The 225056-nt window shown below is 72.5% G+C and carries 216 protein-coding genes, 1 tRNA gene, 1 other RNA gene, 1 pseudogene and 1 riboswitch (2 of these 220 cut by a window edge); of the genes and pseudogenes, 135 read left to right on the forward strand and 84 right to left on the reverse strand.

What is annotated here, in order from left to right:
- From FGD68_RS08470 to FGD68_RS08490, 5 genes are all read right to left on the reverse strand, one after another.
- On the reverse strand, positions 1 to 383 hold the 5' portion of the coding sequence (locus tag FGD68_RS08470; RefSeq protein WP_237609354.1) for an alpha-mannosidase. It extends 2644 nt beyond the left edge of the window; only the first 383 of its 3027 coding nucleotides appear in the window; the start codon lies at positions 381 to 383; the stop codon falls past the left edge of the window.
- A gap of 116 nt (positions 384 to 499) precedes the next feature.
- Positions 500 to 1408, reverse strand: a complete 909-nt coding sequence (locus FGD68_RS08475) for a carbohydrate ABC transporter permease (RefSeq protein ID WP_104235504.1) — start codon at positions 1406 to 1408, stop codon at positions 500 to 502.
- A gap of 2 nt (positions 1409 to 1410) precedes the next feature.
- A complete protein-coding gene (locus FGD68_RS08480; RefSeq protein WP_237609356.1) occupies positions 1411 to 2415 on the reverse strand; it encodes a carbohydrate ABC transporter permease in 1005 nt (334 codons plus the stop codon).
- Between the two features lie 2 nt (positions 2416 to 2417).
- Positions 2418 to 3809 (reverse strand): extracellular solute-binding protein, encoded by a 1392-nt coding sequence (locus FGD68_RS08485; protein WP_237609357.1) that lies wholly within the window; start codon positions 3807 to 3809, stop codon positions 2418 to 2420.
- Positions 3810 to 4020: 211 nt separating this feature from the next.
- Positions 4021 to 5286, reverse strand: coding sequence for an ROK family protein (locus FGD68_RS08490; RefSeq protein WP_104235501.1), 1266 nt, complete (start codon positions 5284 to 5286; stop codon positions 4021 to 4023).
- 172 nt (positions 5287 to 5458) lie between these two features.
- Between FGD68_RS08490 and FGD68_RS08495 the strand changes: the two genes are divergently transcribed.
- Positions 5459 to 6601 (forward strand): iron-containing redox enzyme family protein, encoded by a 1143-nt coding sequence (locus FGD68_RS08495; protein ID WP_119373289.1) that lies wholly within the window; start codon positions 5459 to 5461, stop codon positions 6599 to 6601.
- Positions 6598 to 6873 (forward strand): CDGSH iron-sulfur domain-containing protein, encoded by a 276-nt coding sequence (locus FGD68_RS08500; protein WP_119373288.1) that lies wholly within the window; start codon positions 6598 to 6600, stop codon positions 6871 to 6873. Before FGD68_RS08495 ends, FGD68_RS08500 begins: the two co-directional genes overlap by 4 nt.
- Before the next feature lie 25 nt (positions 6874 to 6898).
- Here the strand turns inward: FGD68_RS08500 and ypfJ are convergent, their stop codons facing one another.
- The 10 genes from ypfJ to FGD68_RS08550 form a co-directional block, all read right to left on the reverse strand.
- Positions 6899 to 7810 carry a KPN_02809 family neutral zinc metallopeptidase gene (gene ypfJ / locus FGD68_RS08505; RefSeq protein ID WP_119373287.1) on the reverse strand — a complete coding sequence of 304 codons (912 nt, stop codon included), beginning with the start codon at positions 7808 to 7810 and terminating at the stop codon, positions 6899 to 6901.
- A gap of 31 nt (positions 7811 to 7841) precedes the next feature.
- Positions 7842 to 8471, reverse strand: coding sequence for a DNA alkylation repair protein (locus FGD68_RS08510; protein WP_237609358.1), 630 nt, complete (start codon positions 8469 to 8471; stop codon positions 7842 to 7844).
- Positions 8468 to 9481, reverse strand: a complete 1014-nt coding sequence (locus FGD68_RS08515) for an NAD-dependent epimerase/dehydratase family protein (protein ID WP_119373856.1) — start codon at positions 9479 to 9481, stop codon at positions 8468 to 8470. The genes FGD68_RS08510 and FGD68_RS08515 overlap by 4 nt, the downstream gene beginning before the upstream one ends.
- Positions 9482 to 9595: 114 nt before the next feature.
- Entirely contained in the window at positions 9596 to 10111 is a 516-nt protein-coding gene (locus FGD68_RS08520) for a DUF2017 family protein (protein WP_237609359.1), read from the reverse strand.
- A complete protein-coding gene (gene clpS, locus FGD68_RS08525; RefSeq protein WP_043587445.1) occupies positions 10108 to 10482 on the reverse strand; it encodes an ATP-dependent Clp protease adapter ClpS in 375 nt (124 codons plus the stop codon). Before clpS ends, FGD68_RS08520 begins: the two co-directional genes overlap by 4 nt.
- 89 nt (positions 10483 to 10571) lie before the next feature.
- A complete protein-coding gene (locus FGD68_RS08530) occupies positions 10572 to 11270 on the reverse strand; it encodes a response regulator transcription factor (RefSeq protein ID WP_104235493.1) in 699 nt (232 codons plus the stop codon).
- Entirely contained in the window at positions 11267 to 12508 is a 1242-nt protein-coding gene (locus tag FGD68_RS08535) for a sensor histidine kinase (protein WP_119372465.1), read from the reverse strand. Before FGD68_RS08535 ends, FGD68_RS08530 begins: the two co-directional genes overlap by 4 nt.
- 95 nt (positions 12509 to 12603) lie before the next feature.
- Positions 12604 to 13443 carry an ABC transporter permease subunit gene (locus FGD68_RS08540; protein ID WP_119372464.1) on the reverse strand — a complete coding sequence of 280 codons (840 nt, stop codon included), beginning with the start codon at positions 13441 to 13443 and terminating at the stop codon, positions 12604 to 12606.
- Entirely contained in the window at positions 13440 to 14375 is a 936-nt protein-coding gene (locus tag FGD68_RS08545) for an ABC transporter ATP-binding protein (RefSeq protein WP_119372463.1), read from the reverse strand. The genes FGD68_RS08540 and FGD68_RS08545 overlap by 4 nt, the downstream gene beginning before the upstream one ends.
- A 130-nt stretch (positions 14376 to 14505) precedes the next feature.
- Positions 14506 to 15711: an aminotransferase class I/II-fold pyridoxal phosphate-dependent enzyme gene (locus FGD68_RS08550; RefSeq protein WP_119372462.1), complete on the reverse strand. Its 1206-nt coding sequence runs from the start codon at positions 15709 to 15711 to the stop codon at positions 14506 to 14508.
- A gap of 176 nt (positions 15712 to 15887) precedes the next feature.
- Between FGD68_RS08550 and FGD68_RS08555 the strand changes: the two genes are divergently transcribed.
- The 7 genes from FGD68_RS08555 (at position 15888) to FGD68_RS08585 (ending at position 23427) form a co-directional block, all read left to right on the forward strand.
- Positions 15888 to 16445, forward strand: a complete 558-nt coding sequence (locus FGD68_RS08555) for a hypothetical protein (protein ID WP_119372461.1) — start codon at positions 15888 to 15890, stop codon at positions 16443 to 16445.
- An 11-nt stretch (positions 16446 to 16456) separates the two neighbouring features.
- The gene (locus FGD68_RS08560) at positions 16457 to 17341 is read left to right on the forward strand and encodes a hypothetical protein (RefSeq protein WP_237609360.1); all 885 of its coding nucleotides are present in this window, start codon (positions 16457 to 16459) and stop codon (positions 17339 to 17341) included.
- Positions 17342 to 17565: 224 nt separating this feature from the next.
- Positions 17566 to 19128, forward strand: a complete 1563-nt coding sequence (locus FGD68_RS08565; protein WP_119372459.1) for a S1C family serine protease — start codon at positions 17566 to 17568, stop codon at positions 19126 to 19128.
- Between the two features lie 151 nt (positions 19129 to 19279).
- Complete coding sequence (locus tag FGD68_RS08570; RefSeq protein ID WP_119372458.1) at positions 19280 to 20353, forward strand: glycosyltransferase family 2 protein; 1074 nt, start codon at positions 19280 to 19282, stop codon at positions 20351 to 20353.
- A complete protein-coding gene (locus FGD68_RS08575) occupies positions 20350 to 21171 on the forward strand; it encodes a CDP-alcohol phosphatidyltransferase family protein (RefSeq protein ID WP_119372457.1) in 822 nt (273 codons plus the stop codon). Before FGD68_RS08570 ends, FGD68_RS08575 begins: the two co-directional genes overlap by 4 nt.
- On the forward strand, positions 21168 to 22043 hold the full coding sequence (locus FGD68_RS08580; protein ID WP_119372456.1) for a glycosyltransferase family 2 protein: 876 nt from the start codon (positions 21168 to 21170) through the stop codon (positions 22041 to 22043). Before FGD68_RS08575 ends, FGD68_RS08580 begins: the two co-directional genes overlap by 4 nt.
- Positions 22044 to 22140: 97 nt before the next feature.
- Complete coding sequence (locus FGD68_RS08585; RefSeq protein ID WP_119372455.1) at positions 22141 to 23427, forward strand: hypothetical protein; 1287 nt, start codon at positions 22141 to 22143, stop codon at positions 23425 to 23427.
- A gap of 46 nt (positions 23428 to 23473) precedes the next feature.
- Here the strand turns inward: FGD68_RS08585 and FGD68_RS08590 are convergent, their stop codons facing one another.
- On the reverse strand, positions 23474 to 24223 hold the full coding sequence (locus FGD68_RS08590; RefSeq protein WP_119372454.1) for a hypothetical protein: 750 nt from the start codon (positions 24221 to 24223) through the stop codon (positions 23474 to 23476).
- A gap of 154 nt (positions 24224 to 24377) precedes the next feature.
- Here FGD68_RS08590 and FGD68_RS08595 point away from each other — a divergent pair, with 154 nt between their 5' ends.
- Positions 24378 to 24701 (forward strand): helix-turn-helix domain-containing protein, encoded by a 324-nt coding sequence (locus FGD68_RS08595; RefSeq protein ID WP_012299425.1) that lies wholly within the window; start codon positions 24378 to 24380, stop codon positions 24699 to 24701.
- On the opposite strand, the gene FGD68_RS08600 is transcribed toward FGD68_RS08595, so the two are convergent.
- The 4 genes from FGD68_RS08600 to FGD68_RS08615 all read right to left on the reverse strand — a co-directional run bounded on the left by FGD68_RS08600 (position 24691) and on the right by FGD68_RS08615 (position 27395).
- Complete coding sequence (locus tag FGD68_RS08600) at positions 24691 to 25002, reverse strand: hypothetical protein (RefSeq protein WP_104235480.1); 312 nt, start codon at positions 25000 to 25002, stop codon at positions 24691 to 24693. The two genes, FGD68_RS08595 and FGD68_RS08600, sit on opposite strands and share 11 nt — an antisense overlap.
- A gap of 84 nt (positions 25003 to 25086) precedes the next feature.
- Entirely contained in the window at positions 25087 to 25866 is a 780-nt protein-coding gene (locus FGD68_RS08605; RefSeq protein ID WP_104235479.1) for an ABC transporter ATP-binding protein, read from the reverse strand.
- Positions 25866 to 26666 carry an ABC transporter permease gene (locus tag FGD68_RS08610; protein ID WP_219818149.1) on the reverse strand — a complete coding sequence of 267 codons (801 nt, stop codon included), beginning with the start codon at positions 26664 to 26666 and terminating at the stop codon, positions 25866 to 25868. Before FGD68_RS08610 ends, FGD68_RS08605 begins: the two co-directional genes overlap by 1 nt.
- A 36-nt stretch (positions 26667 to 26702) precedes the next feature.
- Entirely contained in the window at positions 26703 to 27395 is a 693-nt protein-coding gene (locus FGD68_RS08615) for a phosphocholine cytidylyltransferase family protein (RefSeq protein ID WP_012037974.1), read from the reverse strand.
- A gap of 292 nt (positions 27396 to 27687) precedes the next feature.
- Between FGD68_RS08615 and FGD68_RS08620 the strand changes: the two genes are divergently transcribed.
- From FGD68_RS08620 to FGD68_RS08630, 3 genes are read left to right on the forward strand one after another with little or no spacing between them, the layout of a single operon-like run.
- Entirely contained in the window at positions 27688 to 29565 is a 1878-nt protein-coding gene (locus FGD68_RS08620; RefSeq protein ID WP_237609361.1) for an ATP-binding cassette domain-containing protein, read from the forward strand.
- On the forward strand, positions 29541 to 31112 hold the full coding sequence (locus FGD68_RS08625; protein ID WP_104235477.1) for an ABC transporter permease: 1572 nt from the start codon (positions 29541 to 29543) through the stop codon (positions 31110 to 31112). Before FGD68_RS08620 ends, FGD68_RS08625 begins: the two co-directional genes overlap by 25 nt.
- A 48-nt stretch (positions 31113 to 31160) precedes the next feature.
- Positions 31161 to 31448 (forward strand): DUF3039 domain-containing protein, encoded by a 288-nt coding sequence (locus FGD68_RS08630; protein ID WP_119373878.1) that lies wholly within the window; start codon positions 31161 to 31163, stop codon positions 31446 to 31448.
- A 24-nt stretch (positions 31449 to 31472) separates the two neighbouring features.
- Here FGD68_RS08630 and FGD68_RS08635 read toward each other — a convergent pair whose 3' ends face one another.
- A complete protein-coding gene (locus FGD68_RS08635) occupies positions 31473 to 32789 on the reverse strand; it encodes a nicotinate phosphoribosyltransferase (protein WP_237609362.1) in 1317 nt (438 codons plus the stop codon).
- 80 nt (positions 32790 to 32869) lie between these two features.
- On the opposite strand from FGD68_RS08635, the gene FGD68_RS08640 reads away from it, so the two are divergent.
- The 5 genes from FGD68_RS08640 to FGD68_RS08660 all read left to right on the forward strand — a co-directional run bounded on the left by FGD68_RS08640 (position 32870) and on the right by FGD68_RS08660 (position 37647).
- Positions 32870 to 34333 (forward strand): cryptochrome/photolyase family protein, encoded by a 1464-nt coding sequence (locus FGD68_RS08640; protein ID WP_119372201.1) that lies wholly within the window; start codon positions 32870 to 32872, stop codon positions 34331 to 34333.
- A gap of 58 nt (positions 34334 to 34391) precedes the next feature.
- Positions 34392 to 35276 carry a glutamate racemase gene (murI, locus tag FGD68_RS08645; protein ID WP_104235474.1) on the forward strand — a complete coding sequence of 295 codons (885 nt, stop codon included), beginning with the start codon at positions 34392 to 34394 and terminating at the stop codon, positions 35274 to 35276.
- Positions 35277 to 35284: 8 nt separating this feature from the next.
- Positions 35285 to 36022 (forward strand): ribonuclease PH, encoded by a 738-nt coding sequence (gene rph / locus FGD68_RS08650; protein WP_104235473.1) that lies wholly within the window; start codon positions 35285 to 35287, stop codon positions 36020 to 36022.
- Between the two features lie 11 nt (positions 36023 to 36033).
- A complete protein-coding gene (rdgB, locus tag FGD68_RS08655; RefSeq protein WP_119372202.1) occupies positions 36034 to 36642 on the forward strand; it encodes an RdgB/HAM1 family non-canonical purine NTP pyrophosphatase in 609 nt (202 codons plus the stop codon).
- Between the two features lie 87 nt (positions 36643 to 36729).
- Positions 36730 to 37647: a cation diffusion facilitator family transporter gene (locus tag FGD68_RS08660; RefSeq protein ID WP_119372203.1), complete on the forward strand. Its 918-nt coding sequence runs from the start codon at positions 36730 to 36732 to the stop codon at positions 37645 to 37647.
- Positions 37648 to 37701: 54 nt separating this feature from the next.
- Here FGD68_RS08660 and FGD68_RS08665 read toward each other — a convergent pair whose 3' ends face one another.
- Complete coding sequence (locus tag FGD68_RS08665; RefSeq protein ID WP_119372204.1) at positions 37702 to 38430, reverse strand: DedA family protein; 729 nt, start codon at positions 38428 to 38430, stop codon at positions 37702 to 37704.
- Between the two features lie 145 nt (positions 38431 to 38575).
- On the opposite strand from FGD68_RS08665, the gene FGD68_RS08670 reads away from it, so the two are divergent.
- On the forward strand, positions 38576 to 39055 hold the full coding sequence (locus FGD68_RS08670) for a hypothetical protein (protein ID WP_182480864.1): 480 nt from the start codon (positions 38576 to 38578) through the stop codon (positions 39053 to 39055).
- On the opposite strand, the gene FGD68_RS08675 is transcribed toward FGD68_RS08670, so the two are convergent.
- Positions 39034 to 39118 (reverse strand) — tRNA-Leu (locus FGD68_RS08675). The genes FGD68_RS08670 and FGD68_RS08675 overlap by 22 nt on opposite strands.
- Positions 39119 to 39150: 32 nt before the next feature.
- On the opposite strand from FGD68_RS08675, the gene xylB reads away from it, so the two are divergent.
- Positions 39151 to 40584 (forward strand): xylulokinase, encoded by a 1434-nt coding sequence (gene xylB, locus FGD68_RS08680; RefSeq protein WP_119372205.1) that lies wholly within the window; start codon positions 39151 to 39153, stop codon positions 40582 to 40584.
- 77 nt (positions 40585 to 40661) lie between these two features.
- A complete protein-coding gene (locus tag FGD68_RS08685) occupies positions 40662 to 41000 on the forward strand; it encodes a hypothetical protein (RefSeq protein ID WP_237609363.1) in 339 nt (112 codons plus the stop codon).
- On the opposite strand, the gene FGD68_RS08690 is transcribed toward FGD68_RS08685, so the two are convergent.
- Positions 40943 to 42052 (reverse strand): tyrosine-type recombinase/integrase, encoded by a 1110-nt coding sequence (locus tag FGD68_RS08690; RefSeq protein ID WP_119372206.1) that lies wholly within the window; start codon positions 42050 to 42052, stop codon positions 40943 to 40945. The genes FGD68_RS08685 and FGD68_RS08690 overlap by 58 nt on opposite strands.
- Positions 42045 to 42566, reverse strand: coding sequence for a helix-turn-helix domain-containing protein (locus FGD68_RS08695; protein WP_119372207.1), 522 nt, complete (start codon positions 42564 to 42566; stop codon positions 42045 to 42047). Before FGD68_RS08695 ends, FGD68_RS08690 begins: the two co-directional genes overlap by 8 nt.
- Before the next feature lie 95 nt (positions 42567 to 42661).
- On the opposite strand from FGD68_RS08695, the gene FGD68_RS08700 reads away from it, so the two are divergent.
- The 11 genes from FGD68_RS08700 to FGD68_RS08750 all read left to right on the forward strand — a co-directional run bounded on the left by FGD68_RS08700 (position 42662) and on the right by FGD68_RS08750 (position 51556).
- The gene (locus FGD68_RS08700) at positions 42662 to 42841 is read left to right on the forward strand and encodes a helix-turn-helix transcriptional regulator (RefSeq protein WP_220452694.1); all 180 of its coding nucleotides are present in this window, start codon (positions 42662 to 42664) and stop codon (positions 42839 to 42841) included.
- Entirely contained in the window at positions 42841 to 43023 is a 183-nt protein-coding gene (locus tag FGD68_RS08705) for a hypothetical protein (RefSeq protein ID WP_119372208.1), read from the forward strand. The genes FGD68_RS08700 and FGD68_RS08705 overlap by 1 nt, the downstream gene beginning before the upstream one ends.
- A 77-nt stretch (positions 43024 to 43100) precedes the next feature.
- Positions 43101 to 43757 (forward strand): hypothetical protein, encoded by a 657-nt coding sequence (locus tag FGD68_RS08710; RefSeq protein ID WP_119372209.1) that lies wholly within the window; start codon positions 43101 to 43103, stop codon positions 43755 to 43757.
- Entirely contained in the window at positions 43754 to 44047 is a 294-nt protein-coding gene (locus tag FGD68_RS08715) for a hypothetical protein (protein WP_119372210.1), read from the forward strand. Before FGD68_RS08710 ends, FGD68_RS08715 begins: the two co-directional genes overlap by 4 nt.
- Positions 44044 to 44493 carry a helix-turn-helix domain-containing protein gene (locus tag FGD68_RS08720; protein ID WP_119372211.1) on the forward strand — a complete coding sequence of 150 codons (450 nt, stop codon included), beginning with the start codon at positions 44044 to 44046 and terminating at the stop codon, positions 44491 to 44493. The genes FGD68_RS08715 and FGD68_RS08720 overlap by 4 nt, the downstream gene beginning before the upstream one ends.
- A gap of 385 nt (positions 44494 to 44878) precedes the next feature.
- Entirely contained in the window at positions 44879 to 45277 is a 399-nt protein-coding gene (locus tag FGD68_RS08725; protein ID WP_119372212.1) for a helix-turn-helix domain-containing protein, read from the forward strand.
- A 14-nt stretch (positions 45278 to 45291) separates the two neighbouring features.
- On the forward strand, positions 45292 to 46026 hold the full coding sequence (locus tag FGD68_RS08730; RefSeq protein WP_119372213.1) for a hypothetical protein: 735 nt from the start codon (positions 45292 to 45294) through the stop codon (positions 46024 to 46026).
- A 244-nt stretch (positions 46027 to 46270) separates the two neighbouring features.
- On the forward strand, positions 46271 to 46603 hold the full coding sequence (locus FGD68_RS08735) for a hypothetical protein (protein ID WP_119372214.1): 333 nt from the start codon (positions 46271 to 46273) through the stop codon (positions 46601 to 46603).
- Between the two features lie 284 nt (positions 46604 to 46887).
- The gene (locus tag FGD68_RS08740; RefSeq protein ID WP_119372215.1) at positions 46888 to 48366 is read left to right on the forward strand and encodes a right-handed parallel beta-helix repeat-containing protein; all 1479 of its coding nucleotides are present in this window, start codon (positions 46888 to 46890) and stop codon (positions 48364 to 48366) included.
- 80 nt (positions 48367 to 48446) lie between these two features.
- Positions 48447 to 51212 carry a phage tail tape measure protein gene (locus FGD68_RS08745; RefSeq protein WP_119372216.1) on the forward strand — a complete coding sequence of 922 codons (2766 nt, stop codon included), beginning with the start codon at positions 48447 to 48449 and terminating at the stop codon, positions 51210 to 51212.
- Positions 51213 to 51232: 20 nt separating this feature from the next.
- Entirely contained in the window at positions 51233 to 51556 is a 324-nt protein-coding gene (locus FGD68_RS08750; RefSeq protein WP_119372217.1) for a hypothetical protein, read from the forward strand.
- Positions 51557 to 51840: 284 nt separating this feature from the next.
- Here FGD68_RS08750 and FGD68_RS08755 read toward each other — a convergent pair whose 3' ends face one another.
- The 5 genes from FGD68_RS08755 to FGD68_RS08775 all read right to left on the reverse strand — a co-directional run bounded on the left by FGD68_RS08755 (position 51841) and on the right by FGD68_RS08775 (position 54450).
- Positions 51841 to 52236: a hypothetical protein gene (locus FGD68_RS08755; protein WP_119372218.1), complete on the reverse strand. Its 396-nt coding sequence runs from the start codon at positions 52234 to 52236 to the stop codon at positions 51841 to 51843.
- 43 nt (positions 52237 to 52279) lie between these two features.
- Positions 52280 to 52837, reverse strand: a complete 558-nt coding sequence (locus tag FGD68_RS08760) for a hypothetical protein (RefSeq protein WP_119372219.1) — start codon at positions 52835 to 52837, stop codon at positions 52280 to 52282.
- Between the two features lie 70 nt (positions 52838 to 52907).
- Positions 52908 to 53189 carry an HIRAN domain-containing protein gene (locus FGD68_RS08765; protein WP_237609364.1) on the reverse strand — a complete coding sequence of 94 codons (282 nt, stop codon included), beginning with the start codon at positions 53187 to 53189 and terminating at the stop codon, positions 52908 to 52910.
- Between the two features lie 299 nt (positions 53190 to 53488).
- The gene (locus FGD68_RS08770; RefSeq protein ID WP_119372221.1) at positions 53489 to 54085 is read right to left on the reverse strand and encodes a hypothetical protein; all 597 of its coding nucleotides are present in this window, start codon (positions 54083 to 54085) and stop codon (positions 53489 to 53491) included.
- A 32-nt stretch (positions 54086 to 54117) separates the two neighbouring features.
- Positions 54118 to 54450, reverse strand: coding sequence for a hypothetical protein (locus FGD68_RS08775; RefSeq protein WP_147361590.1), 333 nt, complete (start codon positions 54448 to 54450; stop codon positions 54118 to 54120).
- A gap of 90 nt (positions 54451 to 54540) precedes the next feature.
- Here FGD68_RS08775 and FGD68_RS08780 point away from each other — a divergent pair, with 90 nt between their 5' ends.
- From FGD68_RS08780 to FGD68_RS08815, 8 genes and pseudogenes are all read left to right on the forward strand, one after another.
- Positions 54541 to 54897: a helix-turn-helix domain-containing protein gene (locus FGD68_RS08780; protein ID WP_119372223.1), complete on the forward strand. Its 357-nt coding sequence runs from the start codon at positions 54541 to 54543 to the stop codon at positions 54895 to 54897.
- Between the two features lie 49 nt (positions 54898 to 54946).
- A complete protein-coding gene (locus tag FGD68_RS08785; RefSeq protein WP_119372224.1) occupies positions 54947 to 55189 on the forward strand; it encodes a MerR family transcriptional regulator in 243 nt (80 codons plus the stop codon).
- A 26-nt stretch (positions 55190 to 55215) separates the two neighbouring features.
- The gene (locus tag FGD68_RS08790) at positions 55216 to 55854 is read left to right on the forward strand and encodes a hypothetical protein (RefSeq protein WP_147361591.1); all 639 of its coding nucleotides are present in this window, start codon (positions 55216 to 55218) and stop codon (positions 55852 to 55854) included.
- Positions 55855 to 56004: 150 nt separating this feature from the next.
- Positions 56005 to 56985: pseudogene (locus FGD68_RS08795) on the forward strand (CpaF family protein); the annotation flags it as partial.
- Positions 56982 to 57845 (forward strand): type II secretion system F family protein, encoded by an 864-nt coding sequence (locus tag FGD68_RS08800; RefSeq protein ID WP_119372226.1) that lies wholly within the window; start codon positions 56982 to 56984, stop codon positions 57843 to 57845. The pseudogene FGD68_RS08795 and the gene FGD68_RS08800, both read left to right, overlap by 4 nt.
- Complete coding sequence (locus FGD68_RS08805) at positions 57842 to 58873, forward strand: type II secretion system F family protein (RefSeq protein WP_237609365.1); 1032 nt, start codon at positions 57842 to 57844, stop codon at positions 58871 to 58873. Before FGD68_RS08800 ends, FGD68_RS08805 begins: the two co-directional genes overlap by 4 nt.
- A gap of 548 nt (positions 58874 to 59421) precedes the next feature.
- Positions 59422 to 59940 carry a hypothetical protein gene (locus FGD68_RS08810; RefSeq protein WP_147361621.1) on the forward strand — a complete coding sequence of 173 codons (519 nt, stop codon included), beginning with the start codon at positions 59422 to 59424 and terminating at the stop codon, positions 59938 to 59940.
- The gene (locus tag FGD68_RS08815; RefSeq protein WP_147361620.1) at positions 59937 to 60851 is read left to right on the forward strand and encodes a VIT1/CCC1 transporter family protein; all 915 of its coding nucleotides are present in this window, start codon (positions 59937 to 59939) and stop codon (positions 60849 to 60851) included. The genes FGD68_RS08810 and FGD68_RS08815 overlap by 4 nt, the downstream gene beginning before the upstream one ends.
- A 115-nt stretch (positions 60852 to 60966) precedes the next feature.
- Here FGD68_RS08815 and FGD68_RS08820 read toward each other — a convergent pair whose 3' ends face one another.
- A complete protein-coding gene (locus FGD68_RS08820) occupies positions 60967 to 61683 on the reverse strand; it encodes an HNH endonuclease (RefSeq protein WP_220452706.1) in 717 nt (238 codons plus the stop codon).
- A 284-nt stretch (positions 61684 to 61967) separates the two neighbouring features.
- Here FGD68_RS08820 and FGD68_RS08825 point away from each other — a divergent pair, with 284 nt between their 5' ends.
- Positions 61968 to 63218 (forward strand): DNA cytosine methyltransferase, encoded by a 1251-nt coding sequence (locus tag FGD68_RS08825; RefSeq protein WP_119372652.1) that lies wholly within the window; start codon positions 61968 to 61970, stop codon positions 63216 to 63218.
- Positions 63218 to 63940 carry a hypothetical protein gene (locus tag FGD68_RS08830; RefSeq protein ID WP_147361619.1) on the forward strand — a complete coding sequence of 241 codons (723 nt, stop codon included), beginning with the start codon at positions 63218 to 63220 and terminating at the stop codon, positions 63938 to 63940. The genes FGD68_RS08825 and FGD68_RS08830 overlap by 1 nt, the downstream gene beginning before the upstream one ends.
- 5 nt (positions 63941 to 63945) lie before the next feature.
- On the opposite strand, the gene FGD68_RS08835 is transcribed toward FGD68_RS08830, so the two are convergent.
- The 10 genes from FGD68_RS08835 to FGD68_RS08880 all read right to left on the reverse strand — a co-directional run bounded on the left by FGD68_RS08835 (position 63946) and on the right by FGD68_RS08880 (position 70921).
- Entirely contained in the window at positions 63946 to 64593 is a 648-nt protein-coding gene (locus FGD68_RS08835) for a recombinase family protein (protein ID WP_119372650.1), read from the reverse strand.
- Positions 64590 to 64850 carry a DUF4314 domain-containing protein gene (locus FGD68_RS08840; protein ID WP_119372649.1) on the reverse strand — a complete coding sequence of 87 codons (261 nt, stop codon included), beginning with the start codon at positions 64848 to 64850 and terminating at the stop codon, positions 64590 to 64592. Before FGD68_RS08840 ends, FGD68_RS08835 begins: the two co-directional genes overlap by 4 nt.
- A 242-nt stretch (positions 64851 to 65092) precedes the next feature.
- The gene (locus FGD68_RS08845; RefSeq protein WP_119372648.1) at positions 65093 to 65662 is read right to left on the reverse strand and encodes a hypothetical protein; all 570 of its coding nucleotides are present in this window, start codon (positions 65660 to 65662) and stop codon (positions 65093 to 65095) included.
- 68 nt (positions 65663 to 65730) lie between these two features.
- A complete protein-coding gene (locus FGD68_RS08850) occupies positions 65731 to 65967 on the reverse strand; it encodes a WhiB family transcriptional regulator (RefSeq protein ID WP_182480893.1) in 237 nt (78 codons plus the stop codon).
- A 55-nt stretch (positions 65968 to 66022) separates the two neighbouring features.
- The gene (locus tag FGD68_RS08855) at positions 66023 to 66310 is read right to left on the reverse strand and encodes a hypothetical protein (protein WP_119372646.1); all 288 of its coding nucleotides are present in this window, start codon (positions 66308 to 66310) and stop codon (positions 66023 to 66025) included.
- Between the two features lie 146 nt (positions 66311 to 66456).
- Positions 66457 to 67599, reverse strand: coding sequence for an AAA family ATPase (locus FGD68_RS08860; protein ID WP_119372645.1), 1143 nt, complete (start codon positions 67597 to 67599; stop codon positions 66457 to 66459).
- A complete protein-coding gene (locus FGD68_RS08865) occupies positions 67596 to 68324 on the reverse strand; it encodes a bifunctional DNA primase/polymerase (RefSeq protein ID WP_182480892.1) in 729 nt (242 codons plus the stop codon). Before FGD68_RS08865 ends, FGD68_RS08860 begins: the two co-directional genes overlap by 4 nt.
- A complete protein-coding gene (locus FGD68_RS08870; RefSeq protein ID WP_147361618.1) occupies positions 68321 to 68755 on the reverse strand; it encodes a hypothetical protein in 435 nt (144 codons plus the stop codon). Before FGD68_RS08870 ends, FGD68_RS08865 begins: the two co-directional genes overlap by 4 nt.
- Before the next feature lie 44 nt (positions 68756 to 68799).
- Positions 68800 to 69003, reverse strand: coding sequence for a hypothetical protein (locus tag FGD68_RS08875; RefSeq protein ID WP_119372642.1), 204 nt, complete (start codon positions 69001 to 69003; stop codon positions 68800 to 68802).
- Between the two features lie 541 nt (positions 69004 to 69544).
- Positions 69545 to 70921: a recombinase family protein gene (locus FGD68_RS08880; RefSeq protein ID WP_119372641.1), complete on the reverse strand. Its 1377-nt coding sequence runs from the start codon at positions 70919 to 70921 to the stop codon at positions 69545 to 69547.
- A 175-nt stretch (positions 70922 to 71096) separates the two neighbouring features.
- Here FGD68_RS08880 and FGD68_RS08885 point away from each other — a divergent pair, with 175 nt between their 5' ends.
- From FGD68_RS08885 to FGD68_RS08900, 4 genes are read left to right on the forward strand one after another with little or no spacing between them, the layout of a single operon-like run.
- Positions 71097 to 71291: a hypothetical protein gene (locus tag FGD68_RS08885; protein ID WP_119372640.1), complete on the forward strand. Its 195-nt coding sequence runs from the start codon at positions 71097 to 71099 to the stop codon at positions 71289 to 71291.
- Positions 71291 to 71668 carry a TadE/TadG family type IV pilus assembly protein gene (locus FGD68_RS08890; RefSeq protein ID WP_043587392.1) on the forward strand — a complete coding sequence of 126 codons (378 nt, stop codon included), beginning with the start codon at positions 71291 to 71293 and terminating at the stop codon, positions 71666 to 71668. The genes FGD68_RS08885 and FGD68_RS08890 overlap by 1 nt, the downstream gene beginning before the upstream one ends.
- A complete protein-coding gene (locus FGD68_RS08895; protein WP_119373916.1) occupies positions 71643 to 72098 on the forward strand; it encodes a hypothetical protein in 456 nt (151 codons plus the stop codon). The genes FGD68_RS08890 and FGD68_RS08895 overlap by 26 nt, the downstream gene beginning before the upstream one ends.
- On the forward strand, positions 72095 to 72640 hold the full coding sequence (locus tag FGD68_RS08900) for a pilus assembly protein TadG-related protein (RefSeq protein ID WP_237609366.1): 546 nt from the start codon (positions 72095 to 72097) through the stop codon (positions 72638 to 72640). Before FGD68_RS08895 ends, FGD68_RS08900 begins: the two co-directional genes overlap by 4 nt.
- Before the next feature lie 8 nt (positions 72641 to 72648).
- Here the strand turns inward: FGD68_RS08900 and FGD68_RS08905 are convergent, their stop codons facing one another.
- A complete protein-coding gene (locus FGD68_RS08905) occupies positions 72649 to 73956 on the reverse strand; it encodes an MFS transporter (RefSeq protein ID WP_237609367.1) in 1308 nt (435 codons plus the stop codon).
- Between the two features lie 75 nt (positions 73957 to 74031).
- On the opposite strand from FGD68_RS08905, the gene prfB reads away from it, so the two are divergent.
- The 5 genes from prfB (at position 74032) to ssrA (ending at position 78878) form a co-directional block, all read left to right on the forward strand.
- Entirely contained in the window at positions 74032 to 75135 is a 1104-nt protein-coding gene (gene prfB, locus FGD68_RS08910) for a peptide chain release factor 2 (RefSeq protein ID WP_104235460.1), read from the forward strand.
- Positions 75136 to 75211: 76 nt separating this feature from the next.
- A complete protein-coding gene (gene ftsE / locus FGD68_RS15595; RefSeq protein WP_394803860.1) occupies positions 75212 to 76903 on the forward strand; it encodes a cell division ATP-binding protein FtsE in 1692 nt (563 codons plus the stop codon).
- Positions 76900 to 77817, forward strand: a complete 918-nt coding sequence (gene ftsX / locus FGD68_RS08920; RefSeq protein WP_012037996.1) for a permease-like cell division protein FtsX — start codon at positions 76900 to 76902, stop codon at positions 77815 to 77817. The genes ftsE and ftsX overlap by 4 nt, the downstream gene beginning before the upstream one ends.
- Before the next feature lie 66 nt (positions 77818 to 77883).
- Complete coding sequence (smpB, locus tag FGD68_RS08925) at positions 77884 to 78360, forward strand: SsrA-binding protein SmpB (protein WP_012037997.1); 477 nt, start codon at positions 77884 to 77886, stop codon at positions 78358 to 78360.
- Positions 78361 to 78502: 142 nt separating this feature from the next.
- Positions 78503 to 78878, forward strand: a transfer-messenger RNA (tmRNA) gene (gene ssrA / locus FGD68_RS08930).
- 100 nt (positions 78879 to 78978) lie between these two features.
- On the opposite strand, the gene FGD68_RS08935 is transcribed toward ssrA, so the two are convergent.
- The 3 genes from FGD68_RS08935 to FGD68_RS08945 are packed head-to-tail and all read right to left on the reverse strand — an operon-like array spanning position 78979 to position 82903.
- Positions 78979 to 80790 carry an ABC transporter permease gene (locus tag FGD68_RS08935; RefSeq protein WP_119373029.1) on the reverse strand — a complete coding sequence of 604 codons (1812 nt, stop codon included), beginning with the start codon at positions 80788 to 80790 and terminating at the stop codon, positions 78979 to 78981.
- A gap of 2 nt (positions 80791 to 80792) precedes the next feature.
- Positions 80793 to 81821 carry an ABC transporter ATP-binding protein gene (locus FGD68_RS08940; RefSeq protein ID WP_119373028.1) on the reverse strand — a complete coding sequence of 343 codons (1029 nt, stop codon included), beginning with the start codon at positions 81819 to 81821 and terminating at the stop codon, positions 80793 to 80795.
- Positions 81821 to 82903: an extracellular solute-binding protein gene (locus tag FGD68_RS08945; protein ID WP_119373027.1), complete on the reverse strand. Its 1083-nt coding sequence runs from the start codon at positions 82901 to 82903 to the stop codon at positions 81821 to 81823. The genes FGD68_RS08940 and FGD68_RS08945 overlap by 1 nt, the downstream gene beginning before the upstream one ends.
- A 239-nt stretch (positions 82904 to 83142) precedes the next feature.
- Between FGD68_RS08945 and FGD68_RS08950 the strand changes: the two genes are divergently transcribed.
- Positions 83143 to 84639 (forward strand): MFS transporter, encoded by a 1497-nt coding sequence (locus FGD68_RS08950; RefSeq protein WP_104235455.1) that lies wholly within the window; start codon positions 83143 to 83145, stop codon positions 84637 to 84639.
- Between the two features lie 24 nt (positions 84640 to 84663).
- Here FGD68_RS08950 and FGD68_RS08955 read toward each other — a convergent pair whose 3' ends face one another.
- Genes FGD68_RS08955 through aroA form a run of 3 tightly spaced genes read right to left on the reverse strand, consistent with a single transcriptional unit; the run spans position 84664 to position 88026 of the window.
- Positions 84664 to 85476 carry an inositol monophosphatase family protein gene (locus FGD68_RS08955; protein ID WP_119372993.1) on the reverse strand — a complete coding sequence of 271 codons (813 nt, stop codon included), beginning with the start codon at positions 85474 to 85476 and terminating at the stop codon, positions 84664 to 84666.
- A gap of 10 nt (positions 85477 to 85486) precedes the next feature.
- Positions 85487 to 86563: a ribosome small subunit-dependent GTPase A gene (rsgA, locus tag FGD68_RS08960; protein WP_119372992.1), complete on the reverse strand. Its 1077-nt coding sequence runs from the start codon at positions 86561 to 86563 to the stop codon at positions 85487 to 85489.
- Positions 86560 to 88026 carry a 3-phosphoshikimate 1-carboxyvinyltransferase gene (gene aroA / locus FGD68_RS08965; RefSeq protein ID WP_119372991.1) on the reverse strand — a complete coding sequence of 489 codons (1467 nt, stop codon included), beginning with the start codon at positions 88024 to 88026 and terminating at the stop codon, positions 86560 to 86562. Before aroA ends, rsgA begins: the two co-directional genes overlap by 4 nt.
- 130 nt (positions 88027 to 88156) lie before the next feature.
- Here aroA and FGD68_RS08970 point away from each other — a divergent pair, with 130 nt between their 5' ends.
- Genes FGD68_RS08970 through FGD68_RS08980 form a run of 3 tightly spaced genes read left to right on the forward strand, consistent with a single transcriptional unit; the run spans position 88157 to position 89630 of the window.
- A complete protein-coding gene (locus FGD68_RS08970) occupies positions 88157 to 88915 on the forward strand; it encodes a sigma-70 family RNA polymerase sigma factor (protein ID WP_390610965.1) in 759 nt (252 codons plus the stop codon).
- Complete coding sequence (rsrA, locus tag FGD68_RS08975; RefSeq protein ID WP_104235451.1) at positions 88912 to 89154, forward strand: mycothiol system anti-sigma-R factor; 243 nt, start codon at positions 88912 to 88914, stop codon at positions 89152 to 89154. Before FGD68_RS08970 ends, rsrA begins: the two co-directional genes overlap by 4 nt.
- 35 nt (positions 89155 to 89189) lie before the next feature.
- Positions 89190 to 89630, forward strand: a complete 441-nt coding sequence (locus tag FGD68_RS08980) for a GNAT family N-acetyltransferase (protein ID WP_104235450.1) — start codon at positions 89190 to 89192, stop codon at positions 89628 to 89630.
- Between the two features lie 103 nt (positions 89631 to 89733).
- Here FGD68_RS08980 and FGD68_RS08985 read toward each other — a convergent pair whose 3' ends face one another.
- Positions 89734 to 93552 carry a multifunctional oxoglutarate decarboxylase/oxoglutarate dehydrogenase thiamine pyrophosphate-binding subunit/dihydrolipoyllysine-residue succinyltransferase subunit gene (locus FGD68_RS08985; protein ID WP_237609368.1) on the reverse strand — a complete coding sequence of 1273 codons (3819 nt, stop codon included), beginning with the start codon at positions 93550 to 93552 and terminating at the stop codon, positions 89734 to 89736.
- Positions 93553 to 93732: 180 nt separating this feature from the next.
- Here FGD68_RS08985 and guaB1 point away from each other — a divergent pair, with 180 nt between their 5' ends.
- The 3 genes from guaB1 to FGD68_RS09000 all read left to right on the forward strand — a co-directional run bounded on the left by guaB1 (position 93733) and on the right by FGD68_RS09000 (position 97752).
- Positions 93733 to 95172 (forward strand): GMP reductase, encoded by a 1440-nt coding sequence (guaB1, locus tag FGD68_RS08990; protein ID WP_237609369.1) that lies wholly within the window; start codon positions 93733 to 93735, stop codon positions 95170 to 95172.
- A 113-nt stretch (positions 95173 to 95285) separates the two neighbouring features.
- Positions 95286 to 96716 carry a hemolysin family protein gene (locus FGD68_RS08995; RefSeq protein ID WP_119373337.1) on the forward strand — a complete coding sequence of 477 codons (1431 nt, stop codon included), beginning with the start codon at positions 95286 to 95288 and terminating at the stop codon, positions 96714 to 96716.
- Positions 96709 to 97752, forward strand: a complete 1044-nt coding sequence (locus FGD68_RS09000) for a hemolysin family protein (protein ID WP_104235446.1) — start codon at positions 96709 to 96711, stop codon at positions 97750 to 97752. The genes FGD68_RS08995 and FGD68_RS09000 overlap by 8 nt, the downstream gene beginning before the upstream one ends.
- 69 nt (positions 97753 to 97821) lie before the next feature.
- On the opposite strand, the gene FGD68_RS09005 is transcribed toward FGD68_RS09000, so the two are convergent.
- Positions 97822 to 98901, reverse strand: a complete 1080-nt coding sequence (locus FGD68_RS09005; RefSeq protein WP_119373338.1) for an NADH:flavin oxidoreductase/NADH oxidase — start codon at positions 98899 to 98901, stop codon at positions 97822 to 97824.
- A gap of 137 nt (positions 98902 to 99038) precedes the next feature.
- On the opposite strand from FGD68_RS09005, the gene FGD68_RS09010 reads away from it, so the two are divergent.
- A complete protein-coding gene (locus FGD68_RS09010; RefSeq protein ID WP_394803861.1) occupies positions 99039 to 99917 on the forward strand; it encodes an ADP-dependent NAD(P)H-hydrate dehydratase in 879 nt (292 codons plus the stop codon).
- On the opposite strand, the gene FGD68_RS09015 is transcribed toward FGD68_RS09010, so the two are convergent.
- Entirely contained in the window at positions 99914 to 100594 is a 681-nt protein-coding gene (locus FGD68_RS09015) for a YceI family protein (protein ID WP_119373689.1), read from the reverse strand. The two genes, FGD68_RS09010 and FGD68_RS09015, sit on opposite strands and share 4 nt — an antisense overlap.
- A gap of 206 nt (positions 100595 to 100800) precedes the next feature.
- Here FGD68_RS09015 and FGD68_RS09020 point away from each other — a divergent pair, with 206 nt between their 5' ends.
- Both FGD68_RS09020 and FGD68_RS09025 read left to right on the forward strand, forming a co-directional pair.
- Positions 100801 to 101118, forward strand: a complete 318-nt coding sequence (locus tag FGD68_RS09020) for a thiamine-binding protein (protein ID WP_104235442.1) — start codon at positions 100801 to 100803, stop codon at positions 101116 to 101118.
- 61 nt (positions 101119 to 101179) lie between these two features.
- Entirely contained in the window at positions 101180 to 102460 is a 1281-nt protein-coding gene (locus FGD68_RS09025; protein WP_237609371.1) for an MFS transporter, read from the forward strand.
- Positions 102461 to 102499: 39 nt separating this feature from the next.
- Here the strand turns inward: FGD68_RS09025 and FGD68_RS09030 are convergent, their stop codons facing one another.
- The 6 genes from FGD68_RS09030 to FGD68_RS09055 all read right to left on the reverse strand — a co-directional run bounded on the left by FGD68_RS09030 (position 102500) and on the right by FGD68_RS09055 (position 109165).
- The gene (locus FGD68_RS09030; protein WP_104235440.1) at positions 102500 to 103156 is read right to left on the reverse strand and encodes a response regulator transcription factor; all 657 of its coding nucleotides are present in this window, start codon (positions 103154 to 103156) and stop codon (positions 102500 to 102502) included.
- A gap of 27 nt (positions 103157 to 103183) precedes the next feature.
- Positions 103184 to 104416, reverse strand: a complete 1233-nt coding sequence (locus FGD68_RS09035) for a hypothetical protein (RefSeq protein ID WP_104235439.1) — start codon at positions 104414 to 104416, stop codon at positions 103184 to 103186.
- Positions 104413 to 105567, reverse strand: a complete 1155-nt coding sequence (locus tag FGD68_RS09040) for a sensor histidine kinase (protein ID WP_119372424.1) — start codon at positions 105565 to 105567, stop codon at positions 104413 to 104415. The genes FGD68_RS09035 and FGD68_RS09040 overlap by 4 nt, the downstream gene beginning before the upstream one ends.
- 174 nt (positions 105568 to 105741) lie before the next feature.
- Positions 105742 to 106422: a response regulator transcription factor gene (locus FGD68_RS09045; RefSeq protein ID WP_104235437.1), complete on the reverse strand. Its 681-nt coding sequence runs from the start codon at positions 106420 to 106422 to the stop codon at positions 105742 to 105744.
- 119 nt (positions 106423 to 106541) lie between these two features.
- A complete protein-coding gene (gene metX / locus FGD68_RS09050) occupies positions 106542 to 107753 on the reverse strand; it encodes a homoserine O-acetyltransferase MetX (protein ID WP_119372425.1) in 1212 nt (403 codons plus the stop codon).
- A 41-nt stretch (positions 107754 to 107794) separates the two neighbouring features.
- A complete protein-coding gene (locus tag FGD68_RS09055; protein WP_119372426.1) occupies positions 107795 to 109165 on the reverse strand; it encodes a bifunctional o-acetylhomoserine/o-acetylserine sulfhydrylase in 1371 nt (456 codons plus the stop codon).
- A 135-nt stretch (positions 109166 to 109300) separates the two neighbouring features.
- Here FGD68_RS09055 and FGD68_RS09060 point away from each other — a divergent pair, with 135 nt between their 5' ends.
- Positions 109301 to 110098, forward strand: a complete 798-nt coding sequence (locus tag FGD68_RS09060; protein WP_119372427.1) for an SDR family NAD(P)-dependent oxidoreductase — start codon at positions 109301 to 109303, stop codon at positions 110096 to 110098.
- Positions 110099 to 110132: 34 nt separating this feature from the next.
- On the opposite strand, the gene FGD68_RS09065 is transcribed toward FGD68_RS09060, so the two are convergent.
- A complete protein-coding gene (locus tag FGD68_RS09065; protein ID WP_119372428.1) occupies positions 110133 to 110807 on the reverse strand; it encodes a TetR/AcrR family transcriptional regulator in 675 nt (224 codons plus the stop codon).
- A 150-nt stretch (positions 110808 to 110957) separates the two neighbouring features.
- Between FGD68_RS09065 and FGD68_RS09070 the strand changes: the two genes are divergently transcribed.
- The 9 genes from FGD68_RS09070 to FGD68_RS09110 all read left to right on the forward strand — a co-directional run bounded on the left by FGD68_RS09070 (position 110958) and on the right by FGD68_RS09110 (position 120381).
- The gene (locus tag FGD68_RS09070) at positions 110958 to 111998 is read left to right on the forward strand and encodes a TerC family protein (protein ID WP_104235432.1); all 1041 of its coding nucleotides are present in this window, start codon (positions 110958 to 110960) and stop codon (positions 111996 to 111998) included.
- Positions 111995 to 112816, forward strand: a complete 822-nt coding sequence (locus FGD68_RS09075; RefSeq protein WP_119372429.1) for a PP2C family protein-serine/threonine phosphatase — start codon at positions 111995 to 111997, stop codon at positions 112814 to 112816. The genes FGD68_RS09070 and FGD68_RS09075 overlap by 4 nt, the downstream gene beginning before the upstream one ends.
- Positions 112817 to 112881: 65 nt before the next feature.
- Positions 112882 to 114363 (forward strand): 3-isopropylmalate dehydratase large subunit, encoded by a 1482-nt coding sequence (gene leuC / locus FGD68_RS09080; protein ID WP_104235430.1) that lies wholly within the window; start codon positions 112882 to 112884, stop codon positions 114361 to 114363.
- Between the two features lie 2 nt (positions 114364 to 114365).
- The gene (gene leuD, locus FGD68_RS09085) at positions 114366 to 114980 is read left to right on the forward strand and encodes a 3-isopropylmalate dehydratase small subunit (protein ID WP_119372430.1); all 615 of its coding nucleotides are present in this window, start codon (positions 114366 to 114368) and stop codon (positions 114978 to 114980) included.
- Positions 114981 to 116351 (forward strand): UDP-N-acetylglucosamine 1-carboxyvinyltransferase, encoded by a 1371-nt coding sequence (gene murA, locus FGD68_RS09090; RefSeq protein ID WP_045527471.1) that lies wholly within the window; start codon positions 114981 to 114983, stop codon positions 116349 to 116351.
- A gap of 124 nt (positions 116352 to 116475) precedes the next feature.
- The gene (locus FGD68_RS09095) at positions 116476 to 117213 is read left to right on the forward strand and encodes a lysophospholipid acyltransferase family protein (protein ID WP_104235428.1); all 738 of its coding nucleotides are present in this window, start codon (positions 116476 to 116478) and stop codon (positions 117211 to 117213) included.
- Positions 117206 to 118279: an NAD(P)H-dependent glycerol-3-phosphate dehydrogenase gene (locus tag FGD68_RS09100; RefSeq protein ID WP_181036653.1), complete on the forward strand. Its 1074-nt coding sequence runs from the start codon at positions 117206 to 117208 to the stop codon at positions 118277 to 118279. Before FGD68_RS09095 ends, FGD68_RS09100 begins: the two co-directional genes overlap by 8 nt.
- Before the next feature lie 2 nt (positions 118280 to 118281).
- Positions 118282 to 119391, forward strand: coding sequence for a D-alanine--D-alanine ligase family protein (locus FGD68_RS09105; RefSeq protein ID WP_119372431.1), 1110 nt, complete (start codon positions 118282 to 118284; stop codon positions 119389 to 119391).
- Between the two features lie 39 nt (positions 119392 to 119430).
- Positions 119431 to 120381 carry a glycosyltransferase family A protein gene (locus FGD68_RS09110; protein ID WP_237609372.1) on the forward strand — a complete coding sequence of 317 codons (951 nt, stop codon included), beginning with the start codon at positions 119431 to 119433 and terminating at the stop codon, positions 120379 to 120381.
- On the opposite strand, the gene FGD68_RS09115 is transcribed toward FGD68_RS09110, so the two are convergent.
- The gene (locus FGD68_RS09115) at positions 120338 to 120850 is read right to left on the reverse strand and encodes a DUF3515 domain-containing protein (RefSeq protein WP_237609373.1); all 513 of its coding nucleotides are present in this window, start codon (positions 120848 to 120850) and stop codon (positions 120338 to 120340) included. The genes FGD68_RS09110 and FGD68_RS09115 overlap by 44 nt on opposite strands.
- Positions 120851 to 120874: 24 nt before the next feature.
- On the opposite strand from FGD68_RS09115, the gene FGD68_RS09120 reads away from it, so the two are divergent.
- Positions 120875 to 121984 (forward strand): thiamine-phosphate kinase, encoded by a 1110-nt coding sequence (locus FGD68_RS09120; protein ID WP_237609374.1) that lies wholly within the window; start codon positions 120875 to 120877, stop codon positions 121982 to 121984.
- Here the strand turns inward: FGD68_RS09120 and rsmD are convergent.
- On the reverse strand, positions 121981 to 122592 hold the full coding sequence (gene rsmD / locus FGD68_RS09125) for a 16S rRNA (guanine(966)-N(2))-methyltransferase RsmD (RefSeq protein ID WP_237609375.1): 612 nt from the start codon (positions 122590 to 122592) through the stop codon (positions 121981 to 121983). The genes FGD68_RS09120 and rsmD overlap by 4 nt on opposite strands.
- Before the next feature lie 254 nt (positions 122593 to 122846).
- On the opposite strand from rsmD, the gene FGD68_RS09130 reads away from it, so the two are divergent.
- Genes FGD68_RS09130 through mutM form a run of 9 tightly spaced genes read left to right on the forward strand, consistent with a single transcriptional unit; the run spans position 122847 to position 132848 of the window.
- Entirely contained in the window at positions 122847 to 123821 is a 975-nt protein-coding gene (locus tag FGD68_RS09130) for an AAA family ATPase (protein ID WP_104235524.1), read from the forward strand.
- Positions 123822 to 123825: 4 nt separating this feature from the next.
- Positions 123826 to 125154, forward strand: a complete 1329-nt coding sequence (locus FGD68_RS09135) for a DUF58 domain-containing protein (protein ID WP_237609376.1) — start codon at positions 123826 to 123828, stop codon at positions 125152 to 125154.
- Positions 125151 to 127667, forward strand: a complete 2517-nt coding sequence (locus tag FGD68_RS09140) for a transglutaminase TgpA family protein (protein ID WP_237609377.1) — start codon at positions 125151 to 125153, stop codon at positions 127665 to 127667. Before FGD68_RS09135 ends, FGD68_RS09140 begins: the two co-directional genes overlap by 4 nt.
- Positions 127664 to 129847: an ATP-dependent DNA helicase RecG gene (locus tag FGD68_RS09145; RefSeq protein WP_119373067.1), complete on the forward strand. Its 2184-nt coding sequence runs from the start codon at positions 127664 to 127666 to the stop codon at positions 129845 to 129847. The genes FGD68_RS09140 and FGD68_RS09145 overlap by 4 nt, the downstream gene beginning before the upstream one ends.
- A gap of 26 nt (positions 129848 to 129873) precedes the next feature.
- Positions 129874 to 130365: a pantetheine-phosphate adenylyltransferase gene (coaD, locus tag FGD68_RS09150; RefSeq protein WP_119373066.1), complete on the forward strand. Its 492-nt coding sequence runs from the start codon at positions 129874 to 129876 to the stop codon at positions 130363 to 130365.
- Between the two features lie 19 nt (positions 130366 to 130384).
- Positions 130385 to 130957: a YceD family protein gene (locus FGD68_RS09155; protein ID WP_086505522.1), complete on the forward strand. Its 573-nt coding sequence runs from the start codon at positions 130385 to 130387 to the stop codon at positions 130955 to 130957.
- Between the two features lie 3 nt (positions 130958 to 130960).
- Complete coding sequence (gene rpmF / locus FGD68_RS09160) at positions 130961 to 131164, forward strand: 50S ribosomal protein L32 (RefSeq protein WP_012038043.1); 204 nt, start codon at positions 130961 to 130963, stop codon at positions 131162 to 131164.
- Positions 131165 to 131189: 25 nt separating this feature from the next.
- Positions 131190 to 131906, forward strand: coding sequence for a ribonuclease III (gene rnc / locus FGD68_RS09165; RefSeq protein WP_104235420.1), 717 nt, complete (start codon positions 131190 to 131192; stop codon positions 131904 to 131906).
- Between the two features lie 6 nt (positions 131907 to 131912).
- Positions 131913 to 132848: a bifunctional DNA-formamidopyrimidine glycosylase/DNA-(apurinic or apyrimidinic site) lyase gene (gene mutM, locus FGD68_RS09170; RefSeq protein ID WP_119373065.1), complete on the forward strand. Its 936-nt coding sequence runs from the start codon at positions 131913 to 131915 to the stop codon at positions 132846 to 132848.
- Positions 132849 to 132857: 9 nt separating this feature from the next.
- Here the strand turns inward: mutM and FGD68_RS09175 are convergent, their stop codons facing one another.
- A complete protein-coding gene (locus FGD68_RS09175; RefSeq protein WP_119373064.1) occupies positions 132858 to 133976 on the reverse strand; it encodes a GNAT family N-acetyltransferase in 1119 nt (372 codons plus the stop codon).
- A gap of 156 nt (positions 133977 to 134132) precedes the next feature.
- Here FGD68_RS09175 and FGD68_RS09180 point away from each other — a divergent pair, with 156 nt between their 5' ends.
- The 4 genes from FGD68_RS09180 (at position 134133) to FGD68_RS09195 (ending at position 141069) form a co-directional block, all read left to right on the forward strand.
- Positions 134133 to 137891: an AAA family ATPase gene (locus FGD68_RS09180; protein ID WP_237609378.1), complete on the forward strand. Its 3759-nt coding sequence runs from the start codon at positions 134133 to 134135 to the stop codon at positions 137889 to 137891.
- A 20-nt stretch (positions 137892 to 137911) separates the two neighbouring features.
- A complete protein-coding gene (gene ftsY, locus FGD68_RS09185) occupies positions 137912 to 138787 on the forward strand; it encodes a signal recognition particle-docking protein FtsY (protein ID WP_012038048.1) in 876 nt (291 codons plus the stop codon).
- Between the two features lie 186 nt (positions 138788 to 138973).
- Positions 138974 to 140545, forward strand: a complete 1572-nt coding sequence (gene ffh / locus FGD68_RS09190) for a signal recognition particle protein (protein ID WP_104235415.1) — start codon at positions 138974 to 138976, stop codon at positions 140543 to 140545.
- 146 nt (positions 140546 to 140691) lie between these two features.
- Positions 140692 to 141069, forward strand: coding sequence for a VOC family protein (locus FGD68_RS09195; RefSeq protein WP_119372518.1), 378 nt, complete (start codon positions 140692 to 140694; stop codon positions 141067 to 141069).
- Between the two features lie 8 nt (positions 141070 to 141077).
- Here FGD68_RS09195 and FGD68_RS09200 read toward each other — a convergent pair whose 3' ends face one another.
- Complete coding sequence (locus tag FGD68_RS09200; RefSeq protein WP_237609379.1) at positions 141078 to 142271, reverse strand: MarP family serine protease; 1194 nt, start codon at positions 142269 to 142271, stop codon at positions 141078 to 141080.
- A gap of 19 nt (positions 142272 to 142290) precedes the next feature.
- Entirely contained in the window at positions 142291 to 143424 is a 1134-nt protein-coding gene (locus FGD68_RS09205) for a glutamate--cysteine ligase (protein ID WP_182480886.1), read from the reverse strand.
- Positions 143425 to 143697: 273 nt separating this feature from the next.
- Between FGD68_RS09205 and rpsP the strand changes: the two genes are divergently transcribed.
- From rpsP to trmD, 4 genes are read left to right on the forward strand one after another with little or no spacing between them, the layout of a single operon-like run.
- Positions 143698 to 144111 carry a 30S ribosomal protein S16 gene (rpsP, locus tag FGD68_RS09210; RefSeq protein ID WP_015490055.1) on the forward strand — a complete coding sequence of 138 codons (414 nt, stop codon included), beginning with the start codon at positions 143698 to 143700 and terminating at the stop codon, positions 144109 to 144111.
- 3 nt (positions 144112 to 144114) lie between these two features.
- The gene (locus tag FGD68_RS09215; RefSeq protein WP_012038054.1) at positions 144115 to 144351 is read left to right on the forward strand and encodes an RNA-binding protein; all 237 of its coding nucleotides are present in this window, start codon (positions 144115 to 144117) and stop codon (positions 144349 to 144351) included.
- The gene (rimM, locus tag FGD68_RS09220; protein ID WP_104235411.1) at positions 144329 to 144964 is read left to right on the forward strand and encodes a ribosome maturation factor RimM; all 636 of its coding nucleotides are present in this window, start codon (positions 144329 to 144331) and stop codon (positions 144962 to 144964) included. The genes FGD68_RS09215 and rimM overlap by 23 nt, the downstream gene beginning before the upstream one ends.
- Position 144965: 1 nt before the next feature.
- Entirely contained in the window at positions 144966 to 145652 is a 687-nt protein-coding gene (gene trmD / locus FGD68_RS09225; protein ID WP_119372521.1) for a tRNA (guanosine(37)-N1)-methyltransferase TrmD, read from the forward strand.
- An 18-nt stretch (positions 145653 to 145670) separates the two neighbouring features.
- Here trmD and map read toward each other — a convergent pair whose 3' ends face one another.
- A complete protein-coding gene (gene map / locus FGD68_RS09230; RefSeq protein ID WP_119372522.1) occupies positions 145671 to 146438 on the reverse strand; it encodes a type I methionyl aminopeptidase in 768 nt (255 codons plus the stop codon).
- Between the two features lie 70 nt (positions 146439 to 146508).
- On the opposite strand from map, the gene FGD68_RS09235 reads away from it, so the two are divergent.
- The 9 genes from FGD68_RS09235 to FGD68_RS09275 all read left to right on the forward strand — a co-directional run bounded on the left by FGD68_RS09235 (position 146509) and on the right by FGD68_RS09275 (position 153976).
- Complete coding sequence (locus FGD68_RS09235) at positions 146509 to 147000, forward strand: hypothetical protein (protein WP_119372523.1); 492 nt, start codon at positions 146509 to 146511, stop codon at positions 146998 to 147000.
- A gap of 171 nt (positions 147001 to 147171) precedes the next feature.
- Positions 147172 to 147516, forward strand: a complete 345-nt coding sequence (rplS, locus tag FGD68_RS09240; protein WP_012298189.1) for a 50S ribosomal protein L19 — start codon at positions 147172 to 147174, stop codon at positions 147514 to 147516.
- 66 nt (positions 147517 to 147582) lie between these two features.
- The gene (gene lepB / locus FGD68_RS09245; protein WP_104235407.1) at positions 147583 to 148335 is read left to right on the forward strand and encodes a signal peptidase I; all 753 of its coding nucleotides are present in this window, start codon (positions 147583 to 147585) and stop codon (positions 148333 to 148335) included.
- On the forward strand, positions 148335 to 148994 hold the full coding sequence (locus FGD68_RS09250) for a ribonuclease HII (RefSeq protein WP_119372524.1): 660 nt from the start codon (positions 148335 to 148337) through the stop codon (positions 148992 to 148994). Before lepB ends, FGD68_RS09250 begins: the two co-directional genes overlap by 1 nt.
- A 74-nt stretch (positions 148995 to 149068) precedes the next feature.
- Positions 149069 to 149392, forward strand: a complete 324-nt coding sequence (locus FGD68_RS09255) for a DUF2469 family protein (protein ID WP_012298192.1) — start codon at positions 149069 to 149071, stop codon at positions 149390 to 149392.
- 111 nt (positions 149393 to 149503) lie between these two features.
- Entirely contained in the window at positions 149504 to 149860 is a 357-nt protein-coding gene (locus tag FGD68_RS09260) for a YraN family protein (RefSeq protein ID WP_104235405.1), read from the forward strand.
- Positions 149860 to 151416, forward strand: coding sequence for a YifB family Mg chelatase-like AAA ATPase (locus FGD68_RS09265; protein ID WP_119372525.1), 1557 nt, complete (start codon positions 149860 to 149862; stop codon positions 151414 to 151416). The genes FGD68_RS09260 and FGD68_RS09265 overlap by 1 nt, the downstream gene beginning before the upstream one ends.
- A gap of 194 nt (positions 151417 to 151610) precedes the next feature.
- Positions 151611 to 152906: a DNA-processing protein DprA gene (dprA, locus tag FGD68_RS09270; protein ID WP_119372526.1), complete on the forward strand. Its 1296-nt coding sequence runs from the start codon at positions 151611 to 151613 to the stop codon at positions 152904 to 152906.
- Positions 152907 to 153067: 161 nt separating this feature from the next.
- The gene (locus tag FGD68_RS09275; RefSeq protein WP_237609381.1) at positions 153068 to 153976 is read left to right on the forward strand and encodes a tyrosine recombinase XerC; all 909 of its coding nucleotides are present in this window, start codon (positions 153068 to 153070) and stop codon (positions 153974 to 153976) included.
- Between the two features lie 70 nt (positions 153977 to 154046).
- On the opposite strand, the gene FGD68_RS09280 is transcribed toward FGD68_RS09275, so the two are convergent.
- Positions 154047 to 154598, reverse strand: coding sequence for a murein hydrolase activator EnvC family protein (locus tag FGD68_RS09280; RefSeq protein WP_119373165.1), 552 nt, complete (start codon positions 154596 to 154598; stop codon positions 154047 to 154049).
- Between the two features lie 118 nt (positions 154599 to 154716).
- Between FGD68_RS09280 and FGD68_RS09285 the strand changes: the two genes are divergently transcribed.
- The 11 genes from FGD68_RS09285 (at position 154717) to FGD68_RS09335 (ending at position 165129) form a co-directional block, all read left to right on the forward strand.
- The gene (locus tag FGD68_RS09285; protein WP_119373164.1) at positions 154717 to 156174 is read left to right on the forward strand and encodes a sugar porter family MFS transporter; all 1458 of its coding nucleotides are present in this window, start codon (positions 154717 to 154719) and stop codon (positions 156172 to 156174) included.
- Between the two features lie 238 nt (positions 156175 to 156412).
- Positions 156413 to 157375 (forward strand): 30S ribosomal protein S2, encoded by a 963-nt coding sequence (gene rpsB, locus FGD68_RS09290; protein WP_119373163.1) that lies wholly within the window; start codon positions 156413 to 156415, stop codon positions 157373 to 157375.
- Between the two features lie 110 nt (positions 157376 to 157485).
- Positions 157486 to 158313: a translation elongation factor Ts gene (tsf, locus tag FGD68_RS09295; protein WP_012038070.1), complete on the forward strand. Its 828-nt coding sequence runs from the start codon at positions 157486 to 157488 to the stop codon at positions 158311 to 158313.
- A gap of 155 nt (positions 158314 to 158468) precedes the next feature.
- Positions 158469 to 159185 carry a UMP kinase gene (gene pyrH, locus FGD68_RS09300; RefSeq protein ID WP_043587277.1) on the forward strand — a complete coding sequence of 239 codons (717 nt, stop codon included), beginning with the start codon at positions 158469 to 158471 and terminating at the stop codon, positions 159183 to 159185.
- Between the two features lie 152 nt (positions 159186 to 159337).
- Positions 159338 to 159856: a ribosome recycling factor gene (frr, locus tag FGD68_RS09305; protein ID WP_219818150.1), complete on the forward strand. Its 519-nt coding sequence runs from the start codon at positions 159338 to 159340 to the stop codon at positions 159854 to 159856.
- The gene (locus FGD68_RS09310; protein ID WP_237609382.1) at positions 159857 to 160897 is read left to right on the forward strand and encodes a phosphatidate cytidylyltransferase; all 1041 of its coding nucleotides are present in this window, start codon (positions 159857 to 159859) and stop codon (positions 160895 to 160897) included.
- 10 nt (positions 160898 to 160907) lie between these two features.
- On the forward strand, positions 160908 to 161453 hold the full coding sequence (locus FGD68_RS09315) for a DivIVA domain-containing protein (RefSeq protein ID WP_104235399.1): 546 nt from the start codon (positions 160908 to 160910) through the stop codon (positions 161451 to 161453).
- A 193-nt stretch (positions 161454 to 161646) separates the two neighbouring features.
- On the forward strand, positions 161647 to 162270 hold the full coding sequence (locus tag FGD68_RS09320) for a lytic transglycosylase domain-containing protein (protein WP_237609383.1): 624 nt from the start codon (positions 161647 to 161649) through the stop codon (positions 162268 to 162270).
- Between the two features lie 65 nt (positions 162271 to 162335).
- Positions 162336 to 164066 carry a cation:proton antiporter gene (locus tag FGD68_RS09325; RefSeq protein WP_237609384.1) on the forward strand — a complete coding sequence of 577 codons (1731 nt, stop codon included), beginning with the start codon at positions 162336 to 162338 and terminating at the stop codon, positions 164064 to 164066.
- Positions 164067 to 164101: 35 nt separating this feature from the next.
- Positions 164102 to 164398, forward strand: a complete 297-nt coding sequence (locus tag FGD68_RS09330) for a hypothetical protein (RefSeq protein WP_043587267.1) — start codon at positions 164102 to 164104, stop codon at positions 164396 to 164398.
- Positions 164395 to 165129 carry an alpha/beta hydrolase gene (locus FGD68_RS09335; RefSeq protein WP_119373542.1) on the forward strand — a complete coding sequence of 245 codons (735 nt, stop codon included), beginning with the start codon at positions 164395 to 164397 and terminating at the stop codon, positions 165127 to 165129. Before FGD68_RS09330 ends, FGD68_RS09335 begins: the two co-directional genes overlap by 4 nt.
- Positions 165130 to 165157: 28 nt before the next feature.
- Here FGD68_RS09335 and FGD68_RS09340 read toward each other — a convergent pair whose 3' ends face one another.
- Positions 165158 to 166216 carry an AI-2E family transporter gene (locus FGD68_RS09340; protein ID WP_104235395.1) on the reverse strand — a complete coding sequence of 353 codons (1059 nt, stop codon included), beginning with the start codon at positions 166214 to 166216 and terminating at the stop codon, positions 165158 to 165160.
- Positions 166217 to 166245: 29 nt separating this feature from the next.
- A complete protein-coding gene (locus tag FGD68_RS09345; RefSeq protein WP_237609385.1) occupies positions 166246 to 168021 on the reverse strand; it encodes a coiled-coil domain-containing protein in 1776 nt (591 codons plus the stop codon).
- Positions 168022 to 168304: 283 nt separating this feature from the next.
- Between FGD68_RS09345 and FGD68_RS09350 the strand changes: the two genes are divergently transcribed.
- Together FGD68_RS09350 and FGD68_RS09355 are read left to right on the forward strand one after the other, a co-directional pair.
- Positions 168305 to 170164, forward strand: a complete 1860-nt coding sequence (locus FGD68_RS09350; RefSeq protein WP_237609386.1) for a hypothetical protein — start codon at positions 168305 to 168307, stop codon at positions 170162 to 170164.
- Positions 170161 to 171165 carry a tetratricopeptide repeat protein gene (locus FGD68_RS09355; protein ID WP_237609387.1) on the forward strand — a complete coding sequence of 335 codons (1005 nt, stop codon included), beginning with the start codon at positions 170161 to 170163 and terminating at the stop codon, positions 171163 to 171165. Before FGD68_RS09350 ends, FGD68_RS09355 begins: the two co-directional genes overlap by 4 nt.
- Positions 171166 to 171255: 90 nt before the next feature.
- On the opposite strand, the gene glgB is transcribed toward FGD68_RS09355, so the two are convergent.
- Positions 171256 to 173844: a 1,4-alpha-glucan branching protein GlgB gene (gene glgB / locus FGD68_RS09360; protein WP_119373322.1), complete on the reverse strand. Its 2589-nt coding sequence runs from the start codon at positions 173842 to 173844 to the stop codon at positions 171256 to 171258.
- Positions 173841 to 176417, reverse strand: a complete 2577-nt coding sequence (locus FGD68_RS09365) for a maltotransferase domain-containing protein (protein WP_394803862.1) — start codon at positions 176415 to 176417, stop codon at positions 173841 to 173843. The genes glgB and FGD68_RS09365 overlap by 4 nt, the downstream gene beginning before the upstream one ends.
- A gap of 217 nt (positions 176418 to 176634) precedes the next feature.
- On the opposite strand from FGD68_RS09365, the gene glgP reads away from it, so the two are divergent.
- Positions 176635 to 179190, forward strand: a complete 2556-nt coding sequence (glgP, locus tag FGD68_RS09370; protein ID WP_104235390.1) for an alpha-glucan family phosphorylase — start codon at positions 176635 to 176637, stop codon at positions 179188 to 179190.
- A 55-nt stretch (positions 179191 to 179245) separates the two neighbouring features.
- On the opposite strand, the gene FGD68_RS09375 is transcribed toward glgP, so the two are convergent.
- Positions 179246 to 180580, reverse strand: a complete 1335-nt coding sequence (locus FGD68_RS09375; protein WP_237609388.1) for an SGNH/GDSL hydrolase family protein — start codon at positions 180578 to 180580, stop codon at positions 179246 to 179248.
- Positions 180581 to 180736: 156 nt separating this feature from the next.
- Positions 180737 to 182794 carry a glycogen debranching protein gene (locus FGD68_RS09380; protein WP_237609389.1) on the reverse strand — a complete coding sequence of 686 codons (2058 nt, stop codon included), beginning with the start codon at positions 182792 to 182794 and terminating at the stop codon, positions 180737 to 180739.
- A gap of 19 nt (positions 182795 to 182813) precedes the next feature.
- Here FGD68_RS09380 and FGD68_RS09385 point away from each other — a divergent pair, with 19 nt between their 5' ends.
- From FGD68_RS09385 to FGD68_RS09400, 4 genes are all read left to right on the forward strand, one after another.
- A complete protein-coding gene (locus FGD68_RS09385) occupies positions 182814 to 184019 on the forward strand; it encodes a cysteine desulfurase family protein (protein ID WP_237609390.1) in 1206 nt (401 codons plus the stop codon).
- On the forward strand, positions 184016 to 185194 hold the full coding sequence (gene mnmA / locus FGD68_RS09390; protein ID WP_237609391.1) for a tRNA 2-thiouridine(34) synthase MnmA: 1179 nt from the start codon (positions 184016 to 184018) through the stop codon (positions 185192 to 185194). Before FGD68_RS09385 ends, mnmA begins: the two co-directional genes overlap by 4 nt.
- A 7-nt stretch (positions 185195 to 185201) precedes the next feature.
- Positions 185202 to 187778 (forward strand): NAD-dependent DNA ligase LigA, encoded by a 2577-nt coding sequence (gene ligA, locus FGD68_RS09395; protein WP_119372742.1) that lies wholly within the window; start codon positions 185202 to 185204, stop codon positions 187776 to 187778.
- Positions 187779 to 187890: 112 nt separating this feature from the next.
- A complete protein-coding gene (locus tag FGD68_RS09400) occupies positions 187891 to 189273 on the forward strand; it encodes an alpha/beta hydrolase (protein ID WP_119372741.1) in 1383 nt (460 codons plus the stop codon).
- A gap of 70 nt (positions 189274 to 189343) precedes the next feature.
- On the opposite strand, the gene FGD68_RS09405 is transcribed toward FGD68_RS09400, so the two are convergent.
- A complete protein-coding gene (locus FGD68_RS09405) occupies positions 189344 to 189790 on the reverse strand; it encodes an META domain-containing protein (RefSeq protein ID WP_237609392.1) in 447 nt (148 codons plus the stop codon).
- A 56-nt stretch (positions 189791 to 189846) separates the two neighbouring features.
- Between FGD68_RS09405 and gatC the strand changes: the two genes are divergently transcribed.
- The 4 genes from gatC to FGD68_RS09425 are packed head-to-tail and all read left to right on the forward strand — an operon-like array spanning position 189847 to position 194921.
- Positions 189847 to 190230, forward strand: a complete 384-nt coding sequence (gene gatC, locus FGD68_RS09410) for an Asp-tRNA(Asn)/Glu-tRNA(Gln) amidotransferase subunit GatC (RefSeq protein WP_104235384.1) — start codon at positions 189847 to 189849, stop codon at positions 190228 to 190230.
- Between the two features lie 7 nt (positions 190231 to 190237).
- A complete protein-coding gene (gatA, locus tag FGD68_RS09415) occupies positions 190238 to 191785 on the forward strand; it encodes an Asp-tRNA(Asn)/Glu-tRNA(Gln) amidotransferase subunit GatA (RefSeq protein WP_104235383.1) in 1548 nt (515 codons plus the stop codon).
- A complete protein-coding gene (gatB, locus tag FGD68_RS09420; RefSeq protein ID WP_119372740.1) occupies positions 191785 to 193287 on the forward strand; it encodes an Asp-tRNA(Asn)/Glu-tRNA(Gln) amidotransferase subunit GatB in 1503 nt (500 codons plus the stop codon). Before gatA ends, gatB begins: the two co-directional genes overlap by 1 nt.
- The gene (locus FGD68_RS09425) at positions 193284 to 194921 is read left to right on the forward strand and encodes an ABC-F family ATP-binding cassette domain-containing protein (RefSeq protein ID WP_119372739.1); all 1638 of its coding nucleotides are present in this window, start codon (positions 193284 to 193286) and stop codon (positions 194919 to 194921) included. Before gatB ends, FGD68_RS09425 begins: the two co-directional genes overlap by 4 nt.
- Before the next feature lie 24 nt (positions 194922 to 194945).
- On the opposite strand, the gene FGD68_RS09430 is transcribed toward FGD68_RS09425, so the two are convergent.
- Positions 194946 to 196595 carry a hypothetical protein gene (locus FGD68_RS09430; protein ID WP_237609393.1) on the reverse strand — a complete coding sequence of 550 codons (1650 nt, stop codon included), beginning with the start codon at positions 196593 to 196595 and terminating at the stop codon, positions 194946 to 194948.
- 157 nt (positions 196596 to 196752) lie between these two features.
- On the opposite strand from FGD68_RS09430, the gene FGD68_RS09435 reads away from it, so the two are divergent.
- Both FGD68_RS09435 and FGD68_RS09440 read left to right on the forward strand, forming a co-directional pair.
- Positions 196753 to 197469, forward strand: a complete 717-nt coding sequence (locus tag FGD68_RS09435; protein WP_119372516.1) for a DedA family protein — start codon at positions 196753 to 196755, stop codon at positions 197467 to 197469.
- Between the two features lie 126 nt (positions 197470 to 197595).
- A complete protein-coding gene (locus tag FGD68_RS09440; RefSeq protein ID WP_119372515.1) occupies positions 197596 to 198225 on the forward strand; it encodes a hypothetical protein in 630 nt (209 codons plus the stop codon).
- Between the two features lie 64 nt (positions 198226 to 198289).
- Here FGD68_RS09440 and FGD68_RS09445 read toward each other — a convergent pair whose 3' ends face one another.
- The 6 genes from FGD68_RS09445 to FGD68_RS09470 all read right to left on the reverse strand — a co-directional run bounded on the left by FGD68_RS09445 (position 198290) and on the right by FGD68_RS09470 (position 205846).
- Positions 198290 to 199978 (reverse strand): long-chain-fatty-acid--CoA ligase, encoded by a 1689-nt coding sequence (locus FGD68_RS09445; RefSeq protein ID WP_119372514.1) that lies wholly within the window; start codon positions 199976 to 199978, stop codon positions 198290 to 198292.
- A gap of 112 nt (positions 199979 to 200090) precedes the next feature.
- Positions 200091 to 200537, reverse strand: a complete 447-nt coding sequence (locus FGD68_RS09450) for an SRPBCC family protein (RefSeq protein ID WP_104236426.1) — start codon at positions 200535 to 200537, stop codon at positions 200091 to 200093.
- Between the two features lie 72 nt (positions 200538 to 200609).
- Positions 200610 to 202058: a phytoene desaturase family protein gene (locus FGD68_RS09455; RefSeq protein WP_119372513.1), complete on the reverse strand. Its 1449-nt coding sequence runs from the start codon at positions 202056 to 202058 to the stop codon at positions 200610 to 200612.
- Between the two features lie 9 nt (positions 202059 to 202067).
- Positions 202068 to 203066, reverse strand: a complete 999-nt coding sequence (locus FGD68_RS09460; protein ID WP_119372512.1) for an SDR family oxidoreductase — start codon at positions 203064 to 203066, stop codon at positions 202068 to 202070.
- Between the two features lie 98 nt (positions 203067 to 203164).
- Complete coding sequence (locus tag FGD68_RS09465) at positions 203165 to 204853, reverse strand: long-chain-fatty-acid--CoA ligase (protein ID WP_119372511.1); 1689 nt, start codon at positions 204851 to 204853, stop codon at positions 203165 to 203167.
- A 63-nt stretch (positions 204854 to 204916) separates the two neighbouring features.
- Positions 204917 to 205846 carry an oxidoreductase gene (locus tag FGD68_RS09470; protein ID WP_119372510.1) on the reverse strand — a complete coding sequence of 310 codons (930 nt, stop codon included), beginning with the start codon at positions 205844 to 205846 and terminating at the stop codon, positions 204917 to 204919.
- Between the two features lie 120 nt (positions 205847 to 205966).
- Here FGD68_RS09470 and FGD68_RS09475 point away from each other — a divergent pair, with 120 nt between their 5' ends.
- Together FGD68_RS09475 and FGD68_RS09480 are read left to right on the forward strand one after the other, a co-directional pair.
- Entirely contained in the window at positions 205967 to 206320 is a 354-nt protein-coding gene (locus FGD68_RS09475; protein ID WP_104236431.1) for a hypothetical protein, read from the forward strand.
- Positions 206317 to 207555: a M20/M25/M40 family metallo-hydrolase gene (locus tag FGD68_RS09480; RefSeq protein ID WP_119372509.1), complete on the forward strand. Its 1239-nt coding sequence runs from the start codon at positions 206317 to 206319 to the stop codon at positions 207553 to 207555. Before FGD68_RS09475 ends, FGD68_RS09480 begins: the two co-directional genes overlap by 4 nt.
- On the opposite strand, the gene FGD68_RS09485 is transcribed toward FGD68_RS09480, so the two are convergent.
- Complete coding sequence (locus FGD68_RS09485) at positions 207552 to 208058, reverse strand: metallophosphoesterase family protein (RefSeq protein WP_119372508.1); 507 nt, start codon at positions 208056 to 208058, stop codon at positions 207552 to 207554. The two genes, FGD68_RS09480 and FGD68_RS09485, sit on opposite strands and share 4 nt — an antisense overlap.
- Positions 208059 to 208134: 76 nt before the next feature.
- On the opposite strand from FGD68_RS09485, the gene FGD68_RS09490 reads away from it, so the two are divergent.
- The 6 genes from FGD68_RS09490 (at position 208135) to FGD68_RS09515 (ending at position 213100) form a co-directional block, all read left to right on the forward strand.
- Positions 208135 to 208749: a sulfite oxidase-like oxidoreductase gene (locus tag FGD68_RS09490; RefSeq protein ID WP_012038109.1), complete on the forward strand. Its 615-nt coding sequence runs from the start codon at positions 208135 to 208137 to the stop codon at positions 208747 to 208749.
- Positions 208750 to 208793: 44 nt separating this feature from the next.
- A complete protein-coding gene (locus FGD68_RS09495) occupies positions 208794 to 209504 on the forward strand; it encodes an FAD-binding oxidoreductase (protein WP_237609394.1) in 711 nt (236 codons plus the stop codon).
- 64 nt (positions 209505 to 209568) lie between these two features.
- Positions 209569 to 210102 (forward strand): DUF1697 domain-containing protein, encoded by a 534-nt coding sequence (locus tag FGD68_RS09500; RefSeq protein WP_119372507.1) that lies wholly within the window; start codon positions 209569 to 209571, stop codon positions 210100 to 210102.
- Positions 210103 to 210223: 121 nt separating this feature from the next.
- The gene (locus FGD68_RS09505; RefSeq protein WP_119372506.1) at positions 210224 to 211201 is read left to right on the forward strand and encodes an oxygenase MpaB family protein; all 978 of its coding nucleotides are present in this window, start codon (positions 210224 to 210226) and stop codon (positions 211199 to 211201) included.
- A gap of 82 nt (positions 211202 to 211283) precedes the next feature.
- Positions 211284 to 212576 (forward strand): DNA polymerase IV, encoded by a 1293-nt coding sequence (locus FGD68_RS09510; RefSeq protein WP_237609395.1) that lies wholly within the window; start codon positions 211284 to 211286, stop codon positions 212574 to 212576.
- An 11-nt stretch (positions 212577 to 212587) separates the two neighbouring features.
- A complete protein-coding gene (locus tag FGD68_RS09515) occupies positions 212588 to 213100 on the forward strand; it encodes a DUF4190 domain-containing protein (RefSeq protein WP_119372851.1) in 513 nt (170 codons plus the stop codon).
- A gap of 48 nt (positions 213101 to 213148) precedes the next feature.
- Here the strand turns inward: FGD68_RS09515 and FGD68_RS09520 are convergent, their stop codons facing one another.
- The 4 genes from FGD68_RS09520 to glgX all read right to left on the reverse strand — a co-directional run bounded on the left by FGD68_RS09520 (position 213149) and on the right by glgX (position 220983).
- Positions 213149 to 214462 (reverse strand): UDP-glucose dehydrogenase family protein, encoded by a 1314-nt coding sequence (locus tag FGD68_RS09520; protein WP_119372850.1) that lies wholly within the window; start codon positions 214460 to 214462, stop codon positions 213149 to 213151.
- A gap of 169 nt (positions 214463 to 214631) precedes the next feature.
- Positions 214632 to 216434: a malto-oligosyltrehalose trehalohydrolase gene (gene treZ, locus FGD68_RS09525; RefSeq protein ID WP_119372849.1), complete on the reverse strand. Its 1803-nt coding sequence runs from the start codon at positions 216432 to 216434 to the stop codon at positions 214632 to 214634.
- Positions 216431 to 218782 carry a malto-oligosyltrehalose synthase gene (gene treY, locus FGD68_RS09530; protein WP_119372848.1) on the reverse strand — a complete coding sequence of 784 codons (2352 nt, stop codon included), beginning with the start codon at positions 218780 to 218782 and terminating at the stop codon, positions 216431 to 216433. The genes treZ and treY overlap by 4 nt, the downstream gene beginning before the upstream one ends.
- The gene (gene glgX / locus FGD68_RS09535) at positions 218779 to 220983 is read right to left on the reverse strand and encodes a glycogen debranching protein GlgX (RefSeq protein WP_119372847.1); all 2205 of its coding nucleotides are present in this window, start codon (positions 220981 to 220983) and stop codon (positions 218779 to 218781) included. Before glgX ends, treY begins: the two co-directional genes overlap by 4 nt.
- A gap of 206 nt (positions 220984 to 221189) precedes the next feature.
- On the opposite strand from glgX, the gene FGD68_RS09540 reads away from it, so the two are divergent.
- From FGD68_RS09540 to FGD68_RS09560, 5 genes are all read left to right on the forward strand, one after another.
- A complete protein-coding gene (locus tag FGD68_RS09540) occupies positions 221190 to 221522 on the forward strand; it encodes a hypothetical protein (RefSeq protein WP_012038119.1) in 333 nt (110 codons plus the stop codon).
- Between the two features lie 126 nt (positions 221523 to 221648).
- Positions 221649 to 221749, forward strand: a riboswitch (TPP riboswitch).
- A gap of 35 nt (positions 221750 to 221784) precedes the next feature.
- Positions 221785 to 222438, forward strand: coding sequence for an ECF transporter S component (locus tag FGD68_RS09545; RefSeq protein ID WP_237609396.1), 654 nt, complete (start codon positions 221785 to 221787; stop codon positions 222436 to 222438).
- 2 nt (positions 222439 to 222440) lie between these two features.
- A complete protein-coding gene (locus FGD68_RS09550) occupies positions 222441 to 224003 on the forward strand; it encodes an ABC transporter ATP-binding protein (RefSeq protein ID WP_237609397.1) in 1563 nt (520 codons plus the stop codon).
- Complete coding sequence (locus FGD68_RS09555; RefSeq protein WP_119372357.1) at positions 224000 to 224794, forward strand: energy-coupling factor transporter transmembrane component T family protein; 795 nt, start codon at positions 224000 to 224002, stop codon at positions 224792 to 224794. The genes FGD68_RS09550 and FGD68_RS09555 overlap by 4 nt, the downstream gene beginning before the upstream one ends.
- Positions 224784 to 225056: the start of a nucleoside/nucleotide kinase family protein gene (locus FGD68_RS09560; protein ID WP_119372356.1), read on the forward strand. The gene runs 276 nt beyond the window's last position; the window shows 273 of its 549 coding nt (coding positions 1-273); it begins with the start codon at positions 224784 to 224786; the stop codon falls past the right edge of the window. Before FGD68_RS09555 ends, FGD68_RS09560 begins: the two co-directional genes overlap by 11 nt.

A 225056-nucleotide genomic window follows, 5' to 3' on the forward strand; every position in this document is an offset into this window, starting at 1 on the left:
GGCACGTAGCCGTTGTACGGCTCGATGGCCTTCACGACGCTGCCGTCGGGCCGGTGGACGAGGCCCTCGGCCTGGAAACCGGGCTGCCGGTCGCTGAAGCCGAGGTCGACGATCACCTCGAGCGCGGTGCCGTCCGCGGCCCCGTCGTCCGGCACGGTGCCGGTGATGTGGAACCACGTCGTGCCCCATGCCCTGCTCCACGGCGTGCCGACGGCGAACGGCCGGTAGTCCTGCCGCACCGCCTCGGCGAACGGCACGGGTTCGCCCGGCGCGTCCCACGCCTCGATCGCGAGCGGCATCCGTCGGCGGTGGACGTTCGGCACGAGGCGGTCGCGGACGAACCGCTCGACGCGGGCCTCGGCGAGCGCGGTGGTGGGGGGCATGGTCGTCTCCAGTCGATGGCGCGGCGGACCGCGGGCGGGTGTCTCCAGCGTGCGCCGCGCGGGCGTCGGCGTCCGGCGGCGGGTGGTGCGGTGGTGCGGATGGATGCGCCGGCCGGTCAGCCCTTCACGGCGCCGGCCAGCGCGTTGGATCCGCCGAGCGTGCGCGAGACGAGCACGTACAGCGCGATGACGGGCACGGAGTAGACGAGCGAGAACGCCGCGAGCTGGCCGTACGCGACGGAGCCGTACTGCCCGAAGAAGTTGAAGATGCTCACGGCGGCCGGCTGCTTGTCCGGGCTCAGCAGCAGGATGAAGGGCACGAAGAAGTTCCCCCACGCCTGGATGAACACGAAGATGAACACCACCGCGATCCCCGGCCGCATGAGCGGCACGACGATGTGGGTGAGCGTGCGCATCATCGACGCGCCGTCGGTCCACGCGGCCTCCTCGAGGGAGATCGGCACGGAGTCCATGAAGTTCTTCGCCATCCAGATCGCCATCGGCAGGCTCGTGGCGGCGAGGAAGAAGACCGTGCCGCCGATCGAGTCGATGAGGTCGAGCGTGACGAAGAGGCTGTAGACGGGCACCATCATGGCGGTGATGGGAAGGCATGTGCCGAACAGGATCCCGTAGAGGAACGGCTTGTTGATCCGCATCCGGTACCGCGACAGCGGGTAGGCCGCGAGGATCGCGACCACCACCGTCACGATGGCGCAGCCGCCCGAGAGCACGAGGCTGTTCATCAGCGGGATGAAGGAGATCTCGGGCGTGAGCACGGCCCGGAAGTTGTCCAGCGTGAACTCGCTCGGCACCTTCGCCGACAGCGTCGCGGACGGATCGAAGGCCGCGAGCAGGAGCCACACGAGCGGCACCGCGAAGCACAGCGCGACGAGCACCAGCACGCCGTTCGCGACAGCCCGCATCACACGTCCGCTCGGTGAGGTCATGCGGGAGCCGGGCGGTCGGGCCGCCCGCCTCGCTCGCGCCGGCCGGGTGGCGGGCGGGGTCATCGTGGTCACGGCCATGGTCAGTCCACCTCCGGGCGCAGAGCCCTGATGTAGATCACGCTGAACACCGCTCCGACGAGCAGCATGATCGTGGCGATCGCGGTGCCGAAGCCCAGCTGCGAGAACTGGAACGCCTCCTGGTAGGCGAGGATCGGCAGGGTCGAGCTGGAAGTGCCGGGGCCGCCGCCCGTCATCACGAAGATGAGGGTGAAGACCGACAGCGTCTGCAGCGTGGTGAGCATCAGGTTCGTCGAGATGCTGCGGCGGATCACCGGCAGCGTGATGAAGACGAGCCGCTGCCAGCCGGTCGCGCCGTCCACCTCGGCCGACTCGGTGATCTCCGGCGGCACCTCCTGCACGGCCGCCGCGTAGACGAGCATGGAGAAGGCGGATCCGCGCCATACGTTCGCGAGGATCACCGAGAGCAGCGGCAGTCCGTAGAGCCAGTTCGCGCCCTGGATCCCGAACCAGCCGAGGATCGTGTTGAGCGTGCCCGAGTCGTTGAAGAACGCGTACGCGGCGAATGCGGCCACGATCTCCGGCAGCACCCACGCCGCGATGACGAAGGTGCCGACGATCGCGCGGACGGCCCGGTTCCCCTGCCGCATCAGCAGAGCCAGCCCGAGGCCCACGACGTTCTGCCCGACGACCGCCGAGAAGAAGACGAACGCGAGCGTGAGGAGCACCGACTTCGGGAAGTCGGGATCCGCGAAGAGCGCCGTGTAGTTGTCGAACCCGATGAACTGCGCGCCGCCGGCTGCGTACCCGGTGAGGGACGCGTCGGTGAAGGAGCCGTAGAGGCTCGAGATCACGGGGCCGAGGAGGAACAGGGCGAGCAGGACCATGGAGGGGATCAGCGGGATGGTGCGCGCGCCGGTGCGGAGCGCGCGGGCGCGGGCCCGGCCGGGGCGGGCCGGGGGCGGCCCGCCCGCGCCCGGAGCGCCGCCGGACCCCGCCGCGCCCCGCCGGTCGGCGCTCCGCGCAGCGGCGTCGCGGCCGACCGGGACGGGGGCGATGGTGGCCACCGTCAGCCCTTCGCCTTCTGCGTCCCGTCCTCGCCGACGATGCCGACGAGGGCCTGGTCGTACGCGGCCGCGGCCTCCTCGGGCGACTGCTGGCCGGTCATCACCGACTCCATCGCCACGGTGATCGCGTTGGAGATGCGGCTGTAGTCGGTGGTCGCGGGGCGGAAGTGGGTCTTGTCGACGATCGAGGAGAAGAACTCGAACGTCGGGTTCGACGCCACGTACTCCGGGTCCTCGGCCACGTCGCTGCGGACCGCGATCTGGCTCGCCGCGATGTCGTACGACTGCGACCCGTCCTTGTCGAGCGCGTCGGCGATGAACTCGAAAGCCTTGTCGGGGGCCTTCGTCTTGGCGCCGACCGCCAGGGTCCAGCCGCCCGACATGCTGACGGCGCCTGGCGCCTGGCCGTCCTGCGTGGGCATGGGGGCCTGGCCCATCACGTCGCTCCACTCGGGCCACGGGTTCGTGCCCGTGTCGAGCCAGGTGCCGCTCAGCCACGAGCCGTCGAGGTCGATGGCGAGCTTGCCCTGGGGGATCCACTGGCCGGCGACGATGGTGCCGATGTTGGTGTCGAGCGCCTCCTCGGGCTTCGGGCCGATGCCGCCCTGGTAGACGTCGCGGATGAAGCCGAGCGAGTCCTCGAAGCCCTGCGAGCCCGTGATCCACTTGCTCGTCGAGTCGTCGTAGAGGGTGCCGGTGGGGGTTCCGTAGTGCAGCATCTCGAAGCCCTGCATCGTCGCGCCCTCGCCCTGCGGCTTGCCCGAGTAGACGTTGAGGGGGATCACGTCCGGCATCTTCTGCTTGATGGTCTTCGCCGCGTCGAGGACATCGTCCCAGGTCTTGGGCTCCCACGGGACCGGGAGGCCGGCCTTCTGGAAGAGGTCCTTGTTGTACCAGAGGGCGCGCGTGTCGGTGCCCATCGGGATCCCGTACACCTTGCCGTCCTCGCCGACGCCCGCCTGCTTGGCGGAGTCGTAGAACTTGGACCAGTCGTCCCACTTCGCGACCTGGTCGTCGAGGGGGAGGAGGTAGCCGGCGGCCGCGTCGGACTTCACCTTGAAGGTGTCCTCGTACATGACGTCCGGGGCGGTCGAGGCCGAGCGGTTCATCAGCGCGAGCTTGGTGAAGTAGTCGTCGTTCTGCGCGGCGATGGGGACGAACTCGACCTTCATGCCGGGGTTGGCGGCCTCGAAGGTCTTCGCGGTCTCCTTCATGTGGGCGTCCATCTGGGTGAAGGTGCCGAACTTCTGGTACGCGACCTTGATGGTCTTCCCGTCGTCCCCGCCGCCCGCGCCGCCCGAGCAGCCGGTGGCGAGGAGGAGGGCGGCGACGGACGCCGCCGTGATCTGGAGGATGCGGGCCCGCGTCCTGCGGCGAGGCGTTCGATTCGTCATGGTGCTCCCTTGCTCCACTGGCTCGGACGGTCGGCGTCTTCGCGGACCGTCGAGGGTTAGCCAAACGTATGGACTAATCCATGTCAAGACATCATGGTGTCGATCCGGTCACGGGCGCGGCGGGAGGACGCTCCGGCGGGAGGACGCTCCGGCGGGAGGACGGTCCGGCGGGAGGACGGTCCGGCGGCAGCGCGCGGCGGAGCGCGGGCGGCTATCCGCGGATGAGCATCGCCGACGGGCGCGGCGAGAACGCGTTGTCCAGCACGAGGCACGCGGCGCCCACTGCCGCGACGTCCTCGCCGACCGCCGACTCGACCACCCGCACGGGGTGCTTGGCGATGAGCGCGGGGGACCGCCGCACCTCCTCGGGCAGCGTCTCCAGCACCAGGCGCGCGATCGGGTGCCAGAAGGGGCCGCCGCAGACGACCTCGTCGACGTCGAGCAGGTTCACCTGGATCACGATGGCGCGCGCGAGGTGCCGGGCCGCGGCCTCCACGATCCGGCGGGCGGGCCCGTCCTCCGCGTCCGCGCGGGCCGCGAGTGCGTGGAAGGCCTCGCCGATCAGCCGCATGTCGACCGCGTCGCCGCTCGCCGCGGACTCCGCGAGCGCCGCGTCCGACACATCCCCGGCCCCGAGCACGCCGCCCTCGACGGCCTGGCGCACGAGCGCGTGCGGGGTGATCAGCTCGCCCACGCACCCGACGCGCCCGCACGTGCACCGCCTGCCGCGCGAGGCCACCATGATGTGGCCGGCGTCCCCGGCGTTGGAGCTGGCTCCCCGCACGGGCTCGCCGCCGAGCACGAGCCCGGTGCCGAAGCCCGTGCCGTAGTACACGAACGCGAGGTGGCGACGATCCCCGGGGCCGAACCAGAGCTCGGCGACGGCCGCCGCGGTCACGTCCTTCTCGAGCAGCACCGGCAGGCCGGTCGCGGTGCTGAGGGCCGAGCGCAGCGGCACGTGGCGCCAGCGGGGGAGCATCGGCGGATCCAGCACGAGGCCCGCGCCGACGTCGATGGGACCCGGCGCGGCGAGACCCACCCCGAGCACGGACTGCCGGTCGACCCCCGCGTCGGCGATGAGCCCGTCCACCAGCCGTGCCACGAGCGCCACCACCTCGTCGGGTCGGGACGCGGAGGGCGTGGGGCTGCTGACGTGCCGGAGCACCGTGCCCTCGAGGTCGAGCAGCACGGAGGTGATGACCGCGGGATCCACGTGCACGCCCACCGCGAAGCGCCCGTCGGCCACGAGGTGCAGGAGGGTGCGCGGCTTGCCCGGGCCGCGGATCACGGTGCCGCCCTCGCGCACGAGCCCCTCGTCGATCAGGCGGCGGGTCACGTTGGTGACGGTCTGCGCGCTGAGGCCCGTGCGCTCGGCGATCTCGGAGCGGCTCGCGCCCTCGGCCGCGCGGCGCACCGCATCGAGGACGACGGTGCGGTTGTAGCCGCCGATGGCGGGCAGGTTGGTGCCGCGTCGCATGGGCACCTCCTCGTGTGGGCCTGGCCCGCCGGGTGCGGACCACTCCGCAGTATCCCGGATGCGCGCGCGGCAGCAGCATCGTCCTCGGCGCCCTCGCCAGGCCGTACCACTGCCCGGGGGAGGGCGGCGACACGCCCGGCCGCGCGGACCGGAGACGGAGGAGGGTGGATGCATGACCGATCTGCTCGCGACCGCCCACGAAGCGGTTCGCACTCCTCCTTCGCCCCTGCCCGCCGCGCGCGGCCCGCTCAGCGCCGCGCTCCTCGCCGACCTCGCCGGGGGATCCTCCGCGCTGTCCCCGGCCGGATCCGACGCCGCCGTCGGCACCGCAGCCGACGCGCGCGCCATCGCCTCCGCCCCCGACCTCGCGGCGCTCGCCGCGGAGGCGCTCGCCGCGACGGACGACGTGGTCCGCGACGACGACGTCCAGCTGGCTCTGTTCTGCCTCTACGAGCTGCACCACGCCGGCCTCGAGGGGGTGGACGACGACCGCGAGTGGGACCCGCGCCTCATCGCCGTCCGAGGGATCCTCGAGCATGCCTTCGAGGCCGCCCTGCGCGACCGCGTGCCCGTCCCCGACCGCCCCGAACCCACGTCAGCCGGCGTCGCGGCCGCGCTCTTCGCGCTCACCTCGGCCGACTCCGGCCCGTCCCTCTCGCGGTTCGTCGCGCGGAAGGCGAGCCTCGAGCAGCTCCGCGAGTTCCTGGTGCAGCGCTCGATCTACACGCTCGGCGAGGCCGACCCGCACTCCTGGGCGATCCCGCGACTCCGCGGTCGCGCCAAGGCGGCGCTCGTGGAGATCCAGGCCGACGAGTACGGCGGCGGCCGGCCCGAGCGCGTCCACGCGACGATCTTCGGCGCGACCCTCCGCGGCGTCGGCCTCGACGACCGCTACGGCGCGTACCTCGACGACGTGCCCGCGATCACGTTCGCGTCGTCGAACGCCATGTCGCTGTTCGGCCTGCACCGGCGCCTCCGCGGCGCGATCGTCGGGCACCTGGCCGCGTTCGAGATGACGTCGAGCGTGCCCAGCCGCCTCTACGCGAGCGGGATCCGCCGCCTCGGCTTCGGCGACGACGTCGCCTGGTACTACGACGAGCACGTCGAGGCCGACGCCGTGCACGAGCAGATCGCGGCGCACGACCTCGCGGGCGGGCTCGTGGAGTCGGAGCCCGAGCTCCTCGACGACGTGCTGTTCGGCGCCGCCGCGTGCCTCGAGGTCGAGGGCTGGGTCGGGGCGCACGTGCTGGCGAGCTGGCAGGCCGGGCGGTCGTCGCTGCGCGAGGGGTCGACGGCCGCCGTGGTCGCCGCGTGAGCGCGACGTCCGCGGACGACGCGCCCGCGTCGGGCCGGGCGCCCGCACGATCGACCGCTCCCGAGGCCGCGCGCATCATCGCGTATCCCGACGGCCCGCTGCTCGTCCGCGGCGACTTCGAGATCGTGGACCCCGAGGGCCGCCCGATCCCGCGGACGCGCAGCACGGTCGCGCTCTGCCGCTGCGGCGTCTCGTCGATCAAGCCCTACTGCGACGGCACGCATCGACTGGTCGGCTTCCGCACGGATCCGCCCGCGCCCGCCGCGGAGTGACGGCGGCCGGTCCTGGGCGCGCGGCCTAGAGCGCGCTGCCCGGGACCGAGAACGTGTCGCACGCCGTGGGGCCGCCGGCGCGACCGGCCTCGAACCAGCGCTGACGCTGCTCGGCCGACCCGTGCGTCCAGGTGTCCGGATCCACCCCTCCGCCCGCCTTCGCCTGGATGCGGTCGTCGCCCACGGCGGCCGCGGCGTCGAGCGCGTCCGCCACCTCGGTCGCGGACACGGGCTCGAGGAACGCGGTCCCCGTGTCGTCCCGCACCTCGGCGGCCGCGCCTACCCATGCGCCCGCGTAGCAGTCGGCCTGCACCTCGAGCCGCACCGAGTCGGAGTCCGGTCCCGTCCCGCTCCGGTCGGCGCGGTCGAACGCGCCCGAGAGCTGCTGGATGTGGTGGCCCCACTCGTGCCCGACGACGTACATCTGCGCGAGCGGCCCGCCCGAGGCGCCGAAGCGCGTGCGCAGCTCGTCGAAGAAGGTGACGTCGACGAAGAGGCGCCGATCCGGCGGGCAGTAGAACGGGCCGGTGGCGCTCGTCGCCTCGCCGCATCCGGTGCTCGTCGCGGCGTCGAACAGGGAGAAGCCCGGGCTGGCGTAGGAGGCGACGCCGACCTCGGATGCCGCGGTCGTCCAGTAGGTGTCGAGCGAGTCGGCCGCGCCCGCCATCCGGCACTCGACGCTCGCGTTCGCCTCCGCGCCGGTCGTGCAGCCCTCGATCGCCTCGTCCTGCCCCTGCGACGAGTCCGCGCCGCCCGCGCCGCCGGTCCCGTCGACGAGCTGCGACAGGTCGACGCCCGTGAGCTGCTGCACGAGTATCACCGCGACCACCACCAGGAGCCCGCCGCCGCCGGCCGCGATGCCAGTCGTGCGTCCCCTGCCGCCGCGACGCCGCGTGACCTTGCTGCTGTCGATGCGGGCGTCGTCGTCGAAGGTCATGTGCCGAACCTACCCGCGGTCAGCGGGGGCGTCAGGCGAGATCAGGTCGTGTCTCGGCGACGATGTCCCGCACGCGCTCGACCGCCTCGCGCACCACGTCGTGCCCACCGCGAGGGGCCGCCTGCGCGGTGCGGGCGCGACGGAGGAACCCGTCCCAGTCGCCGCCGCCGGCCCGGAGCGGACGCGTCGACGAGAGCAGGGCCGCCCGGCGGAGCCACACGTCCGCCTCGCCCGCCCAGCGGTCGAGCGCCTGGTCGGCCCGGGCGCGCGCGGCACCGGCCAGCCGCTCGACGAGCGGGCCGATGACGTCGAGGGCGAGCGGATCCACGAGCGCGCGCAGCCGCGCGTCCCGCACGAAGCCCTCGATGCGCGTCAGGTCGCCGTTGTCGAGCGCGTCGACGTGCTCCTGGAGCAGCACGACGGCCGCGAGCCTCCGCTCGTAGACGCGCGACCGCCACAGCTCGGACGCGAGGGCGGCGGCCTCGTCCCGGGTCATGCCCGGCCGCCGCCGGCCCAGGTCGCGCACCGTCCCGCGCACGGCGCCGACGGACGCGCCCACGAACTCCAGGTCGGAGCGCAGCCGCTCCCGCTCCGCCTCGGCGCGGTACCACGCGCCCTCCCGCTCGAGGGCCGCCGCGACGAACTCGGCATCCTCGGTCATCCGGCGAGCGGCGCCGAGCCCTCGCGCCCGGTGCGGTGCACGAAGGCGCGGCCGAACTCGACCAGGACCTCCTCCGCCGTGTGCGTCGGCACCCAGCCCAGCACCTCGCGGGTGCGCGCGGTCGACATGACGGGCACGTTCGCGGCGATGTCGATCCAGCCCGGATCCGTCCGCTGAACGCGCAGCCGCCAGCTGGCCGACACGAGCGCGCGGAGCGCCGGAAGCGGCACCGTCACGACGCGCGCGTCGAGCAGGCGGCCGACGAGCGCGGGGTCGACGACCGGATCCGCCGCGACGTTGAACGCTCCCGGAGCGCGCCGCTCCACCGCGCGCCAGAACGCGTCCGCGACGTCCTCGTTGTGCACGACCTGCGAGACCAGCTCGCGGGGGAGCGGCAGCACCGGGGTGCGGGTGGCGAGGCCGAGCCAGCGGGTCGGGATCCAGCGCCCGAGGAAGAGCCCGGCGATCTCGGCCGCAGCCTCGTCGTGCATCACGAGCCCGGGCCGCATGCGCGTCACGACGATCTCCGGGTGCGCCTGCTCGAACGCGTCCATCGCGCGCTCGTTCTCGGCCTTGTGCCGGGAGTAGTGGGAGGTGTGGATCCCGCCGGTGGGCCACGTATCGTCGCGCGGCCGGTCCTTCGGCGCCGCGCTGTACGCGCCGACCGACGAGGCGACGACCACCTGCGGGACGCCCGCCTGGGCGACGGCCTCGAGCACGTGCGCCGTCCCGATGACGTTGGTGCGGTGCATCACGCGCTCGCGGTGGTTCGGCTGCAGCGCCCAGCCGAGGTGGATCACGGCGTCGGCGCCGCGCATGGTGGCGGCGAGCCCCGAGACCGCGCCCGCCGCACCGATGTCGGCGAGGCGCCAGGTGACCGCGGAGTACGGCTCGAGGGAGGCGTCGGGCATGCGCCGGGCGACGCCCACGATCTCGGCGCCTGCGGCGTGGAGGCGGCGCAGCACCCCGGTGCCGAGGTTCCCGGTCGCTCCGATGACGACGACGCGCATGCTGATCCTCTCCTGCGGACGGGACCCGTCGGGTCGGCTGATCCGCGGGTCCCCTCCATCATGCTCGCCGTCGCGCGCCGCCGAGCTGGCGAGCTGGTCGCGGCGGGCGGACGCTCAGCGGTCGACGGCCTCGATGAGCGATCCCTGCGCGAACGTCAGCCAGTCGTACAGGCTCGCGCTCTCCTGCGGCGCGCGGTCGCGCCAGCCGTCCGCCTCGTCGATGCGCAGCGGCACGGAGATCGCGAGCCGGAGGTCGTTGAGGGTGCGGAGCCAGGCCTGCGCGCCCGTCGGATCCAGCACCACGAGCAGCCCGCGCCGGCCGGCCCCGCGCGCGTCGGCCTCCGCCAGCGTCGCCTCCACCGCGGTCGCGTTCGCGGCCTTCGCGTCGCTGAGGTCCGACGCCGTGAAGCGCCGGAACTCGGCGGACGCCTCGGCGTCGTCCGGGTACGCGTCGGGCAGCAGGCGCGCGACGACGGGGGAGGGGGCGGCGCCGTCCGTGGCGCCGCCGGGCGAGGCGCCCTCGTCCAGGATCCCGCGGAGCTCGCCGAGCAGGCCGCGCAGCATGGCGACCTCGTGCGGCTCGAGGTGCGCGGCGACCGTGCCGTCGGGGCGCGCGCGGAAGGCCCTCACGCGTCCACCCGCTCGAGCGTGGCCCACAGGCCGTAGCCGTGCATCGCCAGGACGTGGCGCTCGATCTCCTCGCGGATCCCCGTGGCGACGACCGCCCGGCCGTCCTCGTGCACGCGGAGCATGAGCTCGTCGGCGCGCTCGCGGGGGAAGCCGAAGTAGCTGCGGAACACGTACGAGACGTAGGTCATGAGGTTGACGGGGTCGTTCCAGACCACGCAGCTCCAGACAGGCGGGGTCGACGCGCGCTCGAGCAGGCTGGTGTCGGATCCCGTGCGGGTCCCCGAGCCGGGGTCGCCCGCGGGCGGGTCGGCGGCGCGGCGAGCGGCGGGGAGGAGGCGGGAGGCCCGCGCGTCCGCGGTGGTCGTGGTCATCGCGCTCCTGTGGGGTAGTCCCGGCGGGCGGCCGGAGCATCCATCCTCCCTCGCCGCGCGGGTCGCCGGAGACCGCGGTCGCCGGCGCGTCATGCGCCGGGCCGCACGAGCCCGCAGTCGTAGGCGAGGATCACTGCCTGCACGCGATCCCGCACCTCGAGCTTGGCGAGCACCCGGCCCACGTGCGTCTTCACCGTCGACTCCGACAGGTACAGGCGTCCGGCGATCTCCTGGTTGGTGAGCCCCTCGGCCAGCGCCGTGAGCACCTCCAGCTCGCGCGCGGTCAGCGGTCGCAGGCGTGGATCGGCGGCGCCCTCGCCCGTGCCGGCCGCTCCGCCGGTCGCGGGCATCGTCGGACCGAGCAGCTCGATCATGCGCCGGGTGACCCGGGGCGAGATGGCGGCGTCGCCGTCGGCGACCGCGCGGATCGCCTCCATCAGGTGCTCCGGCCGGGTGTCCTTCACCAGGAACCCGCTCGCGCCGGCGCGCAGCCCGGCGAACGCGTACTCGTCGAGGTCGAACGTGGTCAGCACGATGACGCGCGTCGCCGGGTGGCGGGCGACGATCTCGGCGGTGGCGTCGATGCCGTCCATCCCGGGCATCCGCACGTCCATGAGCACGATGTCGGGGGCGAGGGTGCCCGTGCGCTCCACGGCCGCGCGGCCGTCGGCGGCCTCGCCCACCACCTCGATCCCGGGCTCGGCGTCGAGCACCATGCGGAAGCCCATGCGCACGAGCGCCTGGTCGTCCACGATGAGCACGCGGACGGGGGTGATGCTGTCGGTCATCGGTCCTCCTGGAGGCGGGGGCTGTAGGTGGGTCCGGGGGCACGGGTCGCGTCGCCCGGTCGCACGTCGTGGAGCCCGCTGGGCATGGTGGCCAGCACGCGCCAGCCGCCGCCATCGCGTCGTCCGGCGGTCGCGCTGCCGCCGTACACCGCCATGCGCTCCGCGACGCCCACGAGGCCGCGGCCGCTGCCGGGGACGGGCGGCACGACGGGTCCCGTGAGGTCGTCGTCCGTGACCTCGACGATGATCTCCTCCGGACGGTGGTCGAGCTTCACCTCGACCCGGTCGGCGTTCGGCGCGTACCTGAGCACGTTGGTCAGCGACTCCTGCACGACGCGGAAGACGGCCAGCTGCCGTCCCGGGTCGTCGGGCGGCGTGCCCGTGCTGGTGAAGCGCACCGGGAGGCCGGTGGAGCGGAACGAGTCGACCAGGGCGGCGAGGTCGGCGTGCCCGGGTTGGGGAGCTCGGAGCGACGGCGGGGCGGCGTCGCCCGTGCCGGGCTCCTCGGCGAGGACGCCCAGCATGCGGCGCATCTCGGACAGGGAGGTGCGACCGGTCTCGGCGACCTCGCGCATCGCGTCGCGGGCGAGCTCCGGTCGGGCGACGGCGCTCGCGGCCGCCCCGTCGGCGAGGGTCACCATGACCGTGATCCCGTGGGCGACGATGTCGTGAATCTCGCGCGCGATCCGCGTCCGTTCCGCCGCGGTGGCGAGCCGCGCCTGCTGGTCGCGCTCGCGGGCGAGCTGCATGGCGAGGTCCCGCAGCGCCTCGACGTAGCGCTTGCGCCCGCCCACGTTGATCCCGATGAGCGTCGCGATGAGCGGGAGGATCAGGTTGATGAGGAGCATGGAGGCGATCGACAGGGCCATGGGGCCCTCGCCCGCCGTCGCCGGCGCGACGACCGCGATGAGGACGGCGACGCCGCCGAACCCGATCCACGCGTGCCGGGCCGACCCGTAGACGGCCAGCGCGTAGAGCGCGAGCGGGACGGCCCCGCCGTCGAAGGCGCCGGACACGAGGGCGCCCGCGGCGGCCGCCGCCCCCGAGACGGCGAGGACCATGACGGGTCGGCTGCGTCGGAACATGAGGGCGACGCCCGTCAGGACGCTGAACGCCGCCAGCGCCAGGCCGCCGGCGAGGCCGGGGGATCTGCTCCCGACGACGGGAGCCGCGCTCACCGACAGCAGGGTGAACGCGATGGCGATGACCGCGTCGACCGCTCGCGGGTGCCGGGCCATCCAGCCGCGGAAGGCGCCCGGCGGGGTGGGCAGGCGGACGCCGTCGGGCGCGGCGGTGTCCGCCGCGCCCGACGGCGCCCTCCGTCCCGCGTCGATCAGGCGTCCCGCTTCCGGGCGAGGACCATCGCGGGCACCAGGATCACGGCGACCCACCCGAGCATGACGAGCAGCGCCTGCCAGAACTCGAGCTCACCGGGCGCTCCCGTGGCCATGCTGTAGAGCCGGTTGCCGGCGCTCAGGGGGAAGTACGGCGCGAGATCCGCGACCCAGTCGAGCACGCCGCCGAGCAGCTGGCCGACGATCGGCACGACGAGCACGAGGCCGACGAGGGCGCCGATCCCCGCCGCGCCGTTGCGCAGCAGCAGTCCGAAGCCGAAGCCCATCAGGCCGATGAGCACGACGAAGAGCACGCCGCCGAGGGCCGCGAGCAGGAAGTCGCCGTCCAGCACGTCGACCTCGGCGCCGGCGGACGCGAAGTACCCGCGGGCGATGAGGAGCGCGGCGGCCACCGCGATCGCGGTGATGACGAACGTCACCACCGTGTAGACGATCGCCTTCGCGGCGACGACGCCCAGGCGGCGCGGCGCGGCGCTGAAGGACGAGCGGATCATTCCGGTCGAGTACTCGCCGCTGATCACCAGCACGCCGAGCACGCCGGCGACGAGCATCGACAGGGTGACGCCGCTGAGGCCCACCTGGAGGAGCAGGTCCGTCGCGGGGACTCCGGGGAGGGACAGCTGCGTCCGGAGCTGGTCCACGACGAACGGCGTGAAGAGCGCCGAGAAGCCGGCGAGCAGGAGGAAGACGAGCGCGAAGCACCAGACGGTGGACCGCAGCGTCCGGAGCTTGATCCACTCGGAGCGCATCAGGCGGGAGAGCGTGGGCCGACCCGTGGACACCGGTGCGGGCGCGTAGGTCGTGCTGGTGGCGGTCATCGTGCGATCTCCTGCTCGGTCGTGCCGACTGCGGCGCTGTGGTACTCGACGTCGCCCTGCGTGAGCGACAGGTAGGCGTCCTCGAGGGACGCGGTGACGGGCGTGAGCTCGTGCAGCACGACACCCGCGGACATCGCCGCGTCGCCGACCTGCGCGGCCGTGAGGCCGGTGATCTCGATCACGTCGCGCTCGACGCTGGTGACCACGACGTCCGGCCGCGCCACCGCCTGGCCGAGCTGGTCGGCGTGCGGGGAGCGGACGCGGACGAGGCCGCTCGTGGCCCCCGCGACGACCGCCGCGACGGGCGCGTCGGCGAGCACGCGACCTCGCCCGAGGACGATGAGGTGGTCGGCCGTCTGCGCCATCTCGCTCATGAGGTGCGAGGAGAGGAGGACGGTGCGTCCCTGGCCGGCGAGGTAGCGGGTGATGTTGCGCACCCACATGACGCCCTCGGGGTCGAGGCCGTTGACGGGCTCGTCGAGGATCAGCGTGCGCGGGTCCCCGAGGAGGGCGACGGCGATGCCGAGGCGCTGTCCCATGCCGAGGGAGAAGCCGCCGACGCGCTTCTTGGCGACCGGCTGCAGGCCCGTCATCTCGATGACCTCGTCCACCCGCGAGCGCGGGATCCCGTGCGTGGCCGCCATCGCGAGCAGGTGGTTGTAGGCGGAGCGGCCCGTGTGGACGGCCTTGGCGTCGAGGAGCGCGCCGACCTCGTGGAGCGGGGCCTGGAGGTCGCGGTAGGGGCGGCCGTTGACGGTCACCGTGCCGGACGTGGGGCGGTCGAGACCCACGATCATGCGCATCGTGGTGGACTTGCCGGCGCCGTTCGGACCGAGGAATCCGGTCACCATGCCCGGCTGGACGGTGAAGCTCACGCCGTCCACGGCGGTCTTCGCGCCGTAGCGCTTGGTCAGGTTCTCAGCGACGATCATGCGCGCTGCCTCCTCAGGGTGGGTGCGCGGGCCCAGCGCCCGCGGAAGCAACGTTAGGGGCGGGGCCGTCGGGGCGGCGTCCCCCCTCCGGCCCCCGTCTCGCGCAGGAGGCTGGTACCAGGGTGCCGGCTCAGGCGGTCCCTGCCGCTAGCGCGCCGAGCCGCCTCGCCGCCTCCTCGAGGACGTCGATCCGCTTGCAGAAGGCGAACCGCACGAGGGACGCGTGCTCCGCGGCGAGCGGCGCATGGCAGAAGGCGGACAGCGGCACGCCGACGACGCCGGCCAGCTGCGGGAGGCGCAGGCACAGCTCGCGGGCGTCGGGGAAGCCGAGCGGGGCCGCGTCCGCGACGATGAAGTACCCGGCGGCGGGCAGGTGGATCCGGAAGCCCGCCGCGGTCAGGCCCGCCGCGAGGACGTCGCGCTTCCACCCGAGGTCGTCCGCGATCTCCTCGTACACCGCGTCGGGCAGCGCGAGGCCGGTCGCGATGGCGGGCTGGAACGGCGCCCCGTTCACGAAGGTCAGGAACTGCTTCACCGCGAGGATCGCCGACACGAGCGGGGCGGGCGCGGTCAGCCAGCCGACCTTCCACCCCGTGGTGCGGAACGTCTTGCCGCCCGAGGAGATCGTCACCGTGCGCTCGCGCGCCCCGGGCAGCGTCGCGACGGGCACGTGGGGTGCGTCGAAGACGAGGTGCTCGTAGACCTCGTCCGTGACGATCACCGCGTCGTGCGCGACGGCGAGCTCGACCACGAGCTCCCGCACCTCGCGGCTGAGCACCGTGCCGGTGGGGTTGTGCGGGTCGTTGAGGAGGATCACGCGGGTGCGGTCGGTGATGACCCGGCGGAGGTCGTCGAGCTGGGGCTGGAAGTCGGGGGCGCGCAGCGGCACGGTCCGGTGGATCCCGCGGGCCAGCGAGATGAGCGCCCCGTACGCGTCGTAGAACGGCTCGAGCGTCACGACCTCGTCGCCCTCCTCGACCAGCGCGAGCAACGTGGCGGAGAGGGCCTCGGTCGCGCCGGCGGTGACGAGGACCTCCGTATCCGGATCCACGGCGAGACCGTAGAAGCGCGCCTGGTGCGCAGCGATCGCCGACCGCAGCTCCGGCGTGCCGCGCCCCGGCGGGTACTGGTTCATGCCGGCCGAGATCGCGGCACGGGCGGCCTCGAGCACCTCGCGGGGCCCGTCCTCGTCGGGGAACCCCTGACCGAGGTTGATCGCGCCGGTCGCCGCGGCCAGCGCGCTCATCTCCGCGAACACGGTGGTGCCCGGCATCCCGTCCGGCGTCAGCAGCATCGCCCCACGGGCCGCGCGCACCCACGCGCCGGGAATCGTCATGGGCCCATCATCCCGCGCGCTCGTCCTCCACAGGCGGCAGCGCCGTACGCGCCCGGCATGGTGTGGAGCGACCACGTCCGCCTTCCGCGACCCCCGCTACCTTTCCTGGACCCGCGACGCACGGCGCACGAGCGCCTGCTCCCGCGCGGGATCCGCACCGCCCAGGGGAGACGAACGTGAACGACCGACCGCGCATCCCGCTGCGACGAGGGGGAGCGGTCGCCGTCTCGGTGGCCGTCCTCGCCACCTTCCACTTGCTCACCGGATGCGCCCCCTCCTCGCCCCCAGCACCCACGCCCGCCCCGACCCCGTCCCTCACGCAGGAGCAGCAGGACGAGGGCACGTTCCAAGATCTGTTCACGCGCTTCGTCGGGATCGATCTCAGTCGCGAGACCGAGGGCGATTTGACCCCGTTGCTCACGGGGTCGGCGCTTCAAGGAGAACTCGACTCGCTCAAGTACAGCGCGGACAACCATCAGAAGGTCATCGGCAAGGCGACGGCCAGAGGCTTCCGAGTCACGGATCGAGGGGCAGACACAGAGGGGTCGGAGTACATGACTGCACAGGCCTGCCTCGACATCAGCGGGACGAGGACAGTGGATGAACAGGGCAATGATGTGACGCCGCAACGTGATGCTGCCGTGGCTCTCCAGATGAAGGCAGTCAAGATCGCCGACGGTTCGTGGCGCATCAGTGACTCGGTCCGCAACGAGGACACCCGCGCATGTGGGTGAGATGCGCACTCGTGGTGATCGTCGCGTCGGTGGTCACCGTTCTCGACCCGGCGTCGGTGAGCCAAGCGGCGGAGGGGTACTGCGGCATCGGATACGCGCGCTCGCCGAGCTGCTCATCCGGCGCCGTCGGCAACGGCGAGGTGCAAATCCGCGCGGAGACGACCACGGAAGGCCAGGCCTCGCCCGGCACCCCAAATCACTCTGAACTGCCCGCGATCACCGTCGTGAGTCCGCAGGCGCCGTCTCCGGTGCCGCGGGGGCGGATGGCGGCGGATGTGGATGTGCCGTGCGCTCCGAGTGCGCGTCTGTCGGGTGGATCTCTCTGTTCGGATGGGCAGCATGCGTTCCTGCCGCCGGCGAAGGCGCCGACCAAGCCGGCGGATCCGGCCCCGCCCGCGCCGGCGGCTCCGGGGGTGTCGTTGGCGGATGTGGCGCAGTTCGTGCCGCGGGATGCGTCGATCCGGTCGCAGCCGAACGGGTGGGCGATCGTGGGGGCGCCGGTGAACCTGTTCACCGACGCGATGCCGCAGGTGGTCGACGGCCAGTTGCTGGGTCGTCCGGCGCAGGTGCGGTTCGTGCCGGTGTCGTTCGTGTGGGATCACGGCGACGGGACCAGTACGACGGTGGTGGGGCCCGGTGCGTCGTGGAAGGCGTTGGGGCAGCAGGACTTCACGCCGACGGACACGAGTCACGTGTACGAGTCCATCGGTGCCCGGCAGGTGTCGTTGACGATCGCGTATTCGCCCGCCTACCGGTTCGACGGGGGTGGCTGGCAGCAGATCCCGGGGACGTTGCCGGTGCAGGTCGGGCCGGTGACGATCCGTGTCCTGCAGGGGTCGACGGTGCTGGTGGGTGGTGCGTGCGGGGAGCGGGACGCCGGACCCGGATGCCCGTGAGCTGCATCGGACCGCGCGCGGGATCTGGGGCGGCGAGTCCCACGGCGTGACCGGCGGCAGGAACACCGTCGCCGCGTACGCTCGAACCAGCTCGTGAGCTGAGCGTGTCCGGTCCCGAGCCGCCCGTGCCTGCCGAGGTCCGGCGAAGGTGCCCTGTCAGGGCGACCATAGGGAACGCCCAGACTCGCCCTGAATGCTGGCACGACCTGAGAGGAGCACCACCGATGACCGACAGAAGCCACGGCGACGACGAGCACGAGGGCGGCCGCGAGGCAGCCGGCCGAGCCGAGGGCTCCTCGACGGGTGCGACGTCGTCCGATGCCCCTCAGTCGCGCGACGAAGGATCGGCCTGGCCGGCGCCCGCCGGCCCCGCGGCCGCGTCCCATCCCGCGCCGACCGCGCCGACCGCGCCGACCACGTCGGATCAGCAGGACACCCTCGCCTACGGAACGGCAGCATCGACCGACCACGCGGCGCCCGCGCCTCTCGGTGGCGCTGCGGCGGCGGGATCCGAGCAGGTCGGCGACACCACGACCGCTCCTCCCAAGAAGAAGCCGAACAAGGCACTGCCCCTCGTCGCCATGCTGGCCGTCGGGGCACTCATCGGCGGTGCCGCAGGCGGTCTCACCACCTGGGCCATCGCACACGACGACGTCTCGACCCAGTCGGTCAGCCAGTCGCCCGCGAACATCACGGTCAACGACCCGGACAACGCGACGCCCATCACGGCCGTCGCCGCCAAGGTGTCCGGCTCGGTCGTCACCATCGAGGTGGCCGGTGCGCAGGCCGGCGGCACGGGCTCGGGGGTGGTGCTCTCCAGCGACGGCTACATCCTCACCAACACCCACGTGGTGACGCTCGACGGCCAGACCGGCGACGCCACCATCCAGGTGAAGACCGCGGACGGGGCCCTCTACACGGCGAAGCTCGTCGGCACGGATCCCGTCGTCGACCTCGCCGTCATCAAGCTCGACAACGCGAGCGGTCTCACGCCCATCGAGTTCGCCGACTCGTCGAAGCTCAACGTCGGCGACACCGCCATCGCCATCGGTGCCCCTCTGGGGCTCTCCGGCACCGTCACCGACGGCATCGTCAGCGCCCTCGACCGGAGCATCCAGGTCGCGTCATCGGCGGCCCCGGCGACACCGGGCGACGGCAGCCAGAGCGACGAGACGCCGTTCAACTTCTGGCCCTTCGGAAACGAGGGCCAGGGTGGCCAGGGCGGTTCCGGCGGCGAGGGTGGCCAGGGCGGTTCCGGTGCTCAGGGCCAGGCCTCGGCGAACATCAACCTCGCGGTGATCCAGACCGACGCGGCCATCAACCCCGGCAACTCGGGCGGTGCGCTCCTCGACGGCGACGGCAAGCTCATCGGCGTCAACGTCGCCATCGCGAACGCGGGCGGCACCAGCTCCACCGCCGGCAGCATCGGCGTCGGCTTCGCCATCCCGTCGAACCTCGCGAAGCGCGTCGGTCAGGAGATCATCCAGAACGGCAAGGCGTCCCACGGTCTCCTCGGGGCGAGCGTCCGCGACGTCGCCAGCGGCGACTCGACCACCCCGGTCGGCGGCGCCTTCATCGCCGAGGTCCAGAGCGGTGGCGCGGCGGCTTCTGCGGGGCTGAAGCAGGGGGACATCGTGACCGCCATCGGCAGCATCCCGATCAGCAAGGCCAGCGACCTCACGGCTCAGGTGCGAGCCCTCGCCGGCGGCAGCGCCGCGGAGCTCACCGTCATCCGCGGTGGGCAGAAGCAGAAGGTGGACGTCACGCTCGGCACGCTGGAGCAGTAGCGAGGGGCGTCACAAGGGGCGGATCGGCTGGCGCCGGTCCGCCCCTCGTCGTCCTCGACCGGCGGGCGGCCGCCGGGGAGGCTGGTAAACTCCTGCGAGGCTCGGCCCCCCCACAGGCCCCGGCCGCACCTCCCTCAAGAGATCGGCTCAGATGGCGCACCACCCGCGACGAGATCCCGTCGCCGGCAGCCCCGGCGATCTCCCCGCCGTCTCGTACGTCATGCCGATCCTCAACGAGGCGGCCCATGTCCGCGCCGCCGTCGACAGCATGATGCGGCAAGACTACGCCGGCGACTTCGAGGTCGTCCTGGCCCTCGGTCCGAGCACAGACGGCACCACCGAGGTCGTCCGCGAGATGGCCCGGGCCGATCCGCGGATCACGAGCGTCGACAACCCCACGGGTTCCACGCCCGGCGGCCTCAATGCGGCCATCCGCGCCACGCGCCACCCCATCGTGATCCGCGTCGACGCTCACTCGCTCCTGCCGCGCGACTACACGCGCATCGCCGTCGAGACCCTGCAGGCGACCGGCGCCGACAACGTCGGCGGTCTCATGTCGGCCGAGGGGCGCACGCCGTTCGAGAAGGCCGTCGCCCGCGCGTACGGCGCCCGGGTCGGGCTCGGCGGCACCGCGCATCACGTGGGCGGCAAGGAGGGGCCGGCGGAGACCGCATACCTCGGCGCCTTCCGTCGCGAGCGTCTCGTGGAGGTAGGGCTCTTCGACGAGGGCGTGCGACGCGGCCAGGACTGGGAGCTCAACCGGCGGCTCCGCCAGAGCGGCGGACTCGTGTGGTTCACGCCGAGGATGAAGGTCACCTACCGTCCGCGCTCCACGTTCCGCTCGCTCATCCGCCAGTTCTTCGCCACCGGCCTGTGGCGCGGGGAGCTCGCGCGGCGCTACACGCGGCAGAACTCCGTGCGGTACTTCGTGCCCCCGGTCGCGGTCGCCGGAGTGGCCGCGGGGCTCCTCGTCGGCACCGCGGGCCTCGTCGGCGCGGCGCTGGGGATGCCTGGCCTGCGCCGGCTCGTCGGCGCCTTCGTCGTGCCCGGCGTCTACGCCGGCTTCGTGCTGGTGAGCGCGGTCTCGGTCGCCTCGCGGGACGGCGCCGCGACGATGCTGCGCTTCGCGGCGGTCCTCCCGTCCATCCACTTCAGCTGGGGCACCGGGTTCGTGCTCGGCTTCCTCGAGCTCACCGACGACCTCGACGGGCACACCGGCCGATGAGCGCCTCTCACGGCACCGGCGAGCGCGGCCTGCCCACCTCCATCGCCGAGCTCCGCCGCGTGACGCAGCCGCCCGAGGTGCGACTCCGCGCGAACGCCGAGCACTGGACGGCGCACCTGTACCTGCGCGACCTCTCGCCGTACCTGACATGGTTGCTGCTGCGGACGAGGATCAGCGCGAACGGGGTCACCGTCGTCATGATCCTCACGGGGTGGGCGGCCGCCGCCGCGCTCCTCATCCCCGGCATCGCGGGGGCCGCCCTCGCGCTGGTCCTCGGCCAGCTGCAGATGCTGGTGGACTGCTGCGACGGCGAGGTGGCGCGCTGGCGGCGCACGTCGTCGCCGGTCGGCCACTTCCTCGACGCCGTCGGGCACTACTCCACCGAGACGCTGATCGCGCTCGCCCTCGGGATACGCGCCGCCGCCTACCCCTTCGAGGCGCCGGTCGATCTGCCGTGGACGACCCTCGCGTTCGCCCTGGCGCTCGTGATCGTGCTGAACAAGGCGCTGAACGACATGGTCCGCGTCGCGCGGGCGTCGGCCGACCTGCCCAAGGCTCCTGTCGGCGCCGGCACGGTCGCGTCACAGCACTCCCTGATCGCCACGGCTCGCCGTGTCGTGCGGTTCCTGCCGTTCCACCGGATGTTCCACTCGGTGGAGCTCACCATCGTGACCTTCGTCGTCGCGGTGATCGGCCTCGTCGCGGGTCAGCCGGAGACCGACCGGGTGTACCTCGTCGTCCTGGTGCCGCTCGCGGTGCTGGCGCTCGTCGGGCACTTCGTCATGATCGTCACCTCGCGTCGGCTGACGTCCGCGTGACGGTCGCCGTCCCGCGCGTCGGCGTCGTCGTCCTCAGCCAGGGGCGGCGGCCGGAGGGGCTGGCGGCGTCGCTCGCCTCGGTGCTGCGGCAGCAGGGCGTCGCGCTCGACGTCGTCGTGGTGGGCAACGGCTGGGATCCCGTGGGCCTGCCCGACGGCGTGCGGGGCCTGCACCTGCCCGAGAACCTGGGCATCCCCGCAGGGCGCAACGCCGGGGTCCCGCTCGTCGCCGGCGAGACGCTGTTCTTCCTCGACGACGACGAGACCGTGCCGAGCGCGGCGTTCCTCGCGGACTCCCTCGAGCTGATGCGGACGACGGGTGACATCGCGCTCATCCAGCCGCGGATCATCGACCCGACCGGTGCCGCCACGCCCCGCCGCTGGATCCCGCGCATCCGCAAGGGCGATCCCGCGAGCTCGAGCGCGGTCATGTCCGTGCTGGAGGGCGCCGTCGTCGTCCGCCGCGACGCGTTCGAGGCCGCTGGCGGCTGGGCGGGGGAGTTCTTCTACGCCCACGAGGGGATCGAGCTCGCATGGCGGATCTGGGATCAGGGGCTCCGCGCCTGGTACGCGGGCGCCCTCGTCGCCCATCACCCCGCCGTCGCCCCCACCCGGCATGCGGAGTACCACCGCCTGAACGCGCGCAACCGGGTCTGGCTCGCGCGACGCAACCTGCCGCTGCCGCTCGTGCCCGTGTACGTCGGGTCGTGGACGGCGGTGCAGCTGATCCGCAGCGTGCGCAACCGGGACGGCCTCGGCACCTGGCTGCGCGGCTGGCGCGAGGGGTGGACGACGTCGCCCGGGCCGCGTCGTCCGATGTCGTGGAGGACCGTCGTCCGCATGACGCGCGCGGGCAGGCCGCCCGTCATCTGATCGTGATCCGACCCCGCTCGGTCACGATCGCACACCGTTCCGCGCCCCCGGCCGGGGCGCGTCCGGAGGCACCCGGAGCGCTGGCTACGGTGGACGCATGGGTCTCCTGAACGACGCTCGCCTCGGCGTGCGCGCTGTCCGCTCGCTGGTCCAGCAGCGCAGTGCGCGCGGGACCCTCCAGCGCAAGCTCGCGCTCCGTGCCCCCTCGCCCCGAGGCGAGTACCGCGTCGCCGTGTACTTCGCCGACTCGGCCGTGAACATGTACCAGATCCGCCAGTGGTACCGGCCGCTCGTGGAGCTGGCCCGCACGCATCCGGTCGTCATCCTGAGCCGCCACCCGAGCGGGGCGAACGCGCTCCTCGACGAGAGCCCCCTCCCGGTGGAGTACGTGCGCCGCGTCGCGGACCTCGAGCGGGTCATCGCGGAGCAGGACATCCGCGTCGTCCTCTACGTCAACCAGAACACCCGGAACTTCCAGATGATGCGGTACGGACGCCGCTGGCATGTCTTCGTCAACCATGGCGAGTCCGACAAGATGTACATGACCACCAACCAGTTCAAGGCGTACGACTACAGCCTCATCGCGGGCGACGCCGCCCGCGCCCGGCTCGGCAAGGTCCTCTGGGACTACGACCTCGACCGCCGCGCGATCCCCATCGGCCGTCCGCAGGCGGATCACTACGCCGGTGAGCTGCCCTACGCGCCCGACGACCGCACGGTCGTGCTCTACGCGCCCACGTGGGAGGGGGACCGCGCCGCCGCCGCGTACGGATCCCTCGCGTCCCATGGCGTGCCGCTGGTGCGTGACCTCATCGCGACCGGGCGGCATAGGGTGGTCTACCGGCCGCACCCGCGGTCGGGTGTCGTCGATCCCGGATACGCGCGCGCGAACCGGGAGATCGCCGCGATGCTCGAGCGGGCGAACGCGCAGGATCCCTCGGCGCAGCACGTCGTCGACCGCTCGCGCGAGCTCGCCTGGCAGCTGTCCGCCGCCGACCTCGCCATCGTCGACATCTCCGCGATGGTCTACGACCGCCTCGCGGCGGGACGCCCGCTGATGGTGACGCGGCCGGTCCGGCCGGAGGCCCAGATCGACACCGACGGCTACCTCTCCGACTGCGAGTGGCTGACGGCGGATGACGCGTGCGACATCGTCACCCGGCTGGACGCGCTGCAGCACGACGCGGCCGCGGATCGCCGGCTCGCAGCGTGGGTCCGCCACTACTTCGGCGACACCTCTCCCGGCGCGGCGACCGCGCGCTTCCACGGGGCGATCGACCACCTCATGGGGGAGTGGGAGCGGCACGCGGCTCTGCACGCCCGGGACGGCGGCGACGGCCCGCCGTCCGACGACCAGGTCGACGACGAGGACGAGGACGCCTGAGGCTCGGCGGGATCGAGCGACGAGGCCCACCTGCCTGCGGGCTGCGTCAGCCCTTCGCGGCCTTCTTCTCGGCGACGCGGATCACGCGCGGCTTCTTCTCCGGCACCGCCAGCTCCTCGGGGAATCCGGCCGGAGCGGGGCCGAAGGCCTGACGGGAGCTCGCGACGATCTTCCCGCCCAGCATCCGGTTGCCGGCGCCGCCGACGACCGCCCCGATGCCGAACGGCACCGCCCGGCCGATGGCGCTCGCGCTCTGGTTCACCACGAATCGCTTGATGAAGGCGCGCTTGATGCGGTCCGCGATGGGTCCGATCGCGAACGAGGGCAGGCCAGAGGTGATGGCGCGGCCCCAGTTGGCGTTCCGGTCGACGGGCTGGCCGGAGAACTGGCCCGTGAACTGCTGGATGACCTGCGCACCCGGAGCGCCGAGCATCATCGTCATGACGAGGGCCCTGGCACGGGCCGGGTCCTCGACGGTGATGCCGTGCACCTCGGTGATCGACTGCGCGAACAGGGCGCTCGCCTCGAGGAAGCCGGCCGTCTCCACGCCCGTGAGCGCGAGGGACACGCCGGTGCCGACGCCGGGGATCACGGCGCTCGCCCCCACGGCGGCACCGCCCGCGGTGACGGCGGCGAGGAAGCGCTTCTCCAGGATCGCGATGATGCGGTCGGGTGAGGCGTCGGGGTGGCGGGCGCGGATCGAGCGGATGTGGGCGAGCACGACGGGGCGCTGCACGGACAGGAGACGATCGATGCCGGTTGCCACGGTCGGGTCGAGCTCGGAGGCGTCCTTCATGCTGCGAGCCTACGCGCGGCACCTGTGCCGTTCGTCCCCTCGTCGTCCACCGGATGGAGGCGCGCCTGACCCGCCTATCCGCGGAGGCACAGGCACAAGCGCATGGGGCGTCGCCGCTCTGGTCATTCCTCCATGTGACGGATAAGCATGTGCCATGGTCACCACCGTCTCCGACGCCGCCGCCGAGTTCGGCTCCCGCGTGCGCGAGCAGCGCCAGCGCATCGGCATCAGCCAGGAGACGCTCGCGGAGCTCTCCGGCATCCACTGGACGGCCCTCGGCAAGATCGAGCGCGGCCAACGCAACCCGAGCCTGCGCAACATCATCAAGATCGCGAGCGGGCTCGACGTGGATGCGGGGCTCCTCGTGACGGGCCTCACGGCCGACATGCTGCCGCAGGACGACGGCGACTCGCCCGCCGAGCTGATCCGTCTGGAGCGCGAGCGGGACCGACGCGGGACCACGCCCGTCAGAAGCTGACCCGCCACAGGTACTCGCCCCCGTCCGGTCGGAACCAGCGCACCACGAGGATCGTGTCGAGCGCCAGGTCGTCGCCGCGGATCGTGGTGGACAGGCGCTCTCCCGGCCGCACCGTGACGGGCGCGCGCGACAGCAGGGTGCCCGACCCGAGCAGGTGCAGCGAGATGGCGTGCAGCACCTCCTCACCGACGTTGACCAGCGCGAAGCGCGGCCGCTCGAGCGTGCGGTCGAAGTGCCAGGGCACGCGGTACGCGGGCTCGGGATCGGGGCGGATGGGCAGGGGCGGGACCGGTCGCAGCATGCGTGCACGGTAGGGGCGGCGTGCGACGTGCGGGGTCGCGGGCCTGTGGAAGGGCAGGGCTGGGGAGGAGGGGAGCGCCTCGGCCTATGCGCCGGTCGGAGCCGGCGGGTTGTGGTCGGCGTTGTAGGCGTCCATGACCTCGTCGATGGGGCCGTCGAGCACGAGGGCGCCCTTGTCGAGGTACAGCCCGCGCGTGCAGAAGCGGCGGAGGTCGCGCTCGTTGTGCGAGACGAAGAACAGCGTGCGTCCCTCCGCGAGCATCTCCTCGATGCGGTGGTAGCACTTCTCCCGGAACGCCCGGTCGCCCACGGCGAGGACCTCGTCGACCAGGAGCACCGGCTCGTCGAGCCGCGAGATCACGGCGAACGCGATGCGCACCTTCATGCCGCTCGAGAGGTGCTTGTAGGGGGTGTCGACGAAGTCCGGGATCTCGGCGAAGGCGATGATCTCGTCGAACCGCGCGTCGATCTCGGCCTTGGACATGCCGTGGAGACCCGCCGTGAGGTAGATGTTGTCGCGGACCGTCAGGTCGTTGACGAAGCCGCCCGTGATCTCGATCAGCGGTGCGACGCCGGCATGGACGCCGATCGACCCCTCGTCGGCGATGAGCACCTCGGCGACGAGCTTGAGGAGCGTCGACTTGCCCTGGCCGTTGCGGCCGACCACGCCGATGGCCTCGCCCTGCCGCACCTCGAAGGACACGTGGCGCAGAGCCCAGAACTCGCCCGGTCGCGCGCGCCGCGCCGATCCCGCGAAGAGGTCCTTGAAGCTGCGCCGGGCCTTCCGGTTGCGGCGGAAGCGGATGCCGGCGTCGTCGACCGAGAGCACGGTGCGCGGGTCCGGCGAGGGGAGCGATGCAGCCATCAGATCTCCTTCAGGACGGCGGGCAGGGAGCGGCGGAAGACCAGCGCGCCCACCGCGACCAGGCCGACGGAGATCGCCGCGCTGACCCCGACCGCGTACCAGTCGAGCTCGGAGGGGAAGAACGCCGCGCGGTAGAGGCCGAAGACGCCGGTGAGGGGATTGAGCGCGGCCCAGGGATGCAGCTCGGCGGGCAGGTCGCTGGACGAGTAGACGATGGGCGAGGCGTAGAACAGGAAGCGCAGCACGAGCTTCACGGCGCGCTCGAGGTCGCGGAAGAACACGACGAGGGGCGCGATGATCAGGCCGATGCCGAGGAGCAGCGCCGCCTGGATGAGCACGGCGAGCGGGAACAGCAGCACATGGACGTCGAGGCGCGCGCCCGCGACGATCGCGAACGCCGCCAGGACCGGGAGGCTCGCGACGAACTCGAAGCCCTTCGCGAGGACGAGCCGGAGCACCCAGATGCTGCGCGGGATGCGGGTCGAGCGCACGAGCTTCGCCTGGGAGCTGAATGCCCGCGTGAAGTCGCTCGTCGCCCCCGTGAACCACATCCACGGCAGGAGCGCCGCGAGGAGGAACACGATGTACGGCTCCTCGCCGACGTCGCGAGAGAACACGACCGTGAAGACGAACCAGTAGATGCCCGACATCACGAGCGGGTCGAGGATCGACCAGAACCAGCCGAGCGCGCTCGTCGAGTAGCGCACCTTGAGGTCACGCGTCGTCAGCAGCCAGAGCGACCTGCGGTAGCGGGCGGCGGGGGTGCGGGATGCGCGACCGGGGCTGGCGGCGTCGGGCACGGCGGGGATCCTCTGCGTCAGCATCCCCGAGGCGGTCTAGACGAAGAGGTTGGCCCTCTCGAGGTCCTCCGCGAAGTCGACCTCGACCGCGTACAGGTCGGAGATGTCTACCGGTTCGACGAGCAGGGAGTCCTGCTCGATCGCCAACTCTATTCCACGCTCGAAGTAGTCCTGGTCGGCGACCCGGGCCAGCTGGCGGATGAGGACGGGCTTGTCGGCCTTGGAGACGTAGTTGATGCCGACCGCCTCGCCGAGGCCGCCCTTGACCGTCTTCGACAGCTCGCGGATGAAGCCCTCGGGGCTGGTCGTGTACTTGACCTCCTCGTCGGACACGCGCGAGGTGTTGACGGTGACGAACGACTGGTCGCGCGCGATCATCGCGGCGGCGCGACGGAGGATCATCGGGTCGAAGACGACGTCGCCGTTCATCCAGAGGACGCCGCCGGGGCCCGAGGCGCGGAGCGCGCGGAGCAGGCTCTTGGACGTGTTCGTCTGGTCGTACTGCTCGTTGTAGATGTAGTCGGCGTCGGGGAACGCGTCGATGATGTGGTCGAGCTTGTAGCCCACGACGATGCTGACCTTGGCGTCGTCGCCGAGGCCGAAGCGGATGTTGTCGAACTGCTGGCCCATGATGGTGCGGCCGTCGCTCAGCTCGGTGAGGGGCTTGGGGAGGCTGCGTCCGAGACGGCTGCCCATGCCTGCCGCCAGGATGACTACCTGCGTGGTCATGTGTTCTCCGTTCGATGCGGGGTGCCGAGTCCGCTCGGCAGCCCTCGGACATCGAGGGTTCGCCGGGACTTCACCCGCGGGTTTCCTGTTCGACACGCCGTCATGCCGACTTCATCGTACGCCGCGGGCGGGGAAATAGGCGGGATCGGGGGCGGGGTCGTGTCCCTTTCGTGATGTGGATGCGCGTCCGCCGAGGACGCGTCTGGTGCGATCCGGGGCCGGGGCGGTCGCGCACGCGGACCTCCGAGGACGACGCACCGGGCACGGAGGACCACCTTGCTAACGTGGGGCTGTGACCGACGCCCCCGACGAGACGACCTCCCCTGACGCCACGTCCGACTCCTCCGCGGAGCCCCGGGATCACGCCGCCAGCGCCGCAGCCGTGCCGGCGGAGGAACCGACCGCGATGGCCGTCCCCGTCGAGGGATCGGCCGCCGTGCCGCGCCCGCCGCGCCCCGGACAGCGCGTCCCGCGCCGTGCCACCGCGCCCTCCCCGCGCACGGCGCCCGCCGTCGTCGTGACGCCCACGCCACCCCGGGTGAAGTCGAGCCCGGTCGTCGCGCCCACTTCGCGGCTGCCCGTCTCGGCGGACGACGCGGGGGAGACCCCGTCCGCGGCATCGCGCCCTGCGCGCGTCCGACGGCGCACCCGCGTCCAGCGAGCGGCCGGGAGCGCGGAGGCCGGCGTGGTCTCCGAGGACAGCGCGGCATCGGACGTGGACGAGGAGCGGACGGCGACCGGCACGTCCGCGGATTCGCCGACGACGCCCGTCGAGGTGCCGGATGCGGCGGACGCGCACGATGCGGGAGCCACGGCGCCGGAGCAGGACGGCCTGACGGAGCTCAGCAGCATGTTCTCGGATGCTGACCGCCAGCCCGCGGGCGATCCCGTCGTCCCCGTGCGGGAGGACGACGGCACTGCGCCAACCGACGCCGTCTCGGCGGCGGAAGCGTCGGAGGGACCCGGCCCGACCTCTGTGGACGCGGATCCGGGCGCCCCCGTGAGCGTGGAGGCGACGGATCCGGGCGATGCGGTCCCCGACGCCCCGGACGCGGCCGCCGAACGCGATGCGAGCGTCGAGCCCGAGCCCGAGCCCGAGCCCGAGCCGCTCGCGGATCACGAGACGGCGCTCGAGCCGACCGCAGAGGCCGAGGCAGCCGAGCCGTCCGAGCAGGTCGTTGAAGACGTGTCCGCGAACCCCGACGCCGACGCCGACCCCGACGCCGACGCCGACGCCGACGCCGCGCCGGGACACGTGCCGGATCCCGAGCCCGCGACGGCCCGCCCCGTGACCGTGCGCACGGACAGCCTCACCGCGCCCCGCTCCACCCGCCCTGGCCTCGCTGGAGTAGCGGAGACCGCCCTCACGCCGTCCGTGCGCGGCGATCGCGCGGCCGCTCCGGAGCTGGGGGACGACGTCCTCGTGATCGAGGGGCTCACCAAGCGCTTCGACGAGAAGGTCGCCGTCGACGACATCGCCCTCACCGTGCGCGCCGGCTCCTTCTACGGCATCGTCGGGCCGAACGGCGCGGGCAAGACCACGACCATGTCCATGGTCACGGGTCTCCTCCGACCCGACGCCGGCACCGTCACCGTCAACGGGATCGACGTCTGGCGCGAGCCGCTCACCGCGAAGCGGAGCATCGGCGTGCTGCCGGACCGCCTCCGCCTCTTCGACCGCCTCACCGGCGCGCAGCTCCTGCACTACTCGGGCGCCCTCCGAGGGCTCGACGACGCCGAGATCCGCAGCCGCTCGTCGGACCTCATCGCCGCCTTCGGGCTGGAGGACGCCGTCGGGCGGCTCGTCACCGACTACTCGGCGGGCATGACCAAGAAGGTCGCGCTCGCGTGCGCCATGATCCACTCGCCGCGCATGCTGGTCCTCGACGAGCCGTTCGAGTCGGTCGACCCGGTGTCGGCGGCCAACGTCGTCGAGATCCTGCAGGACTACGTGGCGCACGGCGGCACGGTGGTGCTGTCGAGCCACGGCATGGACTTCATCCAGCGCATCTGCGACCACGTGGCGATCATCGTCAACGGCCGGGTCCTCGCCGCGGGGACCATGGACGAGGTCCGCGCGGGCCGCTCGCTGGAGGAGCGCTTCGTGGCGCTGGCCGGCGGTCGACGCACGGCGGAGGGGTTCTCGTGGTTGCACTCGTTCTCCGACTGAGGCTCGCCCTCCTCGCCAACGCCTTCCGTCGCAGCCCCTGGCAGGTCCTCGGCCTCGTGGCGGCCGCCGTGTACGGGATCCTCGTCACGGTGCTCGCCGTCGGGGCGCTGGCCGGGCTCCGCGACGCCGACGTCGCCGCCGCGCGGGACGTCGTCGTGGCCGGTGGCGCGCTCGTCGTCCTGGGGTCGCTCGTCGTGCCGCTCGTGCTGGGGACGCAGGACGCCATGGATCCGCGCCGCTTCGCGCCCTACGGCATCGAGCCCCGGCGACTCGCCCTGGCCCTCGGCGTTGCCGCCGTCGTCAGCGTCCCGGGCGCGGTGCTCGTGGTCGTGGCACTGACCACCGTGGTCACATGGGCCCGCGATCCGCTCACCGCCCTCGTCGCGGTGATCGCCGCCTGTGCCGCCGTCGTCACATGCGTGCTCGTCGCCCGGATCAGCACCGTCCTCTCCTCCGTGCTGCTCAGCACGCGCCGGGCACGCGAGGCGACCGGGCTCGCGGCGGGTCTCGTGGCCGTGCTCCTCGTCCCCGCCGTGGTCGCGCTGGCCCAGGCCGACCTCCTCGACGACGGGCTCCGCCCCGCGCGCGGCGTGATCGGCGTCGTCGCCTGGACCCCGCTCGGCGCGGCCTGGGCGGCTCCCGCCGCGGCCGTCTCGGGCGACGCCGGGGGAGCCGCCGGCATGCTCCTGGTGGCCGTCGCCTCGGCGGCGCTGCTCGCGCTCCTCTGGGTCCGCATCGTGCCGTGGTCCCTCACCGCGCCGGACCGCGCGGGCGGCGGCCGCGCGCACACCGGCCTCGGCTGGTTCGGCCGCTTCGGGGCGTCGCCCACGGGCGCGGTCGCCGCGCGCAGCGTCACCTACTGGATCCGCGACCCGCGCTACCGCGCCACGCTCGTGCTGATCCCGGTGCTCCCGCTCGTGCTCCTCATCCCGCTCGTCATCGTCGACGTCGACGCGCACGTGCTCGCCCTGGTGCCGCTGCCGGTGATGGCGCTCTTCCTCGGCTGGAGCGTCCACAACGACACCGCGCACGACCACACCGCGGTGTGGCTGCACGTCGTGTCCGGCATCCGCGGCGTCGCGGACCGCGTCGGCCGCATCGTGCCCGTCCTCGCCATCGGCATCCCTCTCGTCGCGCTCGGCGCGCCGCTCAGCGCGCTCGGCTTCGGCGACCCGTCCGTCCTGCCCTCCGTCATCGGGGTCAGCGGCGGCGTCCTGCTCGGCGGAGTCGGGCTGGCCTCGCTCTTCTCCGCGCGATTCCCGTATCCGGCATCGCGTCCCGGCGACAGCCCCTTCCACGCGCCGCAGAGCGTGAGCGCAGGGGGATCCACCGTGCCCACCCTCACGTTCCTCGCCACCGTGGTCCTCGCGCTGCCGTCCGTGTGGCTCGGCTGGCTGGGGCTCGTGCACGGCGGCGCGTACCCGACGTGGTCGCTCGTCGTGGGGCTGGGCATCGGCATCGTGACCCTCGTCGTCGGCGTGGCCAGCGGAGGCCGCGTCTTCGAGCGGCGCGGACCCGAGCTCCTGGCCTTCGCGCAGCGCCACTAGGCGACCCGCGCCGCCGGTCCCGGGGCGACGGAAAAGTAGACTGGCCGCATGGTCATCCTCAGCATCGAACAGGCCCCCGGAAGCCCCACGCAGGGCGGCGGCACCGACACGCTCGACCGCGAGCTCGAGGAGCTCCTCGAGCAGGAGACGATCGAGCCCGGCGATCACGAGCGCTTCTCGCACTACGTGAAGAAGGACAAGATCCTCGAGTCCGCCATCAGCGGGAAGCCCGTGAAGGCGCTGTGCGGCAAGAAGTGGCTGCCGGGTCGCGACCCCGAGAAGTTCCCGGTCTGCCCCGACTGCAAGCGCATCTACGAGAACATGAAGCCCGAGTAGGGCGCATAGGACCGGACGTCCGCGTCAGGCGGTAGCGCCCTCCTCGGTGGGGATCGCCGGGTCGCCGGCGCGCAGCCGGAATGCCTGCGGGGGCAGGGCGCGCACGACGTGGGAGTGGTGCTCGCGCGCCGCGGCCGTGCCCTGGCGGCCGAGCCAGCGCGGATCCGGCTCGCCGCCCTCCGCCAGCGTGACGACGAGGTCGCGGTCGCCGGGGAGCGGCGCCGGGTGCGGCCCGACCGTGACGAGCTCGCTCGTCGCGACCCCCTGCGCATCGTGCCGGCGCAGCGCCGCCTTGAGGCCGCCGCGGCTCTGCTTGCCCGTCGACCGCTTCGCGACGGACACCCAGTCGCCTGCGCCGCCCGCGTCGCGGTGGGCGACGAGCTTGAAGACCATGCCGGCCGCGGGGGCCCCTGACCCGGTCACGAGCGAGGTCCCGACGCCGTAGGAGTCCACGGGCGACGCGGCGAGGCCGGCGATGCCGTGCTCGTCGAGGTCGTTCGTGACCGTGATCCGCGTCCCGGTCGCCCCGAGCGCGTCGAGCTGGGCGCGCACCTCGCCGACGAGCACGGGGAGGTCGCCCGAGTCGAGCCGGACGGCGCCGAGGCCGGGGCCGGCGACGCGGACCGCGGTCTCCACGCCCTGCCGTACGTCGTACGTGTCCACGAGCAGCGTGGTGCCCGCTCCGAGGGCCTCGACCTGCGCGCGGAAGGCCTGCTCCTCGGTGTCGTGCAGCAGCGTGAAGGAGTGCGCGGCGGTGCCCATCGTCGGGACGCCCCAGGTGCGGCCGGCCTCGAGGTTCGAGGTGGCGCTGAAGCCCGCGACGAAGGCCGCGCGGGCGGCGGCGACGGCCGAGCGCTCGCCCGTGCGGCGGGATCCCATCTCGGCGAGCGGGCGTCCGCCGGCGACCTGGACCATGCGCGCTGCGGCGCTCGCGACCGCGGAGTCGTAGTTCAGGACGCTGAGCACGAGCGTCTCGAGGATCACGCCGTCGGCGAAGGGCGCCTCGACCGTGAGGAGCGGCGATCCGGGGAAGTACACCTCGCCCTCGCGGTAGCCCGTGATGCGGCCGCGGAAGCGGTAGTCGGCGAGCCAGGCCAGCGCCTCGTCGCCGACGACGCGCTCGGAGCGCAGGTACTCGAGCTCGGCGTCGCCGAAGCGGAAGTCGCGGATGAGCTCCAGCACGCGGCCGGTGCCCGCGACGACACCGAAGCGGCGGCCGCTCGGGAGGCGCCGGGCGAAGCACTCGAAGACGCACTCGCGGTCGTGGGTGCCGGCCTTCAGCGCTGCGTCGAGCATGGTGAGCTCGTACCGGTCGGTGAGGAGGGAGGTCGCCTGGTTCACCCGCTCAGCCTAGGGCGGCGGTCCGATCCGCCTGGCGCACGCCGCGGGACGATGACGGGGGTCCGGCCTAGGTTCGTGCCATGGAGCGCACGCGATGGATACTCGCCGACCAGCTGGGCGACCACTTCGACGACGGCGGGCGGATGCTGCTCATCGAGTCGCGGGGCCTGCTCGCCCGGAGGCCGTACCACCGCGCGAAGGCGCACCTCATCCTCTCGGGCATCCGGCACCGCGCACGGGCCCTGGGCGACCGCGTCGAGTTCCACCAGGTGGACCACTACCGCGAGGTCGTCGAGGGACGCGACGACCTCGAGGTCATCGACCCCACCGCCCGCGGGCTGCGCCGCCTCGTCGCCGAGATCGGGGCGGAGGTGCTGCCCAGCCGCGGCTTCGTCACGAGCGAGCAGGAGTTCGCCGAGTGGATGGCGGGCCGCACGTCGAACCGGCTCGTCATGGAGGACTTCTACCGCTGGTCGCGGGCTCGCACGGGCATCCTCATGGACGGCGACGACCCGGTCGGCGGGCGCTGGAACTACGACCACGACAACCGCGAGCGCCCGCCGAAGGGCGCGACGAGCCTCGGCCTGCCCGAGCCGTGGTGGCCCGAGGAGGACGACATCGACGCCGAGGTCCGCGCCGACCTCGACGAGTGGGAGCGGAAGGGCCTCGTGCGCTTCGTCGGCGAGGACGGGCCGCGCCGCTTCGCCGTCACACCGGAGGAGGGGCGTCTCGCCCTCGACGACTTCGTGGCGAGCCGCCTCAACGACTTCGGCCCGTTCGAGGACGCGTCGCTCGCGGGCGACTGGACCATGGCGCACTCGCTCCTGAGCGCCACCATGAACATGGGAGTGCTGGATCCGGCGGACGTCATCGAGCGCATCACGGCCGAGCACGCGGCCGGTCGGGCGCCCATCCAGAGCGTCGAGGGCATCGTGCGGCAGATCATGGGCTGGCGGGACTACGTGTGGCACCTCTACTGGGCGTTCGAGGACGACTACACCTCCCAGAACCGGCTCGATGCGCACCGCGGCGTGCCGACCGCGCTGCAGGAGCTCGACGCATCCGGCATCGAGGCCGCCTGCCTCTCCCACGTCGTCGACAAGGTGCGCACGCACGGCTGGGCGCACCACATCGAGCGGCTGATGATCCTCGGCAACCTCGCGCTCCAGCGCGGCTACGACCCCGCGGCCATGAACGACTGGTTCATCGACTCGTTCGTCGACGGCACGCCGTGGGTCATGCCGGCGAACGTGGTCGGCATGGCGCTGCACGCGGACGGCGGGCGCATGGCGACCAAGCCCTACGTGGGAGGCGGCGCGTACATCGACCGGATGTCGGACCACTGCGGCGGCTGCCCGTTCGACCCCAAGGTGCGCGTCGGCCCCACGGCGTGCCCGTACACGGCCGGGTACTGGTGGTTCCTCGACCGCAACCGGGAGCGGCTCCGCGGCAACGCCCGCATGGCGCAGCCGCTCGCGGGGCTGGGGCGGCTGAAGGACCTGCCGGAGCTCGTCGCCCAGGAGGACGCGCGGCGGTCGCTGTGACGTGGGCCAGCCGGACGCCGGCTCCGGCCGCGCCCGGACCCGCCGGTAGGCTGGCCAGATGAGCGACGCGCCGATCGGGATCTTCGACTCCGGCGTCGGCGGCCTCACGGTGGCCCGCGCGGTCGCGACGCTCCTCCCGCGGGAGTCGATCATCTACATCGGCGACACCGCGCACACGCCCTACGGCGACAAGCCCATCGCGGACGTCCGGCGCTACGCGCTGGCGGTCCTCGACGACCTCGTCGAGCGCGGGGTGAAGATGCTCGTCATCGCGTGCAACACGGCATCGGCGGCCATGCTCCGCGACGCCCGCGAGCGCTACGACATCCCCGTCGTCGAGGTGATCCAGCCGGCCGTGCGCACGGCCGTCAGCGTCACCCGCAACCACCGCGTGGGCGTCATCGCCACGCACGCCACGGTCACGAGCCGCGCCTACGACGACGCCTTCGCCGCCGCGCCGCACCTGGAGCTCACCTCCGCGGAGGCTCCCGACTTCGTCGCCTTCGTCGAGCGCGGCGAGACGTCCGGCCCCGAGCTGATGGCGGCCGCCGAGGGCTACCTCGCGCCGCTGCGCGCGGCGGGCATCGACACGCTCGTCCTCGGCTGCACCCACTACCCGTTCCTCGAGGGCGCGATCTCGCTGCTCATGGGCCCGGACGTCACCCTCGTCTCCAGCGACACCGAGACCGCCAAGGACGTCTACCGCGAGCTGGTGTCCGCGGGCCTCGAGCGCCGCTCCGACGCGCCGCCCGTGATCCGGTACGAGGCCACCGGCGGCAGCGCCTCCGACTTCGAGACGCTGGCGCACCGCATGCTCGGCTCCGGCGTCACACACGTCGAGCTGGTCGAGACGGGCGCCATCACCCTTCCCCGCCGGCCGCGGCCGGACGCGGCGACGCCTCCGGACGCCGACGGCACCCCATCCACCCCCGACCCGAGCTGAGGCCGCACATGACCGACGACACACCCCGCCACGACGGCCGCGCCACCGACCAGCTGCGCGAGATCACCATCGAGCGGAACTGGAGCGAGCAGGCCGAGGGATCCGCCCTCATCTCCTTCGGACGCACCCGCGTCCTCTGCACCGCGTCCTTCACGAACCGCGTGCCGCGCTGGAAGGCCGGCAGCGGCCAGGGCTGGGTCACCGCCGAGTACGCCATGCTCCCGCGCGCCACGAACGAGCGCATGGACCGCGAGGCCGTCAAGGGCAAGGTCGGCGGCCGCACGCACGAGATCTCACGCCTCATCGGCCGGAGCCTCCGCGCCGTCGTCGACATGAAGGCGCTCGGCGAGAACACGATCGTCATCGACTGCGACGTGCTGCAGGCCGACGGCGGCACACGCACCGCGGCGATCACGGGTGCCTACGTCGCCCTCGCCGACGCGCTCGAGTGGGGCCGCGAGAAGAAGTTCATCGCACAGCGCGCCACGCCGCTCAAGGACAGCGTCGCCGCGGTCTCCGTCGGCATCGTCGACGGGAGGCCGTTGCTCGACCTCGCCTACGTCGAGGACGTGCGCGCCGAGACCGACATGAACGTCGTGATGACGGGCAGCGGATCCTTCGTCGAGGTCCAGGGCACCGCCGAGGGCGCGCCCTTCGACCGCGCCGAGCTCGACGCCCTCCTCGACCTCGCGCTCGGCGGCGGCACGACGCTCACCGCGCTGCAGGCGCAGGCGCTCGGCCGCTGAGAGGACCGTCCGTGATCCCGCTCGTCCTCGCCACGCGCAACGCCCACAAGGTCGAGGAGCTCCGCCGCATCCTCGGTGCCCGCCTCGACGGGATCGACCTGGTCGCCTACGACGGGCCGGAGCCCGTGGAGGACGGCACGACGTTCGAGGAGAACGCGCTCATCAAGGCGCGTGCCGCCGCGGTGCACACGGGCAGGGCCGCGCTGGCGGACGACTCGGGGATCGGCGTGGACATCCTGGGCGGATCTCCGGGCATCTTCTCGGCGCGCTGGTCGGGCCCCGCGCGCGACAGCCGGGAGAACCTCGAGCTCCTGCTCTGGCAGCTGGGGGACGTGCCGGACGAGCACCGCACCGCCCGCTTCACGTGCGCCGCGGCCCTGGTCGTCCCGACCGCCGACGGTCTCGTCGAGCGCACGGCCCTCGGCGTGTGGGAGGGATCCGTGCTCCGCGAGGTGGCGGGGGAGGGCGGCTTCGGCTACGACCCGATCTTCCGCCCCGCCACCGGCGGCGCGAGCGCCGCGGCCCTCAGCGCCGACGAGAAGAACCGGGTGAGCCACCGCGCGCTCGCGTTCGACGCGATCATGCCCGTGGTGCGGAGGGAGCTCCTCGGCGAGGGCTGACGCTGCCCGACGCTGCTGAGAGCGGGAGTCGTTCCCGACTGCGCCGTCGGCTGGATGCGCGCGCCTGCGGGCCCGTACGGTGGACGCATGGGCTCCGGATCGCACGACCACGGCGCGTCCACGACCGACCGCAGGCGCCTCGTCGTCGCCATCGCCATCACCGCGACGGTCCTGGTGGTCGAGGTCGTCGGCGCGCTCGTCTCCGGGTCCCTGGCGCTCCTCGCCGACGCGGGGCACATGACGAGCGACCTGCTCGGCCTCGGCATCGCCCTCGTCGCCACCCTCGTCGCCGCGCGCCCCGCGACCGACCGGCACACGTTCGGCTTCCAGCGCGGCGAGGTGCTCGGCGCCCTCGTGAACGGCCTGATCCTCGCGGGCGTCGCCGTCTACGTGGCGGTGCAGGGCATCGGGCGGCTGCTCGCGCCGGAGGGGCCCATGGTGGATCCGGGGATCATGCTGCTCGCCGCCGGCATCGGCCTGGTCGCCAACGTGGCGTCGCTCCTGGTGCTCCGCGGGGGAGCGGGGAGCTCGATCAACATGCGGGGCGCCTACCTCGAGGTGCTCGGCGACGCCTTCGGATCGGTCGCCACCATCGCCGCGGGCGTCGTCATCGCGGTCACCGGCTTCGGCCGCGCGGATGCCATCGCGTCGCTCGTCATCGCCGCGCTCATCGTGCCGCGGGCGGCCGTGCTGCTGCGTGACGTGGTGCGCGTCCTGAACGAGTCCACGCCCGTGGGCACGGAGCCCGAGAGGATCCGCGCCCACCTGCTGGAGACCCCCGGCGTCACCGCGGTGCACGACGTGCACGTGTGGGCCATCACCTCGGGGTCGCCCGTCTTCACGGCCCACGTCGTCGTGGAGCAGGAGGTCTTCCGCGAGGGCCGCACGGGCGAGCTGCTCGACCTGCTGTCGGGCTGCCTCGACGACCACTTCGACGTCGAGCACAGCACGTTCCAGCTGGAGCCGGAGGAGCACGCCGGGCACGAGCACCGCCACCACGTCTGATCCGGCGGGATCGGCGGGGACCGCGGCCGGGATCCTGCGGCCGCGGATGCCGGGTCAGCGCCGCGGGTCGTTCGAGTGGTCCTGGTCGAACTCCTCGGGGGCGAGCGCGAGGTCGTCGCCGTCCGTCACGACGGCCGCCGCCTCCCCGTCGTGCGCGTGCTTGCGCGCGCGGAGGAAGTGGATCGCCGCGGGCACCACGGTGATGAACACGGCCCCGAGCAGCACGTAGTCGATGTAGTGGGTGACGAAGTCGCGGATGGGCGGGAAGCCGTTGAGCAGGTGGCCCAGGAAGGTGAGGCCCGCGCCCCAGATGAGGGCGCCGATCGCGTTGTAGAAGGAGTACTTGCGGTAGTCCATGTGGCCGACGCCGGCCGCGATGGGCGCGAAGGTGCGGACGATGGGCACGAAGCGCGCCGCGATGACGGCGAGCCCGCCGAAGCGCGCGAAGAACGCGTTCGTCCGCACGACGTTCTGCCGGCTGAAGATGCCGGAGTCCTTGCGCTCGAACACCTTCGGTCCTGCCTTGTGGCCGATGAGGTAGCCGACCTCGCCGCCCGCGAACGCGGAGAACGCGATCGCGAGGCAGACCCACCAGATGTCGATGCCGGTGATCCCGGGGAGGGTCAGCCCCGCGATAACGAGGAGCGTGTCGCCGGGGAAGAGGAACCCGAAGAGGAGGCCGGTCTCGGCGAAGATGATGAGGCAGATCCCGATGAGGGCGAATCCCCCGAACGACTCGATGAGGGTCGTCGAGTCGAGGAAGTCGAAGAGCTGGGGGTGCACGTGTGGGGCTCCAGTCGTGGTGGGCCGCGACGACCCGTTCGATCGAGCGGCGGCAGAGCACAGGATATCGGGAGCCGCCGCGTGCGCGCCGAGTCCTGGCCACCCCCGGTCGAGGGGCGCGGCGTCCTCCGCCGCCGAGCTCGGCGTGCCCGAAGAGGCCCGGGACGCCGCCGGAGTGCCGGATCGTGACGTGGTCGTCCTCGCCGACTCCTCCATCGCGTCCCGCGGCGACGGATCCCGCTCGCTCCTCGTCGCCCGCGTGACCCGACCAGAGGACCCGCGCCCCGTGCAGCACGGTGCCGCGTTCGGCGACCTCGTGCCCCTCGAGCACGCGCACGACGTCCGAACCGAGCGCGAGCTCGAGCTCGAGCTCGAGCTTCCGGACCTTGCCGCCCCCGCCGCCCCAGCCGATGAGGTCGTCCCGCTTGCCCAGCAGCCGGTCGGGCTGGAGCCCGACGGCCTCCGCGAGCCGCTGCATGGGATGCACGGACGTCGGCCCGGTCCCGAGCCGGAGGCGGTCGTCCACGGGAGCTCCGCGTCGAGGGTCGGAGAGCCGCGGCGGCCGGATCCCCTCCCGTCGACCACGGGCGGGCGGGCCTCGCCTGGTGCGGGAGAAGGGACTTGAACCCTCACGCTCGAAAGCACAGGAACCTAAATCCTGCGTGTCTACCGATTCCACCACTCCCGCGGGTGCCCGACCAGCTTAGGACGCCCCCTAATATGTTGATCGTGACAACGAAGACACTGGTAGCAGGCATCGACTCCTCCACGCAGAGCTGCAAGGTGGTCGTCCGCGACCTCGACACGGGCGCCCTCGTGCGCTCCGGCCGCGCGTCCCACCCCGACGGTTCGGAGGTGGATCCCGCGCACTGGTGGGATGCGCTCCTCGCCGCGATCGCCGACGCGGGCGGCCTCGACGACGTCGCCGCCGTCTCCGTCGGGGGCCAGCAGCACGGGATGGTCTGCCTCGACGAGCAGGGTGCGGTGATCCGCGACGCGCTCCTCTGGAACGACACGCGATCCGCGCAGGCCGCCGCCGACCTCCGCGACGAGCTCGGCGCCGAGACCTGGGCGAGCGCCACGGGCGTCGTCCCCGTCGCGTCCTTCACCGCCACCAAGCTCCGCTGGCTCCGCGACGCCGAGCCCGAGAACGCCGCCCGCGTCGCCGCCGTCGCCCTCCCGCACGACTGGCTGACCTGGCGCCTGCTCGGCCACGGCGTCGGATCCCCGGACCTCGCCGCCCTCGCCACCGACCGCTCCGACGCGAGCGGCACCGCCTACTGGTCGAGCGTCACGGGGGAGTACCGGCTCGACCTGCTGGAGCGCTCGCTCGGCCGCGTCGTCGGCCTGCCGCGCGTGCTCGGCCCCGGCGAGTCCGCCGGCGTCACGGACGACGGCATCCCCGGCGTCGCGGCCGGCATCCCGGTCGGCCCCGGCGCGGGGGACAACGCCGCCGCCGCGCTCGGCCTGGGCGCGGTGCCCGGGGACGTCGTCGTCTCGATCGGCACGTCCGGCACGGTCTTCGCCGTCACGGCGGATCCCACCACCGACCCCTCCGGGACGGTCGCCGGCTTCGCGGACGCCACGGGCAACTTCCTCCCGCTCATCGCGACCCTCAACGCCGCCCGCGTGCTCGACGGCGGTGCGCGCCTGCTCGGCGTCGACCACGCGCGGCTGTCCGACCTCGCGCTCGAGGCCCCCGCGGGATCCGACGGCCTCGTGCTCCTGCCCTACTTCGAGGGTGAGCGCACCCCGAACCTGCCCGACGCGACCGCGTCCCTGCACGGCATGACCCTCCGCAACTCGACGCCGGCGACCATGGCCCGCGCGCACGTCGAGGGCATGCTGTGCGGCCTGGCCGACGGGCTCGACGCGATCACGCGCCAGGGCGTCGAGGTGGAGCGCGTGCTCCTCATCGGGGGTGGGGCGAAGAGCCGCGCCGTGCGGGAGATCGCGCCGACCATCTTCGGCGTCCCGATCCACGTGCCGGACGCGGGCGAGTTCGTCGCCGACGGCGCCGCGAAGCAGGCCGCGTGGATCCTCATGGGCAGCGTCCCCGAATGGCCCCTCGCGGGCGACGAGGTCTTCGACGCGCCGGGCGTGCCCGCGGTGCGCCAGGCGTACGCGGCGGCGAAGGCGGAGCTGGGGTACTGACGCCCGTGCGTCGGCGTTGACGCCTCGACCTGTGGACGGCCCCGACGGGATCCGCCCCTGATCAGCATCCTGTGCGGGTGCAGACGCGGACCCCACTCGACACCATCGCCGGACGGGTGCGGGAGCGCCTGCGGGACGACGGGGCGGCGGCCGATCCCGCGGGAACCGCCGCGGTGGTGCGTGAGGAGGTCAGGCGGTTCGCGGAGCAGGCGCTCGGATCCGACTCCCGGCTCCTCGACGACGAGGCGGCCACCGAGCGCCAGGTGCTCGCGCGCATCACGGGCTTCGGCGCCCTGCAGCCGCTCCTCGACGACGACTCGATCGAGGAGATCTGGATCAACTCCGCGCAGCCCCGCGGCTACACGGATGCGCGGGTGTCACTCGTCAGAAATTCGTCAGCGGGCGCGAAGACCTGATCGACGAGGCCCTCTGCCGCGGCGCGTGTGACGTCCTCCGGGCTTGGCCAGAGGTGGGAGTACGTGTCGAGCGTGATGCTCGGCTTGCTGTGCCCGAGCGCGTGCTGCACCGTCACGACGTCGCAGCCGGCGGCGATGAGTCCGGACGCGTAGAAGTGCCGCAGGGCGTGAAGCGTGAAGCCGAGGTCCCCGCGTGCGGCGAGCCAGGCGCTGTTCACCGTCGACGGCGCCGCGGGTCCTCCGGTCGCGCTCGGGAAGAGCCAGGCGCCCGGGTCGCCGGCGAGCTCGTAGCGGGCGGCGTGCTCGGCGAACATCTCGATCAGCGCGGGGGCGGCCGCGACGACGCGCTCGGATCCGTACTTCGGGAGCCGGACCTCGAGCTGTCCCTCTCCGCGCACGGCCTGCCTGCGGACTGCGAGCTTGCGGGTAAGGAAGTCGATGTCGCCGAGCTGCAGCGCGGACGCTTCACCGAGGCGAAGGCCAGCGAAGGCACACACGGCGAAGAGAGGCCTGTAGCGGTCGCTCGCGCCGTCGAGGATGGCGCGCACCTGCTGCGGGGTGGGGATCTCCATCGCGGCGTCGGCGCGGCGTAGCGCGGGCGTGCGGACACCGAGGGTGGGGTCCTCGTGGATCCTGTGCTCGAGGATCGCGGCCCGGAACACGGTGCGCGCGTTCATCACGCGCGTGCGGATGGTCTGGGGCGCGAGGCCGCGCTTCTGCATGGCCTTCACCCACTCCTCGACGTGCGCGCGGGTGATGCGCTGCAGCCGCTCGTCGGCGAACGGCGCCTGGCCGGCGACGAGGTCCATCGCGCGTCGGGTGCTGGTCTCCCAGACCTGCCGCACGGCCCAGACGGCGTAGAAGTCGGCGAAGGTCGACCGCGCGGTCCGCGGGTCGGTGCTGCGGCCGGTGACGCGCTCCGCGGTGCGCTCGTCGAGCCACTGCTGCACGACGGCACGGCGCGCGTTGGTGCGGGTCTGCTGCGGGCCACCCGGGACCGCGCGGAACTGCGCCTGGTACTTCCCGCTGGGGAGCTTGCGGATGCTACTCATCGTCGCCGTCTTCGTTCTCATACCAACGGCCACCGAAGGCTCGCATGCCGCCTTCTGTCGTTCCGTTGCGCAAGAAGGAGCGATCGACTGGCTTGTCCGCCTCAATCGACACCAGAGGGTAGAGCCACCCAGGGAGGGAGCGGGCCTTGAACGCGCGAACGTCATCCGGCTCGAGCTCTCGTTCGGCGTACATCCACTCCCAGAGCAGGACGACGGATCCGTGCCCGCCCGTGATCTCTGCCTTCTCGTCGACTCCCGCATGCGGCAGCAGAAGCGACGCGGGCGACACATCGAGTGCGAGCGCGATGGCCATGAGGTCATCAACGTCAACGCGGCGGCTGTTGTTCTCGATCTTGCTCAAGCCGGAGAAGCTGATGCGATTCCCCATGTTCCACAAGATGGACTCGAGCCTCTCAAGGCTCATCTGTTGGCTCTTGCGGACGCGCGCGATGTTCGCCGCCACAGTCCGGCCGGTAGCTCCTTGATCGTGGCCTCGTCGGCGTCCGTTCTCCATCCAAGAAAATCTACCGTCGAGACTGGACAACAGCAAGCGACGGTCGTAGATTGTCTTCGACAGCGAACCGATCGCTGACGAAGTAAGGAGCCCATGTGAGCAAGTTCATGACCACCGACCAGACGGCGGAGTACATCAACACGCCGCTCAGCACCCTGAGGTACTGGATCGTCCAGGGCACCGCCCCGAAGTCCTTCAAGCTCGGCAAGCGCCGAATGTTCACCGTCGAGGACGTCGACGCGTGGATCAACACTCGCATGGACGCGGCCGTCTGATGGCTGCCGTCGGCGAAGTCGTCCTCGCGATCTCCGCGGGGCACGCGCACTTTCCTGTCCGCGCGAGCAGCGGCAAGGCCAAGGTCGACGCCGCCTACCTGCTGAAGGAGCTCCCGAAGCTCGTCGCAGACCTCGAGGCGTCACTCCGCAGGGTTCGCGACCGCGAGCTCTCCGCACGATGAGCACCAACACGAAGACCCCCGCGCGGTTGCAGCCACTCGAGGGTCATGAATCCAACATCCAGCACAGGAAGCAGATCATGATCACCGTACCGACCCGCACCGCCCCCAGCAAGAGCACGTCGACCATCGACTGCCGCGACCTCGAGACGAAGATGATCTCGAGCCGCCGTGAGGTGCAGTACCTCACGAAGAACGGCACGTGCGAGAAGATGCTCGCCCGCCTCGTCTACCGGCCAGCCAACGGCACCCTCTACGTCGAGGAGTTCGGTGGCGGCACGAAGGAGGACCGCGACCGGGTCACGAACATCGTCTGCGGCCTCCTCGACGGGGACGACAGCAGCTGGATCCCGTGGTCGCAGTGCCCCGCCCCGGACGTCGAGGATGGCACTCTGCAGGCGCAGGTCGGGTACGTGGTGCCCTGGCCGGAGTCCGCGCCTTCGTGGGCGACACGCGTGGAGGTGCAGCCTCGTGAGGAAGCACGGGGAGGTGAGCGCATCGCTGTCTTCGGCTCTGCCGCTCTCCGGCCATGGTCGGTGTGCGTCGAGCGCACGGACTACCTCGAGGTCGATGGCACCGTTCAGAGCAGCGCCCCGGGCATCCGCGTCACCTTAGCCGGCGACGACGCGGCCGACGACGACATCCGCACGCCCGCACAGGCCCGGAGGCTCGCCGCTCAGCTCATCGACGCCGCCGACCTGCTCGAGCGCGTCCTGACCGGTGAGGCCGAGGCGTGAGCGCGGTGACGCGGCTGTCTGCCGGCTTCGTGGACGACCTGCGGGACCTGTCCGACGCTGCGTTCCGGTTGCACGTCGAGGCGCTGGTGTGGTCCAACAAGCACGGCTTCGACCTCCGTATCCCGAAGGGCGACCTCGACCGCACCACGAAGGCGTCGGCTGCCGCTCAGGAGCTCATCGACGCCGGGCTGTGGTTCGTGATCGAGGGGCACTACTTCATCGTCCACAGCGCCTTCCTGCAGCCGACTGCGCAGGCGGAGGGCATCGCAGGTGAGGTCGGCGTTGAGTGAGCATCGAGGCCTTCAGGTGGGCGAAGACCGAGATCAGGCGCCGGAACAGGAAGGAGGCCGGCGCAGGACCCGCGCTGTCGCCTCCGCAGGCATCCGTGCTGCTCATGCTCGGGGACCACTACAACGAGACGCTGGGGCGAGCGTGGCCGAGCCAGACCACGCTCGCGGAAGAGACGTCGCTCGCGCTGCGCACGGTGGTGCGTGCCGTGGAGGAGCTGCGCAAGAAGGGCCTCGTCGTCACGGAGCCGTGGACTCTGAACGAGGGGGCACAGCGCATGTCGCAGCGGTACCTCCTGCCGGCGTACAGGGCCGACGTGCGCCGGGCACGGGTGCTGCCGGTTCTTGCTTCGGCATGGTCGGACAGGGTCCTGGCGGCGAGCTTCGACGACCTGGTGCAGACCCCGGGCACGAACTTCTTCGTGGAGCGGGAAGCACTGGGGCTGTGAGGTGGTGCGGTGCAGCGCGCCACTGCGCCCATTCGAGCGGGCACCCTGTCACAGAGTCACAGGGCCCCTGTCAGAGAGTCACTTGGGCCCCTGTCAGAGAGTCACAGCCCCCCTGTCACAGTGACGCACTATCTCTTAGAGAACTCCCAAGAGAGCTCTCAGAGGAACTCACAGCGCAACCTGCCGGTCGCGCAGTGTCTTCGTCGTCGACGAGGAACAGCATGGATGACAGCTGTCCGATGCTGCTTGTGAGGTCACGAGGCCAACGGCTACCGCATGCAGGACCCGCTTCTAGTGCAAGGGGCGCCGGCGCCGAGTTGTCCCAGGGGACTCCCGCGGGGACAACGCGACCGGTGTCCGAAGATGGGACCGCGGTGGTGCTCTGATGCAGGAGCGACCACCGGGCAGCTACGTGCACGGGCAGGGCGGCCCCATCGTCGTCCTGCCCGGCCGTGTGGCCGCGTACCTCGAGCGGTACGCCGGCCTCGACGACTTCCGGAAGCGGATACGCGGGCACGACGCCGAGGTGTACGCCGTCCTCTACGACCTGCACCGTGCTGCCCTCGTGTGGCGTGAGTCCGCGACCGGAACCCCCCATGAAGTACGTCCGGAACCAGCAGCAGAGTGGTTCACAACGGCGGAGGCAGCAGCCCGAGTCGGCATCACGGATCGCGGGATCCGTCGTGCGATCGCCGAGAAGCGCCTTGCCGCGCGGCTCGTCGGTCGCAGCTGGCGGATCTCCCGTACCGACCTCGCCCACTTCCGGGCATCACGCGCCCACTGACCCGAGAGAAGCACATGCCCGTCATCGCCGGCTTCGAGATCCCGCCCAACCTCAACACGCCCACCTCGATCCAGCAGCAGGCGTCCGAGCTGCAGAACACGTTCGAGCGCGACACCCTGCCGCCCATCCGCGCGAACCACACCCTCTCCGCCGAGGGCAAGAAAATCCTCATCGCGAACGCGTGGATCCCCGTCCTCGAGGGAGTGGCCCGCCTGCAGGAGAAGGAGCGCACCGAGTTCGACCGCGCCATCACCCGCACCGAGACCGCCCTGTTCGGCACTATCGCCGGCAGCACGGACGTCATCTCCACTCGGGACGCGTACGACCGGGTCGAGCAGATCCCCAACACGGCCGACGGGGAGCGCGACGCCACCAAGCTGCTCAAGCGCGCGACCACCACCAACGACGCCGGCCTCGTCCGCGCAATCATCGCCACCGCCGTCAGCCGCGGATGGACCCGCTTCCTCAACGACTACCGCGACGCCAACACCGGTAGCACCGGAGCAGTCGAGGACTACCTGCAGCTGCGCACCTACGACCCCGACGCCTCGATGCTCGCCTGGTACGTGTACAAGACCAAGGCCCCCACCGAGATCGCGAACATGACCATCGCCGGCATGCGCGAGCTCGTCGCAGGAGGATCGACCCGCAACCCCGCCGACGTGTACACCGACGTCATCCGCGGCCCCGAGATCACCGACTCCATCCGCGACGAGTACGCACGCCAGCAGGCCAACGCCCGACGCTGACCACGCCCATGACGCAGCAGCTCACGACCAGCCCAAGGGGTGGGGCATGCCTCCCCCCTCGACTCTCACGTAACACCGACGGTGAACAGAACTTCTCCGTGTACGGGATTGGGGGTCTCAGCATCCGCCCCGGATCGCGCCCGTATCGAGGCTGTGAGGCGCTTGCGCAGGCCGCGGGACCGGACGTTGCACGAGCCGCTGCTGAAGCGGCACAGGGCCACACAGAGCGGGCACGGAGGACCACGTGAGCAACCGCGTCTGCTCGGCACACGGATGCCCGGAGCTGTACCCGAAGAGCGAGGGCCCCCGCTGCGCCACGCACCGCCGCGAGCACCACCGCGCACGCGGGACGAACGCCGAGCGCGGGTACGGCAGCGAGCACACCAAGCTCCGAACCTCATGGTCCGCACGCGTCGCCACCGGCACCGTCAAGTGCGCACGCTGCAACCGCACCATTGCCCCCGCAGCACCATGGGCGCTCGACCACACCGACGACCGCGAGAACTACCTCGGGCCCTCGCACAAGCGGTGCAACGACAGCGCCGGCGGCACCAAGGCACACGCACACCCCACCTGACCACCAGCCCCGCTCTCCGACCCACAGGGGGGTGGGGGCCACCCCGGCCTCCGAGACCACATTCGAACCGCCGGAGAACCCTGCCAAACATGCGCCGGGTTCAAAGTTTACGGCCCCCTGGTCACTGAACCCGCTACTTCCCTCGTATTCAGAGGCATCCGGGCCTGCTGGGCCCTTCCTGAGAATCGCCGCAGACCGCACGAAAGGCACACCATGAACGACACCGCACCGGGAGGCTCCGTGAACGCGGCAGGCCGTACCGAGGTTCGCACCCTCACGCCGGAATGGGCGGCGGAGCTGTACCAGCCCCGAGACGAGCCCGTCCCCCTGACGGTCTACGCGCGTCCCGACGGCACCCCGTACATCAAGGTGAGGCACGCATGACCTGGCCGGGGATCACGGTGAACGCTGAGGGCCGCAACGAGATCGACATCCTCACCCCACAGGTCGCAGATCTGCGCTTCGCCGCCCAGTACGCGCCTGTCGCCACCGGCCAGGCCGCAGCGCTTGCCGCGCTTGCGTCGCTCTCGAAGGTCATCCGGCTCACGCCTGGCGCCACCTACGCCATCGACGCGCCGGTGGCGCTGGGAGCGGGGACGACCATCGAGGGGAACGGCGCCACCATCGCGCTGACCCGCAAGGGGTCGATCACTCTCGGGGACCGGTCCAAGCTCCGCGACGTCTTCTTTGTCAACCAGGGCCTCACGGGCTTCGTCGGCGGCGAGCGGTGTATCACCATCCAGGGATCGGGAGTCGAGGTCACCGGCTGCACACTCGGTGGCCAGGGATACCGGATGGGTATCGTCATCGAGTTCGTCAACGCGGCCGGCGCCAGCATCGCCGGAGCATGCGACAACGTCCTCATCGAGCGCAACCGGTTCGAGAACACCGCGTTCGGAGTCCTCAAGCAGGGCGGTCCCTCGAGCGCGTACGCCAGCGCCCACGGGCTACGCATCATCCGGAACGTCTTCAAGACCATCCGCCGCGGCGACGCGATAGAGCTCAACGCCGGCGCGGACACCGGCGTGCTGATCGACGGCAACATCATCGACGACGTCACGGCGAACAACACCGTCAACGCCGGCTTCGGGATCGGCGTCGCCGGCCTCGGCGCCTACAGCGCGGCCGAGTCCGAGGCGTTCCGACGCTTCCGCATCGTGAACAACATCATCACGAACTGCGAGATGCAGGGCATCCACGCGGAGAAGAGCGCAGCGTTCACCATCACCGGGAACCACGTCGAACAGACGTCGACGACCAGGAAAGGCACCGGGCAGGGCATCGTGACGTACGGGTCCATGAACGGCGACATCACGGACAACTACGTCGCCGGATTCGACTACGGCATCGAGGACATGATGGGCGTCACCGCGAACGCGTACACCGTCGCCACCGACCGGAACAGGATCTACGCGAACCGGGTGCGGGACTGCGCCACCGGGGTGCTCGTCGAGCTCGCGGGACTGGGCAAGTCGGTATTCGTCGACCGGAACGTCCTCACGGACTGTGCGGTCGGGATCCGTCATCGGGGCTCGGCGAACACGTCCTTCACCGGTAACCAGTTCATCGACTGCCCGACCCCGTTCGCGCTCGACCTGAACGCCGATGCCTTCGCCAACGTCGCCGCCTCTGCCCGATCGCTGGCCCTCGTCGGCAACCTCGCGGTGAGCTACAAGGGCGTCGCGATGTCCAACACCTATGCGCACCTCGCCGGCGCCGTCATCAGCGGGAGTGGCAACAGCTTTCCCCTGCCGTCGGCGTAGCCCGACCCTCATCTCCCGGCGCCGCACACGCGGGGCGGCGCCGGGTCCCCACCTCACCGTGACACGAGCAGGAGTAGGGCATGGCGGACAGGTCCGTATTCGTCACCATCGGCGCGAAGGTCGACGGCTTCATCACCGGGCTCAAGAAGGCCCAGGAGCAGACGACCCAGTTCTCGAACAAGCTGGCAGTCCACGTCCAGAAGAACGAGCAGGCCTTCACCACCGCGGGCACCGGGCTTGTCGCGCTCGGCGGTGTCGGCGTCCTCGCGGCCGGTGCGGCGATCGCGAAGTACGCCGAGTTCGACAAGGCCATGTCCGAGGTGCAGGCCGCCACCCACTCCGCCGCCGAGGAGCAGAACGTCCTCCGGGAGGCGGCCCTCGAAGCCGGCGCCAGCACGAAGTACTCCGCCACTGAGGCAGCCGGCGCCATCGAGGAGCTCGCCAAGGCCGGCATCTCCACGGCCGACATCCTCAGCGGCGGGCTGTCCGGAGCCCTGGACCTGGCCGCGGCCGGCGGGCTCGGTGTCGCCGACGCTGCAGGTATCGCGTCGACGGCGCTTACCCAGTTCAAGCTCGCCGGGTCCGACATCCCCCACGTCGCCGACCTCCTGTCCGCGGGTGCGGGCAAGGCCATGGGGTCCGTGCAGGACCTCTCCGGGGCCCTCAACCAGGCCGGCCTCGTCTCCTCCCAGACGGGCCTGTCCATCGAGGAGACCACCGCCGGTCTCTCCGCGTTCGCGTCCGCGGGCCTCCTCGGATCCGACGCCGGCACGTCCTTCAAGTCCATGCTCCAGCGGCTCACCCCGCAGTCCGCAGAGGCCCAGGCGGCCATGGACAAGCTCGGCATCTCGGCGTACGACAGCCAGGGCGAGTTCATCGGCCTGTCCGAGTTCGCCGGCAACCTGCAGACGTCCCTCGCCGACCTCAGCGTCGAGCAGCGCAACAGCGCCCTCGCCACGATCTTCGGCTCCGACGCCGTCCGCGCTGCCTCCGTTCTCTACTCCGAGGGCGCGTCGGGCATCGCCGACTGGGAGGGGAAGGTCAACGACAGCGGGTACGCGGCCGAGACCGCCCGCATCCGCATGGACAACCTCGCCGGCGACGTCGAGAAGCTCGGCGGGTCCTTCGAGACGAACCTGATCAAGAGCGGCTCCGGCGCGAACGACGCCATCCGTGGTCTCGTGCAGACCACGACAGGGCTCCTCGACCTCGTCGGCGGCCTCCCGGCACCTGTCCTCTCCGCCGGCACCGCGATCCTCGGCATCGGGGGGTCGATCGCCCTGGCCGGTGGTGCGGCGCTGGTGGCTGCTCCGAAGGTCCTGGCCTTCAAGGAGGCCGTGAGCCTCACCGGCATCAAGGGCAAGGCGGCTGCGCTCGGTGTCGGTGCGTTTGGTGGGGCAATCGGCATCGCCGTGCTGGTCATCGGTGGCATCGTCAGTGCGGCTGCTGATGCTGCCGCCCAGGTGTCCGAGCTGTCTGACACCTTCGATGAGTCGACGGGCGCCATCACGGAGCTCACTCGGGTGACGATCGCCAAGCGCCTGGCGGACGACGGCGTGTTCGAGACGGCGAAGAAGGCCGGGATTGGGCAGAAGGAGTTCACCGACGCGATCCTCGAGGGCGGCAAGGCCCTCGACGACGTGCAAGACAAGATCGACGCATACGGCACCACCTCGCTGGTGCCGTGGTCGGAGAAGGACGCCGCCGCCCGGCAGCTGTCGGGCGCACTCGGGGAGCAGTCGGACCAGCTCGACAAGGCCAAGGAGAAGAACGAGAACCTCTCCGCGGCGACGGAAAGCAACACCGAGTCCACGCAGTCCGCCGCTGAGGCGTACCTTGCCGCGGCTGACGAGGCGGCAGGGGTCGTCGACCAGATCAAGCAGCTGATCGACGCGACGAACGAGGCGAACGGGGTCGGGCAGGACGCGGTCTCCGCGAACGCCAGCTACCAGAAGTCGCTGCAGGACGTGAAAGACACGATCCAGAAGGCCAAGGAGGGCGCCGAGGGGTACTCGACCTCCCTCGACGAGACCACGGCCGCAGGATCCGCGAACGCCGCCATGCTCGGCGGGCTCGCTGACGACTCGCAGAAGGCCGCGGCTGCGCAGTACGACCTCGACGTCAAGACCATGTCCGCGAAGGACGCCACGGACAAGTACAAGGCGTCCCTCGAGTCTGGTCGGCAGACCCTCTACGACAACGCGCTGGCGCTGACGGGGAACGCCCAGCAGGCGCAGGCGTTCACGGACAAGGTCTACGGGATCCCGTCGCAGAAGTCGTTCCAGCTCCTTGCGGACACGGCGGCCGCGGCGAACGAGGTGGACACGTTCTTCCGGACCTGGAACGGCCGCCGCATCGTCATGCGAGTCGAGACGACCGGCGCCGCGAACCCGGTGCAGGGCGGTGCCGCTGGTCCACGGGCGATCATGAAGGCCGACGGCGGTGTCGTCGACTTCTACGCCGCCGGCGGCATCCGTGAGAACCACGTCGCGCAGATCGCGAAGGCCGGCACCTGGCGGGTCTGGGCCGAGGACGAGACCGGGGGAGAGGCATACATCCCCCTCGCCGCATCCAAGCGCGCACGGTCGCTCGAGATCTTCAAGGAGACCGGCCGACGCCTCGGTGTGCAGGAGTTCGCCAACGGAGGCGTGTACGCACCTAGGCCCGTCTACGACCGCCCCGCGCAGATGTACATGACCGCCCCCGCCGTCGCCGTCGCGCCGCAGTTCAACGTGATCGTGCAGAGCAAGGGAGGCATCGACCTCACGCAGTACATCGACGTCCGCCTCGAGCGGGCCGACGCGCAGGCTGAGCTTGCTGGCCGGATGGGAAGGCAGGTCCGCTGATGGTGAGGAACACTGGTCACATGAGCGACGACACCCCCACGGAGCCCGACCACCTCTCGCTCCTGCAGGGCACGGACGGAGAGCTGTCCGTGCAGGCCGAGGGGCACGTGGAGCGGGTGAAGGCCCTCACGGCGCAGCTGATCGTGATCGGCCCGGACGAGGCCGCCTACGCCGCGGTACGAGCGGCCGTGCGGGATCCGGCGCTCGAGCGGGAGTACGCCAAGTCGGTGGCCATCGAGGCGGTGGAGCTCGCGGCCAGGTACACGATCCGGGAGATGCCGATCGCGCTCGTTCCCGTGTTCACGACGCGGATGCATCGGCTCATCATGGCCACCCGCATGTAGATGCAGGGAAGCCCCCGACACCACCTCACGGGAGGGGTGTCGGGGGCTTCTGCTGTTCCTGGGCGCCTACATGTCGGCATCCTCGTCATCGTCGTCCTGGGGGCCGTACAGCTCCCTGTCCGCCTCGATGGCCCAGTCGTCCCATTCGGTGTCGCGCATGTGCGCCTCCATTCATCTCGGAGGGGGTGTTTCCGCCCTCTCCCCGTACTATCGGCCGAACCCCACAGGAGTTCGGATGGAGAGAGCGCCAGCGCGACACCAGCTGCTCAGACAGGGCGCGGAGATCAGACTTCGGTGCAGTCCTCGCCGTTGGTGGGATGGCCCGCGAGGACGAAATGGGTCCCGTCGGCCTCCATCACGGACACGTCGGTGACACCGGGGATGGCCTTCGCCTGCTCGCAGAGGGCGAGTGCCTCGAGTGCTTCGGGGCTGCCGTCGTCACCGCGGGGGTCGACGATCGTGGTGTCGAGCTTCAGCCGGCCGGGCTCGGTCTCGGTGGCCGCAGTGACAGATCCGCCGACGAGGGCTTGCGCCGCAGTGGAGATCTCGGAGTCGGCTGCAGGTGCGGACGTGGCGGGGGCTAAAGCGGCGGGTTCGGGTGCGGCCTCGGTGGAGCATCCGCACAGGGCGAGGGTTGCGGCGATGAGCAGGGCGGGGAGTGCGGGCAGAGCGCGGGTCAAGAGATCTCCTGGTTTGGGGTGGCGGGTGCGGGGCGGACGGGTGCTACTGCGTGTACTCCTCACAGCCGGCCGACGTGTCTGCGGACAGGTTGAGACGCAGGCGCACGCGCTGTGCCGCCTCACCTGAAGCAGGGTCGTCTGCAAAGGCGATGGTGTTCAGAACCTCGAGGGACGGTGCAGCAGCCAGCGAGTCGTAGGTACCGGCGCCGGCCAGCATGCTGTCCCGCACGAGCGCAACGTCCTCGGCCACGGTGTCGGGCCACACGAACATCGGGTCATCAAGGATCTGCGCGGCTGCACGAGTCGCGTCCCTTCCTTCCGCTGCCGCTGTGTTCATGACCGCGATGGGCTGGTTGGGGACCCGAGATGCTTCTCCGAACTCCCGGTCCTCCTTGTTGCTGCCGCAGACCGCTGAGAGGTAGCGGGCGCCTGCAGCTTCCGTGGTGAGGAGCTCGGGAGTGGGCGTCGGGCTGGGAGTGGGGGTGGGGCTGGGTGCTGTCGTTGCGGCTGCTTCGGGTGCAGCCGGCGCGGTGGTGCAGCCCGCCATGGTCAGCGCGAGCATGAGCGCGAGGGCGGGCAGGGTGAGGGCTGTTCGGGTCATGGGTCCTCCTGGGTCCCGTCGAGCGTACGGAGCCGCGACGAGGGCGCCCAGGCCCCTGTTCGGGTTTGCGTCAGCCGGACGCGGCCACGTGCGCTCGGAGTGCCGGCAGCGTGGGGAGGTCGACCCAGAGCTTGATGGAGGCCTCGGTCACGGATGCTCCGTCGACGAGGTAGGCGTCGGCCCCAAGCCGGTCGAGCAGCGGCCCCAGCGACCCAGCCTTCGACGAGGACGCGTAACCAAGCTGCCGTCCCTTCCCGTACACCGCGACCGCGTTGACGTCGGCACGATTATCCGGCTCCCGCACGAGGAGGTACTGCGTCCCGCCGTAGATTTGCCGGTCCGGTCCGAGCACACGTAGCTGCTCCCGACGACGCGAAGTCGACGGGCCTCGAGGTGGCGCAGGTCCATGATGTTCAGCTGGTCGACGTGCAGGTCAGCGCGCCGGCGCGCAGTGGCCGCTCGAGGGACGCCAATGGTCTCGACCACCACGCGAGGAGGCGCTGCCTCAGCCGTCGCCTCGCTCTTCTTCGTCCCGGTCAGGCGCGCCCACAACCCCATGCTCGGAGCGTAAGCGTGCACGGGCGTCACCAAGCGCCCCAGATGGGGGCTCATGCTCGCGACTTCAGGGCTGCCTCCCGCGGCAGCGTGGCGCTACTGCCCGGTGACCCACCTGGCTTCCGCACGATCGACCAGCTGACGCAGCCCATCGAGCCACGGACGGATGTCCTCGAAGACGTTGAAGCCATCAGGGGCGTCGGCGCTCGTCAGGCGCGCGTGCAGGAACTCCGGCGTTGAGGAGTAGACGACCGTCTCCGTGCCGTCTGGCAGTACGACGTCCCACCCGGAGCGGCCGAGAGGATCGCCGTAGAAGCGACGTACAGCGCCGGGTGGAGGTGTCGGCTGCGGGGTGTTCGAGCTGAGATTCGTGATGGTCGCGGCAACGACCAGCCCCGTGGCGCCCTGCTTCTCGATGAGGTTGCGGAGCTCCTTGAAGTACTGGTCCCGCTTGCTTGCTCGTATGTCTTTCATCTCCTCGTCGTACCAGGCGGTGAAGGCCGGTCCAGCGAGGTCCTTGTTGCTGAGGTTCTGCAGGATGAAGGTGACGCGCCTGCCGTTCATGATGGCGTTCTGGAGGCCCATGTCAGCGTCGTCGCCGCGGGCGAGGAAGAGCTTGGCGCCCTCATCTGCGAACCTCAGCGCCTGCCGGGCGGAAGCGATGACGGAGCGGGCGTCGCGGTGAAGGCTCATGGGGTGACCGTACCGCCCGCATCCGACGCCGGCTACTGCTCCATGTGGCCCGGGTCCCGCGGCTCCCAGGGGTCTCCGTTGCGCCACACGCGCCGTGGAGGCGGCAACGCGTCCCGGTGCTGCAGCCACCACACGTACGCAGCCTCCGCGCTGCTGAAGGGCCCGTGCGAGCCGTCGCCGAGTCGCGGCGTGAGGATCCACCCGTCCCAGTCGAGGACGAGGGTCGCGAGGTGCCGGCGGGACGGCCACGCGGTCGACCGGTCCTCGATGCTCGCGCCGCCCGGTGATGTCCGGTACAGCGCAGGCCCTACGGGCGCGCCGGCGGGTGTCGGGGTGGAGGAGTCGCGGCGCACCTTGTTCGTCATGCCAGGAGGCTACGAACGGGCGCCGACACCGCGGCTGGTGGTGCAGATGTGCACCAACATGGTGCGTCCCGATTCGGGCACTCTGGCGGGATGTCTGACCTCGAGACCATCATCCAGAAGCTCGTCCGCCAGGAGCTGCAGGAGCAAATGCCCGTCATCATCGCGCGAGCCCTCGACGAGGACCGACGTGCACACACCGAGGCGGAGCAGGCGAGCGGTGGCACCATGCCCGACCGCATGAGCGTGAAGGAAGCCGCGGCGGCCGCCCGGAGGCACGACGCGACGATCCGCGTTGCGCTCGAGGGTGGAGAGCTCCACGGCGTGCAGCGAGTCGCCCGTGGGAAGTGGATGATCGAGCGCCAGTGCCTCCTCGCGTGGATGGAGGGCGACCCGTGCATCCACAAGCAGAACGTCTCGCCGCTCCGCCCGCGACGGCCGAAGAACTGACGCGCACGATCGTTGCGTGAACGCCGGGCTGGACGCATAGAATCTGCGCATGGAGAAGGCTGAGCTGCTGTCGATGAAGAAGGCGGCGCAGCGCGTGCACCGCACCGAGCGCACCATCCAGAGGTGGATCAACGAAGACGGGATGCGCTTCATCTGGAAGGGCGGCCGCAAGATGATCCGCCTCGAGGACCTGCTGCTGCACTACCGAGCGAACCTCAAGGCGAACCCGGCCCGGCAGAAGCTGCACCCGCTCGAGTCGAACCCGATGCGAGGCGTCGTCGCCGGTCGCTGAGGTCTCTGCGGGGCTACCGTCTACGGGTGAACGCACACACCCTTGGATCGTGGTTGGACGTCCTCACGGACATCCTCATCCCCGTTCTGGCCATCTACATTCCCACCCGTCTCGCGGTCAGACTCGCGAAGGCGGAGCGGTTGGCGGCAGACGCTGCTCGCATCGAAGACAGGCGACTCGACGCAGAAGCACGGGCTGAGGATCGCCGCTTGGCTGTGGAGGCTCGCGATGAGGACCGTCGACTCGTGAAGGAGGCGCGCGACGAAGATCGCCGCCTTGAGCAAGAGGAGGACCGCGAGCGGCAGCGACAGGCAGGGGGAGCGGCCGCGCTGGAAGCCATGGAGCAGCTCCTGAGAGTGGCTCAGGAGCGCGAGGACTTCAAGCAGAGAGAGCTCCTAGTCCCGATGCGCTCTCTCCTGCTGGAGATGGGCTTGAAGCTGCGACCACATCATGCCGTGGTGAACCGCTGGGCGCTGGCCGACATCAATGCCGTGCTGCAAGTCACTGACGTGAGAGACGACGACGGGCGGCCCTTGCACATGGAGGAGATACAGGACCGCCACTCCGCGTTCAGTATCCGGATCTCACAGTGGCGCCTTGGCCGCACGCCTGACGCGTGGTTCGAGGGCCGCGAGGTGAAGCCCCTCGGCGAACCGCCCATGTAGTAGTCACGCCGACCGTCCACGGAGCGCAATTCGTCAGCCGTTCGTCAGCACACCTCGCAGCGACCACATCCAGTCATCAACGGCTGAACCCCACATCCCCGGAATCTCGGCATAGTCAACACCTGCCGTCGACAGCCAACACCCCGGCGGGAGTTCTGGATCAACGCGCCGACCCGCGTCTTCGTGGCGCGGGCCGGCGTCCCCGAGCTGACGCCGCTCGTCCTCAGCGATGCGGAGGTGCGCGACCTGGTCGAGCGGATGCTGCAGTCCTCCGGGCGCCGCGTCGACCTCTCCACGCCCTTCGTGGACGCCTCCCTGCCCGACGGATCCCGGCTCCACGTGGTGATCCCCGACGTCACGCGTCGCCACTGGGCCGTCAACATCCGCAAGTTCTCGCGGCGGATCCGCGAGCTCGACCACCTCGTCGCCCTCGGCAGCCTGCCGCTCCAGGCCGCGGAGTTCCTGCGCATGAGCGTGCGTGCGGGCCTCTCCATCGTCGTCAGCGGGGCGACGCACACGGGCAAGACCACGATGATCGACGCCCTCCTGTCCTCGGCGCGCGCGTCCGACCGCATCGTCACGGTCGAGGAGACCTTCGAGCTGGATCCCGCGGGACGCGACGTCGTGGCCATGCAGTGCCGGCAGCCGAGCCTCGAGGGCTCGGGCGAGATCACGCTGCGGCGGCTCATCAAGGAGGCGCTGCGGATGCGGCCCGACCGGCTCGTGGTCGGCGAGGTGCGCGAGGCGGAGTGCCTCGACCTCCTCATCGCGCTCAACTCGGGCGTGCCGGGCATGTGCTCGATCCACGCGAACAGCGCGCGCGAGGCGCTCGTCAAGCTCTGCACCCTGCCGTTGCTGGCCGGCCGCAACATCGACTCCGCCTTCGTCGTGCCGACCGTAGCCAGCTCGGTCGACCTCGTCGTGCACCTCGAGGTGCTGCCGTCCGGTGCCCGGCGGGTGGTCGAGATCCTCGCCCCCGGCGGCCGCCATTCGGGCATGGTCATCGAGGCGAGCTCGGTGTTCGCCCTGGAGGACGGGATCCTGACCGCCACAGGAGGCCAGCCCGCGCACCTGGCCAAGTTCCGCGCGGCCGGGCTGGATCCGCTCCGAGTCCTGGTGGGCGCGCCGTGAGCGTCGCCCTCGGGCTCGCGCTCGGCGCCGGCCTCGTGCTCCTCATCTCGCCGCGCCTGTGGCCCGCCTCGCCCGACGGGTCGGCGAGCGCCCGGGGGCTGACCGCGTCCGTGCACGACCGCCTCACCCACGCGGGTCTCGCTCGGGTCTCGGTGAGCTCCTTCCTCGCCGTCTCCGGGCTGGTCGGCCTGGCCGCGGGCGTGCTGGTGGAGGCGCTCCTCCGCGTGGACGGCGCCGCCCTCGCCGCGGCGGCGACCGGACTGCTGCTCCCGTGGGCCGTCGTCGGCGCGCGATCCGCGGCACGTCGTCGAGCCCATCGCGAGGTGTGGCCCGATGTCGTCGACCACCTCGTGAGCGCGGTCCGGGCGGGCATGGGGCTGCCGGATGCGGTGGCGTCGCTCGCCGTCGCGGGTCCCGCGGTCCTCCGGCCCGCCTTCCGGGACTTCGCGTCCGTGCACCGCACGACGGGCAGCTTCGCCGTGGCGCTCGACGAGCTCAAGGAGCAGCTGGCGGATCCGACGGCCGATCGCATCCTCGAGACGCTGCGGATGGCACGCGAGGTGGGCGGCACGCAGCTGCCCGACGTGCTCCGCGGGCTGGCCCGCTTCCTCCGGGAGGAGGCCGCCATCCGGAGCGAGGCCGAGGCCCGGCAGTCGTGGGTCGTCAACGCGGCCAAGCTAGGCGTCGCAGCCCCGTGGATCATCCTCGCCCTGCTGTCCACCCGGCACGAGGCCGTCGCCGCGTACGACACCGCCGCGGGCACCGTCGTGATCGTCGTCGGGCTCGTCGTGTCCGCCATCGCGTACCGGCTGATGCTCGCCCTCGGGCGGCTGCCGGAGGACCGGAGGTGGTTCGCATGACGGGCGTCGAGTCCTGGGGCGCCGTCCTCGGCCTCGTCGCGGGCGTGGGGCTCTGGACGATGATGGGGGCGGTTCCCCGGTTCCGCCGCGCTCGACTGCTCGACCGAGTGGCCCCGCACGTCCTCGACGTCTCGGAGGGCGCCCGGCGGCACCTCGCCCTCACCACCGTCCACCCGCTGCCCGTGCTCGGCACGCTCGGTGCCCCGGCCGTGATCCCGCTGAGACGCGGCCTCGCGCGCGTGCTCGGCGGCACGGAGCGCATCGAGCGGATGCTCGGACAGTCGGGCTCGGGCGAGGACGTCGAGCGGCACCGGTCGCGCCAGCTCGTCGGCCTCGTCCTCGGGGCCGCCGCGGGCATCGTGATCGCCGCCCTGGTGGGCGGCGCCGCCGTCGTGGCGGGAGGGCTGCCGCAGGCGCAGCTGGCCGCCGTGCCGTTCGTCGCGGCCGTCGCCGGTCTGGTCGCCTGCGACACCGCGCTCGAGCGGCGCGCGAAGCGTCGGATCGCGCGCATCCAGGCGGAGCTGCCCACCGTCCTGGAGTTCCTGGCACTCAGCCTCGCCGCGGGGGAGGGCCTGATCGACGCGCTCCGCCGCGTGGCCCGCGTCGGCTCAGGGGAGCTCGCGGCGGAGCTGGGGCGCGTCGTCGCCGACGTCGGCACCGGGATCCCCGTCACCCGAGCCTTCGACGACCTCTCCCGACGCCTCGCGATGCCCGCCGTGTCGCGTCTCGTCGACCAGCTCGCCGGATCCCTCGAGCGCGGCACACCGCTCGCGGAGGTGCTGCGCGCACAGGCCCAGGATGCGCGCGAGGTCGCCAAGCGCGAGCTCCTCGAGAGCGCCGGCCGCAAGGAGGTGGGGATGCTGGTGCCGCGCAAAATTGCGAAAAGGTACTCTTACTCCAAGAAGCGCCGACCCGCGAGCTCCGAGGCAGTCTCCACGCGATCCACAGCCTTCGAGAATAGATCCGTCCTGCGCCGGCTGTCGTACGGCTCCTTGGTGAGTTCGACTAACTTCTCGACTGCTTCCTGAAGTCCGTTCACGACAAGAGCGACGACCTCTGCGTCATCCGAGCACTTCTGCGCTTCGGGCAGGTACCGGTTGATGCGAGCAATGACGTCTATGTAAGCGTTTCGTGTGTCCGTCTGCGTGGCGCCGCCTGCTTCTGCAGTCTGTGCTTCGTAAAGGGAGGGAACGATGTTATCTAGCTCGGTAAACTGGCTCATAAGGTTGAAGCTACTGCAGCGGCGCGCTTTCCGCAGTGCCCTTACTTGGGGGTACACCGGCTGCGGTAACGCTCGATACTTGGCCATACGCTGGAGAGCCTGCTCCGCACGACCGGCTCAGACCGGCGTCGATCTGCCAGACGCTGACCCTCTCTGGGGGCCCGGTACAGATCTGCGTCTGTAGCAGCTGCCTCCCCGGGGCAGAGGACTCTGCTTGGAAGGTTCGCGCGGTGTCGCGAGCTTCGAGAGGGGTCGGGCGCTCTATGGCTCAAAGTTGTCGAAGGTATGGACACTACCAACTGCGCCTGATCCGGCTATAGTCTTCCTAGTGATCCGAGGGGAAGCAAGTTGGCGATGTTCGGGAAGAACAGCAAGTCCCTGACACCGACGTCAGGTGACGGCATAGCAGTAGCCCAAACCGACGATGCGCTGCCCATCGATACCGTGTCTGTGGTGATCCCAGGTATCTCCGCAATTGAATTGCCCGAGGCGCGCGAGGCTTTTGAGGTTGGTATCAAAGCGTTTGGAGATCGCATGATGACCGAGGCTGAACGCCTCGAAGCGGTTCATCGTAATGACACGTCTCCGAAGGCTCAATTCACGACCAAAATGATCGTCCTAGCGGAGGCGGGGGCGCGAGATATCGAGTATCGGGAGTCCCCTCGCCGCAAGTTACCAAAGTGGGTACTTCCCGTCGAAGTGGGCCAGTACTTTTTCACAGCCCTCTTTGGCGTTGCGGGCGGCGCTGCTGTCGGAGATCGAGAATGGCTCTGGCTCGAGCCCAGTAACTGGGGTGTTGTCTGTTTCTTCTCACTCTTGCTTGGCATTATCTTCACAGTGACCGTTCGACAGGGCCGAAAGGACTCCCAATGACTTTTGACTCCGCGAGCGCACGAGACGGCGAACGTCGGCTGACTCCAGCAGCCCGCGAGTCGCTGGACGAGTTGACTGCAGCGTACCGGGCGCGCCTTATCGAGCAAGCACTGGCTGAAACTGCCAAGCGGGAAATTTCCGCCATCGACTTGATGCGGTCGGTTTACGCCGATCCGGAAGTGGATGAACTGATGCAACTGCGCATCCGAGCGGAGGAAGAATCTCATTTCTCACGGTATATTCTTAGGTATGCGCGCCTAACTTCGTCCGTAGCCGCGGTAGTCAGTATTATTGCCGGAGGCCTAAGCGTCCCGCTGACTGCGACTATATTCGACATGGACCCAACTGGTGGTGTATCTTTGGTATTCACCACCGTCTGGACACTTGTCGCATTCGCAATAGTCAACTATGTGTTGTTCAGTGACGGCCGCAAAAAGGCTGCGATGCACAGGGAGCGAGCGGATCAAGTCATTGCGCGGTCCGTGGCTTTGCATCGTCGTTCGGTCAGTACGACTGCTCATAGCGCGCTTCGCGGAGACGAAGCCAACGTCCAATTCATGCGCGCGTGGAGCTCGCTTGAACAACAGCTGGAGGAGCTTGCCTCGCGCGTGCTGCCCGACACCGGCCGTCGCTCTATAGGTACGATCATCAAGCAGCTTACCTACGATGGAACATTGACCGAAGACCAGGCGTACCATATCAAACAGATGCTCACCGTCAGAAATGACCTGGTTCACGGCCAGCTGTCAAAAAATGTCGAGCTGCGCGATCAACTGCGAGAGATTGCTACGATTAATGACATGCTCGCTGGGCTACTTGACGTCGCGGCAACTCTTGACGATAAAGAAAAAGCGTCTTTAACCGTCAAGCGCATCGTGGCAAAATGGAAAGACGATCAGCCTGAGCGTTAGAGGCTCTTAGGCCACACGGGCTTACGGCCCGGCGGCATGTCCAGTCGCTTGCCATCCGTCTTCCTGGAAAACGTCGATTCAGGGAGTTGAGACGGTGGACGTGCGGCCGTGAGCTTTAAGCCTCTGGGTCCGACAGGAACTGCGTTGCCAGCTCGAGCTGAACCTCCTGTCGCTGCGCGTATGGGAGCCGCGCCCAGTCTGTGAAGAGCTTTTCCTTGTCGGACTGCGGCCGACTGCCGCGCTGCATCCACTGGAAGAGCTCGGCCTTTTCCTTGCGGCCCCCTGCCGCCTTCACACGCATCTTGATCTCACCGAGGTCCGGCGGGTTCACGGTCTGGTCCCGGGCGTCCTCGTTGCAGCGCTGACACTCCGCGCGGAGGTTGGTGTCCTCGTCGCCGCCACCTCGCGCAACTGGAAGGATGTGGCCGATGGTCAGCCGGGCGATACGGCCGGGAGCATCGAAGTACTCGCCACCGCCGGGCGTGAAACAGACCTGGCAGGTGTTGCCGTCCCGTTCGAGGATGCGACGACGCTTCGCGCCGGTGATCGCCTTTCTGCCTAGATCGCGCTCCGGCTTCTCGCCATCGTGAACTTTGACGCCAATGGTGCGCAGCAGGTACTGATCGGGACGAAGGCGCGGGTTGTCCTTGTAGTTGTCGATTTTCCAGCCGATCTCCCGCAGGTCACGCATGCGCCGATCAGCCTGTGACACACCGGGCACTGCGGCAACCAGATCCTGCTTCGTGAAGATGTTGCCCTCCCCAATCGATGCAACGAACCGCGCCACGCGCACCTTCGAAGACTCTTGACGCTCTTCCGTATTCATGGACATCCCTCAATCCGGCAGAGACCGTCGCTCTGCTCCGTGACCAGAGTGGATGCCGGACAGTGCCACTGTCAAGCCGCACCTTGCCGCGGCAGCGTCCGGCGCGGCTGCGAGACGTTCGAGGGCAGGAGCAGCGCTCCGCGCGCCTGCCCGTATGACGAGAGCACTTGGCGTAGGATCGAACATGCGTTCGATCGCCCACGTGCAACGTCACAGTGTGCTCGCCAGGCCGTGAGCCTGCGCGAGACACGAGATGATGGTTGCAGGCACCCAGCCCGAAAGGTCACATCATGAACTCACTCCGTGTCGTCGAGATCTGTGCAGGAGCGGGTGGCCAGTCGATTGGACTTCACCGTGCGGGCTTTGACCATGCCCTTGCTGTCGAGCTGGACGCCTACGCGAGCCAGACGTTACGAGACAACACGGACTGGAAGGTGGCCGAGGGAGACGTCGCAGACCTCGACGTGTGGAACCCCCTGGACTACGAAGGGGTGGATCTCTTGGCGGGCGGCGTCCCCTGCCCGCCCTTCTCTATCGCAGGCAAGCAGCTCGGCTCATCCGACGAGCGCGACCTCTTCGCATGGGCTGTCGAGCAGGTGGGGGTCATGCACCCCAGGGCGCTACTCCTTGAGAACGTGCGTGGCCTTGCAGCCCCGCGCTTCGCCGCGTACCGCCAGCACATCCTCGACCGCCTCGCGGAGTTCGGGTACGTGGCGGACTGGCGGCTGCTCCACTCGGCGGACTATGGCGTGGCTCAGCTACGTCCGCGCTTCGTCCTGGTCGCCATGCTGCCCGAGGATGCTGCCTACTTCCGTTGGCCCGAGCCGGTCGCCGAGCGTGTGTCTGTCGGGGAGGCCCTCCGCGACCTCATGGGGGCCAACGGGTGGCCGCACGTTGATGACTGGGCGGCGATGGCGAACCGCATTGGCCCGACGCTTGTCGGCGGTAGCAAGAAGCACGGCGGGGCAGACCTCGGTCCGACGCGTGCCAAGAGTGCTTGGGCGGCCATGGGCGTAGATGGGCGGGGGGTCGCGAACTCGGCTCCTGCTGCTGACGCCCCGCATCCGTCAGTACAGGCGCCGAAGCTCACGATCGAGATGGTCGCACGCCTGCAGGGCTGGCGCGACGACTTCGAGTGGAAGTTCGCAGGACGCAAAACGGCGCAGTACCGTCAGATCGGTAACGCGTTCCCACCGCCGGTCGCTGAGGCCATTGGCAACTCGATCCGTGATGCTCTAACTCACGAGGGCTCGCCGCATGAGCTGCCCGAACTTACGGCCGACGTGCACGATCCGGTATATCGGGCACTTTCTAGTACCCAAGATTTCGTATCGATGGAGCGCTTGATCGAGGCCCTGACTGATTTCAGCCAGGCGTCCGTCGAACGTCGCCTTGCCGTCCTTGCCCGAGACTTTGACGTTGAAATCAAGGAGACGTCGACAGGTGTCGCGTACAAGCTCGGTGAGTTTAAGGGTTTCACGGGTCAGGCTAACCACACACGCCATGCCTACTTCGAGACTCACCGCAACAGGGTCAGCTGATGACCTCCGCCGACTTCGTGGCGGGAGTAGGCGCGCTTTTGCCCGTGCTTACTATCCTGGCAGCCGGGATCATACCAGTCCTAGTAGCCATAGTCACAGCCCGATCTAATCGGAAGAATGAGCAAGCAAAGATTGAGGCCGACAAAGAACGCGAAAAGATGCGACTTGCGCATGAAAAAGAACTAGCGCAGGCTGTCGCCGATCGAGCGGAAGCGGCAGCTCGTCAGTTACGAGCCGACGCGGAGGATGCCGCCAAGAGAGTTGCGGCTACCGACGAGGCTGCCCGTGCCCAAGCCGTCGCCGAGTTGTTCTTTGCCGTGATCCTGTACATTGATTCGCAGGACACGGAGCGAGATACTCAGGTATTTGAGTACTACTTCGCCGAGCGGTGGCCAGGCTTTGAAGTAGACCTTCGTCGAGCCATAGGGGGGTTAAAAGACGGCACCCTGAGAAATCGGCTGGACAGCTTAGTGGATTCGGCAACCGACACGGAAATCCAGACGTTCCATGGGTCGAGTCCTAAAGGTTGGGCCAGGTGGCTCTCAGACATTGCGGCCGATCTTGCTATGACCGCATCTCGCATGGAAGAGCCGGACGGGGAACTCGTCGGCCGCTATAAGGCCTTTTTCGACTCGTACACGGAAGTTTACATGTGGCGCGAGGATCGGCGCGAGGCAGACCGCGGGATGCGTAGAGACCAGCTGCGTCACAGTACGCAATAAAAGTGCTATCCGCTATGTAAGCCGTTGAGACGTCTTTGTGCCTTTGCCACTGCGTTGGCTGACCAGCATGTGCCTGTCGCCGTTTTAATGAGTTCCACGTTAAGCCGCTCCGCGGTGTCGGTAAGGGTATGCGTGGCGCGGAGCGCCAGCAGGCGTTCGCCGGTGGCCTGGGGGAGTGAGGACACCCTGCCCATATGCCTGCCCTGACGCTTGGCGGCCTGCATGGCAGCCGACGTACGCGCCCCGATCATCTCCCGCTCCCACTCAGCCACGCTCATCATCACGTTCGCCACGAGCCGGCCGGTGGGGGTGCTGGTGTCGACGCCGAGGTCGATCGCCACGACTGACCACCGGCGCGCGTTGGCCAAGCGGAGCAGGCCTGAGAAGTCATGCACGCTGCGGCTAAGTCGGTCGAGCTTGGCGACCACGATGCCGTTCACGTCACGACGCTTCGGGTGCAGTCGGGTGAGGGCCTGCTGTAGAGCGGGGCGGTTTAGCGATTTGGCGCTTAGGCCCGCGTCCTCATACCAGACCACGTCCCACCCGTGCGCGTCGGCGTAACGCTGGATGGTGTCGCGCTGGGCGTCGAGCCCGAGCCCGCTGCTGACCTGCTCCTCGGTCGAGACGCGGAGGTAGCCGATCATCGTGGTCATCGGTCGCCCTCCGGCTCACGCACGGTCGGGTAGGCGGGGCAGCACCCCGGCAGGAGAACGTGACCGCAGAGCGCGCACAGCTCGTCCCATACGTCGTGGCCCGGAAGGAGACCGAGCATCGCGCCGTCGTCCCAGAGCACGTGGACCGTTCCGGTGTCGTCCACTTGCTGCACGGTTCCGGTCGTGCCGCTACGGACGAGGGCGGTCGAGTCCGCCATGAGGAGGAGGCGCACGCGGCGCGGTGTGAGGTGTGACATGAAGGTTTTTTGCCTGAAGGGTCCCCTCGTGGCAAACGGCTCCTCGGCGGCGAGCTCACGGTCCTCGGCAGCGGGGCCGATGGCGGGGCCGCACCAGGCAGCCGGGTCTCCTCGCCGCTGCCTCTCGGGTCGGGCAAGGGCTCGTCGGCAGGCCCGGGCGTAGGTGCACCTACAGCAAGAGACCCCTAGCGTGGGCCAGGGGTCTCTCGTGCGGCGGAGGGGTCTCCGTCAGGCGGTGGTTACTACAGCGGCATGGAGTACGTGGCCGAGGTCGAGAAGTTGTAGCTCGGGTCCCGGTCCAGGCCCTCGACCGTGGCCAGGGCGGTGGCCGAGTCTGCGGAGCCCGGCTGGGCCTCACGGTAGGCGTCGAGCGCCTTCTCCCATCCGGAGTTGCGGGCGCGGTAGCCCACGGCGTGCGCCAGGCTGTCGTCCCCGCCGCGGGTCGCGTCCTGCAGCACGGCCAGCGCCTCGTCCTCGTTGGGGATGCGTCGGGCACGGTCGGCGGCGTCCCTGCGGACCAGCACGCTCTGCGCGTCGGTCGGCTGGTTGCCCAGCAGCTCGCGCTCGATCTTGACGCGCAGCTCCTTCACGTAATTCTTCTGCTCCGATTTCATCGCGTCGAGGCTGCTCCGCGTCTGCTTGGTCAGCTCGTCGACCTTCTCGCGCTTGGCAAGGTCCGACGTCATCGGGTCGCTGAGGATCTCCTTCCGGGTCGCGCTGTGTGCGTTCTTCAGTTCCGTGGCGCGCTGCTTGAAGTTGCCGAGGGTGACCGCAAGGTCGCGCTCGAGGGTGGCGGGGGTGGTCTTGCTCATGGTGGTTCCTTTCAGAGGGTGCCGGGTTCCGCCCGGCGCGGTGGTCTTGTGTGAGTAGCCCGCGAGGGTCACCGTCGCCCCTTGGGCGAGTAGATGTGGCCGCCCCAGTACCCGGCCTCGACGCGGGCCGTGAGGGCGTACGTGTCGCACAGGTCGACCACGATGCAGCGCCCGCATATGGACTCGCAGTCCTCGCGCTGCCGGTCGGTCAGGCGGTCTGCGGTGAAGCGCTCGTCTCCACGGCACGCGGGCGCGTTGTCCTCCAGCGTTTCACTCAGGGCATCCCACGCTTCATTGGCGGTCACGGGGTGCGCCTTCCTGCGAGGCGGACATATGAGCCGTACAGCCGTAGTGGATGAGTCACGATGGGCCGCTCCCTGCTCGGTTGACGGCGAGCGACTTGGGGTCGATGTCAGCCACGGCCACGACCGTGCCGTCGTCCAGCTCGATAGCCTCAGCGCCGTCCACGAGGCCGAAGTTCCAGAGCGTGCCCATGTGCAGGACCCCGATGCCCATGTCGTACGAGACGCGAGCGACCGTGTCGGAGTAGACGAGCGGGTGTCGTCCTTCCCGAAGGCGGAATAGCACCTCGTCGTCGACGTGGATGGTGATGGTCTGGGCGGCTTCGGTGTCGTTGTTGTCGGTCATGGTGCGCTTCCTTGTCTGCTGGTGGACGGCGGCCGGGGGTAGTACCCCCACCACCCCCTCTTGCCTGTTTTTGAGGTGAGCCCGCTCCTGTAGTTGTGTGCCCCCCCCCCCTCCTTTTAGGGGGGGGGGGGGGGTACTACTACTCGCTAGGGGTGCTGGGCGGGGCGGTACCACTTGGAACCGCGTTCTCCTTCGCGTATCTCGACCCGACCCGTACTCACGGCCGTACGCATTCGCTCGGCGACGTTGTTCTTGTTGATGCCCTTGATGCCCGCATCCTGGATTTGTCCCGTGTTGCGTTCGCCGTTCTGTTCCAGCAGCCACATGACCAGCCGGTCCATGACGGCGGACTTGGTCTCCTCCGGAATGTCCGTCTTGAACGCCACCCGCCTCGACTCGTTCATCAGGACCATGCCCTTGGGCACACTCACGTCCCGGCCGAACGCCTCGAAGTAGCGGAAGGAGTCGGGGTCGGTCATGTCCTGGCGGGTCACGTTCCAGATGGCATCCGGCCAGCCCTCGAAGCGACTGTCACCGGCAGCACGTTCAGCGACATGGCCGTGGTGATGGGCGATCATGCCCTCGCTCACGCCTGCCTCGACCTTGAGCGCGTCGAACGCCTGCAGGAACGGGCCGCCTTCGTTCGCTTCCTTGAGGCCGATCGCGTCGAGCACAGGGCGCATGGGGTCCACGACGAGCACCTCGGCTCCGGTGTCCTCAATGACCCGCGCCCACCGCGCGCGCATCTTGTCGTCGGTAATGCGGAACGACCCCGCCTTGCCCCGCATGTTGACGACCTTGAGGTTGGCCGTGTTGCGGATCCGCTGGTCCTTCAGCCAGTGCTGAAGCATCCGGTCGGACATCTCAAAGTCGAGCAGCAGCACGCGCCGCGTAGTGAGCACGTCGAAGTGATCCATGAACGGGTCGCCGTCCACCAGCGAACGCATCAGGTTGTGGCCGATGGTCGTCTTGCCTGCCTTGCGCTGCGCCGAGAACATGATGTTTCCGCCCACGGGCCAAAGGTTGTCGATCACGTACCGCTCCGGCGGCATCTTCCTGCGGAGGAACCTCGACAGCGACTCCGGCGTAGGGATCTCCAGTGCGCCCGCCTTGGCCTCCTCTAGACGACGGCGGGCCTCGTCGGTGACCTCCAGCTGCCGCACCTTCTCCTGGACTTCGAGCTCTCGGCGCTCGCCCTCCGGCAGCAACCCGTCGACGTCGGGCACCTTCGGCACCCTGGGCACGGTCGGCTTCTTGCGGACCGGGGTCGTGCTCTTGCGCACGGTCATCTGTGAACCACCTTCCGGGCAGATTCGACAACACGGCGTGCCTCCCGGGGGTTGAAGCCGATGTCCTCCGCGGCGTCGATGAGCAGGTCCAGCTGGCGGTCGCCGGCTCCGGCTTCGTGCAGACGGCTTGCCGCCCACAGGAGGCTGTCGTGGCGCTCGCCCACGCTCACCTTCCGCAGCCACGTGGCCAGGGCCAGGGCATCCACCCCGGTGGCCGTACGACGAGACGCCCGCCTACGCGGCAGCATCAGCGCGACGACCTCACGGGGCAGGCGCGCGATGTCCCGCTGGACCCACTTGTAGCTCTTGCCGGTGTCGGGGTGCGTGCTCGGCGGCATGACCATGTAGCCGTTTGTCTTGACATCGATGCCCTGCGGGATGTTCCCGCGGTACGGGCGCTCGAACGGCCGCATGAAGTACAGGTGCCGCCCACCGTCACGGCGACCACTGATCACTTCCAGGGTTGGCGGCAGGGCCGCCCCGGCGCGCTGCTCCAACTCCTCAACGCTTCCACCGTTGCGGGGGTCCACGTCGAGGACGAGCAGGTTGTGCGGCACGGGTGAGCCGACGTTCCAGTCCTGGTCGCCCCACAGTCGACGGATGGTGTTCGGGTCCGTCGTCGCGTCGAGGTGGCCGTGGGGCGTGACGGGACGCTTGCCGTCGAGCGGTAGGACCGCCCACCCCGCTTCGGCAAGACGCAGCGCGCGGTAACGATTGCCGTTCACGAGTCGGCCTCGGCCCTGGCCGCAACGAGCTCGGCAGCCCTCCACAGCAACCTGTGGAAGCGTGCCTGCCTGCGCTCCTGCTGACGCTGACGTCGAGCGATCCTCCGAGCCTCCCCGTTGGTGACGGGCGGGTACTCCTCAACGACCATGCGCATGGCGATCTTTTCGTCCGGCATGAAGTAGAAGACGCCCTCGCAGTCAGCGCAGCCGTCGTGATGCCCGTACAGGTTGTCCAGGCCCCAGGCCAGACCCGACCTGTCCCAGAACGTCTTCGCTTCCGGGTCGTCGGCGCCGCCGCGCATGTGGACGTACCCGTACGGACCCTTGAACCCCGCCGGGGCAGCGAACAGCGTGCCGCGGGTAGCCCACGGCTCGAACCATGTGATCTTGGGGCCGTTCCTCAGCACGCCCATCGCCTCGGACTCGGTCACCCACTTCTTGCTCGGGTAGTCGACCTCCTCAGGCCAGCCCCCGGTCATCGCTGGGCTCCCCGCAGGAGGCCCGACAGGCGCTTGACCTGGGTCGGCGTCAAGGGCGGGGCAGAGCTCAGGGCACGCTCGATGGCGTCGGCGATGTTGAGCTCAGCGAGATTGCGGCTGGCTTCGGCTCTGCGCTCCGGGTCGGGAGTGCGGTACGCCTGCGCCTTCTCCAGGGCGGCGGACTGTCGAACAGACTTCATGAGGGACTCCTCACGGCGCGAGTGCGCGCCAAGTAGGGAGCCCTCCGCTGAGAGAGCGATTGTCTGTTCAGTTAGAAGTCGACTTACCCGTCAAGCGGGTCGTGAGGACCAAGTGCGGGGTCAGGCTAGCGTGATCTCCGTTTGACCGGAAGCGCGGGCCTCAGAGAGAAGCAAGTGCAACCGCTCCTGCCTGACCTCGGCACCGCATGGGAACTTGTAGCGAGCGTAAATGTCGCCAGTCGGCTCCCAGATGAGCGCAAACGCCTCACCGACCGCCGGGCTGTATGCCTGTCGAGGCTTCCAGGTGCCGTTCCGTCCGTCATCCCACCGCGACACGACGCGAGCGTCATGGTCATGCCGGGGGTTCCGGCAGGTGAGATTAATAGTGGTGGTCACAAGCACTATTGTGGCGCACTTTACCGGCTTGCGCAGGACCGGTAAAATCCCTGGTCAAACGGCGTGTCGCGCGAGCAAAGCGGGATAGGCGTGAGGTAGGCGGGGCGCCGCCGAGCGACCGCTGAGAGACGGCCGCGCCGCCACGCTAGGACCGCCAGGCCACCACCACGCTGTCTGGGTTGAACGACTTGCCGCTGCCGCTGGGCATGATCGTGACGCTCACGAGGGTGTCCAGGATGGGGCGCTTCGTATCCATCGGCAGGGTCGGCCAGACTTCGGCGGCGAGACCACCCAGGAGTTCCGGCGGGACGGCTGATGGCAGCGCCGCGGTCACCTCTGCCTGCGCCTGGATGCGCGCGGCACGGAGCCCCTCACTGATGCGCGAGAGCTGTGCCCCGTCGATCGCGCCTGATGCGTACAGATCGGCGGCGTTGGCCAGGCGCGAGTCCACGGTCCGGACGGCTTGCAGAGCCTCGTGGAGGGCGGCAGGGTCACCTTGAGGGAACAACCCGACGGCATCCGGCATCGCCAGACGGCCGACCACGATACCTTCGACCAGGGCGTCAACATCGGCTTGCTTTCGGCGTACGCGGTGGCACTCGCTGCAGACGTAGCTCGGGGGCTGCCGCTTGGTGTTGCCGTTGGCCTGGACGGTCATCCTGCCAACAGCGCGGACCATGACGCCGCCGCACCGGCCACAACGGGCGATGCCGCTGAGAAGGTACTTCGGGGTGCGACCCGCGGGGGCGGTCCTCCTCTCCGGGTCAGTGAGCAGAGCCTTCAGTTCCTCGCGCTCGTCTTCACTGATGACGCGTTCGGTACTCTCGGGCATGTAGCCCACTAGCTCTCCTCGATGGACCGTGCGTCCCGCCAGGCTCGGTCGAAGCAGCAATTGCTTCAGCGTCGTCGAGTTCCACTGTGCTCCGCTGCCAGGGGTCGCGATGCCTCGCTCGTTGAAGTCGGCACACACTGACCGTAAGGAGTCACCGCGAAGCACCCGCTTCACGGCCTCCCGGATCACCCGTGCCTGCTCAGGCTCAAGCTCGATTGAGTCACCTGTCCGTATGTAGCCGTAGCCTGCCCGAGACGACATGCGACCACTGCCGGCTCGTTGGGCGTTCGCTGCGACCTGACGGGTCGCCTTCTGCTCACCTTCGTACTGGCTCCACGCGGCTACGGTGCGGGCAACCGCCCGGCCTGCCGGAGTAGTGAGGTCTAGCGTGCCTGCCGTAACGGTGTAGACCGGCACGTTCAGGCTGATGACCCGCTCTAGGTCTCGCGTCAGGCGAAGCAGCCGGTCCTGATGCCACGCCACGATTGCTTCCGGCTGCGCCGCCAGCATCTCCTCGAACGCGGGCCGGACCTTTCCGCTGGTGGCGCTGATGTCGTTGTCGGAGTACACCGCGGCCACGTCCATGCCCTGACGAGCTGCTAGCTCTCGGCACGCCTGCTCCTGTCGGGTGACGGCCATCTCCTCACCCGTGCGGTCGAGGCTGATCCGGGTGTAGATGACGCAGAGCATAAAGGTACTTTAACGCCATGCTCGTGCCCCTGGTGTTCCTGATCCTCCCGCTCACCATCGTCTTCGCCCTGTTCCCCGGCGTCTTCGTCCTGCAGCTCGGGCTGTAGGCGGGCACCGACGACCCGATCCGACACCGATACCGACACCGACACCGACACCGACCGAGAGGCACGACATGACCGACGAACGAGGCGCACTGGGCCCTGATGCCACGCCCGGAGCCCCGTGGGACGACGACCGGGGCGACGTGCCCGGCTGGGTGCTCATCACGCTGATGACGGCCGGGCTCGTCATCATCCTCTGGGGAGTGGCGGGTCCCCTCCTGCAGAGCGTGTTCACCCAGGCCATCAACCGGGTCACGTCGTTCTGATGCGCGACGACCGCGGCTCGGCACCCGCCGAGTTCGTCATGGTCGGCGCCCTCCTCGTCGTCCTCGCCCTGTCGGTCGTCCAGCTCGCGCTGGCGCTGCACGTGCGGACGACCGTGCTCGACGCCGCCGCGGAGGGCGCCCGCACGGCCGCGCTCGCGGGCGCCACCCGCGCCGACGGCGTCGAGCGCACGCGCGAGCTGATCACGACGGCGGTGGGTGCGCGGTACGCGGAGGACGTGACAGCGGGAACGGGCACCGTGCTCGGGCACGCGGTCGTCAGCGTCACCGTGCGGACGACGCTGCCGCTCATCGGCCTCCTCGGCGTCGACCGCGGACTGGAGGTGACGGGCCATGCGGCCGTGGAGCGCCTGGGCTGACGACCGGGGCTCGGCGGCGCTCGAGTTCATCACGGCGGGCGTGCTCCTCCTCGTCCCGCTCGTCTACCTCGTGCTCGCCCTGTCCGCGATCCAGGGTGCGGCGCTGGGCACGGAGGGCGCGGCCCGGCAAGCGGCCCGCGTCTACGTGCGGGCGGACGACGACGCGACCGGACGCCGGGAGGCGCGGTCGGCCGTCGAGGTCGCGCTCGCCGACCAGGGGATCGCCCCGGGCGGGATCGCCCTCGACATCACGTGCACGCCGGATCCGCAGAGCTGCCACGCCCCGCGGTCGCTCGTGCACGTGTCGGTGCGCGTCGCGGTCGAGCTGCCTCTCGCGCCGCCCGTCGCCGGGCCGGACGCGCCAGGAGCGGTCGCGGTCCACGGCGACGCGGACGAGCGCGTCTCCGTCTTCGCACGAGGGGGACGATGATCGCCGGCCCGTCGCGGCGTCGGCGCGACCGCGCGTCGATCCCGGCCCTCACCCCGGCCGAGGACGAGGGCTCGATCCTGCCGCTCGTGATCGCGTCCTGCGCGCTGGGTCTCGCCGTGATCCTCATGGTGTCGGCGGCGTCCTCGCTCTACCTCGAGCGCGCCCGGCTCTTCTCGCTGGCGGACGCGGCCGCGCTGGCGGGCGCCGAGTCCTTCGACGTGGACGGCGGCGGCGGCGGCGCGGCGGCGGTCGCGGTCGGCGACGACGGCGTCGCGCTCCCGCCCCTCACGGACGCCGAAGTGGCCTCCACGGTCACGGCGTTCCTCGCCGACGAGCCGACGGCGGGGATCCGCGACCTCCACGTCGACGGCGCCACGACGCCGGACGGCCGCAGCGCGCGCGTCACCCTCTCCGCCACGTGGATCCCGCCGGTCGCCTCCCTCTTCGCCCCCGATGGAGTGCGCATCGACGTCACGAGCACCGCCCGCAGCGTGCTGGTCGGGCCGGGCGCCGCGCCGGTCGGACCCGCGGGAGGCGGGTGATCCGTGCCTCAGGCGGTCGGTCGCGGCTTCCGGGGCACGTAGCGCGGCACGTACCGTACGAGGATCCCGGCGCCGATGAGCCCGAGCACTCCCATCACGCCGCTGGCGACCGCGAGCGACGCGGCGGAGGTGAGCGCGGCGATGAGGAGCGGCGAGGCGGCGCTGCCGGCGTCGCCCGTGAAGCGCCAGGCGCCGAGGAAGGGGGCCGGGTCCTCGCGCGGGGCGAGGTCGGCGCCGAGGGTCATCAGGATCCCCGAGCCCACGCCGTTCGCCACCGACATGAACATGGCCACGCCGATGAACCACTGCACGCTCGTCGGCAGGTCCGGGGTGAGCGCGAGCACGAGGTAGCCGAGGCCGAGGCCCACCATCGACGGCACGGCGCTCCAGAGGCGGCCGAAGCGGTCCATGATCTGGCCGCTCGCGTAGAAGAGGGCGAAGTCCACGCCGCCCGCGATGCCGATGATGAGCGCCGTGTTCGCGTCCGAGATGCCGATGCTCACGGCCCACAGGGGGAGGAGCACGCCGCGGCCCGCGCGCATCGCGCCGATGAGCGCCGCGCCGGATCCGAGCTTCACGAGCACGCCCTTGAACCGCCACAGGGTGCGCGCGAGGCCCTCCGACTCGCGCCCCGCCACCGCGGTCCCGGCCGCGGCGCCGACCGACTCGTCGTCCTGCGGCTCGCCGGCCGTCGCGGCCGCGGCGCTCTGCAGGTCCACGGCGCGGTTGCGGCGCACGACGTCCATCGGGTCGGGCAGCACGAGCAGGGTCACGGCGGCGGCGAGGCACGCGACGACGTGGATCACGAATGCCGACTGCGAGACGCCCGTCAGGTGGATCACGCCGGCGGCGAGGAACGGCCCCACGAAGTACCCGGCGCGGAACGTCCCGCCGAGCGTCGAGAGCGCGCGGGCCCGGTACGCCTGCGGCACGAAGCTCGTCATGAACGCGTGCCGGGCGAGCGCGAAGACGGCAGTCGAGACGCCGATGAGGAACACCCCCACCCCGAGCACGAGCGGGTTCGGCGCGAGGAGGCAGAGCACCAGGCCGCCGATGGAGACGAAGGCCGCGCCGATCATGGCGGTCCGCTCGCCGATGCGGCTCACCACGGATCCGCTCGGGATGTCGCCCACCAGCTCGCCGAGCATGATCATGCCGCCGATGAAGGCGGCGATGCCGAACGTGGCGCCGAGGCTGCCGGCGACGATCGGGATGATGGGGATGATCGCCCCCTCGCCGATGGAGAAGAGGAGCGCGGGGAGCAGCGCCGGGAGCGCCACCTCGCGGAGGGAGAAGGGGGCATCGGGGGTCGACATCGCCCCCGAGCCTACGCGCGGGCGGCCCCCGCCCCGGACGCCGCCGACGGCCCTGACGGTAGGCTGGGCGGCACCATGATCGACCAGGACTTCTCTTCGCGGATCACAGAATTGCGCGACACCTACTCCAACATCCGCTCGGTGATCGGCGTCGAGCGCCTGCAGCAGGAGGTCGAGGAGCTGAGCGCCCAGGCGGGTGAGCCGGACCTCTGGGACGACACGGACAAGGCGCAGAAGGTCACGAGCGACCTGAGCCACCGCCAGGCCGACCTCAAGCGCATCGACGAGCTGCAGCGCCGCCTCGACGACCTCGACGTGCTCGTGGAGATGGCCAAGGACGACGAGGAGTCCGCCGAGGAGGCGGTCGTCGAGCTCGCCGGCATCACCAAGATCATGGACGAGCTCGAGGTGCAGACGCTCCTCAACGGCGAGTTCGACCCGCGCCCCGCGGTCGTCACCATCCGCGCGGGCGCCGGCGGCGTCGACGCGGCCGACTTCGCCGAGATGCTCATGCGCATGTACCTGCGCTGGGCCGAGCAGCACGACTACTCCGCCACCGTGCTCGACACCTCCTACGCGGAGGAGGCGGGCATCAAGTCCGCGACCTTCGAGATCGACGCGCCGTACGCCTTCGGCACGCTCTCCGTCGAGGCCGGCACGCACCGCCTGGTGCGCATGAGCCCCTTCAACTCGGCGGGCAAGCGCCAGACGTCGTTCGCCGCCGTGGAGGTCGTGCCGCTCATCGAGCAGACCGAGTCGATCGAGATCCCCGAGAACGACATGCGGGTGGACGTCTTCCGCTCGTCCGGCCCCGGCGGCCAGTCCGTCAACACGACCGACTCGGCGGTGCGGATCACCCACCTCCCGACCGGCATCGTCGTCACCTGCCAGAACGAGAAGAGCCAGATCCAGAATCGCGCCGCGGCCCTCCGGGTGCTGCAGTCGCGCCTGCTCCTCGTGCAGCGCGAGCAGGAGGCGGCCACCAAGAAGGAGCTCGCCGGCAACATCACCGCGAGCTGGGGCGACCAGATGCGCAGCTACGTCCTCGCGCCGTACCAGATGGTCAAGGACCTCCGCACGGAGCACGAGGTCAACAACCCGTCCAACGTGTTCGACGGCGACCTCGACGGCTTCATCTCCGCGGGGATCCGCTGGCGGAAGTCGCCCGACCGCGCCTGAGAGAGTCCGAAGGGACCCCTCGCCGCGGTGAGTCGATGCGGCGAAAGGCACCTCCCGTGCCTAGGGTCGTACCGACATGATCAGGTTCGACCACGTATCCAAGGTGTATCCCGGCAACCCCCGACCGGCGCTGAGCTCCGTCGACCTCGAGATCCTCCGCGGGGAGTTCGTCTTCCTCGTCGGCGCGTCCGGGTCCGGCAAGTCCAGCTTCCTGCGTCTCGTGCTCAAGGAGGACCGGCCCACGCAGGGCACGATCCACGTCCTGGGCCAGCAGCTGAACCAGCTGTCGAGCCGCAAGGTCCCCTACTACCGGCGCAGCCTGGGGGTGGTGTTCCAGGACTTCCGGCTGCTCCCGAACAAGTCCGTGTTCGACAACGTCGCCTTCACCCTCCAGGTGATCGGCAAGTCGCGCGGCTTCATCCAGGAGGCCGTCCCCGACGTCCTCAACATGGTGGGCCTCAAGGGCAAGGAGCAGCGGCTCCCGCACGAGCTGTCCGGCGGTGAGCAGCAGCGCGTGGCCATCGCCCGCGCCGTGGTCAACAAGCCCGCCGTGCTCCTCGCCGACGAGCCCACGGGCAACCTCGACCCGCTGACGAGCGCGGGCATCATGCAGGTGCTCGAGCGGATCAACGCCAACGGCACCACGGTGATCATGGCCACCCACGACTCCGGCATCGTCGACCAGATGCAGAAGCGCGTCATCGAGCTGATCGGCGGCGAGGTCGTCCGCGACGAGGTCGGCGGCCAGTACCAGACGTCCGCCATCGACCTGCCGCGCACGGCGGAGAACCCGGTCGGCGTGAACCCCGAGCACCCTCCCGTCGCCGCGCCGACGCCGGTGTTCGTGCCCGCCGCGCCGCTCCCTGCACCCGTGCGCCCGACCGCTCCGGCGGAGCCCGCGAACGCCGCGGAGCGCCGCGAGCAGGCCAGGCGCGACAAGCAGCGGCGCGCCGACGAGAAGGCGCGCGCCAAGGAGGAGGCGACCCGCGAGGCCGCCGCAGCCAAGGCCGCGAGGAAGGCGCCGCGGAAGCCCGGGACGGGCGCCGAGGCCCCTGCGGCTGTGGCGGCACCGGCATCCGCCGCTCCCGTCGTCGCGCCCGCCGCCGTCTCGTCCGCCGCTCCCGCCGTGGATGCCGTGCAGATCATCCCGGCGACGTCGCCCGACCGCGACGCCGAGGCCGGGCGCGCGGCGCGACCGGAAGGCGACGACGGGTCCGACCGCGGATCCCGGCCGGCGGCTCCCGCCTACGCTCCCTCCGCGTTCGCCGAGGCCGCGCGCGTGGATCCCGTCCCCGTGCGCGAGGTCGAGCGTGACGCCGAGCGCGACGCCGAGCGCGACCGTCCGGCCGCCGCCCCCGCCGCGGCCGCGGAGGAGCGCCGTGAGGCCGCTCCCGCGCGCCCGGAGCCGCGCGCAGCCGAGCCGGTCCCCGCGGACCCCGTCGAGCCCTCGCGTGCCGACCCGGCCGCTGGGCAGGCCGACGCGCCCGTGGACGACGGCCCGCTCACTGCGCCCGCCCCGCCGAGCAGGCGAAACGGCGGGGGTGCCGCCCCCGCGGCCCCGAGCACCGGATCGATCCGGCGGCTCCCCGAGGGCACCGGCGTGATCCGCCTGCCCGACCTGTCCGACGGCGAGGGCGGATCCGCGCCCGCCGACGGACGCGACGACGCCGAGCTCGCCGAGCTCGGCCTGGCCGAGAAGCTGGGCCTCCGCGCCCGAGGCGAGTCGTCGGACGACACCGGCGCACAGGATGTGGGGCCCACGCGATGAGACTCGGACTCGTCCTCTCCGAGGTCGGCCACGGCCTCCGTCGGAACGTCAGCATGGTCGTCTCGGTCGTGCTCGTCACCTTCATCTCGCTCACGTTCGTGGGCGCGGCCGTGCTGCTGCAGATGCAGATCGGCCAGATGAAGAACTACTGGTACGACCGCGCCCAGGTCGCGATCGACTTCTGCACCGACACCTCGGTGCCGAGCGAGACCTGCGTCAACGGCAAGGCCACCCAGGAGCAGATCGACGCCGTCAAGCAGCAGCTCGACAGCGACACGCTCGCCCCGTTCATCGACAAGTACTACTTCGAGGACCAGGACACGGCGTACAAGAACTTCCAGGAGCAGTTCAAGGGCGATCCCGTCACCGAGCTGGTGCAGCCGGAGTTCCTCAACGAGGCGTTCTGGGTGAACCTCAAGGACCCGTCGAAGTCCGACATCCTGAGCGACAGCCTCTCCGGGCTCGCCGGTGTCGAGAACGTCACCGACCAACGGCAGTACCTCGACCAGATCTTCTCGATCCTCAACGCCGCCAGCCTCACCGCCGTCGGCATCGCCGGCCTGATGCTCGTGGCCGCCGCCCTGCTGATCGCCACCACGATCCGCCTGTCCGCGTTCTCGCGGAGACGGGAGTTGGGCATCATGAGGCTGGTCGGGGCGTCGAACCGCTTCATCCAGACCCCGTTCATCCTCGAGGGCGTGTTCGCGGCGCTCATCGGTTCGGTGCTCGCCAGCGCGGCGACGGTGGCGCTCGTGAAGTTCTTCGTCCAGGGGTTCCTGAGCACGAGGCTCACGTCGATATCCCTGGTGAACATGGACGACGCGCTGCTGGTGGTGCCGATCCTCCTGGGTGTCGGCGTCGTGCTCGCGGCGGTCTCCGCGAACTTCGCCATCAGCCGCTATCTGCGGATCTGATCCTCCGGTATGCTGATGGGCTGCCCGGATCCGGGCGGATACACCTGAACCATCGAGGAGTCCACCGTGCCCAGGGAACGTGGCGAGAAGGTGGTGGCGACCAACCGCAAGGCGCGCCACGACTACACCATCGAGTCGACCTACGAGGCCGGCCTCGTGCTCACGGGCACGGAGGTCAAGTCGCTCCGGCAGGGGCGGGCGTCGCTGGTCGACGGCTACGCGTTCGTCGACGCGGGCGAGGCGTGGCTCGACGCGGTGCACATCCCCGAGTACAACCAGGGCACCTGGAACAACCACCCGGTGCGCCGCAAGCGCAAGCTCCTCCTGCACAAGGAGCAGATCCTCAAGATCCACTCCAAGGTGAAGGAGGGCGGCTACACGGTCGTCCCGCTGCAGCTCTACTTCGTCGACGGCCGCGCCAAGGTCGAGCTCGCCATCGCGAAGGGCAAGAAGGAGTACGACAAGCGCCAGACGCTGCGCGAGCGACAGGACAAGCGCGAGGCGGACCGGGCGATGTCGTCCCACCGCCGCCTCGGCGAGTAGCTCGCTCCTCCCGGTGGTGCGACCGTCAGCGGTCGGCTAACATGGAGGGCTGGTCGTGCGTGCGCGATCGGCGATTGACAACTCGACAGCGTGGAACATGCGACCCGGCTCGGGCGCCTCACGGAGGCGCTGGGCCGTTCATGGGGATGATCGGTTTCGACATTGCCTGAATGACTGCGAGAAGCGGGTCGAGGATGCAGGGCTATCTCGTAAACGCTCTCTGCAAAATACAACTGCCAATAACAAGCAGTCGTCCTTCGCTCTCGCTGCCTAAGCGAGCGCACTAACAGGACCGTCGACCCGGGGATGCTCTCTAACCGGTAAGTCGGCGTCAGAAAAGGGAGCTCGCTGCGCGGTCGTGCCTCAGGGCCGCGTGGGACTCGAACTGAGGCTGGGCCCGTCGGATCAGATGCCAGGAGCAAGTTCCGGGGCCGAGCAGGACGCCTTTCCTGGATACACCCGTAGAAGGCGCAGGATTACAGCAGTGGACCGGGGTTCGATTCCCCGCATCTCCACCATCGCGTCGCATGCTCCACGCTCGTCGAGGGTACGGATCCGTCCGGCACGACGAAGGCCCCGTCCACCCGGACGGGGCCTTCGTCGCGTTCGACGTGGGGATCAGCCCATCGGCGTGCGCGGCGCCGTCATGGCGGGCGCTCCCGGATCCGACGTGGCGAGGGCCGGCGCCGTCGTCTCCAGCGCGGGCGAGCTCGTCCGCCCGCGTCGCCGCTTCCGCCCGCCCGAGCGCCCGTACACGAGGTACATCGTGAGCCCCATGATGATCATGAGCAGGACCGTGTAGACGAACGTGATGCTCATGGAGTCGAGGTTGGCCTCGCCCTCGGTGCTCGCCTTGATGGCGATGCCGAGCGGCTCGTACAGCGGCTGGTAGAGGAACACCGCCGCGTCGTAGTCGTCGAGCAGGCTGTTGAAGTTGAGCGCCGTGATGGCGGCGACCGTGGGGATCACGAGCGGCACCAGCACCCGCCGGAACGTCGTGAGCGACTTCGCGCCGAGGATCCGCGCCGCGTCCTCGAGCGACTGCGGCACGCTCGCGAACGCCGCCTTGAGCAGGCGCAGGGTGAACGGCACCTTGACGATGATGTAGGCCACGAGCAGCAGCCAGGTCGTGCCCGTGAGCACCTGCCCGCCGATGAGCGGCTGGGCCCGGTCGAACGTCTGCAGCAGTGCGAGCGCGATGAGGATGGTCGGCAGGATCCATGGGATGTGCAGCAGGTACTCGAGCGTCGCGGTGACCCAGTTGCGGTTGCGCTGGATCATGCGCGCGACGAACAGGAGGCCTGCCACGACGATCACGGCGGCCAGCGCGCTGTAGACGAGGCTCACGACGAAGGGGCGCAGCACGTCGGGGGAGCCGAGGACGGTCGCGTAGTTCCGCAGCGTGAACGAGTCCAGCGTGATCGTGCCCGTCTGCACGCTCTTCGAGTCGAGGAACGAGAACAGCACGATGAGGATGACGGGGAGCGCGTAGACCACGAACAGGGCGTAGGCGACGACGTGCACGACGCCGTTCACGATCGGGTTCCGGATGCGCTGCTTCTGCAGCGGCGTCGCGACCTTGGCCACCGAGAAGTACACGCCCGACTTCTCGACGCGGTTCATGATCGCCAGCAGCACGATCGTGGCGACGCCCAGCACGATCGCGAGGAGCGCCGCGAGGTCGCGGGAGCTCGTGCTCTTGGAGAACGTGACGATCATGGGCGCCACCGTCTGGAAGCCCGTGCCGCCGAGCACCAGGGGAGCGGTGAGCGCCCCGAGGCCCGTGAGGAAAGTGAGCACGGTGACCGCGAAGATCATGGGCCGCAGCGCCGGCAGCACGATGCGGAAGAGGATGCGCCCGGTGCCCGCGCCCATGCTCCGGGCCGCCTCGATGGTCTGGTGGTCGATCGCCGCGAGAGACGAGCGGAGGAAGAGCATGTGGTTCGTGGTGGTGGCGAAGGTCATCACGATGACGACCGCGAAGTAGCCCGAGAACCAGTCGGGGTCGAGGTCGGGGAACGCGCGCTGGGCGAGCGCCGTGACGAACCCGTAGCGGCCGTAGATGAAGTTGTACCCTGCCGCGAGCACGATGCCGCCGTAGATGAGCGTCGTGGCGTAGCCGAGCCAGAGCACGCGGGATCCGCGCACCACGAAGTACTCGGTCACCAGCACGATGAAGATGCCGACCACGTTGACCGTGATCGCGAGGGTGACGGCGAGCAGGAGGCTGTTGCCGACGCTCCGCATCGCCCGGTCGGAGCTCAGGAGCTTCTCGAGCGCGCGACCGCTGAAAGCGCCGTCGGGGAAGAAGGTCGTGACGAGCAGGTTCGCGTTCGGGAACACGAGGAACGTGACGACGAACCAGAGCGCGGCGATGAGCACCACGACGCCGAGGGGCGAGCGCAGCAGGGCGCGGACGGGGGTGCGCACGGCTACGACCGGTACTGCAGGATCGCGGCCGGGTCGATGCCCACGACGACCTCGGTGCCGGGCGTGAGCGGCGGGGCACCCGTCTCGGCGACGAGCGCCTGGACGGCGTCGTCCCCGAGGTCGACCCGGTAGGTGCTGTAGGACCCGTGATACGACCGCTCGGCGACCACGCCGTCGATGCGCACGCGGCCCGCGTCCGCCGGGGTGGCCCCGCGCGGATCCACCGACACGCGCTCCAGGCGCACGTAGGCGCGGCTCGAGGCGTCGAGGTCGGTCGCGCCGGCGTCGCGGAGGCGGGACACCGTGGCGGGGCCGAGCGCGTTGATGGCGCCGACGAACGTGGCGACGAACTCGGTGGCCGAGCGGTCGTAGATGTCCTCCGGGGTGCCGACCTGCTCGATCCGCCCCGCGTCGAAGACGGCGATGCGGTCGCTCATGGTGAGCGCCTCCTCCTGGTCGTGCGTGACGTACACGGTCGTGATGCCCAGGCGCGACTGCAGGCCCTTCAGCTGGTCGCGCAGCTGCACGCGGAGCTTGGCGTCGAGGTTGGAGAGCGGCTCGTCGAGCAGCAGGATCCGCGGCTCGAGCACGAGCGCCCGCGCGATGGCGACGCGCTGCTGCTGGCCGCCCGAGAGCTCCGCCACGTTCTTGTCGAGCTGCGCCTCGCTCAGCTCGACCTGGTCGGCCATGGCGCGCACGAGCCGGTCGGTCTCGGCTTTACCGGCCTTCCGCACCGTGAGGCCGAACGCGATGTTCTGCCGCACCGACATGCTGGGGAAGAGGGCGTAGTTCTGGAACACCATGCCCACGCGGCGCTTCTCGCTCGGCAGCCGCGTGGCGACCTGGCCGTCGATGACGATGTCTCCGCGGCACGGGTCGACGAAGCCGGCGAGGGTCCGCAGCGCCGTCGTCTTGCCGCAGCCGGACGGCCCGAGGAGCGTGAAGAACTCGCCCTCGTGGATCTCGAGGTCGAGCCCGGGGATCGCCACCTGGTCGCCGAAGCGCACCTCGACGTCGTCGAAGCGGATCATCAGGGCAGGTACTCCAGCTCGGTCTTCTCGACCCAGTCGGCGATGTGCTCGCGCACGAAGCCGTAGTCGACGTCCTGCTTGTCGAGCGACTCGATGAGCTCCTTCACGGCAGGCAGCGCCTTCTCGCGCGCGGTCGTGCTGACCGGATAGCTCGAGAACTGCTCCGCGAAGGCCCCCTGGACGTCGGCGCTGCCGAACCAGTCGATGAACGCGCGGGCGTGCTCCTCCTTCTTCGTGCCGGCGATCTCGGCGATCTGCTCGGTGACGAACGGGACGCCCGCCTTCGCGGGCACGATCTCGGTGGTGGTGCCGTACTGCGCGTCGCGCGCCGCGATGCCGCTCGAGGCGAGCGTGCCGAACGCGACCTCGCCGCGGGAGAGGCGGGCGTAGAGGTCCGTGCCCTCGACCGCGGGGGATCCGTTCGCGAAGTAGTCCTTCACGACCTGCCAGCCGGCGTCGCTGATGCCGAGGTCGCCGTCCGGGTCCTCGTAGGGCGCGAGGAGGCCCGCGAGGATGAGCTGCGGGGTCGCCTCGCCGAGGCGCGTGTTCACCTCGTACTCGCCCTCGTGCTTCGACGAGTAGAGGTCGGTGACGTCCTTCGGCACGTCGCCGCCCGAGGTCTGCTTCGCATCGTGCACGGTGACGATCGCCTGCTCCACGAGCGGCCAGTACGCGCCGTCGGCGGGATCGCCCGCGGCCTGGTCGACCTCGCCCGACCACGCGGGCGTGTACGCGGTGATCGCGTCCTCCGCCTTGAGGTTCTCGAAGTACATGTTGTTGAGGCCGAACACCACGTCCCCGACGGGGTTGTTCTTCTCCGCCACGATGCGGTTCGCGAGGTCGGCACCGCCGAGTCCCACGATCTGGATGTCGAAGCCCGCCTTCGCCGCCTCGGCCGTGACCCAGTCGCCACGGCCGTCGCCGTTGGAGTTCGTGTAGACGATGAGCGTGTCGCCGGAGGCGGGGGAGACGGCGGGGTCCGCGGTGCCGCTGTCGGGGGACGACCCGCATCCGCTGAGGGCGAGCCCCGCCGCGACGACGGCGGCGAGGGAGACGGTGAGACGGCGGGCGCGGTTCTTCATGGTGTCCTCTCGGAGGGAGCACGTCGATGTGCTCGCAGGGCGATCGCGCCGGATGGACACGAAGTCCCCACCATATGAGCGGGGTGCCCGGCCTCCCGGCCCGGCTGTCGCTGTTGGCTCGTTGTTCAGCAGAGGGACACCGGCACGATCCCCCCGGATGAGGAGCAGGCTGGTCGAGGCAGGTCGCCACCGCTCGCGGGAGCGGGAATACATAGCCCGTGTATGGGATTCGATACCTCATGACCGGACGCACACCCGCGGGCACGACCCCGACCTCGACCGACGACCAGGACCGCACCCGCTGGCAGGCCTTCTGGGTCTGCGTCGGCGTCGCGGCGCTCACCATCCTCGATCTGTCGAAGGTCAACGTCGGCCTGCCGTCGATCGAGGAGTCCCTCGGCGCCGGATCCACCGACCTGCAGCTCATCGTCGCCGGCTACGCCCTCGCGTTCGGCCTGGCCCTCGTGCCCGCCGGCCGCCTCGGCGACATCCGCAGCCGCCGGCTCATGTTCGTGGTCGGCCTCAGCTCCTTCACGATCGCCAGCCTGCTCTGCGCCATCGCGCCGGACGTGAAGACCCTCGTGGTCGCGCGGATCCTGCAGGGCGTCGCCGCCGGCATCCAGATGCCGCAGGTGCTCGGCCTCATCCAGCAGCTCTTCCAGGGCGAGGAGCGGGCGCGCGCATTCGGCCTGTTCGGCGCCGTCGTCGGCATCGCGACCGCGTTCGGGCCGACCCTCGGCGGCCTGCTGATCCAGCTCGGCGGCCCCGAGGACGGCTGGCGCCTGCTGTTCTGGATGAACATCCCGCTCGGCATCGTCGCCATCGCGTTCGCGCTCAAGCTGCTGCCGCGCAGGCAGGCCCGGCCCCAGCAGAAGACGGGCCTCGATCCGGTCGGCATCGTGCTGCTCGCGATCGCCACGTTCTCGCTCATGCTGCCGTTCGTGCTCACGACGGGCGGGCCCGACGACGACCCGCTCCGGTGGATCTGGCTCGCCGCGGCGGTGGTCGCGGCAGCGCTCTTCGTCGCGTGGGAGCGGCGCTACGAGCGGTCGGGGAAGTCGCCCGTGGTGCACTTCGCGCTCTTCACGCTCTCCTCGTACCGCAACGGGATCCTCATCGCCACCGCGTACTTCGCCGCCATCCCCGCGGTGTTCCTGCTCACGACGCTGTACCTGCAGCAGGGCCTCGGCCTCGCGCCCGTGTTCGCCGGCATGGTCAGCATCCCGTTCGCGCTGTCGTCCGCGGTCACCGCGTGGATCGGCGGGCGCCTCGTCTCGCGCCTCGGACGCCAGCTGGTGGTGATCGGGCTCGCGATCGTCGCGGTCGGCATCACCCTGCTGCTCCTGGCCGCCGTGCTCACGCCGCAGGAGGCGACGCCGTGGGCGATGGCCGCGGCGATGCTCGTCGCGGGCGTCGGGGCGGGCTTCGTGATCTCGCCGAACCAGACGCTCACGCTCGCCGAGATCCCGGTGACCGAGGGCGGCGTCGCCGGATCCATGGCCCAGGTCGGCCAGCGCGTCGGCACGGCCGTGGGCGTCGCGGCCGCGTCCGCCACCTTCTTCAGCACGCTCTACGCGGAGGCCGCGGGCGGCGGCGACGCGAGCCTCGCGGTGTACCACGACGGGTTCCGCAACGGCTTCCTCGTGACGATCGCCCTGGTCGCCGTGGCCCTCACGCTCGGCCTGGTCGACCTCGGCCAGCGCCGCCGTCGCCGGGAGCGCGCCGCGACCGCCTGAGCGGGAGGCACGGCGGGCGCGGGGTCAGCGCGCCACGACCGCCAGCACGGCGTCGTGGAGGCGCCCGTTCGTGGCGAGCGCGGATCCGTGCCACGGCCCCGCCTCGCCGTCGACCGACGTGAACCGGCCGCCCGCCTCCTCGATCACGGGGATCAGCGCGGCCATGTCGTACGGCTTCAGGTCGTGCTCGCCCGCGATGTCGACGAGGCCCTCGGCGAGCAGCATGTACGCCCACATGTCGCCGAAGTCGCGGGAGCGCTTCACGCGGGCGGAGAGGTCGAGCAGCTCGTCGAGCCGGTCGGCGTCGCGCCACCGCTGGACGCCGGCGACGCTCATCGAGGCGTCCTCGAGCCGGTCGACGTCCGAGACCCGGATCCGGCGCTCCTCGGACGTCGTGGCCTGCCCGAGCGTGTCGTCGACGTACGCGCCGAGGCCCGCCGCGCCCCACCAGCGGCGGCCGAGCGCGGGCGCGCTGACGACGCCCACCACGGGCACGCCGTCCACGGCGAGCGCGATGAGGGTGCCCCACACGGGCACGCCGCGCGCGAAGTTCGAGGTGCCGTCGATGGGATCCACGATCCACTGCCGGGACGACGAGCCGGACGTGCCGTACTCCTCGCCGAGGACGCTGTCGTGCGGGCGGCTCTCGGCGATGCCGGCGCGTATCGCCCGCTCGACCGACGTGTCCGCGTCGGTGACCCAGCTCGAGTCGGCCTTCGTCTCGATGGCGAGGTCGGCCGAGCGGAAGCGGTCGAGCGAGATGGCGTCGGCCATGTCGGCCAGCTCCCTCGCGAGCCGCAGGTCGGACGACAGGGAGTGCAGGGGTTCGGAGGCCACGGGGTCGAGCCTAGCGATCGGCCTGGTCGCCCTTCGACGCGTCGGAGCGGTTGGCGACGAGGTGCTGGAGCGAGTGCAGGCGCTCGCGACCGGCGTCCCCGAGCTCGCCCGCCTCGACCCGGTCGACGATCTCCCAGTCGTGCGCCTCGGTGAGCGGGATGCCGCCCGGCGGCTCGCCCTCGGGCAGGTGGGCGTAGCTGGCGAACGAGCGGAGGATGTTCGCCGGATCCACGTGCCCGAGCCCGAACGAGCGGACGCCCGGGGTGTCGATGATCCAGCCGTGGCCGCCGTCGCCCGTCTCGACGCGCATCGAGACGGTGGAGCTGGACGTGTGGCGTCCGCGCCCGGTGACCTGGTTGACGACGCCCGTCGCGCGCCTCGCGTCCGGCACCAGGGCGTTGACGAGCGTCGACTTGCCGACGCCGGAGTGGCCGACGGCGACGGTCGTGCGGTCGACCAGCAGCGCGCGCAGCTCGTCGAGAGGCACGTCGTCCGAGCGGCTCAGCACGATCGGCACGTCGAGCACGCGGAAGTGGGCGGCGAAGGGCGCGGGGTCGGCCACGTCGGACTTGGTGATGCAGAGGATCGGCTGGATCCCGGCGTCGAACGCGGCGACCAGGTAGCGGTCGACGAGACGCGCGCGCGGCTCGGGCTCCGCGGCCGCGACGACGATGAGCATCTGGTCGGCGTTCGCCACGATCACGCGCTCGACGGCGTCCGAGTCGTCGGCGCTGCGGCGCAGCAGCGTGCGGCGCGGGGCGATGCGCACGATGCGCGACAGGCTGCCCTCGTCGCCCGAGGTGTCGCCGACGATGTCGACCCGGTCGTTCGTGACCACGGCCTTCTTGCCGAGCTCCCGGGCACGCGTCGCGATGAGCGTGTGCTCGTCCGCGGTGTCCTCGCCCACGAGCACGCCGAAGCGACCGCGGTCGACCGTGAGCACCCGGCCCTCGACGGAGTCGGTGTGGCCGGGCCGCTGCTTGCTGCGCGGCTTGTTGGCCTTCGGGTTCGGACGCACGCGCACCGAGGACTCGTCGTAGGCGTCCCAGACGCCGTCGTCCTGCTCAGGATCCGCGAGCCAGCTCACAGGAGCCCGCCGAGCCCGCCCGCGGCGCCCGGCCCGGTGATACCGCCGAGGGCGAGGGGTTCGACGGCCGCGCGCGGCGCACGACCGAGGAGCGGTCCGAGCCAGAGCTCCGGGAACTCGGGCAGGGTCTTCGCGGTCGTGCCGATGTCGTCGATCTCGACGCCCGGCACGGCCAGGCCGATGATCGCCCCGGCGGTGGCCATGCGGTGGTCCTCGTAGGCGCGCCACGGGCCGCCGTGGAGCGGGGCGGGGATGATCGCGAGTCCGTCCTCGAGCTCGGTCACGGATCCGCCCAGCCCGGTGATCTCGGCCGCCAGCGCCGCGAGCCTGTCGGTCTCGTGCCCGCGCAGGTGCCCGATGCCCGTGATGCGGCTGGGTCCGTCGGCGAGGGCCGCGAGCGCGACCAGCGCGGGAGCGAGCTCGCCGCCCGTGCTGAGGTCGAGGTCGACGCCGGGGATGCGGCCGCCCGCGGCGAGCCCGGGACCGCCGTCGACGACGAGCGCGTCGCCCTCGCGCGTGACGGTCGCGCCGAAGCGCGGCAGCAGGTGCGCGAGGTCCGCGCCGACCTGCTTCGTCTCCGCGGGCCAGCCGGGGATCGCGACGCGTCCCCCCGCGACGAGCGCGGCAGCGAGGAACGGCGCCGCGTTGGAGAGGTCGGGCTCGATGCGCACCTCGCGGCCGGCGATGGGGGCGGGGGGCACGATCCAGACGCCGGGCTCCGGGCTCTCGACCACGACGCCGCGCTCGGCGAGCGTGCGGATGGTCATCTCGATGTGCGGCATGCTCGGCAGCCGGTCGCCGGTGTGGCGGAGCCGGAGCCCATCGGCGAAGCGCGGCGCGGCGAGCAGGAGGCCGGAGACGAACTGGCTGGAGGCGGAGGCGTCGATGGCGATCTCGCCGCCCGGCACCTCGCCCGTGCCGTAGAGGCTGAAGGGCAACGCCCGGCGCCCGTCGTCGTTCACGTCGACCCCGAGCGCCCGGAGCGCCTCGATGGTGCCGGACATGGGGCGTCGTCGGGCGCTCGGGTCGCCGTCGAAGGAGACCGGACCGAGGGCCAGCGCGGCGACGGGCGGGAGGAAGCGCATGACGGTGCCGGCGAGGCCGCACTCGATGGTGACGCCGCCGGCGAGCTCGGCAGGGGTGATCCGCAGGTCGGGCCCGAAGGCGCCGCCCCCGCCGTCGACCTCCTCGATGACCGTGCCGAGGGACCGCAGCGCCTCGATCATCAGCCGCGTGTCGCGGGAGCGGAGCGGAGCGCGCAGCGTCGACGGGGAGTCCGCGAGGGCGGACAGGACCAGCTCGCGGTTGGTCAGGCTCTTGGATCCGGGCAGCGGCACCGTCGCGTCCAGCAGACCGTCCGCCACGGGCGCCGCCCACGGGCCGTCGTCCGTCGGCACGGGCGCGTGGGTCCGGTCGTCGTCGTACGGGCTGAAGGTGGGACCGGAATACCTGAAGATCTCCATGGGTTCACCAGAGTACCGGGCAGGCGTCCGGCAGGCCCGGATCCCGGGCCGGGAAGGATCACCCGTGATCACGAGGACAGCACCAGCGGCCCCGTCCGCCGAGCTCGTGCGAGCCGTAGAATCTGCCCTGATGGCCACTTCAGGGAACACCAGTCACGACGCGCCGGGCGACACCACCGAGCGCGACGCGCCCACCGCATCGGCAGCGCCCGCGGAGCTCGTGGAGGCCGTCGTGCACTCCACCGAGGAGGCCGCCGATCAGCAGGATGCGGAGCGCGCCGAGGCCGAGGAGCCCCGCGCGGCCCAGCCCGGCGACAACCGCGAGCTCTTCGAGGAGCAGGCGCTCCCGTTCATCGACCAGCTGTACGCCGCGGGCCTGCGCATGACGCGCAACCCCGCCGACGCGCAGGACCTGGTGCAGGAGACGTTCGTGAAGGCCTACACGGCCTTCCACCAGTTCAAGCAGGGCACGAACCTCAAGGCCTGGCTGTATCGGATCCTCACGAACACCTTCATCAACAACTACCGCAAGAAGCAGCGGGACCCCTACAACGGCACCATCGACGAGCTCGAGGACTGGCAGCTGGGCGGCGCGACGAGCGCCACGGCGACCACCACGCGCTCCGCCGAGGCCGAGGCCATCGACCATCTCCCGGACAGCACCGTCAAGGACGCGCTGCAGTCCATCCCGGAGGACTTCCGCATGGCCGTCTACTTCGCGGACGTCGAGGGCTTCTCCTACCAGGAGATCGCCGACATCATGAAGACCCCCGTGGGCACCGTCATGAGCCGCCTGCACCGCGGCCGCCGGATGCTGCGGAGCCTGCTTTCCGACTACGCGCGCGAGCGGGGAATCTCCACCGCGCACCTCACTGGAGCGACCAAATGAGCGACTGCGGCTGCGACAAGGCCAAGAAGGATCTCGAGGAGTACCTGCACCACGAGCTCGACAAGGCGGATGCCGCCGACATCCGCGAGCACATGGCGAACTGCCCGGACTGCGCGCGCGAGCACCGCGTCGGCGTGGTCCTGCGGGACACCGTGCGCCGCGCGTGCACGGAGGCGGCTCCGGAGGACCTGCGCACGCAGGTCATGGACAAGCTCCGCGCCATCCAGGCCACCCACTGACGCGGCGAGTCGCGCGCGGCCGGTAATCTCGGCATGTGACCAACGCGATCCAGTCCCTCGGGACGCCCACCTCAGAAGACCTCACCGTCATCGTCGAGCTGCTCCGACTGCTCGACTACGAGGTGGACGAGGACCGCGTCGCCGCGCGGCTCTCGCGCATGACGGCCGCGGCCGGCCACGAGACGTGGGTCGTGCGCGACGAGGCCGGCGAGATCGCGGGCCTCGCGGGCGGGCACCTCATGTGGGGCTTCGCCGACGATGAGCCCATGGCGCAGCTGATCATCCTGGTCGTGCGCGAGGGACGCCAGGCGGGCGGCATCGGATCCGACCTCATCCGCCACTACGAGGCGTGGGCGCGAGGGCACGGTGCGTCCCGGTTCCTCGCGACCTCCGCGGCCGCGCGCGACAACGTCACGCGCTTCTACGCCCGGCGCGGATACCACGCGTCCGGCATCCGCTACTCCAAGCTCGGCTGACCCGAGGCCGGCGCGTCCGGCACCAGCAGCGCCCGGCATGACGAGAGGCCCGATCCCCTGGGGGACCGGGCCTCTCGTCATGCCGGGCGCGAGCCCGGGCGGATCACTCCGCGGTGGCCCGCGCGATCAGGTCCGTCTGCTCGGTGGCGTGCCGCTTGCTCGAGCCGGCGGCGGGGGACGCCGCGGCCGGGCGCGAGACGACGCGCACCTGGCGGTCCGGCAGGACGCGCCCGAGCTCGACGTGCACGAACGGCCAGGCACCCTGGTTCTCGGGCTCGTCCTGCACCCAGACAACCTCGGCTTCCGGGTAGGACGCGACGACGCGGCGCACCTGCTCCTCGGGGAACGGGTAGAACTGCTCGAGCCGCACGAGGGCGATCGAGGTGTCCTGGCGCTTCTCCAGCTCGCCGAGCAGGTCGTAGTGCACCTTCCCCGAGTGGAGGAGCACGCGGCGGACCGCACCGCGGTCCTGGATCCGGAGGTCGTCGATCACGGGCTCGAAGCGGCCCGAGGTGAAGGCCTCGACGTCGCTCGTGGCGCCGCGCAGCCGCAGCATGGCCTTCGGGGTGAACACCACGAGCGGGCGGCGGGGCCGCGAGTACGCCTGACGGCGCAGCAGGTGGAAGTACGACGCGGGCGTCGAGGGGCGCGCGACGGTCATGTTCTGCTCGGCGCACAGCTGCAGGAAGCGCTCGATGCGCGCGGACGAGTGGTCGGGTCCCTGGCCCTCGTAGCCGTGCGGCAGCAGCAGCACGACGCTCGAGCGCTGACCCCACTTCTGCTCGGCGGAGGAGATGAACTCGTCGATGATGGTCTGCGCGCCGTTGGCGAAGTCGCCGAACTGGGCCTCCCACAGCACCAGTGCGTCCGGGCGCTCGACCGAGTACCCGTACTCGAAGCCCATCGCCGCGTACTCGCTGAGCAGCGTGTCGTAGATCCAGAACCGCGCCTGGCGGTCGCTGAGGTTCGCGAGCGGCAGCCACTCCTGGCCGTTGTCGCGGTCGTGCAGCACCGCGTGGCGCTGGACGAACGTGCCGCGGCGCGAGTCCTGGCCGGCGAGGCGGACGGGCGTGTTCTCCAGCAGCAGGGATCCGATGGCGAGGAGCTCGCCGAAGGCCCAGTCGATGGATCCGCTGCGGCTCATCTCGAGCCGCTTGCGCATGAGGGCCTGCAGCTTCGGGTGGACGGAGAAGCCCTGCGGCGGGTTGTCGTGGGCGTCGCCGATCGTCTGGATCACCGACTCGGACACGCCGGTGGTCTCGGGCTCCCCGTGACCGTCGTCCTGCTGCGAGTCGGGGCGCTCCAGGTCCGCGACGGCGCCGGCGTCCTGGGTCTGGATGGGGATGGACGAGGTCTGCGCGGCGTGCGTCTCCGCGAAGGCGCGCTCCAGGCGGTCCTGGAAGTCCTTCTGCGCCGCGTCGTACTCGTCCTGGGTGATGTCGCCGCGACCGACGAGCGCCTCGGTGTACAGCTTCCGCACCGAGCGCTTGGCCTCGATGAGGTTGTACATGAGCGGCTGCGTCATCGAGGGGTCGTCGCCCTCGTTGTGGCCGCGACGGCGGTAGCAGACGAGGTCGATGACGACGTCCTTCTTGAACTCCTGGCGGAACTCGAAGGCGAGGTGCGCGACGCGGGCCACGGCCTCGGGGTCGTCGCCGTTCACGTGGAAGATCGGCGCCTGGATGCTCTTGGCCACGTCGGTGGAGTACACCGACGAGCGGGACTCCGACGGCGGCGTGGTGAAGCCGACCTGGTTGTTGATGACGATGTGGACCGTGCCGCCCGTGCGGTACGCGCGCAGCTGCGAGAGCTGGAGGGTCTCGAAGACCACGCCCTGGCCGGCCATCGACGCGTCGCCGTGCACGAGGATCGGCAGGACGGAGAACGAGCCGATGGGCTTGCGGTCCTGCTTGGCGCGGACGATTCCCTCGAGCACGCCGTTCACGGCCTCGAGGTGCGACGGGTTCGCCGCGAGGTACACGGGCATCTCCTCGCCGTGGACGCCGCGGAAGGTGCCCTCGGTGCCGAGGTGGTACTTCACGTCGCCGGAACCCTGGACGGTGCGCGGGTCCTGCGTGCCCTCGAACTCGCGGAAGATCTGGCCGTAGCTCTTGCCCGCGATGTTGGTGAGGACGTTGAGGCGACCGCGATGGGCCATGCCGATCGCGACCTCGTCGAGCCCGTGGTCCGCGGCGCCCTGGAGGAGCGTGTCCAGCAGGGAGATGGTGGACTCGCCGCCCTCGAGGCTGAAGCGCTTCTGCCCGACGTACTTCGTCTGGAGGAACGTCTCGAACGCCTCCGACTCGTTGAGCTTGGAGAGGATGCGCATCTGCTCGTCGTGCGTGGGCTTCGCGTAGGGCTGCTCGACCTTGCCCTGGATCCAGCGGCGCTCGTCGGGCTGCTGGATGTGCATGTACTCGATGCCTATGGTGCGGCAGTACGAGTCGCGCAGGATGCCGAGGACGTCGCGGAGGAGCGCCTGGCGGCGGCCGCCGAAGCCGTCGGTGACGAACTCGCGGTCGAGGTCCCAGAAGGTGAGCCCGTGGTTCGTGATCTCGAGGTCCGGGTGCGTGCGCTGCTGGTACTCGAGCGGGTCGATGTCCGCCATGAGGTGCCCGCGGACGCGGTAGGCGTTGATGAGCTCCTGCACGCGGCTGGTCTTGGAGACCCGCTCCGAGAGGTCGACGTTGATGTCGGTGGCCCACTGGATCGGGTCGTACGGGATGCGGAGCGCCGCGAAGATGTCCTCGTAGAAGCCGTGCTGGCCGATGAGGCGCTCGTGCACGATCTTGAGGAACTCGCCGGAGCCCGCGCCCTGGATCACGCGGTGGTCGTACGTGCTCGTGAGCGTGATGGTCTTGCCGATGCCAAGCTCGACGAGCGTCTTGGGGGAGGAGCCCTGGAACTCGGCCGGGTACTCGAGGGCGCCGGCGCCGATGATGGCGCCCTGGCCCTTCATCAGGCGCGGGACGGAGTGGACCGTGCCGATGCCGCCGGGGTTCGTGAGCGAGATGGTGGTGCCGGCGAAGTCGCCCGCGGCCAGCTTGTTGCCGCGGGCCTTCTTGACCAGGTCCTCGTACGCGGAGAGGAACTCGCCGAACGTCATGGCCTCCGCGCCCTTGATGCTCGGGACGAGGAGCGCGCGCGTGCCGTCGGGCTTCGGCATGTCGATCGCGATGCCGAGGTTGATGTGCGCGGGGGAGACGACGCTGGGCTTGCCGTCGACCTCGTCGTAGTGCACGTTCTGGCTCGGGAACTCCTTGAGCGCCTGGATGAGCGCCCAGCCGATGAGGTGCGTGAAGGAGACCTTGCCGCCACGGGCGCGCTTGAGGTGGTTGTTGATGACGATGCGGTTGTCGATCATCAGCTTCGCCGGGATGGTGCGGACGCTCGTCGCGGTCGGGATGGTGAGCGACGCGTCCATGTTGGTCGCCAGGCTCTTCGCCATGCCGCGGAGCGGGGAGACCTCGTCCTCTCCGGGCGGGGTGGGCTCCTGGCCCTTCTTCGCCGGGGCCTTCGCGGGCGCCTGCGCCGGGATCGGCTGCTGCTTGGGGGCGATGCTCGTGGTGCGCGCGGCGGGCTGGGACCCGGTCGCGGGCTGCTGCGCCTGCGCGTCGGGCTGGCCGGCGGACGCGGGAGCCGGCGTCGGCGCCGGGCTGCCCGTGTTGGTCGACGCGGGGGCGGAGGTGCCGTCCGCGTCCGGGATCTGCGCCTCAGCGGTCTGGGCGCCAGTGGCGAGCGTGGCCTCGCGGCCCTCGATCACGGTCGTGTGGTAGTTCTCCAGGATCGGCCACCAGCTGCGGTCGACCGAGTCCTTGTCGACCACGAACCTCTCGTACATCTCGTCGACGAGCCACTCGTTGGCTCCGAAGTCGCCCGTGGAACCGTCATCGGTCCCCGTACCAGTCACCTGGCTCGACACAGTTGATCGCCCGCTCTCTTGCTGTTGGTCGTCTGCCTCGCGCGGCCCGTTCGCGTGCCGCGCGTCCACGATCACCCAGCCTAAACCTTCCGCCGGTCGGCCGGTCGGGAGCGGCGCGTCGGGACCGGCGACCCGTCTGCGCCCTGGCGCGCGGCGGGACGGCGGGGATACCGTCGGGGGATGAGGTTCACCGGAGAGGCTCCCGCCCACGACCTGACCTACTCGGACGTGTTCCTGAGCCCGGGCCGGTCCGACGTCGCGAGCCGGATGGACGTCGACCTCGCCCCGGGAGACGGGACGCCGTGCACCATCCCGGTCGTCGCGAGCAACATGGGCTCGGTCACCGGACCCCGCCTCGCCGCCGTGCTCGCGCGTCGCGGGGGCATCGGGATCCTGCCGCAGGACCTCCGGCCCCAGGAGCTCGACGCCGCGATCCATCGGGTCAAGGACCAGCCGGTCGCCTACGACTCGCCGCTCGAGCTGCCGCCGGACGCGACCGCCGGCCAGGCGCGCGAGCTGCTGCCGCCCATCGCGGGGCACGGCATCGTGCTGCGCGACGCGGACGGGGAGATGATCGGCTGCCTCGAGGGGACGCAGCTCGCCGGGGTACCCGACGGCACCCGGCTCGGCGACCTGCCGCACGGCGCGCTCGCCTCCCTCGACGCCGACGACGTTCCCACGGGCCGCGCGGCGTTCGACCTGATGCACGCCGCCGGGATCGACTTCGCTCCCGTGCTCGCGCACGGCCGCCTGGTCGGCACGCTCAGCCGCCGCAGCGCCCTGCGGTCCACCGTCTACGCGCCCGCGCTCGACGGGCACGGGCGCCTCGCGGTGGGCGCCGCGGTCGGCGTCAACGGCGATCCGATCGGCCGCGCCCGGGCGCTGCTGGCCGCGGGGGTCGACGTGCTCGTCCTCGACACGGCGCACGGGCACCAGGAGGCGATGCTCCGCGCGATCCGCGACGTGCGCGCCCTCGACCCGCGCGTCCCGATCGTCGCGGGCAACGTCGTCACCGCCGAGGGCGCGCGCGACCTCGTCGAGGCGGGCGCCGACATCGTCAAGGTCGGCGTCGGCCCGGGCGCCATGTGCACGACGCGCATGATGACCGCCGTGGGCCGGCCCCAGTTCTCCGCCGTGCTCGACACAGCCGAGGCCGCCCGCGCCGCCGGCGCCCTCGTCTGGGCGGACGGGGGAGTGCGGTACCCGCGGGACGTCGCGCTCGCCCTCGCCGCGGGCGCCGCCAGCGTGATGATCGGATCCTGGTTCGCGGGCACCGTCGAGTCGCCCGGGCGCCTGCTCGTCGACGAGGACGGCGGGCTCGCCAAGGAGAGCTGGGGCATGGCGTCCACGCGCGCCGTGCAGGAGCGGTTCGGCCGGCGCGAGGCGTTCGAGCTGGCGCGGCGCACGCTGTTCGCGGAGGGGATCTCCACCAGCCGCATCCGCATCGACCCGCTCCGCCCCGGCCTCGAGGACCTGCTCGACACGATCACGTCCGGCGTCCGCAGCTCGTTCACCTACGCCGGGGCGCACACGCGCGCCGAGTTCGCCGAGCGGGCCGCCGTCGGGATCCAGTCGGCCGCGGGCTACGAGGAGGGCAAGCCCCTGCCGGTCGGCTGGTGAGCCCCGGTATGCTCGACGGACGATGGACGACCCCCCTCCTGCTCATAGACCCCCGCTGCGCGCGCCCCTCCCACTGAAGCCGGCCACGCGCCCGGCGCCCGGGAGCCATCCCCTTGCATGAATGGCTCCTCCTCGCCGCGGGTCTCCTCCTGACCCTCGGCACCGGCCTCTTCGTCGCCAGCGAGTTCGCGCTCGTCAACCTCGACCGCTCCGACCTGGAGAAGCGCCAGGAGCGCGGCGAGAAGCGGCTCGGCCCGCCCATCCGGGCCCTCCGCATCACCTCGACGCACCTCTCCAGCGCCCAGCTCGGCATCACCCTGACGACGCTGCTCACCGGGTACACGATGGAGCCGGCGCTCAGCCTGCTGCTCGCCGGCCCGCTCACCTCGGCGGGGCTCGCCGAGGGCCTCGTCTCCCCGGTCTCGACCGTCGTGGCGCTCGTCGTCGCGACGCTGCTGTCGATGATCATCGGCGAGCTCGTGCCGAAGAACTTCGCGCTGGCCCTGCCGCGCGAGACGGCCAAGCTCGTGATCCCGTTCCAGACCCTGTTCACCACCGTGTTCAAGCCCGCCGTGCTGCTGCTCAACAACAGCGCGAACGGGATCCTGCGGCTCGTCGGGATCGAGCCCAAGGAGGAGCTGTCGGGCGCCCGGAGCGCCGAGGAGCTGTCCTCGCTCGTCCGCCGCTCCGCGCTCGCCGGCCTCCTCGAGGACGACACGGCGATGCTCCTCAGCCGCACGCTGCGCTTCGCCGACCTCACGGCGTCCGACGTCATGACGCCGCGCCTCCGCGTCAAGTCGGTCGAGCGCACCGACAGCGCGCAGACCGTGATCGAGCTGGCCATGACCACCGGCTACTCGCGCTTCCCCGTGACGGACGACGGCGTCGACGACGTCATCGGCCTCGTGCACGTGAAGCAGGCCGTGGCCGTGCCGCGCGAGAAGCGCGCGCTCGTGCCCGTCACCGCGCTGCAGTCCGAGGCGATCCGCGTGCCCGAGACCATGAAGCTCGACGACCTGCTCGGCGAGCTGCGCGGCCGCGGGTTCCAGATGGCCGTCGTCGTGGACGAGTACGGCGGCACCGCCGGGGTCGCGACGCTCGAGGACCTGGTCGAGGAGCTGGTCGGCGAGCTCGCCGACGAGCACGACCGCGCGCGCGCCGGCGTCGTCCGCTCGCGCGACTCGCTGACGTTCCCCGGCATGCTCCGGCCCGACGAGCTCCTCGAGCGCACGGGCCTGCGCATCCCCGACGACGGTCCGTACGAGACCGCGGCGGGCTTCGTCATGAGCGAGCTCGGCCGCCTGCCCGTGGTCGGCGACGAGCTCGAGCTCGAGACCGGCACGCTGCGGGTCGAGCGGCTCGACGGCCGGCGGATCGACCGGATCCGGTTCACGCCCGTCCCCGTGCCCGTCGCCACCGCGGTGGGCACCACGCGGGCCGAGCGCCAGGCGGACCGCCAGGCGGAGCGGGAGGCCGGTCGCGAGGCCGGACGACAGGCGGATGCGGAGCGCGCCGCCATGAGGAAGGAGCCGTCCCGTGGGTGAGTACGCCGGGGGGATCATCGCGCTCGTCGTGCTGCTCGCCGTCAACGCCTTCTTCGTCGGCGCCGAGTTCGCGGTCATCTCCGCGAAGCGGTCGCAGATCGAGCCGCGGGCGGAGGAGGGCAGCCGGGCCGCGCGCATCACGCTCTTCGCCATGGAGCACGCGACGCTCATGCTCGCCACGACGCAGCTCGGCATCACCGTGTGCTCGCTGCTGATCCTCAACGTGTCCGAGCCGGCGATCCACCACCTGCTGGAGATCCCGCTGGGCGCCACCGGGCTGCCGGAGGAGGCGATCTCCACCATCGCGTTCGTCATCGCGCTGCTCATCGTGTCGTTCCTGCACGTGGTGCTGGGCGAGATGGTGCCGAAGAACATCTCGTTCTCCGTGCCGGACCGGGCCGCCCTGCTGCTCGCGCCGCCGCTCGTCGGCATCGCCCGCGTGGTGAAGCCGCTCATCGTGGCCCTCAACGCGATCTCCAACGCGGTGCTCCGCCTCGCCAAGGTCGAGCCGAAGGACGAGGCCGCGAGCGCGTTCACGCTCGACGAGGTGCAGGGCATCGTCGACCAGTCGACGCGCGAGGGGCTCCTGGAGGACCGCACCGGCGCGCTCACCGCGGCGTTCGAGTTCACGGGCAAGAAGGTGCAGGACATCGCGATCCCGCTGGACGCGCTGGTGAGCCTGCCGGAGACCGCGAGCCCCTCCGAGGTCGAGCGCGCTGTCGCGCGGCACGGCTTCTCGCGGTACGTGATCGTCGACGAGGCAGGGGAGCCGACCGGCTACCTGCACCTCAAGGACGTCATCGACCTCGACGAGGCCGACGAGTTCGTGCGACCGGTGCCGGCCAAGCGGATCCGCCAGCTGGTGTCGGTCTTCGAGGGCACCGAGCTCGAGGACGCGCTGGCGATGATGCGCCGCTCCGGTGCCCACCTCGCGCGCGCCTTCACGGAGGCAGGCGACACGACGGGCGTGCTGTTCCTCGAGGACATCATCGAGGAGCTCGTTGGCGAGGTGCAGGACGCGACCCGACGGGTCTGACCCGCCAGCGCATGACGACGGCCCGGCGCCCCCACGGGGTGCCGGGCCGTCGTCATGCGGATCGGCGGGTCAGGCCGCCCAGCGCGCGCGGTCGTACTGCTTGGGCCAGTAGTCGATCTCGACGCCCAGCTCGTGCGCGGCCCGCAGCGCGAAGTGCGGGTCGCGCAGCATCTCGCGGCCGAGCATCACGGCGTCCGCGCGGCCCTCGGCGACGACGGCCTCGGCCTGCGCCGGCTCGGTGATGAGGCCCACGGCGTTGAGCGCGACCTTCGCGTGCTCCTTCACGTACTCGGCGAAGGGCACCTGGTAGCCGGGTGCGACGGGGATCGTGACCCCGGTCGTGTTGCCGCCCGTGGAGATGTCGAAGAAGTCGGCGCCGTGCTCGGCGGCCCAGCTGGCGACGGTCGCGGTCTGCGCCTCGTCCCAGCCGGCGTCGCCCGCCCAGTCGGTCGCGGAGAAGCGCACCAGCAGCGGCACGTCGGGGACCTCAGCGCGCACGGCGTCGATCACCTGGAGCAGCAGGCGCGCCCGGTTCTCCAGGCTGCCGCCGAACTCGTCGTCGCGGTGGTTGCTGAGCGGCGAGAGGAACTGGTGCATGAGGTAGCCGTGCGCCGCGTGGATCTCCAGCACGTCGAAGCCGGCGTCGACCGAGCGGCGGGCGGCCGCGGCGAAGTCGTCGACGACCTTGCGCAGCCCGTCCGCGTCGAGCGCGACGGGCGTGCCGTAACCGGGGAACGGATCGGCCGACGGGGCGACCGTCTGCCAGCCGCCCTCCTCGGCGGGCGTGGTGCCGCGGCCGGAGAACGAGTAGGTGGACGCCTTGCGGCCGGCGTGCGCGAGCTGGATCGCCGCGACCGCGCCCATCTCGTGGATGAAGTCGACGATCGGCTTCCACGCGTCACGCTGCGCGTCGTCCCAGATGCCGGTGTCCTCCGGCGTGATGCGCGCCTCGGGGCTGACGCCGGTGGCCTCCGCCATCACGAGCCCGGCGCCGCCGCGGGCGAACGACCCGAGGTGCGCGAGGTGCCAGGCGCCCGGCACGCCGTCGCGGGCGTCGATGCTGTACTGGCACATCGGCGCGACCCAGATGCGGTTGCGGGCGGTCACGCCGCGGACGGTGATCGGCTCGAAGAGCGGGGAGGTGGTCATGGGGATCCTTCCAGGCGGGCGGCGGCGCGGATCCTCGAGGGAGGCGCGGCGCGCGGGGACGGGCGGAGGGCATCGGCGGCCTCATGGACCCAAGGCCCGGCGCGGCCGTCGCATTCCCGCGCGCCTATCGTGTGGGCATGAGCGACGCGCACGACGACCACGCACCCGACGGCTGGATCCGGCAGGACGCCGAACGCACGCGCCGGGCGATCCGCCTCCCGCGCGACGACGACGACAAGTACACGCGCGGCGTCCTCGGCATCCGCACGGGGTCCGACCGCTACCCGGGCGCCGCGGTCCTCGGCGTCGAGGCGGCCGCGCGCACGGGCGTCGGCATGATCCGCTACCTCGGGCCAGCGGGCGCGTCCGCCTCCGTGCTCGCCCGGAGGCCCGAGGTGGTCACGGCCGACGGGCGCGTGCAGGCGTGGCTGGTCGGATCCGGCATGGACCTGGCCCACCGCGACGACGCCGCGACAGACGCGATCGTCGCCGCGCTCGAGCAGGGGCTGCCCGCGGTCGTGGACGCCGGCGCGCTCGACCTCGTCGGGCGCGCGACGGGACCCGTGGTGGTCACGCCGCACTTCCGCGAGCTGTCCCGGCTGCTCGACGGCGCCGGCATCCGGGCGTCCGCGGAGGACATCGCGGCGGACGCCTCCGGCTGGGCCGAGCGCGCGGCGCGGGAGCTCGGCGTCTGCGTGCTGCTCAAGGGCGCGACCACGTTCGTGGTCGGCGGGTCCGCGCGCATCGCGATCCGCGCGGGGACGCCCTGGCTCGCGACGGCGGGCTCGGGCGACGTCCTCGGCGGGGTGCTCGGCGCCCTCACCGCGGGGGCGTCCGCGCGGATCGCCGACGCGGAGGATCGCCTCGCGGAGCTCGCCGCCATCGCCGCGGCCGCGGCGTGGCTGCACGGTCGTGCGGGCGGCCTCGCGTCCGGCGGCGGACCGATCACGGCCCTCGACATCGCCGAGGCGATGCCGAGGGCCGTGCGGGAGACGCTGGCGGGATCCGGCGGCTAGGCCTTCGCCACGTCGAGCGAGAACTCGACCGAGCCGTGGTCCTCGACGGTCACGAAGCCGAGACTCGGGGCCTGGACGCCGAAGTCCTGGAACGTGATCGGGATGGAGCCCACGATCTGGCCGCCGTCGGACGTGAAGCTCGCCTGCATCTGCGCGGTCACGCTCTTGGTCACCCCGTGCAGGGTGAGGTCGCCCGTCACGTCGTACGTCGCGGGGACTCCCGCCTCGACGCCGTCGGCCGCGATCGGCTGCGTCAGCGTGAAGGTCGCGGTCGGGAAGTCGCCCGTCTTCATCGCCTCGTTCTGGAAGTACGCGTCGCGCGGGGGCTGGTCGGTGTGGATCTGCTTCACGTCGACCGTCATGGTGCCCTTCGTGACCTGAGATCCGGCGACCGTGATGTCGCCCGTGACGGCGTCCGTCCGGCCGTTCACCGTGACGGGCGTGCCGTTCAGCACCTCGTCGACGCGGTAGCCGGCGTACGAGGACCCGCCCACCTTCCAGTCGCCGGAGAGGTCGCCGACCGCGCCGCCCGGCGCAGGCGTCGACGCGAGGGTGGGGGCGGCGTCCGGCGTGCCCGCCAGCTGCTTGTAGATGGGGCCGCCGAACGCCGCGAAGCCTCCGACGAGGACGACCACGCCGCCCGCCACCCCGATGATGATCTTGGTCTTCCTGTCCATGGCCCTGCTCCTCCGTGCGTTCCGGGCGGGCGCGGAGACCCACCGGTTCTGTGAACTTTCAAGTACCTGGGGAGTCTCGCGGGGCGTGGCCCCCGGCGTCGGCCGTCGTCCACAGGCGGACCACCCGCCGGTAGCCTGGGCGCAGAGCCGGTCGCCGGCCGGGCGTCCGCCCGGAGCACCGACGCCGTCGAACCCCGGGGGTCCCCATGCTCGTCGCCTTCTCCGTCGCACCCAGCGGGGGCGACGCGCCCGACGCCTCCGTCCACGACGCCGTGGCCGCCGCGGTCGCCGTGGTCCGCGCGTCCGGCCTGCCGAACCGCACCGACTCCATGTTCACCACGATCGAGGGCGACTGGGACGAGGTCTTCGACGTCGTCCGTCGCGCCACCGAGGCCGTCGCGCCCTTCGGCACGCGCGTCTCGCTCGTGCTGAAGGCCGACATCCGCCCCGGCTACCAGGGCGAGCTCACGGGCAAGCTCGACCGGCTCGAGCAGGCCATCGAGGCCCGCGGCGCCGACGCCTGAGGCCGGGCCGGCGCCGAGGACGAGGCCGGGACCGGATCCCGACCGCCGGTAGGCTCGTCGGGTGAATCCCCCCTCCTCCGGGCGGGCGACCCTGTCGCCGGCCCGCGTCCGCGTCGCCCTGCTCGCCCTCGCGATGGGCGGGTTCGCCATCGGCACCACCGAGTTCGTCGCCATGGGGCTCCTGCCGCAGCTCGCGGCCGACCTGCTCCCCGAGGTGGCCGCGCGCTCGACGGAGGCCGCGAACGCCCAGGCCGGCACGCTGATCAGCGCCTACGCCCTCGGCGTGGTGGTGGGCGCGCCGACCATCGCGGCCGCATCGGCTCGGGCGCCCCGGCGGAAGCTGCTGCTCTGGCTGCTGCTGGCCTTCACGCTCGGCACGGTCCTCAGCGCGATCCTCCCGAGCTTCGGCCTCGTGGTCGTCGCCCGCTTCGTCGCGGGCCTGCCGCACGGCGCCTACTTCGGCATCGCGTCGCTGGTCGCCGCGCAGCTGATGGGGGAGGGCAAGCGCGCCCGGGGCGTCGCCTTCGTGCTCGCGGGGCTCACCATCGCCAACGTCATCGGCGTGCCCATCGTGACGTGGATCGGGCAGAACGCGGGCTGGCGCGTCGCGTACCTCGTCGTCGCCGCGATCTTCGCCGCCACCTTCGTCGCGGTCTTCCTCGCGGTACCCGCGCAGGCGGGGAACCCGGAGGCGACGCTGCGGCGCGAGCTCCGGGCGTTCACGCGGCTGCAGGTCTGGCTCGCGCTCCTCATCGGCGCGATCGGCTTCGGCGGGTTCTTCGCCGTCTACACGTTCGTGTCGCCCATGGTCACCGAGGTGACCGGGCTGCCCGAGTGGTCGGTGCCGCTGGCGCTCGTCGTCGTGGGCCTCGGCATGACGGCCGGCAACCTCGCGGGCGGCTGGTGGGCGGACCGCGACGTGAAGGCGGCGCTCCTCTCCCTCTTCGGGTTGCTCATCGTCTCGCTCGTGGGGCTGGTGCTCACCGCCTCGAACCCGGTGGGGCTGTTCGGGTTCCTGTTCCTCATCGGCGGGTCGGCTGCGGCGCTGTCGCCCGGGATCCAGATCCGGCTGATGGACGTGGCGCACGACTCGCAGTCCATCGCGGCGGCGCTCAACCACTCGGCGCTCAACACGGGCAACGCGGTCGGCGCCGCGCTCGGCGGGGTCACGGTCGCGGCCGGTCTCGGCTACACGTCGCCCGCGCTCGTGGGCGTGGGGCTGAGCGTCGCCGGCCTCCTCATCGCGCTCACGGCCTTCGGGCTCGACCGGCACCGGCGCGGATCCCGCCGGCCGGCGGACGGCCGGCGGCCCACGACCCAGCCGATCGGCATCGGCGGCTGAGCGGGGCGCGCCACCGGCGCCGGCCGGAGCGGGGCCGGGCTACTCGCCCTGGAGCAGGATGCCGTCCTGGATCGCGCGCTTCCGCAGCGCCACCTTGGTGCCGACGTCGAAGCCCGCGACGCGGTACTTCTCTCGGATCCGCTTGAGGTACGACTTCGCGGTCTCCTCGGAGATGCCGAGGCTGTAGGCGACCGACTTCACGGGCTCGCCGCCGCCGTAGAGCGCCATGACCCGGCGCTCCTGCGCGCTGAGCTTCGGCACCCCGCCGACATCGGTGCTGTTGATCGCGAGGTCGAGCTCGGCGGAGATGTACGACTGGCCGTCGGCCGCGAGGCGGATGGCGTCGACGATCATGCTGGCGTCCTCGCTCTTCACGAGGTAGCCGAGGGCGCCGGAGGCCAGGGCCTCGCGCACGACGTTGGGCTCCGAGTACGTGCTCATGAGCACGGTCTTGACGCCCGTGGTCTTGAGCGTCGCGATCTTCAGCGAGATCGGCAGGTTGTCCTTGAGGTCGAGGTCGAGGAGGACGACATCGACGGGGAACCGCGGATGCGTCAGGAGGTCGGGCCAGGTGGACACGGCGGCGACCATCTCGATGTCGGACGCGGCGTTGCGGATCCACTCGGTCAGGGCCCCGAGCAGCATCCTGTGGTCGTCCACGATGGCGAGGGTGATCGGTCGGTTCTCAGCTGGCACGTGCTCTCCGGTCCTTGTGCGGGGCCCTCACCGGTCGGCGGGGTTGTCTACTACGCAGTCGATGGTGATGAGGAGGCTCGACCCGCGGGTGCTCTCGGTGTGCGTGCCGACCTTGTCGATAGCATCCCACGTCGAGGGATCCAGTCGGGTGCGGGTGAGGCCGGTCGTCGTCACGACGATGGGCACGATGGCGCGGCGGAGCGGCACGGGCTGCGCGCCGGGCGGCCGTCCGCGGAGCGGTCCGAGCGCGAGCTGCACCGACACCTCGGGCACGCCGTTGCGCCGTTCGGTCGAGGTGAGCAGGAGCCAGACCGCCGAGAGCAGGCCGTCGCGCTGGCGGCGGTCGAGGAGGCCGGCGAGGGCGCTCGGGTCGCTGAGGGTCACGTCCGGTCCGAGGAACTCCGACTCCGTGATGGCGTGGTGCAGCCAGGTCTCGCGGCGGCCCTCGATGAGGTGCAGGCGGAGCTCGGTCGCGAGGGACGCGGCCGTGGACGCGGCGAGGGGCGAGAGCGGCAGCGGCTCCCGGCCGTTCGCCACGTCGTCGAGGAGCTGCTCCGCCGCCAGGTCCAGGCGCGCCAGCTCCTCGGACGCCATCATCCCGACGGCGTAGCGCGGCGCGGACACGGTGCTCTGCACGAGCACGCGGTCCAGCTCCATCTCGGTCACGCGTCGGAAGCCGCGGACGACCGTGACGCCGAACGCCGCGGGCACGACGGCGCGGGCGATGGCGGAGATCTCGGGCGCGAGGTCGGCGGGACGCACCGGATCCGAGAAGAGGAACACGGCGAGGAGAACCACGCCGAGGGCGATGTCCACCGCGAGCACCTCGCGCGCCGGCCGGTACGTGACCGTGGTGAGGAGGGCCGCGCCGGCCGCGATGCCCGCCGTGGCGTGCTGCATCACGTCGCCGAGGGGCCACACCGCCGCGAGGTCGAGCGCGACCACGATGCCGAGCCCGCCGACGAAGACCGCCATGAGCGGGCCGGGCATGCGGTCGCGGAGGGCACGGATGGTGACGACGGCCGCGGCGAGGAGGGCGACGAGGAGGACCCACGCGGTCGCCGTGAGCCCGGGGGACGGCATGATCCGGTAGTCGAGCGCGAATCGGACGAGGCCGTAGCCCATGGAGATGGCGCAGACGACGGCGGACCCGGCGCCCAGGTACCCGAGTCCGATGGACGTCGGCTGCGCGGGCGTCCCGGCGGGCAGGCGGATCCGACGGCTCGTGCGCGGCGGCGCGTCGTCCGCGCGGGCGCTCACTTGGGCACCTCCAGCACGACCGTCGTCCCGGATCCGGGGGAGGAGAACAGCCGGGCGTTGCCGCCCACGTCCGTGAGGCGCGCGACGACCGACTCCTTGAATCCCAGCTTCGCCTGGTCCACGTGCGCGAGGTCGAAGCCGACGCCGGCGTCGGTGACCATGGCGCGCACGGTGGTGTCGTCGTCGGTGATGGTGACGTGGGCCTCGGTGACGCCCGCGTGCCGCCGGACGTTCTCCAGGCACTCGGCGAGCGAGAGCAGGAACGCGTCGAGGATGTCGCTCGGGAGCAGCACCTGCCCGGTCCCGTGCCAGCTGACCTCGAGGCCCATCCGGCCGAAGCGCTGCTTCACCGACTCGAGCGTGTTGCCGAGCACCGACTGCTCGACGGGCTCGAGCGTGTACCCGCCCGACGCCTGCGGGGTGGGGTTCGCGCCCAGGCGCAGCTGGCGGAGCAGGCGCGCGTCGTCGGCCGCCTGCTGGCGCATGGCCTGCGGCGTGACGCCGACCCCGGAGTGCGCGAGGAGCGTGAGGGTCGCCAGCACGGTGTCGTGCAGGAGGCGCGCGCCCTGGCGTCGCTGCGCCTCGAGCTCGCTCGCCATGCGCTCGGCGCGGTGGGCGCGCCCGATGTCGGTGATGCGGCGGCCGACCCGGTGCACGGCCACGCTCAGCCAGTAGCCGAGGATCCCCGCGAGCAGCCAGCCGAACACGTGCACCAGGACGACGTACGGGAAGGCGCCGGTGGACCAGGAGGCGCCGACGGCGACCGCGCTCGTGAGGACGAAGGCGGCCGCCACGACGCGGAGCCGTCCCGGCCGCACGGTCTCGAGGAGCGCGAGCGAGCCGATGGCGCCCGCGGAGATGTGGGTGAGCGCGGTGAGCGACGATGCGGAGCGCCCGCCGAGCTGGGCGACGACCATCGCCGCGAGCCCGGCGACGAGCACGACGACCATCCACCTGACGCGCGCGTCGGTGCCGATCCGCCACTGGGCGACGGCGAGCACCGCCAGGAGCGCGACGCCGCCGGCCGCGGCGGGCACCGGCATCTCGCCCGGCAGCAGGATGCACGCGGCGGCGACCGCGGTGAAGCTGAGGCCGTACACGCGTGCGGTCCGCTGCAGCAGGCGCTCGCGCTCGCGCTTCATGCGATCCATCGGGTCCCCGCTCGGAGTGCGCCGACGCCGGTGGCGAGCGCTGGGTGTGCTCCGATCCTAGGCGCGTCCGTCACGCGCATCTCACGCCGACGTGACGGTGCGGGGCGATTGTCCACATGCCCTACGATCGCGCACCGCCCGCCCGGGCGGGTGGGCGGCGGATGGATCCGTACCCTATTCCGGCGCGATCCAGCCGTGGCGGATCGCATGGCGCCGCAGCAGCAGCTTGGTCCCGAGGTCCGTCCCCGCGTGCAGGTACTTGCGGCGCCCCCGCTTGATGTACGACTTGACGGTCTCCTCCGTCGTGCTCATCGCCTCCGCGACGTCGCGGATCGACCGCCCGCCCGCGTAGAGCACCAGCGCGCGCTGCTCCTGCTGGCCGAGCCGCGGATCCTCCTCGGCCTGGAAGTCCTGCATCGCCTGCTGCACGAGCGCCGTCTGCCGGGGCGTGCCGTCCGCGGCGGCGTGGATGCTCGCGATCAGCTCCTCCGACGACTCGGCCTTCGGGACCACGGCGGAGGCGCCCGCGCGCATGGCGCCGTGGATGGTCGACGGGTCGGCATGCGTGCTCAGGAGCACGGACGTGAGGCCGGCGCCCGTGAGCGTGCGGATCTTCTGCGCGACCGGCACCTCGTCGCGGAGCGCGAGGTCGAGGACGACGACGTCGAAGGCATCAGGGAAGCGGTCGTCGCGCACGAGCCCGTTCCACGTGGGGGAGGTCGCGACCACCTCGACGCCCGTGCGGGGACGCGAGAGCCGGGCGCTCAGGCCGTCGAGCAGGAGGACGTGGTCGTCGACCAGCGCCACGCGGACCCGTTGGCCGTGGCCCGTCGCGTGCAGCGGACGTCGGCTCATCGGTGCTCCCCTCGTACGCCGGTGCCCGGAGGGGGCGGCGTGCTCCCAGGGGAAGCATAGGAACGCATGATGTCGCGGGCGATGCCGCGCACGGAACTCACCCCCGGACTGGGGCGCTCCTACGCGGGGGTGTCGAGCAGGCGCGCGAGCTCGCGGCCCACGGCCTCGTTCTCGATGAGGAAGCCGTCGTGGCCGTAGTCGGAGGAGATCACGACGACCTCGCCGCCGTCGACGGTCCCGGGCACATGCCGGGCGACGAGCCGCTGGTCGGGGACGGGGAACAGCCGGTCGCTGTCGATGCCGACCACGAGCGTCGCCGCCCGCACCCTCCCGAGCGCGGCCTCGACGCCGCCGCGGTCACGACCCACGTCGTGCGAGCTCATCGCGTCGATCAGGCGGATGTAGCTGGTCGCGTCGAAGCGCCGGGTGAACTTGTTCCCGTGGAAGTCGAGGTACGACTCCACGGCGTACCTGCCCTCGTCGCCCATCGGGCTGATGCCGCTCTGCCACGAGCGGGCGAACCTCTGATTGAGCTCGTCCGGGCTGCGGTAGTTCAGCAGCGCCATGCGGCGCGCGAGCGCGAGGCCCCGGTGCGGCCCGTCGCCGTCCGCCGCGTCGAAGTAGTCGCCGTCGCGGTACGCGGGATCCATCCGGATCGCCTCGGCCTGCACGGAGTTGAGCGCGATCTGGTCGGCGCTGGCGATGGCAGGGGCCGCGAGGATCGCGAGCCGGCGCATCCGGTCGGGGAGCCCCACGCCCCACTCCAGCGCCTGCATCCCGCCCATGGACCCGCCGACGACCGCCGCCCAGACGGCGATCCCGAGCGCATCCGCGAGGGCGGCCTGCACGGCGACCTGGTCGCGGATGGTGATGAAGGGGAACCTCGCTCCCCATTCGGCGCCGTCGGGCGCGAGGGAGGCGGGGCCTGTCGTGCCCTGGCAGCCGCCCAGCATGTTGGGGGCGACGACGAACCAGCGGTCTGTGTCGATCGCGAGGCCGGGACCCACGATGCCCGACCACCACCCGCCCGTGGGCTGCCCGGGACCCGCGGATCCGCGGAGGTGGCTGTCGCCCGTGAGGGCGTGCAGCACCAGCACGGCGTTGCCGCCGTCGGGGTCGCGCTCGCCGAAGGTCTCGTATGCCACGCGCACCGACGGGATCCGCCCGCCCGCCTCCAGGTCGATCCCCCCCACCTGTGCGAACAGCCGGTCGGCGACGGGGTCGCCCTCGCGCCACGCGCCCGACGCGGGCGGCCGTCCGATCAGGGAGCGGATCTGCGCATCCGTCACCAGGCTCGACGGGACGGTGTCCTCGGGTGTCTGCCAGTCCATCCCGGTCAGTGAAGCACCCGGGGCGGACGCGCGCCCGAGTGTTACGCCCCGCTCTGCCGGGTGCCCGCGAGCGCAGGGGCGGCGGCGCCGTCCTTGACGGCGCGCGCGGCCCGGAGCCCGGCCGCGAGGTCCTCGATGATGTCGTCGATGCTCTCGAGGCCGACCGACAGGCGCACGAGCCCGGGGGTGACGCCCGCCGTCAGCTGCTGCTCGGGCGTGAGCTGCGCGTGGGTGGTCGACGCCGGGTGGATGACGAGGCTCCGCACGTCGCCGATGTTCGCCAGGTGGCTGAACAGCTCCAGCGACTCGACGAGCGCGCGCCCCGCGTCCACCCCGCCCTTCAGCTCGAAGGAGAGGACGGCGCCGACGCCGCGCGGCGCGTACCGGTTCCCCGCCGCGTACCAGGGGCTCGACGGGAGACCCGCGTAGTAGACGTTCGCGATGTCCTCGTGCGCGTCGAGCCACTCGGCCACCGCCTGGGCGTTCTGCACGTGCCGCTCGATCCGGAGGCTCAGCGTCTCGATGCCCTGGATGAGCTGCCAGGCGCTCGCCGGGGCGATGGACGCCCCGAGGTCGCGGAGCAGCTGAACGCGCGCCTTGGTGATGTAGGCGAGGCCGTCACCCAAGGCCTCGGCGTAGGTGACGCCGTGGTACGACGGATCGGGGGTCGTGAGCCCCGGGAAGCGCTCCGCGTGCTCGGACCACGGGAACCGGCCGCCGTCCACCACCAGGCCGCCGATGACCGTGCCGTGCCCGCCGAGGAACTTCGTGGCCGAGTGCACGACGATGTCCGCGCCGTGCTCGAGCGGCCGGATGAGGTACGGGGTGGCGATGGTGCTGTCCACGATCAGCGGCACGCCCGCATCGTGCGCCACGTCGGCGACGGCGCGGATGTCGAGGACGTTGATGCGCGGGTTGCCGATGGTCTCGGCGAAGAACAGCTTGGTGTTCGGCCGCGCGGCCCGTGCCCACGCCTCGGGGTCGTCCTGGTCCTCGACGAACGTCGTCTCGATGCCGAGCTTCGCGAGCGTGTACTTGAAGAGGTTGTACGTGCCGCCGTAGATGGAGGAGCTCGAGACGATGTGGTCGCCCGCCTGCGCGATGTTGAGCACGGCGAAGGTGGAGGCCGACTGCCCGGAGGCGACCAGCAGCGCACCGGTCCCGCCCTCGAGGGCAGCGATGCGCTCCTCCACGACGGCCTGCGTGGGGTTCATGATGCGCGTGTAGATGTTGCCGGGCTGCGCCAGCGCGAACAGGTCCTGCGCGTGCTGGGCGTCGTCGAACACGTAGGACGTGGTCTGGTAGATGGGCGTCGCGCGTGCGTGCGTGACCGGATCCGGCGCCGCCCCCGCGTGGATCTGCTGCGTCTCGAAGCGCCAGCCCGCTGCCCGGTCCTCGTCGTGGTCGCTCATCGTCGTGCCTTCCCTCGTGCGTCGGTGCCTCCCGTGCGGGCGCTCCCCGACTGTAGGAATCGCGGGGGCGACCGGTCAACGCGGGTCCGTCGCGGGGCGTAACCCGCGGCCGCCGGCGTTCCCTACGCTGGGGTCATGTCCAGCAGCAAGAGGGTCGTCGTCACGGGTGCGAGCTCGGGGATCGGCGCCGCCACCGTCCGCCTGTTCCGGAGCCGGGGGTGGGACGTCGTCGGCGTCGCCCGCCGCGAGGACCGCCTGCGAGCGCTCGCCGAGGAGACCGGCGCGACCTACGCCGTCGCCGACCTCACGGTGCAGGCCGACGTCGACGCGCTCCGCGACCACCTGCGCGAGACCGGCCACGTGCACGCCCTCGTGAACAACGCCGGGGGAGCCGTGGGCACCGACTCCGTCGAGGGCGGTTCGTCCGAGGACTGGGCCTGGATGTACGACATCAACGTGCTCGCCGTGCGGCGCGTGACGAGCGCGCTCCTCCCGCTGCTCCGCGCCGGCGTCCCCGAGGGAGGCAGCGCCGACATCGTGACCGTGAGCTCCATCGCCGCGCACGTGCCCTACGAGGGCGGCGGCGGCTACAACGCCGCGAAGGCCGCCGCGCACGCGATGCTCGGCGTGCTCCGTCTGGAGCTCGCGGGGGAGCCGATCCGCGTGATCGAGATCGCGCCCGGCCAGGTGCGCACGGAGGAGTTCTCGCTCGTGCGCTTCGGCGGCGACCGGGCGAAGGCGGACGCGGTCTACGACGGCGTCCCCGGACCGCTGACCGCCGAGGACGTGGCCGAGGCGATCGTGCACGCGGTGGAGCTGCCGCCGCACGTGAACGTGGACCTGCTCACCCTCAAGCCCGTCGCGCAGGCCGCGCCGCACAAGCTGGTGCGGAAGCCGCTCGCCGTCCGCGAGGAGCTGACCGACCGAGGATGATCGCGATGCCCTCCGGGGCAGGTGGCGGTAGCGGTCAGGCGGCGGGCAGGGAGGCCGCGACCGGGACGTCCGGCAGCGGGCCGGTGAGGAACCCCTGCACCACGGGCCCGTGCAGCGCGACGACCGTCTCACGGGACATGCTCGCGATGGGCTCGCTCCGCCAGATGTAGCGGGTGATCGCGATGCCGCCGAGCGCCGCGCCCACGAGCGAGTTGCGGACGGCGGCCTCCTCCTGCGGGATCCCGTCGGGGAGGGCGCTCATCCAGTGCTGCGGCGCCGCCTCGGAGAACCGGCGGTAGGCCGCGCTGTCGTGGTCCGACGAGACGGTGACCCAGCGCATGATCGTGGATCCGACCGGGTGCTCCCACGTGTGCAGGGCCGCGGAGACGAGGGCCGCGCCGCGCTCCTCGATGGGCAGGTCGCGCAGACCGAGGTAGGGGGCGAGCAGGTCCTCCGACGGGCGCAGCGCCTCCTCGAGCAGCGCCTCGAGGGAGCCGAAGTAGTAGCGGACGAGGCTCGGGTCGACGCCGGCCGCCGCGGCGATGCGGCGGGCGCTGACGCGGTCGGCGCCCGATTCGATGAACAGCATGCGGGCCGCGTCGATGATGCTGGCCCGGGCGTCGCCGGAGGTGCGGGGGCCGCGGCGACGGGGGCCGGTGTCCTCCCCGCCGTGGTCGCGTGCATCGAGCTCGTTCGCCAGTACGGACATAGGGCGTCCCTCTCGTGTCATGAGCGACCACCGTAACCGCGGGCCGATGGACGGATGCCCCGGATGGGGGAATTGTGAACAACCCGTCGGCCGCCATGTAGTTTCGTCGAGGCATGTCCGTGCCGTCCCCGTGCTGCAGAAAGCCTCCGCGTGCCCCTGGTCCTCCCCCTCCCGTTCGAGATCATCTCCCTGACGGTCCTCGTCCTCGTCCTCGTCGCCGACCTGCTGATCGTCTACCGTCGCCCGCACGTGCCGTCGACGAAGGAGTCGGCCCTCTGGGTCGCGTTCTACGTGGGGCTCGCGCTGGTGTTCGCGGTGATCATGCTGTTCGTCGCGGGCGGCGAGCACGCGGGCCAGTTCCTCGCCGGGTGGCTGACGGAGTACAGCCTCAGCATCGACAACCTGTTCGTGTTCGTCATCATCATGAGCCGGTTCAGCGTGCCCCGGAAGTACCAGCAGGAGGTGCTCATGGTGGGCATCATCATCGCGCTGGTGCTGCGCGGGATCTTCATCCTGCTGGGCGCCGAGCTCATCGAGAGCTACAGCTGGATCTTCTACATCTTCGGCGCGTTCCTGCTCTACACGGCCGTGAAGCAGGCCGTCGGCGACGAGGACGAGGAGAGCGAGGACTCGCTCTTCATCAGGTTCCTCCGCCGGCGCCTCAAGATCGCCCCCGACTTCGACGGCGCGAAGGTGCGCACGGTGATCGACGGCCGCAAGGTGCTGACGCCCATGGTCATCGTGTTCGTGTCGATCGGCACCACGGACCTGATCTTCGCCCTCGACTCGATCCCGGCCATCTTCGGCATCACCGAGTCGCCCTTCATCGTCTTCACCGCCAACATCTTCGCCCTCATGGGCCTCCGCCAGCTCTACTTCCTGCTCGGCGGCCTCCTCGACCGGCTCGTGTACCTCAAGTACGGGATCGCGTTCATCCTCTTCTTCATCGGCGTGAAGCTCGTGCTGCACGCGATGCACGAGAACACGCTGCCGTTCGTCAACGGCGGCGAGGGCATCGAGTGGGCGCCCGAGATCCCGACCATCGTGAGCCTCGTCGTGATCCTCGCGTCGATGGTGGTCGCGACCGTGGCCAGCCTCATCAAGATGCGGGCCGACGGCGTCCCCGTCACCGGGTCGGCCGACGAGTCCGCTCCGGTCGAGCGCGGCGCCGACGACCGGGACGCCCGGTGACCGAGGCGCGCACCATCGCGCTCGGCGGGCGCAGGATCCACGTCACGTGGTCCGCCCGCACCGACGTCGGCAGCGTGCGCGCCGTGAACGAGGACGGCCTCCTCGCCGACCCGCCCGTCTGGCTGGTGGCCGACGGGATGGGCGGGCACGCGTTCGGCGACCGTGCCAGCGCGACCCTCGTGGAGACCTTCGGCGGCCTGTCCGGCGACGCCCCTGTCACGCGCGACCTCATCATCGAGGCGGTCGACGCGTCCAACGACGCGATCGGCGACCTCATCACGGGCGACGACCCGCCCGGCACGGTGGCCGGCACCACGCTCGCGGGCGTCGCGCTCGTGAGCTCGGATGCCGGCGACCCGCTCTGGATGGTCTTCAACGTCGGCGACTCGCGCGTCTACGCCTGGACGGGCGGGCGCCTCGAGCAGGTGACCATCGACCACTCGGCCGTGCAGGAGCTCGTCGACCAGGGCCGGATGACCCGCGCGGAGGCCGAGCGGAGCCCGGTGCGGAACCTCATCACGCGCGCCGTCGGATCCCACGACGAGGTCGCGGCCGACGAGTGGCTGCTGCCGGTCGTGGACCACCAGGTGTTCCTCATCTGCTCCGACGGGCTGACCAAGGAGCTCGACGACCAGGCCATCTCCGGCGTGCTGCAGCTCGCGCACGCGGACGGCGGGGGCGTCGACCGGGCGGCGGACGCGCTCGTCGCGCAGGCGCTCGCGTCTGGCGGCCGCGACAACGTGACCGTGGTGGTGATCGAGGCCCGCGCCGAGGACGCGCCGCGGGACGACGGGTCCGCGGGCGCGCCCACCGCCTGAGGAATAGCCGCGGGCACCCGGCGTTAGACTCCCATGATGCGCGTGGGGTCCCTCGCGCCACTGCCATGAGGAGAGCCGTGCAGCCTGCGAAGACACTGGCCGAGAAGGTGTGGGCCGACCACCTGGTCGCCGAGGGGGCGGACGGGACGCCCGACCTCCTCTACATCGACCTCCACCTCGTCCACGAGGTCACCAGCCCGCAGGCGTTCGACGGACTCCGGCTCGCCGGCCGCCCCGTGCGGCGCCCGGACCTCACCATCGCGACCGAGGACCACAACACGCCGACCGTCGGCATCGACCAGCCCATCGCCGACCTCACGAGCCGCACGCAGATCCACACCCTGCGCAAGAACGCCGAGGAGTTCGGGATCCGCCTGCACTCCCTCGGGGACATCGAGCAGGGCATCGTGCACGTCGTCGGCCCGCAGCTCGGCCTCACGATGCCGGGCATCACCGTCGTCTGCGGCGACTCGCACACCTCCACGCACGGTGCGTTCGGCGCCATGGCCTTCGGCATCGGCACGAGCGAGGTCGAGCACGTCATGGCCACGCAGACCCTGCCGCTCCAGGCGTTCAAGACCATGGCGGTCACGGTCGAGGGGACGCTGCGTCCGGGCGTCACGGCGAAGGACATCATCCTCGCGGTCATCGCGCAGATCGGCACCGGCGGCGGGCAGGGCTACGTGCTCGAGTACCGCGGCAGCGCGATCCGCTCGCTCTCCATGGAGGGCCGGATGACGATCTGCAACATGTCGATCGAGGCGGGCGCGCGCGCGGGCATGGTCGCCCCCGACCAGACCACCTACGACTACCTGCGGGGCCGCCCGCACGCGCCGACCGGCGCCGACTGGGACGAGGCCGTCGCCTACTGGGAGACGCTCGCCAGCGACGACGACGCCGTGTTCGACGCCGAGGTCTTCCTCGACGCCGACACGCTGGAGCCCTTCGTCACGTGGGGCACGAACCCGGGCCAGGGCGTCTCGCTGAGCGAGCCCGTCCCCGATCCCGCCGCCGTCGCCGACCCCAACGAGCGCGCCGCCGCCGAGCGCGCGCTCGCCTACATGGATCTCGCCCCCGGCACGCCCATGAAGGAGATCGCGGTCGACACCGTGTTCATCGGATCCTGCACCAACAGCCGCGTCGAGGACCTGCGCGCCGCCGCCGAGATCGTGCGCGGCCGCACCAAGGCCGAGGGCGTCCGCGTGATGGTCGTCCCCGGCAGCGCGCGCGTGCGGCTCGAGGCGGAGGCCGAGGGGATCGACAAGGTCTTCACCGACTTCGGCGCCGAGTGGCGCTTCGCCGGCTGCTCCATGTGCCTCGGCATGAACCCCGACCAGCTCGCGCCGGGGGAGCGCTGCGCCTCCACGAGCAACCGCAACTTCGAGGGCCGCCAGGGCAAGGGCGGGCGCACCCACCTCGTGTCGCCCCTCGTGGCCGCGGCCACCGCGATCCGCGGCACGCTCTCGAGCCCGTGGGACCTGCACGAGGACGGCGTCGTCGACGCGGAGTCCATCCGGCAGGCCGCGTCCGTCGGACAGGGGGCCTGAGCATGGAGCCCATCACCCGCGTCACCGGCACCGCCGTGCCGCTCGAGCGGTCGAACGTCGACACCGACCAGATCGTCCCCTCGCAGTTCCTCAAGCGCGTCACCAAGACCGGCTTCGAGGACGCACTCTTCTTCCAGTGGCGCAAGGACCCCGCGTTCTTCGTCAACCAGCCGGTCTACGAGGGCGCCACCGTCCTCGTCGCCGGTCCGGACTTCGGCATCGGATCCTCGCGCGAGCACGCCGTGTGGGCGCTCCGCGACTACGGCTTCCGCGCCGTGCTCAGCCCGAGGTTCGGCGACATCTTCCGCGGCAACTCGGGGAAGCAGGGCCTCCTCACGGGACTCGTGACGGAGGACGACGTCGAGAGGCTGTGGGCCGCCATGGACGCGGAGCCCGGACTCGACCTCACCGTCGACCTCGTCGAGCGGATCGCCACGGCACCCGGCCTGACGGTCCCGTTCGAGATCGACGAATACACTCGGTGGCGGCTCCTCGAGGGGCTCGACGACATCGCCCTCACCCTCCGGGACGAGGACGCCATCACCACCTTCGAACACCGACGGGCCTCATGGCGCCCGCGCACCTTGCCGGCCCGGCCGGCAGCTCTGGAGAACTGAATGAACTCACTAGTCAGCGACGCCAAGAAGGCGGGAGAGCGAGTGGGTCTCCTGTCCGACTCCATCGTCATCAACGGCGGCATCCCGCTGCGCGGCCGCATCGAGGTCCGCGGGGCGAAGAACCTGGCCACGAAGGCCATGGTCGCCTCGCTCCTCGGCGAGAGCCCCAGCCTCCTGCGCTCGGTGCCCGACATCAGCGACGTCCGCGTCGTTTCCGGCCTCCTCGAGGTGCACGGCGTGACGCTCCGCAAGGGCGAGCAGGAGGGCGACCTCATCCTCGACCCGAAGGACGTCGAGAGCGCCCACATGGCGGACATCGACGCTCACGCCGGCAGCTCGCGGATCCCGATCCTCTTCTGCGGGCCGCTGCTGCACCGCCTCGGCGAGGCGTTCATCCCCGACCTCGGCGGCTGCCGCATCGGCGACCGCCCCATCGACTTCCACCTCGACGCCCTCCGCGCGTTCGGCGCGGTCGTCGAGAAGCTCCCGAGCGGGATCCGCCTCACGGCGCCGGACGGGCTGAAGGGCGCCAACGTCGAGCTGCCCTACCCGAGCGTCGGCGCCACCGAGCAGGTGCTGCTCACCGGCGTCCGCGCGAAGGGCATCACCGAGCTCAAGAACGCGGCCATCGAGCCCGAGATCATGGACCTCATCGCGATCCTGCAGAAGATGGGCGCGATCATCTCCGTCGAGCCGAACCGCGTGATCCTCATCGAGGGCGTCGACCGCCTCGAGGGCTACACGCACCGGGCGCTCTTCGACCGCAACGAGGCGGCGAGCTGGGCATCCGCCGCGCTCGCGACCGGCGGCGACATCTTCGTCGGCGGCGTGCGCCAGGCCGAGATGATGACCTTCCTCAACGTGTTCCGGAAGGTCGGCGGCGCGTTCGACATCGAGGAGGACGGCATCCGGTTCTACCACCCGGGCGGCGACCTCAAGCCCGTGGTCATCGAGACCGACGTGCACCCCGGCTTCATGACGGACTGGCAGCAGCCGCTCGTCGTGGCGCTCACGCAGGCGCCCGGCGTCTCGATCATCCACGAGACCGTGTACGAGAACCGCTTCGGCTTCACGGACGCGCTCAACGAGATGGGCGCCGACATCGTCGTCCACAAGGAGGGCCTCGAGGGCCACGAGCGCCGCGTGGCGCGACGCGACTTCGAGCAGGCCGCGGTCATCACCGGGCCGACCCACCTGCACGGCGCGGACATCACCGTCCCCGACCTGCGCGGCGGGTTCAGCCACCTCATCGCCGCACTCACGGCCGAGGGCCGGTCCACGGTCAGCAACGTGGGGATCATCTCGCGCGGCTACGAGGACTTCATCGGGAAGCTGCGCCAGCTGGGCGCGGACTTCTCCTACGAGGGATAGCCTCACCGGCGGCGCCCCGCGCCGCCCACGCCGACCGGGCGCGTCCACGACGGACGCGCCCGGCCCTCCGTCGGGCGGCCCCCGGCGGGCGACCGATGACGACCGCGACCCGACCGGAGGATCCATGGCGAACGAGAAGGCCCGACCGTCGATCTTCTGGGTGCTGGCCGCCCTGGTGCTGCCGGTGCTGAACGCGGCCGTGCGGTTCGAGATCCGGCACGCCGAGCGGCTGCCGCGGACGGGTTCGTACGTGCTCGCGCCGAACCACCACAGCGAGATCGACCCCGTCGTGATGGGCGCCGTGGCGTGGAAGCTCGGGCGCCTGCCCCGCTTCCTCGCGAAGGCGTCGCTCTTCGACGTGCCCGTGGTCGGCTGGTTCCTCCGCCGCTCCGGGCAGATCCCCGTGCAGCGCGACGGGGGCGTCCGCGGCGGCAAGGCGATCGAGGCCGCGTCGGACCTCGCGCGCGACGGCCGCATCGTCGTCGTCTACCCCGAGGGCACGCTCACGCGCGACCCCGACCTCTGGCCCATGCGCGGCAAGACCGGCGCCGTGCGCCTCGCGCTGCAGGCCGGGATCCCCGTGATCCCCGCCGCGCACTGGGGCACGCAGGAGCTCATGGGCCGCTACTCGAAGCGCGTGCGGCTCTTCCCGCGGACGACGATCCACGTGGCCATCGGCGAGCCCGTCGACCTCGACCGCTTCCGCGACCGGAGCCTCGACTCCGCGACCCTCACCGAGGCGACCGCCGTCGTCATGGCCGCCATCACGGAGCTCGTGGAGGAGCTGCGCGGCGAGACCGCCCCGACCGAGCGGTGGGATCCCCGCTCGAAGAACCAGAAGGAGACCGGCCGATTTGAGTGACGCGACCGCGAGCCCGACCCCCGCATCCGCCGCATCGACGCCCGACCAGGAGGGCGGCGGGGACCGGCGCCGCATCGTCGTCCTCGGCGCCGGCAGCTGGGGCACCACGTTCGCCAAGGTCATGGCCGACGGCGGCAGCGACGTCGTCATGTGGGCCCGCAGGCCCGAGCTCGCCCGGGAGATCACCGAGGCCAAGCGCAACAGCGACTACCTGCCGGGGATCAACCTGCCGAAGCGGCTCACGGCCGATCCGTCGCTCGAGCGCGTGCTCGCCGGCGCGACCGACGTCTTCGTCTCGGTGCCCAGCCAGACCCTGCGCGCGAACCTCGAGGCGGCGCGCGACCTCATCCCCTCGGACGCCGTGGTCGTCAGCCTCATGAAGGGCGTCGAGAAGGGCACGGGCCTCCGGATGAGCGAGGTGATCGCCGAGGTGCTGGGGATCGGGCCGGAGCGCATCGCCGTGGCATCGGGGCCGAACCTCGCGCTCGAGATCGCCCGGGCGCAGCCGACCGCCGTCGTGGTGTCGTCGGCCGAGCAGTCCACCGCCGAGCGGGTCGCGAAGATCGCCCGCAGCTCCTACTTCCGCTCCTTCGTGAACACGGACGTGATCGGCACCGAGTTCGGCGGGGTGCTCAAGAACCTCATCGCCGTCGCCGTGGGCATCGTCGACGGCGTCGGCTACGGCGAGAACACGAAGGCGTCGATCATCACGCGCGGCCTCGCCGAGATGACGGCCTTCTCCGTCGCCTACGGCGCCCGCGCCGAGACGCTCGCGGGGCTCGCGGGCCTCGGCGACCTCATCGCCACGTGCGAGTCGTCGCTGTCCCGCAACAACACCGCCGGGCGCCTGCTCGGCCAGGGCTACAGCTTCACCGACGTCGTGAAGAGCATGCAGCAGACGGCCGAGGGGCTCTCCTCGGTCGCGCCCGTCCTCGAGCTCGCCCGCCAGCGCGGCGTGCTGATGCCGATCGTCGAGCAGGTGTCGCAGGTGCTGGCGGGCACGCTGTCTCCGCGCGACATCGCACCGCACCTGACCACCGACGACGACACGCCCCAGGGGGAGTGAGCATGACCGCACGGATCCGGGTGGTGCTCCTCTTCGGGGGCACCTCCAGCGAGCACTCCATCAGCTGCGCGACCGCGAGCGGCGTGCTGGGCGCCATCGACCGGGAGCGGTTCGAGGTGATCCCCGTGGGCATCACGCCCGACGGGGCCTTCACCCTCCAGGAGGACGACGCCTCGGCGCTCGCGCTCGACGCCGACGCCCTGCCGCGCGTGGTCGACAACGGCACGCGCGTGCGCTGGCCCGACGGCACGGCCGACCGCGAGCTCACGGTGCGCGACGCGGACGGCGCCGAGCGGTCGCTCGGCCGGGTCGACGTCGTCTTCCCGATCCTGCACGGCACGCAGGGCGAGGACGGGACCGTGCAGGGCATGCTCGAGCTCGCCGGCCTGCCGTACGTCGGATCCGGCGTGCTCGCCTCCGCGCTCGGCATGGACAAGCACTACGCGAAGACCGTGCTGCGCGCGGCGGGCATCGAGGTCGCGCCGTGGATCACGGTGTCGCGCCACGAGTGGGCCGCGGATCCCGAGGGCGTCCGCGAGCGGGCCGCCGCGCTCGGGCTGCCGGCGTTCGTGAAGCCGGCCCGCGCCGGATCCAGCGTCGGCGTGAGCCGCGTGGCCGCGGACGCCGGGCTCGACGCCGCGCTGGAGGTCGCCTTCTGCGAGGACGACCGCGTGCTCGTCGAATCGGGCCTCGTCGGCCGCGAGGTCGAGTGCGCGATCCTCGACGAGGGTCCGGGCCGCGAGCCCAGCGCATCGGTCGCGGGCGAGATCGTGGTGACCGGCCGCGACTTCTACGACTTCGACGCGAAGTACCTCGGCGCCGACGGCATCGACCTCGTGTGCCCCGCCGACGTGACCGACGCCGAGCTCGCAGAGCTGCGCGAGCTGTCGGTCCGCGCCTTCCGAGCCGTCGACGCGCGCGGGCTGGCGCGCGTGGACTTCTTCCTCACGGCGGAGGGCTTCGTGCTCAACGAGATCAACACCATGCCGGGCTTCACGCCCATCTCGATGTTCCCCGCGTGCTGGGAGGCCTCGGGCCTCGCGTACCCGGACCTCATCTCGCGCCTGCTCGACGTGGCGCTGGCATGGGAGGCGGATGACGCCCGCGCCTGAGGCCTGTGGCGCCGGGGCGATGAGCCTAGGCTCGTGCGCATGCTCGTAGGACGATCCGTCGCCCGGCCCCGCCTCCATCCCGTCGCCCGACCCGGCGGGCCCGTGCGGCTCGGGGACCGCGCCCGCGGTGGCCTGACGGGGATCCGCCCGGCGCCGTCAGCTCGGCCCACCGTCTCCGTCGTCATCCCGGTGCGCGATGACGCGGGCCACCTCCGGGCGTGCCTGCAGGCCATCGCGGGGCAGACGGTCGCGCCCGACGAGATCGTGGTGGTCGACAACGCGTCGCGCGACGACAGCGCCGAGGTCGCGCGGGAGGCAGGCGCTCGCGTCGTCCACGAGGCCGTGGTGGGGATCCCCGCGGCCGCGTCCGCCGGCTACGACGCCGCGCGGCACGAGGTCATCGCCCGGCTCGACGCGGACTGCGTGCCGCCCGCCGACTGGATCGAGCGGCTCGGCGACGTGCTCGCCGCACGTCACGACGTCGCGGCCGTGACCGGGGCGGCGCGCTTCCTCGACGGACCCCGCGCGCTCCGCGGCGTCGCGGCGGTCGCCTACCTCGGCGCCTACTTCGTGTCCGTCACGCTCGCGCTCGGGCACCCGCCGCTGTTCGGATCCAACTTCGCGCTCCGCCGGGACGCCTGGCTGGCGGTGCGCGACGACGTGCACCGCGAGGGGACGCACCTGCACGACGACATCGACCTGTCCGTGCACCTCGGACCCGAGCACCGCATCGTGCTCGACCCGCATCTCGGGATGGGGATCAGCATGCGGCCGCTCACCCGGCCGTCGACCCTGCCGCTGCGGATGAGCCGCGGCATGACCTCGCTGACGGTGCACTGGCCTCACGAGCTTCCGTGGCTGCGCTGGTGGCGGACGGGCCGGCGGATGATCCGCGAGCGCGGCGTGCGTCGTGCGCTGGCGCCAGGGCGGGCGGGACCGCTCCCGGTCAGCTCCCCGGAGGCGGCGCCTCGCCGAGATCCTGCGCGCTGACGCACTTGGCGGTCTGCGGGATGGCCGAGACGACGCCGCTGAGGTCGGTGAGCGCGGTGTAGCTGGCCTGCGTCGAGTCGATGACCACCTCGACGGCGGGCGTGCGGCCGTAGGTCGTGTAGCGGATGTCGGGCGCGCGCGAGTCGTCCTCGACCCAGTCGACGTCGTCGTAGCTGATGCACGCGTCCGTGGTGGGGCCGGGCGTCGCGACGCCGCAGCGGAGGATCACGGTGCTCTGCGGAGCGCCCCACGCGCCCGTGCCCTGCGCGTCGGTCTCGCGGAGCGGCGCCGTGCCGAGCGTCGCGGGGAGGTGCACGACCACGTCGGCGCACAGCGGATCGGTCGCGTCGGGGGCCGCCTCGAGCGAGACCGTGGGGGCGCAGCCGGAGACGGCGAGGGCGATGCCGGCCGCCGCGGCCGCGGCGGCGAGGGGGCGCAGCAGGGCGCGGGCGGAGCGGCGGGGAGTCATCGCGATCAGGCTACCGTGGCAGTCGTGACGACTCCTGGGACGCCCTCGACCGCGGATCCGACGGACGGGGACGCCGACGACACGGCCACCCTCGGGAGCGCGGGGGAGCTCGCGACGCTGGCGCGGATCCTCCCGCACCTGCCCGCATCGGACCACGCCGACGTCGGCCCCGGCGACGACTGCGCGGTCGTGCGCGCGCCCGACGGCCGGTTCGTGATCACGACGGACATGATGATCGAGGGCCCCGACTTCCGCCTCGCCTGGTCGCGCACCCACGACCTCGGACGGCGGGCCGCGACCTCGAACCTGGCCGACGTCGCTGCCATGGGAGCCCGGCCGACCGCGCTCCTCGTCGCCATCGCGGCGCCCGCGGCGACGCGCGTCGCCGACCTCGAGGCCCTCGCCGACGGGCTCCGCGAGGGCTGCCTCCTCCAGGCCCCCGGCTGCGGCGTCGTGGGCGGCGACCTGTCCGTCTCGGACGCGCTGGTGATCACGGTCACGGCCACGGGCGACCTCGAGGGGCGCGACCCCGTGCTGCGCTCCGGCGCGCGACCCGGCGACGTGATCGCGGTGGCCGGCGCGCTCGGCATGGCCGCGGCCGGCGTCCGCCTCCTCTTCGACCACGCCAGGAGCGCCGATGCCGATGGCGTCCCCGTCCCGGACGCCGCGCTCGCCCGTGCGCTGCGGGCATCCCATCCGGACCCCGTCGAGGCCCAGCTGGCGCCCGTCGCGCCGCTGACCGCGGGGGTCGAGGCGGCGCGTGCCGGGGCGACCGCCATGCTCGACGTGTCCGACGGACTCCTCCTCGACCTCGGCCGCATGGCGCGCGCGAGCGGCGTGGGCATCGACCTCGGATCCGACGCCCTCGCCGACGACGCGCGCCGGGTCGCCGCCGCGCATCCGTCCCTGCCGCCGCTGGCGCTCGACCTCGTGCTCACCGGGGGAGAGGACCACGCGCTCGTGGCGGCGTTCCCAGCCGGCGCGGCGCTGCCGCATTTGTTCCGCGCGATCGGCCGGGTCGTCGCCGCCGGTGCCGCGGGCCCGGCCGTGACCGTGGATGGCGCCCCGTACGCCGGGCCGCGCACGACGCTCGGCGGCTGGGATCCGTACGCCGACTGGGACGGGGCCCGCTAGGACGCGGGAGGCCCCGCGTCCTCGGACGCGTCCTCGTCGGGCGACATGGCGACCGCCCACCACACGACCGTGTCGCCGTACGCCTTCCTGCGATCGAGCTCCAGCCCCGCCGGCCACGCCGGCTCGGCGGAGCGCGCGCTGCGCTCGACCATGACCACGGCCCCGTCGACGAGCCGCGGGACGAGCGCGGCCAGCTCCTCCGCGAGCTCGGCGTCGCCGACCTCGTAGGGCGGATCCAGGAACGCGACGTCGTAGGAGCCGCGGTCGCCCGCGAGGAAGGCGCGCACGCTCTGGGCGGCCACCCGGATCCGCAGCTCGCCACCCCGCGGTGCCGCCCGCTCGACGATGCCCGCGTTCGACCGGCAGACGGCCGCCGCCGGCACCGCGCGCTCCACGAGGACGACCTCGCGCGCGCCGCGGCTGGCGGCCTCGAGCCCGAGGGCGCCGGATCCGGCGTACAGGTCGAGGACGCGCGCGCCGTCGAGCGCGTCGCGCGCCTCGAGGCCGGAGAACAGTGCCTCGCGCACGCGGTCGCTCGTGGGGCGCGTCCCGGTCCTCGGCACGCGGAGGACGAGGGAGCCGGCGAACCCGGCGACGATGCGGGTCACGACGGTCGCCCGGCGGGACGCAGGACGGCGGCGTTCGGAGCGGGGTGCACGGGCGACCACGCTACCCGGCCTGTCCGCCCCCGGAGGCGGGCCGGACGCTCCCGGATCCCTCACGTATGCTGCCAACACGCCCACGACGCTGGAGGACCTCCGTGACGAGTCCCGAGTCCGAGTCCGTTCCCCTGCACGCCGGATCGAGCCCGCACCCCGCCCGCATCCGCGCCGCCGCGCGCCAGGCCGACCACGCGCCCGCCATGCCGCTGGAGGAGGTGCGCCGTCTCGCCGAGCTGATCCTCGGCAACATCGACTCGGTCATGTCCGGCAAGCACGACGCCACCCGCATGGCGCTCATCGTGTTCCTCTCCGGCGGCCACCTCCTCATCGAGGACGTGCCGGGCGTCGGCAAGACCATGCTCGCCAAGGCGCTGGCGCGCAGCGTCGACTGCACCGTCAACCGGATCCAGTTCACGCCCGACCTGCTGCCCTCGGATGTCACGGGCGTCTCCGTCTACAGCCAGGCCGACCACCGCTTCGAGTTCCAGCCGGGCGCCGTCTTCGCGAACATCGTCATCGGCGACGAGATCAACCGGGCGAGCCCCAAGACGCAGTCGGCGCTCCTGGAGTGCATGGAGGAGGGGCAGGTCACGGTCGACGGGGTCACGCATCCGCTGCAGCAGCCCTTCACGGTGGTCGCGACGCAGAACCCGGTCGAGATGGAGGGCACCTACGCGCTCCCCGAGGCGCAGCGCGACCGCTTCATGGCCCGGATCTCGATGGGCTACCCCGACGCGTCCGCCGAGCTCGCCATGCTCCGCTCGCGGGACACCGTGAGCCCGCTCGACGAGCTGCGGCCCGTGGTGGACGCGGAGGACCTCGACGCGATGATGCACGCGGCCCGCGGCGTCTACGTGTCCGACCCGGTGTCGCGGTACACGGTCGCGATCGTGCAGGCCACGCGCGGCCACGAGGACATCCGCCTCGGCGCGAGCCCCCGCGCGACGCTCCAGCTGATCCGCGCCGCCAAGACCCGGGCGGCGCTCGACGGGCGCGACTTCGTGCTGCCCGACGACATCGACGCCCTCGCCGCGCCCGTGCTCGCGCACCGGCTCGTCGCGACCGGCCGGGCGCTCGGCCAGCGCGGCCGCGGGCAGGCGGCGGTCATCGAGATCCTCGAGCGCATCGTCGCGTCGACCGCCGTGCCGCTGAGCGCCGCGGGACGGACGCGCTGACCCCGTGCCGCCCCTCGCGCGCCTGATGCGCCGGATCGGCATCGAGGCCGTCCCGCACCCGACCATCCGCGGCATCGCCCTGCTCGCGGCCGGGGTCGCCGCGTTCGCGGGCGCCTTCATCGCCGGGCGGCGCGAGTTCGTCTTCATCGGCGTCGCCCTCCTCGCGCTCCCGCTGCTCGCCGCCGTCTGGCTCGTGATCGCGCGGGTCCGGCTGCACGTCGAGCGCGCCTTCACCTCGGAGGTCGTCGAGTCGGGCATGGCGACCACCGTCACCGTGTCCGTCGCGAACGCGGGCACCATGCCCACGCCCCGCTCCTGGGTGCTCGACCTCGTGCCCGGATCCGACGGCGCGACGCCGCCCGCCGAGCTGCCGTCGATGCGTGGTCTCGCGCGCGGCTCACGCCGCTCGTCGGCCCGGCCCGTCCTCCGCTACGACCTCACGCCCGAGAGGCGGGGGATCCACGAGGTGGGCCCGCTCGCCGTCGAGGAGCACGACCCGTTCCGCCTGATGGGGCTGCGGCACGTGGCGGGCGGCACGTCGCGTCTCGTCGTGACGCCGCGCCTGACGGACCTCGAGGCCGATCCCGGCGGGCAGGTCTCGTCCGAGGGCGAGTCCGAGCGCGTGCAGCGCCGCGCCGACGGCGGCGAGGACGACCTCGGCACGCGCGAGTACCGGGCGGGGGATCCGCTCCGCCGGGTGCACTGGCGCGCCACCGCCCGGCACGGCGAGCTCATGGTGCGGCAGGAGGAGCAGCGCTCGAGCCCGCGCTCGCTCGTGCTCCTCGACACGCGCGCGGCCGGCTTCCCGCAGCACGCCGACGACGACGGGGAGAGCGACCGGGCGTTCGAGCGCGCGGTCGCGTTCGCGGCGTCGGTGGGCGTGCACCTGCAGCGCGGGGGATACGCGGTGCACCTGATCGAGACGGCAGCGGGATCCGACCGGCAGGCCCCCGTCTCCGCCCGTCCCGGCGACGCCGCCGCCGAGGGCGACCTGCTCCTCCACCTCGCGGGAGTGCGCCCCGCCGCCTCCGACCCCGAGCGCGACGGCGTGCAGGAGGCCCTGGCCGACCTGCGCCGCAGCCGCCGCGCCGTCCCGATCCACGCCGTCCTCGGCCACCTCGACGAGGACGAGGCCCGCCGCCTCGCGGGCTTCGGCGCCGCGTGCCGCCCCGCGGTCGCGTTCCTCGCGCGCTCGGGTCGCGTCGACGGCCGCGACGACGTCGAGGCCGTGCGGATCCTCCGCGAGTCCGGCTGGCGCACCGTCGTCCTCGACGACGGCACCCGGCCCGCCGACGCCTGGAGCGCGGCCCGCGCCGAGGAGATGGCGCGATGACCGACCTCGACGCCGTGGGTCTCGGTCGCCGCGAGCGCTGGAGCGTCGAGCCGCGCCCGCTGCCGGGCGAGCGCTCGGGCGGGCCCGGCGGCCGCGGCCGCCGTCCCGGCGCCGGCCGCGCCGCCGCACGATGGCCGCTCACCGCCGCGCTGGGCGTCGCCCTCCTCGCGGGAGCCGCCAGCCTGCACCTGCTCGTGGAGCCGGGCGCCTGGTTCCTGCTCTGCGTCGTGGTCGTCGCCGCCGTGCTCGGGACCGCGGCCATGCTCCGCTCCGTCGGGGTGCCGCGCCTGCTCGCGTCCGCCGGCGGCCTCGTGCTCCTCGTGCTCCTCCTGACGCTCGTCTTCGCGGCGCGCACCGCCGTCCTCGGCGTGATCCCCACCCCGGACACCGTGCGCACGCTCCTCGCCGTCGGCGATCAGGCGAGCGGCGAGATCTACCGGCGCTCGGCGCCCGTGCCGCCGCTCGCCTCAATCGTCTTCGTGATCGTGGCCGCGGTCGGAGCCCTCGCGGTCGTGCTCGACGTGCTCGCGCACGCGCTGCGCGTCCCCGCCGTCACCGGGCTCCCGCTCCTCGTGCTCGTCTCGGTCCCCGGGGCCGTCCTCGTGGGCGAGTTCTCGATCGCGTCCTTCGCCGTCACGGCGCTCGCCTGGTTCGCGGTGCTCGCCGCCGACGCGCGCGAGAGCGACCGGGAGGGCGGCTGGATGGGATCCGGCCTCCTCGGGGTGTCCCGGCCCGCGCCACCGCCCGCTCCGCTCCGCGCCGCGCACGGCCGGTCGGCGGGATCCGCGCGCACGACGCTCGTGTCCGCGGGCGCGCTCGCGGGCGGTGCGGTCGTCCTCTCCCTCGTCGTGCCCGCGATCGTCCCGGGCCTCACGTCGGCTACGTTCCCGACGGCGTCCGGCGCAGGACAGGGCGGCTCGCGCGTCGTCAACCCGATCCTCGACCTCGGCGACGACCTCCGCCGCCCCGTCGACGTGGAGGCGCTCCGCTACTCGACCGCGTCCCTCACGCCCCTCTACTTCAAGGTCACGACGCTCTCGCGCTTCGAGGGCGACGAGTGGGCGCCATCGCCGTTGCGCCCGCCGGACGGGAACACCGTCGACGAGATCGGGCCGGACCTCGGATCCGGATCGGACGTCCCCGCCGAAGAGGTCGAGGCCCGCGTGCAGGTCGAGGGCTCCTCGAGCGCCTGGTTGCCCGCGCCCTACGCGCCCCGCAGCGTCACCGGGCTCGAGGGGTCATGGCGCTGGTCGGAGCAGGGCCTCGCGATCCGCTCGTCCGACTCCGACAGCCGCGACCAGAGCTACACCGTGACGAGCGAGCTGCCCCGACCCGAGCGCGCGCAGCTGGAGGCCGTGGCGCCCGCGACCGACGACGACCTCGAGCCGTACCTGCAGATCCCCGAGGGCACCCCGGCCATCGTCGCCTCGACCACCGCCGACGTGCTCGCGGGCATCGACACGCCCTACGACCAGGCGCTCGCGCTCCAGGAGTTCTTCACGGGCGGGCAGTTCCGCTACTCGGAGGACGCGCCCGTCCAGCAGGGCTACGACGGCAGCGGCGTCGACGTCGTGGGGGAGTTCCTCCGCGTGCGCTCGGGCTACTGCGTGCACTTCGCGTCGGCCATGGCGATCATGGCGCGCGAGGCGGGCATCCCGTCGCGCGTGGCCGTGGGCTACCTGCCGGGCGACCAGGTCGGGCGCGACGGCGACCTCATCACCTACCGCGTCGGATCCCACGACCTGCACTCGTGGCCCGAGCTGTACTTCTCCGGCATCGGCTGGATCGCGTTCGAGCCGACGCCGGGCCGCGGCCAGGCCGCGCCCTACGCCCAGCCGTCGGCCGCGCCGACCGCCCCGCCCACGCCCTCGGCGACGCCGAGCGCAACCGCTGAGGCGACGCCCTCCGCGACGCCCGCGCCCACCGCGTCGGCCGCGCCCGGCGTGAGCGGCACCGCGGGCGTCCGGATCCCGTGGGCCGCCCTCGGCACGGTCGCCCTCGTGCTCCTGGTGCTCGCCCTCCTCGCGACCCCCGCCCTGCTGCGTCGGGCCCGCCGCTCCGGCCGACTGTGCGCCCTCGAGACGGGGGCCGCCGCCGCGGGCACGGCCTGGCGCGAGGTGGAGGACCAGGCGGTCGACCTCGGGCTCCGCGTGCCGGACACCGAGTCGCCCCGCGAGCTCGGCCGCCGCCTCCAGGGTGACGACCCGTCCCTCGCCGACCCGATCGCGCTCCTGGTCACCGCGCGCGAGCGGGAGCGCTTCGCCCGCGCCGACGCGCCGGTGGATTCCGCGGCCGGAGCCGCGCAGGCCGCGGCGCTCGTCGCGCTGGGTGACGCGCTGCGCGCCCGCGCGGGCCGCGTCGATCGGATCCTCGCCCTCGTCGCCCCGCGCTCGCTCGTCCGCCGCCGCCCTCGGGACGACGACGGGCCGGACGACGGGACCGCGGGCGCGCCACCGGCCCGACCGGTCGCCGGACCGCCCGCGTCGGACGCCCCTCGTACACTCGGGGGATGACCGGATCCGACGCCGCGCTCGCGGGCGTCGTGGGCGGCCGCACCGCCGGCGTGATGCAGAAGGCGTTCGGCCTGCGCACGGTGGCCGACCTCCTCGAGCACCTCCCGCGCCGCTACGCCCGCCGCGGCGAGCTCACGGCCCTGGCCGAGCTGCCCGTCGACCAGCAGGCCACCATCGTCGCCGAGGTGCGCGAGGTCCGCGAGCGGCCCATGCGCGCCCGGCGCGGCAGCATCCTCGAGGTGCGGATCACCGACGGCCGCGGCTTCCTCACCCTCACCTTCTTCAACCAGGCGTGGCGCGCGAAGGACCTGGTTCCCGGCGTCCGCGGGATCTTCGCGGGCAAGGTCAGCGACTACCGCGGCGCCCTGCAGCTCGCCCACCCCGACTACGAGCTGTTCGACGCCCACGAGGGCCCCGAGCTCTCCGGCGGCGAGCCCGACGCGGCCGCGCGCCGCTGGGCCGAGATGCCCATCCCCATCTACCCGGCCACCGCCTCCATGGCGAGCTGGCAGGTCGCGAAGTCGGTGGAGCTGGTGCTCGACGCGGTCGACGACCTCGAGGACCCGATCCCCGCCGACGTGCGCGCCGAGCGCGGCCTGCTCCCGTACCGCGAGGCGCTCGAGGGCGTGCACCGCCCCGAGAAGGACGTCGACTGGCGCCGCGGCCGCGACGCCCTGCGCTTCCAGGAGGCGTTCGTCCTCCAGACCGCGCTCCTGCAGCGGCGCCAGGCGGCGCGCGCGCTGCCGGCCACGCCGCGGATCTCGACCCCCGGCGGCCACCTCGACCAGCTCGACGCGCAGCTGCCCTTCGAGCTCACGGGCGACCAGCGGCTCGTGGGCGAGGAGATCGCCACCGACATGGCGCGCACCTGGCCCATGAACCGGCTCGTGCAGGGCGAGGTCGGCTCCGGCAAGACGCTCGTCGCGCTCCGGGCGATGCTCGCGGTGGCCGACACGGGAGGCCAGTCGGCGCTGCTCGCGCCCACCGAGGTGCTCGCGAGCCAGCACCTGCGCTCGCTCACGGCGTCGCTCGGTCCCGACCTCGCGGCCGAGCTCATGCCGACCCTGCTCACCGGCCAGCTCTCGACCGCCGAGCGCAAGCGCGCGCTGCTGCGCATCGTCAGCGGCCAGGCCCGCATCGTCGTCGGCACGCACGCGCTCCTCGGCGACCGCGTCGAGTTCCTCGACCTGGGCCTCGTCGTGGTCGACGAGCAGCACCGCTTCGGCGTCGACCAGCGCGAGGCGCTCCGGCGGAAGGGAGGCACGCCGCCGCACGTCCTCGTGCTCACGGCCACGCCCATCCCGCGCACGGTCGCGATGACGGTGTTCGGCGACCTCGACGTCTCGACCATCGCCGAGCTGCCGAGCGGGCGGCAGCCCATCGAGTCGTTCGTCGTCCCGCTGCACGAGCAGCCGCGGTGGATCGAGCGGGTGTGGGAGCGCACGGCGGAGGAGATCCAGAAGGGCCGGCAGGCGTTCGTGGTCTGCCCGGCGATCGACCCGCAGGATCCCGACGCGGAGGACGAGGACGCGTCCGAGGGCGCCGACGACGCGCCGACCCGGCCCGCGCTCGCGACCGTCACCGAGGTCGACGCCCTCCTCGCGGCGCACCCGCGCCTCGGATCCGTCCGCCGGGCCGTGCTGCACGGCCGCATGTCGGGGGAGGAGAAGGACCGCGTCATGCGCGCGTTCTCCTCGGGCGACATCGACCTCATCGTGGCCACCACCGTCATCGAGGTGGGCGTCGACGTGCCGAACGCCTCGACCATGGTGATCCTCGACGCCGACCGCTTCGGCGTCTCGCAGCTGCACCAGCTCCGCGGCCGCGTGGGTCGCGGCGGCGTGCCCGGCCTCTGCCTCATGGTCACGCACGCCGAGCCCGAGACGGTCGCCCGCGAGCGGGCGGACGCCGTCGCCGCGACCCTCGACGGCTTCGAGCTCGCCCGCGTCGACCTCGAGCTCCGCCGCGAGGGCAACGTCCTCGGCACGAACCAGTCCGGCGGACGCTCCTCGCTCCGGCTGCTGCGCGTCGCGCAGGACGGCGACCTCATCGAGTCCGCGCGCGAGCACGCCCACGACGTGCTCGAGGCGTCGCCGGACCTCCAGGGCCACCCCGCGCTCGCCCGCGCGCTCGCCCGTCGGCTCGACGACGAGGAGCGCGCCTTCCTCGACAAGAACTAGGGGAGCGCCCGCCGTAGGCTGGCGGGATGCAGCGGATCGCCGTCGTCCCCGGATCGTTCGACCCCGTCACGCTCGGGCACCTCGACGTGATCCGCCGGGCCGCCCGCCTGTACGACGAGCTCGTCGTGCTGGTGGTGCACAACCCCGGCAAGACCCCCATGCTGCCGCTCGAGGAGCGCGTCGCCCTCATCGAGCGCGTGAGCCGCGACGCCGGCCTCCCGGACACGGTCCGCGTCGACTCCTGGGGCGCCGGCCTCCTCGTCGACTACTGCCGGCAGGTGGGCGCGACCGTCCTCGTCAAGGGCGTCCGCTCGCAGCTCGACGTGACGTACGAGACGCCCATGGCCCTCGTCAACCGCGACCTCGCGGACGTCGAGACCGTGCTGCTGCTGCCGGATCCCGCGCACGCCCACGTGTCCAGCTCGCTCGTGCGCCAGGTCGAGGCGCTCGGCGGCGACGTGGCGCCGTACGTGCCGGCGGCCGTCGCGGAGGCGCTGGCCGTCCGGCGGGCCGGCTGACGCCCCGTAGGATCTACGGGTGTCCAGGTTCCAGAAGACCCCATTCACGGTCCACGTCCACGACATCGTGCACCGTCCCGGGGAGATGCGCGAGCTCGACCTGACCATCGTCACCCCCGAGCGCATGGGGGAGGGCCTCATCGCCGTGCCCGCGGGTCGCGAGATGCGCGTGCATGTCCGCCTCGAGTCCCTGCACGACGGCATCCTGGTCACCGGCGAGGTCGACACGGTGGCCGACGGCCAGTCCGCGCGCACGCTCGCCGACATGCAGGAGCGTGTCCAAGTCGATTTCGCGGAGCTATTCGCGTATGGTCTTGATGAAGCTTTCGACTACCAGGTCCAGGACGAGCACGTGGACCTGGAGCCGGTCATCCGGGATGCGGTGGTCCTTTCACTGCCGTTCCAGCCCGAAGTGCCGGGCGAGGACCTCGATCTCGATCTGGGTCCCGGCATCAGCCTGGTCCTGGCGGACTCCGACCCGGAACCCGTGATCGATCAGCGCTGGGCAGCCCTGTCCGGCTTCCGAGCTTCCGAAGACAGCGGTGCGGCGCGTGAAGACGCCGACACCGAAACGCAGAGAGATGAGAGTTGACCCATGGCTGTACCCAAGAGAAAGATGTCCCGATCCAACACGCGCGCGCGTCGCTCGCAGTGGAAGGCCGAGGCTCCCACGCTCGTCAAGACCATCGAGAACGGCAAGGTCGTCTACTCCATGCCTCACCGCGCCCGCGTGGTCGAGGACGCCGCCGGCACCCCCCTGTACATGGAGTACAAGGGCCGCAAGGTCGCCGACGTCTAGCCGCGATCCGCTCGGCACGTCGGACATGACCGACACCCAGGGATCCCGCGTCCACGGCGACCGCGACGCGCTCCGGCGCCTCCTCGCCGTGGACGTGAGCCCCGAGCTCCTCGAGCTCGCGCTCACCCACCGCTCGTACGCGTACGAGCACGGCGGCATCCCGCACAACGAGCGCCTCGAGTTCCTCGGCGACTCCATCCTCGGGCAGGCCGTCACGGTCATGCTCTACCTCGAGAACCCCGACCTCGACGAGGGCGAGCTCGCCAAGCGGCGCGCCAGCCTCGTCTCGAGCGTCGCCCTCGCGGAGGTCGCCACGCGCATCGGGCTCGGCGAGCACCTGCTGCTCGGGCGCGGCGAGGAGCTCACGGGCGGCCGCGCCAAGTCGTCGATCCTCGCCGACACGGTCGAGGCCATCATCGGCGCCGCGTACCTCGACGCCGGCGGAGAGGCCGCGACCGGTCTCGTGCTGCGTCTCATCGCGCCGCTCCTCGAGGACCCGGCGCGATTCGGCGCCGCCATGGACCCGAAGACCGCGCTCCAGGAGAGCGCCGCGCGCCAGGGCCTGCCCGCACCCGTCTACGTCGTGCGCGACAGCGGACCCGATCACAGCAAGCGCTTCCACGCCGTCGTCACCGTGGGCGACGTCGTCCGCACGACGGGCGAGGGAACCAGCAAGAAGCAGGCCGAGATGACGGCCGCGCTCGAGGCGTGGACCCGCCTCGAGGCGCGCACCACGGCCTGACCCGCCGTGCCCGAGCTCCCCGAGGTCGAGGTCGTCCGCGCGGGCCTCGAGCCCGCGGTCGCCGGCGCGCGCATCACCGGCGTCGAGATCCTCGACGCGCGCTCCCTCAAGCGGCACGATCCGCTCGAGGGCGTGTTCGTCGACCTGCTCGTCGGTCGCGTGATCACGTCGGCCGTCCGCCGCGGCAAGTTCCTGTGGCTGCCGCTCGAGCCCGACGCCGCACGCGATGGCACGGGTCCTCGCGCCCTCGTCACCCACCTCGGCATGAGCGGGCAGGTGCTCCTCCGCGAGCCCGGCTCCGACCCGGACGGCCTGCTGCGGATCCGCATGGGCATCGAGCACCCGGTGCACGGCGAGCTGGTGGTCGCGTTCGTCGACCAGCGGATCTTCGGCTCCATGGCCGTCGACCGCCTCGTGGCGACGCCCGACGGGCGCGCGGGAGGACGCGGATCGCCCGCCGCGCTCGTGCCGACCCAGGTCGCGCACATCGCGCGCGATCCGCTCGACCCGGCCTTCGACGACGAGCTGCTGCTCGACCGGCTGGCCCGGCGGCGCACGGGGATCAAACGCGCGCTGCTCGACCAGACGCTCGTGAGCGGCATCGGCAACATCTACGCGGACGAGGCGCTGTGGGCCGCGCGGATCCACTACGCGCACCCGACCGACGCCCTCGGTCGCGGCCGCGCGCTGCGCCTCCTCGCCGAGGTGCGCCAGGTGCTCGCGCGGGCGCTGGCCGAGGGCGGCACGAGCTTCGACGCGCAGTACGTGAACGTCAACGGCGCGTCCGGATACTTCTCGCACTCGCTCCACGCCTACGGCCAGCAGGGGAAGCCGTGCCCGCGCTGCGGCACGCCGATCGTGCGGGAGGCGTTCATGAACCGCGGGTCGCACCTCTGCCCGCACTGCCAGGTGCTGCCGGATGCGGATGCGGCCATCGCCTGACCCGGACGCTCAACGCGCGGGGTCGACCTCGCGCATCCAGCTCCCGCTCGTGCCCACATGCCGGAAGCCGAGCGCCTCGTTCACGGCGAGCATCGGGCGGTTCTCGTCCGCGTTCCAGGTGACGACGCGGTCGGCCTCGGGGGCCACGCGCGCGAGGCGCAGCAGGTTCTCGACCTTGAGGAGCATGCCCAGGCGGTGCCCGCGGTGATCGGCCAGCACGAGCGTGTCCTGCTGGTAGGTGTACGCGTGGCCGTCGGAACGGCGTCCGCTGGGGGAGACGGCGATCTGGGTGAAGCCCACGAGCCTGCCCGTCCCCACGTGCAGGGCCGCCGTCGTGAGCCCCGTGCGGCCCGCCGACGCGCGCCGCGCCTCCGCCTCGCGGATCCGGTCGGCATCCCACGGGTCCTCCGCCTGCGGGAGGTCGCCGGCCGGGGTGTCGGTCGACATGCGCGTGTGCAGCACGGCGAGGTCGTCGAGCAGGTGCTCGGGCGTCGCGTCGACCCAGGACACGACGCGGTAGGCGTCCCCGGCGACGCGGCGGGCATCGGCGAGGTGGGCAGCCAGCGTCGGGGCGGCGTCGACGGTGTCGAGCGCGCTCGTCCTCGCGGTCTGGCCGAGGCGGTAGCCGGCGTCGACGACGAAGCGGGCGGACGGGTCGTCGGCGCCGACCGCGCCGATGCCCGTGGGCGAGGGGATGGGCGTCCCGTTCGCCTGGGCGCGGTGCATCGTGAAGCCCATCAGGGTCCGGCAGCCGTCGTCGAGGGCGATCCGCTCCACGCGCTCCCGGAGCGCCCGGCCGATCCCGCTCCGGCGGTGCTCGGGCAGCACGGACACGGCCACATCCGAGGTCGTCGGGTCGTTGAGCCAGGTCGAGAGGAGGCCGCGTCCGACGATCCGGCCATCGACCCGGGCGGCGAAGAGGCGCTTGCGCACGTGATCGACGTCGGCGTAGTCGGCGATCAGCTCCTCCGGCAGCCAGATGAACGCGTCGTGGCCGAGGTCGTGCGACTGCGCGCGGTTGACGACGTCGGTGACGGCTACGAAGTCGTCCCAGCCCTCCGCGCCGACCGCCACGGGCGGGCGGACCTCCTCCACGGCGAAGGGGCGGGCGTCGTCGGCGTGCGGCATGGTCGGCTCCCTCGTCGGCGTGCGCCGCCGGGACCGGCCCGCGCCCTCCCACGGTAGCGGCGGCCCGCCGGACGGGGAGTGGCGCGCGCGGCTCCCGGCCCTGGCCCGCCGGTCCGGTACCGTGATCGAGACCATCACGCGAGGAGGGCGACGGGCGTGCACCTGAAGAGCCTGACCCTCAAGGGGTTCAAGTCGTTCGCGCAGCCGACCACGTTCCAGTTCGAGACGGGCGTGACCTGCGTCGTCGGGCCGAACGGATCCGGCAAGTCGAACGTCGTCGACGCCCTCGCCTGGGTCATGGGCGAGCAGGGCGCCAAGACTCTCCGCGGCGGCAAGATGGAGGACGTCATCTTCGCCGGCACGTCGACGCGCGGCCCGCTCGGCCGCGCCGAGGTCACGCTCACGATCGACAACGCCGACGGCGCGCTGCCCATCGACTACACCGAGGTCGCGATCCGCCGCACGCTGTTCCGCAACGGGGGCAGCGAGTACGCGATCAACGGCACGTCCTGCCGCCTGCTCGACGTGCAGGAGCTGCTGAGCGACTCGGGCCTCGGCCGCGAGATGCACGTCATCGTCGGCCAGGGCCGGCTCGACAACGTCCTGCGCGCGACGCCCGAGGAGCGGCGCGGCTTCATCGAGGAGGCCGCCGGGATCCTCAAGCACCGCCGTCGCAAGGAGCGCACGCTCCGCAAGCTCGAGGGCATGCAGGCGAACCTCACGCGGCTGAACGACCTGGCGGGGGAGATCCGCCGCCAGCTGAAGCCGCTCGGTCGGCAGGCGGAGGTCGCGCGGCAGGCGCAGACCGTGGCGGCCGTCGTCCGCGACGCCCGCGCGCGGCTCGTGGCCGACGAGGTCGTGACCCTGCGGCGCGCGCTCGCGGAGCACACGCGCACCGAGGAGGAGCGCACGACCGAGCGGATGGTGCTGCAGGAGAAGCTCGACCGCGCGGTGATCCGGTCGGAGCGCATCGTCGAGGAGCAGGAGGGCGACGAGGTGGACGGCGCCCGACGCACGGCCTTCGCGCTCGAGCAGGTGCAGGAGCGGCTGCGCAGCCTGCTGTCGCTCGCGCAGCAGCGGCTCGCGCTCCTCGGATCCGCCGACGACGCTCCCGAGACCGCGGCGGGCACGACGCCCGGTCAGGTGCAGGAGTCCCGTGACGAGGCGGCCCGGCTGGTCGCGCTCATCGCCGAGGCGGAGGCGGGCTGGGCGTCCGCACGTCAGGCGACCGCGGCGGCCCGGCAGGCGCTCGACGCGCTCGACGAGGAGATCCAGGCCCAGAGCGCGCTCGTCTCCCGGCACGACCTCGAGATCGCGGGGCTCACGGGCCGCGCCGAGACCGCGGGATCCCGGCTCGCGGCCGTCCGCGGCGAGGTGCTCCGCCAGCAGAACGCGCTCGACGCGGCGCGCGCCCGGCTGGCCGCAGCGGAGGCCGAGCGGGAGCGCGGCGAGGCGGAGGGCGAGGCCGACGAGCAGGGCGGATCCGAGCTCACCCGCGCCTACGAGGACGCGCAGGCCGACGTCGCCAGCGAGGAGTCCGCCATCGAGGCCGTGCGCGAGGAGCTGCACGCGAAGGAGCGCGAGCGCGACGCCCTGGCCGCGCGCGAGCAGGCCCTCGCGAGCGCGCTCGACCAGCGCGACGGATCCAGCGACCTCGTCGCCGCGGGCCTCCCCGGCATCCGCGGCCTCCTCGCCGAGCACGTGCACGTGGAGCCCGGTTACGAGGCCGCCGTCGCCGCCGCGCTCGGCTCGCTCGCCGACGCCGTGCTCGCCGAGACGCACGACGACGCCGTGGCCGCGCTCCGCCGCGCGGTCGACGACGACCTGGGGCGCGTCGAGGTGGTCGTGGCCGGATCCGCCGACGCGCGGGTCGCCGTCCCGTCATCCACCGGCCCCGTCGCCGCGGCCACCGTGGTCGACGCTCCGGACGGCGTGCGGCGGATCCTCGCGGACGTCGTCTTCGTCGACGGCCTCGCGGAGGCGGTCGCCCTCCTCGACGGACGGGACGCTCCCGCCACGGCGATCACCCGCGCGGGCGAGGTCGTGTCGGCGCACGTGCTGCGCGGCGGATCCGGCGCCACCCGCTCCAAGCTCGAGCTCGTCGCCGCGCGCGAGGCCGCCGCGACGACGCTGACCGACGTCCGCGCCCGCATCGACGATCTGCAGGTGGATCTCGCGGCCGGCCGGGAGCGCCTCCGTGCCGCCCGGGAGCGCGCGTCCACGGCGCTCGGCGGGCTGCGCGAGGCGGACGCGCGCCTCGCCGCCCATGCCGAGCGCCTCAGCCGCTCCCGCGCGCAGGCCGAGTCCGCGGCCGCGGAGCTCGCCCGCGTGCAGCGCGGCCTCGACCTCGCGGGCGCCTCCGTCGACGAGGCCGTCGGCGCGTCCGACGCCGCCCGTCGCGCGCTCGACGAGGCCCGATCCCGCCCGCGGCCCGTGCTCGACGCGAGCGGCCGCGACGCGCTCGTGGCCGAGTGGGAGGCGGCGCGCGAGGCGGAGATCGAGGCGCGCCTGCAGGTCGAGACCGCGCGCGAGCGCGTCCGCGCCGAGCAGGAGCGCACGGTCGCGCTCGAGCGCCGCCTGGCTGCGGAGCGCGCCGCCGCCGAGGAGGCTGCCCGCCGCCAGGTGATCCGACGCCGGCAGATCGCCCGCGCCGCCTCCGTCGCCGAGGCCCTGCCCGCCGTGGTGCGCGCCGCCGACCGCAGCACCGCGGAGGCGCGCCTCGTGCTCGCCCGCGCCGAGGAGGCGCGGGCCGGCCGGAACGCCGAGCTGGTAGCGCTCCGCCGGGAGGAGGCCGAGCTGCGCACGCGGCTGCACGGCATCACCGAGGACGTGCACGGCCTCGAGCTGCAGATCTACGAGAAGCGCCTGCAGGTCTCGCAACTGGTCGAGCGCGCTGCGAGCGAGCTCGGACTGGGGGAGGAGGTGCTGGTCGCCGAGTACGGGCCCGACGTGCCCGTCCCCGAGGAGGCGCCGCTGCCGCCGCGGCAGCGGCCGCGCGCGCCGGCGGATGACGGCGGCGACGATGCCGAGGCCGATCCCGACGCCGCCGCCGCGTCGGCCGAGACGTCTGCCCCGAGCGCGGAGCCGTCCGGGCCAGCAGACGAGGCGGACGAGATGGACGACGAGGACGACGCCGCGGATCCCGTCCCCACCCGCCCCTTCGACCGCGAGGAACAGCGCGCGCGCCTGCAGCAGGCGGAGCGCAAGCTCGCCCAGCTCGGTCGCGTCAACCCGCTCGCCCTCGAGGAGTTCGCGGCCCTCGAGCAGCGCCACCTGTTCCTCACCGAGCAGCTCGCCGACCTGACCGCGACGCGCAAGGACCTGCTCACGATCATCGACGACATCGACCGCACCATGCAGGGCGTCTTCGCGGCCGCGTTCGAGGACACCCGGCAGGCGTTCGACCGCGTCTTCCCGATCCTCTTCCCGGGCGGCACCGGCAGCATCCACCTCACGGATCCCGAGCAGCTGCTCACCACTGGCATCGAGGTGAGCGTGCGCCCCGCGGGCAAGCGCATCGAGCGCCTGTCGCTGCTCTCCGGCGGGGAGCGCTCCCTCGCGGCCGTTGCCCTGCTCATCGCGATCTTCACCGCGAGGCCCAGCCCGTTCTACATCATGGACGAGGTGGAGGCGGCGCTCGACGACGCCAACCTCGGCCGCCTGCTCACGATCCTCGAGCAGCTCCGTGACACCTCGCAGCTCATCGTGATCACCCACCAGAAGCGCACCATGGAGATCGCCGACGCGCTCTACGGCGTCTCGATGCGGCAGGACGGCGTGAGCGCGGTCGTCGGCCAGCGCGTGAGCCGCGACGCCCGCCCCGACCCGGCACCCGGATCCGCGGGCGAGGACGAGCCCGACGGCGCGCCCGCGACCGAGCCGGAGCCCGCGGGCGAGGAGCAGGCGGCCTCCTGACCCGCGGCTACGCTGGGCACATGGCAGCCCGCACCCCCTGGTCCCTCTCCGGCGCGCTCCGCGGGATGTTCGCGAAGCCGACGATCGACGAGACCACGTGGGACGACCTCGAGACCGCCCTCATCACCGCGGACTTCGGCCCGGACGTCACCGAGGCCACCATCGACGACCTCCGCCAGAAGGTCGAGCGCTACCGCACGACCGACCCGCGCGACCTCCAGCGCATGCTCCGCGAGAGCATCGAGGAGCGCCTGGCGAAGCACGACCCCACGCTGAAGCTCAGCGCCCGCCCCGCGGTGATCCTCGTGGTCGGCGTGAACGGCGTCGGCAAGACCACCACCATCGGCAAGTTCGCCAAGTTCCTCCGCAACTACGGCCGCACGGTCGTGGTGGGCGCCGCCGACACGTTCCGCGCCGCCGCCGTCGACCAGCTCGCCACCTGGGCCGACCGCGCCGGTGCCGAGATCGTGCGCCCGCAGCAGCCCGGCCAGGATCCCGCGAGCGTCGCCTTCCAGACCGTCGAGCACGCCATGCGCACGGGCACCGAGATGGTCATCATCGACACGGCCGGCCGCCTGCACACCAAGGGCGGCCTCATGGACGAGCTGTCGAAGATCCGCCGTGTGGTGGAGAAGCAGTCGCCCATCGCCGAGGTGCTGCTGGTGCTCGACGCGACGACCGGCCAGAACGGGCTCGCGCAGGCGCAGGCCTTCATCGAGCACGGCGGCGTCACGGGCCTCGTCATCACGAAGCTCGACGGATCCGCGAAGGGCGGCTTCATCCTCAACGTGCAGGAGCGCACGGGCATCCCCATCAAGCTCATCGGCCAGGGCGAGGGCATCGGCGATCTCACGGGCTTCACCCCGCACGTCTTCGCCCAGAACCTGGTCGGGTGACCCGGCGTCCCTCCCGGGCGCTGGATGTCACCGGCCCGCACCTCTTCGCGCAGAACCTGGTGGGGTGACCCGGCGTCCGTCCTGGGCGCTGGATCTCACCGGCCCGCACGTCTTCGCGCAGAACCTGGTCGGGTGACCCGGGCACCGGCTCGGGGGACCTCCGACGCCGGTTAAGCTGGACCCACCATGGCTACCTTCGGAACACTCTCGGACCGCCTCGCCGAGACCTTCAAGAACCTGCGCGGCAAGGGCAAGCTGAGCGCCGCGGACGTCGACGGCACCGTCCGCGAGATCCGCCGTGCGCTGCTCGAGGCCGACGTCGCGCTCGACGTCGTCAAGGCGTTCACCGCGTCCGTCCGCGAGCGCGCCCTCGGCGGCGAGGTCAGCCAGGCGCTGAACCCAGCCCAGCAGGTCGTGCAGATCGTCAACGAGGAGCTCGTCGGCATCCTCGGCGGCCAGCAGCGGCGGATCCAGTTCGCCAAGAGGCCGCCGACCGTCATCATGCTCGCGGGCCTCCAGGGCGCGGGCAAGACGACCCTCGCGGGCAAGCTCGGCAAGTGGCTCGCGAAGGACGGCCACACTCCGATGCTCGTCGCGGCCGACCTCCAGCGCCCCAACGCCGTGCAGCAGCTGCAGGTCGTCGGCGAGCAGGCCGGCGTCCCCGTCTTCGCGCCCGAGCCCGGCAACGGCCGCGGCAACCCCGTGCGCGTCGCCAAGGACGCGATGAAGCACGCGGTCGACAAGCAGTACAGCGTCGTCATCATCGACACCGCGGGCCGCCTCGGCGTCGACGCGGAGCTGATGAAGCAGGCCGCGGACATCCGCAAGGCCACCGACCCCGACGAGGTCCTCTTCGTCATCGACGCCATGATCGGCCAGGACGCGGTCGCTACCGCGAAGGCGTTCCAGGACGGCGTCGACTTCACGGGCGTCGTGCTCTCCAAGCTCGACGGCGACGCGCGCGGAGGAGCGGCCCTCTCGGTCGCCTCCGTCACGGGCCGCCCGATCATGTTCGCGTCCACCGGCGAGGGCCTCGACGACTTCGAGCCCTTCCACCCCGACCGCATGGCGAGCCGCATCCTCGACCTCGGCGACATCCTCACCCTCATCGAGCAGGCCCAGCAGGCCTTCGACGAGGAGGAGGCGATGGAGGTCGCCCAGAAGCTCGCGAGCGACACCTTCACGCTCGACGACTTCCTCAAGCAGATGCAGCAGCTGCGCGGCAAGGGGTCGCTCAAGAAGATGATGGGCATGCTCCCCGGCATGGGCGCCATGAAGGAGCAGCTGGAGAACTTCGACGAGAAGGAGATCGTCCGCACCGAGGCCATCATCCAGTCGATGACGAAGGCGGAGCGCCAGAACCCGAAGCTGCTCAACGGCTCGCGCCGGCTCCGCATCGCCCGCGGATCCGGCATGACCGTCACCGACGTCAACGGCCTCGTGCAGCGCTTCGAGCAGGCCTCGAAGATGATGCGCACGGTCGCCCGCGGCGGCATGCCGCAGATCCCCGGCATGGGCCCGATGCCCGGCGCGCACTCCAGCCGCAAGCCCGTGCAGCAGAAGAAGAAGGGCTCGAAGTCGGGCAACCCGGCCAAGCGCGCGCAGGAGAACGCGGCGCTCGCGTCGGGCCAGCGCATCGGCGGCCCCACGGCCCCCGCGGGATCCGGCTTCGGCCTGGCCGGTGCGGCGAAGGGCGGCGCGGACGGCGCCCCGAGCGAGGAGGAGCTCGCCTCGCTGCAGAAGTTCCTCGGGCGCTGACCCGAGGCACGACCCGCACGTCCCGCGACGGCGTCCTCCCCACAGGAGGGCGCCGTCGTCGCATGCTCGACGCGCGCCCTCCGACGTGCCAGCGTGGGGGGAGCACCGCGGCACCCCGTCGCGATCCGCGCGTCAGGAGCCCTCCCGTGTTCGCACCCGTCACCGCCTTCAGCGGCTTCAGCGTGGACGACGTCCCCGCCGCCCTCGCCTTCTACCGCGGCACCCTCGGCCTCGAGGTGGAGGAGGTGCCGGAGATGGGCATGCTGCGGCTCGTGCTCCCCGGATCCGGCGCGCGCGTCCTCGTCTACCCCAAGCCCGGCCACGAGCCCGCGACGTTCACGGTCCTCAACCTCGCGGTCGACGACGTGGAGGCCGCGGTGGTCGAGCTGAACGCGCGCGGCGTCGAGACGGCGATCTTCGCGGGGATGCCGACGGACGCGCGCGGCATCATGCGCGGCAACGGCCCCGACATCGCCTGGTTCCGGGATCCGGCAGGCAACGTGCTCTCCGTCGTCGCGGCCTGACGCCCGGGTCAGCGGGAGCAGCGCCCGGAGTCGACCGGGGTCGTCGCGCCCGCCTGCTGCAGCACGGGCGCGATCTCGTCGAGCGTCATCGCATAGCCCGTCTGCGAGTCGACGGTCGAGGTCGCGAACACGAGGCCGACCACTCGGCCCTGGGCGTCGAACAGCGCCCCGCCCGAGTCCCCGGGACGCACCGTGCCGCGGACCGAGTAGACCTCGCGCGTGACCGGCTGCTCGTGCTGGATGTCGGTTCCGAGCGCCTGGACCACCTCGCGGATGCGCGCCCCCGTGGCCTGGTACGGCCCGCCGCCGGGGTAGCCGGCCACGACTGCCTCGTCGGAGGCGGCGAGCTGGTCGCCGAGCGCGAGCGGGGATGCCGTGAGGCCGGGCACCGCGAGGATCGCGACGTCGCGCGCCGGGTCGAACACCACGAGGTCCGCCTCGAGCAGCTGCCCGGTGCCGCCCTGCTGCACGTACACCTGGTCGGATCCGGTCACCACGTGGGCGTTCGTGACGACCCGGTCGCCCTGCACGACCCAGCCGCTGCCGGACGACGAGGTGCCGCACGCGGGCGCCGACGAGAGGATCTTCACGACGCTCGACGCGGAGCGCCGCACGGCCTCGGGCACGTCGGCGTCGGGCGCGGCCGTGTCGGCGATCGCCTCCTCGCCGTTCGCGAAGACGCGCGGGTATCCCACGTCGTGGAGCGCGTCGTCCAGGGCGGAGAGCGCGGTGCCGCTCGAGATCGGGCTGACCCGGTCGAGCGCCGCGACGATGCGGGACGAGGACGCGAGCTGCACCGCGGGGATCACGCCGCTGGAGCCGAGGAAACCGCCGATGAACCAGACCGAGACCGCCCAGGCCGCGAGCCCCGCGACGGCGCCGATCCCGCGGTCGAGGCCGCGCGCGGCACCCCGGGGGCGCAGCAGGCGGGTGAGGACGCTGGCGACCTGCGCCAGGATCCCGCTGACGAGCGAGGTCGTGACGAGCATGAGCACGGCGGCGGCCAGCGTGCGGGTGATCCCGGTGGCGACGCCGAACTGGTCGAGGAGCGCGAGGAACGCCGGCGTGATCCACAGCGCGAGCAGGACCCCCAGCACGATGCCCGCGAGCCCGGCCACGGTCACGATGGCCCCGCGACGCCAGCCGGCGAGGGCCGCGAGCACGGCGACGACGAGGATCACGATGTCGACGGCGGGGCTCACCTGCACAGTCTGCCTCGCGTCACCGGCCCAATCCTGAGCGCAGCTCCTCGACGAGGTGCGTGACCACGGGGGCGAGCGCGCCGTCGTTCTCCTCGGCGACGCGCAGCTGCCGCTGGTAGCTCGCGCCGCGGTCGACGATGTCGAGGATCCCCCGGAGCTCCGCCTCGCAGCCGAGCGCATCCGCGGTGGGTGAGAGGCGCTCCACGAGGTCCCGGGTGTCGTCGCCCACGAGCGCCTCGTCGCCCGCGGCATCCTGGATGATGATCGCGTCCATCCCGTAGCGGGCCGCGCGCCACTTGTTCTCGCGCACGAACCAGGGCTGCATCCTCGGCAGCTCCTCGCCGCGGTCGAGCGTGGCCGACATGTCGTGCACGAGGCACTGGACCAGCGCCGCGAGCGAGGCGATCTCGCCGAGCGTCGAGACGCCGTCGAAGACGCGCGTCTCGAGGGTGCCCCACTTGGGCGCCGGCCGGATGTCCCAGCGCAGCTCGCTGTGGTGGTCGATGACGCCGACGTGGGTCATGTCGCCGACGAGCCGCTCGTAGTCGGCCCAGGTCGTGAGGTCGGGCGGCAGCCCCGCGGTCGGCAGCTGCTGGAACATCAGCGCCCGGTTCGACGCGTACCCCGTCTCCTGCCCCGACCAGAACGGGCTCGACGCGCTGAGGGCCTGGAAGCGGGGGAGGTGGACGAGGAGCGCGTTCAGGATGGGCAGGGCCTTGGACGCGTCGTCGATGCCGACGTGCACGTGCACGCCCCAGATCATCATCTGCCGCCCCCACCACCTGGTGCGGTCGAGCAGCGTCGCGTAGCGCTCGTTGTCGGGCGTGACGTCCTGGTCTGGCCACGCGCTGAAGGGGTGGGTGCCCGCGCACATGAGGTCGATCCCGAGCGGATCCGCGACGTCCACCACCCGCTCGATGAGCCGCGCGAGGTCGTCCACGGCGTGCCCGACGCGCGCGTGCGGCGCGCTGACGACCTCGACCGTGTTGGTGAGGAACTCCCCGGTCACGTGCGGGTGGGCGTCGTCGTGGGGGAAGGAGCGGAGGATCTCCGGGGCGACGCCCGCGAGCTCCCCGGAGCCGCGGTCGACGCACGCGAGCTCCCACTCGATCCCGACGCGGGACGGCGGCTGGTGGGCGAAGTCGATCTGCATGCGGGTCCTGCCGTCCACGGGGTCTCGGGGCGCATGCGCCGGGTGTCGTCCGATCATGCCACGCACCCCGCGGGGCGGCCCGGCGATGACGCCGTGCGGCGCGCCGACCGCGGGGGTCCCGGCCGGGCGCCGCGTCTGCCATAATGATCTGTCGAGTCCGCGATCGTCCGACCCTCTAATCAGGCGCCGCGAGACCCCATCGAACCAATGCCGAGTGTGCCCCCACGCTCACGGCCGTCAGTTCACCCCACACAAAAGAAATTCAGGAGAATTGTGGCTGTCAAGATCCGTCTGAAGCGCCTGGGCAAGATCCGCGCGCCGTACTACCGCATCGTCGTCGCCGACTCGCGCACCAAGCGCGACGGCCGCGTCATCGAGGAGATCGGCAAGTACCACCCCACCGAGGAGCCCTCGTTCATCGAGGTCCAGTCGGAGCGGGCGCAGTACTGGCTCTCCGTGGGCGCCCAGCCCACCGAGCAGGTCGAGGCTCTCCTCAAGCTCACGGGCGACTGGGGTCGCTTCAAGGGCGACAAGGACGCCGTCTCCACCGTCCGCACCCGCGAGGCGAAGCCCGCCTACGTCGCGGACGAGAAGAAGAAGCCGGTCCTCAAGCCGAAGACCGAGAAGGCCGCACCCGCGCCCGAGGCCGCAGCGCCCGAGGCCGAGTCGACCGAGGAGCAGGCCTAGCCCATGCTCGCTCCCGCGCTCGCTCATCTGGTCAAGGGCATCGTCGAGCACCCGGACGACGTCTCCGTGACGAGCAAGGGATCCCCCCGTGGCGAGGTCCTCGAGGTGCGCGTGCACCCCGAGGACCTCGGCCGGGTCATCGGCCGAGCGGGTCGCACCGCGAAGGCCCTCCGGACGCTCGTCTCGGCTCTCGCCGACGGCCAGCGCGTCCGCGTCGATGTGGTGGACACCGATTCCTGAGGACATCGTCCGTGACCCCGCGGCATTCCGCGTGGGCCGGCTGACCAAGGCGCACGGGCTCAAGGGCGCCGTCAAGCTCGAGCTGTTCACGGACGATCCCGACAAGCGGTTCGTCCCGGGCGCCGAGTTCTCGCTCCAGGTGCCCGAGTCCTCGCCGTGGCACGGACGCACGCTCACGCTCACAGAGCTCCGCTGGTACAACAGCCACCCCGTCGGGTTCTTCGACGGCGTCGCCGACCGCACCGCCGCGGAGTCGCTCGCCAAGGCCATCCTCTGGATGACGCCGCCGGCCGACGAGGCCGCCGAGCCCGACGCGTGGTACGACCACCAGCTCGTGGGCCTCAGGGTCCTCCGCGACGGCGTCGAGGTCGGCACCGTCTCCCTCGTCGACCACTTCCCGGCGCAGGATCTGCTCCACGTCGACACGCCCTCGGGCACCGTGCTCGTCCCGTTCGTGCAGGCCATCGTCCCGTCGGTCGACGTGGACGCCGGCACGCTCGTCGTCACGCCCCCGCTCGGCCTCTTCGAGGAGATCCCGGACGAGACGCCGACAGCCGAGCCGACCCCGGCCGAGGCCGCGGAGCCCGCGCCCGAGGCCGACGACGCCCGCTGACATGCGGATCGACATCGTCTCGATCTTCCCCGAGTTCTTCGGGGTGCTCGACATCTCCCTCCTCGGCCGCGCCCGCCAGTCCGGCCTCATCGACCTCCGCCTGCACGACCTGCGCGCCTTCACGCACGACCGGCACCGCACGGTCGACGACACGCCTTACGGCGGAGGCGCCGGCATGGTCATGCGGCCGGAGCCCTGGGGCGAGGCCATGGACGAGGTGCTCGCCGACGACGCGGATCCCGTCGTCATCTTCCCGTCGCCCGCCGGCGAGGTCTTCACGCAGGCCATGGCGCAGGAGCTCTCTGCCGAGCCCCACCTCGCGTTCGGCTGCGGGCGATACGAGGGCATCGACCAGCGCGTCGTCGATCACACCGCGACGCGTGCACGGGTCCGCCTGGTCAGCCTGGGCGACTACGTGCTGAACGGCGGCGAGGTCGCGGTCATGGCGATGATCGAGGCGATCGGCCGCCTCGTCCCCGGCGTCGTCGGGAACCCCGCCAGCCTCGTCGAGGAGAGCCACTCGGACGGCCTGCTCGAGCACCCGAGCTACACGAAGCCCCCCGAGTGGCGCGGACTGGCCGTCCCCGAGGTGCTGCGCAGCGGCAACCACGGAGCGATCGCGACATGGCGGCGCGAGCAGCAGCTCGAGCGCACCCGCCGCGTGCGCCCGGACCTGCTGCCCGAGTGAGCGGACCCGGGCCGCGAGCTAGGAGCGTGCGGTGAGGATCACCGGTCCGTCCTCCGTGATGGCCACGGTGTGCTCCATGTGCGCCCCGCGTGAGCCGTCGGCGCTCCGGAGGGTCCAGCCGTCCTTGTCGGTGTAGATCTCGTCGGTGCTCTGCAGGAACCACGGCTCGATCGCGATGACGAGACCCGGGCGCAACGGCACCCCGCGGTTCGGCCGGCCCTGGTTCGCGATGTGCGGGTCGCCGTGCATCGTGCGCCCGACGCCGTGCCCGCCGAAGTCGGTGTTGACCGAGTAGCCGGCCTCGGTCGCGACGGCGCCGATCGCCGCGGAGATGTCGCCCGTGCGTCCACCGGGCTGCGCCGCCCGGATCCCGGCCTCGAGCGCGGCCGTCGTCACCTCGATGAGGCGGACGTCCTCCGCGCGGGGCGTGCCGACGATCACGCTGACGGCGGAGTCGCTGACCCAGCCGTCGACGGACGCCGCGAAGTCGAGGCTGAGGAGGTCGCCGTCCTGCAGCCGGTAGTCGTGGGGGAGTCCGTGCAGGACGCCGTCGTTGACCGACGTGCACAGCACCTTGCCGAATGGCATGGCGCCGAAGGACGGGTGGTAGTCGATGTAGCAGGACTCCGCGCCGCGCTGGCGGATCATGCGGTGCGCCTCGCGGTCGAGGTCGAGGAGGTTCACGCCGACGTCGGCCTTCGCGGCGAGGGCCGTGAGCACGGAGGCCACGAACTCCCCGGCGGGTCGCATCTGGTCCATCTCGGCGGGGGTTCGCAGTTCCATCACGCGAAGGATCCTACGGGAGCCGGGCTCCGGCCCTCCCGGGGCGCCCAGGATCCGCTCGTAGCATGAGGCCATGCAGCAGTCCCCGGCCCTCGGCCTCCGTCGTGTGCTCTACCGCTGGCAGTTCGCGGCCGTCGTCGTGCTCCCCGCCTGGCTCCTGGTGGGCTGGGCGGCCTTCGGGTCCCGCGGATGGGAGCTCCTCCTCGTGATGCTCGCGGCCGGCGCGCTCGGGATCGCCCTGCTCGCGGCCCTCGGCCTCGTGCTCGCCCGTCGGTCGGTCCGCACCGCCCGGGCCGTGTCCCCGACGGACGGGATAGCCATGGGCGTGCTGACCCTCGCGGTCGTCGGCACCGGCACCTACTCCGTCGTCAGCACCTGGTGCGCGGTCGTCGCGGTGCTCGCCGTCGTCGCGCTCGTCGCCCTGGCCGTCCGGCAGCTGCTCGCGGAGACGCGGCAGCGCATGCAGGAGGTCATCGCGGTCATCGAGCGGGACGCGCAGCCGCGCCCGCCCGAGTGGAGGGCCGCGGAGGGCCCGGACGCCGGGCGCACCATCCGACTGGACTGATCCGTCGTGCGCGGACCCCGCGCTTTGCGCTCGACGCGCCCGAGGTGACAGAATGGGCGATCGTGCCTGCCGTCGACCCTGCCACGGGGGAGTCGGCCACTCATGCGGGCCGTTCCCCTTCCAGACATTGATGCGCAGTCGACCCGTGGCGGTTGCAGAGAGCGGTACACCATGCACATCCTCGATTCCGTCGACAAGGCGTCGCTGCGGTCGGACATCCCCGACTTCCGCGCCGGCGACACGGTCAAGGTCCACGTCAACATCGTCGAGGGCAGCCGCTCGCGGATCCAGGTGTTCCAGGGCATCGTCATCGGCCGTCAGGGCGAGGGCGTCCGCGAGACGTTCTGCGTCCGCAAGGTCAGCTTCCAGGTCGGCGTCGAGCGCACCTTCCCGGTCCACTCCCCGGTCATCGACCACATCGAGGTCGTGACGCGCGGCGACGTGCGCCGCGCGAAGCTGTACTTCCTCCGCGACCTGCGCGGCAAGAAGGCGAAGATCAAGGAGAAGCGCTCCTAGCGCATCCCCACCTGTCATCCCACTGAGCTCCCGGCGCATATGCTTGCCGGGAGCTCAGGCGGTTAAATGACAGACAGCACGGCGCCCATGGAGACGAGATCCTCGGGCAGGCACAGCGGCAACGCGTCGCGTGGATGGAAGACGTTCCTCCGGGACGTCCTCGTCATCTTCGTGGTGGCCCTCCTCGTATCGATCCTGATCAAGGCTTTCCTGATCCGGTCGTTCTACATCCCGTCGTCCTCCATGGAGGACACGCTGCAGATCAACGACCGCATCGTGGTCAACCAGCTCACGCCCCGCTTCGTGCCGCTGGAGCGCGGGGACGTCGTCGTGTTCCGCGATCCGGGTGGGTGGCTCCTCCCGTCGCCCGAGGTCGACAAGCCGCCGCTCGCGGCCGCGGTCGACTGGGCCCTCACCACGGTGGGACTGTCGGCGTCCGACAGCAACGACCACCTCATCAAGCGCCTCATCGGCCTGCCGGGCGACCACGTCGTCTGCTGCAACTCCCTCGGCCAGATGAGCGTCAACGACGTGCCCCTTGACGAGCCGTACCTGAAGCTCGTGCCCGGCGACACGCAGGCATCCGACACCGGATTCGACGTCACCGTCCCCGCCGACTCGCTCTGGGTCATGGGCGACAACCGCGGCAACTCCGCGGACTCGCGCTACAACGTCGACGGCCCCACCAAGGGATTCGTGCCGATCGACCACGTGGTCGGCCGCGCGTTCGTCATCACCTGGCCCATCGACCGCTGGTCCATCCTCAGCGACCACCCCGAGACGTTCGGCGACGTGCCCGACGCGGTCCCCGCCGGTTGATGCCGGTCGCGGATCCCACCCTCGATCTGGAGCACGAGCTCCTCCGCGCGGGTGCCGCCCTCGTGATCGGCTGTGACGAGGTGGGCCGAGGAGCGCTCGCGGGGCCCGTCGCCGTCGGCATGGCCGTGGTGGGGCCGGACGCCGTGGGATTCCCGACCGGCCTCCGTGACTCGAAGATGCTCAGCGAGAAGCGCCGCGAGGAGCTGCACCCGGTCGTCGCCGGGTGGGTCCGGCACTCGGCCATCGGCATGGCCTCCGCGGCCGAGGTGGACGAGCTCGGGATCACGGCCTGCCTCGGCCTCGCCGGACGCCGCGCGCTCGTCGAACTGCACCACGCCGGCGTCCCGCTGCTGGCGAGCGTCGTCCTGCTCGACGGTGCGCACGACTGGCTCACGCCGCACCTCGCCCACCCCGTGCCCGTGCGCCTGCGCGTCAAGGCCGACCGCGACTGCGCCTCGGTGGCCGCGGCCTCCGTGCTCGCCAAGGTGGAGCGCGACCGCATGATGGCCGTCTGGCACGAGGACCTGCCCGAGTACGGGTGGGCGGGCAACAAGGGCTACGGCAGCGCCGCGCACCTCGACGCCATCCGGGCACGCGGTGCCTCGTCCCTCCACCGGCGCACGTGGCTCTCCGGCGTGCTCGGGGACGCCACGCCCTGACGCACGGGGAGGGATGCCCCGGGGCGGCTGCCTCGGCGGAGGGCGGCCCCGCTGGCGGTTAGTATCGACGGACCATGGATGACGACGAGTTCGAGGACTACGACCGCGAGGTGGAGCTCGCGCTCTACCGGGAGTACCGGGACATCGTGTCCCAGTTCAAGTACGTGGTCGAGACCGAGCGGCGCTTCTACCTCGCCAACGAGGTCGAGCTCGTGCGGCGCGACACGGAGCACGACTTCTACTTCGAGCTGAGCATGACCGACGTCTGGGTCTGGGACGTCTACCGCTCGGACCGGTTCGTGAAGTCGGTCCGCGTGCTCACCTTCAAGGACGTGAACGTCGAGGAGCTGTCGGCGAAGGAGTTCGAGCTCCCCAAGGAGCTCGCCATCGACGAGTAGGGCTCCCGACGGGGTCCCTCCCCAGGCGATCGCCCGACGCGCACCGCACGCCCTCGCGGCCCAGGGCCGACCACGCCGCTGCGGTGGCGCATCCTCCTCGCGGAGGTGCGCATGACACGCGAGCAGGACCTGGGACGACGCGGCGAGGAGCTCGCCGCGCAGCATCTGACCGAGCGCGGCTACGCGCTCGTCGAGCGCAACTGGCGGTGCCGCGAGGGCGAGATCGACCTCGTGATGACGCACGCGGGTACGACCGTGCTCGTGGAGGTCAAGACGCGCGCGGGGCTGGGCTACGGGCACCCGCTCGAGGCGGTCACGCGTGCGAAGGCCGCACGGCTGCGGGTCCTCGCGGGCCTGTGGTGCCAGGCGCATCCCGAGCGGCGCGGGCCCGTGCGGATCGACGTCGTGGGAGTGGTCTGGCCCCGGGGCGGGCAGCCGTCGGTCGAGGTCGTCCGGAGCGCCTGCTGATGGCCGTGGGTCGCACGCTCGCCGTGGCCCTCTCCGGCCTCGAGGGAGCCCTCGTCGATGTCGAGGCCGACATCACGAGCCAGCTCCCCGGTTTCGTGCTCATCGGGCTGCCGGACGCCGCGCTCAGCCAGGCGCGCGAGCGGGTCCGCGCCGCGACAGGCAACGCGGGATGCGAGTTCCCGGTCCGCCGGGTCACCGTCAACCTCTCGCCGGCCGTCCTGCCGAAGCACGGCTCCGGCTTCGATCTCGCGATCGCCCTGGCGGTCCTCGCGGCGGGCGGGTCGGTGTCGGCGGAGTCCGTCGCCGGCACGGTGCACCTCGGCGAGCTCGGCCTCGACGGGCGGCTACGGCCGACGCACGGCATACTGCCCGCCGTCCTCGCGGCGCGTCGTGCCGGTGTCCGGCGGGTGATGGTGCCCCGCTGCCACGCGGACGAGGCGTCCCTCGTGCCCGACATGCGCGTCATACCCGTGGCGGGGCTGCGGGATGCCGCGATCCACCACGGAGCCGAGCTCGAGCCGGAGCCGGAGGAGGTCGACGCCATCCCCCTGGCGTCGACGGAGACCGGCCCGTCGCGCGTGCTCGGCGGCGCGGATCCCGCGGAGCCGTGCCTGGGTGACGTGGTCGGCAACGAGGAGGCCGTCGAGGCGCTCGTGGTCGCCGCCGCGGGCGGGCACCACATGTTCCTGCTCGGACCGCCCGGCGCGGGGAAGACGATGCTCGCCCAGCGGCTCCCCGGCCTCCTGCCCGACCTCGACGAGGAGGCCGCGTTGGAGGTCGGCTGCATCCGGTCGCTCTGCGGGGAGCGGCTGGGACCCGAGCTGCCCGTTCGTCCGCCCCTGGAGGCCCCGCACCACACCGCCAGCGCCGCGGGGATCGTGGGCGGCGGCAGCGGCCGCATCCGTCCGGGGGCCGCCGTGCGCGCCAGCGGGGGAGTGCTCTTCCTCGACGAGGCGCCGGAGTTCGCCGGCGCCGTGCTGGACTGCCTGCGGCAGCCGCTCGAGTCGGGCGTCATCAGCATCCACCGGGCCAACGGCGTCGCCCACTTCCCGGGGCGCTTCCAGCTGGTGATGGCGGCCAACCCGTGCCCGTGCGGTTCGTACGGTGTCGCGGGTGCCGACTGCTCGTGCCCGCCCCAGGCTCGCCGGCGCTACCTGGCCAGGCTCTCCGGCCCGCTCATGGACCGCATGGACATCCGACTCGGCGTCCGCCGGGTCACGACGGCCGTGCACCTGGCGGCGGGAGACGCACCCCGCGTGACCACGCGGGCTGCGCGGCTGCGGGTCGCCGCAGCTCGCGCGTCGGCCGCAGAGCGATGGGCCGCGACGCCGTGGCGCACCAACGCCCACGTCTCGGGCACGTGGCTCCGGCGCGAGGCGCGCATCGCCCGCGGCGCGACGGCCTCCCTCGATCGAGCGCTGGACCGCGGGCACCTCACCATGCGCGGCTACGACCGGGTCCTCCGCATCGGGTGGACGCTCGCGGACCTGGAGGGCGCGTCGAGCCCCGACGCGGATCATCTGGGCCGTGCCCTCCTGCTGCGAGGCGCGTCGTGATCGCCGACCACGACGGAGGCGGCGTGGTGGACGACGCGCATGCCTCCGAGGGGGCGGTCCACCCCTCCCCATCCCGCTCGGGAGGCCGAGCGCTGCCCGCGGAAGGGACGCGGAGCAGCATCGCGGGGCCCGACTCGGCACGTGCGCGCGCCGTCGCCCGTCTCGGACTCGCGGCGAGCGATCTCGGGGAGCTGATGGCCGCGCTCCGCCCCGCTGCCGCATGTCCGGGCGTGGACTGGAGCGACGCCGATGCGGAGGAGGTGGCGGCGCGTTGCACGTGGTCCGGCATCGCCGAGCCCGGCGATCGCGTCGCCGGGGCGGTCATCGGCGTGCTCGGCGCCTGCGCGGCGCTGGCCTCCGTGGTCGACGGCTGCTCGGCCGACGCGGTCGTCGGGGCGATGCTCGACGCCGGGCTCCGCCTGGAGTCGGACGGGCGCGCTGCGCTCGTCGGCGAGGTCGACGGGGCGCTGGAACGCTGGCGTCCCCGCGTCGTGCGGACCGAGGCGCTGGCACGGCTCCGTGCCGCGTGCGCGGTCGGCGCGCGCGTGCTGGTGCCCGGGGATGCGCACTGGCCGGCCGGCGCGGAGGACCTGGGGCCGCACGCGCCGCTCGTGCTCTGGTGCACGGGGGCGCCGGCTGCGATGGCCGCGCTCCCGGGGTCCGTGGCGATCGTGGGGGCGCGCGCGGCCACCGGATACGGCGAGCACGTCACCGCTGAGCTGGCCGCCGGTCTCGTCGATCGAGGCGTGGTGGTGGTCTCGGGCGGTGCGTACGGCATCGACGGCGCGGCGCACCGCGCGGCCATCGGGTCGGCGGGGCGCACGGTGGCGTTCCTCGCGGGTGGGGTCGACCGTCTCTACCCGTCCGGTCATACGGAGCTCTTCGCGCGCATGCGCCGCGACGGGGCCGTGGTGTCCGAGCTGCCGTGCGGGGCGTCGCCGACGCGCTGGAGGTTCCTCCTGCGCAATCGCCTCATCGCCGCGGTCAGCGCGGCCACCGTCGTCGTCGAGGCGGGTGCGCGCAGCGGGTCGCTGAACACGGCGAACCACGCGGTCGCGCTGGAGAGGCCGCTCGGGGCCGTGCCGGGCCCGGTGACGAGCGTGTCGTCATCGGGGTGCCATCGTCTCCTCCGCGAGTCCCAGGCGGTGTGCATCACGTCGGCCGACGATGTGATGGAGCTGCTGCCGGGCTGGGGCGGGTCGGGCGCACAGGCCCGTGATCCGGAAGCCCCGCATGCGCCATCTCGCACCGCGCCGAGCCCACCCGACGCCGCCCGCGCGAGCGCGCGCACGGCTGAGGTCCGAGGCGATCCGCGCGTCGTCCGCGTGCTGGACGCCCTCGCCGTCCGACGTGGGCGCGAGACCGCCGACGTCGCGGCACGAGCTGGTCTCGGCCTGGCCGAGACCTCCTCCGTGCTGGGCATGCTCGAGCTCGAGGGAGCGGTGGCTCGACCGGACGGGGGGTGGGTGCGGCGATCCGGATCCCGGTGACGCGCCCGGGCCCCGGACAGACGACCTCGTATCCGCAGGTGAGCCCGCGGCGCGCGGCGCGCGGATCCACGTAGCCTTCGTGGATGGACAGGGTGCGGGTCGACGGCGGACGCGTCGAGGGCGCGGCTGGAGGTCCGCGGTCCTCGCGCGGCGCGGGAGCCATGACTCCGCTCACGGACGACATCGCCGCGTTCGGGACGTCTATGGAGCGGGAGCGGGGGAGCGCCGCCCACACGGTGCGGGCCTACTCCGCCGACCTGCGGGACCTCGCCGCGCACGCGGCCCGCCAGGGCGTCGCGACGTCCGCCGCCCTCGACCTGGAGGTGCTGCGCGACTGGCTGTGGCGCGGGTCCCAGGCGCGGCTGGCGCCCGCGACGCTGGCGCGACGCTCGGCCGCCGTGCGGGGCTTCGGCGCGTGGCTCCTCCGCACGGGCCGCGTCGATGCCGACCCGGCCGTGCGGCTGAAGGCGCCGCGGGCGGGATCGCATCTCCCTCGGGTGCTGGCGCGCGAGCAGATGTCGGCCCTCCTCGCTCGACTCGCCGCACGGGCTGCGGAGGACGACCCCGCCGCGCTCCGGGATCTCGCCGTCATCGAGCTGCTCTACGCGTCCGCGCTCCGGGTCTCCGAGCTGACCGGCCTCGATCTCGGCGATGTCGACGCCTCCCGCCTCACGGTGCGCGTGGTCGGCAAGGGCGATCGCGAGCGGGTAGTTCCGTTCGGAGTCCCCGCCGCCGAGGCGCTCGACGCCTACGTCGCGCGAGGCCGTCCCGGGCTCGTCTCGTCACGGACCGGGTCGGCGCTGTTCCTCGGGGCGCGCGGAGGGCGGCTGGGTTCGCGCGCCGTCTACGGCCTCGTGGCCTCCCTGCTCGCGGACATCCCCGGATCGGGGCCGCAGGGGCCGCATGCCCTCCGGCACACGGCGGCGACGCACCTGCTCGACGGCGGAGCGGATCTCCGCACCGTGCAGGAGATGCTCGGCCACGCGAGCCTCGGGACGACGCAGATCTACACGCACGTGTCGATCGAGCGGTTGCAGCGCAGCTACGAGGGTGCCCACCCGCGCGCCTGACCCGCACCGGCGGGTGCGCGACCGGATCGAGCGCGCGCTCCCTCCGGAGACGCCCGGGCCGGGGCCGGCTTCAGGGATCCAGGGGCAGCAGCACCGCGTGCTGCAGGGCGGCGAGCAGCAGGGCCGGATCCACGTAGTCGCCGTGCAGGCGCGCCCCGAGGTGCAGCCCGCCGTCGGGCTCGTGGCGAGGCGACGCGGCGAGCGTGCCGATGACCTGCCCGGCAACCACCGCGTCGCCCGCTGCGACCAGTGGGACGACCGGCTCGACGGAGGACACGTAGCCGTCCGCGTGCCGGATGCTCACGACCGGGCGATCCACGACCATGCCGGCGAAGGAGACGGTGCCCGCGGCCGGAGCGCGGACCTCGCCGCCGGGGGAGACAGCGATGTCGATGCCCCGGTGGCCAGGACCGTACGCCGTGGTCGGCGCCTGGAACGGACGCGTGACCTGATGCGGCGGATCGACCGGCCACTCCCATCGCGGCGTCGCGGCGTCGGATGACGAGGCAGGCGGCGGATCCGCCGACGCGCGTGCGGTGCGGCCCGGCGTCGTCCCGCCGACGAGCAGCCCCACCACGAGCGCCGCCGCGCACGCCTTCCGTCGTGCCGTACCGCCGCGCATGCGCATCCCCCTCCCCGGCGGACGCGTCCCGGCCTCCGGTCCGCCGCATCATGCCCCCTGCGACGCCGGCTCCTCGCCGGGTGCCCGCCCCGGCGGAGAAGTGGCAGAGTGGTCCGTTGTGAACGAGACGACGACCCCTCAGGATGACAAGAAGCTCCAGCGACGCGCGATCGGCCTGGCCGTCTCGGCCGCGGTGGGGGGCTTCCTCTTCGGGTTCGACTCCTCGGTCATCAACGGCGCGGTCTCCGCGATCCAGGGTCGGTTCGAGCTGAGCGAGACGCTCATCGGCTTCGCGGTCGCGAGCGCCCTCCTCGGCTGCGCGCTCGGCGCCTACCTCGCGGGTCGCATCGCCGACCGCTTCGGACGCCGCTGGACCATGATCGCGGGGGCGTTCTTCTTCTTCATCAGCGCCTTCGGCTCCGGCTTCGCGTTCAGCGTCTGGGACCTCACGATCTGGCGCGTCATCGGCGGCCTCGGCATCGGCATCGCGTCGGTCGTCGCCCCCGCGTACATCGCCGAGATCTCGCCGAAGCTCCTCCGCGGCCGCCTCGCGTCGCTGCAGCAGCTCGCGATCACGCTCGGCATCTTCACGGCGCTCCTCTCTGACGCCGTCTTCGCCGCCGCCGCGGACGGTGCCTCCGAGGAGTTCTGGTTCGGTCTCGAGGCGTGGCGCTGGATGCTCCTCGTCTGCGCCATCCCCGCGATCGTCTACGGCTTCCTCGCGTACCGCCTGCCCGAGTCGCCGCGCTTCCTGGTCGAGAAGGGCCGCAAGGACGAGGCGCAGTCGATCCTCGCGAGTGTCTGGAAGCAGGAGGACATCGACCGCGCGAGCCGCGACCTCGAGCGCCAGATCGAGGAGGACCGCGTCGCGAAGCGCACCGGCACCCTCCGCGGGAACAAGCTCGGCCTGCAGGGCATCGTCTGGATCGGCATCATCCTGTCCGTGTTCCAGCAGTTCGTCGGCATCAACGTCATCTTCTACTACTCCACGACGCTCTGGCAGGCCGTCGGCTTCGACGAGAGCCAGTCGCTCCTCACCTCGGTGATCACGGCTGTCACGAACGTCGCCGTCACCTTCATCGCCATCGCGCTCGTCGACCGCATCGGCCGCCGCCCGATCCTCCTGTCCGGCTCGCTGGCCATGGCCGTGTCCCTCGCCGTGATGGCGATCTGCTTCAGCCAGTCGTCGACCGTCGACGGCGACGTGGCCCTGCCGCAGCCCTTCGGCGTCATCGCGATCATCGCCGCCAACGTCTTCGTCATCGGCTTCGGCGCCTCGTGGGGTCCGCTCGTCTGGGTGCTGCTCGGCGAGATCTTCCCGAACCGGATCCGCGCCAAGGCCCTCGGCGTCGCCGCCATGGCCCAGTGGATCGCGAACTTCGTCATCACCGTGTCTTTCCCGGCGCTGTCCGCCTTCTCGCTGCCCTTCACCTACGGCATGTACGCCGCGTTCGCCGCGCTGTCCTTCGTCTTCGTGCTCACGAAGATCCCGGAGACCAACGGGATGTCGCTCGAGGAGGCCGAGACGCTCTTCGTCGACAAGCCCAGGAAGCGCGCCAAGGCCGCGCGCGCCTGATCCGTCGCGCCGCCACGTCGATCCTCCGGCGGGTGGTACCATCGACCAGCACCCGATCCAGGTCGGGTGACTACGCGTGCCCATCAGGCCGCCGCATCCACTCGGTCTCCTCGTGGCGATGATCCCTGTCGCCGAAGGGGCGGATGCGCGCCGGGCACCAGGATCAGCGGTCGTCCCGACCGCCGAGCGAACCGACGAGGCGCGCCGCGACAGCGCGCGCCGGAACAGGAGTACGGCCATGGCCGTCGTCACCATCCGCCAGCTGCTCGACTGCGGCGTCCACTTCGGTCACCCGAAGACGCGCTGGAACCCGAAGATGAAGCGCTTCATCTTCACCGAGCGCTCCGGCATCTACATCATCGACCTGCAGCAGTCGCTTGCCCTCATCGACAAGGCGTACGACTTCGTCAAGGAGACGGTCGCCCACGGCGGCACCATCCTCTTCGTCGGCACCAAGAAGCAGGCGCAGGAGTCCATCGCCGAGCAGGCGCAGCGCGTCGGCCAGCCCTACGTCAACCAGCGCTGGCTGGGTGGTCTGCTGACCAACTTCCAGACCGTGCACAAGCGCCTCAACCGCCTCAAGGAGCTCGACCTCGTCGACTTCGACGACACGACGCGCGGCTTCACCAAGAAGGAGCTCCTCATCCAGCGTCGCGAGCGCGACAAGCTGGAGAAGAGCCTCGGCGGGATCCGGAACCTGACCAAGACGCCGTCGGCGATGTGGGTCGTGGACACCAAGAAGGAGCACCTCGCGATCGACGAGGCGCGCAAGCTCGGCATCCCCGTCATCGGCATCCTCGACACCAACTGCGACCCGGACGAGGTCCAGTACCCGATCCCGGGCAACGACGACGCGATCCGCTCCGTCGCGCTGCTGACGCGCATCATCGCCGACGCCGCGGCCGAGGGCCTCATCCAGCGTCACCAGAAGCCCGACGCCGAGGGCTCCGCTCCGGCCGAGCCGCTGGCCGACTGGGAGCGCGAGCTGCTCGAGCAGGGCGACGCCGCCAAGGCCGAGCTGCCCGTCGAGGAGAACGACGTCGACGCCGAGGTCTCCGCCAAGAACGAGGCGAAGTCCGAGGACGAGGTCCCCGGCCCCGTGCACGCCCCCGAGTCCGACGACGCCACCGAGGCGAAGATCGAGGCCGAGGCGACCGAGGCCGAGGCAGCGCCCGCCGCGACGGCCACGGTCTCCGAGTAGTCCGACCACACGCATCATCCCGACGGGCGGGCGCGGGTTCCGCGCCCGCCCGTCGGGCACTCACCTCCGGGAGACCCCCGGATCACCACCTACAGAAGGAGTCCATGAGCATGGCGAACTTCACTGCCGCTGACGTCAAGGAGCTGCGCGACCGCCTCGGCGCCGGCATGATGGACAGCAAGAACGCGCTGGTCGAAGCAGACGGCGACATCGAGAAGGCCATCGAGATCCTGCGCCTCAAGGGCCAGAAGGGCAACGCCAAGCGCGGCGACCGCTCCACCGCCGAGGGCCTCGTCGCCGCGTCCACGCAGGACGGCGCCGCCACCCTCATCGAGCTCGCGTGCGAGACCGACTTCGTCGCCAAGAACGACAAGTTCATCGCGCTGTCCGAGTCCGTCCTCGCCGCCGTCGTCGCGGCCGGCGCGTCCACCGTCGAGGAGGCCCTCCAGGCCCCCGCGGGCGAGCAGACCGTCGACCAGCTGATCAGCGACCAGGCCGCGATCCTCGGCGAGAAGATCGCGCTCCGCCGCGTCGCCCGCCTCGCCGGCGAGCACCAGGAGGTCTACCTCCACCGCACGTCGAAGGACCTCCCGCCCCAGGTCGGCGTCGTCGTCGACTACAGCGGCACGGACGCCGAGACCGCGCGCAGCATCGCCCAGCACATCGCGTTCGCCAACCCGGAGTACCTCGCGCGCGAGGACGTCCCGGCGGACAAGGTCGAGGCCGAGCGCGCCATCGTCACCGAGATCTCGCGCAACGAGGGCAAGCCCGAGGCCGCCCTGCCGAAGATCATCGAGGGTCGCCTCACCGGCTTCTTCAAGCAGGTCGCGCTCCTCGAGCAGGACTACGCGAAGGACAACAAGCAGTCCGTGAAGAAGGTCGTCGAGGCCGCTGGCCTCACGGTCACCGGCTTCGCCCGCTTCAAGGTCGGCGCCTAGCACCACCACGGGGAGCCCGGGTCGCATGCGACCCGGGCTCCCTTCTCCATGTCCGGTCGGGGCGGCCGCGAGGCGCCGCCGTCCCCGCCGGGCGTCACAGTAGATTGGACCGGGGCCGGATCCGGCGACCGGAACGCGAGGACGGGAACAGCACCATGACCGATCAGACCACCACCCGCCGCGTCCTCCTCAAGCTCTCCGGGGAGTCCTTCGGCGGCGGCCAGATGGGCGTCGACCCGGACGTCGTCAGCGCGCTCGCGCGGGAGATCGCCGAGGCCGCGAAGACCGTCGAGGTCGCCATCGTCGTCGGCGGCGGCAACTTCTTCCGCGGCGCGCAGCTGTCGCAGCGCGGCATGGACCGCGGTCGCGCCGACTACATGGGCATGCTCGGCACCGTCATGAACGCCCTCGCCCTGCAGGACTTCCTCGAGCAGGCCGGCGCCGCCACGCGCGTCCAGTCCGCCATCTCGATGACCCAGGTCGCCGAGCCGTACATCCCGCGCCGCGCCGTCCGGCACCTCGAGAAGGGCCGCATCGTGATCTTCGGCGCCGGTGCCGGTCTTCCCTACTTCTCGACCGACACCGTGGCCGCGCAGCGCGCCCTCGAGATCCAGGCCGTCGAGGTCCTCGTCGCGAAGAACGGCGTCGACGGCGTCTACACGGGCGACCCGCGCACGGACTCGTCCGCCACGCTCCTCGACACCGTCACCTACCAGGACGCCCTGCAGCGCGGCCTCAAGGTCGTCGACTCGACCGCCTTCAGCCTCTGCATGGACAACGACATGAAGATGGTCGTCTTCGGGATGGAGCCGGGCGGCAACGTCACCCGCGCGATCCGGGGCGAGCGCATCGGCACCATCGTCTCCAACTGACGGACGGCGCTCCGCCGGCGGCCCCGACGGGCCGAGTCGCGGCCGGAGCGCCTCGCCATCCGCGTTAAGATCGACCGGGCGCCCACCGCGCCCGCGCTACCGAAGGAGAACCCGTGACCGTCGCCGAAGTCCTCGCAGATGCCCGAGACCGGATGGACAAGGCCGTCGAGGCGGTGAAGGAGGACTTCGGGAGCGTGCGCACGGGTCGTGCCAACCCCGCCCTCTTCCAGAAGGTGATGGTCGAGTACTACGGCAGCCCGACGCCGCTCGGCCAGCTCGCGAGCATGAACAACCCCGAGGCGCGCACCCTCATCGTCACGCCCTACGACAAGACGGCCCTCAAGGAGATCGAGAAGGCCCTCGTCAACGTCCCGAACCTCAGCGCCACGGTCGGCAACGACGGCGAGATGGTCCGGCTCACGCTCCCCGAGCTCACGGAGGACCGCCGCAAGGAGTTCGTCAAGATCGTCCGCGGCAAGGCGGAGGAGGGGCGTGTCAGCGTCCGCAACATCCGCCGCCGCTCCAAGGACGAGCTGGACGCCCTCAAGGGCGAGGTCGGCGACGACGAGGTCGCGCGCGGCGAGAAGGAGCTCGAGGCCCTCACCAAGACGCACACCGACCAGGTCGACGACGCGCTGAAGCGCAAAGAGACCGAACTCCTCGAGGTCTAGGTGGCCAGCCCCGAGGATCCCGCCGAGCGGGCGCCCGTCGTGCCGCCCGCGTCGGGGACCGACGGCGCTCCGCGGATCCGGCGGCACCGCGGCCGCGTGACGCGCGCCGAGTTCGAGGCGCAGGTGCAGGCCACGCGTGCCGACCTGACGGCGCAGGTCCGGGCGACCCGCGCCTCGCTCGAGGCCACGAACGACCGCATCAACGCCCGCACGGGGCGCAACCTGCTCTTCGCGGTGAGCGTCGGGCTCCTCCTCGGCGGGGTGGTGCTCGTGAGCCTCGTCGTCGTCAAGCAGCTCTTCCTGGTCATCGCCGTCGCCCTCGTCGCGTTCACCGCCTACGAGCTCGCCACCGCGCTCCGCCAGGCCGGCCGCCGCGTGCCACGCGTGGGCTCGGTGATCGCGGTCGTCGCGCTCATGCCCATCACGTACTTCGGCCGGCCCGACGGGCAGTGGCTGGGCCTCCTCGGGGCCATGGCCTTCGTCGCGCTCTGGCGCGTGGTGGAGCAGGCGCTGCCCGCCCGGCGGACGTCCGCCCGCGCGGTCGTCGGCGACATCGGCTCGAGCGTCTTCCTGCTCGCCTACGTGGGGCTGCTCGGATCGTTCGCCGTGCTGCTCACCGCGGGCGACGGCGGCGAGTGGTGGACCCTCGCCTTCCTCATCCTCGTGGTGTGCTGCGACACCGGCGCCTACGTCGCCGGGCTCAACTTCGGCAAGCACCCCATGGCGCCCACGATCAGCCCGAAGAAGACGTGGGAGGGCTTCGCCGGCGCGGTCGTCGCCGCGGTGCTCGCCGGGATCCTGCTCTCGGTGTTCATGATCCAGCAGGAGTGGTGGTTCGGCGTCGTCCTCGGCCTCGTCATCGTGGTCACCGCGACCCTCGGCGACCTGGCCGAGTCGCTGATCAAGCGCGACCTCGGCGTCAAGGACATCAGCTCCTGGCTGCCCGGCCACGGCGGGTTCCTCGATCGCCTCGACTCCGTGCTGCCGTCGGCCGCGGTGGCCTATGCGCTGTTCCTCATCGTCACGGGAGCTTCCTCGTAGGATGTCCCGGATGACCACCACCTTCCCGAGCGCCGGGCGCCGCGAGCGCGGCTACGACCCGGACCAGGTCGACGCCTTCCTGCGCGACGCGCGCCGTTGCTACGACGACGAGGCCGACCGCTCGCTGACCTCCGAGACCATCCGCCGGGTGTCCTTCGACATGCGCCGCGGGGGCTACTCGGCCGCCGCCGTGGATCGCGTGCTCGAGCGCCTGGAGGACGCCTTCGCCGTCCGGGAGCGCGACCGCACGGTGGCACGGGTCGGCGCGGACGCGTGGAACGCGGAGGCCAGGCGGGCGGCGCAGGAGATCCTCGACCGGGTCAGCCGGCCGTCGGGGGAGCGGTTCGACCGGGCGGGGTTCCTGACCACCGGGTACGACCGCCGCGAGGTGGACCGGTTCGCGGACCGGGTCGCGAAGTACTTCCGCGGCACCAAGCCCATGAGCGTCGACGACGTGCGCACGGTGGCCTTCCACCCGCGCCGCGGCGGCTACCGCGAGGCGCAGGTCGACCTGCTGCTGGACGCCGTCATCGACGTCATGAACGCCGTCCGCTGATCCCCGCACCTCTCATCCCCAGCACGATCCGCCTGGCAGGACGCCCCCGATCCGGTCCGGGAGTCGCCATACGGGTAACGGTTGGGTAAAGTCGTCCGGAGCCATGGGTAGACACACGAACGATCTCGCTCCTCGCCAGCCGCTCACGACCGCTCCGAGGGCCGTCCCCCGACGGCGCTCCGCGTTCTCGCGCGTGGCCGCCCCCACCATCGCCTTCGGCGCCGCTGCCGCGTTCATGCTCGTCAACGTCGTGGATCCCACGTCCGGCGCGGTCGCGAACCCGCAGTACCAGGAGTACCAGGCCACGGTCGCCCAGCTGGCCCGCGCCGACGCGCAGTCCATCTCGGTGACCACGGCCGACACGGCCGTGGAGATCGAGCCCGGCTTCGAGTCCGTCGCGGCCCCGCCGCCCCCGCCTCCCGTCGAGACCCCGTCGCCGTCGACCGGGTCGGGTTCCAGCGGGAAGTCGTCCGGCTCCGGCTCCAGTGGCGGCGGCGGCGCCATCGCCATCCCGGATCCGGGGAGCGCCAAGGGCATCGCGCGCAGCATCCTCGCCTCGCAGGGGATGGGCGACGACCAGTACGCGTGCCTCGACTACCTCTGGACCAAGGAGTCCGGCTGGCGGGTGAACGCGTACAACCCCAGCGGTGCCTACGGCATCCCGCAGGCCCTCCCCGGCAGCAAGATGGCGTCCGCCGGTCCCGACTGGCAGACGAACCCGGCCACGCAGATCACGTGGGGCCTCGGCTACATCGACTCGCGGTACGGCTCGCCGTGCGGCGCGAAGGCGCACAGCGTCCTCAAGAACTGGTACTGACGACCGCACCTGACCCGGCGGTGACGGTGCCTCGGGTGCCCGTCCCGTCGGGCTAGCCTCTGAGCATGGACTACGCGGCTCTCGGCGTCGCCGGGATCGCGACCCTCGTGGCCGTCACGCTCCTGGCGCGGCGCATCGGCGTGGCCACGCCCCTGGTCCTCGTGCTCGTCGGGGTCGGGATCTCCTACCTCCCGGGCGTGCCGCCGGTCGAGGTGCCGCCCGAGCTGATCCTCGCGGGCGTCCTGCCGCCGCTCCTGTACGGCGCGGCCGTGACGGTGCCGCTCGTGGACCTCAGGCGCAACCTCCGCACGATCGTCAGCCTCTCGGTCGTGCTGGTGCTCGTGTCGGCCTTCGGGATCGGCCTGCTCCTCTACGCGCTCTTCCCGAACCTGTCCTTCGCCGGCGCGCTGGCCCTCGGCGCCGTGGTCAGCCCGCCCGACGCCGTGGCCGCGACGAGCATCGCGCGCCGGCTCGGCCTGCCGCCGCGCCTCGTCACCGTCCTGGAGGGCGAGGGCCTCGTGAACGACGCGACGGCGCTCGTCCTGCTGCGCACCTCGATCGCGGCCGTCGGCGCCTCCGTCGACCTGTGGCAGGCCGCGGGCGGCTTCGTGCTCTCCGCGGTGGGTGCCCTCGCCATAGGCGTGACCGTCGGCGTCGTCACCACCGAGGTGCGTCGACGGCTCGACGACCCCGTCCTCGACACCGCGATCTCCTTCGCCGTGCCGTTCGTGGCCTTCATCCCCGCGGAGGAGGTCGGGGCGTCCGGCGTCCTCGCGGTGGTGGCGGCCGGCATCTGGTCGGGTCATCGGAGCGCCTCGACCCTGTCGGCGCAGTCGCGCATCAACGAGCGGCTGAACTGGCGGACCGTGCTGTTCCTCCTCGAGAACGGCGTCTTCCTCGTGATGGGCCTGGAGCTCCGGGACATCATCGACGAGGTGCGCGAGGCCGACTTGGGCGTGGGCACGGCGGTGGCCTACGGGATCCTCACGCTCGTCGTGCTGACGCTCATCCGCTTCGGCTTCCTGGTGCCGCTGCTGCTGGGTCTCCGGCGGCACGAGGAGCACGTCGCGGCGCGCACGCGTCGGGTGCGTCGGGGGCTCGAGCGGCTCCGCCGGGAGCGCGGCGACGATCGTCCGTCCCGGCGGGAGCGGGCCGCCGCGCGGATCCTCCGACGACGCCGGGCCGACCTGCAGGCCCTCCGCTCGCAGGGGCTCGGCTGGCGCGGCGGGCTCGTGCTCGGCTGGGCGGGCATGCGCGGCGTGGTGACCCTCGCGGCGGCGCAGTCGCTGCCGTCGGGGACGCCGTACCGCGCGCAGCTCGTGCTCATCGCCTTCACGGTCGCGATCGTCTCGCTGCTCGTCAACGGCGGGACGCTGCCCGCGGTCATCCGGCTGAGCGGGATCCGCGGCAGCGACGCCGTCGAGGACCAGCGGCAGCTCGCGGAGCTCGTCTCCGAGCTGGCCGCGGCGGGGATCCGCGCCGTCGAAGAAGGCGTCCGGCAGCTGCCGGAGGGGACGACGGTGGACGACGATGTCGTCGAGCGGGTTCGCCGCGACACGGCGCTGAAGGCCGAGTGGGTGATGGAGCGCGCGGACGCCATGGCGGCGGACGACGACGCGCCCCTCAGCCCCCGCGCCGCGTACCTGATGCTCCGACGACACGTCCTGGACGCCGAGCGCGCGGCCCTGCTCGAGGCGCGCGGTACGGGGGAGCACCCGTCCCGCGTGCTCGCTCGGGCGCAGCGCATGCTCGACCAGGAGGAGGCCCGCCTCGGTCGCCAGGCGGACGCCGGCTGACCGGACCCGCACGCGACGCCGCCTAGGATCGGATCATGCCGCGCAGCAATCGACCCCGGGGGAGACGCGCGCGTGAGGAGGACGACGAGGACGTGCTCACGCGCCTCCTCAGCGGCTCGCAGCACACCGAGACCCGCCGCGGCCGCGTCTGGAACGTGCAGCCCGTGTCGGCGGCGCGTGCCCTCAAGGTCTACCGCTGCCCCGGTTGCACCCTCGACATCGAGCCCGGCCACGCGCACGTGGTGGCCTGGCGCGCCGACGGCATGATGGGCGAGCAGAGCGACCTCGCCGCCCGCCGCCACTGGCACACCCACTGCTGGAAGGTCTCATGACGGACACCGCGCCCCGCCCCATCACCAGCTCCACCGAGCTGCCCGCTCGACGGGAGGACGTCGAGCTCGTGACCGCCGACGGCCTGCGGCTCGTGGGCGAGCTCGCGCTGCCCGCCGACCGGGATCCTGTGGCGACGCTCGTGACGCTGCACCCGCTGCCCACGGCCGGCGGCTTCATGGACTCGCACGTCCTCCGGAAGGCCGCGCTCCGCCTGCCCGCGATGGCCGGGCTCGCGGTGCTGCGCTTCAACACGCGCGGCACGACGTCCGCGCGCGGCACGAGCGACGGCGCGTTCGACGGCGGGGACGCCGAGCGGCTCGACCTGGCCGCCGCGATGGACCTCGTGGCGGCGCGCGGCCTGCCCGCCCCGTGGATCGTCGGCTGGTCCTTCGGCACCGAGATCGCGCTGAAGCACGGTCGTGCGCACCCGATCGAGGGCGCGATCCTGCTGTCGCCGCCCCTGCACCGCGCGACGGCCGACGAGGTGGCCGCGTGGCACGGCGATCCTCGTCGTCTCGTGATCCTCGTGCCGGAGCACGACGACTTCCTGCAGCCGGCCGAGGCGCGCGAGCGCTTCGGGTCCGTGCCGGAGGCCGAGCTCATCGCGGTGGAGGGCGCCAAGCACCTGTGGGTGGGGGAGACGCAGGTCTCGCGCGTGCTCACGGAGATCGTGCGCACGGTGGCACCCGGCGCGCTGCCGCTGCCGACGGAGTGGCCGATCGCGCGCTGAGCGCGCGAAGGACCCCCGCGAGCCGCGGTCAGCGCTCGTTCTGCAGCGGGACCGCGACCTGGCGGATGATGAGCAGCACCGCGGCAGCCACCGGCACCGCGATGAGTGCGCCGAGCACCCCGAGCAACGTCCCTCCCGTGAGCGCCGCGATGACCACCACGACACCGGGCACCTTGACGGCCCGGTTCATGATGTTCGGGCTCAGGACGTACGCCTCGATCTGCATGTAGACGAGGTAGTAGATCGCCACGGCGATCCACGTGTTCATCGACTCCGGCAGCAGCACGATCTGGCCGAGCACGATGAGCGCCGAGCCCGTGATCGTGCCCACGAGCGGCAGCAGCGAGAACAGGAACGCGATGAACGCCCAGACCGCGGGCAGCGCTGCCCCGACGATGCTGAGGTAGACGAAGCTGAGCACGCCGTTGCAGAGCGCGAGCCCTACCTGGCCCATGACGTAGCGGCCGACCGACTGCGTGATCTGCTCAGCGATGTCGGCGAAGCGCGCCCGGCGCGTGGCCGGCACGAGCTTGTACAGGCCGCTCTTGAAGGAGTTGAGCGAGGCCGTGAAGTACATCGTGAGGATCACGACGATCACGAGGCCGAAGAGGAAGTTCCCGATCGTGAAGGCGACGGTGAGGACGTTGCCCGTGATGGTCGCCACGTTCGAGGCGTTGGAGAGGTACTGGACGAGCTGGTCGGCGCCGGTCTGCACGTCGAAGACCTCGCGCGGCACGAACGACTGCAGGTTCTCGATGAACTGGTCGCCGCTCACGCTCTGCGCGTACTGCACGATCTGGGTGACGAGGGCGCTCGCCTGGTTCACGACGACGGGGATGACCGCCAGCAGCACGCCGGCGAGGGAGCCGAGCAGCACCAGGAAGATGACGAGGATCGCGACCGGGCGCGGGACGCCCTTGCGCTCGAGGAAGGTCACGAGCGGGTCGATGCCGAGGGCCAGGAAGATCGCCGTGCCCACGTAGGTGAGGACGGTGCCGAGCGACACGAGCGCGCCGCCGATGACGAGGGCGGTGAGCACGCCGAGACCGGCCAGGAGGCCGAGGCGGTAGGGGTTCTGGATCTTCACGTCTCAGGGCTTCTCGAGTCGGCGCGCGCTCAGCGCACGGTGCGGGGTTCGTCGTCGTCGGATGAGGAGTCGTCCGCCTGGGTCAGCACTCCGCGGACGTTCTCGAGGTACGCGGCCACCGACTCGCGCTCGATCCTAATGCGGTCGAGGCGCTCCTCCGCGTCGGCGAGGGTCTCGCGGGCGCGGCGCTCCGCGTCGGCGACGGTGTGGCGGGCGCGGCGCTCCGCGTCGGCGATGGCGGCGCGCGCGTCGTGGTCGGCGTCCTCCCTGGCCTTCCGCGCGGCGTCGCGGCTCTCGTTCGCGAGCGCCTCCGCCTCCTCGCGCGTGGAGTCGAGGAGGGCGGTGACCTCCTGCAGCCGAACCTCCGCCTCGCCGAGATAGGCGGCCGTGCGGTCGGCGGCCTCGCGCTGGCGCTCGGCGGCGTCACGGGCGTCGTGGTCGCGACGGGCGGTGATCTCGGCGTCGAGGTCGAGGTGGCCCTGCTCGATCTCGCGGCTGAGCAGCAGGCGCGCCTCGTCGGCCTCGGCGGCGAGCTCGCGCCGGGTCTGGGCGGCCTCGCGCTCGAGACGGAGGCGCTCGGCCTCCCGGCGGTCGGCCTCGAGAGCCTCGGCCTCGGCGATCTCCCGCTCCAGGGCCGTTCGGGCGGTGACGGCCTCCAGCTCGAGCTGGGCGCGCGTCGTCCGGGTCTCGCGCTCCAGGCGCTCGGTGCCCTGCGCGATGTCGCGGGCGAGGTCGGTGCGAGCCTCCTCGACGTCGCGCGCGAGGTCGCCGCGCGCGGTCGCCAGCTCCAGCTCGAGCGCCTCGCGCGTCTCGGCGATCTCCCGCTCGAGGGCGGCGCGGGTCTCCTCCACGTCGCGGTCGAACGCCGTGCGCTCCGCGTGGATCCGGCGGTCGAAGTCGTCGCGCGAGCCCTGCAGCTCGCGGTCCCAGTCGGTGCGCGCCTGCTCGATCTCGCGGTCGAGGTCCGCGCGGGTCTGCTCCTCGAGCTGGGTGAGGGCGATGCGCCGGGTCTCCTCGTCGAGCCGCAGCCGCTCCTCCGTCTCCCGCGCGTCGCGGTCGAGCTCGGCGCGCTCCTCGGCGACCGACTCGTCGTGCCGGGCGCGCGCGTCGGCGAGCTCGCGCTCGAGGGCGCCCCGGGCGAGGACCGTGTCGCGGGCGAGGTCGGCGGCGTCGCGGCGGGCCTCGTCGGTCTCGCGGTCCACGCGCGCACGCAGCTCGGCGACCTCGCGGGCCGCCTCGGCGCGCTGGGCGTCCGTCTCGCGCTCCGCGGTGGCGCGGAGGTCGGCCACCTCGGTGCGCGTGCGGAGGAGGAGGGCGGCGGCCTCGCGCTCGGCGTCGCTGCGGAGGCCCTCGGCGCGGTCATCCGCTCGCTCGTGCAGGTCGTCGGCCTCGCGGCGCGCGGCGTCGAGGATGTGCGCCGCCTGCGCCCGGGCGGAGTCCACGAGGTGGCGGGCGGTCGCCTCGGCCTCGGCGCGCTGCGCGTCCGTCTCCTCCTGCGTGGCGCGGCGGAGCCGGCCGGCGTCCGCGTCCGCCTGGGCGACCAGCCGGGTCGACTGCTCCTCGGCGACGCGGAGCGTGGCCTCGAGCCGGCTGCCGAGCCCGGCGAACGTGGGGCTGCCGACCTCGTCCAGCTCGTCGCGCAGCTCCTGCTCGCTGCGACGGAGGCGCTCGGCCTCGGCACGCAGCTCTGCCCCCTGCTGGTTCGAGCGGATCAGCTCGCGGCGCAGGTCGGCGACGGCCCGGTCGACCTCGTCGCGGTTGTAGCCGCGCATGGCGGGGCTGAACGGCGTGTCGTCGTGGGGCACGGGGGACTCCTTCGCGGGCGGCTCGCGGGCGCCGGGCGGGGCGCAGCAGGTGCCGATCCTACCGAGTCGGCCGCCGGCGACCCGGTCCGTCTCCCGGCGCCGGCGGCCGCCGAGGCAGGCGCTCCCAGGGTCGTCCGGTATCCTTCGATGTCGTCGTCCGCCGCCGGTCCGCCTGCAGCACAACGGAGCGTCGCGAGAGCATCCGTGCTCGTCGGCCGGCGCGGTCGTCATCCGATCGCTGCTCATGCGGCCGCCGCCCGCGACGACACGAGAGGAGACACCCGTGCGATTCGTCCTGGCGATCGCGACCTTCGTGGTCGCGGCCCTCATGATCGGGCTGGGGATCGCCCAGCACACGTTCCTGGCGGGACCCGACCGCATCACCGCGGCCACGTCGTCCACCGGCGACGCCGCGTACGCGATCGTCGACGGGAAGACGCTCAACGCGCATCCCGGCCTGCAGGACACGGTCGTCCGCGGCGACGGCGAGGTGTTCGTGGCCTACGGCCCCACCACGGACGTGGAGGCGTGGGTGGGTAGCAGCCCGTACGCGCGCATCGCCATGGACGACCAGGGCGTGCTGACGAGCCAGGTCGTGCAGCCGGAGGCGACCACGCCGACCCCCACGCCGAGCCCCACCGCGGCAGCCTCGGGCGCCGACGCGTCGGGCACCGCGGCCGCGACGACCTCCACGGTGACCGACCCGCGCGGATCCGACCTCTGGCTCTCCGAGCAGACCGGTCAGGGCGAGGTGCAGCTGAGCACCCGCCTCCCGGACGACGTCAGCCTGATCCTCGCCACCGACGGCCAGGCCGCCGCGCCGGCCGACGTCGAGCTCTCCTGGCCGTCCGAGGGCGAGTCGCCCTGGGTCGTGCCGCTCGTGGTCGGCGGCATCGTGCTGCTCGTCGTCGGGCTCGTCCTGTACCTCCTCGCGCTCCGCCATCTGCGTCGCAGCCGCGGACCGCGCCGCAACCTGCCGCCGCGCGGCGGCCCGCGCATCCCGCGCATCGGCCCGGCAGCCCGTCGAGCGGCCCTGACGGCCGGCAGCGGCGCTGCACCCGTGACGCCCCGCGGCCGCGGTCGTCGCAGCCGCATCGCGCTGCCCGTGCTCGTCGTCACCGGCCTCGCGCTCAGCGGGTGCACCGCGCAGGGCGCTCCGGCCGACCTCGCCGCGGGCGTGGGATCCACCGCGACGCCCACCCCGACCTCCTCGCTCGACGCCGCCCGCGAGGCGGAGGACGCGGATCCGCCCGTCGTGACGCAGGATCAGGCCGAGCGCATCGTGTCGCGCGTCTCCGAGGTCGCGACCGCGGCGGACCAGTCGCTCGACGCCGCCACCCTCACGCCCCGGTTCGCCGGCCCGGCGCTGCAGGAGCGCACCTCGGACTACCAGGTGCGCAAGGCCAAGCCCGACATCGCCGCCGTCCCCGCGATCCCCGCGGGCGACCTGCAGCTGACGCTGCCGCAGGCCACGGTCGCGTGGCCGCGCACGGTCGCGGCGGTCGTCAAGGACCCCGACACGGACGACGCGCCCACGCTGTCGCTCACGCTCGTGCAGGACAGCCCGCGTGACAACTACCGCGTGCTCTACGCGATGCCCATCTCCACCACGGCGGCCCTGCCGGACGTGGCCCCGGCCGCCATCGGCGCGGCGCGGCTCGCGTCGGACGTCAAGCTCCTCGCCGTGCAGCCGGACCAGCTCTCCGCGGCCTACGCGGACGTGCTGAACAACGGCGACGCCAGCCAGTACGCCGCCCTCTTCGATGCGACCGACGACGGCGTGCGGGCGCAGGACGCCAAGCGCAAGGTCGACTTCCCGGCGTCGATCGGCGAGACGGGCACGGTCGAGTTCGCGGCCACGGCCGACTCCGCCACGCCCGTCGCCATGTCGACCGTCGAGTCGGGCGCGCTCGTCAGCGTGACCGTGAAGCTCGGCATCGTCGCGAAGCCGACCGCGGAGGGCGCGAAGGTCAACGCGAACCCCGAGGTCCAGGCGATCACCGGGCTCACCGACTCGGCCAAGGGCTTCGACACCGTCCGCACGGCGCAGATGCTCATGTACGTGCCGCCCGTGAACTCGGGTGAGAAGATCCGCCTCTACGCCTCCAGCACCCACATCACCTCGGCCAAGGAGCTCCCATGACGAACGTGCCCCCCTCCGCCGCCAGCCTCCGCGGCGCCGTCGACCTGTCCTCGCTCGTGAACCGCGCGCAGGCGCCTGCCGCACCCGCGGGAGCGCCGGCCGGGGCCCCTGCGCCCGGAGCACCCGGCGCGCCGGCCGCCGGTGCCGGTGCCGCTGGCGCCCCGCAGACGGTGGACGTCCCGGGCCTCGTGCTCGCGGCCGACGACGCCTCGTTCACGCAGTTCCTCGACATCTCGTCCGTGGTGCCCGTCATCGTCGAGCTGGTGTCGACGGGACTCGCCTCGAGTCGCGAGCTCTCGCCCGTGCTCGAGCGCGTGATCACGGAGCAGGGCGGACGCGTGCTGCTCGTGCGCATCGACGTGGACCAGAGCCCGCAGCTCGGGCAGGCGTTCCAGGCGCAGACCGTCCCCACGGTCGCGGCGCTCATCGGCGGACGGCCCGTCGGCCTGTTCGCCGGCGTGATCCCGGAGGACCAGGTGCGCGACGTCATCCAGCAGGTGCTGGAGCTGGCGCAGCAGAACGGCGTGACCGGCCAGGCCGTGGCTCCCGATGCATCCGCCGCTCCGGCCGCCCCGGTCGAGGAGCCGCTGCCGCCGCATCACGCGGAGGCGTACGCCTTCATCGAGCAGGGCGACTACGCGTCCGCGGCCGCCGAGTACCGCACCGCCATCGCGCAGAACCCGCGCGACGCCCTCGCGGTCGCAGGGCTCGCGCAGGTGAGCCTCCTGGAGCGCCTCGACGGGAAGGCGGCGGACGAGATCCGCGGCGCCGCCGCGGCCGCCCCCGGGGACGTGGACGCGCAGCTGCTCGTCGCCGACCTCGACCTCTCCGGCGGGCACGTCGAGGACGCGTTCACGCGCCTGCTCGAGCTGTTCCCCTCGGCCGACGCCGAAGGTCGCGAGGCGATCCGCCAGCGCCTGCTCGAGCACTTCGAGGTCGTCGGCCTCGAGGATCCTCGCGTGGCCGTGGCACGTCGCCAGCTCACGCGCCTGCTCTACTGACGCGCGTCCCGCACGGACGCGCGTCCCCACGGACGACGACGGCGCCGCATCCCCGAGGGGTGCGGCGCCGTCGTCGTCTGCGCGATCCGATCAGACCGTGGGCACCCGCGGGGTGCCGTCGTCGGATCCGGGGGCGTCGTCCGTCGTGGACAGCCCCTCGACCGGCGGCTGCGCGTCGGGCGACTGCGGCAGCACGGGCAGGACGTCCGGCTCGGCGAACGGCGTGCCGTCTGCGCGCGACTCGTCCGCGTCGGGTGCCGCGTGCGCGGGCGCCTCGACGGGGCGGAGGTCCTCCGGATCCTGCTCCAACCGCAGCCACAGGCCGGCGAGCGGCGGCAGCGTCAGCTCCGCCGACGCGGGGCGGCCGTGCCAGCCCTCGTCGCCCGCGTGCACGGCGCCGAGGTTCCCGACGCCGGATCCGCCGAACTGCTCGGCGTCCGTGTTCAGGATCTCCTCCCACACGCCCGCCTGCGGCAGCCCCAGCCGGTAGCCCTGGATGGGCGCGCCGGAGAAGTTGTGCACGACGGCGACCTGGTTGCCCTCGCGGTCGCGGCGGAGGAACGCGAGCACGTTCCGCCCGGCGTCGCCGGCGTCGATCCACTCGAAGCCGGCCGGGTCGTTGTCGAGCGCCCAGAGCGCGGGCGTGTCGATGTAGGTGCGGTTGAGCGCGCCGACGAGGTCGAACAGGGCCCGGTGCACCGGCTGGTCGAGGATCCACCAGTCGAGCCCGCGCTCCTCGCTCCACTCGGAGACCTGCCCGAACTCCTGGCCCATGAAGAGCAGCTGCTTGCCGGGGTGCGACCACATGAACGAGAGGTAGGCGCGCACGTTGGCGAGCTTCTGCCAGTGGTCGCCCGGCATCCTGCCGACGAGCGAGCCCTTGCCGTGCACGACCTCGTCGTGGCTGATGGGGAGGAGGAAGTTCTCCGTGTACGCGTAGACCATCGAGAAGGTGATCTGGCCGTGGTGGTACGAGCGGTACATCGGGTCCTCGGCCGCGTAGTCGAGGCTGTCGTGCATCCAGCCCATGTTCCACTTGAGGCCGAAGCCGAGGCCGCCGTCGCTCGTGGGGCGCGTGACGCCGGGGAAGCTCGTGGACTCCTCCGCGATCATCACGATGCCGGGGTGGGTGCGGTACGCGGTGGCGTTGACCTCCTGCAGGAAGCTGATCGCCTCGAGGTTCTCGCGGCCGCCGTGCACGTTGGGGAGCCACTGGCCCTCCTCGCGCGAGTAGTCGAGGTACAGCATCGAGGCCACGGCGTCGACCCGGAGGCCGTCGATGTGGAACTCCTCGAACCAGTACAGCGCGTTCGCGACGAGGAAGTTCCGCACCTGCGAGTGCCCGAAGTCGAAGACGAGCGTGCCCCAGTCCTGCTGCTCGCCGCGGCGCGGGTCCGTGTGCTCGTAGAGCGGCTGGCCGTCGAACTGCGCGAGCGCGAATGCGTCCTTCGGGAAGTGGGCCGGGACCCAGTCCACGATGACGCCGATGCCGGCGCGGTGCAGCGAGTCGACGAGGAACTTGAGGTCGTCGGGTGATCCGAAGCGCGAGGTGGGCGCGTAGTAGCCGGATACCTGGTAGCCCCAGGATCCGCCGAACGGGTGCTCCGCGAGCGGCAGGAACTCGACGTGCGTGTACCGCAGCTCCTGGAGGTAGGCGACGAGCTCGCCGGCGACCTCGCGGTAGCCGAGGCCGGGACGCCAGGATCCGAGGTGCATCTCGTACACGCTCATGGGGGAGTCGTGCGGGTCGCGCGCGGCCCGCTCCTCGAGCCAGGCGGCGTCGTCCCACTGGTAGCCGCTCGTCTCGACGCGCGAGGCGGTGGCGGGCGGGACCTCGGTCATGCGGGCCATGGGGTCGGCCTTCTCGATCCACTGCCCCGCCTGCGTGAGGATCTCGAACTTGTACGAGACGCCGGGCTCGACGCCCGGCACGAAGAGCTCCCAGACGCCGTTGCCGTCGAGGCGGCGCATCGCGTGCTGCACGCCGTCCCAGCCGTTGAACCCGCCGATGACCCGGACGGCCCGGGCGTGCGGCGCCCAGACCGAGAAGGAGACGCCCCAGTACGTCTGCGCGACGCCCCAGTGCTCGCGGTGGTGGGCGCCGAGGACGTCCCAGAGGCGCTCGTGGCGGCCCTCGCCGAAGAGGTACAGGTCGAGGTCGCCCACGGTCGGGAGGAAGCGGTAGGGGTCGTCGCTCGTCCAGGTGCCGCCGTCGGAGTAGCGCGCCTCGACCTGGTAGTCCTGCAGGCCGAGCACGTGCGCGCCCTGCCAGACGCCGTGGCCGACGTGGGCGAGCGCGACGCGTGCGCCGGTGGAGAGGATCACCGAGACCGCGTCGGCGAGCGGACGCAGCGCGCGGACGACCACGAGGTCGTCGCCGACGCCGTCGATCGCGACGGGGTGCTGGCCGAGGACCGAGTGAGGTCCGGAGTGGACGCCCTCGGCGACGGCGCGCAGGTCGCCGTCGCCGACCTCGGGGAGGCGGATGGGGTCGGATGCGGAGGCGGGCGCCTCCTCCGCCGCGCCGTCGTCGTCGTCGGGCACGACCACGTCGGCACCCTGCTCGATGTCGGCGTCCGCGGCCGGCGGCACGACCACGTCGGCGCCGGGCAGCTCGTGCTGCGGGTCCTGCGGGTCCTGCGGGTCGTGCTGGGGGGTGGTGTCTGTCATGTCCGTCATCCCTTCGATGCGGTCGGGGTGACCCGGAACACGTGCACGGGGTGCGTGAACGCGTCGAGCCGGACGAAGTTGGAGGTCGACCACGTGTAGACGTCGCCCGTGAGGAGGTCCTCGACGTCGAACACGGCGTCCTCGGCGAGGCCCCAGCGGGTGGGATCGAGGTGGACCTGGGTCTCGCGCGCGGAGTGCGGGTCGACGTTGGCGACGACGAGGATCGTGTCGGCCTCGCCCGTGCCCGTGTGCTCCGCCGCGAGGTGCTTGGAGTAGACGAGGATCGAGTCGTCGTCGCTCCAGTGCACGTCGAGGTTGCGCAGCTGTCGGAGCGCGGGGTGCTGGCGGCGGATCTCGTTGAGCCGCGCGATCTCCGGCGCGATGGACCCGCCGAGCTCCTCCTGGCGGGCCCAGTCGCGCGGCTTGTACTCGTACTTCTCGTTGTCGATGTTCTCCTCGGCGCCGGGGCGCGCGACGTTCTCGATCAGCTCGTAGCCCGAGTAGATGCCCCACGACGGCGACGCGGTGGCGGCGATGGCCGCGCGGATCCGGTACGCCGCGCGCCCGCCGAACTGCAGGTACGGCGTGAGGATGTCGTGCGTGTTCGCGAAGAAGTTCGGGCGCAGGTAGTCGCTCGTCTCGTGGCTGACCTCGGTGAGGTACTCCTCGAGCTCCTGCTTCGTGTTCCGCCACGTGAAGTACGTGTACGACTGCTGGAAGCCGATCTTGGCGAGCGTCCGCATCATCGCGGGGCGCGTGAACGCCTCGCTGAGGAAGATCGCGTCGGGCTCGTCGCGCATCACCTGGTGGATGAGGCGCTCCCAGAACACGAGCGGCTTGGTGTGCGGGTTGTCGACGCGGAAGATCTTGACGCCGAGCCCCAGCCACACGCGCATGACGCGCAGCATCTCCCGGTACGACCCTTCCGGGTCGTTGTCGAAGTTCAGCGGGTAGATGTCCTGGTACTTCTTCGGCGGGTTCTCCGCGAAGGCGATGGATCCGTCGGGCAGCGTCGTGAACAGCTCCGGGTGCGTCGTGACCCACGGGTGGTCGGGCGAGGCCTGGAGGGCGATGTCGATCGCGAGCTCCATGCCGTGGTCGGCCACGGCGTCGACGAACGCGCGGAAGTCCTCTGCCGTGCCGAGCTCCGGGTGGATGGAGTCGTGACCGCCGTCCTCGGAGCCGATGCCGTAGGGCGAGCCCGGGTCATGCTCGCCGGCCGTGAGGGTGTTGTTCGGGCCCTTGCGGTTGGTGCGGCCGATGGGGTGCACCGGCGGGATGTAGACGACGTCGAAGCCCATGTCGCGGATCGCGGGGAGGCGGCCGGCGGCGGTCTGGAATGTGCCGCTCGTCCAGGATCCGTCCTCGTGCTGGACCGCGCCCTCGGAGCGGGGGAAGAACTCGTACCAGGATCCGACGGCGGCGCGCTCGCGCTCGACCACGATGGTCCGTTCGGGAGAGAGGGTGACGAGGCTGCGGAGGGGCAGGCGGTCGATCGCGGCGAGGACGTCGGGGGTCGTCGCGGCGGCGAGGCGCGCCTCGGGTGAGGCGTCGGCGTCGGAGATGCCGGCGAGCGCCGCCCGGAGGACGTCGCGGTCGGCGGCGTCGCGGGTCTCGTCGGCGGCGGCGCGCTCGAGCGCCTCACCGCCGAGGGCGAGCATCACGTCGACGTCGAGGCCAGCGGGGACCTTGATCTCCGCGTTGTGCAGCCACGTGCCGAAGTCGTCCGACCACGCGCTCACGCGCCAGGTCCAGACGCCCTGCGTCTCGAGCTGGGCCGTCGTGATCCAGCGGTCGAGCCCGGGCTTCGTGGCGTCGAGCTGCATGCGGTGCTCGGTCACGGCGCCCGTGGGATCGGTGAGGAGCACGTCGGCGCCGATGAGGTCGTGGCCCTCGCGGAAGATCGTCGCGCCGAAGGGCACCACGTCGTGGACGAAGCTCTTCGCGGGCCAGAGGTCGTCCTCGATCTGCGGGGTGAGCGACAGGATCGGGATGCGGCCGATGACGGGGACGTACGGCTCGTCGGCGGGCTCGGACCCGTGCGCGGTCGCGGTGTCGGTCGACGCCGGGGCGGCTGCCGCGGGCGCATCGGCGGGAGTCACGCCGGGAGCCTCCACGTCGGGCTCGGTGACATCCGCGACGGCGATCCCGGGCGCGGGCACGGGTCCCGACGCGGGCACGGGTCCCGACTCGGGCGCGGGCTCGGCGGGAAGGGCGTCGACCTCGGCATCGGGCGCGGCGTGACGCGGGGCCGTGGCGCGCTCCACGACGGGATCCGCCGGGGCGTCCGCGGGCAGCGGGTCGGCGTGGGCCTCCGGCTCGACGCCGTCGAGGCCGACGCCTGCGAGCTCGGCCGGGACCGGTTCGGGGACCCCGGGGACGGGAGCCTCGGCGACGGCGGGGGGATCCACCGTCACGGGGGCATCGACCGGCTCCGCGGGGGGCGCCTCGGGGATGAGCGGGGGCCGGGCCTCGGGCGGCTTCTGGGCGTCCTGGAGCTTCTGGGCCTTGGCGGCCTTGCGCGCTGCACGGCCGCGCACCGGGCGGGGGAGGGGATCGGGTCCGTCCTGGGGTGTGGTCACTGTTCGACCGTAGCCCGTGCGCCGTCCGGCTGTCGCTCGCCGCGGCGATGGCGGGCGCCGTGCGGATGCCCGACGCCCGCCCGACACCGTCCGTCCGGCAGGTGTCCACGGAGCCTCCACGCGCGGGCACGACCCTGGTGCCCTGCCCCCCCGCGGCCCTAGGCTCGGGAGCCATCCGCGCGGGCCAGCCCGCCGCTGTCCGGTCCGAGGGAGTCCCGTGAAGGCCATCCGCAGATTCACCGTCCGTGCCGTCCTCCCCGAGGAGCTGTCCGCGCTGGACGAGCTCGCCGGGAACCTCCGATGGTCCTGGTACGAGCCCACCCGCCGCGTGTTCGCGCACGTGAGCCCCGAGCTCTGGGAGGGGACGGGCCACGATCCGGTGGCGCTGCTCGGCGCGGTGGACCAGGAGCGGCTGCGCGAGCTCGCAGCCGACGAGGGGTTCGTCGCGTGGGCCGAGGAGCAGCGGGCGGACCTCCGCGCGTACGTCCGCGAGCCGCGCTGGTACCAGCAGCTGGAGGGTGACGTGCCGGAGGCGATCGGCTACTTCTCGCCCGAGTTCGGCATCGCCGCCGCGCTGCCGCAGTACTCCGGCGGCCTCGGGATCCTCGCGGGCGACCACCTGAAGAGCGCGTCGGACCTCGGGGTGCCGCTCGTGGGCGTCGGCCTGTTCTACCGCTCCGGCTACTTCCGCCAGGGGATCTCCTCCGACGGCTGGCAGCAGGAGACCTACCCCGTCTTCGACCCCGACGGCCTGCCGCTCCAGGTGCTGCGCGACGCCGACGGCGCGCCCGTCCACGTCGCCCTCGAGCTGCCCGCCGACCGCACGCTGCACGCCCGGATCTGGCAGGCGCGCGTCGGACGCGTCCCGCTGCTCCTCCTCGACACCGACGTGACCGAGAACGACGACGACCTCCGCGGCGTCACCGACCGGCTCTACGGCGGAGGCGGAGAGCACCGGCTGCACCAGGAGCTGCTGCTCGGCATCGGCGGGGTGCGGGCGATCGCCGCGCACGCCCGCGTCACCGGTGCGCCCGTCCCGCGGGTCTTCCACACCAACGAGGGACACGCCGGCTTCCTCGGCGTCGAGCGCATCTCCACGCTCATGGCCGACGGGCTCGACTTCGACGAGGCGCTGCAGGTCGTGCGCGCGGGCACCGTGTTCACGACGCACACGCCCGTGCCCGCGGGCATCGACCGGTTCGACGTCGGCCTCGTGCGCGAGCACGTCACGGAGCGGCTGCTGCCCGGGGTGCCGCCGGAGCGCGTGCTGGGGCTCGGCGCGGAGCTCCACGACGGCGGATCCCCGGACGTCTTCAACATGGCGCTCATGGGCCTCCGCCTCGCGCAGCGCGCCAACGGCGTCTCGCAGCTCCACGGCGAGGTCAGCCGCGGCATGTTCTCCGGGCTCTGGCCGGGTTTCGACACCGACGAGGTGCCGATCACGAGCGTCACGAACGGCGTGCACGCGCCGACGTGGACTGATCCGATGCTCATGTCGCTCGCGCGCGAGCGCCTCGGCACGTGGGACACCACGGCGGCCGACTGGTCGTCGACGGCCGTGAGCGACGGCGACCTCTGGGACGTGCGCGGCCGGATGCGCCGCCAGCTCGTGGAGGACGCCCGACGCCGCGTCGTGCGCGCCTGGCGCGAGCAGAACCCGGGCGCGGTCGAGCCGGCGTGGCTCGAGGACGTGCTCGACCCCGAGGTCCTCACCATCGGGTTCGCCCGGCGCGTGCCGACCTACAAGCGGCTCACGCTCATGCTCCACGACCGCGAGCGCCTCCGCCGGATCCTGACCGACCCGGAGCGGCCCGTGCAGATCGTGGTCGCGGGCAAGTCGCACCCGGCGGACGACGAGGGCAAGCGCCTCATCCAGGAGCTGGTGCGCTTCGCGGCCGAGCCCGGGATCCGCGGCCGCCTCGTGTTCCTGCCCGACTACGACATCGGCATGGCGCAGCTGCTCTACCCGGGCACCGACGTCTGGCTCAACAACCCGCTGCGCCCGCTCGAGGCGTGCGGCACGTCCGGCATGAAGGCGGCGCTCAACGGCGCGCTCAACCTGTCGATCCTCGACGGCTGGTGGAACGAGTACTTCGACGGCGGCAACGGCTGGGCTATCCCGTCGGCCGACCGCGCGCACGACGGCGCCGAGCGCGACGCGATGGAGGCGACCGCGCTCTACGACCTCATCGAGAACCGGATCGCCCCCCGCTTCCACGACCGCGACGCCGACGGCGTGCCCACGGGCTGGGTGCACGACATCCGGCACACCCTCAAGACGCTGTCGCCCGAGCTCAGCGCCGATCGCATGGTGCGGCAGTACGTCGAGCGGCTGTACGTGCCGGCCGGCCGGGCGCAGGCCGTCGTCGCGGCGGACGGCTCGGCCCGGGCCCGCGAGCTGGCGGCCTGGCGCGGACGCGTCGCGGCCGCGTGGCCGTCGGTGCAGGTCGCGCACGTCGAGTCGGAGGGCGTCGAGCACCAGGCGCAGGTCGGCGACGAGCTGCGCGTGCGCGCGTGGGTCGCGCTCGGCGGCCTCGGCGACGGGGACGTGACGGTCGAGGTCGTGCACGGGCGGACAGGTGAGGGCGACGTGCTGACGGACGTGGTGCGGCACGCGCTCGAGCCCGTGGGCGGATCCGGCGGGCAGCAGGAGTACGCCGGCACCGTGCGGCTCGCGGTCGCCGGGCCGTTCGGGTACACCGTGCGCGTCGTGCCGCGGCACGAGCTGCTGGCGTCGAGCGCGGAGCCGGGGCTGGTCGCGGTCGCGAGCTGACGCGGCCGGGCGGCGTGCGCTCGAGCCCGCACGGCCGCCCCGCCGCCCCGCCGTCTCAGGCCGGGGTGGCGGAGAGCTTCGCGGCGAGCACCTCGGCGAAGCGCGCGTAGCCCTTGTCGTTCGGGTGGTTGTCCGGGCCCATCCAGCCGTACGGGTCGGAGGCGCCCTCGCCGACCATGCGCGGGATGTACGCGCCGATCTCGAACACGTCGGCGAGCGGATCCGCCGATGCCGCGTCCCGCAGCGCGCCGATGTAGTCCGCCCACGTCGTGCCGCGGATCGGCAGCGTCGTCCGCTCGTACGGCGGCGTGAACAGGATGGGCGCGTCGCTCGTGGTGCGGATCAGCTCGATGAGCACGGCCGCGTCCGAGCGCACCTGCTCGGGCGTGCGGACGACCACGTCGTTGATGAGGTGCTCGGGCATCCAGAGGTCGAGCTCGAAGCGCGGGGCCGAGCGGATCCACGTGCTCACACCGTCCGGCCGCGCCTTCTCCGACAGCTGCCAGAGCTGCGAGCCGGAGTTGCCGCCCTCGATGACGTGGATCCCACGGTCCTCGTCGCCGTCGAACAGCCACGCGCCCTCGAGCTCGGGCTTCCCGCCGGCCCACGCCACCGTGATCGCGTGCTCGGCGGAGTCCATGGCGGGACTCGTCCAGGTGAGGGATCCGCCGACGTCGGCGCGCACCGTCTCGGGCTCGCCGTCGTCGACCTGCACGGTGATGGCGGCGTCGAGGCCGGGCGCCCACCAGCACACCCGAGCCGAGGTCATGCGCGCGGTGTACGTGCCGGGACCCGACGCCTCGGTGAGCATCACCACGCGCCGCCCCCAGCCGTGCCGGCCGCCCGCGGCGGGCGTCCCGGCGAACGCGAAGCCCTGGTCGGCCGGCACCGTGATCTGGTGTCGGGAGGCGATGTAGTCGAGTCCGCCGCGCGCGCCCGAGGGGAGCGCGCCGCGCAGCCGGTCGCGGAGCTGGGCGGGGTAGGCGTGCTGGAGCGTGGTGGCGCCCTGGCCCTCGGTGATGCTGTCGCCGAGCACGCCGATCGTGAGCCGGCGCTCGCGCACCTGGTCCCGGAGGGCGTAGAAGCCGGCGAGCGCGTCGTCGGGGGCGTAGGTCATGGGGTCGAGCGGCGGGCCGCCGGATGCGGTGACCTCGGGCGCGGCCGGATCCCCGGGATCCGGGGTCGGGGTGGCGGTGGCGCCGCTCGTGGGCGGGGCGGGGCGGGGCGTCGTGGTGCAGCCCGCGACGGCGGCCACGGCGGACAGCGCGGCCAGGCCGCCGCCGGCGACGAGCGCGCGCCGGGTGATGGTGCGGCGTCGACCGGTCGGGCGGGTCACGGGCGACGCGTCGGGGAGGCGGTCGCCGGGCGGTGCGGGGGACTCGTCGGTCATGTGCGGCGTCCTCGGAGGTTCTGGGCGCGGCGGTGCGCGGCGGATGGTGCGGGCGCCTCCAGGAGAGCACATGAGCGCCGCGCGACGCGAACCCGGCGCGGCCCCCGTCCGGGACGGATCGCCGCGTCGGCAGCGCCGCATCCCGGGAGGCGCGGCTCAGCTGGCGCGGTAGATCCGCAACGCCGGCCCGTCGACCTCGACCCGGTCGCCTGGCGCGTCGTCCGTCGCCACGACCTCGGGCCGCTCCCACTCGCTCGACCACAGGAGCCGCCAGCGCGTCACCCCGTCGTGCTCCGGCAGCGTCACCTCCGCGCGGGACTCCTGGCCGTGGACCACGACGAGCACCGTGCTCGGGTCCTCCGTCTCGGGGGTGGATGTGGTGATCCACTGCAGGGTGCGGCTGCCCGAAGACTCCCAGGCGGCCTCGGTCATGGGCGCGCCGCCCGCGTCGCGCCAGGCGAGGACCGATGCGCTCGGCACGTGCGCGTCGGGCTCGGCGTAGCGCACGGGCCGGAGCGCCGGGTTCTCCCGCCGGATGCGGATGAGGTGGCGCGTGGTCGCGTGCAGGTCCATCCGCCACGCGTCCTCGTCCCAATGCATCCAGGTCGCCGCGTTGTCGAGGCAGTAGCCGTTGTTGTTGCCGCGCTGGGTGCGGCCGCGGTCGTCGCCCATCGTGATCATGGGGATGCCCGCGGAGACGAGCAGCGTGCCGAGGAGGTTGCGCGACGTCCGACGGCGGGCCGCGAGGATCGCGGGGTCGCGCGTCGGCCCCTCGACGCCGTGGTTCCAGGAGCGGTTCGCGTCCGTGCCGTCGCGGTTGGACTCGCCGTTGCCGCTGTTGTGCTTGCGGTCGTAGGTGGTGAGGTCCGCGAGCGTGAAGCCGTCGTGCGCCGTGACGAAGGAGACGGAGGCGAGCGGGCCGCGATCGGCCGCGAACGTGCCCGATGACCCGGCGAGGCAGGAGGCGAGCGCCCCGACGCCGTTCGGGGCGCGGCCCGCGCGCCGGGACTCGGCGACGTCGGCGAGCCAGAAGTCCCGCACGACGTCGCGGTAGCCGTCGTTCCACTCGCTCCAGCCGGATCCGAACCCGCCCGTGCGCCAGCCGCCCATGCCCACGTCCCACGGCTCGGCGATCATGAGGAGCCCGTCGAGCGCCTCGTCCTCGACGATGGCGCGCAGCAGCGGGTGCGCGGGGTCGAAGTCGACGCGCTCGTCGCGGCCGAGGGTCACGGCGAGGTCGAAGCGGAAGCCGTCGACGCCCATGACGTCGGACCAGTGCTCGAGCGAGTCGAGCACCAGGCGCTGCGCGTCGGGCCGGGACAGGTCGACCGTGTTGCCGCAGCCCGTCACGTCGATGGGCGTCCCGTCCGGCGTGTGTCGGTAGTACCGCGAGCCGTCGATGCCGCGGAGGCTCGTGACCGGCCCGTCGGCGCCCTCCTCGGCGGTGTGGTTGTAGACCACGTCGAGCACGACCTGGATCCCCGCGGCGTGCAGCGCGTCGACCATGCCGCGGAACTCCGCGGCGACCGCGTCGGCCCCGGCGTCGCGCGCGGCGCGGGTGGCGTATGGCGCGTGCGGCGCGAGGTAGGCGAGCGTGTTGTAGCCCCAGTGGTTGATGCGGCCCTGCGCGCGCAGCCGCTCCTCGCTCGTGGAGGCGTGCACGGGCAGGAGCTCGACCGTCGTGATCCCGAGGTCGGCCAGGCGCTCCACCGTGGTCGCGTGCCCGAGCCCCGCGTACGTGCCGCGCAGCTCCTCGGGCAGCCGCTCGTCGAGCTTGGTGAAGCCGCGCACGTGCAGCTCGTAGAGCACCTGGCGGTCGCGCGGCACGACCGGTCGCGCGGCACGGCGTGCCTCGCGCTCCTCGGCGGGCACCTCGCTCGTCACGACCGAGCGCCACGCGGCGGGACCGACCTGCACGAGGCCGCGCGCGTAGGGGTCGAGCAGGTGCCGCGTCGGGTCGAAGGAGTCGCCGGGTGCCGGGTCGCCGTCGACGCGCACCGAGTAGGCGGTGCCGGGGACGAGCCGTGGGCTGGATCCGGTCCAGACGCCCTCGTCGCCCCGCTCCAGCGCCACGACCTCCACCACGCGGCGCGGGTCGTCGACGGCTGAGACGGTGAGCTCCACGGCGGACGCGCCGTGGCTCACGACGCGCAGCGTGCCGCCCTGGTCATGGAGCGTCAGCCCCAGGGGCACGGGCGGTCCTGGGCGCGGCATGCGACCTAGGGTAGGGGGCATGACGGTCTACCTCGACCACGCCGCGACGACCCCCATGCGGCCGGAGGCGATCGCGGCGCTCGCCGGGGCGCTGACCCTGGTGGGGAACCCCTCCTCCATCCACTCGCACGGCCAGGAGGCCAGGCGCGTGCTCGAGGAGGCGCGCGAGGCCATCGCGCGGGCGCTCGACGCGGACCCGGTCGAGGTCGTGCTCACGTCCGGCGGCACCGAGTCGGTGAACCTCGGGATCAAGGGGCTGCACGGCGCACGCGTCGCGGCCGACCCCCGGCGCACGCGGATCCTCGTGCCCGACGGCGAGCACCACGCCACGGTCGACACGGTCGAGTGGCTCGAGCGGCGCGGTGCCGTCGTGGAGCGCCTGCCGATCGACGCGGTCGGGCGCATCCGGGTCGATCGGGTCGCCGCCGCGCTCGCCGCGGATCCCGGATCCGTCTCCCTGCTCACCTTCCTCGCCGCGAGCAACGAGGTCGGCACGATCCAGCCCGTCGAGGAGCTCGCCGCCCTCGCCCGGGCGCACGGCGTGCCCGTGCACGTCGACGCGGTCGCGGCGCTCGGCCACATGGCCGTCCCGTTCCGGCGCTGGCGCGACGCGGGCGTCCACGCCGTCAGCGTCTCCGCGCACAAGGTCGGCGGCCCCGTGGGCACCGGCGCCCTCGTGCTCGCGCGGCGGGCGACGGTGGACCCGCAGATCCACGGCGGCGGTCAGCAGCGGCAGGTGCGCTCCGGCACGCAGGACGCCGCGTCCGCGGTCGCGTTCGCGGCGGCCGTCAGCCTCGCCGTCGCGGAGCTCGACGCCGAGCGCGTGCGGCTCCGGGCGCTCCGGGACCGGCTCGTCGGGTCCGTGCTCCGCGACGTGCCGGGTGCCGTGCTCCGCGGCGACCCGGATCCCGCCGGCCGCCTCCCCGGCAACGCGCACCTCACCTTCGCGGGCTGCCAGGGCGACTCGCTCCTGCTCCTGCTCGACATGGCCGGCGTCTCGGTCAGCACCGGATCCGCGTGCCAGGCCGGCGTGCCCGAGGTCTCGCACGTGCTCATCGGCATGGGCGTCCCGGAGGACGAGGCCCGCGGCGCGCTCCGCTTCACGCTCGGCCGCACCACGACGGACGCCGACGTCGACGCGCTCCTGGCGGCGCTGCCCGACGCCGTCGCGCGCGCCTCCCGGGCGGGCCTCGCGGGTCGCGCGGCGCGTAGGCTCGCGGAGTGAAGATCCTCGCAGCGATGAGTGGCGGAGTCGACTCCGCCGTGGCCGCCGCCCGGGCCGTCGAGGCCGGGCACGACGTGACGGGCGTGCACCTCGCCCTCAGCCGCATGCCGGGCACGCTGCGCACCGGATCCCGCGGCTGCTGCACCATCGAGGACTCGATGGACGCGCGCCGGGCCGCCGACCTGCTGGGCATCCCGTTCTACGTGTGGGACTTCTCCGAGCGCTTCGCGGCCGACGTGGTCGACGACTTCGTGGCCGAGTACCAGGCGGGCCGCACCCCCAACCCGTGCATGCGCTGCAACGAGCGGATCAAGTTCGCCGCGGTCTTGGAGAAGGCGCTCGACCTCGGCTTCGACGCCGTCTGCACGGGCCACTACGCGGACGTCGTCGAGGGACCCGACGGGCAGCCCGAGCTGCACCGCGCGGCCGCGTGGGCCAAGGACCAGTCGTACGTGCTGGGCGTGCTCACCGCCGAGCAGATCGCGCACTCCTACTTCCCGCTCGGGTCCACGCCCTCCAAGGCCGAGGTGCGCGCGGAGGCCCAGGCCCGCGGGATCCAGGTCGCGCAGAAGCCCGACAGCCACGACATCTGCTTCATCCCCGACGGCGACACGCGCGGCTGGCTCGCCGACCGCGTGGGCGCCGAGCCGGGCGTCATCCTCGACGGCGACGGGAACGCCATCGGCACGCACCGGGGCGCCGCGGCGTTCACCGTCGGGCAGCGCAAGGGGCTCGCGATCGGCACGCCGGCGCCCGACGGACGGCCGCGGTTCGTGCTGGAGATCCGGCCGAAGGACAACACCGTCGTGGTCGGCCCGCAGGAGGCGCTCGCCATCCGCGAGATCGCCGGATCCTCGTACACCTGGGCCGGCACCCCTCCGACGCGGCCGGACCAGCCGTTCGACTGCGACGTGCAGATCCGCGCCCACGCGGACCCCGTGCCCGCGCGGGCGGCGGTGTCGGTGGTCGACGGCAGCATGCAGCTCGTGATCACCCCGAGAGAGCCCCTGCACGGCGTCGCCCCCGGGCAGACCGCCGTCGTCTACGCCGGCACGCGCGTGCTCGGCCAGGTCACCATCGACCGCACGGTGAGCGCCGTGGACGACGCCCGGCCGCCGATGCGCGACGCCGCCCTGGCCGACGCCGCCCTGGCCGACGCGATCGCGGGGGAGTGAGCGTCACATGAGCGACACGACGACCGGATCCGACCGGGCCGCAGACCCCGTCCCCGCCACCACCCCCGCCGAGCTCGACGCGGCCTCCGCCCGGGTGGATGCGCTCCGCACCGAGATCGAGCGCCATCGCGACGCCTACTACGCGTCGAACGCGAGCACGGTCGCCGACGCCGAGTACGACGCGCTCGTGCACGAGCTCGAGGCCCTGGAGGAGGCGCACCCCACGCTCCGCAGCCAGGACAGCCCCACGCAGACGGTCGGCGGCCGCGCCGAGACCACGCTCTTCGCGCCCGTCACGCACGCCGAGCGCATGCTCAGCCTCGACAACGTCTTCAGCGAGGAGGAGCTGGCCGAGTGGGCCGCCAAGGTCGAGCGCGACGCCGGCAGCGGTCGCGTCCGCTACCTCTCGGAGCTCAAGATCGACGGGCTCGCCATCAACCTCCGCTACGAGCACGGCGTGCTCGTGACGGCGGCCACGCGCGGCGACGGCGTCGTCGGCGAGGACGTCACGCAGAACGTCCTCACCATGGGCACGGTCCCCGAGCGGCTCGCCGGATCCGGCCACCCGCCGCTCGTCGAGGTGCGTGGCGAGATCTTCTTCCCCGTCGCGGAGTTCGACGAGCTCAACGCCCGGCAGCTGGAGGTGGGGGAGCGCGTGTTCGCGAACCCCCGGAATGCGGCGGCGGGATCCCTGCGCCAGAAGGAGGAGGGCAAGAGCCCGGCACGCCTCGAGCTCATGCGCGCGCGCATCCGCCGCCTGCGCATGCTCGTGCACGGCATCGGCGCGTGGCCCGTCCACGAGCTCGAGCGCGACGCGCACGTGTCCGCGCAGTCGGAGGTCTACGGGCTGCTGGCCGGCTGGGGCCTCCCCATCTCCACGCACTTCCGCGTGTTCGACGACATCGCCGAGGTGACGGAGTTCGTGCGGCGGCACGGCGCGCACCGCGCCGAGGTCGAGCACCAGATCGACGGCATCGTCGTCAAGGTCGACGACCTGGGGCTCCACGAGGAGCTCGGCGCCACGAGCCGCGCGCCGCGCTGGGCGACCGCGTACAAGTACCCGCCCGAGGAGGTCAACACGAAGCTCCTCGACATCGTCGTGAGCGTCGGCCGCACGGGTCGTGCCACGCCCTTCGCGGTCATGGAGAAGGTCGAGGTCGCCGGATCCGAGGTGCGCCAGGCCACGCTGCACAACCAGCAGGTCGTCAAGGCCAAGGGCGTGCTCATCGGCGACACGGTCGTGCTGCGCAAGGCCGGCGACGTCATCCCCGAGGTCCTCGGCCCGGTCGTCGAGCTGCGCGACGGATCCGAGCGCGAGTTCGTCATGCCCACGCTCTGCCCCGAATGCCAGACGCCGCTGAGGCCCGCCAAGGAGGGCGACATCGACCTCCGCTGCCCGAACGCCCGCAGCTGCCCGGCGCAGGTGCGCGGCCGCGTCGAGCACGTGGCGTCGCGCGGCGCGCTCGACATCGAGGGCCTGGGCGAGGTCGCGGCGGCCGCGCTGACGCAGCCGCTCGAGCCGGAGGATCCGCCGCTCGAGACCGAGGCCGGCCTGTTCGAGCTCACGATGGCCGACCTCGTGCCCATCACCGTGGTCGTCCGTGACGCCGAGACGGGCATGGTCAAGGCCGACGAGAGGACCGGCGAGGCGAAGCGCGTCACGCCGTTCCGGCGCAAGCGCGCCCCGAAGCGGGACGGCGCCTTCGATCCGGCCGCGCCGTGGGGCGACGAGGACAGCGTGCCCTCGAAGTCCGCCGAGGTGCTGCTCGAGAACCTCGACAAGGCGAAGACCCAGGACCTGTGGCGCATCCTCGTGGCCCTCAGCATCCGCCACGTCGGCCCGGTCGCCGCGCGCGCGCTGGCCGGCTGGTTCGGCTCTCTCGACGCCATCCGCTCCGCGAGCCGCGAGGAGCTGGCCGCGGTCGACGGCGTGGGCGGCATCATCGCCGACGCGCTGCTCGACTGGTTCGAGGTCGATTGGCATCGCGAGATCGTCGACCGCTGGGAGAAGGCGGGCGTCGTCACGGCTGTCCCCGGCCACCCGGGTCCGGGCGCGGCGGCCGCGGCGGGCGGCGTGCTCGCCGGGCTCACGGTCGTGGCCACCGGGTCGCTCGAGGGCTACACGCGCGAGGGCGCGCTCGAGGCGATCATGGCGGCGGGCGGCAAGGCCGGATCGAGTGTCAGCAAGAAGACCCACTACGTCGCGGCCGGGCCGGGCGCGGGATCCAAGCTCGGGAAGGCGGAGGCGCTCGGCGTGCGGATCATCGACGCGGCCGAGTTCCGCCTGCTCGTGGAGCAGGGGCCCGACGCCATCGCGCTGCCGGGCGCGGATCCGGTGGCCGATGCGGAACCCGCGGCCGACGCGGCCGGGGCCCCAGCGGTCGGCGAGGGGGACGAGGTCGCGACCGCGGAGGCGAAGCCGAAGCGCGCCCGGAAGCGGAAGGCGCCGGCCGCCGCGGACGTCGCGTCCCCCGCGGACATCGCGACCCCCGCGGACATGGACGCGGACGCCGCAGCCGACCCCGCGTCGACCGACCCCGAACCAGCCGATCACCAGCCGGAGGGCGCCGCAGAGACCCCCTGATCGGGCCTCCCGCCCGACACCCCGCGCCGATACCATGGATCCACGCGTCGGCGCGGGGCGCGCCGACGTCGGGCGCAGGTCCTCCCCCGCCGCATTCTGGGGGAACTGAACCGTGACGACTCGCGTGCGCGCGCTGCTCACCGCCTCGGCCATCGCATGCGCGATGGTCGGGGCGCTCGTGGCACCCGCGGCCCCTGCCGTCGCGGCGACGCGTCCGCCCGCGGTCCTCGCCGGGCCGGACGCGGCGGATCCGACCATGGGCGCTCACCTGTCGAGCCCCGCGCGCATGGTCCAGCAGCTCCGTGACGAGGGCGTCTCCGACCGGGCGCTCCGAGAGACGGCCCCCGTCGCGCTCCTCGGCGCGCTGCCCGCGCTCGACGTGCCCGAGCTCCAGCGGCTCGCCCGCGCCATCCCGGAGACGATCCGGGATCTCATCCGCCGTCCGCCCTCCGTGTCCGGCGTCGCCGCCTGGTGGTCGGGCCTCGCGCAGCCGGAGCGGCTCGAGCTGGCGGAGGGGATCCCCGAGCTCGTGGGCAACCTGGAGGGGATCCCCGTGATCGAGCGCGACGCCGCCAACCGCCGCCTCCTCGACCAGCGCGAGCGCGAGCTGCACGCGCGGGCCGCCACGACGCCGGGTCGCGGTGCGCACCGGGAGATCGGGCGGGAGATGGACATGCTCGCCGAGATCCGTCGCGCGCTGGAGCCCGCGGCGGGCGGGCCGGCGCGGTCGCTGCTCACCCTCGACACGACGTGGCCGGGACGCGCCGGCGTCGTGCTGGGCGACCTCGACACGGCGGCGTACGTCTCGATCGTCGTGCCCGGCATGTTCTACTCCGTGACCGACCGCCTGGTCGACTGGACGGACGTCGCCGCGCGTCTCCAGCAGCAGCAGACGACGCTCCTCGGCGCTCGCGCGGGAGCGGAGCCGGGCGGAGCCGGCGTCGCCACCATCGCGTGGATCGGCTACCGCACGCCCGACCTCCTGGGCATCGGATCCCTCGACCTCGCGGACGAGGGCGCCCAGTACCTGGAGGATGCGATCCAGGGCATCCAGGGTCTGCGCCGCGACGACCCGCCGTACCTCGCCGTGATCGCGCACTCCTACGGGTCGACGGCGGCGCTGCTCGCGCTCTCGAGCGGACGGGCGTCCGTCGACGCCTTCGCCATGGTCGGGTCGCCGGGCGGGGCTGTCCGCGACGCCGCGGAGCTGGACGTGCCGGTCGGCCGCGTCTTCGTGGGCGAGGCGCCGTGGGATCCGGTGGTCGGGTCCTCGTACTTCGGGCCGGACCCGGGCAGCGCGACCTTCGGCGCCGAGCACTTCGGCGTCGCAGGCACGGGCGCGGCCTGGGGCGTCTCGGCCGACGGATCCCTCGCGGGCGTCGTCGGGCACAACAGCTACTTCGACCGGGGCACGGAGTCCTTCCAGAACCTCGCGCTCATCGGGATCGACCGGCCGGTCGCGCGCGACGTCCTCTCGGACGCCAGCGGCAGGTAGCGGCAGCACGCAGCACGCAGCACGCAGCACGCCGATCCCATCGGGCCGCGCGCATCGGGCCGGGCGGCGGTCAGCCGCGGCTGCGCTCGGCGTACTCCAGCCGCACGTCGTCCGGTCCGGTGGCGACGAGGTGGCCGTCGTCCACCTGCATCGACGAGACGACGGCGAGGTCCTGGAAGTAGCGCGCCTCGAGGCCGCCGTCCTCGCACGGGAGCGTGCCGGGTGCCACCGCGCTGAGCATCCCCTCGCCCCGCTCGGCCATCCGCCCGGAGTAGTCGTTGCAGGGGCCGCGTCCGCTGATCTCGCCGCCGCCGACGCGCATCGTGATGAGGGTGTCGCCGACGCCGAGGTCGCCCGCGGCATCGGATCCCGCGACCAGGTGCCAGTTGCCGCGCACGTCGCTCACGGGCGCGCATCCGGCGAGCGGCACCAGGGCGACCGCGGCGAGGGCGGCGACCGCGGCCCCGCGGGGGCGCCGGGATCGGCGGCGGGAGGGGATCCGGGCTGCGGTGGGCATGGGGGTCACGCTAATAGAATCTCCCGGTACCCCCGCACACAGTCCTTTGGAGACGCATGCCCGACACCCGGCCCGAGCCCGCCGACGCGACCAGCGGGGACGAGAACCCCCAGGCGCCGAACCCGCAGGCGCCGACCCCCACGGAGCAGATCAGCCGGGAGCAGGTGGAGCATCTCGCGGGCCTCGCCCGGATCCGCCTCAGCCCGGAGGAGATCGACACGCTCACGACCGAGCTCGGCCTCATCGTCGAGTCGGTCGCGAAGGTCACCGCGGTCGCGGGACCGGACGTCCCCGCCACGAGCCACCCGATCCCGCTCGTGAACGTCTACCGGCCCGACGTGCCGGGCGAGACGCTGACCACCGCCCAGGCGCTCGCGGGCGCACCCGAGCACGACGGATCCCGCTTCAAGGTGTCCGCGATCCTCGGCGAAGAGCAGTAGGAGCACCATGACCGACGACCTCACGCGCCTCAGCGCCGCCGACCTCGCCGACCGCCTCGCCTCCCGCGACGTCTCGAGCGTCGACGCCGTGCGCGCGCACCTCGACCGCATCGACCACGTCGACGGAGACGTCCACGCGTTCCTCCACGTCTCCGGTGAGCGCGCGCTCGGGCGCGCCGCCGAGATCGACGCGCAGCGCGCCGACGGCGCCGCCCTCGGGCCGCTCGCGGGCGTGCCGATCGCCATCAAGGACGTGCTCTGCACCATCGACATGCCGTCCACCGCGGGCTCGCGCATGCTCGAGGGCTGGACCCCGCCCTACGACGCGACCGTCGTGCAGCGCCTCCGCGCGGCCGGCCTCGTGCCGCTCGGCAAGACCAACATGGACGAGTTCGCGATGGGATCCTCCACCGAGCACTCCGCGTACGGCGCCACGCACAACCCCTGGGACCTCGACCGCATCCCCGGCGGCTCGGGCGGCGGATCCGCGGCCGCGGTCGCCGCGTTCGAGGCGCCCGTCGCGCTCGGCTCCGACACGGGCGGCTCCATCCGGCAGCCCGCCGCCGTCACCGGATCCGTCGGCGTCAAGCCCACCTACGGCGGCGTCAGCCGCTACGGCGCCATCGCGCTCGCCTCCAGCCTCGACCAGGTCGGCCCCGTCTCCCGCACCGTGCTCGACTCGGCGCTCGTGCACGACGTCATCGGCGGGCACGACCCGCGCGACTCCACGTCGCTCACGGACGCGTGGCCGTCGTTCGCCGACGCCGCTCGCGCCGGCCAGCGCGAGGGATCCGTGAAGGGCCTCCGCATCGGCGTCGTGAAGCAGCTCGACGGCGAGGGCTTCCAGGCCGGCGTCACGCAGCGCTTCCGCGAGGCGCTCGACCTGCTCGAGCGGGCCGGCGCCGAGATCGTCGAGGTGAGCGCGCCGAACTTCGAGCACGCCATCGCCGCCTACTACCTGATCCTCCCCGCGGAGGCGTCGAGCAACCTCGCCAAGTTCGACTCGGTGCGCTTCGGCCTCCGCGTGAACCCGCCCGGCGGCGGCACCGTCGAGGACGTCATGGCGGCGACCCGCGAGGCCGGCTTCGGCCCCGAGGTCAAGCGCCGCATCATCCTCGGCACCTACGCGCTGAGCGCCGGCTACTACGACGCCTACTACGGCAGCGCGCAGAAGGTCCGCACGCTCATCCAGCGCGACTTCGACGCCGCGTTCCAGCAGGTCGACGTGCTGGTCACGCCGAGCGCGCCCACGACGGCGTTCAAGCTGGGCGAGAAGCTCGACGACCCGCTCGCCATGTACCTCAACGACCTCACCACGATCCCCGCGAACCTCGCGGGCGTCCCCGGCATCGGACTGCCCATCGGGCTGGCGCCCGAGGACGGGCTGCCCGTCGGGATCCAGTTCATGGCGCCCGCCCGCGAGGACGCGCGCCTCTACACGGTCGGTGCCGCGCTCGAGGGGATCCTCGAGCGGCAGTGGGGCGGGCCGCTGCTCGCCCAGGCGCCCGAGCTCGCGCGCGCCGCGACGCGCACCACGGATGGAGACACGCACTGATGGCCAAGGCAGAGCTGATGGACTACGAGAAGGCCATCGAGATGTTCGAGCCCGTGCTCGGGTTCGAGGTCCACGTGGAGCTCAACACGCGGACGAAGATGTTCTCCGACGCGCCGAACTTCTTCGGCGGCGAGCCCAACACCAACATCACGCCGGTGGACCTGGGTCTCCCGGGCTCGCTGCCGGTCGTGAACGAGCAGGCGGTGAAGCACTCGATCAGCCTGGGCCTCGCGCTCGGCTGCGAGATCGCGCCCAGCTCGCGCTTCGCCCGGAAGAACTACTTCTACCCGGACCTCGCGAAGAACTACCAGATCAGCCAGTTCGACGAGCCCATCGCGTTCCGCGGTTCCGTCGAGGTGGAGATGCCCGACGGCCGCATCGTCACGGTGCCCATCGAGCGCGCGCACATGGAGGAGGACGCCGGGAAGCTCACGCACGTGGGCGGCGCGACGGGCCGGATCCAGGGCGCCGACCACTCGCTGGTCGACTACAACCGCGCCGGCGTGCCGCTCGTCGAGATCGTCACCGACATCATCTACGGCGCGGAAGGCGAGGCCCCCGAGCTCGCGAAGGCGTACGTGTCGACCATCCGCGACATCGTCGTGGCGCTCGGCATCTCCGACGCGAAGATGGAGCGCGGCAACCTCCGCTGCGACGCGAACATCTCGCTGAGCCCGCGCGGATCCGGCAAGCTCGGCACCCGCACGGAGACGAAGAACGTCAACTCGCTCCGCTCGGTCGAGCGTGCCATCCGCTACGAGATCCAGCGCCAGGCGGCCATCCTCGCCGCGGGCGGCACGATCACGCAGGAGACCCGGCACTGGCACGAGGACACCGGCCGCACCTCGGCCGGGCGTCCCAAGAGCGACGCCGACGACTACCGCTACTTCCCGGAGCCCGACCTGCTGCCCGTGCAGCCGAGCGCCGAGCTGATCGAGGAGCTGCGCGCGGCGCTGCCCGAGGCCCCCGCCATCCGCCGCCGCAGGCTCAAGGCCGAGTGGGGCTTCACCGACCTCGAGTTCCAGGACGTCGTGAACTCCGGGCTCCTCACCGAGCTGGTCGACACGGTCGGGGCCGGGGCCGCCCCGCAGGCGGCGCGCAAGTGGTGGACGGGCGAGATCGCCCGCATCGCCAACGCGCGCGGGGTCGACGCCGCGACGCTCATCAGCCCCACGCAGGTCGCGTCCGTCATCGAGCTGGTCGAGGCCGGCACGCTGACGAACCGGCTCGCGCGCGACGTGATCGAGGGCGTCATCGACGGCGAGGGCACGGCGCAGGAGGTCGTGGACGCCCGCGGCCTCGCGGTCGTGTCCGACGACGGCCCGCTCATCGCCGCCATCGACGAGGCGCTCCAGGCGCAGCCCGACGTGCTGGCGAAGATCCGCGACGGCAAGGTGCAGGCCGCCGGTGCGGTCATCGGCGCCGTGATGAAGGCCATGCGCGGCCAGGCGGACGCGGCCCGCGTCCGCGAGCTCGTGCTGGAGCGCGCGCAGCCCTCGTGACCGCGACCCTCGTGGCCCGCGGCCTCGCCGGAGGACACGGGCACCGCACGCTGTTCTCCGGGCTCGACCTCACGGTCGCGCCCGGGGACGTCGTCGGCCTCGTCGGCGCGAACGGCGCAGGGAAGAGCACGCTGCTCCGGCTCCTCGCCGGCGTCGACGCGCCGCAGGACGGCCGCGTGCTGCTGTCGCCCGCCGACGCCTTCATCGGCTGGCTGCCGCAGGAGCACGAGAGGATCCCGGGGGAGACCGTCGCGGGCTACGTCGCCCGCCGCACGGGCTGCGCCGAGGCGTCGGCCGAGCTGGATCGCACCGCGGTCGCGCTCGGCGAGGGGCTGCCCGGCGCCGACGACGCCTACGGCACCGCGCTCGACCGCTGGATGGCGAGCGGAGCGGCCGACCTCGACGAGCGCCTCCCCGTGACCCTCGCGGAGCTCGGCCTCGACCTGGATCCGGAGCTCCCCACCGCCGGCCTCTCCGGCGGGCAGGCGGCCCGCGTCGCCCTCGCCGCGCTCCTTCTCAGCCGCTTCGACATCGTGCTCCTCGACGAGCCCACCAACGACCTCGACCTGGACGGCCTCGCGCGCCTGGAGTCGTTCGTCCGGGGCCTCCGCGGCGGCGTCGTGCTGGTCTCGCACGACCGCGAGTTCCTCGCGCGCTGCGTCACGACCGTGGTCGAGCTCGACCTCGCGCAGGACAGCGTCCGCGTGTACGAGGGCGGCTACGACGCGTTCCTCGAGGAGCGCCAGGTCGCCCGCCGCCACGCGCGCGAGGCGTACGAGCAGTTCGCCGACACCAAGGCCGATCTCGTCTCCCGTGCCCGCACGCAGCGCGAGTGGTCGTCGCAGGGCGTCCGCAACGCGATGCGCAAGTCGCCCGACAACGACAAGATCCGCCGCAAGGCCGCGGCCGAGTCCAGCGAGAAGCAGGGCCAGAAGGTCCGCCAGATGGAGAGCCGCATCGCGCGCCTCGAGGAGGTCGAGGAGCCGCGCAAGGAGTGGGAGCTCGCCTTCACCATCGGGCAGGCGCCGCGATCGAGCGCGGTGGTCGCGACGCTGCGCGCGGCGACCGTCACGCGCGGCGGCTTCACCCTCGGTCCCGTGTCGCTGCAGGTGGACGGGGGCGACCGCATCGGGATCACCGGCCCGAACGGCGCGGGCAAGTCGACGCTGCTCGGGCTGATCCTCGGCCGCATCGCCCCCGACGCGGGCGACGCCTCGCCCGGCCGGAGCGTGCAGGTGGGCGAGATCGACCAGGCCCGCCAGTCGCTGCGCGGCGAGCTGCCCCTCGCCGAGTCGTTCGCCGAGCAGGTGCCGGATCTCTCGCCCGCCGAGGTCCGCACGCTGCTCGCCAAGTTCGGGCTGCGCGCCGACCACGTCACGCGTCCCGTCGACGGCCTCTCGCCCGGCGAGCGCACGCGCGCGGGCCTCGCGCTCCTGCAGGCGCGCGGCGTCAACCTGCTCGTGCTCGACGAGCCGACCAACCACCTCGACCTGCCCGCCATCGAGCAGCTCGAGCAGGCGCTCGACTCCTACGACGGCACGCTGCTGCTCGTCACGCACGACCGCCGCATGCTGGACGCCGTGCGCCTCGACCGGCACTGGCACGTGGACGCGGGCGTCGTCACCGAGTCCTGACGCCCGCCGGGTCGGGCCGAGCCGCTACTGGTAGGTGACGAGGTCAGGCACGGGCGAGACCTCGCGCATCGTCTGCTCGGGCGTGAGCATCGGCTTGTCCTCGTCGATGAAGTTCTTCCAGCCCCACGCCATCCCCGCGGGCGCGTCGGCGTGCAGGGCGCGCCATGTCGCCTGCTTGTCGGGCTGGCCGCCCTGGCCGTCCGCGTGGACGAGCATCGCGAGCTCCGGGTGGTCCATGTCGAGGGATGCGCGTTCGTGGATCATGCTGAGCCGGAACTGGTGCAGCACCAGCATCTTCTGCGGGAGGCCCTTCTCGCGCACGACGCCCGCGAGCCAGTCGGTCGTGGCGTCCACCTCCGCGGCGGTCACGCTCCCGATCTGCTTCAGCGGCACCTGGTCCGCGCCGAGCCGCCACTCGGGGTCGAGCGCGAGGCCCACGCCCGGCTGCGCGAGCACGGACTCGTAGCGCTTCGCCTGCGTGAGGAAGTCGGTGCGGCCGGGCTGGAGGTCGATGACGACGTAGACCCCCGCGTCCCGGGCCGCGTCGATCCACGGCTGCAGCGTCTCGACGGGCACCTCGGAGGAGTAGTCGCCGTCCGGGCCGGCACTGCCCGCGGCGACGGTCGCGATCAGCTCGAACATGGGGATCACGGGCTCGTCCGAGTACGGCTGGTACTCGGCGGCCTGCGCCTTCGCGCGCGCGACGGCGTCCGCGGGCCCCTGCTCGCCCAGCACGCCGAGCGCGCCCGTGCCCGCGGCGCCGTAGAGCGCGACGTAGCGCTTGCCCGGCAGCACGAGCTGGCCGCCGCCCGGCAGCTGGTCGCCCGTGGCGGCCGTGCGGATCCGGCCCTCGAGCGAGGCGTCGTCCGCGTACGCGGCCCCGACCGCGATGGTGCTCGTCGCGCCCGCGTCGTGCAGCGCGGCGATCGCGTCGGCGGAGGCGCGGGGATCCGGGGAGGCCGCGGGCAGGACGGTCACGCCGACGCCGGCCGCGCGCGCCGTCGCGACCGCGGCGAGGGAGGTCGCGGCGTCGGTGGAGAGCGCGTGCGCGCCGGTGAGGGGGGCCGCGGGTGCGGTGGCGGGGAGGGCGTCGTCGCCGGATCCGGTGGGCGGGAGCGCCGAGGATGCGTCGCCGTCGGGCGCGACGAGCCCGGCCACGCGCGAGACGGCCGTGGACGGATCCCGGTCCGTGGCGTCCGCGACGTCGGCTCCCGTGAGGCGCGCGACGTCCGCGGCGCGGTCGGCCCGCACGACGGTGGTCGAGCCGGGCAGCGCGGAGGTGGCGTCGTCCCCGAGGTCGCCGACGGCGAGCACGCCCGATGATCCCAGGCGCGCGATCTCGGACTCCGCGCCCTGGCCCTGGACGAGGAGCGGCGCGCCGAGCGCGACCGCGGCCTCCGCACCGAGCTCCTGCGCCGCGACGTCCCCGGCGGGTGCCAGCACCGTCACGGGCGCCTGGCGGAAGAGGCTCCCGCTCATGGCGACGGACGCGTCCGAGTCGTCGGCCTGGCCCACGACCGTGAGGGGCGCGTCGGGCGCGGCGGTCACCGGTCGGAGGATCGCGGGCTCGTCCTGCTGGGTGGTGCAGGCGCCCAGGCCGACGGCGAGGCCGACGACGGCGAGGAGGGAGACGGAGGTGCGGATGGACCGGAGGACGGGGATCGAGGGCGGCACCCGACCACGCTACGCGACCCTCGGCGGGGGAGGGCGAACACGGCGGGGTCGTCCCGAGGGGTCGTCCCGAGGGGCGGTCGCACGGGCGGTTCGTGGCGGGACATCCCGGAGGCGTCGCCGCCGAGACCCGACGCGAGCCGCCCGGTAACGTGTCGGGGTGACCGCTCTCCTGCCGCCGACCCTCCTGCCGCTGACGATCGCCGGGGTCCGTCCCGCTGCGGCGGCCGAGGATCCGCTCCAGGGCCTCGACGGGCTCGTGGGCGCCGCGGCCCGCGTGATCGAGGCGCTCGGCGAGGCGGGCGTCGGCGCGATGACGTTCGTCGAGACGGTGTTCCCGCCGATCCCGAGCGAGGTGGTGCTGCCGCTCGCGGGCTTCGTCGCGGCGACGGGACGCATGAACCTGGTGCTCGTGATCGTCGCCAGCACGCTCGGGGCGTACCTCGGCGCCCTCCTCCTCTACTGGCTCGGCTGGAGGGCGGGGGAGGATCGGACGATCCGCGTGCTCGCGAAGCTCCCTCTCGTGGAGCGCCACGACTTCGAGGTGGCCGCCGCCTGGTTCCACCGGCACGGCCGCTCGGCGGTGTTCTTCGGCCGTCTCGTGCCCGGCGTCCGCAGCCTGATCTCCCTGCCGGCCGGTGCCGCCGGCATGCCCGTCGGCCAGTTCAGCTTCTACACGATCGCCGGCAGCGGCCTCTGGAACGGCGCCCTCATCGGGCTGGGCGCCGCCCTCGGCAGCCAGTACGAGCTGATCGACGCGTACGCGCACTACCTCGACTACGCGGTGTACGCCGTGCTCGGGATCCTGCTGCTCGCGCTGGTCGGACGCGCCGTGCGCCGCCGCGTCCAGCAGGGCAGGGGCGCGGAGGACCGCTGACGCAGTGCCCCGCGCCGGCGATCCGCACCCGCCTCCCACGGGGCTCACGGGCCCGCCCCGTACGGTGACCGGAGGCTGATGCGGTCGGCGACTCCCGCCGATCCGGCCCCGGCGAGAGGCACGACCATGGGATTCCTGGACAGGCTCCTGGGCCGCGACGAGCAGCCCGACGGACGACGCGTTCGATCCTCGAGCGACACCCCGCGCGAGCGCAGTGCCGACGAGGTCGCCGTGGAGCGCTACCGCTACCTGCTCCGCACCGCACCGCCGGAGAGGATCGAGGAGGTGCACCTCGAGGCGTTCCGGAAGCTCACCCCGGAGCAGCGCGAGATCCTCTTCCGGCAGCTGAGCTCGGACGCCGCCGAGGGCGACGCGCCCGTGGACGACCGCCCCGAGTCGCTCGCCCGCTCCGCCACGCGCTCGGAGATGCGCGCGCCCGGCACGCTCGAGCGGACCCTCGGGCCGCGCGGTGGGCTCGCGGGGGGCGGCGCCGGGATGGGCATGGGCGGCATGATCGCCGGATCCATGCTCGGCACCATCGCCGGCGTCGTGGTCGGCTCGGCCATCGCGCAGGCGCTCATCCCGGACGCGGTCGGCCAGGACCAGGCTGGCGCGGACGGTGCCGACGGCGGTGCCGACGCGGGGGCGACGGATGCGGGCGCCGGCGACTTCGGCAGCGGCGACTTCGGTGCGGGCGACTTCGGCGGCGGCACCGACATGGGCGGCGGGGACTTCGGGGGCGGCGACTTCTTCTAGCGGGTCGCCACGGCCCCGCACAGCCGCGTCGCCGCAGCCCGGGCGGGGGCGGGAGGCCGGGCGCCTAGCCCGCCTCGACGATCCCCTCGCGCACCTTCCGGCGCAGCACCTTGCCGAGGAGCGACGTCGGCAGCTCGTCGAGCACCACGAACCGCCTCGGCACCTTGTAGGCCGCGAGCTCGGCGCGCAGCGACGTCCGCGCGGCCTGCTCGTCGAGCGTCGCGCCCTCCTCCAGCACCACGGCCGCGACGACCTCCTCGTCGCCGCCGTCGCGCGGGATCCCGACCACGGCCGCGTCCCGCACGCCGTCGAGCTCGCGGACGGCGTCCTCGACCTCGCTCGGCGAGACGTTGAACCCGCCGGTGATGATGAGCTCCTTGATCCGGTCGGCGATGCGGACGAAGCCGTCCTCGTCGATGGTCACCACGTCGCCCGTGCGGAACCAGCCGCCCTCGAGCAGCACGGCGGCGGTCTCGTCGGGCCGGCCGTGGTAGCCGCGGAACACCTGAGGTCCGCGCACGAGGAGCTCGCCAGCCTCGCCCGCGGGCCGGTCGACCGTCGGGTCCTCGGGATCCACGACGCGCACCTCCGTGTTCGGCAGCGGCAGCCCGACCGTCCCGGCGCGACGCGTGTCGCCGACCGGGTTGGCCATCAGCACGGGCGAGCACTCCGAGAGGCCGTAGCCCTCGACGAGCCAGCCGCCGGTCTGCTCCTCCCACGGCACGACGACCGACTCGGGCAGCGCCATCGCGCCGGAGATGGAGATCGAGATGCCGGCGAGCGACACGCCCTCCGCCTCGGCGGCCTCGCGCAGCCGCTTGTAGATGGGCGGCACCGCGGGCAGGAACGTCGGCGGATGGCGCCGGATCGCCTGGAGCACGAGATCGGGCTCGAAGCGGGGAAAGAGCACAAGGCGGGACCCCATGCTCATCGCGAAGGTGAGGCAGAGGGTCAGCCCGTACGCGTGGAACATGGGCAGCACGGCGTACACGACGCTCGTGCCGCGCGACACCGTGGGGACCCACGCGCGGGACTGGGCGGCGTTCGCGCTGAGGTTGAGGTGCGTGAGCTCGGCGCCCTTCGGCGCGCCCGTCGTGCCGCTCGTGTACTGGATCACCGCGAGGTCGGACGCCGCCGGGCGCGGGTGGTCGACGGGCAGGGGCGCGGCGGCGGAGATCCGCTCCCAGGTGATCGTGCCGGTGACCTTCGCAGCGATCGCGGCGCGGGCCGCGCGGGCCTTCGGGACGGGGAGGCGGAGGAGCAGCCGGGTGCGCGTCGGCATGGCCCGCGTGACGTCGACCGAGACGATCCGCTCCGGCCGCGCACCGTCGGGCAGCGCCTGGATGGTCGCGACCGACTTGTCCCACGCGATGACGGTGCGCGCGCCGTGGTCCTCGAACTGGTGCTGCAGCTCGCGCGGCGTGTAGAGCGGGTTGTGCTCGACGACAACAGCGCCCAGTCGCAGCACCGCGTAGAACGCGACGACGTGCTGCGGGCAGTTCGGCAGCACGATCGCGACGGGGTCGCCCGCGCGCACGCCCGCGTCGGCGAGCCCCTGGGCGGCGCGCGCGATCTGCTCGCCGAGGTCGCGGTAGCTCGTCTCCGCCCCGAGGAAGTCGAGCGCGGTGCCGCCGGGGAAGCGCAGCACGGACTGGTCGACGATGTCGACGAGCGATCCCTGCGGCAGATCGATCTCGTGCGGGACGTCGGGCGCGTAGCTGGCCAGCCAGGGCCGGTCGGTGGGGGTGGTCACCCCTCCCACCCTAGGCCGCGGGCGCGTCGTCGCCGGTGACGCGGAGGCGACCGTGCGGGGATGCGACCGTGCGGGGATGCGGGCGGCGCGGCACCCGCGGTCGTCGTGGCGTTCAGCCTCGGCCGGCGTGCCGCCCCTCGGCGAGGTACGCGAGCCGGCGCAGCGTCTCCACGTTGCGCGCGTGCAGCAGCAGGTCCATCACGGGCGCCGGCACGAGGCGACCCGGCCCGCGGACGGCCTCCTCGGTCATCCGCACCTCGCAGCCGTCGGGCAGCGTCCGCACCTCCAGCGTCACGCGCGCCTCGCCGAGCGGCCAGCCCTTCGGCTGCATGACCATGCGGCGCGGCGCATCCCACTCGAGCACCGTCGTGGCGTCGTCGATGAGCACGGGCCAGGAGCCGAACGAGTGGTGCAGCTGCGCGCCGACCGCCGGCCAGGCGTCGTCGACCGCCCGCATGCGGGAGGCCCCGACGACCCACGCGGGGAACAGCCAGCCGTCGGCCACCACCTCGGCGACGTCGGCGGGCGAGCACTGCATGCGGCGGCGGGTGACGGACATGGGTCCAGTCTGGTGGGCGCGTCCAGGCTCGCGTAATCGGTCGGTGGGCCTCGACGCCCGTGTGCCGCCCTGCTACAGGGAGAGGTCGGGGCCCCGGTCGATCCCGAACTCGTGCCGCAGCGCGCTCCGGGCGGCCTGGTACCCGGCCATGCCGTGCACGCCGGGCCCGGGCGTCGCCGAGCTCGAGGCCAGGTAGACGCCCGCGGCCGGGGTGCGCCACGGATCCGGCGACAGCACCGGACGCGCCAGCAGCTGCCACACGCTCGCGGCGCCCGCGGCGATGTCGCCGCCGATGTAGTTGGGGTCGTGCTCCTCCATGCCGACGGCGTCGATGCTGGAGGAGGCGAGGATCAGGTCGCGGAAGCCCGGCGCGAAGCGCTCGATCTGCCGCGTGATCGCCTCGGTCTGGTCGACCGTGGATCCCGCGGGCACGTGCGTGTAGGCCCACAGCACGTGCTTCCCGGCGGGTGCGCGGCCAGGATCGTCGATCGAGGGCTGGGCGACGAGCACGTACGGGTCGTCGCTGTGGCGGCCGGCGGCGACATCCCTCTCGGCGCGCTGGATCTCGGCCCGCGTGCCGCCGACGTGCAGCGTGCCCGCCTTCCGCAGCTCGGGATCCGTCCACGGCACCGGCCCGGAGAGCGCGAAGTCGACCTTGGAGGCCGCGTTGCCGTAGCGGAAGCGGCGGAGGGCGCGGAGGTAGCGCGCGGGCAGGCGGTCGCTCGCGATGCGCGAGAGGGCCCGGGCGCTGGTGTCGAACAGCACCACGCGGGCGGCGGGCAGCTCGCGGAGCCGGCGGACCTCGGAGCCCGTCACGACCTCCCCGCCGTGCGCGCGCAGGTCCTCGACCATCGCGTCGACGATGGACTGGCTGCCGCCGATCGGCACCGGCCAGCCGCGCGCGTGGGCGTAGGCGCCGAGGGAGAGCGCGGCGGCGGCCGTCGAGACGCTCGGCATGGTCTGGATCGCGTGGGCCGCGACCCCGGTGAACATCGCGGGCGCGACGTCGCCGCGGAACCGCGCGTTCCATGCGGGCGAGCCCTGCTCGAGGGCGCGGAGGCCGAGGCGGATCGCGGTCGGCGGGTGGCGCGGCACCTGCAGGAGCGGACCGTTGGTGAACTGCGCGACCCGGTCGGCGGATGCGGCGAGCGGCCCCATCAGCTGCCGCCACGCCCGGCCGTCGACGCCGAGCGCGTCGGCCGTGCGGTCGATGTCGCGGTAGGCGATGCCCGAGACGCCGCCGTCGAGCGGGTGCCCGTAGGAGATCTCCGGCACGACGAGGTCGATGCGCCGGTCGAGCTGGAACGCCCGGAAGAACCCCGACGCGAGCGCCATCGGGTGCACAGCCGAGCAGATGTCGTGGTGGAAGCCGGGGAGCGTGAGCTCGGCGGTCCGGCTGCCGCCGCCGATCGTGTCGGCCCGCTCGTGCACCTCGACCCGGAGGCCCGCGCGCGCCATCGTCACGGCCGCGGCCAGCCCGTTCGGTCCGGATCCGACCACGATCGCGTCGATGTCACCCATGCGTCGAGGCTATCGGCGACGCAGCGCGGCGGTGCCGGCGATGACGCCGGAGAGGAGGGCACCCGCGCCGATCGCGACGGTCTTCGCGCGGTTGCGGATGATCCACACCTGCGGGCTCATCATGCGCGCGCGGTCGCTGAAGATGCCGCGTGCGCCATGGTCGCCCGCGGTCGGCGTGTAGAGGTTGGTCGTCAGCATGGGCTGCGTCTTGTCCTCCGCCTGCTGGCCGCTGTAGCCGGTCTTGGCGAGGTAGCCGTCGAGCCAGTTCGCGACGAAGCGGTTCCCGAGCACGGTCATCACGGTCGGCTCGCCGACCCAGTTGCGGCGCTTCGGCTTCTCCGCGACGGCGGCGATCGCCTGCGCGCCCACCTCGGGCTCGAAGATCGGCGGCACGGGCTGCGGGTGGTGCGGCAGCTGCGACTTGACCCAGTTGAACTGGATCGTGTTGAGCGCCGGCATGTCGACCGTGGAGATCCTGACGGCGCTCCCGTTGTGGATCAGCTCGGTCGTCACCGACTCGGTGAAGCCCTGCACGGCGTGCTTGGCGGCGCAGTACGCGGCCTGCAGCGGGATCCCGCGGTGGGCGAGGGCGGAGCCCACCTGGATCACGTGCCCCCGGTCGCGCGGCACCATGCGGCTGAGCGCGGCGCGCGTGCCGTTGACGAAGCCGAAGTAGTTGACGGCCGTGGCGCGCTCGAAGTCGGCCGGATCCGTGGTGAGGAACTCGCCGAAGACGCCGACCATGGCGTCGTTGACCCACAGGTCGATGGGGCCGAGCTCGTCCTCGACGCGGTCGGCGGCGGCCTCGACGGCCAGGCGGTCTGCGACGTCCGTGGAGATGCCGAGGCCTCGGCGGCCGCGCGCCTCGATGTCGGCGACGGCGCCCGCGAGGCCGTCCTCGCCGCGCGCGAGGACGGCGACGTCCCAGCCCCGGTCCGCGAGCTCCCTCACGGTCGCGCGGCCCAGTCCGGCCGATCCTCCGGTGACGACGGCGATGCCTCGAGTCATGTGGCTCCTTCGATGGTTGGTGCACGAAACGTGCTCTTCCACCGTAGGACGGTCGCCGCCCGCCGACCCGGCCAGGGCCCCGTCCTGCCAGGCGGCGGTCAGCCTTCGCGCTGCAGCTCCTCGCGCACCTGGCGGCGGAGCACCTTGCCGATGAGCGACGTGGGCAGCGCGTCCACCTGGATCACGCGACGGGGGACCTTGTAGGCGGTGAGGTGGGCGCGGCAGTAGGCGCGGATGGCGGCCTCGTCGAGCGTGGCAGCCGGATCCAGCACGACCGCGGCCGTGACGTCCTCGCCGCCGTCAGCCGAGGGCAGCCCGACGACGGCGACGCCCTGCACGCCCGGCGCGCCGCGCACGACGTCCTCGACCTCGCTGGGGGAGACGTTGAAGCCGCCCGTGATGATGAGCTCCTTCATCCGGTCGACGATGGTCGTGAAGCCGTCGGCGTCGACGCGCACGATGTCGCCCGTGCGGAACCAGCCGTCGTCGAGGAGCGCAGCACGCGTCTCGTCGGGGCGGCGCCAGTAGCCCTGGAACACCTGGGGCCCGCGGATGAGCAGCTCGCCCTCCTCGCCGGGTGCGCGGTCGACGGCCGGGTCCTCGGGGTCCACGACGCGCACCTCGGTGCTCGGGAACGGGACGCCCACCGTGCCGGGTCGGCGCGACGGGCCGATGGGGTTGCCGAGCGCGACGGGCGACGTCTCCGTGAGGCCGTAGCCCTCCACGAGGTAGCCGCCGGTGAGGCCCTCCCACAGCTCGACCGTGGAGACCGGCAGGTTCATGGCGCCGGAGATCGCGAACCGGACGCCCCTGAGGTCCACCTCCTTCTCCTTCGCGGCGCGGGCCAGGCGCTCGTAGATGGGCGGCACGGCGGGCAGGAACGTCGGCGGGTGCTTCCGGGCGGCGGCGAGCACGAGGTCCACGTCGAACTTCGGGAAGAGCACGAGCCGGGCGCCGATCGCCATGGCGAAGGTGAGGCAGAGCGTGAGGCCGTAGGCGTGGAACATCGGCAGCACGCCGTAGACGGTCTCGCCGCCGTCCGCGAGGCCGGGCACCCAGGCGCGGCCCTGCATGGCGTTGGCGTGCAGGTTCCTGTGCGTGAGGATCGCGCCCTTGGGGCTCGCCGTCGTGCCGCTCGTGTACTGGAGGATCGCGACGTCGTCGAGCTCGGGCTTCGGACGTGATGCGGCGATGCGGCGGTGGTCGACCAGCGACTCCCACGTGACCGTGTCCTTCACGGGCGCGGTGATCGCGGCGCGGGCGCGACGCGCGGCGGGGACGGGGAGACGCAGCTTGAGTCGCGTCGCGAGCGGCATCGCGGCGGGCAGGTCGACCGAGATGATCGTGTCGACGGGCACGTCCCGCGGCATGTCCTGGATGGTGCCGACGACCGTGTTCCAGGCGATGGCGACGCGCGCCCCGTGGTCCTCGAACTGGTGGCGGAGCTCGCGCGGCGTGTAGAGCGGGTTGTGCTCGACGACTATCGCGCCGAGCCGGAGCACCGCGTAGAAGGCGACGATGTGCTGCGGGCAGTTCGGCAGCACGAGCGCGACGCGGTCGCCCTTCCGGACGCCGAGGCGGCGCAGGCCCTCGGCGGCGCGGGAGATCTGGTCGCCCATCTCGCGGTAGGTGGTCTCGCGCCCGAAGAACTCGAGGGCGACGGCCTTCGCGTGCCGCTGGATGGAGCGCTCGACCATGTCGACCAGGGATCCGATGACCGGCGGGATGTCCGCCGACACCCCGTCCGCGTAGCTGCGTACCCAGGGGCGGTCGGCGTCGATGCTCATGTCCCCACCATAGGGAATGCGCCCGGGCGGAACCCGGGCGCATCGGCCGTGCATCGGTCGGGGCTACGCGGGGTAGACGACCCCGGTCAGCTGCTCCGACGCGTCCCACAGGCGACGGGCGAGCTCGGGGTCCTTCGACCACGGGCTCGACGCGGCCAGGTGCGGCATGCCGTTCATCCCGCCGGGGCCCGCGGGGCCGTAGTAGTCGCCGGGGTGGACGCCGAGGCCCGTGGCGGCCTGGATCTGCGGGAGGGCGCCCACGCGCACGTCCTGGCCCATGGCGGCCGGCCCGAACTTGGCGGCCAGGTCGCTCATCGCGCCTTGGGGCCCGGATCCCGGGCCGTTCTTGGCGAGGTTCGTGGACGTGACGCCGGGGTGGGCGGCGACGGCCGTGAGGCCCCAGCCGCGCTCCTCGGAGAGCGCCTGCAGGCGCCGCATGAACAGCAGGTTCGCGAGCTTGGCCTGGCCGTACGCCGCCCAGGCGCTGTACCGGCGCTCGGACTGGAGGTCGCCGAACGCGATGCGGCCCATCCAGTGCGCGAGGCTCGAGACGACGACCACGCGCGGAGCGTCAGCGGCCTGCAGCGCGGGCAGGAGCAGGCCGGTCAGCGCGAAGTGCCCGAGGTGGTTCGTGCCGAGCTGGATCTCGAACCCGTCCGCGGTCTCGCGACGGTCAGGCGGGGCCATGACGCCGGCGTTGTCGACGAGGATGTCGATCGGTCCGCGCTCGATCTCGCGGTCGGCGAAGGCGCGCACGGACGCGAGGTCCGCGAGGTCGAGGGACCCGACCTCCACGTGGACGCCGGGGTGGCGGTCGCGGATGGATCCGGCCGCGTCCTCGCCGCGCTCGGGATCGCGGGAGGTGAGGACGACGGAGGCGCCGGCGGCGGCGAGCCGGCGCGCGGTCTCGAGGCCGAGGCCGCTGTTGCCGCCGGTGACGACGGCGCGCTTCCCGTCGAGCGGGCTGATGATGATGTCGGTGGGACGGGGCACGCGGACTCCTCTTGCGGGTGGGATCCCCACGCTAGCGAGGTCGGCCGGGCGTCGCCCGTGGGGTGGTGCCCGGCCGCGCGCCGACAGGCCGTCGGGGGCCGCCGATGGGAGGATCGGGGCATGTGGATGAGACGCGGCCGGGACGGATCCGAGGGCGAGCGGGGGAGCGACGCGACGCACGCGATCGGGGTCGGCGCCGTGGTCGTGATCCTCGACGGCGCCGCCGCCACGGGCGACCCCGCGCTCGACGGCGAGCCCGTCGGCCTCGTGGTCGCCTCCGCCTCCGACGGCCTCCGCAGCGTCAGCCCCGTGCCGACCGCACGCGGCCGCGCCTGGGTCGTGGAGCTCGGTTCGGACGATGACGGCGCGGCCGGTCGACGGGTCGTGGTGCCGCAGAGCGCGCTGCGCCTGGTCGACGACGCGGATGAGACGGTCCCCGCGCTGCCCGCCGACGACCTCCCGCCGCGCGCGTGACCGGCACGGCGACCGGGCACGACGCAGGCGTCGCGGGGATCGTGGATCCCGTCGACCTCGCCGCCGAGCTGATCCGCATCGACTCGACCAACCCCGACCTCGTGCCGGGCGCCGCGGGCGAGACCGCCGTCGCCGCGCACGTCGCCGCGTGGCTCCGCGCCCGCGGCTTCGACGTCCGCGTCCTCGAGGGGACGCCGGGTCGGCCGACCGTCCTCGCCACCGCGCACGGCACGGGCGGCGGCCGCACGATCCTCCTCGACGGGCACCTCGACACCGTGCCGCCCGGCGACCCCGAGCGCGGCGGGCTGCTCCCGCGGATCGAGGACGCCCGCCTCCTCGGCCGCGGCGCGTTCGACATGAAGGCGGGCCTCGCCGCGATGATGGTCGCCGCCGACCGCGCCCGGCGGATCGGGACGCGCGGCGACGTCGTGCTCGCGCTCGTCGCCGACGAGGAGTTCGCCAGCGTCGGCACCGAGGAGGCGCTCCGTGCTCTCGCCGCCGACGGCACGCGCATCGACGGCGCCGTGATCTCCGAGCCCAGCCAGTCCGAGGCGATCGTCGCCCACCGCGGCTTCGGCTGGTACGAGATCCGCCTGCGCGGGCGCGCAGCGCACGGATCGATGCCGGAGCAGGGCGTCGACGCGATCGCGCACGCGGGGCTCGTGCTCCGCGAGCTCGACGCGCTGGCCGAGCGCCTCTCCGCGGGGCCCCGCCACCCGCTGCTCGGGACGGGCGCGGTGCGCGTGTCCCGGATCCACGGCGGCTCGGACGCGGCGACGGTCGCCGACTCCTGCGTGCTCACGATCGAGCGCCGCTTCCTCCCCGGCCAGTCGACGGCCGACGTCGAGGCCGAGCTGCGCACGGCGCTCGACTCGGTCGCCGCCCGGACACCCGGGATCGACGTCGAGCTCGAGGTGCTCGTCGCCCGCGCGGCGTTCGAGGCCGACGTCGACGGGCCGCTCGCGCGCGCCGTGCTCGACAGCGGTGCGCGCGTCACCGGATCGCCCGTCCCGCACCGCGGCGAGCCGTTCTGGACCGACGCCGGCCTCGTGCACGAGGCCGGGATCCCGTGCATCCTCCTGGGCGTCACCGGCGGCGGCGCGCACGCGGACGAGGAGTGGGCCGAGGTCGACTCGATCCGGCGGCTGGCCGACGTGCTCGAGGGCGCGATCCTCGACTTCTGCGGGAGCGCGGGCGGGAGCGCGGGCGCGGCGCCTAGCGGGCTGATCGCCTAGTCGCGCGTCGCCGACCGGTGCAGCTCCACGTCGAGCCGCCCGGCATCCGCCGTCGCGGTCATCCACGTGAAGTCGGGCTGGCGACGCCGGTCGGTGGGGGAGCCGGGATTGAGGAGCCGGAGGCCCGCGGGCGTCACGGTGTCCCACGGGATGTGGCTGTGGCCGAAGACGAGCACGTCGGTCTCGGGGTGGGCCGCGTCCATGCGCCGCTCACGGCCCGTGGAGGCGCCCGTCTCGTGCGTGACGGCGAAGCGGATCCCCTCGATCACCGCGCGCGCCGTCTCCGGCAGCCGAGCGCGCAGCCCCGCCGGGTCGTTGTTCCCCCAGCACGCGAGCAGCCGCGCGGAGCGCGCCTCGAGCGCGTCGAGGGCGGGCTCGTCGACCCAGTCGCCCGCGTGGATGACCACGTCGGCGGAGTCGATCGCCCGCCAGAGCGCCTGCGGCAGGTCCGCGGCGCGCTTCGGGAGGTGGGTGTCGCTGAGGATCACGAGCGATGCGGTCACCCGCTCCACGCTACGCGGCCCGACCGGCGCGGCATGATGGACGGACACGCACCCATCGCCCCTCGAGGAGGCGCCCATGACCGGCATCACCCGCGGCTTCGTCGGCCGCCCGCGGAAGGGCCCGGCCGACCGCCTCCCGCCCGGCCAGTACGACACCCAGGGCGGCTGGCCCGTCCTCACCGCCGAGGCCGTCCCGAACCTGCCGGAGTCGCGCTGGTCGATCGCCGTCGACGGCCTCGTCGAGCGCCCCACCACCTGGGACTGGGACGAGGCGCACGCGCTGCCGCGGTCCGAGTACGCGGGCGACATCCACTGCGTGACCACGTGGACCCGGCTCGACACGCGCTTCGCGGGCGTCAGCGTCGACACCCTGCTCGACGCCGCGGGCCCGCTCCCGGAGGCGCGCTTCGTGCTGGCGACCTCGCACTCCGGCTACACCACCAACCTCCCGCTGGAGGACCTCCGCGGCGGGCGGGCGTGGATCGCGTGGGAGGCCGACGGCCGCCCGCTCACGCCCGACCACGGCGGACCCGCGCGGCTCCTCGTGCCGCACCTCTACTTCTGGAAGAGCGCCAAGTGGATCGCCCGCCTCACGCTCCTCGACCGCGACCAGCAGGGCTTCTGGGAGCGCAACGGGTACCACGATCGCGGCGACCCGTGGCGCGAGCAGCGCTACCAGGGCGACCGCTGAACGCCGCGGCACCGGCGTCCGGGTCCGCAGCCGGACCCGCCCGCGTGCCCGCCGTCCCGGCCTCGGTCCGCGGCGAGTGGCGGACGGCGACCATCACCGCGCTCGAGCACCCGACGCACACGACCGTCCTGCTGCGGTTCGACGTGCCCGACCGGATCCCGCACCTGCCCGGCCAGCACTGCGTCGTGCGGCTGCGCGCGGAGGACGGGTACACCGCGCAGCGCTCGTACTCGATCCTCTCCGCCCCGCACGAGGAGGGCGTCGAGCTGCTGATGGAGCGCTACGAGGACGGCGAGGTGAGCGGCTTCTTCGCCGACGTCGCCCGGGTCGGCGACGAGATCGAGATGCGACTGCCCATCGGCGGCTTCTTCGTCTGGGACGGCGCGACCCCGGCCGTCGCGCTCGGCGGCGGCACCGGCGCGGTCCCGCTCGTGGCCATGGTCCGCCACGCGCGGCACCTCGGCGTCCCGAACCTCGTCCGCGTGGGCGTCTCGGCGCGCACCGCGGCCGACGTCCCGTGCCGCGCGGAGCTCGAGGATGCGGGCGCCCTCATCGTCACGACCCGGGAGCGGCGTGGCGCGCGCGGGTTCGGCCGTCTCCGCTCCGACGAGGTCGCGGGGCTCGTCGACGGCGCGCAGGTGGCCTTCGTGTGCGGATCCACCGCCTTCGCGGGCGGGGCGACGCGCCTGCTGCTCGACGCCGGGGTCGGCCGCGACGCGATCCGCATGGAGCAGTTCGGCCCCTCGGGGGAGTGACGGCGGCGTCCCGCCGGGCCACACTGGGGCGGACGGCGACGGAGCCGCGGGGAGCGGGTGCGACATGGAGCGATCGGTCGTGCTGCTGCGCGGGATCAACGTCGGGCGTGCCAAGCAGGTGTCCATGGCGCAGCTGACCGCGGCGCTCGATGCCCTCGGCTACCTGCGCGTCCGCACCCACCTGCGGAGCGGGAACGCGGTCGTCGACCACGAGCGGGCGGTCGGCCGGGGCGCCGCGGTGGCGATCGAGGACGCCGTGCGGCTCGCGACGGGCGTGACCGCGGACGTCCACCTCGTGTCCGCCGCCGACTTCCGGCGCATCGCGGCCGGCATCCCGTTCGGCCCGGTCGCCGACGACGCGTCCCGCCTCCTCGTCTCGTTCCTCGACCGGCCGCTGGACCCGCTGCCCGCGCCGCCGCCCGCCGCCGACATCGCGCCCGACCTGGTCGAGGTCGGCCACGACGCCGTGTACTCCTGGCACCCCGACGGCGTCTCGGCGTCGCGCGTGCCCCCGGCGTTCTGGCGCGGGCTCGGGGCGTCCGTCACCGCGAGGAACGCCCGCACCGTCGCCGCGCTCGTGGCGCTGCTCGACGCGTGACGCCCGCGTCCGGCACGCGTCCCCAGTACGGGGGTGTTGCTCGGGCACCCGAGGGTATCCGGCCTGCATCGGGCGCGCCGCGGCCTCCTCACGGCGCGGGCAGGGGGATAGGTTCGATCACGTGAGCAGATTCTCGGAGCGCTGGAAGTCCCACATCCTGGAGACGTTCTCCGCGGACTCCGAGGGGCGACCCCAGTGGATCCAGGACCTGGAGGACGGCGACGACGCCGGCTGGTTCGGGCCCGGCTCCGCGGTCTGGGCGGTGCACGGCGGGATGCCGACGCTCGTCGCGGGGATCCGCGCCCTCCTCATGCAGACGCTGCACCCGGGCGCCATGGCCGGCGTCCACGACTGGTCGCGCTACCGCGAGGATCCCCTGGGCCGGCTCGCCGGCACCGTGCGCTGGGTCATCACCACCTCGTTCGGCGACCGGGACACCGCCGTCGACGTCAGCCGGCGCGTCCGCGGCTACCACCGCAAGGTGCAGGGCACCTACGTCGACGGCCGCGGCGTCGAGCGCCCCTACAGCGCGAACGACCCCGACCTGCTCGCCTGGGTGCACATGGTCTTCACCGACGCGTTCCTCAGCACCCACCTGCAGTGGGGGCCGCCGATCCCGGGCGGGCCCGACCGGTACGTGGCCGAGTGGGCGAAGGCGGGCGAGCTCATGGGCGTCGAGGCGCCGCCGCGCTCGCACTCCGAGCTGCGCGCGCAGATCGACGCGTTCCACGACCAGGGCCTCCTCCGCGCCGACGAGCGCACCCGCGAGACGATCTCGTTCCTCCGTGAGCCCCCGCTTCGTGCCTCCATGCTGCCGGCCTACCGCGTGCTGTTCGCGGGCGCCGTCGCCTCGCTCGAGCCGCGGTACCGCGAGCTCCTCGGGCTCGACAAGGCCTCGTTCGGCCCCTTCCCTCTCCCGGCGCTCGCGTCGACCCGGGTGATGCTCGGCGTCGCCGGGCGCGTGATGGGCGAGCAGTCCACGAGCCATGAGGCGGCGCTCAAGCGCATCGCGCGGCTTGAGGGGAGGACGGCGTCGTCCGCGGAGCCCCGCCACGGGCACGGCGACGATGTCGGGCACCGCGCGCAGCCCGCGGCCTGATCCCGCAGGCCCGCTGGCCGGAACGCGTCGTCGCTCGGGGCGCTCGGCCGATGTCGGCGGCCCGGGCTAGCGTGGGAACGACATGAGCAGGCAGGACGGATCGACGAGGCGCACGTCCGACGCGAGCGCGGACGACTCCGAGGCCACCATCCTGCACATCGACATGGACGCCTTCTTCGCCGCCGTCGAGCTGCTCGAGCGGCCGGAGCTGCGCGGCACCCCGGTCATCGTCGGCGGGTCGTCGGGCCGCGGCGTGGTCACGAGCGCCACCTACGAGGCGCGCCGCTTCGGCGTCCGCTCGGCCATGCCCATGGCGCAGGCGCTCCGCCTCTGCCCGCAGGCCACCGTCATCGGCGGGCACATGGAGAAGTACGCGCACTGGTCCCGGGTCGTCATGGGCATCTTCCGCGACGTCACGCCGCTCGTGGAGCCGCTCAGCATCGACGAGGCGTTCCTCGACGTGGCGGGCGCGCGGGGGCTGTTCGGCCCGCCCGCCGAGATCGGCGCGATGATCCGACGCCGCGTCCACGCCGAGACCGGCCTCACCTGCTCGGTCGGCGCGGCCTCGACCAAGTTCGTCGCCAAGCTGGCGAGCACGCGCTGCAAGCCCGACGGCCTGCTCGTCATCCCCGCCGCCGAGACCCTCCCGTTCCTGCACTCCCTGCCGGTCGGCGCGCTCTGGGGCGTGGGGAAGACGACCGAGGAGTCGCTCCTCCGGCGCGGCCTCCGCACGGTGGCCGACATCGCGGACACCCCGCTGCCCACGCTGCAGTCCATGCTCGGCGAGTCCGCGGGCGCCCGGCTGCACGACCTCTCCTGGGGGCGCGACCCCCGGCGCGTCAGCACGCACCGCGAGGAGAAGAGCATGGGGCACGAGAACACGTTCCACGACGACGTGACGGATCCCGAGATCGTCCGCCGCGAGCTCCTCGGCCAGGCGACGCGCGTGGCCGAGCGGCTGCGGCGCGCGGGCCTCACGGCGCGCACCGTGTCGCTCAAGCTCCGCTACTCCGACTTCCGCACCATCACGCGATCCCGCACGCTGTCGGAGCCCACCGACGTCGCGCGCCGCATCTACGACGAGATCCGCGACGTGTACGAGCAGGTCGCCCGACCCGGCGACCGGATCCGGCTCGTCGGCGTGCGCGCGGAGCAGCTCGACGACGCGGACAACCGCGCCGTCGCCCTCTGGGACGCGGACGAGGGCTGGCGCGAGGCCGAGCGCACGGTCGACCAGGCGGCCGCGCGGTTCGGCCGGGGCGCCATCGGCCCGGCGTCGCTCCTGCGGAAGCCCGGGGCGAAGCGGGCGACCGTGTCGGATCCGCGCACGGAGGCCGCCGCGCGCGGTACCCTCCCCCGACACCCGCCCGACTGACGAGGACCACCATGACCGATCCCGCCGCGCCCGCATCCGACGACCACAGCAGCGAGGCCGAGGGAGCGGCTCCCATCCCGCCGTCGCCCACGTCGCCGAACCCTCCGGCCGCCGACGCACCGGCCACGACCCCGCCGGCTCCGACCCCGCCAGCCCCGACCCCGCCGCACGCGACGCATCCCGCCGCCGCCCCGTACGGGCTCGCGCCCGCGCCGGTGCCGCCCTCCCCGGCGGCGGTCGCCTGGGGCCAGCCGGTATACGCGGCCGCGCCGCCCAAGGGCCTCAGCCTCACGTCGATGATCCTCGGCCTCGTCTCGGTCTTCTTCTTCTGGACGTTCCTCTGCCCGCTCGTCGGGCTCGTGTTCGGCATCATCGGGATCAGGAACGAGCCGGCCGGCCGCGGCTTCGCCATCACGGGCCTCATCCTCAACGGCCTGCTCCTGCTCATCCCCGTCGCGTTCGTGCTCTCGATCGTCATCGCGGGCGGCACGCTCTTCGGCATCGCGGCCACCACCCCGCGCTGACCAGCCAAGGCGCGGCCCCGGACCCGTTCGCGGGGCGGCGCCGGACGGCTAGGGCCGGCCCATGCCGCGGTAGCGCCACCCGGCGGCGCGCCACGCGACGGGATCCAGGCAGTTGCGGCCGTCGACGATGACGGGCGTCGTCACGATGGCCTTGAGCTCCGCGGGGTCGATGGCCCGGTACTGCTTCCACTCAGTGAGCACCATGACGGCGTCCGCGTCGCGCGCCGCCTCCTGCCAGGTGTCCACATAGGTGAGCTCCGGGAACCGGCGGCGCGAGTTCTCGTTGGCGTACGGATCCGTCGCGAGCACGCGCGCGCCCTGCAGCTGCAGCTGCGCGGAGATGCTGAGCGCGGGGGAGTCGCGCACGTCGTCCGACTCGGGCTTGAAGGCGAGGCCCAGCACGGCGATGTTGCGGCCGAGCAGGGATCCGCCGCACACCTCGCGCGCCACGTCGACCGCGCGCACCCGACGGCGCATGTTGATGGAGTCGACCTCGCGGAGGAACGTGAGCGCCTGGTCGGCGCCGAGCTCGCCCGCGCGCGCCATGAAGGCGCGGATGTCCTTGGGGAGGCAGCCGCCGCCGAAGCCGATGCCGGCGTTGAGGAATCGACGGCCGATGCGGTCGTCGTACCCGATGGCGTCCGCCAGCTGCGTGACGTCGGCGCCGGTGGCCTCGCACACCTCCGCCATCGCGTTGATGAAGGAGATCTTGGTGGCGAGGAACGCGTTGGCGGAGACCTTCACGAGCTCAGCGGTCTCGTAGTCGGTCGTGACCCGCGCCGTGCCGGTCGAGAGCGCTGCGGCGTAGACCTCGTCGAGCGCGGTGCGCGCGGCCTCGCCGGCGTCGCCCGATGGCAGGCCGTAGACGAAGCGGTCGGGCGTGAGCGTGTCCTCGACCGCGAAGCCCTCGCGCAGGAACTCCGGGTTCCACATGAGGATCGCGCCGGGGACTCGTGGCTCGATGCGCTCTGCCAGCCGCCGCGCGGTGCCGACGGGCACGGTGGACTTGCCCGCGACCACGTCGCCGGGCGCGAGGTGGGGGATCAGCGCGTCGACAGCGGCGTCGACGTAGGTCATGTCGGCGGCGTTCTCGCCGCGCTTCTGGGGCGTGCCGACGGCGATGAAGTGCACGCGGGATCCCGCGGCCTCTGCCGTGTCGGTGGTGAAGCGGAGACGGCCGGTGGCGAGCTGCTCGGTGAGGAGCTGCGGCAGGCCCGGCTCGAAGAACGGGGCGACGCCGGTCTGCAGGGACGCGATCTTCGCAGCGTCCACGTCGATGGCGACGACGTCATGCCCGAGGCGGCTCATGCATGCCGCATGGACGGTGCCGAGGTAGCCGCAGCCGATGACGGAGATGCGCACAGGGGAGTCCTTCGCGTCGTGGGGAGGGAAGCCGATGCGCGCCGTGCGACGGTGTAGCGGGTCGCCGGGCGGCGGCGTGCGCACCGTATCACGGGCATGTGACGTGCCAGGGGCGGGGTCGGACGCTCGCTCGCGCGACGCCTGCGACCCCTCGCCGGCCGCCGCTGGGTCAGGCCAGCAGGGCCTCCGCGGAGTCCGCCACCGGGCCGAGGATCGCGGCCGACCGAGCGGGCAGGACCACCTCGTCGTCGGCCAGGGCGACGCCCGACGCGGTCGCGAGCAGCAGCGCGGGACGCTCGCCCACGACGGGCACCCGCCGCTCCTCGTCGGACAGGTTGACCACGATGGACAGCTCGCCACGGTCCATCACGAGCAGACGCGCCTCCTCGTGCACCTCGACCTCGACCTCGGCGAACCGGGGATCGGTGAGGTCGGGGTGGGCGCGGCGGAGGCGGATCAGCTCGGAGTAGAGCGCGAACAGGCGCGCGTGCTGCGAGCCGGCGGCCTCGGCGCCGTAGAGCTCCGACCAGTCGAGCTTGGAGTCCTGGAACGTGGAGAGGTCCTGCGGGTTCGGCACGACCGACTCGTCCCAGCCCATCTTGGCGAACTCCGCGATGCGGCCCTTCGCGGTCGCCTCGCCGAGGTCGTGCTCGGGGTGCGACGTGAAGAACTGCCACGGCGTCGTCGCGCCCCACTCCTCGCCCATGAAGAGCATGGGCGTGAAGGGCGAGGTGAGCGTGAGCACCGCGGCCAGCGCGAGCCCGCCCTCGTCGAGCGTGGCCGTGAGGCGGTCGCCCGTCGCCCGGTTGCCGATCTGGTCGTGGTTCTGGTTCGCGACGACGAGGCGATGCGCGGGGATCCGCTCGGTGTCGAGCGGTCGCCCGTGCACGCGGCCACGGAACGACGACCACGTGCCGTCGTGGAAGTAGCCGCGCGTGATGACCTTGGCGAGCGCCCCGAGCGACGCGAAGTCCTCGTAGTAGCCGGTCGTCTCGCCGGTGAGCGCGACGTGCACCGCGTGGTGGAAGTCGTCGCTCCACTGCGCGTCGAGCCCGTAGCCGTGCGCCTCGCGCGAGGTGATGAGCTTCGGGTCGTTGAGGTCGGACTCCGCGATGAGCGTGAGCGGGCGTCCGACGTGGGCCGACAGCACGTCCACCTGCACCGCGAGCTCCTCGAGGAGGTGCGTCGCCGTGTCGTCCACGAGCGCGTGCACCGCATCCAGGCGCAGCGCGTCGACGTGGTAGTCGCCGAGCCACATGAGCGCGTTGTCGATGATGTACTCGCGGACCGGACCGGAGTCCTCGCCGTCGAGGTTGAGGCTGGATCCCCACGTGTTCGCCGACGCCTCGTGGAGGTACGGGCCGTAGACGTGCAGGTAGTTGCCGGACGGGCCGAGGTGGTTGTACACGACGTCCTGCACGACGCCGAGTCCGCGAGCGTGGCACGCGTCGACGAAGCGCTGGTAGGCCTCGGGTCCGCCGTACGTCTCCTGCACCGCGTACCAGAGGACCCCGTCGTAGCCCCAGTTGTGCGTGCCGTTGAAGCCGTTGACCGGCAGCACCTCCACGAGGTCGACGCCGAGCGCCACGAGGTGGTCGAGCCGGTCGATGGCGGAGTCGAGGGTACCGTCGGGCGTGAAGGTGCCGACGTGCATCTCGTAGATCACGGCGCCGGCGAGCTGGCGGCCCGTCCACGCCTGGTCGGTCCACGCGAACGACGACGGGTCGTACGTCCGCGAGCGGCCGTGGACGCCCTCGGGCTGGCGGCGCGAGCGCGGATCCGGCAGCGGGGTGTCCGCGTCGTCGACGAGGTAGCCGTAGTCGAGGTCGCCGGAGGGCAGGGCCTCGGCGCGGTCGGCGTCGAGGGTCCACCAGCCGTCGCCGACGGGCGAGAGCGGCAGGCGCTCGTCGCCCACGGAGAGCGCGAGGGTGCGGGCCTTCGGGGCCCAGATGTCGAAGCGGTCGTCGGTCATGCTCGGCTCCCGGGGGTGAGGTCGGCTGCGGTGGATGCGGGCGCGAGGATCGCGACCGGGTAGTCGGCGAGGAGCGCGGCGACGGACACGCGCCCGCCGTCGACGCGACGGCCGCTCACGTGGTCGACGAACTCGCCCTCGGGCAGCGTGAGGGACGTGGATCCCCAGCCGCCGCCGGTCTCGAGCCCGACGGGCAGGCGGGTCGCGACGGTGATCGCCCCGCCGCGGTCGAACGCGATCACGTGGGCGGCGGCGTCGCCCGTCGCGCGGACGGGCTCGTAGCCCGTGAACAGCTCCGGGTGGTCGCGGCGGAGGCGCAGCGCGCGCGCCGTGACGAGGAGCTTGGCGGCCCCTGTCTCGTCGATCGCGGGCTCGGCGCCCTTGAGCACGGCGTCGAGGGCGGCGCTGCGCATGCCGAAGTCGACCTCGCGGCGGTTGTCGGGATCCACCAGGCTCGTCTCCCACAGCTCGCTGCCCTGGTAGACGTCGGGCATGCCGGGGGCCGTCAGCTGGATGGCCTTGGCCGCCAACGAGTTCGACCATCCCGGTCCGGAGAGCCGGTCGTAGAGGCCGGCGACGATCGTGCGCGCGCGCGGGTCGTCGAAGGCCGCGTCGATGAGCGCGTGCATGCGCTCCTCGAACGCCTCGTCCGGCGCGGTCCACGTGGTCGAGTCGCCTGCCTCGCGCGACGCCTTCTCGGCGTACGCGTGCAGGCGCTCGCGCGACGCGGGCCAGGTGCCGACGAGCGTCTGCCAGAGCAGGTTCTCGAACGGGCCGTCGCCGGTCGGGGCCACCTCGCGGAGCTGGCCGAGCGCGTCACGCCACGCCTCGGGCGTCTCGGAGAGCACGTCGATGCGCGCGCGCACGTCCTCGCCGCGCTTGGTGTCGTGCGTGGAGAGCGTGGTCATCGCGTGCGGCGCGATGCGCTGGCGCTCCTGCTGGCGCGCGTGGAAGTCGTCCACGTCGATCGCGAAGATCGACGGATCGGCACCGACCTCGTTGAGCGAGACCAGGCGCGAGTACCGGTAGAACGCGGTGTCCTCGACGCCCTTGGCCATGACCATGCCACTCGTCTGCTGGAAGCGCTGGGCGACGAGCGTGGACGGATCCGAGAGCTGCGGCATGAGCGCGTCGATGGTGGCGACGAGGTCGGGGCGGCTCGCCCGCGCGGCCTCCGCGGCCTCCTCGAGGTGATGGAGCCCGCCGGGCAGGTAGCTGCGGTAGACCGGGAACGTCGCGAGGAGCTCGGCGAGCGCGTCGGCGGCGTCGGCGGGGGCGTCCTCGACGAGGCGCTCGAGCCGGAGCACCTCGCTGCGGAGGATCCCGTCGGCGATGCCGCGCTTCGTGCCGCGGATCATGTCGGCCCAGCTGGTGAGCTCGCCCTGCGGCAGGCCGCGCAGCGACGCCTCGAGGTGGTCGAGCTCGACCTGGCCGTCGGGGTCGACGAGCACGCGGTCGATCTCGGCGAGCGCGTCGTACCCGGTGGTGCCGGCGGTCGCCCAGTCGGTGGGCAGCGTCTCGCCGGGCTCGAGGATCTTCTCCACCAGCACGTACGCGCCGCCCGTGATCCGCGCGAGGTCGTCGAGGTACCCCTTCGGGTCGAGGAGACCGTCCGGGTGGTCGACCCGGAGGCCGTCGGCGAGGCCCTCGCGGAACCAGCGCGAGATCTCCGCGTGCGACTCCTCGAAGACCCGGGGCAGCTCGACGCGGATGCCCGCGAGCGTGTTGACCGCGAAGAAGCGGCGGTAGTTGAGCTCGGCGTCGGCGCGACGCCAGTTGATCAGCTCGTAGGACTGGCGCTGGTGCACCGTGCGGGCGTCCGCGTCGTCCTCGGCCGTGCCGGGCGCGACGGGGAAGCGCTGGTCGTAGTAGCGGAGCTCGACGGTGCCGTCGTCGCCGCGCACCAGCGTGAGCTCGTCGAGCTCGGTCTCGCCGTCGCCGAGCACGGGGATCCGCACCTTGCCCCGCCCGAAGTCCCAGTCGACGTCGAACGCGTCGGCGTAGCGGCTCGCGGTGCCGTGCGTGAGGAGGTCCCACCACCACAGGCTCTCCACCGGGGTCGCGACGCCCACGTGGTTCGGGACGATGTCCACCAGCACGCCTAGGCCCAGCTCGTGCGCGCGGTCGGCGACCTCCTTGAGCCCGGCGGCGCCGCCGCGGGACGGGTCCACCTGCGAGTGGTCGACCACGTCGTAGCCGTGGTCGGATCCCGGCTCGGCCGCGAGGATCGGGCTGAGGTACACCCAGTCGGCGCCGAGGTCCTTCACGTACGGCAGCTGCTCGGCCACTGCGGCGAGGTCGAACGACTCCCGCACCTGGAACCGGTAGGTGGAGATGGGGGTTCTCAACTGATGTCGCTCCTTGGGTCTGCGGCCGGCCGGTCGGCCTGCGCGTGGGTGAGGACGGCGAGGCTCGCCGCGACCGAGTGGTCGGGCTCCACCTCGGGCTCGGTGTAGGCGCGCAGCACCACGAGCGCCTTGGCCGCCACGTCCACGACGCTACTCGCGCGGAGGGCCGTCGAGTCGGCTCCGACGCCTGCGGTGTCGATCACGGTCTCCCACGCGTCCGCGTACTCGTCCGACGGGAGCGTGAAGGACACGGGCTCGTCGTGCGCGTTGAAGTAGAGGAGGAAGTGCATGTCGTAGATGTCCTCGCCCCGGCGGTCGCGTCCGCGGATCCCGTTGCCGTTGAGGAACATGCCGATGGCGCGGAGCCCGGACTCCCAGTCGTCGTCCACCATCGGGGTCGCGTCCGCGTCCAGCCACACGATGTCGGGCAGCGGCTCGCCCTCGCCGCGGCGCACGGGCCGGCCGTCGAAGAAGCGCCCGCGACGGAAGGTCGGGTGCTCCTTGCGGAGCCGCACGACGGACGCGGTGAACTCGACGAGCGGCTGGTCGGCCTGGTCCCAGTGCACCCAGCTGATCTCGTTGTCCTGCGCGTAGGTGTTGTTGTTGCCCTGCTGCGTGCGGCCGAGCTCGTCGCCGTGCAGGATCATCGGCACGCCCTGCGACAGGATCATGGTCGCGAGCATGTTGCGCTGCTGACGCCCCCGCAGGGTCGCGATGGTCGGATCGTCGGTCGGCCCCTCCACGCCCATGTTCCAGGAGCGGTTGTGGCTCTCGCCGTCCTTGTTGTCCTCGCCGTTGGCCTCGTTGTGCTTCTCGTTGTACGAGACGAGGTCGGCGATCGTGAAGCCGTCGTGCGCGGTGATGAAGTTGATCGACGCCACCGGCCGGCGCCCCGAGTGCTCGTAGAGGTCGGCGGATCCCGTGATGCGCGCCGCGAACTCGCCGAGCGAGGAGGCCTCGCCGCGCCAGAAGTCGCGGACGGTGTCGCGGTACTTGCCGTTCCACTCGGTCCACTGCGGCGGGAAGTTGCCCACCTGGTAGCCGCCGGGGCCCACGTCCCAGGGCTCGGCGATGAGCTTGACCTGCGACACCACCGGGTCCTGCTGCACGAGCTCGAAGAAGGTGGCGAGCTTGTCGACGTCGTAGAACTCGCGCGCGAGCGCCGAGGCGAGGTCGAAGCGGAACCCGTCCACGTGCATCTCGGTGACCCAGTAGCGCAGCGAGTCCATGATCAGCTGCAGCGCGTGCGGGTGGCGCACGTTGAGCGAGTTCCCCGTGCCCGTGTAGTCCATGTAGTAGGTGGGGTCGTCCTCCATGAGCCGGTAGTAGGCCTGGTTGTCGATGCCCTTGAACGAGAGCGTCGGCCCGAGGTGGTTGCCCTCCGCCGTGTGGTTGTAGACCACGTCGAGGATGACCTCGATGCCGGCGGCGTGCAGCGCGCGCACCATGGACTTGAACTCCTGCACCTGCTGGCCGAGCTCGCCCGTGGACGAGTAGGCGTTGTGCGGCGCGAAGAAGCCGATCGTGTTGTAGCCCCAGTAGTTGCGGAGGCCCTTTTCGAGCAGGGTGTTGTCCTGCACGAACTGGTGCACGGGCATCAGCTCGATGGCGGTGACGCCGAGCCTCTGCAGGTGGTCGATGACGGCGGGGTGCGCGATGCCCGCGTAGGTGCCGCGCAGCTCCTCGGGGATCCGCGGGTTCAGCTGCGTGAGCCCCTTCACGTGCGCCTCGTACACGACGGTCTCGCTGTACGGGGTGCGGGGGAGGCGGTCGCCGTCCCAGTCGAAGAACGGGTTGACCACGACGCCGAGCATCATGTGCGGTCCGGAGTCCTCGTCGTTGCGGCTCGACGGGTCGCCGAACTCGTACGCGAACAGCGACGGGTCCCAGTCGAACTCGCCGCAGGTGGCCTTGGCGTAGGGATCCAGCAGCAGCTTCGCGGGGTTCGACCGGTGGCCGTTCTCCGGCTCGTACGGCCCGGTGACCCGGTAGCCGTAGCGCTGGCCCGGCTGCACGTGCGGGAGGTAGCAGTGCCAGACGTGCGCGTCGACCTCCGTCACGTCCACGCGGGTCTCGGTGCCGTCCTCCTCGATGAGGCACAGCTGCACGCGCTCGGCGATCTCGCTGAAGAGCGCGAAGTTCGTGCCGCTCCCGTCGAAGGTCGCGCCGAGCGGATAGGGGTTTCCGGGCCAGGTGTGCAAGTGGTCCTCCAGTTGGGTCGACTCGTCCGCCGACAGCGCGCGGGCGTGCGTGCGCGGGGTCCGTCGGGGGCGGGGCAGGCAGTGGATCAGCGTGGGCCGCAAAGGCAGGAGGCCGGATGCGACGCAGCGACGCACCAGGGCCGAGGTTACCGCGAGGACGCGGATGGCCCGGCATCCTCGGGGCGCCGCGGGGTACGGTGGGACGCATGACCAACCTCGTCGCACAGCTCGCAGAGAACGTGAAGAACGCCGGAGTGGGGACGGTCTACGGCGACCCCCTCGACATCGACGGCTCGACCATCGTGCCGGTGGCCTTCGCCTGGTACGGATTCGGCGGGGGCAGCGACCTCCCCGACTCCGACGGCAACGTCGCGGGCGGCGGCGGGGGCGGCGGCGCCACCTGGCCCATCGGCGCCTACATCGCCACCGACGGGGAGGTGCGGTTCCAGCCCAACGTCATCGCGCTGCTCGCGGTGGCCACGCCCGTCATCTGGATCTCCGGCAAGGTCCTCGTCAAGCTCATCAAGACGCTGAAGTAGCCGGCGCGCACGACCACCGCGGAGCGCGGATGCCCTCGGGCATCCGCGCTCCCGTGCGTCCGGGACGCGCGTGCATCCCGCGCCCGCGCCCCGGGCGCGTCGACCGCGCGCTAGTATCGCCTCGAACACGGGAGTCCGGTGAGCCGGGCTGAGAGGAAGACACCCAGTCTTCGACCGTCGAACCTGATCTGGATCATGCCAGCGCAGGGAGGCTTCCATCTCGCACCCGTGCCCTCTTCCACTCATCCGAAGGGCACGTCCAATGACCGCATCACCCTCGTCCACGGCATCCGCCGTCCCCGCCGACGCCGGCGCCCGCGCGCCCCGCTCCGGCCTGCGCGCCCGCTGGCGCGTCATCGACATCGTCGTGGCCAGCGTCCTCGGCGTCGCCTCCGGCCTCGTCTTCGTCATCTGGAACACGGCGTCCGTGCCGGTCGGCGGCTTCTTCGAGCCGCTGCTCCCCGGCCTCCAGGCGCTGGCCGGCGGCGGCTGGCTGTTCGCGGGCGTCCTCACCGGCATCGTGATCCGCAAGCCCGGCGCCGCCCTGTACGGCGAGCTGCTCGCCGCGTTCGTCTCCATGCTCGTCGGGAACGTCTGGGGCGTCGGCACGCTCCTCTCCGGCCTCACCCAGGGCCTCGGCGCGGAGCTGGTGCTCCTCGTCTTCCTCTACGCGAACTGGCGCGCCTACGTCGCCGTGCTCGCGGGCATGGGAGCCGGGCTCGGCATGGCGATCACCGACCTCATCACCTACTACCCGGGATCCACGCCGCTCTTCGCCACGATCTACACGATCGCCGCGCTCGTCTCGGGCGCGGTCGTCGCGGGGCTGCTCTCGTGGCTCGTCGCCCGCGCGCTCGCCCGCACCGGCGCTCTCTCGCGCTTCGCCTCGGGCCGCGACACCGCGGCCCGCGTCTGACCGTGCGGCGGCCGGGCCGTCGCACCCCGTCGGTCGCCGCGTCGCGCGTCCCGCTCGCAGGACCCGATGCGACGGCCGACGCGGCGGGCGGAGCGTCCGTCCGGGCCGAGGGCTGGGGCTGGCGGCACGCGGGCCGGAGCGCCTGGGCGGTCCGCGACGTCGACCTGGTCATCGAGCCGGGGGAGCGGGTGCTGCTCCTCGGCGCGTCCGGCGCGGGGAAGACGACGCTCATGCACGCCCTCGCGGGCGTCCTCGGCGGCGACGACGAGGGGGAGACCCGCGGCAGCCTGCTCGTCGACGGGCAGGATCCGGCCGTCCGCCGCGGCCGCGCGGGCCTCGTGCTGCAGGATCCGGACGCGCAGGTGATCCTCTCCCGTGTCGGCGACGACGTCGCGTTCGGCTGCGAGAACCTCGGCGTCCCGCGCGACGAGATCTGGATCCGCGTCCGCGCCGCGCTCGACGCCGTCGGGCTCGAGGTCGCCCTCGACCGCTCCACGACCGCGCTCTCCGGCGGGCAGAAGCAGCGTCTCGCCCTCGCCGGCGTCCTCGCGATGCGGCCCGGGCTCCTCCTCCTCGACGAGCCGACCGCCAACCTCGACCCGGAGGGCGTCGGGGAGGTGCGGCGCGCCGTCGAGTCCGTGGTCGAGCGGAGCGGCGCCACCCTCGTCGTCATCGAGCACCGGGTCGCCGTGTGGCAGGACCTCGTCGACCGGGTCGTCGTGCTCGGAGCGGACGGCGGGATCCTCGCCGACGGCGCGCCGGACGACGTCCTCCACGACCAGGGTGCGTCCCTCGCGGCCGCGGGCGTCTGGGTGCCGGGACGGGAGCCCTCAGCGCCCGCCCGGGAGCGTGCCGAGCCCGCGCCGCTCCTCCGCGCGGACGGGCTCGCGATCGGCAGGGGCGGCGCGCGCGGCACCGCGGTCGCCGACGGGATCGGCGTCGCGCTGGCGTCGGGCCGCGTCACCGCCCTCACCGGCCCGAACGGCGGCGGCAAGAGCACGCTCGCGCTCACGCTCGGCGGCCTGCTGCCCGCGATGTCCGGCCGGGTCGGCGCGGAGGCGGCCCTGGCCGACGGCCTCGGCGCGGATCCCGCCACCTGGCGCTCGCGCGAGCTCGCGGCACGCATCGGCACCGTGTTCCAGGACCCGGAGCACCAGTTCCTCGCCGGCACCGTGCGCGCCGAGCTCGAGGTCGGGCCGCGTGCGGTGGGCATGGATCCCGCCCACGCCGACCGCCGCGTCGACGAGCTGCTCGTGCGCCTGCGGCTCGACGGCCTCGCGCAGGCCAACCCCTTCACCCTCTCCGGCGGGGAGAAGCGGCGCCTGTCGGTGGCGACCGCCCTCGCGACCGCGCCGCGCCTCCTCGTCCTCGACGAGCCGACCTTCGGGCAGGACGCCCGCACCTGGGCCGAGCTCGTCGCGCTCCTCGCCGACCTCGTCGACCGCGACGGCGTCGGGGTCCTCGCCGTCACGCACGACGCGGAACTCGTCCGCGCGCTGGCGGACGACGTCCTCCGCCTCGACACCGCCTCCGGCCGGGCGGCCCGTCTGGAGGTCGTGCGATGAGCGCCGCTCCGTCCTCCGTGGTCCTCACCGCTCGCGCCACCGGCCTCGCCGCCATCAACCCCGTCGCGCGCCTCGCGGCGGCCCTCCTGCTGACCCTGGTCCTCGTGCTGAGCCTCGACGTGGTCTCCGCGGGCGCGGCGCTGCTGCTCGAGCTGCTCCTCCTGCCGTTGGCGGGGATCCGGCCGCGCGCCTTCCTCGTCCGAGGGATCCCGATCTGGATCGCGGCCCCCGGCGCGGGCCTCACGATCCTGCTCTACGGACGCACGTCCGGCGAGGTGTACGCGCAGTTCCTGCTCGTGGTCGTCACCGAGGGCTCGGTGCTGCTCGCGGTGGCGACCACGCTGCGCGTCCTGGCGATCGGCGTCGCGTCGCTCGTGCTCTTCACGGACGTGGATCCCACGGACCTCGCCGACGGCCTCGCCCAGATCGCGCGCCTGCCGTCCCGCTTCGTCCTCGGCGCGCTCGCGGGTGTCCGGCTCGTCGGCCTCCTCCTCGACGACTGGCGCTCGCTCGAGCTCGCCCGACGCGCACGGGGCGTCGCCGACCGCGGCCGCATCCGCCGGTTCGCCGGGCAGGCCTTCGCGCTCCTCGTGCTCTCGATCCGCCGCGGCAGCAAGCTGGCCACCGCGATGGAGGCCCGCGGGTTCGGCGGCTCCATCGCCCGCACGTGGGCCAGGCCCAGCGTCGTCGGTCGGCGCGAGGTGCTCGTCGTGACCGTGGCCGTGCTCGTGGCCGCCTGCGCGGTGACGGCCGCCGTCGCCGCCGGGACGTGGGGCTCCGTTGCGGCCTGACCCGGGGGAGCATCGCCCGGCGCTGGTCCTCGTCGACGGCCCGTCCGGCTCCGGCAAGTCGACCCTCGCCGACGTCCTCGTCCGCGGCGGCGACCCGGACGCGGGGCTGCCGCCGGGAGCGCAGCTCCTGCGTCTCGACGACGTCTACCCCGGCTGGGACGGCCTCGAGGCGGCGTCCCGGCACCTCGAGCGCCACGTGCTGCAGGAGATGCATCCTCGCGGACGCCCCCGGTGGCGCCGCTGGGACTGGGCCTCCGATGCG

Source organism: Clavibacter californiensis (genome assembly GCF_021952865.1).
Taxonomy (GTDB): Bacteria; Actinomycetota; Actinomycetes; order Actinomycetales; family Microbacteriaceae; genus Clavibacter; species Clavibacter californiensis.

Coding starts and splice junctions, on each gene's coding strand:
- FGD68_RS09325 (WP_237609384.1), top strand. CDS start 162,336: ATGGACTACGCGGCTCTCGGCGTCGCCGGGATCGCGACCCTCGTGGCC.
- FGD68_RS08835 (WP_119372650.1), bottom strand. CDS start 64,593: ATGACCACGATGATCGGCTACCTCCGCGTCTCGACCGAGGAGCAGGTC.
- murA (WP_045527471.1), top strand. CDS start 114,981: ATGAACTCACTAGTCAGCGACGCCAAGAAGGCGGGAGAGCGAGTGGGT.
- FGD68_RS09215 (WP_012038054.1), top strand. CDS start 144,115: ATGCTCGCTCCCGCGCTCGCTCATCTGGTCAAGGGCATCGTCGAGCAC.
- FGD68_RS09265 (WP_119372525.1), top strand. CDS start 149,860: ATGGCCGTGGGTCGCACGCTCGCCGTGGCCCTCTCCGGCCTCGAGGGA.
- FGD68_RS09460 (WP_119372512.1), bottom strand. CDS start 203,066: ATGACTCGAGGCATCGCCGTCGTCACCGGAGGATCGGCCGGACTGGGC.
- metX (WP_119372425.1), bottom strand. CDS start 107,753: ATGGACTGGCAGACACCCGAGGACACCGTCCCGTCGAGCCTGGTGACG.
- FGD68_RS08810 (WP_147361621.1), top strand. CDS start 59,422: ATGTTCGGGAAGAACAGCAAGTCCCTGACACCGACGTCAGGTGACGGC.
- FGD68_RS09045 (WP_104235437.1), bottom strand. CDS start 106,422: ATGAGCCGACGTCCGCTGCACGCGACGGGCCACGGCCAACGGGTCCGC.
- glgB (WP_119373322.1), bottom strand. CDS start 173,844: ATGACGGACATGACAGACACCACCCCCCAGCACGACCCGCAGGACCCG.
- FGD68_RS08540 (WP_119372464.1), bottom strand. CDS start 13,443: ATGACCGCCACCAGCACGACCTACGCGCCCGCACCGGTGTCCACGGGT.
- FGD68_RS09175 (WP_119373064.1), bottom strand. CDS start 133,976: ATGCCGCACGCCGACGACGCCCGCCCCTTCGCCGTGGAGGAGGTCCGC.
- FGD68_RS09500 (WP_119372507.1), top strand. CDS start 209,569: ATGGAGCGATCGGTCGTGCTGCTGCGCGGGATCAACGTCGGGCGTGCC.
- FGD68_RS09115 (WP_237609373.1), bottom strand. CDS start 120,850: ATGACTCCCCGCCGCTCCGCCCGCGCCCTGCTGCGCCCCCTCGCCGCC.
- FGD68_RS08845 (WP_119372648.1), bottom strand. CDS start 65,662: ATGAGCAAGACCACCCCCGCCACCCTCGAGCGCGACCTTGCGGTCACC.
- rimM (WP_104235411.1), top strand. CDS start 144,329: ATGTGGTGGACACCGATTCCTGAGGACATCGTCCGTGACCCCGCGGCA.
- FGD68_RS08760 (WP_119372219.1), bottom strand. CDS start 52,837: ATGACCCGAACAGCCCTCACCCTGCCCGCCCTCGCGCTCATGCTCGCG.
- FGD68_RS09235 (WP_119372523.1), top strand. CDS start 146,509: ATGCAGCAGTCCCCGGCCCTCGGCCTCCGTCGTGTGCTCTACCGCTGG.
- FGD68_RS09545 (WP_237609396.1), top strand. CDS start 221,785: ATGACCGCATCACCCTCGTCCACGGCATCCGCCGTCCCCGCCGACGCC.
- FGD68_RS08565 (WP_119372459.1), top strand. CDS start 17,566: ATGACCGACAGAAGCCACGGCGACGACGAGCACGAGGGCGGCCGCGAG.
- FGD68_RS09065 (WP_119372428.1), bottom strand. CDS start 110,807: ATGTCCGTACTGGCGAACGAGCTCGATGCACGCGACCACGGCGGGGAG.
- xylB (WP_119372205.1), top strand. CDS start 39,151: ATGTTGATCGTGACAACGAAGACACTGGTAGCAGGCATCGACTCCTCC.
- FGD68_RS08780 (WP_119372223.1), top strand. CDS start 54,541: ATGTCTGACCTCGAGACCATCATCCAGAAGCTCGTCCGCCAGGAGCTG.
- FGD68_RS09205 (WP_182480886.1), bottom strand. CDS start 143,424: ATGCAGATCGACTTCGCCCACCAGCCGCCGTCCCGCGTCGGGATCGAG.
- FGD68_RS09130 (WP_104235524.1), top strand. CDS start 122,847: ATGCCGCTGGAGGAGGTGCGCCGTCTCGCCGAGCTGATCCTCGGCAAC.
- FGD68_RS08970 (WP_390610965.1), top strand. CDS start 88,157: ATGGCCACTTCAGGGAACACCAGTCACGACGCGCCGGGCGACACCACC.
- FGD68_RS08890 (WP_043587392.1), top strand. CDS start 71,291: ATGCGCGACGACCGCGGCTCGGCACCCGCCGAGTTCGTCATGGTCGGC.
- FGD68_RS09465 (WP_119372511.1), bottom strand. CDS start 204,853: ATGAGCATCGACGCCGACCGCCCCTGGGTACGCAGCTACGCGGACGGG.
- ffh (WP_104235415.1), top strand. CDS start 138,974: ATGGCTACCTTCGGAACACTCTCGGACCGCCTCGCCGAGACCTTCAAG.
- FGD68_RS08900 (WP_237609366.1), top strand. CDS start 72,095: ATGATCGCCGGCCCGTCGCGGCGTCGGCGCGACCGCGCGTCGATCCCG.
- FGD68_RS08630 (WP_119373878.1), top strand. CDS start 31,161: ATGGTCATCCTCAGCATCGAACAGGCCCCCGGAAGCCCCACGCAGGGC.
- FGD68_RS08940 (WP_119373028.1), bottom strand. CDS start 81,821: ATGATCCGCTTCGACGACGTCGAGGTGCGCTTCGGCGACCAGGTGGCG.
- FGD68_RS09555 (WP_119372357.1), top strand. CDS start 224,000: ATGAGCGCCGCTCCGTCCTCCGTGGTCCTCACCGCTCGCGCCACCGGC.
- FGD68_RS08695 (WP_119372207.1), bottom strand. CDS start 42,566: ATGGAGAACGGACGCCGACGAGGCCACGATCAAGGAGCTACCGGCCGG.
- FGD68_RS08785 (WP_119372224.1), top strand. CDS start 54,947: ATGGAGAAGGCTGAGCTGCTGTCGATGAAGAAGGCGGCGCAGCGCGTG.
- FGD68_RS08840 (WP_119372649.1), bottom strand. CDS start 64,850: ATGTCACACCTCACACCGCGCCGCGTGCGCCTCCTCCTCATGGCGGAC.
- gatA (WP_104235383.1), top strand. CDS start 190,238: ATGACCGACGACCTCACGCGCCTCAGCGCCGCCGACCTCGCCGACCGC.
- ftsE (WP_394803860.1), top strand. CDS start 75,212: ATGATCAGGTTCGACCACGTATCCAAGGTGTATCCCGGCAACCCCCGA.
- FGD68_RS08880 (WP_119372641.1), bottom strand. CDS start 70,921: ATGCTCTGCGTCATCTACACCCGGATCAGCCTCGACCGCACGGGTGAG.
- FGD68_RS08815 (WP_147361620.1), top strand. CDS start 59,937: ATGACTTTTGACTCCGCGAGCGCACGAGACGGCGAACGTCGGCTGACT.
- gatC (WP_104235384.1), top strand. CDS start 189,847: ATGCCCGACACCCGGCCCGAGCCCGCCGACGCGACCAGCGGGGACGAG.
- FGD68_RS08575 (WP_119372457.1), top strand. CDS start 20,350: ATGAGCGCCTCTCACGGCACCGGCGAGCGCGGCCTGCCCACCTCCATC.
- FGD68_RS09515 (WP_119372851.1), top strand. CDS start 212,588: ATGACCGATCCCGCCGCGCCCGCATCCGACGACCACAGCAGCGAGGCC.
- FGD68_RS08885 (WP_119372640.1), top strand. CDS start 71,097: ATGACCGACGAACGAGGCGCACTGGGCCCTGATGCCACGCCCGGAGCC.
- FGD68_RS08710 (WP_119372209.1), top strand. CDS start 43,101: ATGATCACCGTACCGACCCGCACCGCCCCCAGCAAGAGCACGTCGACC.
- rph (WP_104235473.1), top strand. CDS start 35,285: ATGACCGACGACACACCCCGCCACGACGGCCGCGCCACCGACCAGCTG.
- trmD (WP_119372521.1), top strand. CDS start 144,966: ATGCGGATCGACATCGTCTCGATCTTCCCCGAGTTCTTCGGGGTGCTC.
- FGD68_RS08475 (WP_104235504.1), bottom strand. CDS start 1,408: ATGGCCGTGACCACGATGACCCCGCCCGCCACCCGGCCGGCGCGAGCG.
- coaD (WP_119373066.1), top strand. CDS start 129,874: ATGCAGCGGATCGCCGTCGTCCCCGGATCGTTCGACCCCGTCACGCTC.
- FGD68_RS09330 (WP_043587267.1), top strand. CDS start 164,102: ATGCCGCGCAGCAATCGACCCCGGGGGAGACGCGCGCGTGAGGAGGAC.
- FGD68_RS09355 (WP_237609387.1), top strand. CDS start 170,161: ATGACGAACGTGCCCCCCTCCGCCGCCAGCCTCCGCGGCGCCGTCGAC.
- FGD68_RS09010 (WP_394803861.1), top strand. CDS start 99,039: ATGAGCGACGCGCACGACGACCACGCACCCGACGGCTGGATCCGGCAG.
- FGD68_RS08805 (WP_237609365.1), top strand. CDS start 57,842: ATGACGGGCGTCGAGTCCTGGGGCGCCGTCCTCGGCCTCGTCGCGGGC.
- ypfJ (WP_119373287.1), bottom strand. CDS start 7,810: ATGACCTTCGACGACGACGCCCGCATCGACAGCAGCAAGGTCACGCGG.
- murI (WP_104235474.1), top strand. CDS start 34,392: ATGAGCGACGCGCCGATCGGGATCTTCGACTCCGGCGTCGGCGGCCTC.
- FGD68_RS08750 (WP_119372217.1), top strand. CDS start 51,233: ATGAGCGACGACACCCCCACGGAGCCCGACCACCTCTCGCTCCTGCAG.
- FGD68_RS08770 (WP_119372221.1), bottom strand. CDS start 54,085: ATGAGCCTTCACCGCGACGCCCGCTCCGTCATCGCTTCCGCCCGGCAG.
- rplS (WP_012298189.1), top strand. CDS start 147,172: ATGCACATCCTCGATTCCGTCGACAAGGCGTCGCTGCGGTCGGACATC.
- leuC (WP_104235430.1), top strand. CDS start 112,882: ATGAGGAGAGCCGTGCAGCCTGCGAAGACACTGGCCGAGAAGGTGTGG.
- FGD68_RS08740 (WP_119372215.1), top strand. CDS start 46,888: ATGGGCGGCGGAGCTGTACCAGCCCCGAGACGAGCCCGTCCCCCTGAC.
- FGD68_RS09375 (WP_237609388.1), bottom strand. CDS start 180,580: ATGACCGACGAGTCCCCCGCACCGCCCGGCGACCGCCTCCCCGACGCG.
- FGD68_RS08640 (WP_119372201.1), top strand. CDS start 32,870: ATGGAGCGCACGCGATGGATACTCGCCGACCAGCTGGGCGACCACTTC.
- rsrA (WP_104235451.1), top strand. CDS start 88,912: ATGAGCGACTGCGGCTGCGACAAGGCCAAGAAGGATCTCGAGGAGTAC.
- FGD68_RS09450 (WP_104236426.1), bottom strand. CDS start 200,537: ATGTCCGTCACCCGCCGCCGCATGCAGTGCTCGCCCGCCGACGTCGCC.
- FGD68_RS08820 (WP_220452706.1), bottom strand. CDS start 61,683: ATGTCCATGAATACGGAAGAGCGTCAAGAGTCTTCGAAGGTGCGCGTG.
- FGD68_RS08545 (WP_119372463.1), bottom strand. CDS start 14,375: ATGATCGTCGCTGAGAACCTGACCAAGCGCTACGGCGCGAAGACCGCC.
- FGD68_RS09255 (WP_012298192.1), top strand. CDS start 149,069: ATGGATGACGACGAGTTCGAGGACTACGACCGCGAGGTGGAGCTCGCG.
- gatB (WP_119372740.1), top strand. CDS start 191,785: ATGGCCAAGGCAGAGCTGATGGACTACGAGAAGGCCATCGAGATGTTC.
- FGD68_RS08745 (WP_119372216.1), top strand. CDS start 48,447: ATGGCGGACAGGTCCGTATTCGTCACCATCGGCGCGAAGGTCGACGGC.
- FGD68_RS09275 (WP_237609381.1), top strand. CDS start 153,068: ATGACTCCGCTCACGGACGACATCGCCGCGTTCGGGACGTCTATGGAG.
- FGD68_RS09145 (WP_119373067.1), top strand. CDS start 127,664: ATGACCGGATCCGACGCCGCGCTCGCGGGCGTCGTGGGCGGCCGCACC.
- FGD68_RS09020 (WP_104235442.1), top strand. CDS start 100,801: ATGCTCGTCGCCTTCTCCGTCGCACCCAGCGGGGGCGACGCGCCCGAC.
- FGD68_RS09055 (WP_119372426.1), bottom strand. CDS start 109,165: ATGAGCGACCACGACGAGGACCGGGCAGCGGGCTGGCGCTTCGAGACG.
- FGD68_RS08595 (WP_012299425.1), top strand. CDS start 24,378: ATGGTCACCACCGTCTCCGACGCCGCCGCCGAGTTCGGCTCCCGCGTG.
- ligA (WP_119372742.1), top strand. CDS start 185,202: ATGAGCGACACGACGACCGGATCCGACCGGGCCGCAGACCCCGTCCCC.
- FGD68_RS08515 (WP_119373856.1), bottom strand. CDS start 9,481: ATGCGCGTCGTCGTCATCGGAGCGACCGGGAACCTCGGCACCGGGGTG.
- FGD68_RS09335 (WP_119373542.1), top strand. CDS start 164,395: ATGACGGACACCGCGCCCCGCCCCATCACCAGCTCCACCGAGCTGCCC.
- ftsY (WP_012038048.1), top strand. CDS start 137,912: ATGGCAGCCCGCACCCCCTGGTCCCTCTCCGGCGCGCTCCGCGGGATG.
- FGD68_RS08550 (WP_119372462.1), bottom strand. CDS start 15,711: ATGACGATTCCCGGCGCGTGGGTGCGCGCGGCCCGTGGGGCGATGCTG.
- FGD68_RS09385 (WP_237609390.1), top strand. CDS start 182,814: ATGACGGTCTACCTCGACCACGCCGCGACGACCCCCATGCGGCCGGAG.
- FGD68_RS08730 (WP_119372213.1), top strand. CDS start 45,292: ATGCCCGTCATCGCCGGCTTCGAGATCCCGCCCAACCTCAACACGCCC.
- FGD68_RS08945 (WP_119373027.1), bottom strand. CDS start 82,903: ATGAAGAACCGCGCCCGCCGTCTCACCGTCTCCCTCGCCGCCGTCGTC.
- FGD68_RS09315 (WP_104235399.1), top strand. CDS start 160,908: ATGACCACCACCTTCCCGAGCGCCGGGCGCCGCGAGCGCGGCTACGAC.
- lepB (WP_104235407.1), top strand. CDS start 147,583: ATGACAGACAGCACGGCGCCCATGGAGACGAGATCCTCGGGCAGGCAC.
- pyrH (WP_043587277.1), top strand. CDS start 158,469: ATGACCGATCAGACCACCACCCGCCGCGTCCTCCTCAAGCTCTCCGGG.
- rnc (WP_104235420.1), top strand. CDS start 131,190: ATGACCGACACCCAGGGATCCCGCGTCCACGGCGACCGCGACGCGCTC.
- treZ (WP_119372849.1), bottom strand. CDS start 216,434: ATGACCGACGACCGCTTCGACATCTGGGCCCCGAAGGCCCGCACCCTC.
- FGD68_RS09250 (WP_119372524.1), top strand. CDS start 148,335: ATGCCGGTCGCGGATCCCACCCTCGATCTGGAGCACGAGCTCCTCCGC.
- rpmF (WP_012038043.1), top strand. CDS start 130,961: ATGGCTGTACCCAAGAGAAAGATGTCCCGATCCAACACGCGCGCGCGT.
- clpS (WP_043587445.1), bottom strand. CDS start 10,482: ATGACCACGACCACCGCGGACGCGCGGGCCTCCCGCCTCCTCCCCGCC.
- FGD68_RS08590 (WP_119372454.1), bottom strand. CDS start 24,223: ATGAAGGACGCCTCCGAGCTCGACCCGACCGTGGCAACCGGCATCGAT.
- FGD68_RS08875 (WP_119372642.1), bottom strand. CDS start 69,003: ATGAAGTCTGTTCGACAGTCCGCCGCCCTGGAGAAGGCGCAGGCGTAC.
- FGD68_RS09510 (WP_237609395.1), top strand. CDS start 211,284: ATGAGCAGGCAGGACGGATCGACGAGGCGCACGTCCGACGCGAGCGCG.
- dprA (WP_119372526.1), top strand. CDS start 151,611: ATGGCCGCGCTCCGCCCCGCTGCCGCATGTCCGGGCGTGGACTGGAGC.
- FGD68_RS09095 (WP_104235428.1), top strand. CDS start 116,476: ATGGCGAACGAGAAGGCCCGACCGTCGATCTTCTGGGTGCTGGCCGCC.
- FGD68_RS09110 (WP_237609372.1), top strand. CDS start 119,431: ATGCTCGTAGGACGATCCGTCGCCCGGCCCCGCCTCCATCCCGTCGCC.
- FGD68_RS09040 (WP_119372424.1), bottom strand. CDS start 105,567: ATGGATCGCATGAAGCGCGAGCGCGAGCGCCTGCTGCAGCGGACCGCA.
- FGD68_RS09540 (WP_012038119.1), top strand. CDS start 221,190: ATGACCAACCTCGTCGCACAGCTCGCAGAGAACGTGAAGAACGCCGGA.
- FGD68_RS09490 (WP_012038109.1), top strand. CDS start 208,135: ATGACCGGCATCACCCGCGGCTTCGTCGGCCGCCCGCGGAAGGGCCCG.
- FGD68_RS09105 (WP_119372431.1), top strand. CDS start 118,282: ATGACCGCACGGATCCGGGTGGTGCTCCTCTTCGGGGGCACCTCCAGC.
- FGD68_RS09280 (WP_119373165.1), bottom strand. CDS start 154,598: ATGCGCGGCGGTACGGCACGACGGAAGGCGTGCGCGGCGGCGCTCGTG.
- FGD68_RS09060 (WP_119372427.1), top strand. CDS start 109,301: ATGTCCAGCAGCAAGAGGGTCGTCGTCACGGGTGCGAGCTCGGGGATC.
- FGD68_RS08485 (WP_237609357.1), bottom strand. CDS start 3,809: ATGACGAATCGAACGCCTCGCCGCAGGACGCGGGCCCGCATCCTCCAG.
- tsf (WP_012038070.1), top strand. CDS start 157,486: ATGGCGAACTTCACTGCCGCTGACGTCAAGGAGCTGCGCGACCGCCTC.
- FGD68_RS08600 (WP_104235480.1), bottom strand. CDS start 25,002: ATGCTGCGACCGGTCCCGCCCCTGCCCATCCGCCCCGATCCCGAGCCC.
- FGD68_RS08510 (WP_237609358.1), bottom strand. CDS start 8,471: ATGACCGAGGATGCCGAGTTCGTCGCGGCGGCCCTCGAGCGGGAGGGC.
- FGD68_RS08585 (WP_119372455.1), top strand. CDS start 22,141: ATGGGTCTCCTGAACGACGCTCGCCTCGGCGTGCGCGCTGTCCGCTCG.
- FGD68_RS08950 (WP_104235455.1), top strand. CDS start 83,143: ATGACCGGACGCACACCCGCGGGCACGACCCCGACCTCGACCGACGAC.
- FGD68_RS09440 (WP_119372515.1), top strand. CDS start 197,596: ATGGGATTCCTGGACAGGCTCCTGGGCCGCGACGAGCAGCCCGACGGA.
- FGD68_RS09140 (WP_237609377.1), top strand. CDS start 125,151: ATGACCGACCTCGACGCCGTGGGTCTCGGTCGCCGCGAGCGCTGGAGC.
- FGD68_RS08495 (WP_119373289.1), top strand. CDS start 5,459: ATGACCGATCTGCTCGCGACCGCCCACGAAGCGGTTCGCACTCCTCCT.
- FGD68_RS08830 (WP_147361619.1), top strand. CDS start 63,218: ATGACCTCCGCCGACTTCGTGGCGGGAGTAGGCGCGCTTTTGCCCGTG.
- FGD68_RS08775 (WP_147361590.1), bottom strand. CDS start 54,450: ATGACGAACAAGGTGCGCCGCGACTCCTCCACCCCGACACCCGCCGGC.
- FGD68_RS08895 (WP_119373916.1), top strand. CDS start 71,643: ATGCGGCCGTGGAGCGCCTGGGCTGACGACCGGGGCTCGGCGGCGCTC.
- prfB (WP_104235460.1), top strand. CDS start 74,032: ATGATCGACCAGGACTTCTCTTCGCGGATCACAGAATTGCGCGACACC.
- FGD68_RS08705 (WP_119372208.1), top strand. CDS start 42,841: ATGGCTGCCGTCGGCGAAGTCGTCCTCGCGATCTCCGCGGGGCACGCG.
- FGD68_RS08570 (WP_119372458.1), top strand. CDS start 19,280: ATGGCGCACCACCCGCGACGAGATCCCGTCGCCGGCAGCCCCGGCGAT.
- FGD68_RS08725 (WP_119372212.1), top strand. CDS start 44,879: ATGCAGGAGCGACCACCGGGCAGCTACGTGCACGGGCAGGGCGGCCCC.
- guaB1 (WP_237609369.1), top strand. CDS start 93,733: ATGAGGTTCACCGGAGAGGCTCCCGCCCACGACCTGACCTACTCGGAC.
- frr (WP_219818150.1), top strand. CDS start 159,338: ATGGACAAGGCCGTCGAGGCGGTGAAGGAGGACTTCGGGAGCGTGCGC.
- FGD68_RS09405 (WP_237609392.1), bottom strand. CDS start 189,790: ATGCCCACCGCAGCCCGGATCCCCTCCCGCCGCCGATCCCGGCGCCCC.
- FGD68_RS08690 (WP_119372206.1), bottom strand. CDS start 42,052: ATGAGTAGCATCCGCAAGCTCCCCAGCGGGAAGTACCAGGCGCAGTTC.
- FGD68_RS08905 (WP_237609367.1), bottom strand. CDS start 73,956: ATGTCGACCCCCGATGCCCCCTTCTCCCTCCGCGAGGTGGCGCTCCCG.
- FGD68_RS09455 (WP_119372513.1), bottom strand. CDS start 202,058: ATGGGTGACATCGACGCGATCGTGGTCGGATCCGGACCGAACGGGCTG.
- FGD68_RS09260 (WP_104235405.1), top strand. CDS start 149,504: ATGACACGCGAGCAGGACCTGGGACGACGCGGCGAGGAGCTCGCCGCG.
- FGD68_RS09005 (WP_119373338.1), bottom strand. CDS start 98,901: ATGACCACCTCCCCGCTCTTCGAGCCGATCACCGTCCGCGGCGTGACC.
- aroA (WP_119372991.1), bottom strand. CDS start 88,026: ATGGAGATCTTCAGGTATTCCGGTCCCACCTTCAGCCCGTACGACGAC.
- FGD68_RS08535 (WP_119372465.1), bottom strand. CDS start 12,508: ATGGCCCGGCACCCGCGAGCGGTCGACGCGGTCATCGCCATCGCGTTC.
- leuD (WP_119372430.1), top strand. CDS start 114,366: ATGGAGCCCATCACCCGCGTCACCGGCACCGCCGTGCCGCTCGAGCGG.
- FGD68_RS08490 (WP_104235501.1), bottom strand. CDS start 5,286: ATGCGACGCGGCACCAACCTGCCCGCCATCGGCGGCTACAACCGCACC.
- FGD68_RS08605 (WP_104235479.1), bottom strand. CDS start 25,866: ATGGCTGCATCGCTCCCCTCGCCGGACCCGCGCACCGTGCTCTCGGTC.
- FGD68_RS09380 (WP_237609389.1), bottom strand. CDS start 182,794: ATGCCGCGCCCAGGACCGCCCGTGCCCCTGGGGCTGACGCTCCATGAC.
- FGD68_RS09015 (WP_119373689.1), bottom strand. CDS start 100,594: ATGGACAGGAAGACCAAGATCATCATCGGGGTGGCGGGCGGCGTGGTC.
- FGD68_RS08615 (WP_012037974.1), bottom strand. CDS start 27,395: ATGACCACGCAGGTAGTCATCCTGGCGGCAGGCATGGGCAGCCGTCTC.
- FGD68_RS08825 (WP_119372652.1), top strand. CDS start 61,968: ATGAACTCACTCCGTGTCGTCGAGATCTGTGCAGGAGCGGGTGGCCAG.
- FGD68_RS09475 (WP_104236431.1), top strand. CDS start 205,967: ATGTGGATGAGACGCGGCCGGGACGGATCCGAGGGCGAGCGGGGGAGC.
- FGD68_RS08530 (WP_104235493.1), bottom strand. CDS start 11,270: ATGACCGACAGCATCACCCCCGTCCGCGTGCTCATCGTGGACGACCAG.
- FGD68_RS08660 (WP_119372203.1), top strand. CDS start 36,730: ATGGGCTCCGGATCGCACGACCACGGCGCGTCCACGACCGACCGCAGG.
- ftsX (WP_012037996.1), top strand. CDS start 76,900: ATGAGACTCGGACTCGTCCTCTCCGAGGTCGGCCACGGCCTCCGTCGG.
- FGD68_RS08860 (WP_119372645.1), bottom strand. CDS start 67,599: ATGACCGTGCGCAAGAGCACGACCCCGGTCCGCAAGAAGCCGACCGTG.
- rpsB (WP_119373163.1), top strand. CDS start 156,413: ATGGCCGTCGTCACCATCCGCCAGCTGCTCGACTGCGGCGTCCACTTC.
- FGD68_RS08855 (WP_119372646.1), bottom strand. CDS start 66,310: ATGACCGACAACAACGACACCGAAGCCGCCCAGACCATCACCATCCAC.